Origin of the sequence: Arthrobacter pascens (assembly GCF_030815585.1) — a bacterium.
In the GTDB taxonomy this organism is placed as follows: Bacteria; Actinomycetota; Actinomycetes; order Actinomycetales; family Micrococcaceae; genus Arthrobacter; species Arthrobacter pascens_A.
This window is the reverse complement of sequence record NZ_JAUSWY010000001.1, coordinates 4452241-4679351: the sequence shown is the minus strand read 5'-3', so window position 1 is coordinate 4679351 and position 227111 is coordinate 4452241. Positions and strand designations below refer to the sequence as shown.

The 227111-nt window shown below is 64.8% G+C and carries 211 protein-coding genes and 2 pseudogenes (2 of these 213 only partly in view); 84 read left to right on the top strand and 129 right to left on the bottom strand.

Going from position 1 to position 227111, the window contains the following annotated elements; genetic code table 11:
• The 3 genes from QFZ30_RS21690 to QFZ30_RS21680 all read left to right on the top strand — a co-directional run.
• Positions 1 to 655: the end of an aspartate ammonia-lyase gene (locus QFZ30_RS21690; RefSeq protein WP_307079878.1), read on the top strand. 773 nt of this gene lie to the left of the window's left edge; only the last 655 of its 1428 coding nucleotides appear in the window; its start codon lies off the left edge, out of view; it ends in the stop codon at positions 653 to 655.
• 91 nt (positions 656 to 746) lie between these two features.
• Positions 747 to 2264, top strand: coding sequence for an amino acid permease (locus QFZ30_RS21685; protein ID WP_307080423.1), 1518 nt, complete (start codon positions 747 to 749; stop codon positions 2262 to 2264).
• Positions 2265 to 2387: 123 nt separating this feature from the next.
• Positions 2388 to 3059: a FadR/GntR family transcriptional regulator gene (locus QFZ30_RS21680; RefSeq protein ID WP_307079876.1), complete on the top strand. Its 672-nt coding sequence runs from the start codon at positions 2388 to 2390 to the stop codon at positions 3057 to 3059.
• An 82-nt stretch (positions 3060 to 3141) separates the two neighbouring features.
• Here the strand turns inward: QFZ30_RS21680 and QFZ30_RS21675 are convergent, their stop codons facing one another.
• The 7 genes from QFZ30_RS21675 to QFZ30_RS21645 form a co-directional block, all read right to left on the bottom strand.
• Positions 3142 to 4137: an ABC transporter substrate-binding protein gene (locus QFZ30_RS21675; RefSeq protein WP_307079874.1), complete on the bottom strand. Its 996-nt coding sequence runs from the start codon at positions 4135 to 4137 to the stop codon at positions 3142 to 3144.
• 87 nt (positions 4138 to 4224) lie between these two features.
• Positions 4225 to 5262, bottom strand: coding sequence for an ABC transporter permease (locus QFZ30_RS21670; RefSeq protein ID WP_307079873.1), 1038 nt, complete (start codon positions 5260 to 5262; stop codon positions 4225 to 4227).
• Positions 5259 to 6791: a sugar ABC transporter ATP-binding protein gene (locus QFZ30_RS21665; RefSeq protein WP_307079871.1), complete on the bottom strand. Its 1533-nt coding sequence runs from the start codon at positions 6789 to 6791 to the stop codon at positions 5259 to 5261. Before QFZ30_RS21665 ends, QFZ30_RS21670 begins: the two co-directional genes overlap by 4 nt.
• Entirely contained in the window at positions 6788 to 7732 is a 945-nt protein-coding gene (locus QFZ30_RS21660) for an amidohydrolase family protein (RefSeq protein ID WP_307079869.1), read from the bottom strand. Before QFZ30_RS21660 ends, QFZ30_RS21665 begins: the two co-directional genes overlap by 4 nt.
• Positions 7729 to 8742 carry an aldo/keto reductase gene (locus QFZ30_RS21655; protein WP_307079867.1) on the bottom strand — a complete coding sequence of 338 codons (1014 nt, stop codon included), beginning with the start codon at positions 8740 to 8742 and terminating at the stop codon, positions 7729 to 7731. Before QFZ30_RS21655 ends, QFZ30_RS21660 begins: the two co-directional genes overlap by 4 nt.
• Positions 8739 to 9053 (bottom strand): L-rhamnose mutarotase, encoded by a 315-nt coding sequence (locus QFZ30_RS21650; RefSeq protein ID WP_307079866.1) that lies wholly within the window; start codon positions 9051 to 9053, stop codon positions 8739 to 8741. Before QFZ30_RS21650 ends, QFZ30_RS21655 begins: the two co-directional genes overlap by 4 nt.
• Complete coding sequence (locus QFZ30_RS21645) at positions 9046 to 10410, bottom strand: L-fuconate dehydratase (RefSeq protein ID WP_307079864.1); 1365 nt, start codon at positions 10408 to 10410, stop codon at positions 9046 to 9048. Before QFZ30_RS21645 ends, QFZ30_RS21650 begins: the two co-directional genes overlap by 8 nt.
• Before the next feature lie 202 nt (positions 10411 to 10612).
• Here QFZ30_RS21645 and QFZ30_RS21640 point away from each other — a divergent pair, with 202 nt between their 5' ends.
• The 7 genes from QFZ30_RS21640 to QFZ30_RS21610 all read left to right on the top strand — a co-directional run bounded on the left by QFZ30_RS21640 (position 10613) and on the right by QFZ30_RS21610 (position 18136).
• Positions 10613 to 11491, top strand: coding sequence for a fumarylacetoacetate hydrolase family protein (locus QFZ30_RS21640; RefSeq protein WP_307079862.1), 879 nt, complete (start codon positions 10613 to 10615; stop codon positions 11489 to 11491).
• A complete protein-coding gene (locus tag QFZ30_RS21635) occupies positions 11488 to 12240 on the top strand; it encodes an SDR family NAD(P)-dependent oxidoreductase (RefSeq protein ID WP_307079860.1) in 753 nt (250 codons plus the stop codon). The genes QFZ30_RS21640 and QFZ30_RS21635 overlap by 4 nt, the downstream gene beginning before the upstream one ends.
• 112 nt (positions 12241 to 12352) lie before the next feature.
• Entirely contained in the window at positions 12353 to 13669 is a 1317-nt protein-coding gene (locus QFZ30_RS21630) for an ATP-binding protein (protein WP_307079858.1), read from the top strand.
• A gap of 102 nt (positions 13670 to 13771) precedes the next feature.
• The gene (locus QFZ30_RS21625) at positions 13772 to 14116 is read left to right on the top strand and encodes a hypothetical protein (RefSeq protein WP_307079856.1); all 345 of its coding nucleotides are present in this window, start codon (positions 13772 to 13774) and stop codon (positions 14114 to 14116) included.
• Between the two features lie 82 nt (positions 14117 to 14198).
• On the top strand, positions 14199 to 15506 hold the full coding sequence (locus QFZ30_RS21620) for an IS256 family transposase (protein ID WP_307079690.1): 1308 nt from the start codon (positions 14199 to 14201) through the stop codon (positions 15504 to 15506).
• Positions 15507 to 15555: 49 nt separating this feature from the next.
• Positions 15556 to 16683: an HNH endonuclease signature motif containing protein gene (locus QFZ30_RS21615; protein WP_307079854.1), complete on the top strand. Its 1128-nt coding sequence runs from the start codon at positions 15556 to 15558 to the stop codon at positions 16681 to 16683.
• 193 nt (positions 16684 to 16876) lie between these two features.
• On the top strand, positions 16877 to 18136 hold the full coding sequence (locus QFZ30_RS21610) for a low temperature requirement protein A (RefSeq protein ID WP_307079853.1): 1260 nt from the start codon (positions 16877 to 16879) through the stop codon (positions 18134 to 18136).
• On the opposite strand, the gene QFZ30_RS21605 is transcribed toward QFZ30_RS21610, so the two are convergent.
• Positions 18133 to 18780, bottom strand: a complete 648-nt coding sequence (locus QFZ30_RS21605; protein ID WP_307079851.1) for a phosphohydrolase — start codon at positions 18778 to 18780, stop codon at positions 18133 to 18135. The two genes, QFZ30_RS21610 and QFZ30_RS21605, sit on opposite strands and share 4 nt — an antisense overlap.
• A gap of 26 nt (positions 18781 to 18806) precedes the next feature.
• Positions 18807 to 19697: a tRNA glutamyl-Q(34) synthetase GluQRS gene (gluQRS, locus tag QFZ30_RS21600; RefSeq protein ID WP_307079849.1), complete on the bottom strand. Its 891-nt coding sequence runs from the start codon at positions 19695 to 19697 to the stop codon at positions 18807 to 18809.
• 352 nt (positions 19698 to 20049) lie between these two features.
• On the opposite strand from gluQRS, the gene QFZ30_RS21595 reads away from it, so the two are divergent.
• From QFZ30_RS21595 to QFZ30_RS21585, 3 genes are all read left to right on the top strand, one after another.
• Positions 20050 to 20517 carry an Lrp/AsnC family transcriptional regulator gene (locus QFZ30_RS21595; protein ID WP_307079847.1) on the top strand — a complete coding sequence of 156 codons (468 nt, stop codon included), beginning with the start codon at positions 20050 to 20052 and terminating at the stop codon, positions 20515 to 20517.
• A 110-nt stretch (positions 20518 to 20627) separates the two neighbouring features.
• Positions 20628 to 22127, top strand: coding sequence for a WXG100 family type VII secretion target (locus QFZ30_RS21590; RefSeq protein WP_307079845.1), 1500 nt, complete (start codon positions 20628 to 20630; stop codon positions 22125 to 22127).
• A 92-nt stretch (positions 22128 to 22219) separates the two neighbouring features.
• A complete protein-coding gene (locus QFZ30_RS21585) occupies positions 22220 to 22777 on the top strand; it encodes a hypothetical protein (protein WP_307079843.1) in 558 nt (185 codons plus the stop codon).
• Positions 22778 to 22813: 36 nt separating this feature from the next.
• Here the strand turns inward: QFZ30_RS21585 and QFZ30_RS21580 are convergent, their stop codons facing one another.
• Positions 22814 to 23269, bottom strand: coding sequence for an Lrp/AsnC family transcriptional regulator (locus QFZ30_RS21580; protein WP_307079841.1), 456 nt, complete (start codon positions 23267 to 23269; stop codon positions 22814 to 22816).
• A 103-nt stretch (positions 23270 to 23372) separates the two neighbouring features.
• On the opposite strand from QFZ30_RS21580, the gene QFZ30_RS21575 reads away from it, so the two are divergent.
• Positions 23373 to 24014, top strand: a complete 642-nt coding sequence (locus QFZ30_RS21575) for a LysE family translocator (RefSeq protein WP_307079839.1) — start codon at positions 23373 to 23375, stop codon at positions 24012 to 24014.
• Positions 24015 to 24039: 25 nt separating this feature from the next.
• Here the strand turns inward: QFZ30_RS21575 and QFZ30_RS21570 are convergent, their stop codons facing one another.
• The 5 genes from QFZ30_RS21570 to QFZ30_RS21550 form a co-directional block, all read right to left on the bottom strand.
• Positions 24040 to 25002 carry a hypothetical protein gene (locus QFZ30_RS21570; protein ID WP_307079837.1) on the bottom strand — a complete coding sequence of 321 codons (963 nt, stop codon included), beginning with the start codon at positions 25000 to 25002 and terminating at the stop codon, positions 24040 to 24042.
• Positions 25003 to 25011: 9 nt separating this feature from the next.
• Entirely contained in the window at positions 25012 to 25512 is a 501-nt protein-coding gene (locus tag QFZ30_RS21565) for a DUF456 domain-containing protein (protein ID WP_307079833.1), read from the bottom strand.
• A gap of 121 nt (positions 25513 to 25633) precedes the next feature.
• A complete protein-coding gene (locus QFZ30_RS21560) occupies positions 25634 to 26833 on the bottom strand; it encodes an NAD(P)-dependent malic enzyme (protein WP_307079831.1) in 1200 nt (399 codons plus the stop codon).
• A gap of 294 nt (positions 26834 to 27127) precedes the next feature.
• The gene (locus QFZ30_RS21555; protein WP_307079828.1) at positions 27128 to 27736 is read right to left on the bottom strand and encodes a TetR/AcrR family transcriptional regulator; all 609 of its coding nucleotides are present in this window, start codon (positions 27734 to 27736) and stop codon (positions 27128 to 27130) included.
• 100 nt (positions 27737 to 27836) lie between these two features.
• Positions 27837 to 29135, bottom strand: coding sequence for an MFS transporter (locus QFZ30_RS21550; RefSeq protein ID WP_307079826.1), 1299 nt, complete (start codon positions 29133 to 29135; stop codon positions 27837 to 27839).
• A gap of 132 nt (positions 29136 to 29267) precedes the next feature.
• Here QFZ30_RS21550 and rraA point away from each other — a divergent pair, with 132 nt between their 5' ends.
• From rraA to QFZ30_RS21535, 3 genes are all read left to right on the top strand, one after another.
• Complete coding sequence (rraA, locus tag QFZ30_RS21545) at positions 29268 to 29765, top strand: ribonuclease E activity regulator RraA (RefSeq protein ID WP_307079824.1); 498 nt, start codon at positions 29268 to 29270, stop codon at positions 29763 to 29765.
• A 175-nt stretch (positions 29766 to 29940) separates the two neighbouring features.
• A complete protein-coding gene (locus QFZ30_RS21540; protein ID WP_307079822.1) occupies positions 29941 to 31602 on the top strand; it encodes an MDR family MFS transporter in 1662 nt (553 codons plus the stop codon).
• A gap of 213 nt (positions 31603 to 31815) precedes the next feature.
• Positions 31816 to 33255, top strand: a complete 1440-nt coding sequence (locus QFZ30_RS21535; RefSeq protein ID WP_307079820.1) for a sugar porter family MFS transporter — start codon at positions 31816 to 31818, stop codon at positions 33253 to 33255.
• Here QFZ30_RS21535 and QFZ30_RS21530 read toward each other — a convergent pair.
• Positions 33252 to 33776 carry a GNAT family N-acetyltransferase gene (locus QFZ30_RS21530; RefSeq protein WP_373462874.1) on the bottom strand — a complete coding sequence of 175 codons (525 nt, stop codon included), beginning with the start codon at positions 33774 to 33776 and terminating at the stop codon, positions 33252 to 33254. The genes QFZ30_RS21535 and QFZ30_RS21530 overlap by 4 nt on opposite strands.
• Before the next feature lie 275 nt (positions 33777 to 34051).
• Between QFZ30_RS21530 and QFZ30_RS21525 the strand changes: the two genes are divergently transcribed.
• On the top strand, positions 34052 to 34351 hold the full coding sequence (locus tag QFZ30_RS21525; protein ID WP_307079816.1) for a hypothetical protein: 300 nt from the start codon (positions 34052 to 34054) through the stop codon (positions 34349 to 34351).
• Positions 34352 to 34483: 132 nt separating this feature from the next.
• Here the strand turns inward: QFZ30_RS21525 and QFZ30_RS21520 are convergent, their stop codons facing one another.
• The 3 genes from QFZ30_RS21520 to QFZ30_RS21510 all read right to left on the bottom strand — a co-directional run bounded on the left by QFZ30_RS21520 (position 34484) and on the right by QFZ30_RS21510 (position 38522).
• Positions 34484 to 35647: a mannitol-1-phosphate 5-dehydrogenase gene (locus QFZ30_RS21520; RefSeq protein ID WP_307079814.1), complete on the bottom strand. Its 1164-nt coding sequence runs from the start codon at positions 35645 to 35647 to the stop codon at positions 34484 to 34486.
• Entirely contained in the window at positions 35647 to 37668 is a 2022-nt protein-coding gene (locus tag QFZ30_RS21515; protein WP_307079812.1) for a PTS mannitol transporter subunit IICBA, read from the bottom strand. The genes QFZ30_RS21520 and QFZ30_RS21515 overlap by 1 nt, the downstream gene beginning before the upstream one ends.
• A gap of 125 nt (positions 37669 to 37793) precedes the next feature.
• Complete coding sequence (locus tag QFZ30_RS21510) at positions 37794 to 38522, bottom strand: TetR/AcrR family transcriptional regulator (protein WP_307079810.1); 729 nt, start codon at positions 38520 to 38522, stop codon at positions 37794 to 37796.
• A gap of 162 nt (positions 38523 to 38684) precedes the next feature.
• Between QFZ30_RS21510 and ptsP the strand changes: the two genes are divergently transcribed.
• Entirely contained in the window at positions 38685 to 40370 is a 1686-nt protein-coding gene (gene ptsP, locus QFZ30_RS21505) for a phosphoenolpyruvate--protein phosphotransferase (RefSeq protein WP_307079808.1), read from the top strand.
• Between the two features lie 37 nt (positions 40371 to 40407).
• Entirely contained in the window at positions 40408 to 40686 is a 279-nt protein-coding gene (locus tag QFZ30_RS21500; RefSeq protein ID WP_307079806.1) for an HPr family phosphocarrier protein, read from the top strand.
• A gap of 24 nt (positions 40687 to 40710) precedes the next feature.
• On the opposite strand, the gene QFZ30_RS21495 is transcribed toward QFZ30_RS21500, so the two are convergent.
• Entirely contained in the window at positions 40711 to 41493 is a 783-nt protein-coding gene (locus tag QFZ30_RS21495) for an alpha/beta fold hydrolase (RefSeq protein WP_307079804.1), read from the bottom strand.
• 47 nt (positions 41494 to 41540) lie between these two features.
• On the opposite strand from QFZ30_RS21495, the gene QFZ30_RS21490 reads away from it, so the two are divergent.
• Both QFZ30_RS21490 and QFZ30_RS21485 read left to right on the top strand, forming a co-directional pair.
• Positions 41541 to 41960 carry a helix-turn-helix domain-containing protein gene (locus QFZ30_RS21490; RefSeq protein WP_307079802.1) on the top strand — a complete coding sequence of 140 codons (420 nt, stop codon included), beginning with the start codon at positions 41541 to 41543 and terminating at the stop codon, positions 41958 to 41960.
• Between the two features lie 75 nt (positions 41961 to 42035).
• A complete protein-coding gene (locus QFZ30_RS21485; protein ID WP_307079800.1) occupies positions 42036 to 42425 on the top strand; it encodes a hypothetical protein in 390 nt (129 codons plus the stop codon).
• A 22-nt stretch (positions 42426 to 42447) separates the two neighbouring features.
• Here QFZ30_RS21485 and QFZ30_RS21480 read toward each other — a convergent pair whose 3' ends face one another.
• Positions 42448 to 43668 carry a PucR family transcriptional regulator gene (locus tag QFZ30_RS21480; protein WP_307079798.1) on the bottom strand — a complete coding sequence of 407 codons (1221 nt, stop codon included), beginning with the start codon at positions 43666 to 43668 and terminating at the stop codon, positions 42448 to 42450.
• Positions 43669 to 43902: 234 nt separating this feature from the next.
• Between QFZ30_RS21480 and ald the strand changes: the two genes are divergently transcribed.
• The gene (ald, locus tag QFZ30_RS21475) at positions 43903 to 45021 is read left to right on the top strand and encodes an alanine dehydrogenase (RefSeq protein WP_307079796.1); all 1119 of its coding nucleotides are present in this window, start codon (positions 43903 to 43905) and stop codon (positions 45019 to 45021) included.
• A 93-nt stretch (positions 45022 to 45114) separates the two neighbouring features.
• Here ald and QFZ30_RS21470 read toward each other — a convergent pair whose 3' ends face one another.
• The 6 genes from QFZ30_RS21470 to QFZ30_RS21445 all read right to left on the bottom strand — a co-directional run bounded on the left by QFZ30_RS21470 (position 45115) and on the right by QFZ30_RS21445 (position 53423).
• Positions 45115 to 46191, bottom strand: coding sequence for a Gfo/Idh/MocA family protein (locus QFZ30_RS21470; protein ID WP_307079793.1), 1077 nt, complete (start codon positions 46189 to 46191; stop codon positions 45115 to 45117).
• A 309-nt stretch (positions 46192 to 46500) separates the two neighbouring features.
• Positions 46501 to 48219, bottom strand: coding sequence for an ABC transporter family substrate-binding protein (locus QFZ30_RS21465; protein ID WP_307079791.1), 1719 nt, complete (start codon positions 48217 to 48219; stop codon positions 46501 to 46503).
• Positions 48220 to 48270: 51 nt separating this feature from the next.
• Complete coding sequence (locus QFZ30_RS21460) at positions 48271 to 50508, bottom strand: dipeptide ABC transporter ATP-binding protein (protein ID WP_307079789.1); 2238 nt, start codon at positions 50506 to 50508, stop codon at positions 48271 to 48273.
• Positions 50505 to 51464: an ABC transporter permease gene (locus tag QFZ30_RS21455; protein WP_307079788.1), complete on the bottom strand. Its 960-nt coding sequence runs from the start codon at positions 51462 to 51464 to the stop codon at positions 50505 to 50507. Before QFZ30_RS21455 ends, QFZ30_RS21460 begins: the two co-directional genes overlap by 4 nt.
• A gap of 2 nt (positions 51465 to 51466) precedes the next feature.
• Positions 51467 to 52450, bottom strand: a complete 984-nt coding sequence (locus QFZ30_RS21450) for an ABC transporter permease (protein ID WP_307079786.1) — start codon at positions 52448 to 52450, stop codon at positions 51467 to 51469.
• 364 nt (positions 52451 to 52814) lie between these two features.
• Entirely contained in the window at positions 52815 to 53423 is a 609-nt protein-coding gene (locus tag QFZ30_RS21445; RefSeq protein WP_307079783.1) for a TetR/AcrR family transcriptional regulator, read from the bottom strand.
• 124 nt (positions 53424 to 53547) lie between these two features.
• Between QFZ30_RS21445 and QFZ30_RS21440 the strand changes: the two genes are divergently transcribed.
• Positions 53548 to 54105: an NAD(P)H-dependent oxidoreductase gene (locus QFZ30_RS21440; protein ID WP_307079781.1), complete on the top strand. Its 558-nt coding sequence runs from the start codon at positions 53548 to 53550 to the stop codon at positions 54103 to 54105.
• Positions 54106 to 54347: 242 nt separating this feature from the next.
• Positions 54348 to 55103 carry a hypothetical protein gene (locus tag QFZ30_RS21435; protein ID WP_307079779.1) on the top strand — a complete coding sequence of 252 codons (756 nt, stop codon included), beginning with the start codon at positions 54348 to 54350 and terminating at the stop codon, positions 55101 to 55103.
• A gap of 55 nt (positions 55104 to 55158) precedes the next feature.
• On the opposite strand, the gene QFZ30_RS21430 is transcribed toward QFZ30_RS21435, so the two are convergent.
• Complete coding sequence (locus QFZ30_RS21430; RefSeq protein ID WP_307079777.1) at positions 55159 to 56004, bottom strand: isocitrate lyase/PEP mutase family protein; 846 nt, start codon at positions 56002 to 56004, stop codon at positions 55159 to 55161.
• Positions 56005 to 56115: 111 nt separating this feature from the next.
• Here QFZ30_RS21430 and QFZ30_RS21425 point away from each other — a divergent pair, with 111 nt between their 5' ends.
• The 3 genes from QFZ30_RS21425 to QFZ30_RS21415 all read left to right on the top strand — a co-directional run bounded on the left by QFZ30_RS21425 (position 56116) and on the right by QFZ30_RS21415 (position 58380).
• Positions 56116 to 57408 carry an aminotransferase-like domain-containing protein gene (locus QFZ30_RS21425; protein WP_307079775.1) on the top strand — a complete coding sequence of 431 codons (1293 nt, stop codon included), beginning with the start codon at positions 56116 to 56118 and terminating at the stop codon, positions 57406 to 57408.
• Positions 57409 to 57459: 51 nt separating this feature from the next.
• Complete coding sequence (locus QFZ30_RS21420; RefSeq protein WP_307079774.1) at positions 57460 to 57888, top strand: universal stress protein; 429 nt, start codon at positions 57460 to 57462, stop codon at positions 57886 to 57888.
• A gap of 153 nt (positions 57889 to 58041) precedes the next feature.
• The gene (locus QFZ30_RS21415; RefSeq protein WP_307079772.1) at positions 58042 to 58380 is read left to right on the top strand and encodes a hypothetical protein; all 339 of its coding nucleotides are present in this window, start codon (positions 58042 to 58044) and stop codon (positions 58378 to 58380) included.
• Between the two features lie 22 nt (positions 58381 to 58402).
• Here QFZ30_RS21415 and QFZ30_RS21410 read toward each other — a convergent pair whose 3' ends face one another.
• The 5 genes from QFZ30_RS21410 to QFZ30_RS21390 all read right to left on the bottom strand — a co-directional run bounded on the left by QFZ30_RS21410 (position 58403) and on the right by QFZ30_RS21390 (position 64121).
• Complete coding sequence (locus QFZ30_RS21410; protein WP_307079770.1) at positions 58403 to 59011, bottom strand: phosphatase PAP2 family protein; 609 nt, start codon at positions 59009 to 59011, stop codon at positions 58403 to 58405.
• Positions 59012 to 59081: 70 nt separating this feature from the next.
• Positions 59082 to 60569: a dihydrolipoamide acetyltransferase family protein gene (locus QFZ30_RS21405; RefSeq protein WP_307079768.1), complete on the bottom strand. Its 1488-nt coding sequence runs from the start codon at positions 60567 to 60569 to the stop codon at positions 59082 to 59084.
• Between the two features lie 68 nt (positions 60570 to 60637).
• On the bottom strand, positions 60638 to 61618 hold the full coding sequence (locus QFZ30_RS21400) for an alpha-ketoacid dehydrogenase subunit beta (protein ID WP_307079767.1): 981 nt from the start codon (positions 61616 to 61618) through the stop codon (positions 60638 to 60640).
• Entirely contained in the window at positions 61615 to 62853 is a 1239-nt protein-coding gene (gene pdhA, locus QFZ30_RS21395) for a pyruvate dehydrogenase (acetyl-transferring) E1 component subunit alpha (protein ID WP_307079765.1), read from the bottom strand. The genes QFZ30_RS21400 and pdhA overlap by 4 nt, the downstream gene beginning before the upstream one ends.
• Before the next feature lie 149 nt (positions 62854 to 63002).
• Positions 63003 to 64121 carry a histidinol-phosphate transaminase gene (locus QFZ30_RS21390; protein ID WP_307079763.1) on the bottom strand — a complete coding sequence of 373 codons (1119 nt, stop codon included), beginning with the start codon at positions 64119 to 64121 and terminating at the stop codon, positions 63003 to 63005.
• A gap of 112 nt (positions 64122 to 64233) precedes the next feature.
• Here QFZ30_RS21390 and QFZ30_RS21385 point away from each other — a divergent pair, with 112 nt between their 5' ends.
• On the top strand, positions 64234 to 64662 hold the full coding sequence (locus QFZ30_RS21385) for a phage holin family protein (protein ID WP_307079761.1): 429 nt from the start codon (positions 64234 to 64236) through the stop codon (positions 64660 to 64662).
• A gap of 70 nt (positions 64663 to 64732) precedes the next feature.
• Here the strand turns inward: QFZ30_RS21385 and QFZ30_RS21380 are convergent, their stop codons facing one another.
• Complete coding sequence (locus QFZ30_RS21380) at positions 64733 to 66073, bottom strand: hypothetical protein (protein ID WP_307079759.1); 1341 nt, start codon at positions 66071 to 66073, stop codon at positions 64733 to 64735.
• A gap of 11 nt (positions 66074 to 66084) precedes the next feature.
• Complete coding sequence (locus QFZ30_RS21375; protein WP_307079758.1) at positions 66085 to 66384, bottom strand: hypothetical protein; 300 nt, start codon at positions 66382 to 66384, stop codon at positions 66085 to 66087.
• 211 nt (positions 66385 to 66595) lie between these two features.
• Between QFZ30_RS21375 and purB the strand changes: the two genes are divergently transcribed.
• The 6 genes from purB to QFZ30_RS21345 all read left to right on the top strand — a co-directional run bounded on the left by purB (position 66596) and on the right by QFZ30_RS21345 (position 73765).
• Positions 66596 to 68038 carry an adenylosuccinate lyase gene (gene purB / locus QFZ30_RS21370; protein WP_307079756.1) on the top strand — a complete coding sequence of 481 codons (1443 nt, stop codon included), beginning with the start codon at positions 66596 to 66598 and terminating at the stop codon, positions 68036 to 68038.
• A gap of 108 nt (positions 68039 to 68146) precedes the next feature.
• Positions 68147 to 68818: a histidine phosphatase family protein gene (locus QFZ30_RS21365; protein ID WP_307079754.1), complete on the top strand. Its 672-nt coding sequence runs from the start codon at positions 68147 to 68149 to the stop codon at positions 68816 to 68818.
• A gap of 123 nt (positions 68819 to 68941) precedes the next feature.
• Positions 68942 to 69445, top strand: a complete 504-nt coding sequence (locus tag QFZ30_RS21360) for a GNAT family N-acetyltransferase (protein WP_307079752.1) — start codon at positions 68942 to 68944, stop codon at positions 69443 to 69445.
• Positions 69446 to 69718: 273 nt separating this feature from the next.
• Positions 69719 to 70804, top strand: a complete 1086-nt coding sequence (locus QFZ30_RS21355; RefSeq protein WP_307079750.1) for an extracellular solute-binding protein — start codon at positions 69719 to 69721, stop codon at positions 70802 to 70804.
• Between the two features lie 46 nt (positions 70805 to 70850).
• Complete coding sequence (locus QFZ30_RS21350; protein ID WP_307079748.1) at positions 70851 to 71918, top strand: ABC transporter ATP-binding protein; 1068 nt, start codon at positions 70851 to 70853, stop codon at positions 71916 to 71918.
• 38 nt (positions 71919 to 71956) lie between these two features.
• A complete protein-coding gene (locus tag QFZ30_RS21345; protein ID WP_307079746.1) occupies positions 71957 to 73765 on the top strand; it encodes an ABC transporter permease in 1809 nt (602 codons plus the stop codon).
• 7 nt (positions 73766 to 73772) lie between these two features.
• Here QFZ30_RS21345 and QFZ30_RS21340 read toward each other — a convergent pair whose 3' ends face one another.
• Positions 73773 to 74822, bottom strand: coding sequence for an FAD-dependent monooxygenase (locus tag QFZ30_RS21340; protein WP_307079744.1), 1050 nt, complete (start codon positions 74820 to 74822; stop codon positions 73773 to 73775).
• A gap of 56 nt (positions 74823 to 74878) precedes the next feature.
• Here QFZ30_RS21340 and QFZ30_RS21335 point away from each other — a divergent pair, with 56 nt between their 5' ends.
• Positions 74879 to 75418, top strand: coding sequence for a TetR/AcrR family transcriptional regulator (locus QFZ30_RS21335; RefSeq protein ID WP_307079742.1), 540 nt, complete (start codon positions 74879 to 74881; stop codon positions 75416 to 75418).
• 7 nt (positions 75419 to 75425) lie between these two features.
• On the opposite strand, the gene QFZ30_RS21330 is transcribed toward QFZ30_RS21335, so the two are convergent.
• Both QFZ30_RS21330 and QFZ30_RS21325 read right to left on the bottom strand, forming a co-directional pair.
• Positions 75426 to 76613, bottom strand: a complete 1188-nt coding sequence (locus QFZ30_RS21330; protein ID WP_307079740.1) for a 4-hydroxybenzoate 3-monooxygenase — start codon at positions 76611 to 76613, stop codon at positions 75426 to 75428.
• A gap of 133 nt (positions 76614 to 76746) precedes the next feature.
• Complete coding sequence (locus QFZ30_RS21325) at positions 76747 to 77490, bottom strand: IclR family transcriptional regulator (RefSeq protein ID WP_307080420.1); 744 nt, start codon at positions 77488 to 77490, stop codon at positions 76747 to 76749.
• Between the two features lie 122 nt (positions 77491 to 77612).
• Here QFZ30_RS21325 and QFZ30_RS21320 point away from each other — a divergent pair, with 122 nt between their 5' ends.
• On the top strand, positions 77613 to 78458 hold the full coding sequence (locus QFZ30_RS21320; protein WP_307079738.1) for an ACT domain-containing protein: 846 nt from the start codon (positions 77613 to 77615) through the stop codon (positions 78456 to 78458).
• Positions 78459 to 78518: 60 nt separating this feature from the next.
• Here QFZ30_RS21320 and QFZ30_RS21315 read toward each other — a convergent pair whose 3' ends face one another.
• From QFZ30_RS21315 to QFZ30_RS21230, 18 genes are all read right to left on the bottom strand, one after another.
• Positions 78519 to 79445 carry a diacylglycerol/lipid kinase family protein gene (locus QFZ30_RS21315; protein ID WP_307079736.1) on the bottom strand — a complete coding sequence of 309 codons (927 nt, stop codon included), beginning with the start codon at positions 79443 to 79445 and terminating at the stop codon, positions 78519 to 78521.
• Between the two features lie 136 nt (positions 79446 to 79581).
• Positions 79582 to 82071 carry a sensor domain-containing protein gene (locus QFZ30_RS21310; protein ID WP_307079734.1) on the bottom strand — a complete coding sequence of 830 codons (2490 nt, stop codon included), beginning with the start codon at positions 82069 to 82071 and terminating at the stop codon, positions 79582 to 79584.
• A 403-nt stretch (positions 82072 to 82474) separates the two neighbouring features.
• Positions 82475 to 83848, bottom strand: coding sequence for an NAD(P)(+) transhydrogenase (Re/Si-specific) subunit beta (locus QFZ30_RS21305; protein WP_307079732.1), 1374 nt, complete (start codon positions 83846 to 83848; stop codon positions 82475 to 82477).
• A complete protein-coding gene (locus tag QFZ30_RS21300) occupies positions 83845 to 84135 on the bottom strand; it encodes an NAD(P) transhydrogenase subunit alpha (RefSeq protein WP_307079730.1) in 291 nt (96 codons plus the stop codon). The genes QFZ30_RS21305 and QFZ30_RS21300 overlap by 4 nt, the downstream gene beginning before the upstream one ends.
• Complete coding sequence (locus QFZ30_RS21295) at positions 84135 to 85322, bottom strand: Re/Si-specific NAD(P)(+) transhydrogenase subunit alpha (protein WP_307079728.1); 1188 nt, start codon at positions 85320 to 85322, stop codon at positions 84135 to 84137. The genes QFZ30_RS21300 and QFZ30_RS21295 overlap by 1 nt, the downstream gene beginning before the upstream one ends.
• Before the next feature lie 238 nt (positions 85323 to 85560).
• Entirely contained in the window at positions 85561 to 86496 is a 936-nt protein-coding gene (locus QFZ30_RS21290) for an endonuclease/exonuclease/phosphatase family protein (protein ID WP_307079726.1), read from the bottom strand.
• A 137-nt stretch (positions 86497 to 86633) separates the two neighbouring features.
• Positions 86634 to 87446 carry an IclR family transcriptional regulator domain-containing protein gene (locus QFZ30_RS21285; RefSeq protein ID WP_307079724.1) on the bottom strand — a complete coding sequence of 271 codons (813 nt, stop codon included), beginning with the start codon at positions 87444 to 87446 and terminating at the stop codon, positions 86634 to 86636.
• Positions 87447 to 87474: 28 nt separating this feature from the next.
• Positions 87475 to 88155, bottom strand: coding sequence for a 3-oxoacid CoA-transferase subunit B (locus QFZ30_RS21280; RefSeq protein ID WP_307079722.1), 681 nt, complete (start codon positions 88153 to 88155; stop codon positions 87475 to 87477).
• 1 nt (position 88156) lies between these two features.
• Complete coding sequence (locus QFZ30_RS21275; RefSeq protein WP_307079720.1) at positions 88157 to 88816, bottom strand: 3-oxoacid CoA-transferase subunit A; 660 nt, start codon at positions 88814 to 88816, stop codon at positions 88157 to 88159.
• 4 nt (positions 88817 to 88820) lie between these two features.
• Positions 88821 to 90020, bottom strand: a complete 1200-nt coding sequence (locus QFZ30_RS21270; protein ID WP_307079718.1) for a thiolase family protein — start codon at positions 90018 to 90020, stop codon at positions 88821 to 88823.
• An 83-nt stretch (positions 90021 to 90103) separates the two neighbouring features.
• Complete coding sequence (gene pcaC, locus QFZ30_RS21265; protein WP_307079716.1) at positions 90104 to 90556, bottom strand: 4-carboxymuconolactone decarboxylase; 453 nt, start codon at positions 90554 to 90556, stop codon at positions 90104 to 90106.
• Positions 90553 to 91371: an alpha/beta fold hydrolase gene (locus QFZ30_RS21260; protein ID WP_307079714.1), complete on the bottom strand. Its 819-nt coding sequence runs from the start codon at positions 91369 to 91371 to the stop codon at positions 90553 to 90555. Before QFZ30_RS21260 ends, pcaC begins: the two co-directional genes overlap by 4 nt.
• On the bottom strand, positions 91364 to 92878 hold the full coding sequence (locus QFZ30_RS21255) for a lyase family protein (protein ID WP_373462873.1): 1515 nt from the start codon (positions 92876 to 92878) through the stop codon (positions 91364 to 91366). Before QFZ30_RS21255 ends, QFZ30_RS21260 begins: the two co-directional genes overlap by 8 nt.
• Positions 92875 to 93441 (bottom strand): protocatechuate 3,4-dioxygenase subunit alpha, encoded by a 567-nt coding sequence (gene pcaG, locus QFZ30_RS21250; RefSeq protein WP_307079711.1) that lies wholly within the window; start codon positions 93439 to 93441, stop codon positions 92875 to 92877. Before pcaG ends, QFZ30_RS21255 begins: the two co-directional genes overlap by 4 nt.
• Positions 93442 to 93445: 4 nt before the next feature.
• Positions 93446 to 94264, bottom strand: coding sequence for a protocatechuate 3,4-dioxygenase subunit beta (gene pcaH, locus QFZ30_RS21245; RefSeq protein ID WP_307080416.1), 819 nt, complete (start codon positions 94262 to 94264; stop codon positions 93446 to 93448).
• 60 nt (positions 94265 to 94324) lie between these two features.
• Positions 94325 to 96256 (bottom strand): bifunctional sugar phosphate isomerase/epimerase/4-hydroxyphenylpyruvate dioxygenase family protein, encoded by a 1932-nt coding sequence (locus tag QFZ30_RS21240; RefSeq protein ID WP_307079709.1) that lies wholly within the window; start codon positions 96254 to 96256, stop codon positions 94325 to 94327.
• Positions 96256 to 97137: a shikimate dehydrogenase gene (locus QFZ30_RS21235; protein WP_307079707.1), complete on the bottom strand. Its 882-nt coding sequence runs from the start codon at positions 97135 to 97137 to the stop codon at positions 96256 to 96258. Before QFZ30_RS21235 ends, QFZ30_RS21240 begins: the two co-directional genes overlap by 1 nt.
• Positions 97138 to 97315: 178 nt before the next feature.
• On the bottom strand, positions 97316 to 98152 hold the full coding sequence (locus QFZ30_RS21230) for an IclR family transcriptional regulator (protein ID WP_307079705.1): 837 nt from the start codon (positions 98150 to 98152) through the stop codon (positions 97316 to 97318).
• A 234-nt stretch (positions 98153 to 98386) separates the two neighbouring features.
• Here QFZ30_RS21230 and QFZ30_RS21225 point away from each other — a divergent pair, with 234 nt between their 5' ends.
• From QFZ30_RS21225 to QFZ30_RS21200, 6 genes are all read left to right on the top strand, one after another.
• The gene (locus QFZ30_RS21225) at positions 98387 to 99706 is read left to right on the top strand and encodes an MFS transporter (RefSeq protein WP_307079703.1); all 1320 of its coding nucleotides are present in this window, start codon (positions 98387 to 98389) and stop codon (positions 99704 to 99706) included.
• Positions 99707 to 99984: 278 nt separating this feature from the next.
• Complete coding sequence (locus QFZ30_RS21220; RefSeq protein ID WP_307079701.1) at positions 99985 to 101541, top strand: ABC transporter substrate-binding protein; 1557 nt, start codon at positions 99985 to 99987, stop codon at positions 101539 to 101541.
• Between the two features lie 24 nt (positions 101542 to 101565).
• Entirely contained in the window at positions 101566 to 102507 is a 942-nt protein-coding gene (locus QFZ30_RS21215) for an ABC transporter permease (RefSeq protein ID WP_307079699.1), read from the top strand.
• The gene (locus QFZ30_RS21210) at positions 102500 to 103330 is read left to right on the top strand and encodes an ABC transporter permease (protein ID WP_307079697.1); all 831 of its coding nucleotides are present in this window, start codon (positions 102500 to 102502) and stop codon (positions 103328 to 103330) included. Before QFZ30_RS21215 ends, QFZ30_RS21210 begins: the two co-directional genes overlap by 8 nt.
• The gene (locus QFZ30_RS21205; RefSeq protein WP_373462872.1) at positions 103327 to 104949 is read left to right on the top strand and encodes an ATP-binding cassette domain-containing protein; all 1623 of its coding nucleotides are present in this window, start codon (positions 103327 to 103329) and stop codon (positions 104947 to 104949) included. Before QFZ30_RS21210 ends, QFZ30_RS21205 begins: the two co-directional genes overlap by 4 nt.
• Before the next feature lie 233 nt (positions 104950 to 105182).
• Positions 105183 to 105716, top strand: a complete 534-nt coding sequence (locus QFZ30_RS21200; RefSeq protein WP_307079692.1) for a DUF222 domain-containing protein — start codon at positions 105183 to 105185, stop codon at positions 105714 to 105716.
• Here QFZ30_RS21200 and QFZ30_RS21195 read toward each other — a convergent pair.
• Positions 105705 to 107012: an IS256 family transposase gene (locus QFZ30_RS21195; protein WP_307079690.1), complete on the bottom strand. Its 1308-nt coding sequence runs from the start codon at positions 107010 to 107012 to the stop codon at positions 105705 to 105707. The genes QFZ30_RS21200 and QFZ30_RS21195 overlap by 12 nt on opposite strands.
• Positions 107013 to 107141: 129 nt before the next feature.
• On the opposite strand from QFZ30_RS21195, the pseudogene QFZ30_RS21190 reads away from it, so the two are divergent.
• A pseudogene (locus QFZ30_RS21190) lies at positions 107142 to 108154 on the top strand (DUF222 domain-containing protein); the annotation flags it as partial.
• Between the two features lie 28 nt (positions 108155 to 108182).
• On the opposite strand, the gene QFZ30_RS21185 reads toward QFZ30_RS21190, so the two are convergent.
• Both QFZ30_RS21185 and QFZ30_RS21180 read right to left on the bottom strand, forming a co-directional pair.
• Positions 108183 to 109259 carry an ATP-dependent DNA ligase gene (locus tag QFZ30_RS21185; RefSeq protein ID WP_307079688.1) on the bottom strand — a complete coding sequence of 359 codons (1077 nt, stop codon included), beginning with the start codon at positions 109257 to 109259 and terminating at the stop codon, positions 108183 to 108185.
• Positions 109260 to 109298: 39 nt separating this feature from the next.
• The gene (locus QFZ30_RS21180; RefSeq protein ID WP_307079685.1) at positions 109299 to 110222 is read right to left on the bottom strand and encodes an AEC family transporter; all 924 of its coding nucleotides are present in this window, start codon (positions 110220 to 110222) and stop codon (positions 109299 to 109301) included.
• 112 nt (positions 110223 to 110334) lie between these two features.
• Between QFZ30_RS21180 and QFZ30_RS21175 the strand changes: the two genes are divergently transcribed.
• Both QFZ30_RS21175 and QFZ30_RS21170 read left to right on the top strand, forming a co-directional pair.
• A complete protein-coding gene (locus QFZ30_RS21175) occupies positions 110335 to 111330 on the top strand; it encodes a TIGR03885 family FMN-dependent LLM class oxidoreductase (RefSeq protein ID WP_307079683.1) in 996 nt (331 codons plus the stop codon).
• Positions 111327 to 113021, top strand: a complete 1695-nt coding sequence (locus QFZ30_RS21170) for an alpha-amylase family protein (RefSeq protein ID WP_307079681.1) — start codon at positions 111327 to 111329, stop codon at positions 113019 to 113021. Before QFZ30_RS21175 ends, QFZ30_RS21170 begins: the two co-directional genes overlap by 4 nt.
• A 47-nt stretch (positions 113022 to 113068) precedes the next feature.
• Here the strand turns inward: QFZ30_RS21170 and QFZ30_RS21165 are convergent, their stop codons facing one another.
• Positions 113069 to 113620 carry a pyridoxamine 5'-phosphate oxidase family protein gene (locus QFZ30_RS21165; protein WP_307079678.1) on the bottom strand — a complete coding sequence of 184 codons (552 nt, stop codon included), beginning with the start codon at positions 113618 to 113620 and terminating at the stop codon, positions 113069 to 113071.
• Between the two features lie 521 nt (positions 113621 to 114141).
• Here QFZ30_RS21165 and QFZ30_RS21160 point away from each other — a divergent pair.
• Positions 114142 to 114738: an RNA polymerase sigma factor gene (locus QFZ30_RS21160; protein WP_307079676.1), complete on the top strand. Its 597-nt coding sequence runs from the start codon at positions 114142 to 114144 to the stop codon at positions 114736 to 114738.
• Positions 114704 to 115762 (top strand): CU044_5270 family protein, encoded by a 1059-nt coding sequence (locus tag QFZ30_RS21155; protein WP_307079673.1) that lies wholly within the window; start codon positions 114704 to 114706, stop codon positions 115760 to 115762. Before QFZ30_RS21160 ends, QFZ30_RS21155 begins: the two co-directional genes overlap by 35 nt.
• 1856 nt (positions 115763 to 117618) lie before the next feature.
• Here the strand turns inward: QFZ30_RS21155 and QFZ30_RS21150 are convergent.
• Complete coding sequence (locus tag QFZ30_RS21150; protein ID WP_307079671.1) at positions 117619 to 119352, bottom strand: glycoside hydrolase family 13 protein; 1734 nt, start codon at positions 119350 to 119352, stop codon at positions 117619 to 117621.
• Between the two features lie 143 nt (positions 119353 to 119495).
• Here QFZ30_RS21150 and QFZ30_RS21145 point away from each other — a divergent pair, with 143 nt between their 5' ends.
• Positions 119496 to 119819, top strand: a complete 324-nt coding sequence (locus tag QFZ30_RS21145) for a hypothetical protein (RefSeq protein ID WP_307079668.1) — start codon at positions 119496 to 119498, stop codon at positions 119817 to 119819.
• A gap of 15 nt (positions 119820 to 119834) precedes the next feature.
• Here QFZ30_RS21145 and QFZ30_RS21140 read toward each other — a convergent pair whose 3' ends face one another.
• Entirely contained in the window at positions 119835 to 120638 is an 804-nt protein-coding gene (locus tag QFZ30_RS21140; RefSeq protein ID WP_307079666.1) for an NAD(P)H-binding protein, read from the bottom strand.
• Between the two features lie 79 nt (positions 120639 to 120717).
• On the opposite strand from QFZ30_RS21140, the gene QFZ30_RS21135 reads away from it, so the two are divergent.
• Complete coding sequence (locus QFZ30_RS21135; protein ID WP_307079664.1) at positions 120718 to 121134, top strand: winged helix-turn-helix transcriptional regulator; 417 nt, start codon at positions 120718 to 120720, stop codon at positions 121132 to 121134.
• A gap of 18 nt (positions 121135 to 121152) precedes the next feature.
• Here QFZ30_RS21135 and QFZ30_RS21130 read toward each other — a convergent pair whose 3' ends face one another.
• The 4 genes from QFZ30_RS21130 to QFZ30_RS21115 form a co-directional block, all read right to left on the bottom strand.
• On the bottom strand, positions 121153 to 121494 hold the full coding sequence (locus tag QFZ30_RS21130) for a hypothetical protein (protein ID WP_307079662.1): 342 nt from the start codon (positions 121492 to 121494) through the stop codon (positions 121153 to 121155).
• A 161-nt stretch (positions 121495 to 121655) separates the two neighbouring features.
• Positions 121656 to 123530 carry a DUF2264 domain-containing protein gene (locus tag QFZ30_RS21125; RefSeq protein ID WP_307079659.1) on the bottom strand — a complete coding sequence of 625 codons (1875 nt, stop codon included), beginning with the start codon at positions 123528 to 123530 and terminating at the stop codon, positions 121656 to 121658.
• A 39-nt stretch (positions 123531 to 123569) separates the two neighbouring features.
• Complete coding sequence (locus tag QFZ30_RS21120) at positions 123570 to 124721, bottom strand: substrate-binding domain-containing protein (RefSeq protein ID WP_307079657.1); 1152 nt, start codon at positions 124719 to 124721, stop codon at positions 123570 to 123572.
• A complete protein-coding gene (locus tag QFZ30_RS21115) occupies positions 124711 to 126924 on the bottom strand; it encodes a heparinase (protein WP_307079655.1) in 2214 nt (737 codons plus the stop codon). Before QFZ30_RS21115 ends, QFZ30_RS21120 begins: the two co-directional genes overlap by 11 nt.
• 126 nt (positions 126925 to 127050) lie before the next feature.
• Here QFZ30_RS21115 and QFZ30_RS21110 point away from each other — a divergent pair, with 126 nt between their 5' ends.
• The 6 genes from QFZ30_RS21110 to QFZ30_RS21085 all read left to right on the top strand — a co-directional run bounded on the left by QFZ30_RS21110 (position 127051) and on the right by QFZ30_RS21085 (position 133302).
• Positions 127051 to 128064 (top strand): hydroxyacid dehydrogenase, encoded by a 1014-nt coding sequence (locus QFZ30_RS21110; RefSeq protein WP_307079653.1) that lies wholly within the window; start codon positions 127051 to 127053, stop codon positions 128062 to 128064.
• A 70-nt stretch (positions 128065 to 128134) separates the two neighbouring features.
• Positions 128135 to 129415 (top strand): ABC transporter substrate-binding protein, encoded by a 1281-nt coding sequence (locus tag QFZ30_RS21105; RefSeq protein ID WP_307079651.1) that lies wholly within the window; start codon positions 128135 to 128137, stop codon positions 129413 to 129415.
• Positions 129415 to 130371 carry a carbohydrate ABC transporter permease gene (locus QFZ30_RS21100; protein WP_307079649.1) on the top strand — a complete coding sequence of 319 codons (957 nt, stop codon included), beginning with the start codon at positions 129415 to 129417 and terminating at the stop codon, positions 130369 to 130371. The genes QFZ30_RS21105 and QFZ30_RS21100 overlap by 1 nt, the downstream gene beginning before the upstream one ends.
• Positions 130371 to 131288 (top strand): carbohydrate ABC transporter permease, encoded by a 918-nt coding sequence (locus tag QFZ30_RS21095; RefSeq protein ID WP_307079647.1) that lies wholly within the window; start codon positions 130371 to 130373, stop codon positions 131286 to 131288. The genes QFZ30_RS21100 and QFZ30_RS21095 overlap by 1 nt, the downstream gene beginning before the upstream one ends.
• Complete coding sequence (locus tag QFZ30_RS21090) at positions 131285 to 131998, top strand: hypothetical protein (RefSeq protein ID WP_307079645.1); 714 nt, start codon at positions 131285 to 131287, stop codon at positions 131996 to 131998. The genes QFZ30_RS21095 and QFZ30_RS21090 overlap by 4 nt, the downstream gene beginning before the upstream one ends.
• Positions 131999 to 132078: 80 nt before the next feature.
• Positions 132079 to 133302, top strand: coding sequence for a pyridoxal phosphate-dependent aminotransferase (locus tag QFZ30_RS21085; RefSeq protein WP_307079642.1), 1224 nt, complete (start codon positions 132079 to 132081; stop codon positions 133300 to 133302).
• Here QFZ30_RS21085 and QFZ30_RS21080 read toward each other — a convergent pair.
• Positions 133299 to 133808, bottom strand: coding sequence for a hypothetical protein (locus QFZ30_RS21080; RefSeq protein WP_307079640.1), 510 nt, complete (start codon positions 133806 to 133808; stop codon positions 133299 to 133301). The genes QFZ30_RS21085 and QFZ30_RS21080 overlap by 4 nt on opposite strands.
• Before the next feature lie 9 nt (positions 133809 to 133817).
• Positions 133818 to 137402, bottom strand: a complete 3585-nt coding sequence (locus tag QFZ30_RS21075; RefSeq protein ID WP_307079638.1) for a discoidin domain-containing protein — start codon at positions 137400 to 137402, stop codon at positions 133818 to 133820.
• A gap of 300 nt (positions 137403 to 137702) precedes the next feature.
• Here QFZ30_RS21075 and QFZ30_RS21070 point away from each other — a divergent pair, with 300 nt between their 5' ends.
• Positions 137703 to 137939 (top strand): hypothetical protein, encoded by a 237-nt coding sequence (locus QFZ30_RS21070; protein ID WP_307079635.1) that lies wholly within the window; start codon positions 137703 to 137705, stop codon positions 137937 to 137939.
• Between the two features lie 100 nt (positions 137940 to 138039).
• Here the strand turns inward: QFZ30_RS21070 and QFZ30_RS21065 are convergent, their stop codons facing one another.
• From QFZ30_RS21065 to QFZ30_RS21055, 3 genes are all read right to left on the bottom strand, one after another.
• Positions 138040 to 138327 carry a MoaD/ThiS family protein gene (locus QFZ30_RS21065; RefSeq protein ID WP_307079634.1) on the bottom strand — a complete coding sequence of 96 codons (288 nt, stop codon included), beginning with the start codon at positions 138325 to 138327 and terminating at the stop codon, positions 138040 to 138042.
• On the bottom strand, positions 138320 to 139468 hold the full coding sequence (locus tag QFZ30_RS21060) for a WD40/YVTN/BNR-like repeat-containing protein (protein ID WP_307079632.1): 1149 nt from the start codon (positions 139466 to 139468) through the stop codon (positions 138320 to 138322). Before QFZ30_RS21060 ends, QFZ30_RS21065 begins: the two co-directional genes overlap by 8 nt.
• 81 nt (positions 139469 to 139549) lie before the next feature.
• Entirely contained in the window at positions 139550 to 139750 is a 201-nt protein-coding gene (locus QFZ30_RS21055; RefSeq protein WP_307079630.1) for a hypothetical protein, read from the bottom strand.
• A gap of 478 nt (positions 139751 to 140228) precedes the next feature.
• On the opposite strand from QFZ30_RS21055, the gene QFZ30_RS21050 reads away from it, so the two are divergent.
• The 5 genes from QFZ30_RS21050 (at position 140229) to QFZ30_RS21030 (ending at position 144642) form a co-directional block, all read left to right on the top strand.
• Positions 140229 to 140585, top strand: a complete 357-nt coding sequence (locus tag QFZ30_RS21050) for a class F sortase (protein ID WP_373462871.1) — start codon at positions 140229 to 140231, stop codon at positions 140583 to 140585.
• 58 nt (positions 140586 to 140643) lie between these two features.
• Positions 140644 to 141165, top strand: coding sequence for a universal stress protein (locus QFZ30_RS21045; protein ID WP_307079629.1), 522 nt, complete (start codon positions 140644 to 140646; stop codon positions 141163 to 141165).
• A 318-nt stretch (positions 141166 to 141483) separates the two neighbouring features.
• Positions 141484 to 141828 (top strand): metal-sensitive transcriptional regulator, encoded by a 345-nt coding sequence (locus QFZ30_RS21040; protein WP_307079627.1) that lies wholly within the window; start codon positions 141484 to 141486, stop codon positions 141826 to 141828.
• Between the two features lie 65 nt (positions 141829 to 141893).
• Entirely contained in the window at positions 141894 to 142124 is a 231-nt protein-coding gene (locus QFZ30_RS21035) for a heavy-metal-associated domain-containing protein (RefSeq protein WP_307079625.1), read from the top strand.
• 28 nt (positions 142125 to 142152) lie between these two features.
• A complete protein-coding gene (locus tag QFZ30_RS21030) occupies positions 142153 to 144642 on the top strand; it encodes a heavy metal translocating P-type ATPase (protein ID WP_307079623.1) in 2490 nt (829 codons plus the stop codon).
• A gap of 92 nt (positions 144643 to 144734) precedes the next feature.
• Here the strand turns inward: QFZ30_RS21030 and QFZ30_RS21025 are convergent, their stop codons facing one another.
• Complete coding sequence (locus QFZ30_RS21025) at positions 144735 to 145007, bottom strand: DUF2277 domain-containing protein (protein WP_307079621.1); 273 nt, start codon at positions 145005 to 145007, stop codon at positions 144735 to 144737.
• 212 nt (positions 145008 to 145219) lie between these two features.
• Between QFZ30_RS21025 and QFZ30_RS21020 the strand changes: the two genes are divergently transcribed.
• A complete protein-coding gene (locus QFZ30_RS21020) occupies positions 145220 to 145486 on the top strand; it encodes a WXG100 family type VII secretion target (RefSeq protein ID WP_307079619.1) in 267 nt (88 codons plus the stop codon).
• An 88-nt stretch (positions 145487 to 145574) separates the two neighbouring features.
• On the opposite strand, the gene QFZ30_RS21015 is transcribed toward QFZ30_RS21020, so the two are convergent.
• Positions 145575 to 146645 (bottom strand): EamA family transporter, encoded by a 1071-nt coding sequence (locus QFZ30_RS21015; RefSeq protein ID WP_307079617.1) that lies wholly within the window; start codon positions 146643 to 146645, stop codon positions 145575 to 145577.
• A gap of 71 nt (positions 146646 to 146716) precedes the next feature.
• Here QFZ30_RS21015 and QFZ30_RS21010 point away from each other — a divergent pair, with 71 nt between their 5' ends.
• Positions 146717 to 147262, top strand: coding sequence for a CGNR zinc finger domain-containing protein (locus QFZ30_RS21010; protein ID WP_307079615.1), 546 nt, complete (start codon positions 146717 to 146719; stop codon positions 147260 to 147262).
• Between the two features lie 10 nt (positions 147263 to 147272).
• On the opposite strand, the gene QFZ30_RS21005 is transcribed toward QFZ30_RS21010, so the two are convergent.
• The 3 genes from QFZ30_RS21005 to QFZ30_RS20995 all read right to left on the bottom strand — a co-directional run bounded on the left by QFZ30_RS21005 (position 147273) and on the right by QFZ30_RS20995 (position 149727).
• Complete coding sequence (locus QFZ30_RS21005; protein ID WP_307079612.1) at positions 147273 to 147644, bottom strand: hypothetical protein; 372 nt, start codon at positions 147642 to 147644, stop codon at positions 147273 to 147275.
• Positions 147645 to 147761: 117 nt separating this feature from the next.
• Positions 147762 to 148349, bottom strand: coding sequence for a hypothetical protein (locus QFZ30_RS21000; RefSeq protein WP_307079610.1), 588 nt, complete (start codon positions 148347 to 148349; stop codon positions 147762 to 147764).
• 25 nt (positions 148350 to 148374) lie between these two features.
• Positions 148375 to 149727, bottom strand: a complete 1353-nt coding sequence (locus QFZ30_RS20995) for an MATE family efflux transporter (RefSeq protein WP_307079608.1) — start codon at positions 149725 to 149727, stop codon at positions 148375 to 148377.
• Between the two features lie 201 nt (positions 149728 to 149928).
• Here QFZ30_RS20995 and QFZ30_RS20990 point away from each other — a divergent pair, with 201 nt between their 5' ends.
• Both QFZ30_RS20990 and QFZ30_RS20985 read left to right on the top strand, forming a co-directional pair.
• Entirely contained in the window at positions 149929 to 150363 is a 435-nt protein-coding gene (locus QFZ30_RS20990) for a DoxX family protein (RefSeq protein ID WP_307079606.1), read from the top strand.
• A gap of 248 nt (positions 150364 to 150611) precedes the next feature.
• Entirely contained in the window at positions 150612 to 151598 is a 987-nt protein-coding gene (locus QFZ30_RS20985) for an acyl-CoA thioesterase (RefSeq protein WP_307079604.1), read from the top strand.
• On the opposite strand, the gene dnaB is transcribed toward QFZ30_RS20985, so the two are convergent.
• On the bottom strand, positions 151595 to 152974 hold the full coding sequence (gene dnaB / locus QFZ30_RS20980) for a replicative DNA helicase (protein ID WP_306906570.1): 1380 nt from the start codon (positions 152972 to 152974) through the stop codon (positions 151595 to 151597). The two genes, QFZ30_RS20985 and dnaB, sit on opposite strands and share 4 nt — an antisense overlap.
• Before the next feature lie 684 nt (positions 152975 to 153658).
• On the opposite strand from dnaB, the gene QFZ30_RS20975 reads away from it, so the two are divergent.
• On the top strand, positions 153659 to 154114 hold the full coding sequence (locus QFZ30_RS20975; protein ID WP_307079602.1) for a hypothetical protein: 456 nt from the start codon (positions 153659 to 153661) through the stop codon (positions 154112 to 154114).
• A 3-nt stretch (positions 154115 to 154117) separates the two neighbouring features.
• Positions 154118 to 154684 (top strand): hypothetical protein, encoded by a 567-nt coding sequence (locus QFZ30_RS20970; protein WP_307079601.1) that lies wholly within the window; start codon positions 154118 to 154120, stop codon positions 154682 to 154684.
• A gap of 21 nt (positions 154685 to 154705) precedes the next feature.
• Here the strand turns inward: QFZ30_RS20970 and QFZ30_RS20965 are convergent, their stop codons facing one another.
• The 4 genes from QFZ30_RS20965 to QFZ30_RS20950 form a co-directional block, all read right to left on the bottom strand.
• Complete coding sequence (locus tag QFZ30_RS20965) at positions 154706 to 155044, bottom strand: YciI family protein (protein ID WP_307079599.1); 339 nt, start codon at positions 155042 to 155044, stop codon at positions 154706 to 154708.
• Positions 155045 to 155201: 157 nt separating this feature from the next.
• Positions 155202 to 155567, bottom strand: a complete 366-nt coding sequence (locus QFZ30_RS20960; RefSeq protein ID WP_307079597.1) for a TFIIB-type zinc ribbon-containing protein — start codon at positions 155565 to 155567, stop codon at positions 155202 to 155204.
• Positions 155568 to 155634: 67 nt separating this feature from the next.
• Positions 155635 to 156261, bottom strand: coding sequence for an FMN reductase (locus tag QFZ30_RS20955; protein WP_307080414.1), 627 nt, complete (start codon positions 156259 to 156261; stop codon positions 155635 to 155637).
• 103 nt (positions 156262 to 156364) lie between these two features.
• A complete protein-coding gene (locus QFZ30_RS20950) occupies positions 156365 to 157225 on the bottom strand; it encodes a PhzF family phenazine biosynthesis protein (protein WP_307079595.1) in 861 nt (286 codons plus the stop codon).
• Positions 157226 to 157291: 66 nt separating this feature from the next.
• Here QFZ30_RS20950 and QFZ30_RS20945 point away from each other — a divergent pair, with 66 nt between their 5' ends.
• Positions 157292 to 157714, top strand: coding sequence for a DUF1801 domain-containing protein (locus QFZ30_RS20945; RefSeq protein WP_307079594.1), 423 nt, complete (start codon positions 157292 to 157294; stop codon positions 157712 to 157714).
• Positions 157715 to 157794: 80 nt separating this feature from the next.
• Here QFZ30_RS20945 and rplI read toward each other — a convergent pair whose 3' ends face one another.
• From rplI to rpsF, 4 genes are all read right to left on the bottom strand, one after another.
• The gene (rplI, locus tag QFZ30_RS20940; protein ID WP_307079593.1) at positions 157795 to 158247 is read right to left on the bottom strand and encodes a 50S ribosomal protein L9; all 453 of its coding nucleotides are present in this window, start codon (positions 158245 to 158247) and stop codon (positions 157795 to 157797) included.
• 17 nt (positions 158248 to 158264) lie between these two features.
• Positions 158265 to 158504 carry a 30S ribosomal protein S18 gene (gene rpsR, locus QFZ30_RS20935; RefSeq protein WP_003800144.1) on the bottom strand — a complete coding sequence of 80 codons (240 nt, stop codon included), beginning with the start codon at positions 158502 to 158504 and terminating at the stop codon, positions 158265 to 158267.
• Positions 158505 to 158632: 128 nt separating this feature from the next.
• A complete protein-coding gene (locus QFZ30_RS20930; RefSeq protein WP_307079590.1) occupies positions 158633 to 159208 on the bottom strand; it encodes a single-stranded DNA-binding protein in 576 nt (191 codons plus the stop codon).
• A gap of 76 nt (positions 159209 to 159284) precedes the next feature.
• Positions 159285 to 159590, bottom strand: a complete 306-nt coding sequence (rpsF, locus tag QFZ30_RS20925; protein WP_050683795.1) for a 30S ribosomal protein S6 — start codon at positions 159588 to 159590, stop codon at positions 159285 to 159287.
• A 250-nt stretch (positions 159591 to 159840) separates the two neighbouring features.
• Here rpsF and QFZ30_RS20920 point away from each other — a divergent pair, with 250 nt between their 5' ends.
• Together QFZ30_RS20920 and QFZ30_RS20915 are read left to right on the top strand one after the other, a co-directional pair.
• Complete coding sequence (locus QFZ30_RS20920) at positions 159841 to 159987, top strand: hypothetical protein (protein WP_307079588.1); 147 nt, start codon at positions 159841 to 159843, stop codon at positions 159985 to 159987.
• A 46-nt stretch (positions 159988 to 160033) separates the two neighbouring features.
• Positions 160034 to 160633: a DUF1345 domain-containing protein gene (locus QFZ30_RS20915; protein WP_373462904.1), complete on the top strand. Its 600-nt coding sequence runs from the start codon at positions 160034 to 160036 to the stop codon at positions 160631 to 160633.
• Positions 160634 to 160657: 24 nt separating this feature from the next.
• Here the strand turns inward: QFZ30_RS20915 and QFZ30_RS20910 are convergent, their stop codons facing one another.
• Positions 160658 to 162079, bottom strand: a complete 1422-nt coding sequence (locus tag QFZ30_RS20910) for an amino acid permease (protein ID WP_307080411.1) — start codon at positions 162077 to 162079, stop codon at positions 160658 to 160660.
• Positions 162080 to 162533: 454 nt separating this feature from the next.
• Between QFZ30_RS20910 and QFZ30_RS20905 the strand changes: the two genes are divergently transcribed.
• The 5 genes from QFZ30_RS20905 (at position 162534) to QFZ30_RS20885 (ending at position 169322) form a co-directional block, all read left to right on the top strand.
• Positions 162534 to 165227, top strand: coding sequence for a helix-turn-helix transcriptional regulator (locus QFZ30_RS20905; protein ID WP_307079584.1), 2694 nt, complete (start codon positions 162534 to 162536; stop codon positions 165225 to 165227).
• A 144-nt stretch (positions 165228 to 165371) separates the two neighbouring features.
• The gene (locus QFZ30_RS20900; protein WP_307079582.1) at positions 165372 to 166496 is read left to right on the top strand and encodes a Gfo/Idh/MocA family protein; all 1125 of its coding nucleotides are present in this window, start codon (positions 165372 to 165374) and stop codon (positions 166494 to 166496) included.
• Positions 166493 to 167488: an NAD-dependent epimerase/dehydratase family protein gene (locus QFZ30_RS20895; protein WP_307079580.1), complete on the top strand. Its 996-nt coding sequence runs from the start codon at positions 166493 to 166495 to the stop codon at positions 167486 to 167488. The genes QFZ30_RS20900 and QFZ30_RS20895 overlap by 4 nt, the downstream gene beginning before the upstream one ends.
• The gene (locus tag QFZ30_RS20890; RefSeq protein WP_307079577.1) at positions 167485 to 168666 is read left to right on the top strand and encodes a DegT/DnrJ/EryC1/StrS family aminotransferase; all 1182 of its coding nucleotides are present in this window, start codon (positions 167485 to 167487) and stop codon (positions 168664 to 168666) included. The genes QFZ30_RS20895 and QFZ30_RS20890 overlap by 4 nt, the downstream gene beginning before the upstream one ends.
• The gene (locus QFZ30_RS20885; RefSeq protein WP_307079575.1) at positions 168663 to 169322 is read left to right on the top strand and encodes an acetyltransferase; all 660 of its coding nucleotides are present in this window, start codon (positions 168663 to 168665) and stop codon (positions 169320 to 169322) included. Before QFZ30_RS20890 ends, QFZ30_RS20885 begins: the two co-directional genes overlap by 4 nt.
• Positions 169323 to 169400: 78 nt before the next feature.
• Here QFZ30_RS20885 and QFZ30_RS20880 read toward each other — a convergent pair whose 3' ends face one another.
• From QFZ30_RS20880 to QFZ30_RS20850, 7 genes are read right to left on the bottom strand one after another with little or no spacing between them, the layout of a single operon-like run.
• Positions 169401 to 171104, bottom strand: a complete 1704-nt coding sequence (locus QFZ30_RS20880; RefSeq protein WP_307079573.1) for a family 16 glycosylhydrolase — start codon at positions 171102 to 171104, stop codon at positions 169401 to 169403.
• Positions 171097 to 171276, bottom strand: a complete 180-nt coding sequence (locus tag QFZ30_RS20875) for a hypothetical protein (protein WP_307079571.1) — start codon at positions 171274 to 171276, stop codon at positions 171097 to 171099. The genes QFZ30_RS20880 and QFZ30_RS20875 overlap by 8 nt, the downstream gene beginning before the upstream one ends.
• Positions 171273 to 171488: a hypothetical protein gene (locus QFZ30_RS20870; RefSeq protein ID WP_307079560.1), complete on the bottom strand. Its 216-nt coding sequence runs from the start codon at positions 171486 to 171488 to the stop codon at positions 171273 to 171275. The genes QFZ30_RS20875 and QFZ30_RS20870 overlap by 4 nt, the downstream gene beginning before the upstream one ends.
• The gene (locus QFZ30_RS20865) at positions 171485 to 171823 is read right to left on the bottom strand and encodes a hypothetical protein (protein WP_307079558.1); all 339 of its coding nucleotides are present in this window, start codon (positions 171821 to 171823) and stop codon (positions 171485 to 171487) included. Before QFZ30_RS20865 ends, QFZ30_RS20870 begins: the two co-directional genes overlap by 4 nt.
• Entirely contained in the window at positions 171820 to 173610 is a 1791-nt protein-coding gene (locus QFZ30_RS20860; RefSeq protein ID WP_307079556.1) for a glycosyltransferase, read from the bottom strand. Before QFZ30_RS20860 ends, QFZ30_RS20865 begins: the two co-directional genes overlap by 4 nt.
• Positions 173607 to 173783: a hypothetical protein gene (locus tag QFZ30_RS20855; protein WP_307079569.1), complete on the bottom strand. Its 177-nt coding sequence runs from the start codon at positions 173781 to 173783 to the stop codon at positions 173607 to 173609. Before QFZ30_RS20855 ends, QFZ30_RS20860 begins: the two co-directional genes overlap by 4 nt.
• Before the next feature lies 1 nt (position 173784).
• Positions 173785 to 174885, bottom strand: a complete 1101-nt coding sequence (locus QFZ30_RS20850; RefSeq protein ID WP_307079567.1) for a hypothetical protein — start codon at positions 174883 to 174885, stop codon at positions 173785 to 173787.
• Between the two features lie 404 nt (positions 174886 to 175289).
• On the opposite strand from QFZ30_RS20850, the gene QFZ30_RS20845 reads away from it, so the two are divergent.
• Complete coding sequence (locus tag QFZ30_RS20845; protein ID WP_307079565.1) at positions 175290 to 176078, top strand: YqjF family protein; 789 nt, start codon at positions 175290 to 175292, stop codon at positions 176076 to 176078.
• Here the strand turns inward: QFZ30_RS20845 and QFZ30_RS20840 are convergent.
• The 13 genes and pseudogenes from QFZ30_RS20840 to QFZ30_RS20780 all read right to left on the bottom strand — a co-directional run.
• Positions 176058 to 176255: pseudogene (locus tag QFZ30_RS20840) on the bottom strand (integrase core domain-containing protein); the annotation flags it as partial. The gene QFZ30_RS20845 and the pseudogene QFZ30_RS20840 overlap by 21 nt on opposite strands.
• 127 nt (positions 176256 to 176382) lie before the next feature.
• Complete coding sequence (locus QFZ30_RS20835) at positions 176383 to 177435, bottom strand: hypothetical protein (RefSeq protein ID WP_307079563.1); 1053 nt, start codon at positions 177433 to 177435, stop codon at positions 176383 to 176385.
• On the bottom strand, positions 177432 to 177647 hold the full coding sequence (locus QFZ30_RS20830; RefSeq protein ID WP_307079560.1) for a hypothetical protein: 216 nt from the start codon (positions 177645 to 177647) through the stop codon (positions 177432 to 177434). Before QFZ30_RS20830 ends, QFZ30_RS20835 begins: the two co-directional genes overlap by 4 nt.
• Positions 177644 to 178093: a hypothetical protein gene (locus QFZ30_RS20825; protein ID WP_307079561.1), complete on the bottom strand. Its 450-nt coding sequence runs from the start codon at positions 178091 to 178093 to the stop codon at positions 177644 to 177646. Before QFZ30_RS20825 ends, QFZ30_RS20830 begins: the two co-directional genes overlap by 4 nt.
• Positions 178039 to 178254 carry a hypothetical protein gene (locus QFZ30_RS20820; RefSeq protein WP_307079560.1) on the bottom strand — a complete coding sequence of 72 codons (216 nt, stop codon included), beginning with the start codon at positions 178252 to 178254 and terminating at the stop codon, positions 178039 to 178041. The genes QFZ30_RS20825 and QFZ30_RS20820 overlap by 55 nt, the downstream gene beginning before the upstream one ends.
• Positions 178251 to 178589 carry a hypothetical protein gene (locus QFZ30_RS20815; protein ID WP_307079558.1) on the bottom strand — a complete coding sequence of 113 codons (339 nt, stop codon included), beginning with the start codon at positions 178587 to 178589 and terminating at the stop codon, positions 178251 to 178253. Before QFZ30_RS20815 ends, QFZ30_RS20820 begins: the two co-directional genes overlap by 4 nt.
• Positions 178586 to 180376: a glycosyltransferase gene (locus QFZ30_RS20810; protein ID WP_307079556.1), complete on the bottom strand. Its 1791-nt coding sequence runs from the start codon at positions 180374 to 180376 to the stop codon at positions 178586 to 178588. Before QFZ30_RS20810 ends, QFZ30_RS20815 begins: the two co-directional genes overlap by 4 nt.
• Positions 180373 to 181467 carry a polysaccharide biosynthesis protein gene (locus QFZ30_RS20805; RefSeq protein WP_307080409.1) on the bottom strand — a complete coding sequence of 365 codons (1095 nt, stop codon included), beginning with the start codon at positions 181465 to 181467 and terminating at the stop codon, positions 180373 to 180375. The genes QFZ30_RS20810 and QFZ30_RS20805 overlap by 4 nt, the downstream gene beginning before the upstream one ends.
• 178 nt (positions 181468 to 181645) lie before the next feature.
• A complete protein-coding gene (locus QFZ30_RS20800; RefSeq protein ID WP_307080407.1) occupies positions 181646 to 182464 on the bottom strand; it encodes a glycosyltransferase in 819 nt (272 codons plus the stop codon).
• A gap of 13 nt (positions 182465 to 182477) precedes the next feature.
• Entirely contained in the window at positions 182478 to 183581 is a 1104-nt protein-coding gene (locus tag QFZ30_RS20795; RefSeq protein WP_307079554.1) for a hypothetical protein, read from the bottom strand.
• Positions 183582 to 183658: 77 nt separating this feature from the next.
• On the bottom strand, positions 183659 to 186052 hold the full coding sequence (locus tag QFZ30_RS20790; RefSeq protein WP_307079552.1) for a CBM96 family carbohydrate-binding protein: 2394 nt from the start codon (positions 186050 to 186052) through the stop codon (positions 183659 to 183661).
• Complete coding sequence (locus QFZ30_RS20785) at positions 186049 to 187047, bottom strand: glycosyltransferase family 2 protein (protein WP_307079551.1); 999 nt, start codon at positions 187045 to 187047, stop codon at positions 186049 to 186051. The genes QFZ30_RS20790 and QFZ30_RS20785 overlap by 4 nt, the downstream gene beginning before the upstream one ends.
• A 1-nt stretch (position 187048) precedes the next feature.
• On the bottom strand, positions 187049 to 187906 hold the full coding sequence (locus QFZ30_RS20780) for a glycosyltransferase family 2 protein (RefSeq protein ID WP_307079547.1): 858 nt from the start codon (positions 187904 to 187906) through the stop codon (positions 187049 to 187051).
• A gap of 553 nt (positions 187907 to 188459) precedes the next feature.
• Here QFZ30_RS20780 and QFZ30_RS20775 point away from each other — a divergent pair.
• On the top strand, positions 188460 to 189779 hold the full coding sequence (locus QFZ30_RS20775; protein ID WP_307079544.1) for a CBM96 family carbohydrate-binding protein: 1320 nt from the start codon (positions 188460 to 188462) through the stop codon (positions 189777 to 189779).
• 36 nt (positions 189780 to 189815) lie between these two features.
• Here QFZ30_RS20775 and QFZ30_RS20770 read toward each other — a convergent pair whose 3' ends face one another.
• The 9 genes from QFZ30_RS20770 to QFZ30_RS20730 all read right to left on the bottom strand — a co-directional run bounded on the left by QFZ30_RS20770 (position 189816) and on the right by QFZ30_RS20730 (position 199917).
• Positions 189816 to 191165: a M18 family aminopeptidase gene (locus tag QFZ30_RS20770; protein ID WP_307079542.1), complete on the bottom strand. Its 1350-nt coding sequence runs from the start codon at positions 191163 to 191165 to the stop codon at positions 189816 to 189818.
• Positions 191166 to 191206: 41 nt separating this feature from the next.
• Complete coding sequence (locus QFZ30_RS20765; protein WP_307079540.1) at positions 191207 to 192136, bottom strand: intradiol ring-cleavage dioxygenase; 930 nt, start codon at positions 192134 to 192136, stop codon at positions 191207 to 191209.
• An 80-nt stretch (positions 192137 to 192216) separates the two neighbouring features.
• The gene (locus tag QFZ30_RS20760) at positions 192217 to 192909 is read right to left on the bottom strand and encodes a response regulator (protein WP_307079538.1); all 693 of its coding nucleotides are present in this window, start codon (positions 192907 to 192909) and stop codon (positions 192217 to 192219) included.
• The gene (locus tag QFZ30_RS20755) at positions 192902 to 194290 is read right to left on the bottom strand and encodes a sensor histidine kinase (RefSeq protein WP_307079535.1); all 1389 of its coding nucleotides are present in this window, start codon (positions 194288 to 194290) and stop codon (positions 192902 to 192904) included. Before QFZ30_RS20755 ends, QFZ30_RS20760 begins: the two co-directional genes overlap by 8 nt.
• A 25-nt stretch (positions 194291 to 194315) precedes the next feature.
• Complete coding sequence (locus QFZ30_RS20750; RefSeq protein WP_373462870.1) at positions 194316 to 195209, bottom strand: ABC transporter permease; 894 nt, start codon at positions 195207 to 195209, stop codon at positions 194316 to 194318.
• Between the two features lie 5 nt (positions 195210 to 195214).
• A complete protein-coding gene (locus QFZ30_RS20745) occupies positions 195215 to 196165 on the bottom strand; it encodes an ABC transporter ATP-binding protein (protein ID WP_307079531.1) in 951 nt (316 codons plus the stop codon).
• A 191-nt stretch (positions 196166 to 196356) separates the two neighbouring features.
• Positions 196357 to 197853 (bottom strand): bifunctional phosphatase PAP2/diacylglycerol kinase family protein, encoded by a 1497-nt coding sequence (locus tag QFZ30_RS20740; RefSeq protein WP_307079529.1) that lies wholly within the window; start codon positions 197851 to 197853, stop codon positions 196357 to 196359.
• A gap of 97 nt (positions 197854 to 197950) precedes the next feature.
• Entirely contained in the window at positions 197951 to 199147 is a 1197-nt protein-coding gene (locus QFZ30_RS20735) for an MFS transporter (protein ID WP_307079528.1), read from the bottom strand.
• Positions 199144 to 199917, bottom strand: a complete 774-nt coding sequence (locus QFZ30_RS20730) for a DeoR/GlpR family DNA-binding transcription regulator (protein ID WP_307079526.1) — start codon at positions 199915 to 199917, stop codon at positions 199144 to 199146. Before QFZ30_RS20730 ends, QFZ30_RS20735 begins: the two co-directional genes overlap by 4 nt.
• 69 nt (positions 199918 to 199986) lie before the next feature.
• Between QFZ30_RS20730 and QFZ30_RS20725 the strand changes: the two genes are divergently transcribed.
• A complete protein-coding gene (locus QFZ30_RS20725; RefSeq protein WP_307079524.1) occupies positions 199987 to 200331 on the top strand; it encodes a toxin-antitoxin system YwqK family antitoxin in 345 nt (114 codons plus the stop codon).
• 132 nt (positions 200332 to 200463) lie between these two features.
• Here the strand turns inward: QFZ30_RS20725 and QFZ30_RS20720 are convergent, their stop codons facing one another.
• The 7 genes from QFZ30_RS20720 to QFZ30_RS20690 form a co-directional block, all read right to left on the bottom strand.
• Positions 200464 to 202146 carry an ABC-F family ATP-binding cassette domain-containing protein gene (locus QFZ30_RS20720; protein ID WP_307079521.1) on the bottom strand — a complete coding sequence of 561 codons (1683 nt, stop codon included), beginning with the start codon at positions 202144 to 202146 and terminating at the stop codon, positions 200464 to 200466.
• 100 nt (positions 202147 to 202246) lie between these two features.
• A complete protein-coding gene (locus tag QFZ30_RS20715) occupies positions 202247 to 204235 on the bottom strand; it encodes a penicillin-binding transpeptidase domain-containing protein (RefSeq protein ID WP_307079519.1) in 1989 nt (662 codons plus the stop codon).
• 102 nt (positions 204236 to 204337) lie between these two features.
• Positions 204338 to 205777 (bottom strand): phytoene desaturase family protein, encoded by a 1440-nt coding sequence (locus QFZ30_RS20710; RefSeq protein WP_307079517.1) that lies wholly within the window; start codon positions 205775 to 205777, stop codon positions 204338 to 204340.
• On the bottom strand, positions 205770 to 207236 hold the full coding sequence (locus QFZ30_RS20705; RefSeq protein ID WP_307079515.1) for a glycosyltransferase family 87 protein: 1467 nt from the start codon (positions 207234 to 207236) through the stop codon (positions 205770 to 205772). Before QFZ30_RS20705 ends, QFZ30_RS20710 begins: the two co-directional genes overlap by 8 nt.
• A gap of 123 nt (positions 207237 to 207359) precedes the next feature.
• Positions 207360 to 207503, bottom strand: a complete 144-nt coding sequence (locus QFZ30_RS20700; protein ID WP_307079513.1) for a hypothetical protein — start codon at positions 207501 to 207503, stop codon at positions 207360 to 207362.
• 651 nt (positions 207504 to 208154) lie between these two features.
• Positions 208155 to 208739: a histidine phosphatase family protein gene (locus tag QFZ30_RS20695; protein WP_307079512.1), complete on the bottom strand. Its 585-nt coding sequence runs from the start codon at positions 208737 to 208739 to the stop codon at positions 208155 to 208157.
• Positions 208736 to 210244: a CCA tRNA nucleotidyltransferase gene (locus QFZ30_RS20690; RefSeq protein WP_307079510.1), complete on the bottom strand. Its 1509-nt coding sequence runs from the start codon at positions 210242 to 210244 to the stop codon at positions 208736 to 208738. The genes QFZ30_RS20695 and QFZ30_RS20690 overlap by 4 nt, the downstream gene beginning before the upstream one ends.
• A 205-nt stretch (positions 210245 to 210449) precedes the next feature.
• On the opposite strand from QFZ30_RS20690, the gene QFZ30_RS20685 reads away from it, so the two are divergent.
• From QFZ30_RS20685 to trxA, 5 genes are all read left to right on the top strand, one after another.
• Positions 210450 to 210950 (top strand): NUDIX hydrolase, encoded by a 501-nt coding sequence (locus tag QFZ30_RS20685; protein ID WP_307080404.1) that lies wholly within the window; start codon positions 210450 to 210452, stop codon positions 210948 to 210950.
• A 99-nt stretch (positions 210951 to 211049) separates the two neighbouring features.
• Complete coding sequence (gene murJ / locus QFZ30_RS20680; RefSeq protein ID WP_307079508.1) at positions 211050 to 213152, top strand: murein biosynthesis integral membrane protein MurJ; 2103 nt, start codon at positions 211050 to 211052, stop codon at positions 213150 to 213152.
• Between the two features lie 172 nt (positions 213153 to 213324).
• Complete coding sequence (locus QFZ30_RS20675) at positions 213325 to 214947, top strand: ABC transporter substrate-binding protein (protein WP_307079506.1); 1623 nt, start codon at positions 213325 to 213327, stop codon at positions 214945 to 214947.
• A gap of 221 nt (positions 214948 to 215168) precedes the next feature.
• Positions 215169 to 216125 carry a thioredoxin-disulfide reductase gene (trxB, locus tag QFZ30_RS20670; RefSeq protein ID WP_307079503.1) on the top strand — a complete coding sequence of 319 codons (957 nt, stop codon included), beginning with the start codon at positions 215169 to 215171 and terminating at the stop codon, positions 216123 to 216125.
• 36 nt (positions 216126 to 216161) lie between these two features.
• A complete protein-coding gene (trxA, locus tag QFZ30_RS20665) occupies positions 216162 to 216488 on the top strand; it encodes a thioredoxin (RefSeq protein ID WP_307079501.1) in 327 nt (108 codons plus the stop codon).
• A 5289-nt stretch (positions 216489 to 221777) separates the two neighbouring features.
• On the opposite strand, the gene QFZ30_RS20660 is transcribed toward trxA, so the two are convergent.
• The 7 genes from QFZ30_RS20660 to rnpA form a co-directional block, all read right to left on the bottom strand.
• Positions 221778 to 223058: a ParB/RepB/Spo0J family partition protein gene (locus tag QFZ30_RS20660; protein ID WP_307079499.1), complete on the bottom strand. Its 1281-nt coding sequence runs from the start codon at positions 223056 to 223058 to the stop codon at positions 221778 to 221780.
• Positions 223059 to 223124: 66 nt separating this feature from the next.
• On the bottom strand, positions 223125 to 224192 hold the full coding sequence (locus QFZ30_RS20655; protein ID WP_307079497.1) for a ParA family protein: 1068 nt from the start codon (positions 224190 to 224192) through the stop codon (positions 223125 to 223127).
• Between the two features lie 88 nt (positions 224193 to 224280).
• On the bottom strand, positions 224281 to 224931 hold the full coding sequence (gene rsmG, locus QFZ30_RS20650) for a 16S rRNA (guanine(527)-N(7))-methyltransferase RsmG (RefSeq protein WP_307079495.1): 651 nt from the start codon (positions 224929 to 224931) through the stop codon (positions 224281 to 224283).
• 21 nt (positions 224932 to 224952) lie between these two features.
• Positions 224953 to 225519: a Jag family protein gene (locus tag QFZ30_RS20645; RefSeq protein ID WP_307079493.1), complete on the bottom strand. Its 567-nt coding sequence runs from the start codon at positions 225517 to 225519 to the stop codon at positions 224953 to 224955.
• Positions 225519 to 226493, bottom strand: a complete 975-nt coding sequence (gene yidC, locus QFZ30_RS20640; protein ID WP_307079491.1) for a membrane protein insertase YidC — start codon at positions 226491 to 226493, stop codon at positions 225519 to 225521. Before yidC ends, QFZ30_RS20645 begins: the two co-directional genes overlap by 1 nt.
• A gap of 16 nt (positions 226494 to 226509) precedes the next feature.
• A complete protein-coding gene (yidD, locus tag QFZ30_RS20635) occupies positions 226510 to 226905 on the bottom strand; it encodes a membrane protein insertion efficiency factor YidD (RefSeq protein ID WP_307079489.1) in 396 nt (131 codons plus the stop codon).
• Positions 226898 to 227111, bottom strand: partial view of a ribonuclease P protein component gene (gene rnpA, locus QFZ30_RS20630; RefSeq protein WP_307079486.1) — the 3' portion only. Its footprint extends 197 nt past the window's final position; only the last 214 of its 411 coding nucleotides appear in the window; its start codon lies beyond the right edge, outside the window; the stop codon is at positions 226898 to 226900. The genes yidD and rnpA overlap by 8 nt, the downstream gene beginning before the upstream one ends.

Below are 227111 nucleotides of genomic sequence, written 5' to 3'. Positions count from 1 at the left end.
CCGGCACCTGGCCGAGGTCACCGGCCTGCCCCTGATCACCGCCATCGACCTCATCGAAGCCACCCAGGACGTCGGCGCCTTCGTCCACCTCTCCGGAGTACTCAAACGCGTCGCCGTGAAACTCTCCAAAATCTGCAACGACCTCCGCCTCCTCTCCTCCGGCCCCCGCGCCGGATTCGGCGAAATCAACCTGCCCGCCGTCCAGTCCGGCTCCTCCATCATGCCCGGCAAGATCAACCCGGTCATCCCCGAAGTCGTCTCCCAAGTCGCCTACGAAGTCATCGGCAACGACGTCACCATCACCATGGCCGCCGAAGCCGGACAACTCCAACTCAACGCCTTCGAACCCATCATCGTCCACAGCCTCCACAAGAGCATCTCCCACCTGGAAGCGGCCTGCCGCACCCTTACGGCACGCTGCATCCGGGGCATCACCGCCAACACCGAGCACCTCCGGCTCACCGTGGAACAATCAATCGGCCTGGTCACCGCCCTGAATCCCCACCTCGGCTACACCACCGCCACCGCCATCGCCCAGGAAGCCCTCGCCACCGGCAAAGGCGTCGCCGAACTCGTCCTCGAACACGGACTACTCACCGCCGCCCAACTCCAGGACCTCCTCAGCCCCGAACGCCTCGCCAACCTCACCAAATAACCCCAACCGCACCACCAGATAGTCCCCATCCCAAGAGACAAAGGACTCCCCCGTGACACAGCCCCCAGTGGACGCCCAGCAAAAGGCGCCCATCTCCGACCACACCATTCCAGCGCACGCCCACGCCTCCGAAGCAACCCTGCACCAGGAGGACGAGGGCTACCACAAGGGCCTCAAGCCCCGCCAGGTTCAGATGATCGCCATCGGCGGCGCCATCGGCACCGGCCTGTTCATGGGCGCCGGCGGCCGGCTCGCTACCGCCGGCCCCGCCCTGATCCTTAGCTATGCAGTCTGCGGCTTCTTCGCCTTCATGATCCTCCGCGCCCTCGGGGAACTGGTCATGCACCGCCCGTCGTCCGGCTCGTTTGTCTCCTACGCCCGCGAATTCTTCGGTGAGAAGGCTGCGTTCGTCACCGGCTGGCTTTACTGGCTCAACTGGGCGATGACGGCGATCGTGGACATCACCGCCGTCGCGCTTTACATGAACTTCTTCAAGAAGTACTGGGCGCCCATCGCCGGCGTTGACCAGTGGATCTGGGCGCTGGCCGCGCTCATCCTGGTGCTCGGCCTGAACCTGGTCTCCGTCAAGGTGTTCGGCGAACTGGAGTTCTGGTTCGCACTGATCAAGGTGGTGGCGCTGGTGACCTTCCTGGTCGTTGGCATCTACTTCGTCATCTTCGGCACCCCGGTTGCGGGCCAGGAGGTCGGCTTCTCGCTTATTGCAGACAACGGCGGCTTCTTCCCCAACGGCCTGCTGCCCGCCATCGTGGTGATGCAGGGTGTGGTGTTCGCCTACGCCTCGATCGAGCTCATTGGTACCGCGGCCGGCGAAACGGAAAACCCCGAGAAGATCATGCCGAAGGCCATCAACACGGTCATCGTCCGCATCGCGGTGTTCTACGTCGGTTCGCTGATCCTGCTCTCCCTGCTGCTCCCGTACACCTCATACAAGGCCGGCGAGAGCCCGTTCGTCACGTTCTTCGGCTCCATCGGGGTTGAAGGTGTGGATGCCATCATGAACCTGGTGGTCCTCACGGCGGCCCTGTCCTCGCTGAATGCCGGGCTCTACTCCACTGGCCGCATCATGCGCTCCATGTCGGTTACCGGCTCGGCGCCGAAGTTCGCCGGCCGCATGAACAAGGCCGGAGTCCCCTACGGCGGCATCGCGCTGACGGCAGTTGTGGCTGGACTGGGCGTGGTGCTGAACGCACTCGTTCCGGCCGAAGCGTTCGAGATTGTCCTGAACATTGCCTCGCTGGGCATCATCAGCACGTGGGCCATGATCGTCCTGTGCCAGATGCAGCTGGTGAAGCTCTCCAAGCGCGGTGAACTGTTGCGCCCCGCCTTCCGGATGCCCGGCTCTCCCGTCACCGGCTGGATCACCCTTGCGTTCCTGGCAGCAGTGTTGGTGCTGATGGCGTTCGACTCTCCCGTGGGTACCTGGACCATCGCTTCACTGGTGGTGGTGATTCCCGCCCTGATGCTCGGCTGGCGCCTCTGCCGGGACCGGATCCTGGAACTCGCCACGATCCGTGACGGCTTCACCGGCCCGTACCCGCTCGTCGCCAACCGGCCCGCTCCCGGCGCGGGCAAGGACGGCCGCCCGTAACTCCCGGCCGCTCCAACGGAAGTAACGCCCGACGGCGGCACTCAGGTTCTGTTCGCGCGGAACCTGGGTGCCGCCGTCGTTGTCGTTCGGAAACATCGGATGTATCCCGGCTAAGATGGAGGAATGGCTGTTACAGACGAAGCGATCGGCAAGATCAAGGACATGCTGATCCGTGGCGAACTCAAGGCCGGCGACCGCCTTCCGCCGGAGAAGGAACTCAGCGAGCGACTCGGCCTGTCCCGCAGCTCCCTGCGGGAGGCAGTGAAGGCCCTCGAACTGATCCGCGTGCTGGACGTCCGGCGGGGCGACGGAACCTATGTCACCAGCTTGGACGCAAAGCTGCTCAACGAGGCCGTGGGCTTTGTGGTGGAACTCCATCAGGACAGGTCCATTCTCGAGCTCTTCGAAGTCCGGCGCATCCTGGAGCCCGCCACCGCGTTCATGGCGGCCGGGAAGATTACTGGGGACGAGCTCACCAGCCTGCGGGCCACGATGGACGGCATCGACGAGTACACCGACGTTGAGGAACTCGTGGCCCACGACCTCGAATTCCACGGCATCATCACCCGGTCCGCAGGTAACGCCTACCTGGGCAGCCTTCTCGAAGCGCTGTCCAGCCGTACGGTCCGTGCCCGCATCTGGCGCGGACTTACCCAGGAGAAGGCCGTGGCACACACCTTGGCCGAGCACAAGGCCATAGCTGACGCCTTGGAGCGTGGTGACGCCGAGCTGGTGAGGGCTCTGGTCACTGTCCACATCAGCGGTGTGGAAACGTGGCTGAGGCAGGCGCTGTAACTGGGCCGCGCGCACGAATCCACCAACCGCTGGGGCCGCCCCTCCGAAAGATGGGCGGCCGCAGCAGCAGGTTTAGCCAGGGCTACTGGTAGAGGTTGGGCTTGATCTCGTCCGAATCGATATTCTTGGCGTCGTACCAGTAGAAACCGGTGTCCACCACCTTCTCCACCTTGTCGCCCTTGATGGCGGCCACGGCAGCCTTGACTGTTTCGTAGCCAATTCCCACCGGGTTTTGGGTGACGGCTCCGGCCATCAGGCCGGACCTGATGGCATCGATCTGTGCCTTGCCGGAGTCGAAGCCGACGATGGTCAGCTTTCCCTTGAGACCCAGTTCTTCAACAGCCTTGACGACGCCGATAGCCGACCCCTCGTTGGTGCCGTACATGCCCTTGAGGTTGGGGTTGGCCGTCACGATGGCCTTGGCCGCATCAGCTGAGAGGAGCTGATCGCCGCCGGCGTACTGGATGGCCACGATTTTGACGTTCGGGTGGTTCTTTTCGATGTATTCCTTGAAACCGTCGCGGCGGTCCGTACCGGATTTGGAGGTCTGGTCGTGGCCGATGATCGCGATGTCACCTGAACCGCCAATGAGCTCGGCGAGATGTTTGGCGGCCTCCGCCGCGGCAGCCTTGTTGTCCGTGGAGGCAGTGGTCACAGGGATATCCGAGTCAACACCGGAGTCGAAGGCGATGACCGGGATGTTCTTGCTCTTGGCCTGCTCAAGCAAAGGGGTGGCCGCCTGTGAGTCCAGGGCGGCGAAACCAATCGCGGCCGGCGACTTGCCCAGCGCGGTAGTGAGCATCTGGATCTGCTGATCCACGTCCTTTTCGGTGTTGGGGCCTTCGAAGCTGACTTCGACGTCGAACTCCTTCGCTGCCTTGTCGGCGCCCTGCTTCACGGCCTGCCAGAACTGGTGCTGGAAGCCTTTGGAGACGATGGCGATGTATTGTTTCGCTCCCCCTGGGGCGGATGCTCCGGGGGTTCCCGCGGGCGCTTCACAGCCGGCAATGGCTACGACGCCCAGGGCCAGACCGGACAGGGTGAGGAAACTGCGCCGGTCGAAAGTGGACTTGTTCATGTGTGAAAACTCCGTTGTTTTTCTCAGTGGAAGAGGATGGGGAAGAGGATGGTTCATTTGGGACGTCTCGCGGACCCGGTGGAGGAACTACGTGGCGGCCTCCTTCCGGCGAAGCATGTCCAGGTAGACAGCTACCAGGATGACGACGCCGATGGCCACGTTCTGCCATTCCTGCGGCACCGAGATGACGCGCAGGCCGTTGGTGAGGACGGACATGATGAGGGCACCGATCACCGTTCCCACGATGGAACCCTTGCCTCCGGCCAGGGACGTTCCACCAATCACGACGGCGGCAATCGCCTGGAGTTCATATCCCATGCCCTGCCCCGGCTGGGCGGAGTTGAGCCGGGCGGCGATGATGACGCCGGCCAGCCCGGTGAACGCCCCGGCCGCGGTGTAGATCCAGAGCTTCCAGCTGCGGACATTGATGCCGGAGAGGGCCGTCGCTTCCTCGTTGGAGCCGATGGAGAAGGTATAGCGGCCCAGAAGCGTCTTGCTCATCACCACGCCGGCAATGGTGGCCACGGCGAAGAAGATGAAGACCGCGTTGGGAACCACCAGCCCCGCAATGGGTTTGCCCAGGGCGAGGTTGGAGAACCCCTCGGTGCCGGTGAAGTAGATGGGCTTGGTTCCGGAGACCACCAGCGCCATGCCCTGGCAGACGAGCATGGTGGCCAGCGTGGCGATGAAGGGCGGGATTTTCAGGAAGGAAATGAGGAACCCGTTCACCGCCCCGATCAGCGCTCCCATCAGGATGCCGCCCACCACCCCGGCCCACATCGGCAGGCCCAGGTAGGTCAGTACAACACCCACCATCACCGAACACAGACTCATGCCGGTGCCCACTGACAGGTCGATGCCGCCGGTGATGATGACAAACGTCGCTCCGAGCGCCAGGAGGCCGATGACCACCGTGGAGAGCAGGATGTCCGAGAGGTTGCCCGGCAGCAGGAACCGCGAGTTCATGACGCCGAAGAAGACCACCAGGATAATCAGGGAGCCGAAGGCCAGGAGCTGCTGCAGGGAAGAGCGAAGCCGCAGGGAGAGACCCTGCACCCGCGGAGGTGAGGACGGGGCCGTCAGCGCCTTGGACTCTTTCGGCTTGGGGGTTTCTACGATGCTCATAAGGTTGGTGCTCCTGTGGTGATGGAGACGCGCCGGGTGGCAAGTTCCATGATGTTTTCCTGGGTGGCTTCGGCGTTGCTGAGGAAACCGGTGATTCGCCCTTCGCACATAACGGCGATCCGGTGGGACAGGCGAAGGACTTCGGGCAGTTCGGATGAAATCATGATGATCGCCTTGCCAGCAGCTGCGAGTTCGTTGAGGAGCTTGTAGATCTCGTCCTTGGCTCCGACGTCGATGCCCCTGGTGGGCTCATCAAAGATCAGGATGTCGCAGTCCTTGACCAGCCATTTCGCAATGACGACCTTCTGTTGATTGCCGCCGGAGAGATTCCGGGCCAGCTGCCTGATGGACGGCGTTTTGATCCGGAGTTTCCGCGCGTATTCGTCGGCCGTCCGGCGGAGCGAGGCATCACGGATGAACCCCGCCGCCGAGTTTTCGGCGAGTGAGGACAGCATGATGTTCTCCTTCACGTCGCGTTCCAGCATGAGACCAAGATGCTTGCGGTCCTCCGAGAGGTAGCCGATGCCAAGCTTGGCGGCGGCCGCAGGGTTCGGGATCCGCACGTCATCCCCCTTCACCTGCAGCCGTTCAAAACTGGCCTTGTCCGCGCCCACGAGTGCCCGGGCCACTTCGGTACGCCCGGCTCCCATGAGCCCAGCAAAGCCCAGGATCTCGCCACGGCGCAGCGCGAAGCTGACACCCTTGAGCAGTGAAGGGGTGGTGAGTCCCGCAACGGAGAGCACGACGTCGTCTGTATTGTCCGCTTCGTCCGCCGCCGGCCGCTGTTCGCCGGAAATCGAACGGCCCACCATAAGCGAGATGACCTCCCGCATGGTGGTTTCCCCGGTGTCCACGGTGTCCACGTATTCGCCGTCGCGGATGACTGTGATGCGCTGGGATATCTGCTTGAGCTCGTCCATGCGGTGCGAGATATAGATCACGCCTGTCTCCGGCGACACAAACCCGCGGATCAGTTCATGGAGGGTGGCCACTTCGGCGTCGTTCAGGGCGGCGGTGGGCTCGTCCATGATGATCACTTTGGAATCGTGGCTCAGGGCTTTGGCGATCTCCACCATCTGCTGTTTGGCCACGGTCAGTTCACCGCAGCGCTCCCGCGGGTCCAGCTTCAGGCTCATCCGGTCAAACAGGTCCTGGGTTTTCCGGTTGAGGGCTCGCTCGCTCAGCATGCCATAGCGGCGCGGTTCGCGGCCGATGTAGATATTCTGCGCCACGGTCAGGTCCGGCATCAGGTTGAACTCCTGATGGATGATGCTGATGCCCAGTTCCTGGGCGTGCTTCGGTCCGGCCGGCGTAAAGGCCACCCCGTTGAGCTCGAACGTTCCCTCGTCGGGGACGTAGATGCCCGAGAGCAGCTTCATCAGCGTTGATTTGCCCGCACCGTTTTCGCCCACCAGGGCGAGCACCTCACCGTGCCGAAGGTCCAGCTGCATGTTATGCAGTGCTCTGACCCCAGGGAAGGTCTTCCCCACGCCGCGCACGGACAACAGCGTTGTTTGATCCGCGGTCATGCTTTCACCTCGTCTTGCTGGTTGAGTGTTGGTCCGGATGCCGGCGGCGTCCGCAGTCCGTAAGTGCGGATTGCAGTGCCCTCAAGTAACGCGTGTCTGTCCGCCGGGTCCAGGTCTGCGGCCAGTTCCAGCAGCACTTCCAGGGTGCGGCGGTAGGGTGCACCCAGCGTGCTGACCGGCCAATCCATGCCGATCATGAGCCGTTCAGGCCCAAAAGCCGTCAGCGCCTCTTCCCACAGAGGACGCAGTGCCTCCGCCGTGTATTCGAGTCCGGGCAGATGCAGTCCCGATACCTTCGCAACGGTGTTGGGCAACTCCGCCAGCGCGCGGAATTCCCGGCGCCAGCGCTCCAACTCGGGGTCCGCCCCTTTGCCGCCGGCCGGGATACTGTCCGTGAGCGGCGGTTTGCCCAGGTGATCGAGGATCACGGTGAGTTCGGGAAGGTCACGGGCAAGGGCGACGGCGCGCTGCAGGTGGCGGGGGTAGGCATCCGGAATGTCCAGGGGCAGGCCTTTGGACGCCAGCCGCTTCAGCGATTCGCGAACCTCCGGAAGCTCGAGGAAGTTGTCCCGTGGATCGTCGTGGACCAGGTGCCGGACGCCGCGGAACTTCGGGTTCTGGCCCAGCCGCTCCAGCTCCGCCTCTGCCAGCTCGGGCTGTTCCAACGGTATCCAGCCGACGACGGCAAGCACCCAGTCGTTGCGGTCAGCGGCGGCGAGCATGGATTCCGTATCCGCGAGGGTGTCGTCGGCCTGAACGAGCACCGCTCCGGTGACTCCAGCATCCACGAGCGTTTCGTGCGCCTCCGCTTCGCGGTAGCTGCGGAAGAGGGCTCCATGCTGGGGACCAAGCCAGGAGTAGGGACGCCGGGGCGCGCCCGCACCGCCAGGCTGCCCGGAGGCAGGCGCCAGTTCCCACAAGTGAAGATGTGCATCGATCATGACGGAATCAACCCCAGCCGTGAAAGTTCTGCCCAAAGTGCCTCGGGAACCTCTTCAGCCATCCGGGCTGCGTTGTCGCTGATCTGCTCGGGAGCCGTTGCCCCAACTGTCACGTTGACCACGGCGGCGTGACGCAGGCCGAACTGAAGCGCCGCCGTCGGAAGTTCCACTGCGAAGCTGCCGCAGATGGCTGCGAGCTGCCGGGCGCGTTCCAGCTGTGCGTGCGGCGCCTGCCCGTAGTTGTAGTGCGCGTCGTCGGGTACATTGTGCCTGGCCAGCAGCCCGGAATTGTAGGCACCGACGTTGACCACTCCCGTGCCCTTCTCCACGCAGCGCTGCAGAAGCGGGACCTCGGGCTGCTCCAGCAGCGTGTACCGGCCCGCCAGCATCACCAGGTCCAGGTCCGCGGCCTCGACGCAGTCAAGGGCCGCTTCCGCTGAGTTGAGCCCGACGCCGATGGCGCGCACCAGCCCCTCGGCACGCAGCTTTTCGAGGGCTGGAAGTCCGTCACGGATGCCTCCGGCGAGGTCGTGGACGTCTGCGTCGTGCAGGTAGGCGATGTCCACGTAATCCAGGCCGAGGCGTTCGAGTGATTCTTCGATGCTTTGCCGGATCCCACGCTCGGAGAAGTCCCAGACGCGGCGGCTGGCGGCGGGCACGTCGAAGCCTTCGGAGTCGCGTGGTGCTCCCGGAGCTTGCTCAGCCTTCTGGTCAGTGCCGCCCATCAGCACGCCCTGCTTGGGTTCCAGGAGGCGTCCGACCTTTGTGGAAAGGGCAAACTCCTGCCTCGGCTTGTCCTTTAACACCGAACCCAGACGGCGCTCGGAAAGGCCCAGACCATAGTGCGGAGCGGTGTCAAAGTACCTGATGCCGGCGTCCCAGGCGGCCTCGACAACCGCCGATGCCTGGCTGTCCGGCACGGCCCGGTAGAGGTTGCCGATCCCTGCCCCGCCGAAACCCAGCCTGCCGAGCTGCAGCGCGCGTGCGCCTGAAGAAATGTCCGCGTTCATGGCAGCTCCCAGACCAGCGGAACGCCGGAATCATTGCCGCTGTAATCGTCCTCGATCTCCAGCAGCTCAGCCATGCGGGCCTGCCAGGCGACGTTGGCGGGATGTTGGGCGAGTTCCCGGCGCATTGCCTTATAGTCGTCCACTTCCACGACATGAATCAGCTCGCGGCCGCTGCGCCAGATCCGCCAGCTGGCAACGCCGGCGTCCTTCAAGGCGGTCACCAGCTCCGCCGGGATGGCGGCGTGGGCGTCGGCATAGGCCTGTGCGGCCCCGGGCTTCAGCTTGGTGTGCAGGACTATGGTCTCAGGCATCGGCCGGGGCCTCTTTGAGAGCCTGCTCCCGGACCAAGTCCGTGGCGGAGCCGGGCGAGTCCGCGCTCCAGGTGACGCCGTCGGGGAAGCGGTAGCTGGCCAATGTGCGTCGGTGCATTTCGGCGCCGGCGCCAGGGGCTGACGGCGGCCAGTAGCATCCTCCGTGTACATCCACGGGGGTGACGAAATGCTCGTGGAGATGATCCACAAATTCAATCATACGGTCGTCCTTCTCTCCCGAGACGGCGATGAAATCGAACATTGATAGATGTTGGACTGCTTCGCAGAGGCCGACGCCGCCGGCGTGCGGGCACACACGGACCCCGAACTTGGCCGCGAGCAGCAGGATGGCGATGTTCTCGTTCACACCCGCCACGCGCGCGGCATCCAGCTGGAGCACTTCGATGGATTGTGCCTGCAGCAGTTGCTTGAACATGACCCGGTTCTGCACGTGCTCCCCGCTGGCCACCGGAATGGGTGCCACGCCCCGGGCAATGGCGGCGTGGCCCAGAATGTCGTCCGGGCTGGTGGGTTCCTCGATCCAGGCGATGTCGTAGGGTGCCAGATGCGCCATCCATTCAATGGCTTCCTGCACATCCCACCGCTGGTTGGCGTCAACGGCGATCTTGATGTCCGGGCCCACAGCCTGGCGGGCGGCACGGACACGCCGGATGTCATCCTGCAGCGAGGCTCCCACCTTGAGCTTGATCTGGGTAAATCCATCGGCCACGGCTTCCTTGGCCAGGCGGGCGAGCTTCTGGTCGCTGTACCCGAGCCAGCCGGGCGTGGTGGTGTAGCCGGCGTAGCCCTCAACGAGGAGCCGCGCGTGTCGTTCAGCCCGCCCCGGCTCGGCGCGTTGGAGGATTTCCAGCGCCTCCTCAGGAGTCAGGGCATCGCTGAGGTAGCGGAAGTCCACCAGGGCAACGATCTCCGCAGGGCTCAACCCGGCCAGCAGCTCCCACAGCGGAAGGCCGGCGCGCTTGGCTTTCAGGTCCCACAGGGCATTCACCACAGCGCCGATCGCCATGTGCATCACGCCCTTTTCCGGACCAAGCCACCGCAACTGGGAGTCGTGGACCAGCAGTTTCCAGCTTGCGCCCATGTCATCCAGCAGTTCTTCGACACTCCGGCCCAGGATGTGGGGGCGCAGGGCATCGATCGCGGCAGCTTCCACCTCATTCCCGCGCCCGATGGTGAAGACAAAGCCGTGGCCTTCCAAGCCGTCTCCGGCATCTGTGCTGATGATGAGGTAGGCGGCCGAGTAATCGGGGTCCGGGTTCATCGCGTCCGAGCCGTCCAGTTCCCGGGAGGTAGGGAAGCGGATGTCAAAGGTCTGTACCGCGGTGATGACGCTCATAATGCTCCTGAATGTGCAGCCGCCCTGGGTGGCGCTTCGTGGCCGGCCGGGCGCATTGTCAAGCAGCCGGCGGATGATCTGGATTAACCTAAACATCCGATGTTTCGCTTGTCAATGGGTCACTTTTGCGTAGTATTAGGGAAACCGTGCAGCAAAAGCTCGGATGTTATCGGCACTTTTGCCTCACAGATCAAGGGAGACCATGAGTATCAAGCTGGCCCGGTTGGGCGAACGCGGACAGGAAGAACCGGCGGTGGTTACCGTTGACGCAAACGGGGGCGAAAAATACTTCAGCCTTGCGCCACTGACCCGCGACATCGACGGCTCCTTCTTCGCCAATGACGGCATCGGACGCACCCGGCAGGCGCTCCGCGCCGGGGAACTGCCCGAGCTTTCAGCCGCGGGCCTCCGCGTCGGGGCCCCCATTGCGCGCCCCGGCTCCGTTGTCTGCATCGGCATGAACTACGCCGCGCACGCCGCCGAATCGGGCTCCGCCCCGCCGGAAATCCCCGTGGTTTTCCTCAAACCCTCCAACACGGTCAGTGGCCCGTTCGACGCCGCTCCCATCCCGCCGTCGTCGGAAAAGTACGACTGGGAAGTTGAGCTGGGTGTGGTGATCGGGAAGGAAGCCACATATCTGTCCGACGCTTCCATAGCCATGGACTACGTCGCCGGGTACGTGGTCGCCAACGATCTTTCCGAGCGCGAATACCAACTGCCGGGCGCCGCCGGCCAATGGACCAAGGGCAAATCCCTGCCCGCCTCCACGCCGCTGGGCCCATGGCTTGTTCCCGCCGATGAGGTTGACGCCGGCCGGCTGCGGCTGAGGTCCCTGGTCAACGGCGAAGGCCGGCAGGATTCCTCGACGGCGGATCTCATCTTTGACGTTGCCACACTGGTCCACCACGTCAGCCAATACATGCTCCTCGAACCGGGCGACGTGATCCTGACGGGCACCCCCGAGGGTGTGGCCCTGTCCGGCCGCTTCCCGTATCTCCAGCCCGGCGACGTGGTGGAGCTCGATATTGAAGGCCTGGGCCGCCAGCGCCAGGAGTTTTACCGGCAAGGAGCAGCAGAGTGAACAGTTCAGAATTTGACGGCCTGGTGGCGATCGTCACCGGCGGGGCCTCAGGCATTGGCGCAGCAGTTGCAGACCGGCTCCGGGCTGGCGGCGCCCGGGTCGCGGTCCTGGACCTGAACGCGTCAGGGACTTCGCATTTTGGTGTCGAATGCAATGTGGCGGACGATGCTTCCGTGCGGTCCGCCGTCGAAAGCGTCACGGCCCGCTTCAGCCGGCTGGACATCGTGGTGAACAACGCCGGTATCGGAGCGATAGGCGACGTCGCCGCGAATGACGACGACGAATGGGCCCGCGTGCTGGACATCAACGTCGTCGGGGTGGCCAGGGTGACGCGCGCAGCCCTGCCGCATCTGCGTCAGTCGCCGTCCGCGGCCATCGTCAACACATGCTCCATCGCGGCGACGGCGGGGCTCCAGCAGCGGGCGCTGTACTCGGCGTCGAAGGGCGCCATCCTATCCCTGACGCTGGCCATGGCCGCAGACCACATCCGTGAGGGCATCCGCATAAATTGCGTCAATCCAGGAACTGTGGATACCCCCTGGGTGGCCCGGCTGCTTAGCTCATCAGCGGACCCCGAAGCCGAGCGTGCCGCGCTCAACGCCCGCCAGCCTCACGGCAGGCTCGTTGCAGCCGAGGAAGTGGCGGAGGCCGTGGCCTACCTGGCGAGCCCTCGCTCAGGGTCCACGTCCGGCACCGCCCTGGCGGTGGACGGCGGGATGCAAGGCCTGCGGCTGCGGCCACCAGGGTAGCTTCCCAGCGTAACCAAACTGGCCGCTACCTCCCCGCGACCCCTGTTGGCCTATGCTCAGCAGAGCGATTCAACTGCGCAGTTCAACGACGAACCTCACCGGGAGACACGGCATGACCAACTGGCGGATCAGAGACTTCCACTCAGCGGACCTGGACGGGATCCTGCACCTGTGGGAGACGCTCAAGGCCACCAACGTCGAACCCGTCTATGCCCTCTCCGAGGTGCTGGCGTCGTGCGAAAAGGACCATGCCGTGGTGGCGGTGCAGGGCGACCAGGTGGTGGGTGCCGCCGTCGGACGTGCCGCGCATGACCAGGGCTGGATCGTCTTCCTGGCCACCCTCCCGGACTACCGGGGCCGCGGCATCGGCACGTCGCTGCTGGCCGCCGTCGAAAACCGCATGGCCCCGCACGGGCTCAACAAGCTCTCCGCCCTGATGCCCGAGGCGGAAACCCGGGTGGAGGCATTCCTCAGCCGCGGGTTCGCACTCAAGAAGAACCTGCGTTATTTCGAGCGGACCATCCCCGTCCAGCGCCAAGAGCTCGGCGCGCTGGGCCAGCTGGGCGGACGGATCCTGGCCCGTGACCTGTGGGAAAACGTGGCCGGCATGCGGAAGGAAAAGGAACTCCTGGAGCGCCGCCTGGTCCTTCCCCTCGCGGAGGCCGACCTCGCCGATGAGTACGGCGTGGTTCCGCCGCGCGCCGTTGTGCTTTTTGGCCCTCCCGGCACCGGCAAAACCACCTTCGCGAAGGCGATCGCCTCCCGGCTGGAGTGGCCCTTTGTGGAGGTGTTCCCGTCGCGGCTCGCGTCCGATCCGAAGGGGCTGGCCGGCGCGCTGCGCGAGACGTTCCTGGAAATCGCTGAGCTCGAGCACTGTGTGGTGTTCATCGACGAGGTGGAAGAAATCGCCTCGCAGCGCTCCGGTGAGCCACCGTCGCCGCTGCAGGGCGTCACCAACGAGCTCCTGAAGATCATCCCGGCCTTCCGCGAACAGCCTGGCCGCCTGCTGGTCTGCGCCACCAACTTCATCAAATCCCTGGATACCGCCTTCCTTCGCCATGGCCGGTTCGACTACGTCATCCCCATCGGCCTGCCCGACCGCCAGGCCCGCGAAGCAATGTGGCAGCGCTTTATCCCCGCCGCCGTTGTGGACGACGTGGATGTGGAACTCCTGGTAGACCGGACCGAGGGATTCTCCCCTGCTGACATCGAGTACGCGGCCCGCAGCGCGTCCCAGCGTGCGCTGGAAAAGGCAGTGTACGACGACGGTGGGGCGGCCTCCGGGGGCAGTGTTTCAGTCCGCGAGGCGGTGCGGAAAGGGCCCTCCACTCAGGACTACCTTGACGCGATCGGTGACACGCGGACCACCGTCAGTGAAGATGTCCACCAGGACTTCCTGGAGGACATCGACCGCCTGGGCCGCGTCTAAGGCTTTCCTGTCCGCGTCGGTCCTGGCGCGGTTGGTCGCGGGATATCCACATAGGCCATCTGCTGCGCTGTTATTGTCGGAGGCTGCTGGGATGCTGTGGGTATGGAGAACACGGCAGCAGTAGAGGTGCTGGAGGCCATCGAGGCTTCCGTTGCTGCTGTGGGTGTGATTGTGCGCCGGAAGGGGCCCGGGGGCGGGTCTGGTGTTGATCTGCTGCGGCAACAGGCTGATGACTGGCTGGAGATCCTGGCGGAGGGTGCCCGGCTGCAGGCAAAGTCGGCAGCCCTGATAGTGCGCGCCGCTGCCGGGTTCGCCGACACCACAAGGGCTATGGCGGCGCCGGAGGCGTTGCCGCAGGAGCGGACCGCGCAGGAGATGGCCATCGTCGCCGAGGCGCCGCGGGGGGTGTCAGATTGTTTGTGTAGGAGGGCTGTAGTCGCTGGATGATTGGAGAATCATTGTGGCTATGACGAAACCGCGTGAAGAGCTGGTAGAGCAGTTGGCCCGCAAGGCCGCGGCGGCTGGCAGCATGGATGCGTTGAAGGCTTCGGGTGCGTTCGATGAGCTGATGAACCAGATCGATTCCGGGCAGTTGGAACTCGACGGCAAAGACGGTTTCATTCAGCAGCTGATCAAGGCCTCGCTGGAACGCGGGCTGCAGGCCGGGCTCTCCGGGCATCTGGGCTATGACAAGGGCGATCCGATCGGGCGTTTCCTGCCCAACTCCCGCAACGGGTCGTATCCGAAGACACTTGGAACCTCTGCCGGGGACGTGGATCTGGCCGTGCCTCGGGACCGCGAAGGGTCCTTCACCCCGCATCTGGTGCCGAAGGGTGCCCGCCGGACGGGTGGTCTGGATGACATGATTATCAGCCTCTACGCCGGCGGGATGACAGTCCGGGACATCGCCCACCATCTGGAATCCACGCTCGGCACGGAGCTGTCCCACGAGACGATTTCCAAGATCACCGACGAGGTCCTGGACGAGGTCCTCGAATGGCAGAAGCGACCCTTGGAGCCGCTTTATCCGATCCTGTATCTGGACGCGATCATTATCAAGGTCCGCGACGGACACCAGGTGCAGAACCGTGCCGCGCACATTGCCGTGGGCGTGGACATGGACGGCATCAAGCACGTTCTGGGGATCTGGGTCGAAGCCACCGAGGGCGCGAAGTTCTGGGCAGGGGTCTGCGCGGAACTCGCCAACCGCGGTGTGAAGGACGTCCTGATCGTCTGCTGCGACGGGCTTACTGGCTTCCCTGAGGCGATCGGCGCGACGTGGCCGGCCGCGACCGTCCAGACCTGTGTCGTTCACCTGATCCGTGCCTCGATGCGTTTCATCGGCTACCAGGACCGGAAGAAGGTCGCCTCCGCCCTGCGGCCGGTTTACACCGCCCCGACGGCCGATGCAGCGCAGGAGGCACTCGACGCGTTCGAGGCCTCCGATCTGGGACGGAAGTATCCCGCGACTGTACGAACCTGGCGGAACGGTTGGGAGAAATTCACCCCCTTCCTGGCGTTCCCGCCGCCGGTGCGTCGGATCATCTACACCACCAACGCGATTGAGTCGCTGAACTACCAGCTGCGCAAGATCATCAAGAACCGCGGGCATTTCCCCAACGACCAGGCCGCCGTGAAACTGCTCTGGCTGGCGATCTGCAACATCGAGGACAAACGCGCCAGCGACCGGGCCAAACTTGAGGGCCGAGCCCGGGAGAACCGTGCCAAGACGGTCAACAAACTCATAGAGGGAACCTTCACGCAAGGATGGAGCGAAGCCCTTGGCGTCCTCGTTCTGAACTATCCCGACAGACTCGGACCCTACCTAAACCGATGAGGCTCCACCTCTCTTACACAAATAACTTGACAGGCTCGCCGCGTGCGTTATGACCGTCAGTGAACGCACCGCCGGGGCCCTGCTGGCCGAAGCCTGTGAACTGACAGCCTCGCTGCCCTTGACTCTCGGCGCGTTGCAGGCAGGGTCGATTTCGTGGCAGCATGCCCGGGCAATGGTGGATGAAACGAGCAGCCTGGACCCAGCCGGGGCCCAGGCGCTGGAGGCGCATTTCCTGGACCCGGATGCGGGGAATCCGGCACGGAGCTGCCCGGCCGGGGAGCTCGTGCCGTCCCGGTTCCGGCACAAGGCCAGGACCTGGCGGGAACGCCACCACCCGGACAGCATCGAAAAACGGCACGCCAGGAGCGCCGAGGACCGGAGGCTCGAGTACGCCCCGGACCGCGACGGCATGGCCTGGCTCAGCGCCTACTTGCCCGCCGACGCCGCCGCCGGGATCTGGAACCGGGCCACAGCCGCCGCACGGGCGTTGCAGGGACCCACCGAGCCGAGGACCCTCACCCAGCTCCGCGCCGACACTGCCGCGACCTGGCTGCTCGGCGCCGGCGGCGAATCCGCTTCCGGCCTAAGCACGGCTCACCCAACGGCGGAGAACAGCACCATTGGCGGGGTCGGTACTGGCGGGGTGCCGTCACCGGCCGCGCAGGTCCTGATAACGGTTCCGGTGTTCTCGCTGCTGGGTCTCACCGACGAACCGGCAGTGCTGGACGGCTACGGACCCATCCCGGCAACCATGGCAGCCCGGCTCGTCGCCGACGGGGCTGATTCCTTCCACCGGGTCCTGACCGACCCCCCGCACCGGAGCACCGTTGGAGATCGGACGGACCACTGCAGCAACCACTCCCTCGACAACGAAGCAGACCACCTCCTCGCCTGGAACGACGGCGGCACCACCGGCATCAACAACCTCGGCCAACCCTGCCCCAAACACCACAGACTCAAACACACCACCCGCTGGCAACCCACCCCAGCCAGCAAAAACGAACCACCCGGCTGGACCTCACCCACCGGACGCCACTACCAAAGCGAACAACAGGACTGGGAACCCACACCCTGGCCAGACGATATCCCAAAAGGGCTCCAGGACCAGCGCGACAACCCAGAAGCGGACCTGCCCCTAGACCCCTTCCCCGACCGGGCATCCTTCCAAGCCGTCTAGAACCACTGCTGCCCCTTAACGCCGGGCGCCGGAGCAATGGAGCCGGTCAGCAACGGTGCCGCTCAGCAACGCGGCGCCCCGTCCACGAATCACTTCACTTCCGACTGCCCTGCCCTGCCAGGGGACCTCAAGAATCCGCTCGCGCCGAAGGAAGCTGTGGAATGGGGCGGGGTGCCCGCAGTAATCTTTGACCATGTCCTCGAACCCACTCCGCCATGCCATGGCCCGCATGGGCGGCCGTGATCCGCACGAAGCGCATCGCGCCGCCACCCCGTTGGAGCTCTTCTTCGACCTGACCTTCGTGATCGCCTTTGGAGTGGCCGGCAGCCAGTTCGCCCACGAGATTGCCGAGGCCCACTTTGCCGCAGGACTCCTGGGGTTCGGCTTCGCCATGTTCGCGGTGATCTGGGCGTGGATCAACTTCACCTGGTTTGCGAGCGCCTACGACACTGACGACTGGATCTTTCGTGTGGTCACCATGGTCCAGTTGCTGGGTGTCCTGATCCTGGCGATGGGCATCGAGCCGTTGTTCCGGTCGCTCGTTGAAGGCAAGAACGTGGACAACGCCGTCATAGTGGGCGGCTACGTGATCATGCGGCTGGCCCTCGTCTTCCAATGGATCCGCGCGTCACGGCAGGACCCCGCCCGCCGTCAGACGTGCCTGCGTTACGCCAAATACCTTGGGCTGGTCCAGCTCGGGTGGATCGCGGTGCTGGTCATCCAGGCCGACGTGCTCACCACCATGTTGATGACCGTGCCCCTGTTCATACTGGAGATGGCTGCGCCGTACTTCGCTGAACGCAACGCAACCACACCTTGGCACGCGCACCACATCGCCGAGCGTTACGGCCTGCTGGCCATCATCGCCCTGGGCGAGTGCCTCATCGGCGCCATCGAAACGCTCCGGGCTATCGTGGCACTCCACGGTTGGAGCCTCGATGCGGGGCTGGTGGGCTTCGGCGGCACGGCGTTGGCGTTTGGCATGTGGTGGATGTACTTCATCCTGCCGGCCGGCCGCGCTTTGCACCTGCGCCGCCACCGTTCCTATTTCTTCGGCTATGGACACATGCCTGTCTTCGCCGCGATTGCGGCCACCGGGGCAGGGCTCCACGTTGTGGCCTACTACATCGACCATGTGGGCAACATCAGCGCCGCCGTAGCCGTGGCCAGCGTTGCGGTGCCGGTAGCCATCTTTAAGGTATCGCTGACCTGGCTGTTGAGCGTCATGATCTGCGTGGACCGCATAGTGGTGGCCGTAGCAGCAGGCGTGATTGCCGCGATGGCCGGATCCATTGGGATGGCCGCGGCGGGGGTCCCGGTTCCCGCTTGCCTGCTGGTGATCGTGTTTGCGCTCGGAGTTTCGATTGTCATCGATGAACGCCGCGCTGCCGAAAGAATGCACACTGCCCTTGAACAACTTGAGAAGAAGGCCCAGGCTCCCCATCCGGCCTAGGACTCGCGGGAGTCAGGAGTCCCGCTGCCGGACTCCTCGTAAGAGAGGTTCTCGTAGTCCGTGTCGTCCTCCTCGTCCAGCCGGTCGTCCAGTTCCTTGAGCAACCAGGGGTTCACCCGCGCGAGGATCTTCCGGACCTCCTCCACCCCGACGGCGGCGTAAAGTACGGGCCGGGCGTCGTCGTAGCGAGTGACGGGGGGCTTGTCCGGCCACTTTTCAGCCAAGGCCTTCACTCGCTCCGGGAGTGAGTTGTGCGCGTTGTCCGCGATCTTCACCAGTGCAGCATCGTGGTCCTCGGCGATGAAGCGGATCCCGGCCTGGTAATCGTCCGGATCGTCGTGCAGCCGCTTGGTGACGCGCTCGATGATGCCCACGGCCCGGTCGGAAACGCCCATATCCAGGAGGGCCTGGCGGGTCATCGGGGTGTCCTCGGCGATGTCGTGCAGGTAGCCAGCGATCCGGATGTCGTCATCAAAATCAGCAAGGGCGTCCCCGACGGCGATCACGTGGTCCCGATAAGGGCGCTTGAGCTTGTCCTTCTGCCGGTTGTGGGCCACCTCGGCCAGGACCTTGGCGGTCTCGACGGTGAAACGCGGGGTCCGTGTAACCGGGGAGCCGGCTTCCGTGAATTCCAATTCAGACATGGCTACAGCCTACGCGCCGGTTCAGACTAGGCGCCTGCCACGCCTTTCCAGACCCAGGGGTTCCGCGGCAGCGTATCAGGGTCGAAGACGGCGAGCGCCTGCTTCAGCGTTCCGGCGGGCAGCCCCAGCGATTCCAGCAGCAGGTCACGGACCCCTGCCGCGGTAACGCCTGCGCGGGCGAGGTCGCCCAGCGTCACCGCGCCGTCGCGCTTGGCCAGCCGGACGCCGTCGGAATTCACCACCAGCGGCACATGGGCATATTCCGGCTCGGGCATATTCAGAAGTGACGCAAGGTATGCCTGGCGGGGAGTGGAGGCCAGAAGATCGTCCCCACGGACAACCTGGTCGATGCCCTGCGCGGTGTCATCCACAACCACAGCCAGGTTGTATGCGGTCACGCCGTCGTTTCGGCGCAACACAAAGTCGTCCACCACCCCGGTAAACTCCCCGTGCATCACGTCCCGGACCTTGTATTCGGGGACCGTGGACCTCAGCCGGATTGCGGCTGGCCTGCTGGACCGCTTGAATTCCAGCTCGGCGGGGTCCAGGTACCGGCAGGTACCGGGGTAAGCGCCCTGCGGTGCGTGGGGGGCGGACGGCGCCTCCTGGATCTCCCGCCGCGTGCAGAAACACTCATAGGTCAGTCCCGATGCAGCCAACCGGCTGATTGCATCCGCATACAGCGCACCGCGTGCAGTCTGATGGACGACGGCGCCGTCCCAGGTCACGCCGACAGCCGCCAGATCGCGGAGCTGCTCCACCTCCGCTCCGGCCCGCGCGCGGTCCAGGTCCTCCACGCGCAACAAAAAGTCCCGCCCTGTAGAGCGGGCAAAGAGCCAGGCCAGCAAGGCCGTGCGGAGGTTGCCGACATGGAGGTCACCGGAAGGGCTGGGGGCGAAGCGGCCGGCGGAGGTCATGGATCAACCCTATGCGGAACAACACAAGAGCCCCTCAGCTACCGAACGTCTCCGGGGAGACGGGCTCGGTGGCTCAGGGGCTCTTGCCGTGCCGGGCCGGGAGCGTCATTCCCGGCCCTGCGCACTGCTTTGCGGACAGACGATGCGTGAACAAGTGTCAATCAGCGGCGGCCTCCTTGCGGGAAGCGGAACCAGGGACCGGGTGGTGTGCCGGGGAGCCTGTAGCCTTTGGGAATCGGCGGTAGCCTCTGCCCTGTTGCCATTATCTGAGCAGACGCCATACAGTTGGCGCAACCGATGGGGAATTGATTGGTCAGTCTGACCAATGTCCACCCCTTGCACCGACAGGAAAATGATCAGATTGCAGGAATTGGACGCAACGGACAAAAGGATCCTCAATGCCTTGGACGATGATCCCCGCGTCCCCATCATGGTGCTGGCCCAGCGGCTGGGCCTGGCGCGCGGCACTGTGCAGTCGCGCCTGGAGCGGATGACAGCGTCGGGCGCCCTGCGTCCCAACAGCAGCCGCGTGCTTCCCGCAGCCCTCGGACGCGGGGTGGCCGCCGCTGTGAGCGCCGAACTGGACCAGAGCCACCTTAACGAAGCCATCGCCGCGCTGCGCGATATCCCTGAGGTCCTGGAGTGTCATGCCCCTGCCGGCGACACGGACCTGTTGATCCGTGTGGTGGCCACCAGCCCCGATGACCTCTACCGCGTCTCCGAGGAGATCCGGCTCTGCCCGGGGATCGTCCGCACCTCCACGAGCATGTTCCTGCGCGAGGTCATCCCGTACCGGACCACGGGGCTCCTGGAGGGCTGACCCCTTGGCGGTACAGGCGGTCGCCCTGCAGCCCCGAAGGGGAGGTCTCCCCATCGCACCCGCAGCCCCATCGCCGCTAGGCTGGCACGGGAATTCATTCAGGGGGGGTCATGGCGGGGAACTTTTACGGCGGAGACGTGGCACAGCTGCGACGGCTCGCCAAGGATCTTGCGGGCGGAGCCAACAGGCTGGACCTGCTCGGTCAGCAGCTCAGCAGCATGGTCAGCACCAGCCCCTGGAAAGGGCACGACGGCGACCGGTTCCGCAGCGACTGGACCTCGACACATCTGAAGGTGCTGAAGTCGGCATCCGACGGCCTGGAGTCGGCGTCGAAAGCGCTACTCACCAACGCTGACCAGCAGGACAAGGCCAGCAACAGCGGCGTAGTTGAAACCGTCCGCCCGGGCGCTCCAGGCGGCTCGGGGAGCGCCAACGGCAGCCCTGCCGTACAGGAACTCACCGACAAACTCAGCGGGATGACCACGGAGGAACGGGACGCGTACCTGCAGTCGGAAGAGTTCCGGCTGTGGGTCCGACAAAGCCAGGACAACGCCGACGCTGCGAAGGGGCTCCTTGACGGGCTCGTGGACTCAGGAGAGATGACTCCGACCGGTCCAGACGGCAGGATGAATGGATACGGGGAGTTCCTTAAGCAGTACTGGGCTGAGTCCGCCATGCGGGAGGCGGGCCTCGACCCCCTCCAGTGGGACCCCTCCCTCGGCGTGGACCACAACCGCGAGGACATCTACAAGGTTTATGCCTACTACGCGGAGCTGTACAAAAACGACCCGCGAATGGAATGGATTGGCATGGCCAACCAGGTAGGACCCACCTTCATCGCCGGTTTTGAGGACATCGCTTTCCTCCACGACATGGCCGCGGAGGGCAAGGACGTCGTTCCGATACTGGCCGGAGGAGACCCAGCCAAGCGGGCTGCGCTGACCGCACTGGCCAACTTCAGCACCGAGGAACTCAAGTACTACGAGGAGACGTTCCTGTCCATGCAGAAGGAGATTTTCTCCGACATCGCCTCCCAGCACTATGCCTTCCAGCACGGCGGGTTCGCCGAGATCGAACGGATGAACGCGGCAAACGCTGTTCCCCCGCGAATGCTCGAGGCCTGGACCAATATCGAATCCGTGCCGCCGTATTCCACCCCCGACGGTTACCACAGCCTCACCTCGGACCAGAAGCTCGCCCTTCAGCAGGCCTCGTACAACATGGCGGACCAGGAGCAGAACTACGTTATCGCCAACGACTACGACAATATCCGCAACCGTCCCACCGGCCAGGCCTTTACCGCGGCTATGACTCTGGTGGGCAATCCCAGCATCGAAGGCGCCAAGTCTTACTACGAGCAGTTCCCCATGATGGAACCGTACTTTGACCTGGGCCGGTTCCCTCCGGGCGGCGTGGAGGTCCACCTTGGCAATATTTCAGACCGCGAGGACCGCTGGGCATTGCTGGAGCAAGACACGCTCTTTGCCTATGAGGATTGGCTGCACGGGGAAGCGGACCCGTACGGCGTCATGACGGAGCCAATGCCGAACCGAGTGGAGGAGTATCGAATGGTTCCAAAGGAAGTACGCGATGCGATGGGGGCACGTTGAAGGCTCTAACGCTTCTCGCAGTCCTGTGCGCAGCAGTTTTGTGCGGTTGCGGGATCGTCCCCGGCACGCATTCAATCGATAAGGAACCGATCGTGGTCAACGGCAACTCCCAGTTCACTGAAGAAGGAATCGAAGCCATCAAGACCAGCCGCACGGCTGTCTTCGACTTCACCACTCTCCCTATGCCTATGACCGCGCTTGGTTTGCCGGAAGAGTCACGTGGAACGTTCGTGGCCACTGATTCGGACAAGCTCATCACCGTCACCCTGAATACTCCCCGTGGCGTGGTGGAGATGAAGACCGACACGATCCGCATTCGGCCCGGCGCGGACCACATCGTGGATCACATCGACATCTTCATCAACTACCCGGATGCCCAGGACGCCAATCCGGAAATCGATCGTGCAGCCAACGAACTGGGCTTCCCCCTCCTGGCAAATGCCAAGCCAATAGGTCCCGACTTCAAGGACGGCTCCGGCGAGGAACAATGGTATCCGGGCTTTGGAAATAAGACCGGGGCCGTATTCTCCGCGGAAATCCTTTCAAATCACACCACTGGCCGGATGACGTTCATCTACTCAGTTCACCTCGCGGACAAGTATTACACCGAGGACGCAGCCGCAAACATCGCCTCGACGGGCAAGCCATAGGCATTGCTCCAGCAAGTGCAGGCAGGGAAGGAAGCGCTAAACGGGCGGCCCGGCGTTGGACTTCAGGTTCTTCATCACCAGCGTTGACGTGAGCCGCTCAACGCCGGGCAAGGACGTCAGTTCGGCGTCGTAGAAACGCTGATAGGCCGGCAGGTCCTCGGCGATGACCTTCAGCAGGTAGTCCGGCGAGCCGAAGAGCCGCTGCGCCTCCACGATGTTGGGATTCTCCGCCACCCGGGTCTCGAAGATCTCCATGGTGGGACGGTCCACCTGGCGCAGCGTCACAAACACAATGGCCTCGAACCCCAGCCCCACCGCGGCGGGATCAATGTCCGCCTTGTAGCCGCGGATCACTCCTGAGGTTTCGAGGTCCCGCAGCCTCCGATGGCACGGCGCCACCGTCAGTCCCACCTTGGCCGCCAGCGCGGTGGCAGTCATCCTGCCGTCCTCCTTGAGGTGGCGCAAAATATTTCTGTCAACGTGGTCTATCACGCAATAACCTTACCCAAACCGGACCGTTTCCGGCGAAAAAGGCGAGCACTTATGCGGCTGAAATTAATAGGGTTGTCCTGTAGCCATCTGACGGGAGCCCACCATGAACGCCCAGCTTTTTTTCGCCTTTGTGCTGGTTGCGGGCGCCCTCGCGTGCACACCCGGCGTGGACTGGGCGTACTCCATTACCGCAGGCCTGCGTCAGCGCAGCTTTGTGCCCGCGGTGGCGGGCCTCTGCGGAGGTTACGTCCTGCACACGCTGCTGATGGTGGCGGGCCTGGCGGCGCTGCTGGCCGGCATGCCGGGCGTCCTCGGCTGGCTCACCGTGGCCGGTGCAGGCTACCTGCTGTGGCTCGGCGTCAGCACTCTTCGCTCCTGGCGCGGAGCCTCCTTCACCCCGGCGGCCGCCCTCGGGAAGCCTGCCGGCAACCAGCTCCGGACGTTCCTCCAGGGCATGGGCACCAGCGGCATCAACCCCAAGGGCCTGCTGTTCTACGTAGCCTTGGTTCCCCAGTTCGTCAGTCCGGAAGCGCCCCTGCCGGTACCGGTGCAGTCGGGGCTCCTGGGCCTGACGTTTGTGCTGCTCGCCGCGATCGTCTACACCTGCGTGGCGCTCCTGGCCCGCAAGCTCCTGCAGTCCCGCCCCGGAGCCGCGCGGAAGGTCACACTTGCCAGCGGCATCATCATGGTTGCTCTTGGGCTGGTGCTCCTGGCCGAACAGCTAATTCCCCTCTTCGCTTCCTGAGCTGTTCGTGCCCTGACGGACGGGGTCAGTCCCCGCCGTTCTGCTTCCACTCCTGTTCCCAGAGCCTGCGCTCTTCAATGTCCTTGCGGATGACCTCGAAGGTTTCGAGCTCCGCAGGCCTGCCGCGAAGCCAGTCCCGCGGGTTGAGGGACTTGCGTCCGTTGTCCAGCAGCAGCAGGGTACGGTCGGTCAGGGCATCATTGCGCAGCACCACGTCCGTCTTGCGCCGGCGGAGGACCTCCTTCAGGGTCTCCTGCGCACGCGTCCGCGCACCGAGCCGCCGCAGCGACCGCGCCCGGAGCAGCAGCAACGCAGCGGAGAGGTCGTCGGAGTTGAGCAGGCCCTCAGTCCAGACCACCACTTCCTTGTCCCGCTCCAGGGAGAAGGCCAGGAAACAGCGTGCCAACGCGGACGGCAACGACGGCGGCAGCCTGTACACCGTCTGCAGCGCGGCTTCCAGCTGCCCGGTCTCCCGCAGCGAGTGCGAGAGTGCCAGGAACACTGATTCCTCACTGAACAACACGGGGACTTCGATGCGTTCGGCAACTTCGACCCGGGTGACCACCCGCATGAGGTAGGTGGCGGCGTACCGGTTGGCATCGTCGTCATTCCTAATGGACAGGCCGCGCTGGAGGAGCTCCGAGGCGCGCAAATAGCCGCCGTGCTTGTACTCCAGCAGTCCCGCCATCAGCGAGCAAAGTCCGGCCCAACCAGGGTAGGCGCGGCCAACGGTGATGAGGCGCTCCGGTTCCCTGCTGGTGAAGATGGCGGCGTGGACGGCTTTCGCCGCCTTGCTGGGGCGCTTGAGCCTGGGGACATCACCGTCCACCGAGATCAGCGCCGCATCCCGGCCGCCCAGGACACCGTGGATCAGCCCGCCCACCCCGTCGGCAAGCTCGCGGACAGGGGTCTTCAGGTGGGTGTGCCCAAAGGGCGTCAGGTCCCGGGTGTCCCGGTAGATCGGTTGTGCAGCATCCCCCGCGCTCATTTCTCCATGCTACGTGGCCAGCGAGACCCAGAGGCCGATGACCCAGGTGCTCGCAGCCAGGCAGGCAAGACCGAACTCCACCAGCACGCCCAGTCCGGTGGCCTTCAGCGCTGCCCAGCTGGAGGCTGTTGCCGTGCCGAAGTCCCGGGTGCGGAGGAATTCGCTGAGCAGGAGGCCGGCGGCGAACCCCACAAACAGCCCCACCACCGGAATGATGAACATCCCCGCCACCCCGGCAACCAGGCCGATCACCACGCTCCGGTTGGGGATGCTGTGCTGCTTCAATTTCCGTCCCGTCAGCACGGCGCTCGCCGCGATGCCGGCCAGCACGAATGCCAGGCCCACCCCGAACACCACCCAGCCCGCCGTCCCGGCCCCGCCCCAGATGGCCCACGCCAGCAGGCTTAGCCCGATCAGGACGCTGCCGGGAAGGACCGGGATGATGGTTCCTGCCACGCCGACAAGGATCGCCAGGCCACACAGGACGGTCGCCACGGTTTCGGAGTTCATGACCCCCAGTTTAGGGCGGCCGGCCATGTCGCCCGGACGGCTTAACCTCCAACGGCGGCGCCTCCCCAGCACGGGAGGCACCGCCGTCGAAATCTATCCGGCCGGTCTTGGACCGCGGAGGTTACTCCGTTTCCACCGCGGCGGCGACGGCGGCAGTCACGGCCGGTGCCACGCGCGGGTCCAGCGGGCTGGGGACAATGTAGTCCGCCGACAGGTCGGCTTCCGCCAGTTCGGCGATGGCGCGTGCCGCGGCAAGCTTCATGGCCGGGGTGATCCGGCGGGCTCCAGCATCCAGTGCGCCGCGGAAGATCCCGGGGAAAGCCAGCACGTTGTTGATCTGGTTGGGGAAGTCACTGCGGCCGGTGGCCACCACGGCGGCGTACTTTGCAGCTACCTCGGGCAGGACCTCGGGGTCCGGGTTGGAGAGTGCGAACACGATGGAGTTCTGGTTCATCAGCTTCAGGTGCTCCTCGTCCAGGTTGGAGGAGGAAACACCCACAAAAACGTCCGCGCCAAGCAGAGCCTCGCCCGGGCCGCCGCTGATGCCGCGCGGGTTGCTGAGCTGGGCCATCTGGGCTTTTTTGCTCTGCGGATCGGCAGCGATGTCTGCACGCTCGCGGTTGATAACGCCCTTGGAGTCGAGCAGGATGACGTCCTTGATGCCTGCGGTGAGCAGGATTTCGGCGACGGCGATGCCCGCGGCGCCGGCACCGGAGACCACCACGCGGAGGCCTTCGAGTTCGCGGCCGGTCACCTTGGCCGCGTTGGTGAGGGCAGCAAGGGCCACCACAGCGGTGCCGTGCTGGTCATCATGCATCACCGGGCAGTCCAGAGCCTCGATGAGCTTTTCCTCCAGCTCGAAGCAACGCGGGGCGGAGATGTCCTCCAGGTTCACGGCGCCGAAGCTGGGGCGCAGCCGGACCAGGGTCTCAACAATCTCATCGACGTCGGTGGTGTCCAGGACCAGCGGGATGGAATCCAGGTCACCGAATGTCTTGAACAGGGCGGACTTGCCCTCCATCACGGGCAGCGAAGCGCTCGCTCCGATGTTGCCAAGGCCCAGCACCGCGGTACCGTCGCTTACCACCACCACCAGTCGCTGGGCCCAGGTGAGGGTCCGGGCCAGTTCCGGCTTTTGGTGGATGGCGCGGCTGACCTCAGCCACTCCGGGGGTGTAGGCGATGGAAAGGTCGCGTTTGTTGGACAACGGGACGGTACTGGAAATTGAGAGCTTGCCGCCCTGGTGGGCGTCGAAGATTTCCGCTTCGGTCAGCGCCGTGGCTGCGGAATTGTCGATGGGTGCGATTGCGTCTATGGACACTTCTTTGTCTCCTGGGGCTAGCCGTGGGCGCACGGCGCATGAAGGCTCAAGCACATGGAGGCTCAAGGTGGTGGCGGTCGGGCGCTTACCAGGACCCAGGGGTGGCGGGCCCGGTGTGAAGTCGTTGCAGGTGCGGGTTTGCCACCCACTCCGGTTCTGCAATGGTAATCAGAGCTTGCGGGTCCCAAATGACGGTGTCGGCCGCGCAAGGGATGCCAAAACGTTTAAGCCGGTCACTTTGTGATCCGGATCACGGCATTATGGCTGGCTTAAGGCGTTGGTGGTCTAGACCGGTTACGCCGTTTGGTCCAAAGATCGGGTGTCCGATCCAGCCGGTACCAGCAGGTTGCAGGCCTTCTTGAGGTCTTCTTCCGCTTCGAAGAGGGATAACCGTCGGTTGCGGACGGACTGGACCAGACCAGTGACGGTGAGCAGCAGGACCCCGGCCGCGGCGGGGTCGTTACAAGCCGAGGCGACAGCCTTCTCACTCAGGGTGTCGATCTCCCGCAACAGTGTGGTGGTGTCCCGTTCCTTGAGGTAGACACTGCGGCTGAGGCACTGCTCAACGGCAGGCTGCATCACCCTCATATGGAAGATCTCCATGACCACCCCGGCAAGGGCCCGGCCGCGGAAGCGGGCGGCTGTGTTCTTTGTCCCGGTCTTCAGCTCCTCCAGCTGATGGCGGTACACGGCGAGCATCAGGTGTGTGGCGGAGGGGAAGTAACGGTAAAGCGTTCCCAGCGGCACATCGGCCTTGGCAGCAACCTCGGCCAGGTCCACCGAGTCAAGCCCCTTTCGGGCGAACCCTCCGGCGGCCTCCAGGATCCGGGCATAGCGCAACTGCTGGCGCGGAGCGGACGGCCTGGCGGCCATGGGCGGATGGTCTGAAAGGGTCTCGGGCATCGCATTCCGGGGTTGTCTTCATGGTGCGGCGGCCAGGCGAACGCCCATCCCGTTCCGCCTGCAGTCCGATCCAACTATACGGCACACCTTCGTTGCGTAATTAGTCCACTCCCTTGATTTTCACGACAAACACCGCGCCCAGCAAGCCGATGACGGCGGCGGTCACGAACAGCGTGAGGTACCCGCCAAAGTACGTCACTGCGAGGAATGCGAGCACGGGGGCGAAGACCTGCGGCAGGGAGTTTGCCACGTTGATGATGCCCATATCCTTGCCCCGGTCTGCGGCCAGGGGAAGGACCTGGGTCAGCAGTGCGAAGTCCACGGCAAGGTAGGCGCCGAACCCGACGCCCAGTACGGCCGCGCCCACGAGCGCGCCGGTCCATACCGGGAAAAAGGCCATTGTCAGTCCCGCCACGGCGATGATAACGGAGGACCCGATCACAAACGGCTTCCGCCGGCCCAGCCGGTCGCTCCACGGCCCCGCCACCACCGCGGTGATCATCACCATCACCGCATAGATGCCGGTCAGGGTGAGGACCCCCAGGGCCGGGTCTTCGTGCTTCAGGACATCCCGGAGGAAAAAGAGCAGGTACACAATGGTCATCTGGTTGCATACATTGACCAGGAAGCGGGTGAGCCAGGCCCAGGCGAAGTCCGGGTGGCGGGCCGGACTGATCCAGAAGCTCCGGACAAAGCTGACCCAGGCGAACGGAAGGCGGGCGTCGTGCGGCAGCCGCGGATCATTGCGGTGGAAGAGATACGGCAGCACGGAGAATATGAGCGCCGCGGCGCACAGGGCGTACCCCACCATGTAGTTGCCGCTGACCACGGCGCCAAACACCGCGCCGATCAGGATTCCCACCGTCTGGCCCAAGGCGGCCAAGCCACCCACACCGCCGCGTTGGAGCACCGGAACCCGGTCCGGGACAGCTGCCGTGATGGCAGCGTAGGCGGCGTTGGCCCCCAGCTGCACCATGCACCAGAAAAGCACCATCAGGGCAACTGTCGTGGCGCCCGACATGGCCAGGAGCGCGGCAGTTGCCAGGATCGCCCCGGCCAGGACCCACGGGGACCGGCGGCCGAAGCGCGAGGTAGTGCGGTCAGAGAGGGCGCCAAACAGAGGATTTGCCACCAGGGAGACGGCGGCGCCGCAGCCGGTCACCAGGGACAGAATGGCTTCCTTGTTGTCCTCGTCAATGCCGATGGCCTGCTGGCCGATAAAGACGTTGATTGGCCCAAAGAAGGCGGCGTTAATCCCAACGTTGACCAGCACCAGGCCGGTGACCCAGCGGGCGGTGACCTTTGTTGTCGGCTCGGCGAGCGCCGCCGTCGCGCCTTCCGCTGCCGGCCCGCCGAAGGCAGCGGGATCAGGCGGTGCGGGTGTATCGGACAGACTCACGGTGGCTCCCCCTGTAACGGTTGGTGGTTCTGAAAATCAGACTATCGTGGGCATCACCGCACCGCTTGTCATACGGCACAATGCCCGGAGGGCGTAGCCTCAAAGGCAGTGCCTGACCACCGAAGGAGAACCATGAACGCCGCCGCCGAAAGCCCCTCCAGCCCTTCCATCAACACCGCCGATCTCTACGATGAGCGCGGCGAGGACCTGGCCTCGGTGTCGATCCAGTTCCAGTCCTTGGGCGGCCGTTCACACTTCAGCGGCCCGGTCCGGACCATCCGCTGCTTTCAGGACAACGCGCTGGTGAAGTCCACCCTGGCCACTCCGGGGAACGGGGCCGTCCTGGTGGTGGACGGCGGGGGCTCGCTGGCCACGGCCCTGATGGGGGACATGATTGCCGAGAGCGCAGTGGCAAACGGCTGGGCCGGCGTCGTCATCAACGGAGCGATCCGAGACCGCCAGGCGATCGCCGGGCTCGACCTGGGGGTCAAGGCGCTGGGCAGCAACCCCCGCAAGAGCGCCAAGGCAGGAGCCGGCGAGGTTGACGTGGACCTGGAGATCGACGGTGTGGCCATCCGCCCCGGCGCCACGATCTGGTGCGACCCTGACGGCGTCCTGGTGGAGCGCTGACCCGATCGCGCTGAGGGGATAGATCTCGGCACTCAGGCCACCGCAGACCGCCGAAAACCCACCCTTCGAGGCAAGGCGGGAAAGAATCTTCGCCTGCGGGAACAAATCGGAAACTAACATAGTTACTGAAAGCAACTATCGCGCTTGATTCCTCTTTCTTCCCCTTGGAGCAACAATGTCCAAAAGCACTGCCGTGCGGGCCGCCGGCGACACCCTGACGCACCGTCAGACGATCACAGTGATGGTGGGACTCATGCTCGGCATGTTCCTGTCGTCCTTGGACCAGACCATCGTCTCCACGTCCATCTACACCATCGCCAACGACCTGGACGGACTCTCCCTCCAGGCATGGGCCACCACCGCGTACCTCATCACCTCCACCGTGAGCACTCCGCTCTACGGCAAACTGAGCGATATCTTCGGCCGCCGTCCGCTGTACCTGGCCGCGATCGTGATCTTCCTGGCCGGTTCGCTGTATGCGGGTTCCGTCCACACCATGACCGAACTGGCCATTGCCCGCGGCATCCAGGGCATGGGCGCCGGCGGCCTGCTGGCACTCGCGCTGACCATCATCGGCGACATCGTTTCCTTGAAGGACCGGGCCAAGTACCAGGGCTACTTCATGTCGGTGTTCGGCATCTCCTCCGTGCTGGGACCCGTGGTGGGCGGCGCATTCGCCGGATCCGCCAACATCCTGGGCTTCGACGGCTGGCGCTGGGTGTTCTTCATCAACCTGCCCATCGGCCTGGCCGCGCTGGCCGTGGTGTTCCTCTATCTGCACCTGCCGGCCAAGCACGTGAGACAGAAGATTGACTACTGGGGCGCCGCCGCCATCACACTGGCGATCGTCCCGCTGCTGCTTGTGGCGGAGCAGGGCCGGAGCTGGGGCTGGACCTCCCTGAACTCGTTCCTCTGCTACGGCCTGGGCGTGGTGGGCATCATCTGGTTCCTGCTGGCTGAAAAGCGTGCCGGCGACTACGCCCTCATCCCGCTGCGGCTGTTCAGGAACACCACGTTTGGCCTGTCCTCGCTGCTGAACTTCATCATCGGCATAGGCATGTTCGGGGCGATCGCCATGCTCCCCATGTACCTGCAGCTGGTCAAGGGCCTCACCCCCACCGAGGCCGGCCTGATGATGATCACCTTCACGGTGGGCATCCTGGCCGGTTCCGTCACCGCCGGGCGCACCATTTCGGCGTCCGGTATTTTCCGGATCTTCCCGATCATGGGTACGGCCATCCTGACGGCGGCCGCCCTGGTGATGGGCCTGTCGCTGGGCGTGGACACAGGGCTTTGGGTTCCCGGCGTGATTGCGGTGTTCTTTGGCTTGGGTCTTGGCTTCTGCATGCAGCCGCTCACGCTGGCCATGCAGGTCTCCGTTCCGCCGAAGGACATGGGCGTAGGCACCTCCTCCGCCGCGTTCTTCCGCTCCATGGGTGGCGCCGTGGGCACGGCCGTGTTCATCTCCATGCTGTTCAGCCTGGCCGCGAACAGGATTGCCGACGCCATGACCTCGGCCATGCAGAACCCCGACTACCAGGCCGTCCTTAAGGATCCCGCCGTGGCCGCCGACCCCGCCAACGCCAAGCTGTACGAGTTCTTCCAGAACGGCGCGTCCAACGATTCGCTCAATGACACCAGCTGGCTGCACTCCGCCAACAGCGTGCTCACCCGGCCCATCACCGAGGGCTTCGCCTACGCCATCGACACCGTCATGATCACCGCGGCCGTGCTCATGGGCGTCGCGTTCCTCATCAGCTTCGCGCTGCCGAACAAGAGGCTGACGGACCCGAAGGCCGCGGAGGAGCCAGAAACGGTGGCTGTACTGGCGCACTAGCTGAACTTACCCGGGCCGGGACTGGACTGGAGTGGTACGACGGCGGCGCCTCCCGCCGTCGTCGTCCTCCGCTTCGGTGGGGAAAGACCCGAAGTGGAACGGCGGGCCGCGGCGTGCCACACTGTGTAGCGCGTGTGCGCCGGCTGTCTGGGCCGGTACCGCAGCCGATGACGTCCGCACCGCATCCACCCAACCCCGACCCCAGGGAGCACCATGTCCACCGCCAAGGAGCAGTTAACCGCCAAGATCCCGCAGCGGGTGATCTGGCTGGCGCTCGCAGGCGCAGTGGGGGGCTTCCTCTTCGGCTTCGACTCGTCCGTGGTGAACGGGGCAGTGGACGCCATCCAGGACGAGTTTGCATTGTCCGAGGCGGTCACCGGCTTTGCCGTGGCCGTCGCCCTGCTGGGCTGCGCCGCCGGCGCCTATCTCGCCGGAAAAGTTGCCGACCGCTACGGACGCATCCCCGCCATGAAGCTGGGCGCGCTGCTGTTCCTGGTCAGCGCCATCGGCACGGGCTTCGCCTTCGGCGTCTGGGACCTGATTTTCTGGCGCCTCGTGGGAGGGCTGGGAATCGGGCTGGCCTCGGTGATCGCCCCCGCTTATATCTCCGAGATCTCCCCGCGCCATGTGCGCGGACGGCTGGCCTCGCTGCAGCAGCTGGCCATCACCACGGGTATCTTCGCCGCGCTCCTGTCCGACGCCCTCTTTGCCACGAGTGCGGGCGGCGCCGACCAGGGGTTCTGGCTGGGCATTGAGGCCTGGCGCTGGATGTTCCTGGCCGCGGCCGTGCCTGCCGTGGTGTACGGCTGGATCGCGTATACCCTGCCGGAGTCGCCGCGCTTCCTGGTGTTCCAGGGCAAGGATGAGGAAGCCCGCAAGGTCTTTGACTCCATCGCCCCGGCAGAGGACACGGACCGGCACATCCGCGAGATCCAGGACGCCATCGAAGAGGACAAACTGGCCGGCCAGAAGGGATCCCTCCGCGGCAAGACCTTCGGCCTGCAGGCAGTCGTATGGGTGGGAATCACTCTGTCCGTGCTCCAGCAGTTTGTGGGCATCAACGTGATCTTCTACTACTCCACCACGCTGTGGAAGGCCGTGGGCTTCCAGGAAAAGGACTCGCTCACCATCTCCGTGGCTACATCCATCACCAACATCCTGGTGACGCTGGTGGCCATTGCGCTGGTGGACCGGATCGGCCGACGCCCCATCCTGCTGGCGGGTTCCATCGGCATGGCAGCTTCGCTGGGCACCATGGCCCTGGCCTTCTCCTCTGCGGTGGGGTCCGGCTCGGAGATCTCCCTCCCCGGCGCGTGGGGTCCCGTGGCGCTGGTGGCCGCCAACGTCTTTGTGGTCAGCTTTGGCGCATCCTGGGGCCCGCTGGTGTGGGTGCTCCTCGGCGAGATCTTCCCGTCCCGCATCCGCGCCCGGGCCCTGGGCCTGGCCGCCGCCGCGCAGTGGGTGGCCAACTTTGCCATCACGCTCAGCTTCCCCGTTATGGCGTCCGCCTCGCTGCCGCTCACGTACGCGATGTACGCACTGTTCGCGGCGGCGTCGTTCTTCTTTGTGATGTTCAAGGTGCCGGAAACCAACGGCATGTCGCTGGAGCAGGCCGAGACGCTGTTCGTGCCGAAGGGGTCCGCGAAGGCCTAGAGGGTCAGCTTCATGCCCTCGTGGCTCGCGTCAAAGCCCAGGCGCTCGTAGAACTTGTGGGCGGCGGTCCGCGTCTTGTGGGTTGTCAGCTGCATCACCGTGCAGCCGCGGCGCCTGGACTCGTCGATTGCCCACCGGACCATCAGGTTGCCAATTCCCTGGCCGCGCAGGCTCCCGGCCACCCGGACGCCCTCGATCTGGGAACGCCACGACCCCCGGCGCGAGATGCCCGGGAGGAAACTCAGCTGGAACGTGGCAACTACCGGACCCGAGGCCTCGCCGGCGGGCAGCAGGTCCCCAACAACCAGCAAGTGGGAGGGATCGGCGTCGATCGCTTCAAACGCCTCCTCATACGGAGCAAAATCCTCCCCCTTTTCGCGGGCGGCACCCAGCGAGTCGTCCGCGAGCAATCCCACGATGGCAGGGAGATCAGACCGTTGGGCGTGCCGGAGACGCAACCTCCCACCGTCGACGTCGGCAGTCAGGAAAGGGGGCCGGGCATGTGGGTTCTGGGTCACCAATCCAGCATTCCACACCCGGCCCGGACGTAGCCCTTCTTGTGAGAAGCCGGAGGCCGCGCTCCTTCCCCTAAACGCTCTCTCACTTTCGGCGTCCTAATCCCCAACGCTCTCTCACTTTCGGCCGCCTGGGGCGGAACCCTCTCTCAGTTCGGGTGAGGGCGGCTTTGCCCCTTCTTGTGAAAGCCCCAGAACGCGTTACTTTGTGCTGCGCTCCGACTATTGTTTGGCTCAGAGGCCAGCGATGGCATGAGTCACTGTATTGGGGAGGGTCCGGGATGGATCAGAACGTCGTCTCAAGCTTGCCAAGAACAACTCTGCGGACAGGAATCATCGTGGGCGCCATCGGCGCCGTCGCCATAATTCTTGCTCCCCAAGTGCTGCAGATCCTACAGCTTGGACCGGCCTATTCCGCTGCCCTTGCCGCGGTTCTGAGTGTCGCGTTCCAGCTGGTTACATTGTTCTTCCTGCCGTTTTCCGCCGCCCTGGTGGCCGCCTCGCTGGTGATGCGGCACCTGGATTCGTCGCTGGCGCGGGCGGGCCGGCTGCAGGACAATGCCGCGCGGGAGCCGCAGTAAAGTACGACGACGCCGGCACCACGTTGGGTGCCGGCGTCGTACGGTGCGTGAGGGTTCCGGAAAAAGGCGCAGGATCTGCGAGAGGGTTCCGGAAAAAGCAGCGAAAAGTGAGAGAGCGTTGGAGGGAAGGGGTCAGGCCGGGGCCTTGGCCTCTTCCGCCTGGCGTTCCTCCACCAGCGTGGACACGGCGTCGAACAAGGGGTGCTCCGGAGCCAGGCCGGTAATCGAAGCCGTGGCGTCGCCCGCCGTGGACGATGCGAGGATCTGCGCGAGTTCGGTGGCCTCGGCGTCGGCGGGGTCGTTGAAACGCAGGGCTGCGGCGATGGCGCCCAGGAGCGCCTCCGGCACAATCCCGCGTTCAGCCAGTTCAGCGGCCGGGCCGATGAACCGCTCATGCCGGCTCAGCTTCCGCAGCGGAGCCCGGCCCACCCGGTTGACGGTGTCCGGCAGGTGCGGGTTGGAGAACCGGGCCAGGATCTTCTGGACGTAGGCTTCCTGCTCGTCGTTGTTGAAGCCATGCTTGGCAACCAGGAGCTGCTTGGTTTCCTCCAGGACGGCCCGCACGTCTTCGGCCACATCCTGATCGGCCATCGCCTCGGAGAGCTTCTCCAAGCCGGCCTCGAAGCCGAAGTACGCCGCGGCGGCATGCCCCGTGTTCACCGTGAAAAGTTTCCGCTCGATATAGGGCGAGAGCTCGTCGACGAATGTTGCACCCGGGATCACCGGCGCCGCCCCGGCAAAGGGCGTCCGGTCGATGACCCACTCGTAGAACGTCTCCACGGTGACGTCCAGGCCCTGCCCTGGTTCCTGGTTGGGCACAATCCGGTCCACGGCAGTGTTCGCAAACACCGCCGCGGAGTCCAGGGAGCCCGCGGCCTCATCCCAGAGCGCGGCTACTTCCGCGCGGAGGATGTCCGTGGCGTTGATGGCGTTCTCGCAGGCCATGACCTGCAGCGGCGCCAGGGCGGCGTCGCGTGCGGCGATGCCCTTGGTGATGGCCGGTGCCACGAACTTCAGGATGTGCGGTCCCACGGCGGTGGTGAGGATGTCCGCCGTCGCGATTTCCGCCACCAGTTCGGCTTCCTGGGTGCCGGAATTCAGCGCCCGGAAGTTATCCACCGTCCGGACAGTGGGGTTCTCCCCCACCTCGTGGACGGCGTAGCTCTCCGCCGCCGCCAGCTGGGTGATGAGTCCATCCGCGACATCGGCGAACACCACCTCATACCCGGCCTGGTGCAGCTGCAGTCCCACGAATCCCCGGCCGATGTTGCCGGCTCCGAAATGTACAGCCTTCATTATGAGTTGACCTTTCCGAATAGCTCCAGCACTTCATCCACCGTGGTGGCCGCTTCAAGCTGCGCCACCTGGGCCTTGTCGGTAAAGACCTTCGCGATGGAGGACAGGATGTGCAGGTGCTCGTTGTTGATGCCTGCCACGCCCACCACGAACTTGACCTGTTTGCCGTTCCAGTCGATGCCGTCCGGGTAACGGATCACGGACACCGCGGACCTTTTGATGTGGTCCTTGGCTGCGTTGGTGCCGTGCGGGATGGCCAGGAAGCTGCCCATGTAAGTGGACACGGATTCCTCGCGCTCGTGCATGGCCGCGATGTAGCCCTCGTCGACGGCGTCGCGGTCCAGCAGCAGCTGGCCGGCTTCATCGATCGCGGCGTCCCGGTTGGTGGCGCTGCCGTTGAGGATGACGCTGTCAGCCACCAGGATGTCGGAAGGCCCGACGGCGGCGGCTTCGGTAGCGACTCCGGCGGCCGGTGCCGCAGTTGCTGCGCTGGCGGGAGCACCGCCGTCGGCCGTTTCCGGTGAGGTTCCCTCGGTGTTGCTGCTCTTGACCAGCTCAACAATCTCGTCGTACCGCGGGCTGTTCATGAAGTTGTCCACGGAATAATGCACGGCGTTCGACGTCGCGGGCTTGGCCCGCTCAGTCAGGTCCTGGTGGGTGATCACCACATCGTAGGTGTCACTGAGGCTGGCGATGGACGCATTGGTGACCTTGACGTCCGGGAAACCGGCCGCCTTGATCTTGTTCCGCAGCACCGAGGCACCCATGGCACTGGAACCCATGCCGGCGTCGCAGGCGAACACGATGTTCTTGATGGGGCCGGCAAGGACAGCAGTGGTTGCGGCACCCGTGCCTGCGCCAGTCAGGACCGAGGAGACCGAGCTTTTCTTGCCCTTCATGGTTTCCATGCGGGAAGTGGCATCGGTCAGGTCTACTTCGTCGCTGTGCTTGGTGGTCTTCAGGATCACGGAGGCAACCAGGAACGACACCGCGGTGGCGAGCACCACCGAGAGGATCACGCCGATGTAGCTGTCACGGGAGGTTTGGGCGATCACCGCGATGATGGAACCCGGAGCCGCCGGCGCAACGAGGCCCGCGTTGGTGATGGCCAGCGTGGCGATGCCCGTCATGCCGCCTGCGATCGAGGCCAGGATCAGCAACGGACGCATCAGGACGTAGGGGAAGTATATTTCGTGGATGCCGCCGAAGAAGTGGATGATGGCAGCGCCGGGGGCTGAGGCCTTGGCAATTCCGCGGCCGAAGAACATGTAGGCGAGCAGGATACCCAGGCCAGGGCCGGGGTTGGCTTCCAGCAGGAACAGGATGGACTTGCCCTGGTCAAGCGACTGCTGGATGCCCAGCGGGGTCAGCACGCCGTGGTTTATGGCGTTGTTCAGGAACAGCACCTTGGCGGGTTCAATGAAAATGCTGGTCAGCGGCAGGAGGCCGTTGTTGACCAGGAACTGGACCACGTTGCCTGCCCCCGTACTGAAGGCAGTGACCAAAGGGGAGATTCCGTAGAAGCCCAGCATGGCCAGCAGTGCACCCCAGATACCGGCCGCGAAGTTGTTCACCAGCATCTCGAAGCCGGGGCGGATCTTCCCCTCCCAGAGGGAATCGATCTTCTTCATGGTCCAGCCGCCGAGCGGGCCCATGATCATGGCGCCAATGAACATCGGGATCCCGGCGCCCACGATCACACCCATCGTGCCGATGGCACCCACGACGCCGCCGCGGACGTCGTAGACCATCCTGCCACCGGTGTAGGCAATCAGGAGAGGCAGCAGGTAGGTGATCATGGGGCCCACCAGGCCCGTGTTCGTCACTCCCTCGGCGTTGGTGCCGAAGCCGCCGAGCTGAGGCACGGGGATCCAGCCCTTCTCAATGAAGAGAGCGGTGATGAGGCCCCAGGCGATAAACGCCCCGATGTTGGGCATGATCATGCCGGACAGGAACGTCCCGAACTTCTGGACGCCAACCCGCACGCTGGTGCGGGGTTTTGCAACTGTCTCTGTTGCCATGTGATTTCCTAACCGTGATTCCTGCTGCTCCGCAGGATGGTCCGATATTTTCGACGAGGGTACTGCCATTCACAAAGGTGAAGCTGCCATTCACAAAGGTGAAGCTGCCGGGCCTGTGGCGCTGTCTAGCTGTTGGAGCTGCCCGAGATCCGGTGAAGCCATTCGAGGAAGAGTTTGAGTTCCGAGCTGGAGAGCTGGTCTGAGTGCGATGCCTGAAGCGCGGCGTTCAGGGCGATCGCTGCCACCACCACCGAGGACTTCCCGGAGTCGTCCGGGTTTGCACCGGCAGCCTGCTCAGAGGACACCGCGAAGATCATGGCGTCCCGGGTCATGGTGGACAGTTCAAGGTTCCGCTCGGTGGCGGGTTCCGCAATCAGCATGAGGGTCACACCCACCGTGGCGGCCAGGATGCTCCTGGCTGCCTCCCGCGGCTGGACATTCAGCTGGCCCGCCATCGCTGCCTTGTTCAGCAGCTCCTCCATCAGCGCCTCGGCATCAGCGACGATGGCGGGGCGGCTTTCAGGCCGGATATTGCCGAACATCACCAAGTACAGTTCCGGCTGGTTGAGCCCGAACTGGACGTGGTTGTCCCACATCCGCCGGATGTCTTCCAGCGGGTGTCCGGATGGGGCGAAGTCCCTCTCGCCCGCAACATACTCTTCAAAACCTGCGGCGACGACGGCGTCGAACAGACCTTCCTTGTCACCGAAGTGGTGGTACAGCGTTGGCGCCGTGACGCCCGCCAGCTGAGTGATCTGGCGGGTGGAAACTGGTGCTCCCGCAGAGTTGGCCAACAATTCGGCCGCCGCACGCAGCAGTCTCATTTTGGGGGGAAGCTGGCCATCCAAACTCATAACCGCTACCCTATCACCTATAGCGTTGTTATATGAACTGCATCACATACAATTTTTTCAGGCACGTTTTCCGCCACCGCACACAGCGGTTGCGGCGGCCCCCGGCACGGCGCCGGGGCAACCTTGGCGGGCCTGGCCACCGGCAGAGAATGAGGACCTTCAGTGCAGAACTTCCCAGGAGTAGGCGTCAGCCCCGGCCGCATCATCGGCACCATCCGTCAGATGCCCAAACCCATCAGCGAACCACCGGCCGGAGAACAGCTCGCCGGAGACACCTCCGCAGAAGAGGCCACGGCTGCCCTCAAGGCGGCCGCCGGAGCCGTCCATGACGAGCTCAAGGCCCGCGCGGAAACGGCCAGCGGAGATGGCAAGGCGGTCCTGGAGGCCACGGCGCTGATGGCCAAGGACACCATGCTCATCAAGGGCGCCGCCAAATTGATAGCACGCGGAACCTCAGCACAGCGCGCCATCTGGGAGGCCGGCGCCTCGGTCTCCGAGATGCTGCACAACCTGGGCGGCTACATGGCCGAGCGCGCCACCGACGTCCTGGACGTCCGGGCCCGCATCGTTGCCGAACTGCGCGGGGTGCCCGCCCCTGGGATCCCGTCCTCCAGCACGCCCTTCATCCTGGTTGCAGAGGACCTGGCGCCGGCGGATACCGCCACGCTGGACCCGGAAAAGGTCTTGGCCCTGGTCACCGCCGGCGGCGGCCCCCAGTCGCACACTGCCATCATCGCCCGCTCCCTCGGGCTGCCGGCAGTAGTGGCAGCGGCAGGTGTGGACGAACTGCCGGACGGCACCGAGGTTTATGTTGACGGGGCGGCCGGCTCCATCACGGTGAATCCGGATGGCGTCCAGCGCGCCGCCGCAGAAGCGTGGGCCACCAACGCCTCACTGTTGGCGGTCTTTGACGGCAACGGCTCGACGTCGGACGGCCACCTGGTGCCGCTGCTCGCCAATGTGGGCGGCGGCAAGGACGCCGTGGCAGCTGCCCGCCTCGATGCCCAGGGCGTGGGGCTTTTCCGCACCGAATTCTGCTTCCTGGAGCGTGATACCGAACCCACTGTCGAAGAGCAGGCCGCCGCCTACAAGAGTGTGTTTGACGCCTTCCCGGGCAAGAAAGTGGTCCTCCGCACCCTGGATGCCGGCGCCGACAAGCCGCTCCCGTTCCTGACCGACGCCACAGAGCCCAACCCCGCCCTGGGCGTCCGCGGCTACCGCACTGACTTCACCACGCCCGGCGTCCTGGAGCGCCAGCTGCAGGCGATCGCCCTCGCCGAGAAGGACTCCGACGCGGATGTGTGGGTCATGGCCCCGATGATTTCGACCGCGGAAGAAGCTGCCCACTTCGCCTCCATGTGCGCCGCCGCCGGCATCACCAATCCCGGCGTGATGGTGGAGGTCCCGTCCGCCGCGCTCACCGCAGAATCCATTCTGCGTGAAGTGGGCTTCGCGAGCCTGGGCACCAACGACCTCACCCAGTACGCCATGGCCGCGGACCGCCAGTTGGGCCCGCTCGCCAACCTGAACACGCCCTGGCAGCCGGCCGTCCTGCGCCTGGTGGGCCTGACTGTTGAAGGCTCCCGCGCTGAGGGACACAACAAACCCGTGGGCGTCTGCGGTGAGGCAGCAGCGGACCCGGCCCTCGCGGTCGTACTCACCGGACTGGGCGTTTCCACGCTGTCCATGACAGCACGGTCGCTGGCAGCGGTGGCAGCGGTACTGAAGACCGTCACCCTGGCCGAGGCACAGCAGCTGGCCAAACTGGCACTGTCCGCTCCCAGCGCCACCGAGGCACGCGCGTGGGTGCGGGAGAAGCTGCCCGTACTGGACGAACTCGGCCTGTAACCGAGGCTCCCCGCACCACCACCCACCAGGAGGAACAATGCCCGAACGCACCGCCACGATCGCCAGCCGCTCAGGGCTGCACGCACGCCCGGCCGCGCTTTTCGCCGAAGCGGCCGGCGACGTAGGAGTGGACGTCACTATTGCCATGCAGGAGGATCCGGAGGATGACGCGTTGGACGCGTCAAGCATCCTCTCCCTGATGACACTCGGGGCCGCCAAGGGTGATGTGGTGGTGCTGCGCGCTGACGGTGAGGGCGCCGACGCGGCGCTCGATTCGCTGGTCAAGCTCCTGGAAACGGACCTCGACGCCGAATAGTCAGGCCGTCGTGCCGAGCCCGGGTCAGGGGGTCACGCCAAACCCGTCCGCGGCCCTGACCCAACTCCTGATCGCCGCCGTGGCCAGGCCCGGGGCTGTGTGCTGGCAAACGTGGCCCTGCCCCGGGATTTCCGCCAGGCTGCCCCGGGGTGCAAGCGCCGCAAGCTGCCCGCACCATGGATGGCGGGCCACCGGGTCTTTGCTTCCGCGCATCACCAGCACGGGCTGGCTGACCCCTTGGACCCTGGACTCGAGCGGATACTCCATCATCACGGGCAACTGGGTCAGGTACCACCGCAGCCCCGCGCGGACATAGTCCGAGAACACCACGACGTTCGAGGTCAGGCTTTCGCTGAACACGGCATCGCGGGTCAGATCCAGGGCCTGGGCCAGCGCCGACTTCCTGCTGCTGTCCACAACGGGACCCATCAGCACCACGCCGGCCACCAGCCCGGGCTCCTGCAAGGCAAGTTCCACGGCATACTGGGTGCCCATGGAATGGCCGATCACCACGCAGGACCTGACCCCGGCATCGGCCAGGACCTCGTTTACAAAGGCCGCGTACTCCCCCACCGGCACCTGGCGGCTGGGTCGCGGTGCGTCGCCAAAGCCCGGCAGGTCAAAGGAGTAGACGTCGGCGGCCAGGGCCAGCTCCCGGTGCAGCCGTGCGAAGTAGCGGTGGGAGACGCCGATCCCATGCAGGAGCACGTAGGTCCGGCGGGGGCCGGTGCCGCTGGGTCCCACCGAGGCATAGAGCCGGCCCGTCAGCCCACCCGATTCAACGTCTTGGCCACCACGGAGTTTCATCAGGCGAGCATACCTGTCGTCCTAAGGCACAGGGATAGGCTGTTGCCATGGTACTGATCGCTCCGAAAATGACGGCTGGCCTCCCGGCCGAGGAGGCAGAAAAACTACAGCAGGCGCTTCAGGGGAGCCATGACATCACGGTATTTGTGGATGGCACGGTCCACCGGCTGCCGTCCCAGGCGAGGGACGCCGTCGTTGATCTCCTCAGCAGGTTCAGCCGCGGGGAAGCGGTGGCCGTCAGCAGTGTGGAGGAAATGCTCACCACGTCCCAGGCCGCGGAGCTTGCCGGCATCTCCCACACGTACCTCCGCAATATGACAGACCGCGGCGAAATACCGGTGGAATACCGCGGCACTCACCGGCGCATCCGGTTGGCCAGCATCATGGCCTGGCTGGACCAGCAGAAGAGGACCGAGCACGCGAAATACCAGGCCGCCGAAAATGACGGTGGATCCGCCTCTGCGTGACGGAGTGATAAGGATCAAGCAACGATCTTTATCAAGCCCTGAATCACGCGGCTGGCCGGGGTTAAGCTTGGCATTGTGGCGAACTTCAGAGGGTTGCACGTGGTGGCGGGCGTAGCCGCCATGATGGTGGCCGCCATGCTCGGATCCGCCATGAAACTGAACAACACGGCCGTGGTGATGTCCAGCTGCGTGGTGTTTGTGGCCGTCGCCATGTGGGCCGACAGTGCGCTCTCCCGGCGCCGGCGCGAGTCGCTGACGCTGCAGCAGGCCGCCTCCCTGGAGCAGGCCACGTCCTTGGAGCCCGCTGTGTCCTTGGAACCTGCGGCATCCGCGGAGCCTCCTCGCGAAACGGAGGCCGCCCTGCACCAGGACATTACGCACCATTCTTCGCCGGAGCACCAGTCCGCATCCGACCCGGGCGCGTCAGCCGGCGAACCGTCCAATCGTGAAGGTAACGCGGCCTGACACGCACACTGCTGAGCCTTCCCTAGATCCGCGGCCTGGCCGCCCAGCGCCGCATTTTGAGGGCAGCGTGGAGTTCCAGCCTGGCCATTCCCTTGAGCGGGTCCACGCCCAGGAGCTGGCGGATGCGGCCCAGCCGGTTGTAGATGCTGCTGCGGTGCAGATGGAGCTTGGTGGCCACGTCCTGCACTGACCCGTCGTTGTCGTATAAAAGCTCCAGGACAGGGATCAGTTCGCCGTTGCGGTCGTGATCCTCCAGCATAAGGAAGTAGACGGATCCGGAATCTGCCCAGGCACCAGCGCCACCGCCCGCCGATGCCAGCAACTGGTAAACCCCCGTGGAGCGGCAGTCCACGAGCTCTCCGAGCTGGGGATCAACCGCTGCAGCCTGTGCAGCCTGCTTGGACTGCCGGTAGGCCTCGGCGAGTGCACGTGGCTTGGCGAACCCATCGCTGATTCCCAGGATGATGCGGTGCACCGGACGGCCTGAACGCTTGGCCAGCTCCAGCTGGTAATGGACCAGCACCTGGGCGTGGTTGGCCCTGCCGACGGATTCCCGGAACAGCATCACCGAATGGGTTTCCGTCCCGGCGCTGAACAGTGCGGCGTCCACTCCAACCGTCGCCTGCAGGGCAGCCGATCTGTGGATCAGCGTGGACGCAATGGGATCCGGTCCGCCGGCCCAGCCATCGGCGTCGAGCACGGTGACCATCTGCCATGGCCCCCGGTCCTGGATTTCCTTCCAGCCCGCCACCGCAGCCACCGCGTTGGCCTCACCGGAGCACGCGGCAAGGAACTCCCGCTCCCGGCCGCGCCGGAACTCGGATTCGGCTGTGTTGGATTCCAGCAGCAGGCCGGAGAGCAGCTCCAAGTCATGGCTGACGTCGGGCAACTGGGTGAGGATCGCCGTCGGGCTTTCCTCTGCCGAGTCCTGTTGGACCCAGAGGTAGCCCACCCGGAAGCCGCGCACCATCAGCGGAACGCAGACCCGGCCCAGCATCCCCAAGTCCGGATTGGCAGGTACCACGACGGGCCGGACCGCCGTTGCGATTCCGTGCGAAAGCTGCCAGGCGCTGACGTCCGCGGGGACCCGTTTGCTCAGCAGAAAGTTGACCCGGACCCGGTCCGCGTGGGACTGGTTCGAGCTGTAAGCGAGCAACAATCCGTCCAGGTCCTCCAGCGAAAGTCCCCGACCGAGCTTTTGTGCCACATGCTCCACAAGCTGTTCCACATCCTGCTGCTGCATGGGCCAACACTACTGCCCGTGGAGGGATTCCAGCGAACGAACACGAGGCGACACCTGACGCTCGGGCGCTCGACAAATGTCTAGCAGGCAGAAGCAAAACCTGCGGAATCACGCGGATTGCGGTCTGGGGCCCAGCGCCGGCCGTGTCGCCTGCCTCACAACCGGATTTATTCTGGAATCACTACCAGTCCCCGCAATTTCAGGCCTACCCCGCCCGAGAAAATGGAGCCCAAAATGATCATCGGTGTCCCCAAAGAGATCAAGAACAACGAATTCCGCGTGGCGATCACCTCCGCCGGAGTTCACGAGTTCCGCGCCAACGGCCACGCCGTCCTGGTGGAGCGCGGGGCCGGCCTGGGCTCAGGCATCACGGACGAGGAATACGCCATCGCCGGCGCGGAGATCGTCGCCGAGGCCGATGACGTCTGGGACCGCGCCGATATGGTGATGAAGGTCAAGGAACCCATCAAGGCCGAATACCACCGCTTCCGCAAGGGCCTGGTGCTGTTCACGTACCTGCACCTCGCCGCGGAGCCGGAACTGACCCGCGAACTCATCAACTCGGGCGTGACAGCCATCGCCTACGAGACTGTCCAGGAGGGCCGCACCCTTCCCCTGCTCGCACCGATGTCCGAGGTTGCCGGCCGGCTCTCGGTCCAGGTGGGTGCCACGTCACTCATGGCTCCGGCCGGCGGCAAGGGAGTGCTGCTGGGCGGCGTCCCGGGTGTCCGCCCGGCCAAGGTTGTGGTGCTCGGGGCAGGCGTGGCAGGAACCAACGCCGCTGCCATGGCCCTGGGGCTCGGCGCCGACGTGACCATCCTGGACATCAACATCAACCGCCTCCGCGAACTGGACGCCCAGTACCAGGGCCGGCTGAAGACCGTGGCCTCGAACAAGTACGAGGTCGAGAAATCAGTGGTGGATGCGGACCTGGTGATCGGCTCCGTGCTGATCCCCGGCGCCAAGGCCCCCAAGCTGGTCAGCAACGAACTCGTGGCCCGCATGAAGCCCGGCTCGGTGCTCGTCGACATCGCCGTGGACCAGGGCGGCTGCTTCGAGGACACCCACCCCACCACGCACCAGCAGCCCACGTACAAGGTGCACAACACCATCTTCTACTGCGTGGCCAACATGCCCGGGGCCGTGCCCAACACGTCCACGTACGCACTGACGAACGTCACGCTGCGGTACGCCGTGTCCCTGGCCAACCTGGGCGTCAGGGCCGCTTTCGACCGCGACCCGTCCCTGGCCGCCGGACTCAACATCGCCGCCGGCCACGTGGCGCACCACTCCGTGTCCGAGGCGCACAGCCTGCCCCTCGTGGCCGACTGGCACGAACTGGTCTCCGCGTAGTCCTGCTGGTTGCCGTCGGAACGGCAGTCATCCAACGCGTGCTGCTCCTTCGTCGCTCTGACGCACGCTTTCTGGATGGCTGCCGTTCCGACGTTAAGGCCCTTTCTGCGCCGTGGCCAGTTCGCGTGCCTTTTCTATTAGTTTGAGGACCTCCACGGGGCCTGCCGGATCTACCGGGAGCGGAAGCATAGAGCCTGTGCCGCCGTCGAGAATCTTGTCCCCCAGGATCCGGTAGAACTCCGGGTAGGCTCCCCGCTCCGTGGGCAGCGTATCCAGGTGCCCGTCACGCCCCAGGACCCCGGCCCACTCCGGCGCCTCAACGCCATAGTCGGCGTCCAGCGGGCCGCCGCCGGCCACGATGTACGGCTCCTGCGGATCCACGCCGTGCTTGGTGAAAGCTGCTGCGGAGCCAAGGACGCGGAAGCGCGGGCCCTGCTGGGCGCAGAGCATGTTCATGGTCAGGTGGCTGATCACGTTCGACCCGTGCCGCAGGACCAGGAAGCAATCGTCATCCACCTTTTCGTCCGGCCGCCGGGCCTGGAGTTCCGCGTGGACCACGGTGGCGGGACCGAAGAGCTGAAGGGCCTGGTCGATGAGGTGCGTGCCAAGGTCAAACAGCACGCCTCCGCCGTCGGCCGCCGTGGCATGGGCCTTCCAGGCCTTGGAAATCTCCGGGGACCACCGTTCAAAGCTTGATTCGAAGCGGGTCACGTTCCCCAGCGCCTCGCCCGCGAGCAGCTTTCGGAGGGTCAGGAAATCCCCGTCCCAGCGCCGGTTTTGGAATACAGTCAGCACCCGGCCCATCCTTTCCGCCAGACCGATCAGCTCCTGCCCCTCCCCGCTGCGCACCGCGAAGGGCTTGTCCACCACAACATCGAGCCCGGCCTCAAGCGCGGCCTTTGCCAGCGGATAATGGGTGGCCGGAGGAGTCCCAAGCACCACCAGGTCAAGGTCACCGGCAAGCGCAAGCACCGCATCGGCGTCGGGCACTGTGCTGGCACCCGGGTACCGCCCGGAAGCGGCAGCCTGCCTGCCGGCGTCGGACGTTGCGACGACGTCAAGCGAGTAGTGCGGGTCCGCGGCGATCAGCGGCGCATGGAAGACGCTCCCGGAGAGTCCATAGCCGACGACGGCGGTGCGGATAGTGCGCTCATTTTCAGTCCGGGTCATACGGGCAACGCTACCCCGCCCTCAACCATCCCTCAGATCCCGCCCCCTTTTCGCCAACGCTCTCGCAAATTCGGTCAGGGTCAGAAAAAGAACTGAGCCGGAGCTGCGAAAGCGTCCCAAGAAAACCAGCAGGAGCTGCGAGAGCGTCCCAAGAAAACCAGCAGGAGCTGCGAGAGCGTCCCAAGAAAACCAGCAGGATGTGAGAGAGGGTCCCAGGAGGGAGGTCCGGGTCAACGACGAAGGCCGGCACCTCCCGGACGTCCAGAGATGCCGGCCGTGGCCGTGATGATTTGTGCCAGGCGGGAGGTGCTACTTCTTGACCCAGCCGAGGGTGGTCCAGTCCGGAACCTGGGACAGGCTCTGGAACAGGGACGGTCCGTAGTTGGCCAAGCCGGTGCGGACGAAGGAGATCTGCGGGCCGTTCATGACCACGCCCATGGAGAAGTACTTCGCCATGTGCTCCTTCTCCACGTCCATTGCTGCCTTGTTGCGCTCGGCGTTGTCCTCGATGGAGGTCAGGTCTGCGATCTTCTTGTCCAGTTCGGCGTCGCCCAGTCCGTTTTCGTTGGTCTTGGAGTCGTAGTACTGCTTGACGGCGGACGTAGCGTCGGCGCCAACGGTGTAGCCGGAGACGCTCATGTCGAAGTCGCGGCCGCCGATGACCTTGCCGAAGTCGGCGGAAGCACGCTGGTCGATGCCCACGTCCAGGCCGCCGGCCTGCAGCTGCTTCTGCAGGGTCTGGGTGAAGGCCAGGGTGGTGGGGTCATCACCGAAGTTGCTGATCTTGAAGGCGGCAGGCTTGCCGTCCTTCTCCATGATGCCGTTGGCATTCGCGGTGTATCCGGCGTCGGTGAGGATCTTCTTGGCAGCATCGGCGCCGGATTCCTTGACGGGGTAGTTGTCCTGGTAGTACTCGGAGAACGGCAGGAGCATCATGGAGCCGGAGCTGGGCTCCTCCCAGTTCAGCCCGTTGAAGCGGACCTTGCGGAGGGCTTCGCGGTCCACGGCCGCGAAGATCGCCTTGCGGACTGCAACGTCGGTGATCTTCTGGGCATTGATGTTCATGCCGCCGGCGAAGAGCCGCTGGCCGCGGCGGACCTCGGAGTCCTTGGTGCCCTCGAGCTGCTTGTAGAGGGCGATGGTGTTGGCGGACATGGCGTCGATTTCGCCGTTCTTGAAGGCGGCGATCTGGGCGCTGGTCTCAAGCTGGCGGAACACCACGTTCTCCAGGACTGGCTTGTTGCCCCACCACTTCTCGTTCGGCACCAGGCTCACGGTCTTGCCGGCCGCGTCATACTGGTCCACCTTGAACGGTCCCGCCATCCATTCCGGGTGCATTTCGCCAACGAATCCCTCGTTGAAGATCTGGGGGGTGTTCACGGCGGGGTGGATGAGGCCAAAGTAGAGGTCTTCCAGCGGGTAGACGGGCTGGCTCAGCGTGGTGATGACTTCCTTATCGCTGCTGCCTGCCTCCACTGACTCGACGAAGGCGTAGGACCCGGAGGAGACGATGTCGTAGCCGGCATCCGGGCTCTTCAGGATGTTCCAGGTGTTCTGGAAGGCCTTGATGTCGATGGGAGTGCCGTCATTGAAGGTGGCTTTGTCGTTGACCTTTATGGTGACGATCTGTTTGCCGTCCTTCACCTCGCTCTCCACGGATTCGCAGAAATCCTTGTTGGGCGTGGCCTTGCCTTCGAAGTCCACCTTCCAGCAGCCGCCGATTCCGCCACCGGTGACCGCCACGGGGTTGATCGGGGCCATCATTGCGGAGTTGTCAGAGCTGTTGCCGTCATTGGAGAACCCGTTGAAGTTCGGTCCGATGCTGCCGAGCGGGAGGGTGACCTTGCCGCCCTGCTCAAGATCGGCGGCAGGCTTCTCGTTGATGCTGATGAGCTTGGACAAGTCGCTGCCGGCTCCCTGTCCCTGGCCTGTCTCCGGTCCGGTGGGTGTGCCGCCGCCCCCGCAGGCCGTCAGCGCCAGAGTCGCAGCTACAGCCGCCGCTCCCCCAATCCTGGTCAGATTCTTCATGGTTTTCCCTTCATTGGTGCGAGTGGTGGTGCTTGTGATGGGTCGAAAAATCTAGGGTGCATCGTGTTCCGCCGTTTCGTGGACCACCAGCATGTCCTCGGCAAGCTCGCCGTCCGGGAAGAAGCAGGCAAACTGCTGGTCCGGGGGCGGTACCGGGCCTGCCTCGAGGACCTGGGCCGCGGCGGACGGGCGAACAGATTCCAGCGGCGGTTCCAGCGTGAGGCACTGTTCCTTCTTGGCCAGCGGCAGCGCGGCAAAGACGGGACAGCGGGTGGCGAAGTTGCAGCCCTTGGGGGCGTCCAGGGGAGAAGGCAGGTCTCCTTGCAGAATGATCCGCTCCCGTGTGCGCTCCAATTGCGGATCCGGAACGGGGATGGCGGACAGCAGTGCGCGGGTGTACGGGTGGCGCGGGTTGTCAAAGACCCGGTCCACTTCGCCGACCTCTACGATCTTCCCCAGGTACATGACCGCCACGCGGTTGGAGATGTGGCGGACCACAGAAAGATCGTGCGCCACCATCAGGTAGCTGAGGCCCAGCTCCGCGCGGAGCTTGTCCAGGAGGTTGATGACGCCGGCCTGCACGGAGACGTCCAGCGCGGAGACCGGCTCGTCCAGAACCACCAATTTCGGGTTCACGGCCAGGGCCCGGGCTATGCCCACTCGCTGGCGCTGGCCGCCGGAGAACTGGTTGGGGAAGCGGTTGACGTGGTCAGGCTGCAGACCCACCAGCTTCATCAGCTCCATGATCCGCTTTTTGATGGCAGGCCTGCCGAGGCCGGCGTTCTGGAGAGGCTCGGCCAGGACCTCGTACACCGTGAACCGCGGATCCAGGGCGCCGGTGGGGTCCTGGAAGACCATCTGCAGTTCCCGGCGCATGGCGCTTTTGGTCTTGGCATCGGCAGCTTCTTTGTTGCTGATGCCGCCGATGGTCACCTCGCCGTCCTGGTCCTTATGGAACTCCATGATTTCCAGGAGCGTGGTGGTTTTCCCGGACCCGGACTCACCGACGATCGAGAAGCACTCGCCCTCGCGGATGTCGAAGCTGACGCCATCGACGGCCTTCACCGTGCCGATGCGCCGTTTCAGCAGCGCGCCCTTGGTGAGCGCGAAATGCTTGCGCACGTCCTTAAGCTGGAGGACTGTGCTGCGCTCCAGCCGCGGGATGAGGTCAAAACGGGACACCGGTACCGGCGGTGCGGAAAAGATCTCGTGGACGTCCACGTCCGCGCCCAAGGAACCGGACTTGATGCAGGCCGCGTTGTGACCCTCATGGCCCTCAACCGGCAACAGCTCAGGCTCACCGGCCAGGCAGGCATCTGTGGCCAGGGGGCACCGCGGCGCGAAGGAGCAGCCGGTGGGCCTGTAGACCAGGTTCGGCGGGATGCCCTCGATGGGAACCAGGGATGTCTTCTCCGCCACGTCCACCCGGGGCACTGCCCCGAGCAGACCCATGGTGTACGGCATCCGCGGGTTGTAGTAGATGTCGTCGACATTGCCTGTTTCCACCGGCTTGCCGGCATACATGACCATAATGTCGTCAGCCATACCGGCCACCACACCCAGATCGTGCGTGATCATCACGACGGCGGCACCCGTTTCCTCCTGCGCGGTATGCAGCACCTCCAGTACCTGGGCCTGGATGGTGACGTCCAGGGCCGTCGTCGGCTCATCAGCAATCAGCACCCGCGGGTTGTTGGCGATGGCGATCGCAATCATCACCCGCTGGCGCATGCCGCCCGAGAACTCATGCGGGAAAGCCTTAAGCCTGTCCTTCGGGCTGGGGATGCCCACCATCGCCAGAAGTTCGACGGCGCGGGCTTCTTTCGCCTGTTTGCTCATGGCGGGGTTGTGGATGGTCAGGGCCTCGGTGATCTGGGCGCCCACCGTGTAGACCGGCGTCAGGGAGGACAGAGGATCCTGGAACACCATGGCGATGTCGTTACCGCGGTAGGCGCACATGGCCTTATCAGTGAGGCCCAGCAGTTCCTTGCCTTTGAGCCGTACGGAGCCAGTGATTTCAGCGGTCGTGGGAAGGAGGCCCATGATGGCGAGCGACGTGACGGATTTTCCCGACCCCGATTCGCCCACGATGCCCAGGGTCTTGCCCGGCAGCAGATCGAAGTCCACGCCCCTGACGGCGTGCACCACTCCGTTCTCGGAGTTGAACCGGACGTGCAGGTCCCGCACGGAAAGGATGGCGTCCGACGGCGAGTACAGCCCGGCAATCTCAAGGCGCTCGGCGGCGGAGTGGGTGGCGTCGGCCGGTTCGATGTATGTTCCGCTGCTCATTTGCTCTTCTTCTTGGCGCTGCCGATGGAACTGGAACTGGGATCAAAGGCGTCACGCAGCCCGTCGTTCATCATGGCGAGGGACCCGGTCAGGAGGAACATCACGGTCAGTGGGACCCAGAACATCCATGGGAAGGTGTTGACCTGCGAGGTGGCACCGCCGATCAGCACGCCCAGGCTCACGTCCGGCACCTTGATGCCGATCCCGATGAAGGAGAAGGCAACTTCCGCAAGGATGGCTGCGGTGACGCCGCGGGTGATGTCCAGCACCAGGAGCGAACCGACGTTGGGGACCAGGTGCCGCCACACGATCCTGCGCGGCGGAACGCCCATGTACTGGGCGGCCTTGACGTAATCCCGTTGCATGAGTGACATGGAGAGGGAGCGGATCAGCCTGGCGGTGCCCATCCAGCTGAAGACCAGCAGCACGATGATCAGCAGCAGCCAGCTGGGGAGGTCCCTTCTCAGGCCATCGCCGCCGCCGCTGGTGGCCACGGCAACCACCAGCAGGGCAGGCATCATGATGAGCGCTTCGAGGACGAACAGCATGACCTTGTCCACTTTGCCGCCGAAGTAGGCCATGGTGCAGCCGTAAACCGCTGCGATCAGCACCGAAACCAGCCCGACGATCAGGCCGATCAGAATGGAGATCCTGGTACCCTCCACCGTCATGGCATAGAGATCGATGCCCGCCTGCGAAGTGCCCAGGAAATGATCGCCGGACGGCGGCACAGCGATGTTGAACGGGTCGATGGTCTCCTTGTCCCAGGGCGTGAAGAATCCGCCCACAAAGGAAAAGACGGTCAGAGCCAGGAAAATGAGCAGGCCCGCCACCGCTGTTTTGTTGCGCATGAAGCGGCGGAAGATGATGGTGGACTTGGCAATCACGACGTCGGCGCTCGCCAGGTGCGCTTCCTCCGCGACGGCTGCCGGATCGACTGCATTGAGGTTGGTCATCGCTACTGCACCCTCACTCTCGGGTCAACAAGCGTGGTGGCAAAGTCAGCCAGGATGGCACCGAGGGCAAAGATGACGGAGCCGTAGGCCAGGGTGGCCGTTGCCGCGTTGACGTCCTGAAGGGAGATGGCATCTATGCTCCAAGAGCCGACGCCGGGCCACGCGAAGATCTTTTCGGCGAAGAAGCCGCCGGCAAAAATGGCAGGAATGGTGAAGGCGATGCTCTGGGCCACCGGGATGAACGAAACCCTGAGGGCGTGCCGGGTGATGGCCTGGTTGCGGGTCAGTCCCTTCGCGCGGGCCGTGCGGACAAAGTCTGCATTGACGTTGTCCAGCAGGTACTGCCGCTGGGCAATCTGGTAGGACCCCCAGCCCACCAGGGTGATAGCGATGGTGGGCACCGCATAGTGGGCCAGCATGTCCACGAACTGTTCCCAGCCCGGTGCCATGCCGGGTGTGGAGATACCTGTGACGAAGAAAATGCGCTCACCGACGGTCTCGTTGATATTGATGGCACCCAGCTGCACCAGGAAGTAGGCAATGGGGGCAGGGACAATATATGCGAGGTAGCTGTAGGAGGTGATGACGCGGTCCTGGAATTTGTACTGGCGTGCCGCCGAGTACACCCCGAGGGCAACACCGATGACGAGCGTCAGGACAATGGAGGCCAGGAAAAGCCGGGTGGAGATCCACACGCGGTCGCCGAATTCTGCATTGATGTAGGCGCCGTTGGGGCTGCGGCCCCAGTCCCAACGGGTCACGATGCCAGTGAGCCACTCCACGTAGCGTTCCCAAGGGCTCAGGTCGGGGTCCAGGCCTTTTAGACGCATGGAGTTAGCAACCTGCTCGGGCGTCGGACGCGGAACGCGCTCCTGCTCCAGCAGTGCGGGCTGGAGGGAACTGACCGCCAGGAAGTACCCGGCCGAGGTGGTCAGAAAGATCATGAAGACATACGTGACGCCGCGCTTGGCGAGGTACCTGAGCATGTGGCGGCTACTTCTGTATCGTCGCCGCCAGCAATATGCCCGAAGACTGCAAGGGCGTCCGGTGCGTCGGCATCGGGGTATTGGCCTCAACAACAATCACGATCATGATCCTTCCGTCTTCCCCGGCCAGCAGGGGATACGCCGCCGCTCCGGGTTCTGAACCAGCGGGTAGCCGGCGTCACGCGACCATCGCCAGCCAGGTCTTGGTGGACTCTGTTGCGCGGGTCACATTCCAGAGGAAATTACCACACAGATCCTGTCAATATGTGCCCAAAAGGGCGGAAATCACGCACGCAGTATCGAATCGTTATGAATAGTTCAGTGAATCTATTTCGACTGGACGATTCCCGGTTCCAGGGTCAGGCTATGATCCGCGGATAACCCGCGTGACGAGCTCCCGCCAGGATTCCGCCAGCCGCTCAGGGGTGACGCCGTGAACGCGCACCGCATACAAGAGCCGTTCAGGGTCCAGGATGGCACTAAGGGACAGTGCCATCAGCCACGGATCCGCCTCCATTCCTTCCTCGCGGAGCAGGAACTCAATGTGGCGGTGCCAGAGCACGACTGCCGGCACCTCAAACCGATTCCGGATGGAGGCATCCGCTGCCCGCGCGAGGTCCCCGTACTCCAGCACGAAGGCTATCCGTTCGGCCCCGAAGGCAATCAGCCGGTCCAGGCCAGGCGCGCCGGGTCCCAGCGGGGGCGGACCGAACATGAAGCGTCCCTGGAAATCAGCCTCTGCATCGCTCAGCAGCGTCATCATCAGGCCTGCCCGGCTGCCGAACCTGCGGAAGACGGTCCCCTTGCCCACACCCGCGCGTTCGGCCAGCCGGTCCATGGTGAGTCCGTCCGCGCCGCATTCTTCGACTAGTTTTCGCGCGGCTTCCAGCAGGCGCTCCCGGTTCCGCGCGGCATCACTGCGTTCGGCAACGGGGCCGGACAACGATCCGGGTCGCAAGGGGATGAAGCTCACATCCCATATTCTAGACCCCGGGAATAATATCCGGACCATAGTCCGTTTAGACCGGTGAAGGCCCCAACTGCCTCCACCTTCCACCGGCTCGCGGCGCGCCGCAGCCCAAACCCCAGGAGTCCACATGTCCAACAGCACCGTACTCACCCTCGTCGGCAGCCTCCGCGCCGGTTCCACCAACCAGAAGCTTGCCGAAGCCATTCAGTTGAACGCTCCGGACCAGGTTGACGTGATCATCCACGAAAGCCTGGGCGACATCCCGTTCTACAACGAGGACATCGACATTGAGGGCCAGGTGCCCGCCGCTGCCGCCGCCCTGCGCGCGGCCGCCAACGAGGCCGACACCCTGCTCCTGGTCACCCCGGAGCACAACGGCACGGTGCCCGCTTCGCTGAAGAACGCCATCGACTGGCTGTCCCGTCCCTTCGGCGCCGGTGCCCTCGCCGGCAAGCCCACCGCCGTCGTCGGTACCGCCTTTGGCCAGTTCGGCGGAGTGTGGGCCCAGGACGAGGCCCGCAAGGCTGCCGGCATTGCGGGCGCCCAGGTGCTTGAGGACGTCAAGCTGGCCGTTCCGGGATCCATGGTGCGCTTTGCGGAACTGCACCCGAAGGATGACGCCGAGGTTGTTGAGCAGATCAAGGGCGTTTTTGACGCCTTGGCCGCTGCACGGTCCGCCGCATAAGGCCAACTGCGCACAAAATGCCCCGGCGCCGTTCAGAGGTGGCCGGGGCATTTTGTTATCTCACTGTGCACTCTGCGGGCGAAGACGGTGCAGCGTGACCAAGTCTTGTCCCAACCGGTACCGCTCCGGCATTCTCTGCGATGCCGGGCGGCCGTAACGTTAATGCACGGAACGTACCGGGACAGGAATGCGGTGCAGGCATGGCGAGCAGGCGGAGTGCCAGGACAAGGATGGCGGCGGCGATGCTGCTTCCTCTATGGCTGGGATCCTGCGTTGCCACTTCGGGATCTCCCGGAGACTCACACATCAGCGAACGGACAGCAACGCCGGAGGCACTGCTGGAACCCGCTCCCCAGCCGCAGTACGCCCCTCCAGCCGGATCCTCCGCGAACAGCACTCCCCCGGACAGCCCGGTATCATCCGGCACCGTCCCCGACGCATCGCCCGGCGCGTCGCCAAGCGCGTCCCCAGGCGCATCGCCAGGCTCCGGTGGCGCCGGCCGCGGCCAGGCCGCCGTCCCGGGCACAGCCCCGGTATCAGGCGCGGACCCTTCGTCGGCACCGTCCCCGGCTGCTCCTCCGTCCCGCAACACCGCAGGGACCCAGACGGTCACGGCCTACTACGTGCTCCTGGACGACGGCGGCAGCGGCGGCGTGCGCTTCGGCTGCAATGACAGCCTGGTGGGCATCCGCCATTCCATCGCCGGCGCGGCCGAGCCCTTACACACGGCGATGCGCGCCCTGCTGGATAGCGCCGCCGACCCGGCAGACGGGCTCTACAACTCGCTCTCAGCGTCCACCTTGGAGTTTCTGGCCGGCAGCTTCGACGGCACCACGGTGACGGCCTACCTCGCCGGCACCATCCGGCCGGGCGGGACGTGCGACATTCCGCGGATGGAAGCGCAGCTCACCCAGACCGCCGTCTCCTCGGTGGGCGCCATCCGGGCTGAGATCTACGTGAACGGCGTAGGGCTGACCGAAGCCCTGAGCCTCAAATAGCCCTGAGCCGTGAATGGGGCCGCAAGCACAGGTGTAGCGGCTCACCGGGAAGAGCTCAACCTCCGAACAGGGCGTCCATCGCATCATGGCTGCGCGCCCCTGCCAGCTCGGACCAGTTGCCGTCACCAAGGACTTGCACTGCCACTCTGGAAACCGTTGCATACGCCGCCTTGGCGGTGTTGCCGCCGATGCTGATGCGCTGCACGCCGGCGTCATGCAGTTCGGCCACCGACGGCGCCCCCACACCGGCGAGCGCGTTCAGCGGGGCGGCAATGCTGCGGCCAAGTTCGTGCAGCAGGTGGAGGTCCGTCACGCCCGGCACAAAGATGCCGCTGGCTCCGGCTGCCAGGTAGGCCTCAGCCCGCACAAGCGTTTCCTCAAAGGCATGCTCCCGGTGGTTGCCGGACAGAAAGGTGTCCGTGCGGGCATTGATGAAAAGCTCGACGCCGGCGGCCGCTGCCGTCTCCCGGATCAGGTTGAGGCGGCGGCACTGTTCACCGACTGAGGTGAGCGGATGGTCGCCGGAGTCCTCGAAGTTCACGCCGACTGCGCCGGCGTCGAGCACCGCGCGGATGGTCTCCCTGAGGAGGCCGTCATCGTAGTTGCCGCTGCTGCCCGCGTAGCCTGTTTCAATATCCGCCGTCACCGGAAGGCTGGTGGCCGCAACGATCCTCTTCAGCGCGTCAATGGCCAGAACGCGCGGCAGCCTGTTGCCGTCCGGAAAGCCCAGGCTCCAGGAAATCGCGGAGCTGGACGTGGCAATCGCCGAGGCCCCGGCCTCCTCGACCAGCCGCGCGGACGCTGCGTCCCATACATTGACCAGGACAAGCGGCAAGCTGCCGGCCTGGTGGAGGGCATGGAAGGCGGCCGCATTGGCTGTGGAAGACGGAGTGTTTGTCATTGCTCCATTCCAGCCCTTGAGCGAGCCAACGTAAAGTGCCGTGGACCATCGTGTGGATGGTTAATCAACAGGTGTTGCCTAACCGGCAACTGTCGGCTGTATCCTGAGAACGTGACCCACGAAACACTTAATGCCGCAGCAGGGACGCTGCCGGCTGAAGCCATTGACGCAATCGAGCGCGCGGCCACGTCCGCCCACCGCCACGAGGACCTGTTCTCGGAGCGCGCAGCCCACATCAGGCAATCCGCCGTCCGGGACGTCTTCGACATCTCCATGCGCCCAGGCCTCATTTCGCTGGCCGGAGGCAGCCCGTACCTGCAGTCCCTGCCGCTTGAGCGGCTGGGTACAACCGCGGCAAAGATCATCGCCGAGGACGGCCTAACCGCCCTTCAGTATGGTGGCGGCCAAGGCACCGAAGAACTGCGCACCCAGATCTGCGCAGTGATGGCTGCCGAAGGGATCCTGGACGCCCGCCCGCAGAATATAGTGGTCACCGCCGGTTCACAGTCGGCCCAGGACGTGGCCACCAAGGTTTTCTGCAATCCGGGCGACGTGGTGCTGGTGGAAAATCCCACCTACGTGGGCGCCCTCAACACCTTTGAGGCTTATCAGGTGCAGGTGGAAACGGTGGAAATGGACGGCGCCGGACTGGTGCCGGAACTGCTGGAGGCAAAGATCGCGGCGCTCCAGACTGCCGGAAAAAACATCAAGTTCCTGTACACCATCCCCAACTTCAATAACCCGTCCGGGATCACCCTGGCGCGCGACCGCCGCCAGCAGGTAGTGGATATATGCCGCAATGCGAATATTCTGATACTGGAGGACAACCCCTATGGCCTGCTGAGGTTTGACGGGCAGCCGCTGGAACCGCTGCGGGCAGCCAACCCTGCCGATGTCATCTACATGGGCTCGTTCTCCAAGATCTTTGCACCCGGCTTACGGATCGGCTGGGCCCTGGTTCCGGAACACCTCCAACGGCGCTATTACCTTGCCTCCGAGGCCGTTACGCTGTGCCCGCCCACCCTCAATCAGATGCTGGTATCCGCCTACCTCCGGGACTATGACTGGAAGGGGCAGATTGCGACCTACCGCGGCCTCTACGCCGAGAGGTGCCACGCGATGCTGGCTGCACTCAAGGAACACATGCCCAGCAGTGCCAGCTGGACCAGCCCGGAGGGCGGCTTCTTCGTCTGGGTGACCCTGCCGGACGGTGTGGATACCTATCCGTTGCTGCAGAAGGCGATCGACGCCGGCGTTGTGTTTATCCCCGGCGCCGCCTTCACCCCCTCCGATGAACCGTCCAACAAGCTGCGGCTGGCCTTCAGCGCTGTGGACCCGGACGCCATCACCGAAGGCGTCCGCCGTTTGGCCCCCGTGCTGCGGGAAGCCATCGCGGCGCTGTAGCGTTGGCCTCACTGAATCCGAACGTGAAGAACCAAGCAAAGGAGCACAAAGATGAGCGGAATCATTGTTGTTGGGGTTGACGGCAGCGGAACTGCCAAAAAGGCAGCTGAGTCCGCGCGGGACCTGGCCGCGGCCCTGGGAGCATCCCTTCACGTCGTGTCGGCCTTCGACACCGACCGTACCGAGGTGTTTGGCTCCGGAAGCGACGAGTGGATTGTTTCCGACGCGGACGGCGCCGAGAATGTCGCCAAGACGGTGGCCAACTCCCTGGGACAGGACATCAAGGTGACCTACTCGGCTGCCCGCGGCAAGCCCGCCGAGGCCCTCATCAAGGAGGCCGGCCGCCTGGACGCCCGCATGATCGTGGTGGGCAACCGGAGGATGCAGGGCATAGGCCGCGTGCTGGGCAGCGTGGCCAACAGCGTGGCGCACAACGCCCCGTGCGACGTCTACATTGCAAACACCTACGGCGCCGACTAACAGGCGACCCTGCACCTTGCACGGGCAGGACCTGCCCGTGCAAGGTGTCCCTTCTCACCCCCGGAGCACCGTCTTCAATGCCCGGCCGGCGATAAAATTGAACTGCCCCCGATGGCGCGGACAGTCAATATCCACGCTATCCAAGGGGTCCCATTGATCACGCTCCAGCGCCGCCAGCTTGTTGGCCATGACATCCTGCTGGCCCGCCACGGCAACCACATCTGCTCCATGCGGTTGGACCGCGGTAACGGCCGTGTGGTGGCCCTGCTGGACGACGGGTCCGTGGACAGCGCCCCTAACCTGATCTCCCCCGGCCTTCGCTTGCCGGACACGTTGCAGAGCGTCCTGCGCGAAGACTGGAAGTTGTTCGCAGGACTTTCGGCAGCCGCGGCAGGACTCGGCTGCCTGATGGTGGCGGCTGCATCGGCTTACAGCAGCTCCATGGTGGATCCTGAGATGGTCCAGCTGCTGTCTGCCTACTCGGCCTACTAACGGCTGGGCGGCCGGCGGGAGCCTAGACCAACCAGCCGCGCAGCAGCCACCACAGGCCCGCCATTACCAGTCCGCCGAAGAGCGAGCCCGCCACCACCTGCGCGACACTGTGGGCGCGGAGCACTACCCGGGACCAGCCCACCGCGGGGACCAGCAGCAGCAACGGCAGCCAGGCCGGGCCGAGCATCAGCACGACGATAACCGCCGATGACGACATGGCCGCCGCGTGGCCGCTGATCTTCCAGAACGGACTTACGGCGGCAATCACCAGGATTCCGGCCACGATGGCCAGCACCGTGGCTACCACGCTCCGCGGGGCACTGACGGCTTCCAGCACCAGCAACCCGGCCATCACCGAGGCAAGAGCCATCAGGAGCACGGGCGCCCGCTGTTTGCGGTCGCTGACATGGTGGTCCGTGACCTTGCCCAGCCTCACGAGTCCCAGCAGCAGGCATAGCGGCAGTACGCAGACAAAAAGCGCGGCCACCGCCCCGTACACAGCCGTTCCCGGGAAGCCGGCCTCGATGGCAGGGCTGATCAGCAGCTGGACGGTGACCACCGCCGGGGGTTGAAAGACCTCAGTCAGCCACCTGGCAGAACGGTTTTTTGCCCTCAGGGCCGCGCTATTCACGGTTAATGGGTTTCAATGGCCTGGGTTTTCAATGGGCCTGTCTTTTCAATGGCCTGGGTTTTCAATGGGCCTAGTCCAGGAGGAGCGCGGGCTCCTCAAGGATCGCTGCGACGTCGGCCATAAAGCGGGCGGACAGGTCACCGTCAACCACGCGGTGGTCAAAGGAGCCGCCGAGGGTGGTGATCCAGCGCGGGATGACTTCGCCGTCCAGCACCCAGGGCTTCTGCTTGATGGTTCCGAACGCAACGATGGCGACCTCGCCGGGATTGATGATGGGCGTCCCTGTGTCGATCCCCAGCGCACCGATGTTGGTGATGGTGAGGGTTCCGCCCTGCATTTCGGCTGGTTTTGTTTTCCCCGCCCGCGCCGTGGTGGCCAGGTTGTTCAGGGCCAGCGCCAACTCCTTCAGCGAAAGATCCTGCGCGTCCTTGATGTTGGGGACCATCAGCCCACGCGGGGTGGCAGCAGCGATGCCCAGGTTCATGTAGTGCTTGACGTGGATCTCTGCGGTGTCGGTGCCGTCCGCGTTGTCCACCCAGGTGGCATTGACGCTGGGATTCCGGGCGGCGGCCCAGATGACGGCCTTGGCCAGGATCAGCAGCGGGGACACCTTGATGCCCTCGAAGTCACGCGACACCTTCAGCCGCTTGACGAACTCCATGGTGCGGCTGGCGTCCACATCCACGAAGATGCTCACGTGCGGTGCGGCGAAGGCGGATTCCACCATCGCCTTCGCTGTTGCCTTGCGGACACCCTTAACGGGGATCCGTTCGATCCGCTGGTCCTGCGGCTTTCCTGCCTTGCCCCAGAAACCTTCCGCTTTGTCCAGTTCGGCGTCGCGCTGTGCCTGGTAGCTGACCAGGTCCTCGCGCGTGACTTCACCCCGGGACCCCGTTGCCACCACGTCGGCGAGGTCAATTCCCAGGTCCCTGGCAATTTTCCGCACCGGCGGCTTCGCCAGGACCCGGTTCACCAGGCCGGTGATGGTCCCGCCCAACGTGGGACGGTTGTCAACGAACTCTTCGGCATCGGAGGCCGCAGCGTGCGCCGCCGGCCCGGCTGAGGGGACCGGCCCAGGCGGGGCGGCGGGCGGGGCAACGGGCGCCGTAACCTGGACCGGTCCAGCGGCGGTGGCACTTGGGGCCGCCTTGCGCGCACGGCGCTTCACGGCGTCGGCCTTGGGGCCGGAACCCACCAGCGGGCCGCCAGCCAAGGCACTGTCCGACGTGTCGGCGTCGGACGCGGGAAGCGTGCCGTACAAAGGCTGGACCGGCATCGCCGGAGCGGGGACATCAGCCGGCGTCGGGTCACCGGACACCTCGTCGGAGACGCTGATGATGGCCGTCCCAACGTCGATGGTGAGGCCTTCGGGGACCAGCAGTTCGGTGACCGTCCCGGCAAAGGGGGACGGCAGCTCAACGAGCGATTTGGCCGTTTCGATCTCGCACAGGACATCGTTGATGGCTACGGTGTCCCCTGGCTTGACCTTCCAGGAGACGATTTCCGCCTCGGTCAGACCTTCGCCCACGTCGGGCAGGTTGAACTTATTCAGAGTCATGATGTCCTCGGTTTCGGAAGCTCAGGCTGCCAGCGTCAACAGACAGAGTGAGCAGGAAATGTGGGGCCCTAGTACGCCAGGGCGCGGTCCAGCGCCTCTAGGATCCGGTCGATATCCGGAAGGTAGTCTTCCTCAACCTTGGCCACAGGATACGGCATGTGGAAGCCGCCCACGCGGATCACCGGCGCTTCAAGGGAAAGGAAGGCCCGCTCGCTGATCCGGGCCGCGATTTCGCCGCCAAGGCCGCCGAACGTCGGGGCCTCATGGGCCACGATGAGCCGCCCTGTCTTTTCAACGGACGTCGTGACGGTGTCAAAGTCGATGGGGGAAAGGGACCTGAGGTCGATCACTTCCACGCTGCGGCCATCCTCCGCTGCGGCGTTGGCTGCGGCGAGGGCCACCGGAACCAGGGGGCCGTAGGCGACGATGGTGGCGTCGGAACCTTCGCGAAGCACGTGCGCCTTGAACGGATCCCCGGCCGCCCCCGCGGCTTGCACGTCCACGTCTCCCTTGAGCCAGTAACGGCGCTTGGGTTCGAAGATGATGATGGGGTCCTGGCATTCGACTGCCTGCTGGATCATCCAGTAGGCATCATGGGGGTTGGACGGAGTGATGATGCGCAGCCCGGCTGTGTGGGCGAACAACGCCTCAGGGGACTCGGAGTGGTGCTCCACCGAGCCGATTCCGCCGCCATAGGGGATGCGAATGACCACGGGAACGGTGAGGTTGCCGTTGCTGCGGGCATGCATTTTTGCCAGCTGGGTGGTGATCTGGTTGAAGCCCGGGAACACAAAGCCGTCGAACTGTATTTCACAGACAGGGCTGTAGCCACGCAGGGCCAGTCCGATCGCGGTGCCGATGATGCCGGACTCCGCCAGTGGCGTATCCACTACGCGCTCCGGGCCGAACTCCGCGATCAGGCCGTCCGTGACCCGGTAGACGCCGCCCAGGGGCCCGATATCCTCGCCCATCAGCAACGACTTGGGGTTGTTGTTCAGGGCTGCGCGGAGGCCTTCATTGATGGCCTTGGCAATGGTCATGGTGGTCATCGGTTGCCTGCCTCTTTGTCTGCCTCTTCGGACGATTCATCGCCGGCAAACCCTGCGCTGTATTCCTCGAACCACGCCAGCTCTTCCGCAACCAGCGGGTGGGCCTCCACATAGGTGTTGGCGAACGCCGTGCGGATGTCGGGAGTCTCCAGGTCGTGCGTTGTCCGCCGGACATAGGCCGCGAGTTCGTCCCCGTCAGCCTTGACCTTGGCAAAGAAGGAATCATCAGCCAGTCCCTCGGCACGCAGGTACTTCTCCAGCCGGGTCAGCGGATCCTTCGCCCGCCAGGAATCTTCCTCCGCGGACTGGCGGTACTTGGTGGGGTCGTCCGCCGTTGTGTGGGCGCCGACGCGGTAGGTGAACGCCTCAATCAGCACCGGTCCCTTGCCCTGGCGCGCGTGGTCCAGTGCCCACTCGGTCACAGCGTGCACAGCGATGACGTCATTGCCGTCCACCCGCACGCCCGGGAATCCGTAGCCCTTGGCCCGGTTGGACAACGGAATGCGGGTCTGGACTGTGCTCGGCACCGAGATGGCCCAATGGTTGTTCTGGCAGAAGAACACCACGGGGGCGTTGAAGGACGAGGCGAAGACCATGGATTCGTGGACGTCGCCCTCGGAGCTGGCGCCGTCCCCGTAGTAGGCGATCACCGCCGCGGCAGGTTCCGTGCGGGCTGGATCGGAGGTGGCGGCCAGCTTCTGGTCGCGCTGGATGCCCATGGCGTAGCCCACGGCGTGCAGTGTCTGGGCCGCGAGCACCAAGGTGTAGAGGTGGAAGTTGGTGTCCTTGGGGTTCCAGCCGCCGTTGGAGACCCCGCGGAACTGGCGAAGCAGCTCGGCCAGATCCACGTTGCGGGTCAGGGCCACGCCGTGCTCACGGTACGTGGGGAAGATGTAGTCCTGCGGCTGGCTGGCGCGGCCGGAGCCGATCTGCGCGGCCTCCTGGCCGGTCAACGGAACCCAGAGGGCAAGCTGGCCTTGCCGCTGGAGTGCTGTGGCTTCAACGTCAAAGCGGCGGATCGCGGCCATGTCCGCGTAGAGCCCACGCAGCTTCGCCGCATCCAGTTTCTGCGCATACTCGCTGTAAACAGGATCTGTCCCCAGTTTCCCGTCCGGGCCCAGGAGCTGGACCATCTGGGCAGGGGGCTCGCCCATGGCGGCCTCGGCATCAGCCTCGAGCTGGTCGTCTATCGCTGTTCCATCGAACTCGGTGGAGGGCAGATGTGTGGCGCCCATACCGTCTCCTTGCTTGCCGCATACGGATGCGTTGCAATGTCGCTGGGATATATGCCTTCACGGGAATGCATTCCTTAGGTGGCATATATATTGGCTTACTGTTCCTTACTTTATCTTCAGTAGGTGGCGCGGCGGCTACATGTTAAGCGCTAGGAACGGCGTGGCGGCTTTGTATAGTCCGCACACAGCTGAAGGAAACGGGTGTTGGCCTCCACCTCGCCGATACTCACCCGCACACCCTCATTCCCGAAGGCACGCACGGAGAGCGCCTGGGCCCCCGCAAGTTCGGCGAACTCCCCGCTGTTGACGCCCAGATCCAGCCAGACAAAATTCCCTTGGGCCTCCGGAACAAACCAACCCAGCTCGTGCAGCCCTGCCGTCACCCGGTCACGCTCATCCACCAGGCTTTGTACCCTTTCTACAACCTGGGGGTAGTTCTGCAGTGAGACAATCGCTGCCTGTTCGGCGATCTGGGACACGGCGAACGGCGTGGCAGCTACCCGCAGGTGCTGGGTAAGTTCCGGCTTCGAGACGCTGTAGCCCACGCGGAGTCCGGCCAGGCCGTGCGCCTTGGAGAACGTCCGAAGCACCGCAACGTTGGGATACTTGCGGTAGATCGCCAAGCCGTCCACCGCATCTTCGGCCCGGACAAACTCTTGGTACGCCTCATCGATCACCACTACGACGTCGGTGGGCACGGACTGTATGAACCGCTCGGTTTCCGCGGTAGTCAGGATGGGACCGGTGGGGTTGTTCGGCGTGCAGAGGAGGATGACTTTGGTGCGGACCGTGACGGCTGCCGCCATGGCATCGAGGTTGTGGCGGCCATCCGGAGTGAGCGGGATCCGGACGCTTTCAGCGCCCACCAGGCCCACGCTGATGGGGTACGCCTCGAAGGAACGCCACGCGTAAATAACTTCGTCTGCCTTGCCGTCGTCGTTCTGGCCGGCAAAGGTTGTCAGCAGCTGGTTGAGCGCCCCCAGGCTTCCGGCGCCGGTGACGATGTCCTCAGCGGGAACTCCCAGGAACTCGGCGAGCGCCGCACGGAGTTTGCTGCTGAGCGGATCCGGGTAACGGTTGAAGTCAGTCTGGTGCGCGATGGCTTCCAACACCGCGGGAAGCGGAGGCAGTGGGTTCTCGTTGGAGGAAAGCTTGTAGCTGGCCAGCCCGTCAACGGCGACAGGCGGCTTGCCGGCCGCGTAACGGGGAAGCCTGCCCACCACCGGGCGCGGGCGGATTCCCCCAGCCAGAGTCTCTGATGAAGTCATGCCAACTAGCCTACTTCTCCTGCGCCGGATGGAAGGAGGCCTCCAGGACAAAGGGGGGCAGGGCGAGGACGCCGTCCAGCCGCCACTCAGGGCGGTGTGACAGCATGGGAACATGCGCTCTTTCATCGTTCGGATCCTGATCAACGGACTAGCCCTCTGGATCGCCAGCTGGATCCTGCCCGGCCTCGACATTTCCACGTCAGCCGCCACTGAGGCCGTAGCCAAGACCGGGGTAACACAGGGCACGGATACCGTCGGGATCATCGCGGCCTACCTGTTCGTCGGAGTGATTTTCGGAGTGGTGAACGCGTTCGTCCGGCCGCTGGTCAGCTTCCTGTCGCTACCCATCACCATTCTCACGCTGGGGCTGTTCACCATTGTCATCAACGCCGCCATGCTCTACCTGACCTCCTGGATCAGCAGCTACACGCCGGTGCACTTCACCATTGACTCCTTCTTTTGGACGGCAGTGTTCGCCGCCATCATCATTACGGTCATCTCCCTGGTGGCGGGACGGATACCCGGCGCCCGGAGGCGCTGACCTCACCTCACCTCACGCCGCCCTGCCTCACTGACTTCGAGGCCTGCGGCCTGCGGCTTCCCTGGTGCCGTCAGCGCCCTCCCGGCCCCCTTGTGTCCCGGCGCGGGTCCACCGGCCGTTGAGGCTCAGGTGCCTTAGGCCGAGAGAGGGCGAACCGGGTGGCCGTGGCGGCTCCGCCGGCCCCTAGGGCTCCGCCAAGGACTGCGGTGGACGCCACGAGCGAGGGATCGTCGCTCACCGCTACCAGCCGGGCTCCCTCCTTGTAGTTGCTCAGCCGGTGCCCTGGACCGATGCCAGGGTCCTCCCCTGGCGGCGTCCACACCAGGTTGTCCATGGTGACCGTTACCCGGTTCCTGGTGTCCGGGCTGGGCATGCCGTCACTGCCGGGCACCCAGTCGGCCCGGTGCTCCAGGTGCAGAGTGCTGATGCCAGCAGCCGGAATGATCCCGCCTACCGGGGATCCGGCGGTCAGTACGTATTTCACGTCGTATTCGTCCAGGAAGAGCTCGTCGGCCGCAAGGTTCATGGCATGGACTCCGCCCTGGCTGTAGCCCACGGCCACCACAGCAGAACCCTTCTCCGCTCCTGCAGCCCGAAGGGCTTCCCGTACTGCTGTGGTGACCTCGGACGATCCATAGGCCAGGCCTTCGGCGATCCCGGCTTCATCGAAGGGATTAGTCCCGCCGAGTTCTCCGCCCGTCTGGGTGCCGGGAATTACCACCACGTAAGCGCGCTGGCCGCCGTCGTCCACTTCGAGGATCTCGATATAGCCGTCGCCTCTCGCTTCGATCATCCTGACCCGTTCCAGGAGCCCAGCCGGGGAAGTATCGAATTCGATGGGCGTTGACTCTTTCCGGTCGACCGTTACGGGACGTGGCTTCAGCATGGGAAGAGCCCCCTCGGCCAGGCTCCTGATCAGCGGGCGCGCTGCCATCGCCAAGGGAACACTGCCGGTCAACAGCTCCATAGCGCTCCCGTTGACCCACCCGGTCACGGAGTAGTCGGTGATCTGATCCAGCAGATCGTCGTTGCTGGGGATGCCCCGGCGCCGGGCTACATTCGCCAGCGTCTCAGCTGATTCGTAGTCCCGCTTGCTGGCGCGCACGTCCCTGCTGATGCGCTGCAGCTCCATCCGGACAGCCTGGACAGACCGCTGGGCCTCGCCCACCGAAATCAGCGCTTCCGTTCCGGTAGAGCGCGGATCGTTCTGGTAGGGGCACAGGTCTTCCCAGATGCGGCGCGCCTCGACTTCGACAGCGCTGAGTTCATCCGCCAGATCATCGAGTTTTTCGGCTCCGCCCATGAGTTCTTCGAGCTGGAAGCTGATCCCTCCGACGCCGCCCCTGATTTCCAGGCTGCCGTCCTCGACCGGCCCCGTCGGCTGGATGACCCCGCCGCCGCCCGAAGGCATCACCTCCGCCATCAGTAGCTGCCAGCCGGCGTTCCGGACGTCGAAACAGCGTGAGCGTGGCGGGTCACGGCCGCGGTGGCACCCTCCAGCCTTTCCCGTGCCCGCCCCAGCGATGCTGCCTGTAGCGCCACCGAATCCCGGTAGGCGCGTCCGGCAGGTGACTGCCAGTCGAGCAGCTGAATCTCCCAGAAACCGGCCAGAACCTTCTCTGCGCGGCCGGCGCAGCTGGCCACTCTGACGGCCAGCTGCTGGACCTCGTAGCTGCGCGACATGCATGTATTCATGTCTGCTGCCGTTGGATCGCTGCTCATCCCCTGCTCCTGCTCCCGGATGCTCCCCGAATGCCATCCTGTTTAGCCCCGACGCTACGGAAGCCTGCCCGGCGGACGGAAGTACCGCCGTTGTCTATGTGGACAGGACCCGGACGAAGGCCATACATCGGGAAACGGGGCATCTGGGGAGGACAAGTCACACGAAACCGCCAGCTTAAGGCGCGGCCGGAGTTCGTGAAAGAATCAGCACATGCCTGAAACCGCTGCCACAGCCGATATCCGTACGCCCTCCGGACGCCTTGCTCTTGCAGCGTCACCGGAACAGATCGCGCTCGGCCCGCTGGACGGCCGCTACCAGTCCGCCGTCGCACCCCTCGTTGACTACCTGTCCGAGGCCGCCCTCAACCGTGACCGCGTGGCCGTCGAGGTGGAGTGGCTCATCCACCTGACCAGCCATAACGTCCTTCCCGGAGCTGGCCCGCTGACCAACGACCAGCAGGACGAGCTCCGCAGGATCGTCACCGAATTCGACGCCGCTTCCGTGACCGAGCTGGCCGAAATCGAGGCCGTCACAGTGCACGATGTGAAGGCTGTGGAGTACTACATCGGGCGGCGCCTGCCCGGCATCGGCATTGAAAACCTGACGGCTTTGGTGCACTTCGGCTGCACGTCAGAGGACATCAATAACCTTTCCTACGCGCTGGGCGTGAAGGGCGCTGTGGAGGACGTGTGGCTGCCGGCCGCCCGTGCCTTGGTTGCCCAGATCAGCAAGATGGCCGAGGACAATAGAGCCGTTCCCATGCTGTCGCGCACCCACGGCCAGCCTGCCACCCCTACTACCCTGGGCAAGGAACTGGCTGTCATCGCGCACCGCCTGACCCGCCAGCTGGACCGGATCGCCAGGACCGAGTACCTCGGCAAGATCAACGGCGCCACCGGCACCTACGCCGCCCATGTGGCCTCCGTCCCGGGAGCCGACTGGCAGCACGTGGCCAAGTCCTTCGTCGAGGGCCTGGGCCTGACCTGGAACCCGCTGACCACGCAGATCGAAAGCCACGACTGGCAGGCGGAGCTGTACGCCGACGTCGCGCGTTTCAACCGGATCCTGCACAACGTCTGCACCGACATCTGGAGCTACATCTCCATCGGCTACTTCGCACAGGTCCCGGTTGCCGGCGCCACCGGATCCTCCACGATGCCGCACAAGGTCAACCCGATCCGCTTTGAAAACGCCGAGGCAAACCTGGAGATCTCCTCCGGCCTCCTGGACGTGCTGGGTTCCACACTGGTCACCTCACGCTGGCAGCGCGACCTCACAGACTCCTCCAGCCAGCGCAACATCGGCGTGGCATTTGGCCACTCCCTGCTGGCAATTTCCAACGTGGCCAAGGGCCTGGACCGCCTGGATGTCGCCGAGGACGTACTGGCAGGAGACCTGGACACCAACTGGGAAGTCCTGGGCGAGGCAATCCAGATGGTCATGCGCGCGGAGGCGATTGCCGGCGTCGAAGGCATGGAAAACCCATACGAGCGGCTCAAGGACCTTACCCGCGGGCAGCGCGTCGACGCCGCCCGCATGCAGGAATTCGTCCAGAGCCTGGGCCTCTCCCCGGAGGCTGAAGCCCGGCTGCTCGCGCTGACGCCCGGCAAATACACGGGCATCGCGGACCAGCTGGTGGACCACCTGAAGTAGGACGGGCAGCACGCGCCCCTGAGGCCCTGCACAGCAAACACGCACGACGGCGGCGGGCTTACGGGGGCCCGGCGCCGCACGCTTGCCCCGAGGTGGGAAACTGGGAGGATGAAGCTGCTGCTCATCCGCCACGGACAGACCCCCGGAAATGTACTTGGCCAGCTGGACACGGCCCACCCGGGGCCCGGACTCACCGAACTGGGTGAGCGGCAGGCCGAGGCTATGGCACGGTCGCTGGCAAACGAGCCGATCGGCGCACTGTACGCCTCTACCCTCCTCCGCACGCAGGTCACGGCCGCGCCCCTGGCCCGGCTGCACGGGCTGGAGGTTGAGGTGCTGGACGGCCTGCACGAAATCGAAGCAGGGGCCCTGGAGAAACTGACCGACCACGAGGCACACCGGCGCTACATGGGGACGGTGTTTGCGTGGGCTGCCGGAGACCTGGACCGCCGAATGCCCGCCGGTCCGGACGGCCACGAGTTTTTCGAGCGGTACGACGCCGCCATCACCCAAATTGCCGAACGCGCCGGTCGTGAGGGGGACACCGTCGCTGTGGCCGCCGTCAGCCACGGCGCCGCGATCCGCACCTGGGCCGGCCGCAGGGCAGCCGATACCGACCACGAGTTCGCTGCCCGGCACGTGTTGTCCAACACCGGCATTGTGGCGCTGGAAGGTGATCCCGACGCCGGCTGGAAGCTCATCCATTGGGACGGCAGCCCGGTGGGCGGGCTGGCCCTGGCCGACCCCACAGCAGAGGATCCCATGGGCGAGGCGAAGTAGTCCGGAGGGAATCGAACCGCGCATTCCCAGAGTGTTCTCTGCGCGCTTACGCGGAGGAAACACCGCGGTAATGCTCGCCTCATAGGCTTATCAGGCATAACCCTCCGGCGAATCGAGGCAGTCATGCAGACCAATCCCCGTCTCAACATCAGGCAGGTCACCTGGGCCAACCCCGTGGGCGCCGATCTCCGCAGGGCACAGCAGGCGGAACTCGACGCCCGCTTTGGCACCCCTGACCACGAACCGGGGACCCCGCCGTCGGGCGCCGACTGTGCCGTGTTCCTGGTGGCATACGACAAGGGGTCCGGGCAGCCCGTGGGCTGCGGCGGCCTCAGGGTGCTGGATTCCACCACTGCAGAGATCAAGCGGCTCTACGTGCTCCCCTATACCCGCGGTTCCGGCGTGGCGAGCTCTATCCTGGCTTCCCTCGAGGCCGAGGCCTTCAAGCAGGGAATCACGCGGATCACCGCCGAGGCCGGATCGGCGCAGCCGGACGGCCGGAACTTCTACGAAAACTCGGGCTTCGAATCCGTGCCCAACTTTGGCCCCTACGTCGGTGTGGAACATTCATACTGCTACGCCAAAACCATCGACTCGCACAGCGCCGCGCACACTGCCATGGCCTAGGCTGACCCGCTGGCCCTTTCACACCATGAGCGGCCCGTCCCCGCTTAGGCGGCCGGGGCCAGCACCGTTTTTGCGGGCCCCGGCCGTCCCTGCACCACTCGCAACGTTCACCGGCCGTTAATTCCCGGTGCCCTGATTGTTCCCATCCCTGGACCAGACTCGAATGCCTTGGTCGTTTATCGAATCGATAGCTATAAACGTCCACAACTGGCAATTGCCGCTATAGGCTTGCCGGACAATGCTCCGATTCCAGTCCAGAAATGAGTCCTGATCGTGCGTAAATTGCAGACTTTCGTTGCCGCGGCCGTCACCGTCACCCTGCTTGCCGGCTGCGGAGGGGGTGCGGCCACTCCCGCAGCGTCCGGTGATCCCTCCGCCGCTCCGGCCGGCGGATCCGGCGAGACGCTGGTCATCTACACAAATTCCAATGGCGAGGGCCGGGGTGACTGGCTGACCGCAAAGGCTGCCGAGGCCGGCTTCAAAGTTGAAGTGGTGGGGGCCGGCGGCGCGGATGCCACGAACAAGCTGATTGCCGAAAAGAACAACCCCATTGCGGACGTCGCCTTCGGGCTTAACAACATGTACTTCGCGCAGATCAAGGCAGAGGGCGCGATTGAGCCCTACGAACCGGCCTGGGCGGGCGAGGTGGATACCGCCGTCGGCGACCCCGGGGGTGATAAGGCCTATTGGCCGCTGGTGAAGCAGGCCATCCTCCTGGGCTACAACTCGGACAAGATCGCTGCGGACGCCGCGCCCAAGGACTGGACGGACCTGTGGACGAAAGACGAGTTTAAGGCCCGCTATGAGCGTGTGACCGGGCTCGGCACCGCCACCGCCCAGCTGGTCTTCGCCAGCCTGCTCACGCGCTACAAGGATGATTCCGGCGATCTGGGCATCTCCGATGAAGGTTGGAAGCAGGTGGAGCAGTACTTCCAGAACGGCAGCCCAGCCGTGGCCAAGACCGACCTTTTTGCCCGGATTGCCTCCGGCGAAGTGGACATGGGGCAGATGCCTTCCTCGATCATCGCCGAACGTGAGAAGTCCTTCAAGGTCAACGTTGAGACTGTGGCGCCGTCCGTAGGGGTTCCGCTCGCCGTCGAGCAGGTTGCGCTGGTCAAGGGAACCGACAAGAAAGAAGAGGCGCAGAAGTTCATCGATTGGTTCGGCAGCGCAGACGTGCAGGGCGCGTGGGCCAAACAGTTCAACTCGATGCCCGTGAACAAGGGCGCGGCCGCGCAGGCCAACCCGGAGGTGGTGGACTTCTTCGCCGGCGTCAAGCAGCAGGACATCGACTGGGACTTCGTGCAGGAAAACATGGGCGCCTGGGTTGAGAAGATCGAGCTCGAATACATGACGTAGCCGTCCCCCTTCCGCTCCCGGCAGCCCCACCCAGACAGGTTTTCCCATGATCCGCTTGGACAACATCGAAGTTTCCTTCGGCGATTTCATCGCCATTCCCAACCTGGACCTCCACGTCAATCCCGGGGAGTTTTTCACCCTGCTGGGTCCGTCCGGTTGCGGAAAAACGACGGCGTTACGCACCTTAGCCGGGTTCATCGAACCCGCCAAGGGGACCGTCCATGTGGACGGGAAAAACGTGACGCGGCTTCCCAGCGACAAACGGCAGGTGGGCATGGTGTTTCAGAACTATGCCCTGTTCCCCAGCATGAGCGTCTGGGAGAACATCGCCTTCGGGCTCCGGGTTCGGAAGGAAAAATCCGCAGACAGCGACAGCCTGGTGCGCGACATTGCGCGCCGGGTGGAGCTTAGCGATGAGCAGCTGCAGAAGAACGTGGCCGAGCTTTCGGGAGGCCAGCAGCAACGCGTGGCCGTGGCCCGCGCCCTGGTGCTGCGGCCCAAGATCCTGCTTCTGGACGAACCGCTGTCCAACCTGGACGCCAAGCTGCGGCACCAGTTACGGCAGCAGCTCAAGGACCTGCAGAGCGAGTTCGGCATCACCACCGTGTACGTCACCCACGACCAGGATGAGGCGCTGGCCATGAGCGACCGAGTGGCCGTTTTCAACAAGGGCGTGGTTGAGCAGGTGGGAACGCCGCAGGCAATCTATGACCAGGCAGCCACCGAGTTTGTCTGCAACTTCATCGGTGACAGCTCCCCGCTGACGGCAGAATTCGTTGCGGAACTGAACCGGCTCTCCGGAGCCGGTCTCAGCCCCGCCGCAAACTCCTACCTCCGGGTGGAAAAGGCGTCACTGACGCCGCCGGCGAATGGAGGCGCCGCCGTCGGACTCTCCGGAACTGTAGTGTCACGCACCTATCACGGACTTCACAGCCGCTACGTGGTGCGGAGCCACGGGGCGGACATCCGGCTGCTGGTCAAGGAAGACGGCGGTGTCCACCCCGAGCCCGGCACCGAAACCACTGTGTATGTCCAGCCCGGCCATGTGCTGCAATACCACCCGGATACCGGCAAGGCAGTGGCCACAAGGGACCAGGCAGTGGCCCTGCCATGAGGGGAGGTTCGGCTGGCAACGGCAGCTCCGTCAGGAGCATGCTCCGCTCCCCCTTCGTCCTGATGGTGGGTGCGGTGCTCACCTGGTTCATCGCAGCCTTCCTCGTGTGGCCGAATCTCAACGTCCTGATTTCCACATTCTTTCCGGACGGGAGCTTCTCCGGGCGGGCGGCCGAGAAGCTGTTCTCCTCGCAGCGGGCCATGAAGTCCTTGGGCAACAGCTTCCTGCTGGCACTTGCCCTGTCCATCACGGTGAATGTCGTGGGCATCTTTATTGTGCTGGTCACGCATTACTTTAAGATCCGCGGCTCCCGGATCCTGTTCCTGGGCTATGCCTCCACCTTCATCTACGGCGGCATTGTGCTGGCCGCCGGATACAAGTTCATCTACGGGGACAAGGGAATTGTCACGTCCCTGCTGCTCACGGTGTTCCCCGACATGGATCCGGCATGGTTCTCCGGCTTCTTCGCCGTGCTGGTGGTCATGACGTTCGCCACCACCACCAACCACATGCTGTTCGTGGGCAACGCGCTCAAGGGCGTTGATTACCTGACCATCGAGGCCGCCAGGAACCTGGGCGCGTCCACGTGGACCATCCTGCGCAGGATCGTCCTGCCCATGCTCAAACCCACACTGTTCGCCGTCACCATCCTGTCCTTCCTGACCGGGCTTGGGGCCCTGAGCGCGCCACAGGTCCTGGGCGGCCGGGAATTCCAGACCATCACGCCGATGATCCTGACGTTTGCCAACAGCGCCGCCTCCCGGGACCTGGCCGCGCTGCTGGCCGTCATCCTGGGCCTGTCCACCATCCTCATGCTGGCCGTGATGTCCCGGATGGAGAAGCGCGGCACCTACTACTCGCTGTCCAAGGTCTCCTCGGCCCTGCAGAAGCAGCGGATTGTGAACCCCGTTGCCAATGCCGCCGTGCACACCATCGCGTATCTGCTGTTTGCGCTGTACACGCTGCCGGTGGTGCTGATCGTGCTCTACTCGTTCGCCGACGGCGCGGCCATCCAAACCGGCCAGATCTCCGCGGGCAGCCTGACCCTGGACAACTATGTGCGGGTCCTCACCCAGCAGTCAGGCCTGCGGCCCTTTATCGTCAGCGTCGTTTACAGTGCACTCGCGACCGTAATTGCGGTGGGCGGGCTGCTGTTTGTGGCCAGGCTCCTGCAGAAATACAAGAACTGGGTCGCCTCCGTCTTCGAATACCTGCTACATATCCCTTGGATCCTTCCCTCCGCCCTGCTCGCCCTGGGGCTCATCATCAGCTACGACCACCCGAATCCGCTGGTGGGCGGGACAGTGCTGACGGGAACTACGGTCATCCTGCTGATCGCGTTCGTGACGGTCAAGATCCCGTTCACCCTCCGCATGCTCAAGGCGTCCTTCGCGTCGGTCAATTCGTCCATGGAGGAAGCGGCCGCCATCATGGGCGCCAAGACACTGTACGTCTTTCGCCGCATCCTGCTGCCGCTGGTGCTGCCTGCTGCCGCAGCCATTGCCGCCTTGAACTTCAATACCCTGCTGGACGACTATGACACCGCCATCTTCCTGGCGCATCCGCTGGTCCAGCCGCTGGGGCTGGTGATCAAGGCGAATACCGATGGCGCCGAAGGGGTTGAGGGCGTGGCCAACACGTTCGTGTACACGGTGCTGCTCATGGTCATCACGGGTCTGACCATGTACCTCGTGTACGGCCGCTCCGGCCAGCGCGGCGCCGGCGCCGGCTCCGGCACTGCCGGGAAGCGGCGCGGTACGGTTCCGCCTGCCCCCTTGCCCATCGCAGATACCCGGATCGCCGAGGTGCCGGACAGCAGGGCACCCGTCCAGGCACCCGTCCCCTAAGACAACCTTAAGGAACGCTCCCGACGGCGGCGCCCGGCTGACGCCTTCCCTTTAAGCCGAGCAGCAGGTCGCGCAGCGGCTGGGCACCTTCTGCCAGCGCCAAACGCATCAGCGCCGACGATGCCAGGCTCAGGGACTGCGTCCGGAGCCGTCGGCGCCGGTCATAGGCAGCGAGCGCCTGGTCCGGCGGGGCAGCGTTGAGGAAATCAGCCAGGGTGACTGCATCCACCAAAGCCTCGCAGGCGCCTCGGCCGAGGTTCGGCGTCATGGCGTGCGCGGCGTCGCCAATCAGGACTACACGGCCCCGGACGTAGCTCCGGACCGGAGGCGTGGTCCAGATCCGCTGAACGAGCGAGAGTTCCGGAGTGGCGTGTGCGAGCACGTCGCGGATGGCAAGCCCATGGCCGGCGTAGCGGCTCCTGGTCTGACGGAGGGCAGTGGCGACGTCGATCCCTGCCGGTCCAAGGTCGGACCGATAACTGGCGTACCAGTTTGTCCCGGAAGCGGCGGCGGCGATGCCGAAAAGATCTCCCCGCCCCCAGTATTCGCCAACGTGCCCGGGCTGCACAGGCACCGGAATGATGCCGCGCACTGCGATGTACGGAGTGCGCCGGGCGCTGGACTTTTCCCCCCAGATGTCGCGACGCACCGCACTGTGCACGCCGTCGGCGCCCACCACCAGGTCCGCGCCGGACGGGACCGCATGGACGCGGCCCGTTATGCGGCCGACGGTGTCCGGTACGGCGGCGTCCAGCAGGCGCAGCAGGTCCATCCGTGAGACACCGACCATTTCGCCGCCGTCGACCTCAATCCAGGGAACTCCTGCGGCGTCGCGGATGGCTCCGCTGCCGATGACCGGGCTGCAACCCCTCACCGCGTCCAGGATGCCCACGGCCTCAAGGGCACGTTGAGCGTGCGGCCACATGGCCAGCACCGTGCCGACGGTGGTCAGTTCGGGCCGCTTCTCATAAACGGTGACGTCGAAACGCTCCGGATCGAGCCGGGCCGCGAGTGCCAGCCCGGCGATGCCGCCACCAACGATCGAAATCGTGTTCATGCAGGAATTCTACTACATTTGTAGTGCAGGGGAAGAGCCGGGTTAGACTTTCCGCTATGCCCCTCCGACGCACCCAGCTATCTGATGCTGCCCTGGCCGTGGTGGCGCAGACGGGCCTGAAAGGCCTTACGCACCGGGCAGTAGACGCTGCCGCCGCGGTGGCTGAAGGCACGACGTCGAACTACTTCCGCAATCGGGCCGCCCTGGTGGACGCCGTGGCGGAACGGCTGGAACAGCTGGATGTTGAGCTGCTTCAGCGGTTAGGCCCAGCCGGACCGCCCGAGGACGTGGGTGAAGTGGCCGAACAGGTCACGGGACTGATCTTTGCCCTGATGGAACAGCACGCCACGCTCACCCGGGCACGCCTGGCAATGTCTCTGGACCGGCCTGAGTCCGTGACAGCTGGTCATTTCAGGCTGCTGGTCGGCCTGGAACAGACGTTGGCGGGCCTGGGAATTCCGGACGCAGCGGCCCGCGCCCGCGATGTGGTGGACTACAGCGACGGCCTCCTGCTGCATCAGCTCACCGCCCGGCGCGCTGAGGACCCGGACCCCGCCTCCACCGCAGCGGCGATCCGAAGGCTGCTCGCCGGCTGAAGGACCTTTAGAGGGACGGCCAGCCCGTGTACGCCTCGGCCAGGTAGGCCATGCCATGCCTGGAGGAGACCACTGAGTTCAGTTCCCCAAGCTGGCGGGCCCGCGAGAAATCGTCCGCGTCAACCGGTGTATGCAGCATGGTGGTCATCCAGTAGGAGAACTGCTGGGCCTTCCACACGCGATCCAGGGCACGGCTGCTGAAGGAGTCCAGCAGCTGCGTGGAACCGGAGCGGAAGTAGCTGTCCAGTCCTTCAAACAGCACCTTGACGTCGTGGATCGCCAGGTTGAGGCCCTTGGCGCCGGTGGGCGGGACGGTGTGGGCGGCGTCGCCTGCCAGGAACAGGTTGCCGTGGCGCATGGGCGTGTGGACGAAGCTGCGGAACGGCAGGACCATCTTGTCGATGACCGGGCCTTCCTTGAGTTCAAAACCGTTGCCGTTGACGCGCCTGCGGAATTCGGCCCAGATCCTGTCATCATCCCAATCCGCTACGTTTTCCTTGGGATTGCACTGGAAGTACATCCGCTGCACTGTCTGGGTCCGCTGGCTGATCAGGGCAAACCCGTTGGCCGAGTTGGCATAGATCAGTTCATCGGCGCTGTGTGGGGCCTCGGCCAGGATGCCGAACCAAGCGAAGGGGTATTCGTGGAAATACCACTTGCGGTGGGCTTCCGGGACCTGGAAACGGCAGTGGCTTCGTGAGCCGTCCGCGCCCACCACAAACTCGGCCTGGATCTCGTACTCCACGCCGTCAGCGTCCGTGAACCAGACCTTCGGCTTGCCCTCAATGTTATGGACAGCAGTCTCCGTGACGCTGTAGCGGACGTCGCCGCCGTCGGCCTTCCGCCTGGCGGCAAGGTCCAGGAAGACGTCCGTCTGCGGGTACAGCCAGACGGATTCCCCCACGAGTTCCTTGAAGTCGATGCGGTGGCTTTCGCCATTGAACCGCAGCTCGATGCCGTCGTGCCGGTCGCCGTCGCGCAGAACACGGTCGGAAACGCCGCTGTCCACGAGCATGTTCACGGTGCCGTGCTCCAGGATGCCCGCCCGGACCGTTTCGGAGATGTCCTTGTGGCTGCGGACTTCGACCACCGTGGAGTCGATGCCGGCTGTGGCCAGCAGGTGGGCGAGCATCAGGCCGGCGGGACCGGCGCCCATGATGGCGACCTGGGTGGTGATGATCTTGCGTGTTGCCATGACTGTTTCTCGCTTCGTTGCGGGGGCCGCGGCTGGTGCGGGGCCGGTTAGTGCGTCTGGCTAACAGTGTCCGCCGGAAGGACTGACCCGCGTAAGACTATTTCCATTCAACGGAAGCGACCGTTAGGAACGGTCACGAATCGGAAAGCCCACGGGCGATGCCCCGAGCGGCAGTCTGCAGCGCCGGAACCAGCGCCTGGAGGCGCATCTCACGCAAAGGAACCACGACGCCGAGAGCCGCCACTGCGTGCTGCCGCCGATCCAGCACGGGAACGGCAATGCCCCAGGTGTCCGGATCCACCACGCCCTCCAGCTGCGCAAATCCTTGATGGGCCGTCTCGCTGAGCAGGGCACGCAGGGCGCCCGCCGTCACCCTTTCCGCCGGATCCGAAAACTGCTGCAGGTACTCTGCCTGCAGCGACTTGTCCTGGTGGGCCATCAGCGCCAGTCCGGCGGACGAGATATGGACAGGCATCCTGCCGGCCACCCTGGCCCGGTTCGCCACCGACCCGCGGCGGGACAGCCGCTCGACGAAGAGCGCTTCCCACCCCTCCAGGACGGCCAGGTTCACATTCTGGTGGAGGACCTGCTGGATGTCCTCCATGAACGGCACGGCAGCCTGCCGCAATCCCACCGTGGGCGAATTACGGTTCACCAGCTCCCACAGCCGCAGACCCAGCCGAACCGTCCCGCCCGCTCCCGTCTCCAGCAGTCCGTGGGCCGCGAGCTGCCGGACCAGCCGATGGGCCGTGGTGAGCGGAAGTCCTGCGCGGGTAGCCAGTTCGGAGAGCGGCAGGTTGGTGACGCCTTCGGGGAAAGCCGAGATCACGCGGACCACGCGGTCCACTACGGAGTCTCCGGAGACTGAATTGGCCATCACTGCCGCTTCCATTGAATGGTATTTATTGGCCTAGATTACACGAGCTGGTTCAGGCACCGTTCGCACGATCGGAACGGCGGGGCAACGCCACCGAAACAGCGCCACGGGATCCTTTAGACATGAAGCCCACTGCAAGGAACCCTGCCGCGGCTGACTTGAGCTGCGAGGTCTGCGGCCTGATGCCGGAACCCACCAAGACCCGACTGACCTTGGCCAATGTGGCCGTGATGCTCCCGATCGAACTCTTGGTCCACGCCGTGGTGGTGGAAACCCACCTGCCCTATCTGGCCAAAGTGCTGGTCCTCACCCTCACCGCCACCGTCCTGGTGATCTGGGTGGCGGAGCCCTCGGCTGCCCGCGTTTTGCGGGGCTGGCTGCACGCCCCGGCCCTGCGCCACCGCAAGCGGCTGGGCCTGGCGCCGGCACTGTGGCGGGCACGAACGGTCCTGCGGGACCGGCCCGGCTCCCTGCAGAAGATCACCCAGGCGCTGGCCCGCCTGGACACCAACATCCTGAGCATCCATGTCCACCCGGTGGCGGGCGGGGTGCTGGACGAGTTTGTGCTCTCGGCCCCCGGAAACCTCAGCGAACGGCAGCTCCTGGAGGCGCTGCACGACGGCGGCGGCACGCGCTCCCACGTGTGGCCCACCACCGCCCTGGCCATGGCGGACGGGCAGACCAAGGCGCTGAGCCTCGCGGCCCGGATCGCCGACGCCCCTGACGAACTGCCGCTCGCGGTGGCCGAGCTGCTGCGGGCCCGGATCGTCCCGCCTGCTGAGAACACCACACAGGAATCGGACGACGCCGGGACGCGCCTGAAGATCCCCACCGCCTGGCACGGACCCATCACCTTCGCACGCACCGGCGAACCGTTTACGCCCGCCGAGTCAGCCAGGGCACACCGGCTGGCGGAACTCGCCGAGATCCTCTCGCACCGCGCTGTGCCAGACGGCCGAATGCCCTAGAAACCCCGACTGTGATTCGGTAGGCATCCCGCCTGCGTGTAGCCACGGTTGGTGAGCCGGTCAGTTTGCCGCCATCCGGATGGTCAGAGCGTCCGGCTCGATGGTCATGAGGACATGCTTGCCTTCGCCCTCGTGGTCGCCGTCGAGCTGGTAGTCCTCATTGTGTTCCAGGGTGATCTCCACGGATTTGCCCTGGAAGTATTCAACGGAAGTGTCCTTACTTTTTCCATTGGCAATCATGCCGGCGATGACGGAGAACCAGCCGAACTTTCCCCGTGGTGCCAGGACCACCACGTCGAGGAGGCCGTCGTTGACCGCGGCATCGGGGAAGATCTCCAGACCGCCCTGGACCTTGCCGCAGTTCCCCACCATCACGCTGCGGACCCGGCGGTGCACCACGGACTTGCCGTCGATCACGATAGTGGCTTTGACCGGCTTGCCCGGCAGGTTCCTGATCCCGGCGTCCACGTAGGCCAGCCAGCCCACCTTGTCCTTGAGGTCCTCGTCGGTGTCGGCCATGATGGTGGCGTCGTAGCCAACGCCGGCCATGACCAGGAAGAACTGCTCCCTGTCCGGGTCGTTGCGGACCGCGCGCACCACGTCGATCTTGCGCTCCCAACCAACCAGCGCGCCCTCGATGGCACCCTCCACGTCCGTGACGTCCATACCCAGGTTGCGGGCGAGCAGGTTTCCGGTGCCCAGCGGGACCAGGCCCAGCGGGATATCGGTGCCGGAGAGGACTTCAGCCACGCATCGCACGGTGCCGTCGCCGCCGGCGGCGATAACGACGTCGGCCCCTTGCTTGAGTGCCTCCTTCGCCTGGCCGACGCCGGGGTCCTCCTTGGTGGTCTCAAGCCAGATGGGCTGGCCCCAGCCGTTGTTCTCGCAGTGCTTGGCCATTAGTCCACGCACATCGATGTCCACCGGCTTGGCAGGATTGATGATGACGGCCGCACGCTTAGCAGGGGCGGAGCTGTTGGCTGTCATGATGTCCTTCGGTGAGGGGAAAGTGCGCCTTGGAAGTAAGCATACTTGCTATTTTCCGGGAATCCGGACGGCGAGCGTCCGTCGCTTTCCGGGTCGAAGTCGCCGCTAGCCCAATCGCAGAGGCCACGGGACGCCTTTAGGGAGCGGTTGTTTGTGGCTTCCCGTTCGCCGGTTCTTCCGTAGGCACAGTCCCGGACTGCAGCCAGTCCGGGACCCGGCCAGCTGGCATCGGCTTACTCCAGAGGTAGCCCTGGGCATGGCGGACGCCGAGGCGGCGAAGTTCGGCGAGTTGGTCATGGGTTTCGACTCCTTCTGCGATCACCACCAGGTCGAGGGTGCGTGCCATGCCGAGGATCAGTTCGATGATAGAGGCCCCGTTGGGGTCGCTGCCGAGCACCTCAACGAAGGTCCGGTCGATTTTCAGGGTCCGGGCGGACATCCATTTGAGGTAGCTCAGCGAGGAGTAGCCGGTGCCGAAGTCATCGATGGAGAGCCCGACACCGAGGTCGTGCAGCCGGTGCAGGATCTCCAACGGCAGCTCGGGTTGCTCCATCAGCACGGTTTCGGTGATTTCCAGATTCACCGCCGCTGGATCAATGCCCGCCGCCCGAGCCGCCGCGTGCACGATTTCCGGGAAGTCCGGGGCCACGAGCTGACGGGCCGAAATGTTCACCGCGGCCGAGAGGTTCCCGGCTCCCGGAACAGTGGAACGCCATCGCTGGACCTGGGCCAGTGCCTTGTTGAGCACCCAGGTTCCGATCGGAACGATAAGACCTGTCTCCTCGGCGATGGAGATGAACGTGTCGGGCATGATCAGACCGTGTTCACCATGTTGCCAGCGCAGCAGCGCCTCTAATCCGACCGCTCGTTCCGTGTCCAGTTCAATGATCGGTTGGTACTCCAGGAACAGTTCATCCCGTTCCAAGGCCACGCGCAGGTCAGACTGCAGGTCCAGGCGCCCGGCCGCCTGCCCGGTGGTGCGTGAGTCATAAACCATCGAACCGTCTCCGCCAGCGGCCTTGGCTTCATACATGGCCGTGTCCGCGCCGTGCATCAACGATTCCGCGGTATCTCCCGGACCCGAGACCGCGATCCCGACACTGACGTTAAGGAAGATTTTCCGTCCGTCAATTTCAAATGGCCGCCGGGTCGCGGTCCTGATACGTTCTGCCGCCGCGGCGGCGTCGCGGGTACCCACGTTCTCGCAGACTATGACGAACTCGTCGCCGCCGAAACGGCCCACGGTGTCGTTCGGGCGGACGGCGGTCCGGAGCCGCTCACCGAGCAGGATCAGGAGAGCGTCCCCGGCGGCGTGCCCGATGCCGTCGTTGATGAGCTTGAACCGATCGACGTCCACGAACATCACTACCACCCGCCGGGATGCCCGTCCCAGCAGGCCCTGTAGGACGTCGGTAAGCAGATACCTGTTTGGCAGACCAGTCAATGCGTCGTGGCGGGCCTGCCATTCAAGAACCTGTTCGGCGTCTTTGCGGTCAGTAATGTCCATGACCGTGGCCAGGAAACGCAAGGGTGCCCCGCTGATGGGGTCGTGGGTCATCATGGCCCGGGATTGCATCCACCGAAGCTTGCCGTCGGCCCTGATGATGCGGAACTCGTACTCAACTCGCTTCGTGCCGGAGTCAAGGGCCCTCCGCGCTGCCTGGATCAACTCCAGGTCCTCGGGATGGACCAAGGCCAGAGACTGTTTCCTGGAGACCAGTTCGCCCGGGGCGAGGCCGTAGATTCGGGCGTATTCATCCGAGTGTGACCACCGGTCCGAAATAATGTCGTGTTCGACGCTGCCCACGTGAACCATTTCCTGTGCGGCGACGAGGCGTTCAAGGTCGGCGGCGGCGGCGAACCGCAGACGTTTCAGCTCGGTAATGTCGCGCGCAATTGCCGATGTCCCCATCTGCAGCCCGTCGGACCCGTACATGGGAGACAGGGTCAAGGAAACCTCCACAACCGAGCCGTCCCTGTGCCTCGAGCGGGCTTCAACCCCCGTCACGTACGCCCCGCTGGCCAGCTGGGCGGCGATCACCAGTCGCGACTCCTCATCCGTCCGGTCGGTCAGAAACCGATGGCTTTGGCCCACGGCCTCACCGGCACTCCAGCCGAACATCCGTGTGGCTCCGGCGTTCCAGATGGTTATGATCCCCATCATGTCCGCGCCGATGATCGCGTCCCCACAGGATTCCACCATCGCCGACACCGCCCTCAAGGTGGCCCCACTACGCTCGCGATCAGTGATGTCCCTGGACACGGCGACCACCGCGACGGGCATGGAATGTATGCCCCGGACAGGGCTGAGGGTGGCATAAACCGTGAATTCACGTCCCGTCCGGTGCCGCATCCAGAACTCACCGGCCCAGCCCCGGCCGGCGGCGATCCCGTCCGCTATCTCCTGACGGGTCGCTTCCTGCCCCGGCACCTCCGGTACCGCTATGATTCCCAGCTCGGTTATTCTCCGACCAAGGACTTCCGCGGACGGGAAACCGTACAGCCGCTCCGAGGCACGGTTCCAATACGTCACCTGCCATGCGGTGTTGAGGCCAATCACCGACTGCCCGATTTCCTCCAGCAGCAGCGACTGCATCACCAGATCATCGTGCTTCTCTACAGGCATTGGCCCCCCCGACCCTGCTAGCATCCGGAGCCGCCGGCAGGAACCGGGAGGTCGTTAGGATCAACGAACAGCTGGCTGCCACCTATCAACGGCGACACCACACGTTGATTAATTTGCAGATACCTAAACAACCTTGGAGCGTCCGCGAACAGAACACCGACCACGGTGTAACACTCACTCTAGCCCCGCAAACGCTTCGCACAGAGGTTCCCGTCAGGTCCCTTTCCCGTCACCACCCCGGCAGCGCCCTGGGCACCCTAAGAGGGACGACGGACGACGCCATATATAAGGGATTCCGAACAAAAGACGGACCAGTTTCGGCTCTCCCGCGGCATGGGAAGTATTTCCTGAATGGCATTGGGGTGCCGCGTTAGCCGGGAGGCAGGTTCCTGGCTCCGCGAGGCTACAGCGCCTTGACCGCGCCCAGCACCTTGGCCAGGGAATCCTTGGCGTCCCCGAAGAGCAGCGAGGTCTGCGGCTCGTACAGCAGCTCGTTCTCGATCCCCGCGAACCCCGGCCGCATGGAGCGCTTCAGGAAAATCACCTGCCGCGCGTCAGCCACTTCAAGGATGGGCATGCCGTAGATCGGCGAGCCGGAGGAGGTCTTGGCGGCCGGGTTCACCACATCGTTGGCGCCCACCACCAGCGCCACATCCGCCGTCCTGAACTCGGAGTTGATCTCGCCCATCTCCTTGAGGGATTCATAGGGCACGTTGGCCTCGGCCAGGAGCACGTTCATATGCCCCGGCATCCGGCCGGCCACGGGGTGGATGGCGAAGTCCACCTCGATGCCGCGGGCCTCCAGGGCCAAGGCCAGTTCGGCCGCGGTGTGCTGGCCCTGGGCCACAGCCAGCCCGTAGCCGGGCACAATGATGACCCGTTGCGCGTAGCCCAGGAGCACGGCAACGTCCTCCGGGCTGGAGGACCTGACGGGACGCTCACTCACGGCGGTGGACCCCGCCGTCGAGCCTCCCCGGAAGGCGCCGAACAGGATGCCGGCGACGCTGCGGCCCATGGCCGCCGCCATGGCCCGGGTCAGGATGGTACCGGACGCGCCCACCAGCGTGCCCGCCACCACCAGAAGGACGTTGCCCAGCACCACGCCGGACGCCGCAACAGCCAGGCCCGTGAAGGCGTTCAGGAGAGAGATCACGATTGGCACGTCCGCGCCGCCCACCGGCAGTACCAGCAGAACCCCGGCTGCCAGGCCCAGCACCATCAGCAGCACGGCGAGCGCCAGGGAACCGGTCAGCACTACGGCAACGGCGGTGCCCACTGCGGCGAGCAGCACAGCGGCCATCACCACCGGAAGCCCGGGAAACACCACGGGCCGGGTGGTCATGAGCTCCTGCAGTTTGGCGAAAGTGACGCCGGAACCGGCAAAGGACACGGCTCCCACCAGCAGCGTAAAGACGATGGCAAGCCTCGTCCACGGGTCCGCGTTGTGGCTGAGCTCCAGGAGCGCCACCAGCGCTGCGGCCCCGCCGCCGACGCCGTTGAAGAGCGCCACGAGTTGTGGCATCTGCGTCATTTTCACGCGCCGGGCCACCGGAGCGGCAACCGCTGTGCCCACGGCAATGGCAGCGATGATCCAGGGGATGTTGTCCAGCCTTGCGGACAGGAACACGGTCACGACGGCGACCAGCGCACCGAATGCGCCCACCAGGTTGCCGCGGCGGGCGGTGCGTGGCGAACTCAGCCCGCGCAGGGCCAGGATGAAGAACACGGCGGCGGCGAGGTAGAGGAGCGAGGTCCAGACCGGATCGAGCAAGGTCACTTTCCCTCCCCTTTGCGGCCGCGGAACATATGCAGCATCCGGTCCGTTACCACGAAGCCGCCCACCAGGTTGGCCGTGGCCAGGACAACGGCGAGCAGAGCCACCGCCAGCACCCAGGGGTCGGCGGCCTGGCCAGCCACAATGATGGCGCCCACCAGGATGATGCCGTGGATGGCGTTGGCCCCGGACATGAGGGGCGTGTGCAGGGTGCTGGAGACTTTCGAGACCACCTCGAACCCCACGAAGACCGCCAGCACGGTGATCGTCAGCAGGGCCATGCCGTCCATCAGATTGCCCCTTCCTGCTGTGGCCGTGATTCTGCGGCAGGCGGGGTGAGCGCGGCGAGCGCCTCCGCCGTGGGCAGGTGCCGCACCGCGCCGTCGTGCGTCAGGCAGGAACCCGCCACCACTTCGTCGTCGAAATCCGGCGCCACGGTGCCGTCCCGGGTCATCAGCGCGAGCAGGTTGGCCACGTTCTTGGCGTACAGGCGGGACGCGTCCGAGGCCATCGCGGACGGCGCATCCTTCAGCCCCACCACGGTGACGTGGCCCTGGCCGTCGGCCGTGGGCACCAGGATGTCCTCGCCGGGAACGGAGCCCTCCACGTTGCCGCCGGACTCCGCGGCGAGGTCGACGACGACTGAACCGGGCCGCATGCCCTGCACCATCTGGCGGCTCACCAGGAGGGGCGCGCGCCGCCCGGGGACGGCCGCCGTCGTGATCAGGACGTCGGCCTGGGCAATGTGAGGGGCGAGGAGCTCACGTTGGAGGGCGCCGCGGTCCGCGCTGAGCTCGCGGGCGTAGCCGCCGGACGCTTCGGCGGTTTCGAGGTCCAGTTTGATGAACGTGCCGCCCATCGATGCCACTTCGTCCGCGGAGGCGGGGCGGATGTCGTTCGCCGAGACTCTGGCGCCGAGCCTCTTGGCGGTGCCGATGGCCTGGAGCCCGGCCACGCCGGCGCCGAGCACCAGCACGCGGGCTGGCGGCACGGTCCCGGCCGCGGTCATGTACAGCGGGAAGAACCGCGGCAGGCGGATGGCGGCCTCCAGCACACAGCGGTAACCGGCCACCAGCGCCTGGGAGCTGAGGGCGTCCATGGACTGGGCGCGTGAGATGCGCGGCACCAGTTCCAGGGCAAAAGACGTGACACCGGCGTCCGCCAGGGCCTGGACGGTGGCCAGCTCGGACGACGGCGAGGCCAGGCCGACGGTCACTGCACCCCTTTTCAGGGCCTTGGCTGATACCGGTTCGAGCGGGCGGACGTGGGTGAGGATGTCCAGTTCACCGGTGTTCAGGTACGGGACCACCTCGGCGCCCGCTTGAAGGTACTCATGGTCGCTGTACCCGGATTCAGTGCCGGCGCCTGATTCGATCAGGATCTCAAGGCCCAGCATCGATAGCTGCTTCACTGTCTCCGGGGTGGCAGCGACGCGCCGCTCACCCTCTTGTTGCTCCCGCGGTATGCCCAGTTTCACCCGCCAACTCCCCTCAATGACAAGTGCGGCAGTGCCTGTGGGTTGGCTCTCCGCCGGTTGACCGGCGGGGCTTCGCGGAGCGGCACTGCTGCACGTAGTTGGCTCGAGTCTATGGCCACCCCGCACGAACTGGCAGCTAATCCCCTCAGTTTCGGGTTTTGAGGGGATTAGCTGCCAGTTCGCGCCGCCGAGGGGAGGGACGCGGCTGCGATGGTTGGGCAATATGCAGCCGGTCTGGCTAGGGCAGGCGCACCAGGGCCTGGATAGGCGCATGGTCGCTGGGGTAGCGGCCATCCAGCGTAAACGTGTTGATGGCGGCTTGGCGTACCGTGATGCCCGGGGTGGCCAGGATCCAGTCGATGCGGGAGCCTCCAAGGACAGGGTCCTTGTAGTTGGGGAACGTCCCGTAAGCCGGGGTGAGTTGCTCTGCGGCCGATGTCCACGTGTCCCGGAAGACACCAGTGCCAACCAGGGCGTCATAGGCACTGGAGGCCTCGGCCTGGGCGTTGAAGTCTCCGGTGACCACGGTGGGCAGCTGGGGGCTGAAGGTGGCCATCAGGTCAACGATGGCCCGGGCGCTGAGGATGCGTGCGTTCTCTGAGTCATGGTCGAAGTGGGTGTTAGCCAGGATCAGGTCCTTGCCCGTGGACAGGTCAGTGAAGCGGCCCCATGTGACAATGCGGGTCACGGTGTTGCCCCACGTGGCAGAGCCGATCAGATCCGGCGAGTCGGAGAGCCAGAACTGATCCCAAGCGCTGACACTCAGGCGGCGGGCATCGTAGAAGATCGCTGAGTACTCGCCGGCGCTGCCGCCGTCGCGCCCGAATCCGATCATCCCGTAGTGCTCGGGGAAGGCACCCTCAACGGCGGACAACTGGTGGAACAGAGCCTCTTGGACACCCACTACGGTGGGCTTCTCCAGTTCGAGTACAGCCTGGAGCGCCGCGATGCGCTCCGGCCAGTAGTCCGCCTGGCCCGGCAGGGTACCGGTGCGGTCCAGCCGGATGTTGAAGCTCATGATGTGCAGGTCGGTCTTGTCCGCAGCGCCGATAAGGGCTCCGGTGGATCCGGCCGCGAGGGCCGGCCCCGCCTGGGCGTACATCGCTCCGGCGAACCCCAGCGCCCCGGCGGTGGCGAGGGCGGTGCGGCGTGAGACGGGCTGGTTCGAGGACAATGGACCACTCCAGGCTCGGGTACGTTACCCCTGATACTTCAGGACGCGGATGGCCACCTGCCGACGTCCACGTGAACCTGTACTGGCTGCGAGGTTAAGGGCGCAGGAACGCTGGCCCGGGGACGTCGGCCGCAAAGCTACCGGCGGGCGCTCAGGTCTGCAGAGATCAGCTTGGCCGTAGCCACAATCTCCTGGCTTACGGAGGCCAAGTAGCCGTTCCGGTCCGGCTTCGAAGCCACCGACTGCGCCTGCAGGGACACGTTGACCGCGGCCACCACCTTGGTCGGCCCGTCGTACACCGGCGCCGCAACGGACATCAGCCCCAGTTCCAGTTCCTCGTCCAGCAGGCACCAGCCTTGGGCCCGTACCGTGTCCAGGACCGCCAGCAGCTCCTTTGCAGTACCCAGAGCCCGCGGCGTCAAAGGTTTGATCTCCGCAGTGGCCAGGTAGGCCTTGAGGTCAGCCGGTGGGAGGGCCGCGAGCAACACCCTGCCCATGGAGGTGGCGTACGCGGGGAAGCGGGTGCCAACGGTGATGCCCACGTTCATGATCCGGCGGGTGGTCACGCGGGCAATGTAGGCGATGTCCGTGCCGTCCAGCACCGCGGCGGAGGTGGATTCGCCCAGCTTCAGGGACAGCTCCTCCAGGTGCGGCTGGGCAAGCTGGGGAAGGGACAGCCCGGACAGGTAGGCGTAACCGAGCTGCAGCACCTTGGCCGTGAGCGCGAACGTCTTCCCGTCGGTCCGGACGTAGCCCAGCTCCACGAGCGTATGCAGGAAGCGCCTTGCCGTGGCCCGGGTCAGGCCCGTGCGGGCGGCCACTTCGGTAAGTGTCATGACGGGGTGGTCCGTGTCGAATGCGCGGATCACCGCCAGCCCGCGCGCCAGCGACTGCACATACTGGTCGCTCGCCTGCGGAGCAGCCTGTGTGTCTGCTGGTGGGTCGGTCATGGTTACCAATCCTATTTCCCCGGCGCGGTTAGGGTCCGACGGCGGGGGCTGCTTTGAGCGGGACCGGCACCAGCTCCTGCAGCTCCTCGAGGGTGCAGCCGAACGTCTCGCGGACCTGGACGCCATCGGGCCCGGTGAGGAACACTGCCTTGTCCGTGTACACGCGGGTCACGCAGCCCACGCCGGTCAGCGGATAAGTGCAGGCATCCACGATCTTCGAGGCCCCGTCACGTGTCAGGAGCGTCATCATCACAAACACGTCCTTGGCTCCGGTGGCCAGGTCCATCGCCCCGCCCACGGCAGGGATGGCGTCCGGTGCACCCGTGTGCCAGTTCGCAAGGTCACCCGTGGCGGAGACCTGGAACGCGCCCAGTACACAGATGTCCAGGTGTCCGCCGCGCATGATCGCGAACGAGTCGGCGTGATGGAAGTAGGACGCCCCCGGCAGCTCGGTGACCGGGATCTTGCCGGCGTTGATGAGGTCGCCGTCGATCTGGTCCCCTTCAGCGACCGGGCCCATGCCGAGCATCCCGTTCTCCGTGTGGAGGGTGATGTTCTGTTCCGGCAGCAGGTAGTTGGAGACCAGGGTGGGCTGGCCGATCCCCAGGTTCACGAACGAACCGGGGGCAATGTCCTTCGCCACCAGCCGTGCGAGGTCGTCACGGCCCAGCGGCTTTTCTGAGGTTTGGATACTCGTCTGAACGCTCATCTCAGGCCACCTTCACAATGCTGTTGACGTAAATTCCGGGGGTCACAACGTTCTCCGGGTCCAGCCCCCCGGTGGGGACGATCTGGGACACCTGCACCACGGTGTGCCTGGCCGCGGCGGCCATAATGGGGCCGAAGTTCCGGGCGGTTTTGCGGTACACGAGGTTGCCCTTGCCGTCCGCTTTGAGCGCCTTGATCAGTGCGACGTCGGCGTGGATGGGCGTCTCGAACACCTGGCCGCGGCCGTCGATGATGCGGGTTTCCTTGCCCTCGGCCAGCATGGTGCCGTAGCCGGTGGGCGTGAAGAACCCGCCGATGCCGGCCCCGGCCGCCCGGATACGTTCGGCGAGGTTCCCCTGCGGCACCAGCTCCAGCTCGATCTTGCCGGCCTTGTATTTGGCGTCAAAGTGCCAGGAATCGGACTGCCGCGGGAAGGAGCAGATCATCTTCTTCACCCGGCCCTCTTTGATCAGCAGCGCCAGGCCCTGGTCGCCCTGGCCCGCGTTGTTGTTCACCACGGTGAGGTCCGTGGCGCCGCAGTCCATCAGCGCATCGATCAGTTCAAACGGTTGCCCGGCGTTACCGAACCCGCCGATCATCACCGTGGAGCCGTCCTTGATGCCGGCGACCGCCTCGCCAACGGAATCAACAAAATTCAGCATCCTTCTACCCCTTCACTCCGTCAGATACGTTCTCCAGCACCACGGCCAGGCCCTGGCCCACCCCGATGCAGATCGCCGCGACACCCCAGCGCTCCCCGGAGGCCTGCAGGCTGCGGGCCAGCGTGCCCAGGATCCGGGTTCCCGACGCGCCCAACGGGTGGCCCATGGCGATCGCGCCGCCGTGCCGGTTCACGATCGAGGAGTCGATTCCCCACGCGTTGATGCAGGCCAGGGACTGTGCGGCAAACGCTTCGTTAAGTTCGACGGCGCCAACCTCGTCCCAGCCGATGCCCGCCTTCGCGAGGGCCTTGTTTGCCGCTTCCACGGGGGCGTAGCCGAAGTACTGTGGATCGTTGCCGTGCGCGCCGCGGCCGGCAATGCGGGCCAGCGGCTCCATCCCGAGCAGCCCGGCGGCGCTTTCGCTGCCGATCCAGGCCGCGGAGGCGCCGTCGGACAGCGGCGAAGAGTTGCCGGCGGTGACCGTGCCGTTCTCTGTACGGAACACGGTCTTCAGGCCCGCAAGCTTCCCGGCAGAGGAACCTGCGCGGATGCCTTCGTCGCGGACCAGGTCAGTGCCCGGCACCGGGGCGACGAGGTTGTCGTAGAAACCCTCGTCCCAGGCGGCGGCGGACAGGTTGTGGGAGTTCGCTGCGAATTCGTCCTGCTGCTCGCGGCTCACGCCGTACTTCTCGCGCAGCCGCTCGGTGGCCTCGCCCAGGGAGACGGCCCAGTCCTTGTCCATTGCCTCGTTCACCAGGCGCCAGCCCAGCGTGGTGGAGGCCAGGTTCAGATCCCCGGCCGGGTAGGGCTTGTCGGTCTTGGGCAGCACCCACGGGGCGCGGCTCATGGATTCGGCACCGCCCACCAGCATCAGCTCGGCGTCGCCGGCGTTGATCTGGCGCGAGGCGATGATGGCTGCGTCCAGCGACGAACCGCACAGGCGGTTTACGGTGGTGCCGGGGATCGACGTCGGCAGCCCCGCGAGCAGGGTGGCCATCCTGGCTACGTTCCGGTTCTCCTCGCCGGCGCCGTTGGCGTTGCCGAACACCACCTCGTCGATCCGCTCGACGTCGAGCTTCGGGGCGCGCTTCACGGACTCGCGGACCACGTGGGCGGCAAGGTCATCCGGGCGGACGGCGGCAAGGCCAGAGCCGAACTTGCCGAAAGGTGTGCGGACGGCGTCGTACACAAAAGCCTGGTTCATGGGTTCCTCTGATTCTGTCTGTGCCGCCCAACTAGGTCGCAGTTAACGTCGCTATTCGCGCGAATGACGACGTTAACTGCTAGCTAGTTGGGTGGGGCGGAAGTTTGGTCGGTGTCGGCAAGGTCCATCCCGGCGAACACCTGCTGGGCGGTCTTGAAGGCTGTGTTGGCGGAGGGGACCCCGCAGTAGATGGCGGTCTGCAGCAGGATTTCCTTGATTTCATCCCTGCTGAGGCCGTTGGTGGTAGCCGCGCGGATGTGCATGGCCAGCTCTTCCCAGTGCCCGTGCGCCACCATGGCGGTGATGGTCACCGCTGAGCGCATTTGCCGGGTGAGGCCCGGGCGGGTCCAGATGCCACCCCATGCAATCCGCGTGATCATGTCCTGGAAATCTTCAGTGAACTCGTCCTTGTTGGCATTCGCCCGGTCCACGTGTGCGGCGCCCAGCACTTCGCGCCGGACCGCCATGCCGCCGTCGTAAATCTCCTGGCTGGTGGCGTCCGGCTGGACTGCACCATTTCTTTCCGCGCCGCTCACTTGGTTGCTCCGTGGGATTCGCTCCACGTGATGAGGCTCCGCAGCAGTTCGGCGACGTGGGCCGGTGCCTCGACCGGCGCCAGGTGGGCGACACCCGCCAGGGTCACGGCACTCGCGGTGCCCCCGCCGGCGGTGATGCCTTCTGCGATTTCTTCGGCGAACGACGGCGGAGCAACAGTGTCCAGCGCACCGGCCAGCGCCTGCGTGGGGACGCTGATGCTGCCGAGTTCCGCGCGGACGTCGTAGCCGGCCAGGGCCTCGCAGCAGTAGGCGTAGCTGAAGCGGTCAGTGTCGCGGAGGGCATGCAGGAGGCGGCTGCCCAGTTCCGGCTCGCGGTCCATAAAGCCCGGTGCGAACCAGCGCTGAGCGGAGCCCTGGATCATTACCGGGGTGCCCTGGCCGCGCACGGTTTCGGCGCGTTCGTGCCAGCCCTCGGGGGTGCCAAGCTTGGCGCCGCTGCACTGGACGGAGAGGCTCTTGAGGCGTTCGCCGTGCTTGATGCCCAGCTGCAGGCCGGTAGCTCCACCCAGCGAAACACCGGCGTAGTGGAACGTCTCGCCCGGCGCGATCGAGTCCACCAGGTCCACCACCGCGTCGGCCAGCCCGGCGACGTCGAAGGGTTCGGTGGCTGCCGGCGAGACGCCGTGGCCGGGGAGGTCCCAGGCCACCACGTCAAAGTCGGCTCCCAGCAGGGATGCCGCCTCGGTCCACAGGATGGAGGAGGTCCCCAGCGACGGTCCCACCACCAGCAGGGGGTGGGTGCCCAGGGGGCGCTGCGGCGAAAGCAGCACTGCTTTCAGGATCGGCTTAGCCACGGCGGGCTCCATTCGCGTCGGTGTCTGTCAGCGGTTTGCCGGCAGAGGTAAAGTCCGGGAAGGCGGTCAGGATGCGGCGGGAGATTTCGCCGGCCTGGCCCAGGTAGCCGGCAGGATCCAGGAGTTCCTCCAGCCGAAGGTCTGTGAGCCGGCCAGCCGGAACCGCTTCCCGGAGCAGTCGCCGGTAAGCGGCACCCTGTTCGGCGGACGGCACCTCGAGGGTCCGGTCCACCACCTCCTGGAGCTGCTGCCGGCCGGTGCGGCCATCCTTCTCCTCCAGCAACGGAGCCAGGGCAGCGGCCACCCCTTCGGCCAGGAGCAGCGGACCCGCGAGTTCCAGGTTGCGGCGCATGGCGTCGGGGTAAGCCTGCAGGCCTTCGGCGAGCTCCCTCAGCTGGCCCGCGGCGCCAAGGGCCAGCCCGAGGAGCTGGCGGAGCGGCGGCCATTCCGTGTGCCAGGCGCCGTCCGGGCGTTCGTCGTTGAAGTTGGCGGCGGCCAGGTGCAGCTGCGATGCCAGATGGGGCGCCTGGAGGGCTGCGCTGCGGACCAGCACCGAAAGCACCGGGTTCTGCTTCTGCGGCATGGCGGAGGACACGCCACGGCCTGCCGCGCGCGGCTCGGCCAGCTCGCCCACCTCGGGACGGCTCAGGAACAGCACGTCCGTGGCGACCTTGCCGAAGGCGTCCAGCACCGAAGCCAGCGAATGGCCCAGGGACGTCACCGCGAAACGGTTGGTGTGCCAGGGCGCTGGCGCTGTTGCCAGGCCCAGCTGTGCGGCCAGCGCGTCCGCAAGGTTGAAGGGGTTGGACGCCGTTCCGGACGTCAGCACGGTTCCGGCCGCCAGGGTGCCGGCAGCGCCGCCGAACTGCACCGGCAGCGCCAGGCTCTCCAGCTGCCGGCCTGCGGCGGCCAGGCCGTGAAACCACTGCGCGGCCCGGAGTCCGAAGGTAAACGGAAGCGAGTGCTGGGTCAGACTCCTGCCCACGCACAGTGTGTCCGCGTGCCGTTCCGCCAAGACGGCGAGCGCCCCCGTCGTGGCCTTCAGGTCCGCGAGGACCGCCTCAACGGTGTTGCGGGCCAGCAGCATCAGGGCCGTGTCCAGTACGTCCTGGCTGGTCAGTGACGTGTGGACAGCACGAAGTGCACCAACGCTGCCCCCCACTTTGGCCGTGTCCAGCGCCTGCACCTGCTTCCGGAGGTCGGCCAGGAGCGGGATGACGGGGTTGCCGCCGCCCTGGGCACGGAGCGCGATGTCCGCCACGTCGTAGCGGCCCGCCTCTGCAGCGGAGACCACGACGGCGGCGGAACCGGCAGGCGCCAGGCTGGCCTTTTCCAGCACAGCGGCCCAGCCGGACTCGACGGCAAGGATGGCCGCCAGCACTGCCCGGTCCCCGGTCAGCGCCGCCACCAGGGGCGACGCCGAGACGGGACTCAGCAGGCCGACGTCGCCATCAGCGGTGCCGGCGGCTCCAGGCGCACCCGGGCTCCCCAGGACGGCGTCGTTCACTGGAAGTCCAGGAAAACAGTTTCGCCTTCACCCTGCAGGCGGATGTCCCACGTGAGTCCGCCGTCGGGATCGCGGCGCGCAATCAGGGTCTTCCGGCGTTCCGGATCGAGGGAGCTCAGCAGCGGGTCTGCCGCCAGTGCTTCCCCGTTCTCCGGCAGGTAGACGCGGGTGAACAGGCGGTTCATCAGGCCGCGGGCAAAAACTGCCACGGAGATGAACGGCGCGGCGCCAGGTTCGGTGGGGCCCGGGTTCATGGTGGTGAAGGTGTACACGCCGGAGTGGCCCACGGAGCCGCGGCCCCAGCCGGTGAAGGTGTAGCCGTCGCGGACCAGGGAGCCGGTCCGCTGCACGATCTTGCCTTCGGAGTCCGGCTGCCAGATTTCCAGGATGGCATCCGGGATGGGCTGCCCGGCGCCGTCGTACACCGTGCCCTGGAGACGGATGGAGCCGGGCGAGCCGGGAGCCAGGAGTTCGTTGTCCTTCTCGAACGGCAGCGCGTAGCCGTAGAACGGGCCCACGGTCTGGCCGGGGGTCGCAACAAGCTTGGTGGTCTGGTTGCTCATATGCCTATTCCTCATCGCCTTCTACGCCGAGCGCCTCGTTTTCGGTCCAGGTCCGCCTGGAGCCGGTCAGGACGATGTCCCAGTTGTAGCCCAGCGCCCATTCGGGCTCGGTGAGGCTGTGGTCGTAGCTTGCCACCAGCCGTTCGCGGGCGTCCTGGTCCACGATGGACTGGTAGATGGGGTCCAACGGGAAGAGCTGGTCTCCGGGAAAGTACATCTGGGTGACGATGCGCTGGGTGAACTCCGTGCCGAACATGGAGAAGTGGATGTGCGCCGGGCGCCAGGCATTCAGGTGGTTCTTCCACGGGTACGCGCCGGGCTTGATGGTGGTGAACCGGTAGGAGCCGTCCGGGCCGGTGATGCAGCGGCCCACGCCGATGAAGTTGGGGTCCAGGGGTGCCGGGTGCTGGTCGCGCTTGTGGATGTAGCGGCCGGCGGCGTTGGCCTGCCAGATCTCCACGAGCTGGCCGGCCACCGGGCGGCCGTCGCCGTCCAGTACCTTGCCGGCCACGATGATCCGCTCACCCTGGGGTTCGCCGTTGTGCTGGATGGTCAGGTCCGCTTCCAGTGCGTGCACGTCCTGGTGCCCGAACGCCGGCGAGTACAGCTCGATGGTTTCCGGGTCCGCGTGGTGCAGGCTCTTGGTGGGATGCCGGAGGATGCTGCTGCGGTACGGCGGGTAGTCCAGCCGGGGCTGGGTCTCGGCCGGGGCGCCGTCCTTGAGCGCGCGGGCATAGGCATCACCCATGGCGTTAATCTCTGCACTGAGATCCTGCTGTGTCTCCACTGCGGCCTCCTTTTCCTGTGGCTGGGTTGAATGAATCTGCTTGAATGGTGCTGGTCAATCGTGCTGGTCAATCGTGCTGGGCTGATTCGTGTTGGGTCAGGCGTTGCGGCGCTGCTGGTGGTCGTACTGGACGGCGTGCCGCACCGGGGCGTTGGGTGCCCCGTAGCCGTCGTAGCCGCCGCGGCGTTCCACCATCTCGAAGAACACGCTGCCTACGGTGGCCGTATAGAAGTGCAGGAACTCGCCGTCGGTGTCGAAGTCATAGAGGAGGTTCAGTTCCTGCAGGGTGGCCAGGAAGTCCGGCTCCAGGCCAAAACGGGCGTCCAGGTCCTCGTAGTAGTTGGCCGGGATCTGCAGGAACTCCAGGCCACGGGCCTGGCAGGCCCGTGCCGTAGCCACCAGGTCATCCACGGCGAACGCGATGTGCTCCTGGTAGGTAGTCCGGTGGCCGCTGCGATCGGAAGTGGACGCTCCGTCCTGCTGGATGAGCGGCGCCAGGTTCAGCACCAGCCGCACGGAGCGGTCTTCGGTGAGCATCACCTGCGAGCGGACCAGGCCGGTGGGGCTCGGCACTTCCGCGAACGGCTGCGGTTGCAGGGCCAGGGCACTCGTATAGAAGAGGACGGCCTCGTCGAAATGCTGCCACGGCTGGGCCAGGTTAACGTGGTCGATCACCGCGGGTTCATCCGCGGCAGGGACCTCAAGTCCCTCCCCGAATTCATGTGTCCAGGCTGCGGTGCCGTCGGGGCTGCCCTGGCACAGGAAGATTTCGGTGGAGTCCGGGGCGGCGAAGCCCTGGAACACTTCCTCGTTGGCCTGGCTCTTTCGCGGTACCACCGGTGCCTTGAGCTGCTGGGCGCGGGCCGAAGCGATCACCGGTGAATCGACGTCGAACCCCAAAGCGGCGATGGCCGGGGCGCCCACGGAACCGGGGGCAGCCTCGTTGACGATCACCCGGGCGTGGCCCATCGTCCAGAGCTGGACGTCCTTGGTGCGGTGGCGGCCGTTGAACCCAAAGCCCAGCTGGCCCAAAACGGTCTCCAGGCCTGCGGTGTCCACGGCTTTGACCTCGGCGAAGTTGTAGCCAGCGGGTTCGGCGACCTGCGGGAGCGTGGCCAGTTCCATGGGATAACGACGGCGGCCGGGGGCCGCAGGGCCACCGGCCACAGCGCCCGCCGCGCCGGCCGCGGAAAGAACGGGTGCATTGGATTCCAGCCACTTTGCGCTCTGTTCCTCAAGCCAGATGAGCGAGCGCATGGCGTCAACAGCCGTCCGCTCCACGTCCGACTGGCGGAAGACGTCGTTGAAGACCTCCAGCGACACCGGGCCCGTGTAGCCGGCGCGGACCACGTGGCCCATGAACTTGGCGAGCTCGAACTGGCCCTCGCCCGGGAACACGCGGTAGTGCCGGCTCCAGGAGAGTACGTCCAGGGAGAGCTTGGGGGCATCCGCCACCTGGACGAAGAAGATTTTCTCCGGGCTGAAGGCCTCGATGGGAGCGGTGTCCCAGTCGCGGGAGAGGATGTGGAAGGAGTCCAGGCAGGTGCCCAGGTTGGGATGGTCCACCGCATCCACCAGCCGGTGGGCGTGCTCATAGTCGTTGACGTACTTGCCCCAGGCCAGGGCCTCGTAGGCGACCTTGACGCCGTGGTCCCCTGCGAGTTCTGCGAGCCGGCCCAGCTGTTCCGCACGGAGGTCGTCGCTGTCGATGCTGGCCGTGGCCACGTTGGAGCAGACCAGGATGGTGTCCATCCCCAGCCGGGACATCAGCCTGAACTTGGCCCCGGCACGGCGGAGGTTGGCGGCCAGCAGGTCCTCGGGCACACTGTCGAAGTCGCGGAAGGGCTGGTAGAGGTCCAGGGTGAGCCCCAGATCGGCAGCCATCTTGCGGACATCCTCGGGGGCCAGCGGCGTGGTGACAAGGTCCTGCTCAAAGATCTCAATGCCGTCAAACCCTGCGATGGCACACGCCTGCATCTTCTCCTTCAGCGTGCCGGAGAGGCAGACGGTGGCGATTCCGGTGCGCATCAGGCGGCCACCTCTTCCGCTGCCACAAGCTCCAGGAAGTGCGAGCGCATGCGGTCGGCGTCAGGCTCCAGACCGGTGAAGATCCGGAAAGCGTCCGCAGCCTGACCCACGGCCATACGGCCTCCGTCCAGGACCTCGCAGCCCTTGGCGCGGGCGCCACGGACAAGCTCGGTGTCGATGGGGCGGTAAACGATGTCCGCAACCCAGTGGCGGGATTCCAGCAGGTCCAGGTCCAGCGGGACGCCGGGGTGCGCGGCCATCCCCACCGGGGTGCAGTGCACCAGGCCGTCGGCCAGCGACATCAGCTGCGGCAGCTCCGCCGTCGTACGCGCTGTGACGGTGCTGCCAGGGAAGAAGCCAGCCAATTCCGCGGCGCGGGCCGCGCAGCGGACGGGGTCCACGTCCACAAGATCCAGTGTCCGCACACCGGCGGTGAGCAGGGCGTAGGCGACGGCGGAACCGGCGCCGCCTGCTCCAAGCTGGACCACGCGTTCAAGTGTGGCGCCCGGCAGGCCGGAGGCGAGGGCCGCGGCAAAGCCGGAGAAGTCGGTGTTGTGTCCAATGAACCGGCCGGCTTCGATCACCACGGTGTTGACGGCGCCGAGCTTGAGCGCGTCGGGGGAGACTTCGTCCAGGTGCTGGAGCACCAGCTGCTTGCACGGGTGGGTGATGTTCAGGCCGTTGAAGCCCAGGGTGCTGGCGCTCTGCAGCAGCCGGCCCACCGAATCTGCGGGAAGGCCGAGGTCAAGGAGGTCGATGGGGCGGTAGAGGTAGCGCAGGCCCTGCATGTCACCTTCGCGTTCGTGCATGTGGGGGGTGAGTGACGGCATCACGCCATCGCCGACCAGTCCCACAAGGTAGGACTCAGTTCGATTACTCATCCGTGCAGCTCCTTTGATAACGGCACCGGGCGGGCGGCGGCGCTCAGGGCGTGCGCGGCGGGCCAGGTAGGGATTACAGTACTACAATTGTTCACTTCTTGCACTCTTGTTCGAGATACGAACAGTGAGGCACGACGGCGATGTGTCCGGGCAGTCATGTGGCCCGCCAGGGATCTGCTCACCGCTGGGGCAGCCGTGCGGTGAGTTCGGCAGCCGCTTCCTGGAGCAGCGGCACCTGGGCAACCAGCGCGTCCAGGCTGAGCCGGAAGACCGGGGCCGCAGTTGCCAGGGAAGCGAACACGTGGCCCTGGGCGTTGAGGAGGGGTACAGCCACGGCGCGCATGCCGATTTCATTTTCCTCATCCATCACCGCGTACCCGTTGCGGCGGACCAGCTCGATTTCCGCCTGGAATGCCTTCCGGTCCGTGATGGAATGCTCCGTCAGCGGCTCCAGCTCCAGTTCCTCCAGCAGACGCTGACGTTCAGAATCCTCAGCGAAGGCCACCAGAGCCTTGCCAACGGCAGTTGTATGCAGGGCACCCAAATGGCCGGGGTCGCTGGTGACGCGGAACATCTGCGGACCGTCCACCTTATTGACCGTGAGGTGGTGGTGGCCGTCGCGGACACTGAGGATGGTGGCCTCCCCCGTCTGCTCCGTCACGCGCCGCAGGACAGGCATCGCCGTGCCGGCGAAGCCGTGGTGGTTGGACACCCGCTGGCCCAGCTGGAAGATGCGCAGGCCCAAGTGGTAGCGGCGGCCCTCCGGCTCGTAGTCCACAAACCCGTCCCGGGTGAGGGAACCCAGGAGCCGGTAGGTGGTGCTGAAGGGAAGCTCGGCCCGGCGCGAGATCTCAGCCGCACTGGCGCCGCGGGGCTCGTCACCCAGGAGGACCAGCAGTCCCAGGGCCTTGCCCACCATGTCCGTCCGCTCGGAAGTACGTTCCGCTTTGGACGATTCCAGTGCCTTGGCATCAGCGGTGACTTCATCGGCCACTGTGTTTTGATTCACACTCATGAGTCGATGTTGCCACATCGTGGCAACTATTTCTAGATAGTGATTATTTTCTTGACAGGTGACCACGCTCACAGTCATCATTGCTGTATCGCACAAGTAGCTCCCACCATGTGGCTACTAGTCCGGATCCTTCCGCTAATTCCAGCCGTGCCGCGCCCCAGCCATCACCCCAGGCGGCGGCCGCTGCAACACCCAGATCCATCCGCGACAATGTCGTCACATCTAAGGAACTCCATGAGCCAGACACTTCCGTCAGCCGAGCCGGGCACTGTTGCCCTGGCCGGGACGCCGAAGAAGGCAGCCCTCGCCAGCTTCCTGGGCAGCGCCGTCGAATACTACGACTTCTTCATCTTCGGCTCCGCGGCCGCCCTGATCTTCCCCAAGGTCTTCTTCCCCGATGCCGACGCCAATGCGGCCATCATGTCCTTCGCCACCTTCGGCTTCGCCTATGTCGCACGGCCCGTAGGAGCCGTCATCCTGGGCCACTTCGGTGACCGTGTAGGCCGGCGGAAGGTGCTGATGTTCACACTGCTGCTCATGGGCGCCTCGACGTTCCTGATTGGCTGCCTGCCGGACTTCAACACCGTGGGCTGGTGGGCCCCGGCCCTGCTGGTGCTGGCGCGGCTGTGCCAGGGCCTCTCCGCCGCCGGCGAACAGGCCGGCGCCAGCTCGATGACCCTGGAGCACGCGCCGGACAACCGCCGCTCCTTCTTCACCTCCTGGACGCTCACCGGCACCCAGGGCGGCCAGGTCCTCGCGGCCCTGGTCTTCATCCCCGTGCTGGCATTGCCCGACGAGATCAAGTACGGCATCGGCTGGCGCGTCCCGTTCTGGCTCAGCGCCGTGGTGGTGCTTGTTGCCTTCTTCATCCGGCGCACGCTGCACGAGCCTCCAGCCTTCGAGGAAGCCCAGAAGACCGCCCAGATCGCCAAGCTCCCCGTTGCCGATCTGCTCAAGACCCACTGGCGGGACGTGCTCCGTGTGGTCTGCTGCGCCTTCATTGCCGCCGTGTCCACCGTGTTCGGCACCTTGGCCATCAGCTACGCCAAGACCGTTGCCGGTGTTGACGGAACCACCACGCTGTGGCTGGTGGTGGGCGCCAACGTGGTGGCCCTGGGCACGCAGCCGTTGTTCGGCAAGCTTGCCGACAGGATCGGCCGCAAGCCTGTCTTCATCTACGGCGCCGTGGCCAGCGCGGTGCTGACCCCGGTGTTCCTGCTGAGCCTGGAATCCGGCAGCGTCCCGCTGATGTTCCTCGCCGCCATCGGCTTCTTCTCCTGCGGCTACGCAGCGTCCAACGCCGTCTGGCCCTCCTTCTACGCAGAGATGTTCAGCACGAAGGTCCGCTTCTCCGGCCTGGCCATCGGCACGCAGCTGGGGTTCCTGATGGCAGGCTTCGCTCCCGCCATCGTGGCAGCGATGGGCGGCATCAAGCCCGGTGGCTGGGTACAGATCAGCATCTTCACGGCTGTCATCTGCACCATCGCGGCTGTTTCTGCCCTCACGGCCAAGGAAACCTTCAAGGTCCCCACCAAGCAGCTGGGCCTGAAGTAGTTTTTCCGGGAGCGCGTGCACTCCTGCCCGGTTTCTCCCTCGCAAAGCCCGCCATTCCCCAGGAGTGGCGGGCTTTGCGGTGTCCGGGTGGCAGCAGGCTGGCCGGCAAGTGGGCAGGAAGGTACGACGGCGCGTGCCCGGCGTAGGCGCACCACTTACCTTCGAAGGCGCTGGGCAGCCCCGTCATCAATTCACGCTTTGCCGGAAGGGAAGGCTAACCTAAGTCGTCCCCTTTTTATTTCTGCCCTCCCTACGGCAGCCCTCCAAGGCGGTTTCTTGTGCGTTCCCTTCTTCGGCCCCCGGCCCTCATCGCTGCGGCACTGACGCTGACCCTTTCAGGCTGCGGTTTCAGCGGCACCCAGACCCAGGCCTCCCAGCCCTCCGCAGCAGCTGACACCAGCCAGCGGATCGTCGTCGACAACTTCCGGGCGCCGGTAGCCAACTGGGCCGTCGAGTCCGACGCCGCCTACATCCTGTCCCTGTCCGGCTGCCTGGAGACGCTGACCACCTTCAACCAGGCCGAGGGCAAGGTACTCCCCTCGTTGGCCACTGAGTGGAAGCAGACCTCACCCCTGGACTGGGACTTCAGCATCCGCCAGGGCGTCAAGTTCCAGGACGGCACCGATCTCACCGCCGAGTCAGTGGTGTCGGCGCTCAACCACGTCCTTGACGCAAAGGTCCCCGCCCGCGCTTTCAACCGCACCATGATCAGCAGCGTGACGACGGTGGATGCACAGACCGTCCGCGTCAGCACCCCCGCCGAGAACCCGCTGGTGCCCTACCGGCTGGCCAGCGTCAACACCGGAATCCTGTCACCGGCCGCATACAAGGCCGAAGGCCTGGACCCGTTCGGCCACTGCACAGGTCCCTTCACTCCCGTCTCCGAGAAGGCTAAGCAGTCCCTCACCCTGGACCGCAACGAGAACTACTGGGGCGGCGACGTGCAGCTCGCCGGCGCCGAGATCCGCTTCATCACCAACGGCGCCACCCGCGCCGCACAGGTGCAGACCGGCGAAGCAGACATCTCGCTGTCCATCCCCGTCGCCAGCCTTGCGGCACTGAAGGCGGACGACGGCGTCTCCGTGCTGGGTGCCGATTCGCCCCGCACTGCCACGCTCTATATGAACAACGGCCGCGCACCGCTGGACGACGTTGACGTTCGAAAGGCAATCCGCGATGCGCTGGACCTCGACGCCCTCGCTGCCAGCGTCTACGAAGGCGCCGCCCTGCCCGCCACCGGACCCTTCGCGCCGTCCGAGCCCTGGGCGGGTGAAAAGCAGGACAAGCAGCAGCAGAACCTTGAGCAAGCCCGAAAGCGGCTGGCCGAGGCCGGGTACACTGCCGACCGCCCCTTGGAGATCATCGCCATCGTGGAGCGCGCCGAATTCGCCGATGTTGCCGCCGTCGTGCAGGAAAACCTGAAGAACATCGGCATCCCGGTCACCATCCAGTCCAAGGAATACGCCTCGGCTGAGCCGGACGTCCTGGCCGGGAACTACGACATGCTGCTCAGCCAGCGCAACCGGCTGATCGACATCGCCGACCCCATCGGGTTCCTCACCGCAGACTACACCTGCAAAGGCACCTACAACTTGAGCCACTTCTGCGACCCGGAGTACGACAGGATCATCGCCGAAGCCGCCACCACCGTTGATACCACCGAGCGCTACAAGCTGTACGCGGAGGCAGGCCAGATCCTCCAGGACAAGGCGGTCAATGCCTGGCTCGTGAACGAACAGGCAACCGACGCGATCCGCAAGAACGTCCTCTCCTACGAACAGGACCCGCTGTCCCGCTACGTCCTGACGGCTAAGACGGGCAAGGCCGCGTCCTAGTCCGGCTCCCCGAAACCCCCGCGAATGCTGCAGTTCATCACCAAACGGACGGCCACCCTGGTGGCCGCCGTTGTGGTGTCCTCGTTCGCGGTCTTCCTGATCCCGTACTTCACCCCCGGTGATCCGGTGCGGAAAATCATCCGGTCGCGGGTAGCGGGGGACGCCGTCGACGAATCCGCGGTGCAGGGCCTCAGCGAGAGCCTGGGCCTGAACGACCCCCTGGCCGTCCAGTACTTCCGTTGGCTCGGGGACTTCTTCAGCGGCGACATGGGGCTGTCCTTCGTCAGCCGCACCCCGGTGGCCGAGCAGGTGCTTCCTGCGCTTTCCGTCACGCTCAGCCTGGTTACCATGGCGCTGGTCCTGGCGGCGGCGGTATCGCTCCCGCTGGGAATCCTTGCCGGACTGCGGCCGGGAAGCACCGCGGACAAGGCCATCACCGCCGTAACGCAGGCCCTGATCGCCATGCCGGAGTACTGGGTGGCCCCCGTGCTGGTCCTGGTCTTCGCCCTGAAGTTGTCCGTACTGCCCACGGCAGGCTGGAACGATCTCTCGTCCGCCGTCCTCCCCGCCCTGACGCTGGCCCTGCGGCCCATCAGTTTCTTCACCTCGGCGGTCCGGACGGGCATCATCGACGCCGCTTCCGCCGATCACGTGCCGGCCGCCCGGGCACGCGGCCTGAGCCAGGGCCAGGCCATCCTCCGCCACGTGGTTCCGAACGGCCTGGTGCCGCTGTCCACCCTGTTCGCCGTCTGGTTCGCGGGGCTGCTGGGCGGATCGGTCATTGTGGAGGTCATTTTCGCGGTGCCCGGCATGGGCAGGCTGCTCTTCGACGCTGTGGTCAACAGCGACATTCCCCTCGCCCAGGGCGGCGTGGTGGTAGTGGTGGCACTCGCCGTCGGCGTGACCACCCTGGCGGACTTCGTGCACCGGTTCCTCAGCCGAACGGTGGGAGCCTCCCTTGCGTAAATGGTTGAACGTCACCACCCTTGCCGCAGCCGTGCTGACCCTCATAGTGCTGGCGGTACTCCTCGCTCCGTGGATCTCGCCCTACCCGCCGGCGGAGCAGAACCTGGCGGAACGCCTGGCACCGCCCTCGGCCGGGCACTGGCTGGGAACGGACAACCTGGGCCGGGACACCCTCAGCCGGATCCTCGAAGGCGGCCGGTTCTCAATGTCCGTGGCGGCGCTGGCCACGCTGCTGACGTGCCTCCTGGGTGTGGCCATCGGCATCCTGAGCGCACGGCGGCGCGGCTGGGTAGATGAATTCCTGACCCGCACCAACGACGTTCTGCTCGCCCTGCCGGAAATGGTGGTGGCGCTGTTCATCGTGGCGGCGCTGGGCACCGGCTTCGGGCCGTTGCTGCTCGCGCTGGTGGTCACTGGTTGGACGCCCTTTGCCCGGCTTGCCCGCACCTTGGCGTACGACGTCTCGGCCCGGGGCTTCGTTGACGCTGCGCGCGTAGTGGGCTGCGCACCGTCGTTCATTGTCTTCCGGCACGTCCTGCCGCACCTTGCAGCGCCCATCCTGGGCCAGGCGACGCTGCGGTTCGGACACCTGCTCATCAGCGTCGGCGCGCTGTCCTACCTTGGCCTGGGCGTGCAGCCGCCGCAGTCGGACTGGGGTTCCATGCTGGCGGCGGCGCAACCGTTCGCGGACCGTGCCCCTCTGGGAATCCTCGCCCCCGGCCTGGTCATCTTTGCCGTTGCGCTCTGCGTGACCCTGCTCGGCCAGCGGGCCGCCCACATGGCTGCGGCGCCGCTGCTCCTGCCCTTGGCGGCTGACAAATGAGCCCGGTGAACACGCGCCTGGTCCTGGAGGACCTGGAAGTGAGCTCCAGAGATTCCGACGGCGGCACTTCCGGCAAGCACCTGCTGTCCGGGGTCTCCCTGTCCGTTGATCCCGGTGAGTTCGTGGCGCTGGTGGGCAGCTCGGGCTCCGGCAAAACGCTGACCGCGATGTCCTGCCTGCAGTTGCTGCCGCCCAGCCTGGGCATCACTGGCGGTTCCATCAGGCTCGGGGAGCTGGACCTGACCCGCGCGTCCGAACAGGAGCTTAATTCGGTGCGCGGCGGACGGCTGGGGATGCTGTTCCAGCAGCCCAAGCGTATGTTCAACCCGAACCGGACCGTTGAGCAGCACCTTAAGGAGCCGCTGCGCCTGCACGCGGGCCTGCGGGGCTCGAAGGCGCGGGCCAAGGCGCTGGAACTGCTCGACGAGGTGGGCTTCGCGGATCCCGCCAAGGGCGTCCGCGCTTACCCGCACCAGCTCTCCGGCGGCATGGCCCAACGTGCCATGACTGCCCTGGCACTGGCCGGTCAGCCGGGCATCCTGCTGGCCGATGAGCCCACCTCCGCGCTGGACAAGGTGCTGGAACGCCAGGTCCTGCAGCTGCTGGACAGGGAGCGCCGGGAACGTGGCCTGGGCGTCCTCTACATCACGCATAACATCGCATCGGTTGCCTCCTACGCGGACCGGGTACTCGTGATGAACGCCGGCAGCATCGTGGAAGCCGGTCCTGCCAGTGAAGTGCTGACCCGCCCGCGCACCGCGTACGCCCAGCAGCTCCTGGCGGCCGCACGCCTGGCCCCCGAGTCCCGCCGTCGTCCGCCCTCCACGGAACGTGAGGTCCTGGTCCTGGACGGCGTGGGCAAACGCTTCGGGCCACGGCGGCGGAAAACGGGGCACACCGCGTTGGAGGACGTCTCCCTGACCCTCAAACGCGGCGAGATCCTGGGTGTCCTGGGCCAGTCGGGATCCGGCAAGAGCACGCTGGCCCGGACCATCGTCGGGCTGGACACGGCCAGCACCGGCACCATCACCCGGCAGCTGGGCGCAGCGGGCACGGTCGAGGCCACAGCTGTCCAGCTGGTGTTCCAGGAACCGCACGGCGCCTTTGACCCGCGTATGACGCTGCGCGCCAGCCTGCACGCGCCGCTCCGGAAACGTCCCGGGCTCCCGCTCCAGCAGCGCGACGCCAGGATCGCTGCTGTGATGGACGAGGTGGAGCTGGACGGGAGCCTGCTGGACAAGCGACCCGGCCAATGCTCGGGCGGACAGCTCCAGCGGGCCACGATCGCCCGCGCCCTCCTGCTTGAACCGCAGGTGCTGATCTGCGACGAGGCCACCTCGGCTTTGGACGCGCTTACCCAGCGCACCATCCTCAGCCTGTTGCTGCGGCTCCAGCGGGAGCGCGGCCTGTCGCTGATCGTGATCTCGCACGACATGGACGTTGTCCGGTACATGTGCGACAGGGTGGCCGTACTTCTGCACGGCCAGGTGATCGAAGTGGCGGAAACCAAGGACTTCTTCGCCGCGCCGAAGCACTCCCACAGCCAGGCGCTCGTGTCAGCCTCCGTACCCTGCCGCGCGGACGGCTTGTGGCCCGTCCTGGACCTTGCGAAGCCCTAAGTGAATTGGCGCTAGACAATCCATTTAGCGCACACGGGCTGGTCTGACCTCCTCTATCGCTAGTCTGCGGAGCGGCTGTTGAACAAATGGCTCACCGAAAGGACCTTCCGGGTTACGGAAACCTATGTCGTCCAAGCCTGGGATAAACTGTCAGGAACTTGGTTGCCCCTCATGCATCCCGCGAAGTACAGCATGACCGGGAAAATGTCGTACCCTCCCGCGATGATGGAGACATGGGAAACGAAGCAGTGGTGGGGGCATTTGACGCGATCAATGCCGCCATTGCCGTGCTTACTGCCGAAGTCGATGAGACTTGCCCCGCGGCGTCGGCTGACGCTGATCCGCTGCATACCCTGGCCGATGATTGCCTGGATATCCTCGCCGGGGTGGCCCGGTCTGAGCCGCGGCTGGCCGCACTAAAGGCCCAGGCCGCCGCGAAGTACGCGCAGACCACCAGCTCGGCGGCCCCTCCCGATGCGTGGCCGCAGGCGCAGGAGATGGCGGCGGCAGCGGAGATCGCCTGCGTGTTGACGATTGGTCCAGGGGCGGCAGGTGCGTTGTTGTCCCAGGCCAACGAACTGGCAACCTTGCCGTTGACCATGTCCGCCCTTCAGGCCGGGACTATTTCGTGGCAACACGCCCGGGCAATGGTTGACGAGACTTCCTGTCTTGATCCGGCCGGAACCGCTGCACTGGAGGCGCATTTTCTGGATCCGGAGAGCCTGTCAAGTTATTTGTGTAAGAGAGGTGGAGCCTCATCGGTTTAGGTAGGGTCCGAGTCTGTCGGGATAGTTCAGAACGAGGACGCCAAGGGCTTCGCTCCATCCTTGCGTGAAGGTTCCCTCTATGAGTTTGTTGACCGTCTTGGCACGGTTCTCCCGGGCTCGGCCCTCAAGTTTGGCCCGGTCGCTGGCGCGTTTGTCCTCGATGTTGCAGATCGCCAGCCAGAGCAGTTTCACGGCGGCCTGGTCGTTGGGGAAATGCCCGCGGTTCTTGATGATCTTGCGCAGCTGGTAGTTCAGCGACTCAATCGCGTTGGTGGTGTAGATGATCCGACGCACCGGCGGCGGGAACGCCAGGAAGGGGGTGAATTTCTCCCAACCGTTCCGCCAGGTTCGTACAGTCGCGGGATACTTCCGTCCCAGATCGGAGGCCTCGAACGCGTCGAGTGCCTCCTGCGCTGCATCGGCCGTCGGGGCGGTGTAAACCGGCCGCAGGGCGGAGGCGACCTTCTTCCGGTCCTGGTAGCCGATGAAACGCATCGAGGCACGGATCAAGTGAACGACACAGGTCTGGACGGTCGCGGCCGGCCACGTCGCGCCGATCGCCTCAGGGAAGCCAGTAAGCCCGTCGCAGCAGACGATCAGGACGTCCTTCACACCGCGGTTGGCGAGTTCCGCGCAGACCCCTGCCCAGAACTTCGCGCCCTCGGTGGCTTCGACCCAGATCCCCAGAACGTGCTTGATGCCGTCCATGTCCACGCCCACGGCAATGTGCGCGGCACGGTTCTGCACCTGGTGTCCGTCGCGGACCTTGATAATGATCGCGTCCAGATACAGGATCGGATAAAGCGGCTCCAAGGGTCGCTTCTGCCATTCGAGGACCTCGTCCAGGACCTCGTCGGTGATCTTGGAAATCGTCTCGTGGGACAGCTCCGTGCCGAGCGTGGATTCCAGATGGTGGGCGATGTCCCGGACTGTCATCCCGCCGGCGTAGAGGCTGATAATCATGTCATCCAGACCACCCGTCCGGCGGGCACCCTTCGGCACCAGATGCGGGGTGAAGGACCCTTCGCGGTCCCGAGGCACGGCCAGATCCACGTCCCCGGCAGAGGTTCCAAGTGTCTTCGGATACGACCCGTTGCGGGAGTTGGGCAGGAAACGCCCGATCGGATCGCCCTTGTCATAGCCCAGATGCCCGGAGAGCCCGGCCTGCAGCCCGCGTTCCAGCGAGGCCTTGATCAGCTGCTGAATGAAACCGTCTTTGCCGTCGAGTTCCAACTGCCCGGAATCGATCTGGTTCATCAGCTCATCGAACGCACCCGAAGCCTTCAACGCATCCATGCTGCCAGCCGCCGCGGCCTTGCGGGCCAACTGCTCTACCAGCTCTTCACGCGGTTTCGTCATAGCCACAATGATTCTCCAATCATCCAGCGACTACAGCCCTCCTACACAAACAATCTGACACCCCCTCCGGAGGCGCCGAACCCGGCCCGTGGTTGCCCTGCAGGGGAAATGCCGGCGTACCGGTTCCGTCACAAGGCCCGCACCTGGCGCGAACGCCACCACGCGGAAAGCATCGAGAAACGCCACGCCAAAGGCGTCCAGGACCGGAGGGTCGAATACTCGCCGGACAATGACGGGATGGCATGGCTCTCTACCTACCTGCCGGCCGCCACCGCCAACGCGATCTGGAACCGCACCACCGCCATAGCCCGGGGCCTGCAGGGTCCCGACGAGTCCCGGACCCTCACCCAGATACGGGCCGACGCACTCGCCACGCCCTCCTCAGCAGCGGGAAGGGAGAAGGAAAGAATCCCGGGCAGGTCACCCCGCCCCGGGCCCACGTACTGGTCACAGTCCCGGTGTTTTCCCTGCTCGGCGCCACCGACGAAGCGGCCATGCTCGACGGATACGGCCCCATCCCCGCCTCGATGGCCAGGGACCTAGTGGCCAACGGGGCCGATTCCTTCTTCCGGGTGCTGGTCGATCCACGGGATGGAGCGCCTCTGGAAATCGGCCGCACCAGCTACCGGCTCACCAAAGCCATGAAGAACTGGCTCAAGCTCCGCGACGGCAAATGCCCGTTCCCTGGCTGCAGCAACCACTCCCTGGACAACGAAGCAGACCACCTCCTCGCCTGGCACCACGGTGGAGCCACCGGCATCAGCAACCTCGGCCAACCATGCCCCAAACACCACCGGCTTCGGCACACCAGCGCCTGGAGACCCACATCAGCGAGCAAGGACGAACCACCGGGCTGGATATCTCCCAGTGGCCGGCGCTACAAGAGCGAGCACCAGGATTGGGAACCACCCCACTGGCCCAACCAACTGAAACCGGACCTGAAACCCGAGAGGGCATCGAGCAGGCACCGGCCGCCCCCAGCGCGACGCGACACCCCCTGCGGCCACCCGGACTTTGTCCCCACTGGATTGTCCCTGGGGGAGGGCGGCTTGGAGCGGTTCCTGCATGCCCGCGCCTGAACAGCCGCCAAGTGGCGACCCACCCTCGCTACGGCCGGCCGGTTTCCAAAACCGACGCCAAGTCGAAGCTGACAGGCTCCTCGAGCTGCTCATAGGTGCACGATTCCGGGTCCCGGTCCGGCCGCCAGCGGGCAAACTGGGCGGTGTGGCGGAAGCGCTCACCCTCCATATGGTCATACCTGACCTCCACCACCAGCTCTGGCCGGAGCGGTACAAAGGACAGGTCCTTCCCGGCGCTCCAGCGGCTGCCCTCTGCGTTCCGCGGCGTCCGTTCGCCTTCCTCCTGCTTCGCCCAGGCCCAGGGGTGCCCGTCGAAGTCGGTGACCAGCGCCTGGAGTTCCTTGAACAATTCCTGCCGGCGTTTCATCGGGAAGGCGCCGATCACGCCCACGCTGGCCAGGCCGCCGTCGTCCTTGTACAGGCCCAGCAGCAGCGAGCCGATCGCGTCCGGTCCGCTTTTGTGCAGCCGGTAGCCGGCCACCACGCAGTCGGCGGTCCGCTCGTGCTTGACCTTGAACATCACGCGTTTGTCCGGCTGGTATCGGCCGTCCAGCGGCTTGGCCACAATTCCGTCCAGGCCGGCGCCTTCGAACTGCCGGAACCACTGCTCGGCGGTTTCCTTGTCCTGGGTGGCGGCGGTGAGATGGATCGGGGCCTGGCTGCCGGCGAGCGCCTTCTCCAGCGCGGCCCGCCGTTCGGTAAAGGGACGGCCGGTGTAGTCGTCGTCCCCCAGCGCCAGCAGGTCGAAGGCCACGAACCTGGCCGGGGTCTGCGCGGCCAGCAGCTTGACCCGGCTGGCCGCGGGGTGGATCCGCTGCTGGAGGGCGTCGAAATCCAGCCGGTCCCCCGAGGCGCCCACCAGGACAATCTCGCCGTCGAGCACACACCGCGGCGGCAGGTTCTCCTTCAGCGCCTCCACGAGCTCCGGGAAGTACCGGGTCATGGGTTTCTCGTTGCGGCTGCCGATCTCCAGGTCGTCGCCGTCGCGGAAGATGATGGACCGGAACCCGTCCCACTTGGGCTCATAACTCAGCGTCCCGTCCGGGATGCCGCTGACGGCCTTGGCGAGCATGGGCGGGACGGGAGGCATCACGGGAAGTTGCATAGTGCCCATTCTTGCGCCGGGACCGCGCCGGCGGTAGGTCTAAGCCGCCAGAAGCCAGACGGCGAGGATCAGCACCGGGGCTGTGGCCGCCGTCGAAAGCAACACGGTTTCCCGGGCCACCGTCTCCCCGCGGCTGTAGCGGTTGGCGAAAAGGAACACGTTCTGGGCGGTAGGCAGCGCCGCCATCAGCACCACGCCCAGCAGCATCTGGTGGTCAAGGTTAAAAATAAAGCGTCCGACGGCGAACGCCACCACCGGCATCACGGCCGACTTGAGTGCCGTGGCAGTAAGGATTTCGGCGGTGTGGCCGCCGCCGTGCAGGACCCGGTTTCCGTGAAGCGACATGCCGAAGGCCAGCAGGACCACGGGGACGGCGGCCCCGCCCAGCAGGGTCAGCGGTGCCATCACCGGTTCGGGCAGTTTCACGTGGAAGGCAGCCAGCACCACGCCCAGGAGGGAGGCGATGATCATGGGGTTCCGGAACGGCTGGGTCAGCATCCGGCGGAGCGAGAACCGCCCCGCCGCCGACAGGTCCAGCAGCGTGAGGACCAGCGGCGCGAACAGGAGCAGCTGCACCAGCAGCACCGGCGCCACCGGAGTGGCATCCCCCAGCGCGTAGACGGTAATCGGGATGCCGATGTTGTTGGCGTTGACATAGGAACTGGCCATCGCGCCCACGGCAGTCTCCGCGAGGGGACGGCGGAACCAGAGCCGGCTCACCAGGACATACAAAAGCGCGGTGATGGCGGCCGTAATCAGGGCCAGCGGGACATAGGCGGAGAAGACCACCGCGAGGTCCGATTTCAGGACAACGGTGAACATCAGCACAGGGTTGGTGATGAAGAAAGCCGTGCGCGTCAGCGCCGATACCGTGGGCTCGCCGCCCAGCCCGCACCGCGCGGCGACATACCCCACCGCGATGACGACGCCGATCACGGCCAGCCCGATCAGCACGCCACCCACAGAGCTACTTCCTTCCGGTCAGCCATTCCAGTAGTACAAGTTACCAACTTATCTGACAGGCGAGGAGCGGCACCCCTCGACACAGCGCAGGGCGGAACGGTAGACCTTAACGATGGTCACCGTCGGCTTCCACGCCTCGCATGAACAGATCGGTCCCGGGCAGCTGCTCAAGGACGTCCAGCACGCGGAGCAGGCCGGTTTTGACGCCGCCATGTGCTCGGACCACATCGAGCCGTGGTCCGCCAGGCAAGGGCACTCCGGCTTCGCGTGGTCCTGGCTGGGCGCGGCACTGGCCACCACCAACCTCAGGTTCGGGGTGGTGACGGCGCCGGGCCAGCGCTATCACCCGGCCATCATCGCGCATGCTTCTGCCACGCTGGCCAGCATGTTCCCCGGCCGTTTCTGGCTGGCGCCCGGCAGCGGCGAGAACATGAATGAGCACGTCACCGGCGACGCGTGGCCGCCCAAAAAGACGCGCCAGCTCCGGCTCGAGGAGTGCGTGGACATCATCCGCCGCCTGCACCGCGGCGAGGAGGTGACGCATCACGGCCTGGTGACTGTTCAGCAGGCCCGGATCTGGGATGTTCCGGCGCCCCCGCCGCCGCTCATCGCACCGGCCATCAGCGTGGACACCGCGCGCCGGGCCGCCGCCTGGGCGGACGGCATGGTGACGGTGAACCAGCCTGCCGACAAGCTGACGGACATGCTGGCCGCCTACCGGGACAACGGAGGCCAGGGCAAAGCGGTCCTCCAGGTGCACCTCTCCTGGGCGCCGCGGGAGGAGGAAGCCGTCGCCATTGCCCTGGACCAGTGGCGGAGCAACACTTTTGCGCCGCCGGTTCCCTGGGATCTGCCCACCGCCGCCCACTTCGACGGCGTCAGCACCCACGTGGGCGAAGAGCAGGTCCGGAAGTCCGTGAACGTCTCGGCCAGCCTGGATCGGCACGCTGAGTGGCTTGCGGGGTACGGAGACCTCGGCTTCGACGAGCTCTACCTGCACTTCGTGGGACAGGATCAGGCGCCGTTCATTGATGCGTTCGCCGACGGCGTCCTCCCGCAGCTTCGCCGGACAGCTGACCGGACACCTGCGAGGGAGTCCATGCCATGAGGATCGCCGAAACCTCAGACCTGTGGTGGAAGAACGCCGTCATCTACTGCCTGGACGTGGAGACGTTTTTCGACGACGACGGCGACGGCACCGGCGACTTCGCAGGACTCACCCAGCGGGTGGACTACCTCGCAGCGCTGGGCGTCACGTGCATCTGGCTGATGCCGTTCTACCCCTCGCCGGACCGGGACGACGGGTACGACGTGACTGACTTCTTCAGCGTTGATTCCAGGCTGGGGACCATGGGTGACCTGGTGGAGTTCATCCGGTCCGCCAGGGATCGGGGCATGAGGGTGATCGCCGACTTCGTGGTCAACCACACCTCCGTCCAGCATCCGTGGTTCGTGGAGGCAAGGAAGTCCACGGACAACCCGTACCGGGACTATTACGTCTGGCGGAAGGACACTCCGCCGGACACTTCGTCCGAGGTGGTGTTCCCCGGCGAGCAAACGTCTCTGTGGACCAAGGACGAGGCCACCGCGGAGTGGTACCTCCACATGTTCGCCGAGCACCAGCCGGACCTCAACGTCACCCACCCCGCGGTCCGGAACGAGATCGCCAAGGCCATGGGACTGTGGCTCGAGCTGGGGCTGGACGGTTTCCGGCTGGACGCCGTGCCGTTCTTCCTGGAAACCCGCGGCCAGCCCAAGGACGAGGCCGCCAACCTTGATCCGCACGAGTACCTGGGTGCCCTGCGCAGCTTCCTCAGCCGCCGCAACGGCAGCGCGGTGCTTTTGGGTGAGGTCAACCTGCCCTACAAGGAGCAGCTGGAATACTTCGGCGGCCCCGAGGGCGACGAGCTGAATATGCAGTTCGACTTTATGTCCATGCAGCACCTGTACCTTTCGCTGGCGCGCCAGGACGCCCGTCCGCTGGCAGAAACCCTCAAGAGCCGCCCGGCGCTGCACCCGGACAACCAGTGGGCCATGTTTGTCCGCAACCATGACGAGCTCACGCTGGACAAGCTCAGCGACGCCGAGCGCCAGGAGGTTTTCGCCGCCTTCGGTCCGGAGAAAAACATGCAGATTTACGGCCGCGGGCTTCGCCGCAGGCTGCCGCCGATGCTGGGCGGTGATGCGGGCAGGATCCGGATGGTGTATTCGCTGCTGTTCTGCCTGCCGGGCACCCCGGTGCTTTTCTACGGGGAGGAGATCGGCATGGGCGAGGACCTGCGGCAGAAAAGCCGGGCCGCCGTCCGCACGCCCATGCAGTGGAACAGCGGGAAGAACGGCGGCTTCTCCAGCGCAAAGGCCTCCGACCTGGTGGTTCCGCTGGCCCGCGGCGACTACGGCCCGGAGAAGGTGAACGCCGCGGCGGCCAAGCGGGACCCGGACTCGCTCTGGAACTTCATGGCAACCCTGATCCAGCGCTACCGAGAATCACCCGAGCTCGGCTGGGGCGAGTTCGCCATGATCGACCAGCCGGAGCCTGCCGTCTTCGCGCACACCTGCAGCTCGGCCGGAGCCACCATGGTGCTGCTGCACAATTTCAGCGAGGAGACGGTGAAAGTCACGGGCCAAGCCGGCCCGGAGGACGCCTCGCCCCGGGCATACAAGGGTGCCGTCCTGCTGGACGTGCTCGACGGCGGGAACGTGCCGTTGGAGCCCGACGGCGGGTTCACCGTTGAGTTGGGCCGTTACGGCTACCGGTGGTTCCGCGTGCACCGCCCGGGCGACCGGCTGGCGCCGTAACCATGTGAATCGGGGCCGGTCGCGAGGGACTCTTCCCCATAGGCCGGTTACGCCTCGGCAGGGAACCCGGGCAGACCGTCGATGCTCAGCGAGTTCCTCTCGGCCCGGTACTCGGCCATGCCGTCCTCGCCTTTCTTCTCGGCCTGCAACCGGAGAAGGTCACGTTCTTCGGTCATTTCCATAACGGGGACACCCCAACCACACGAGTCGCTGATGCGCGTGACGTCTACCGTGATGACCGCTCGGGTGCTTGGGTGCTTGGGGTGAAGTGCCGTTACCTCTTCGAATGTTGCCTCACCCGGAAGGAACACCGCGCCTCGACCGTGTAGGCGAACGATACGGGGACGGCTACCGAACGAATTGAACATGAGGCACACACGGCCATTTTCTCGGATGTGTGCGATGGTCTCGATGCCGCTGCCGGTGTAGTCGACCCAGCCGACTCGGTGAGCGCCCAGGACAGAGAACGAGTCGTGGCCGCGGGGGGACATGTTTACATGCCCTTCTATCCCAAGGGGCGCGGTTGCGACGAACCACATGGGCTGTTCCTCGATCCAAGCCTTGAGGTTTCTGTCGATGGTGTCGAAGATTTTGGCCACGGTCAAAGCATAGTCCGTCGCATCGGGCCGTTTCGGTTGTCCGCTGAGGGATCGCTCAGTGTGCAGCGCGGAAAGCCGCCAACACGGCCCACGTTGTGAATCGCAGGGCTACATGACCCTATTTCCGCAGCCAAGTGGCGCTCCTAGCAGGGGAGCCGCTGTCGGTCTTCAGGCGGAGCGTCGTTGGAGCTGGCGGTACACCGTAGTCCGGGACACATGAGGACATGGTTACAGTAATCCCCCCGTCACCGTGCACATCGTGCGGGTCTTACGTGCATAGTCGCGACCAGCAATCGCGCAGGCCATGTCGGCGGGCTCCCTGGCACGCTGATCGACCGGCTTACGGGCGCCGTTGTGTGAACTGTCCTCTTACCTTTTGTCAGTTTTCGAATTCGTCTTCACGGAATGTCAGAAGCCGGCTGCATCGGTCCGGGTCACCGGTACGCTTCGATTGAGACCCGGTAGACGCCAAGAAAGGGAAGCTCCGTGAACCCTTTTGCGGCCAGCGGGCAATACATAGTGTGAGCACAGACAACGACATCATCAGGCGGTCCCGGGACAGCCCCGCAGTTTTCGGGGAGTTGTACGACAGACACGCCTCAGTCATCTACAGATATGCCGCCAGAAGAGCCGGCGATTTCGCCGCCGACGACGTCACCTCCGAAACCTTTTTGGTCGTCTGGGAACAGCTGGAAACCTACGACCTGGACCGGGAGGATGCCCGGCCCTGGCTTTTTGGGATCGCCACAAATCTGCTCCGGCGGCATCACCGCGCCGAAGCCAAGATCCTGAAAACCGCAGCGAAAGCGGCTTCACGGGAAGCTGTCGCTGACGATTCCGACCGGATTGCCGCCCGTGTGGACGCCGTCGTGGCGACCGGGCGCATCGCCCGCACCCTGAAAGCTATGGCGGCCATAGACCGGGAAACGCTGCTGCTCTACGCCTGGGCGGACCTGACCTACGAGGGCATCGCCCTGGCCATGGACGTTCCCCTGGGAACCGTGCGGTCCCGCCTGAACCGTGCCCGCCGAACACTGCGAACCCAGCTCAACCTCGAAATACTTGATGAAACGGAGAACGACCATGAACGACTTGCAGCTGCTCCGCGAAATGCGTAGCGACGTCGGCTCCGCCTCGCCGACCACGTTGGCCCGCGGCCGCAACAAACTCATGTCCAAGATCAGTTCCGACTCCCGCCCCGAGGCAACGACCACGCACGCCCCAGCCACCGTGCTCCCGATCTTCCGGCGCCGTGTCCTGATGGCATCGGCAGCCGCGGCTCTGCTCGTGGGGGGAATCGTAGTGGCAGAGGTAGTCAGGCCCAGTCCGGGAGCAATCGCCGAAGCAGCCGAGGTCCTGAACGACGCCGCAGCAGCAACCATCCAGACCTCCGACCCGGTGGTAGGACCCGGCCAGTACCTGAAGATCGATACCACGTCCGTCTATGCCGCGGGCGTCCTTTTGGGGGACGACCCTAAAGCAGCTCGCCGTACGGTGGAGTGGTTGGACAAGTACTCCGACCATCTCTACATCCCCTCCGACCAAACAGCCGAATGGATCTGGAACCGCGAAGCCCGCATCCCCACGACATTCTTCAGCGAGGATGCCAAGGCAGAGGCGACCAAATACCAACAGTCCCAAGCTGGCGACCCCACCAGGATGGGAGAACTGTTGCGGGCACCGGGCGGGAACTTCTACGGAGAACAGAGGATGCTGTTCGCCGGCTTGCCACTGGCCGAGGGGGTGAAGACTCTGCCCCGCGACCCCCAGGCCCTCCTGGACACAATTCGACAGCTAGACAACCCAGATAGGTCGGAGGCCGAAACGCTGGAAAGCATCGCGGCTGCTCTTCAGACCGGAGTCGTCCCGGCGGACCTTCGCGCTGCACTGTACAAAGCGGCCGCGCTCATTCCGGGTGTGACCGTCGTAGACCGGGAAGCGAACCTTGACGGCAAGGCGGGCACCGCGATCGGGATCGAGGATCCGGACAGGGGAACGCGGATGGACATCATTATTGATCCCGCCACTGGGCTGCTGATCGGACAACGTAAGGTCACGCTGACAGCCGGCGAAACGTTCCCAGCCGGAACAGCGACCGGCTGGACGTCAGTCCAGACCTCAGTGGTGAATTCAGCCCCATAACCATCAAATCAACCGCTACGCGGCGGAGGCGCCCGACGGCTCTTTGCGTGGTCGCCGGCCAGCAGGATTGCGTCGGACACTCTTCGGGTGTCCGACGCATCTGCTTTAAGTCCATGAGCGTCCGGGTCAACGTTCGGGTCGGGCACCAAGGGTGCGGCGCCCGACCCCCAATCGAGCTTCACCAGGCTAAGGGGGCGTTAACGGATCCTTCTCGGAGTCCTTAGGAACCTGCTGCTCTTCACGGCAATCCAGGTAACCGTCAATAGTAGGGGCAGACCTGCGATAACAGTTTGGGTGGGTCGGGGATGAATTGATTTCGTAGTTGAGCCGTCGGTCATCTTGAAGGTGCATTCGAGGGCCAAGGGAATGAACTTGTACTCCGCGATGGGCAGTGAGGGCCAGCCCTCGGGGTTATGAACAGTCTCGGCGGGCAGATGTTCGTTCAGACAAATTAGCGATATGGGCCCATTGCGGTCCAGTAGCCCTCGATCGATGAAACCCACCACTAGGAACCAACCTAGCGAAAGCACCACGGCGATAAGCGCCTGCCGATTTGCGGACCACTTTCGCTTCGGGGAGAGTGCAGTTGAGCAGTTTTTGAGATTTCCGTGTCCAAGTCCTCCCAGAGCCGGCGGTTAGGCTCCTGCGCACCCAAGTGCCCAGTGTCTCGGGCACATACTCAAGAAAAAGCACCACACTCTTCGACGCGTCCTTCATCGCGGTGACTTTCCTCTTAACCTGAGGCCAATGTGTCCCCCATTGGCGTTGAGGAATATAGCCGTCAAATTCACTGAGGTCTGTATTGCACTTCAGATCAACGACTCGCCACCCGAGTAAAAGCGGGAAGAAATCCACCGCTCCTGCCTGAACCCACTCGGAGGTCGCCTGATGTGCTGCCAATTCTCGTCCGACTCCGTGGGTAGGGCTTCCTATCCCGTAGTGGCAGACAAAGGGAAGCTGGACTCGGCTAGCAGTGACGGTTGGATCTCCCTCTTCCATGCTTGTCAGTGGGAGCTGTTTCACAAAGACAGTCGTTTCACTGATACAGATTGTCTTGGTTGTTCCGCCAATACCTACGCCAACCGGCTCAGCTGCATCAATAAGCGTCCGCACGCTGGCATCATCGAGCCCTGCGAGTACATCGGAGATACTTCGGGCTTTATCTGTACGTACCGTCATCACTACACACTAAAGGCGGGCCTTTGCCGCGCTTGGCGCATCAGTGCTCCTTCCACTGTTCCGCCCAAGGTTCCTCCAATGGAACGCCCGTCGTTTACACAGCGTAGGGTCGGTGCGATGCCGACAACGCTAGATCCGGAACTCCTCGAACGCCTTGAGGTTAGGATTGGGACCCATGAAGAATCCGTGCCCACAACTTGCAGCTAATGAGCAGTGAGCGACCATTTCCCCGTGAATCGTCCAACTACAGGCCAGGCGAGCCGCTCAGGTCGTGGACGAGTGGTGAGTCAGTTGCTCCGTTCGATGCTGAATTTGCCGTCGCTGCATCGGAGGCCCTTGATTCACTTCGGCGCCTTCTCGACGGCGATCAGCTCAGTGATGCGGACTTGATTGCGTTCGGCAGGCTCAATTCCTACTGTGTGTTGCGGTGGTATGAGCCACTGGTAAGCCTGATACGAGGTCCTGAAATTCCCCCCGAAGTGATTGAGTTCTTACGGGATTCCGTCCCTGGACTCGAACGCTAGATGGGTTACCAGCCTCGTGGACGCAGGACTGGAGCAATTGCTTGGTTAGGTGACCACAAAGGTTCGGCTAATCGGCACCAAGCGTGCGGTGATCGACCGGGCTTGCGGGGCGGTTTTGTGCGGACGGGCTGCGAGAAGGTACCGCTCACCGGATCAGACAGCCCGGCGGAACACCTTCACTTCCCAGGGCCTGAGCCGCAAGCCGGCGTCGGGCGGGTAGTTTCCCAGAACCTGGACCGCATCCCCCCAGGCGGGGACCCCGACGTCGGCCGTCCGGGCTGTCCCGGAAAAGTTGCCGAGCACCAGCAGTTCGGCGTCCGGCAGCGAGCGCTGGAAGGCGTAGACGTGCTCGTCGTCGGGAAGCAGCATGGTGAAATCCCCGTGGGCCACCACCGGATCGGTGTGGCGGAGGTCGATGACGCGGCGGTAGAAGTTGTACACGGATTCCGGGTCCTCCACCTGGGCCGCGGCATTGATGGTGTTGGTGTTCGGATTGACGACGATCCAGGGGGAACCCGTCGTGAAACCGCCGTGCCGGGTGGCGTCCCACTGGACCGGCGTGCGGGCGTTGTCCCGGTTCAGCGGCGCCAGGGCGGCCAGGACCTCGGCATCCGTATGGCCCAGGTGTGTGGTCGCCTCCCGGTGATGGTTGAGGACCTCGATGTCGCGGTAGTCGCTGATGGCACCGAAGGTCATATTGGTCATGCCCAGCTCTTCACCCTGGTAAACGTAGGGGGTGCCCCGGTGCAGGTGGAGGACGGCGGCGAGCATCTTGGCGGACACTTCGCGGTACTGCCCATCGTCGCCGAAGCGCGAGACGGCCCTGGCTTGGTCGTGGTTTCCCCAGTAGAGGCTGTTCCATCCCCGCTCGCCCAAGGCGTCCTGCCAGCGGCCCAGCGACTTCTTCAGGTCGGTCAGCAGGAGCTTTTTGGGCCGCCATTTGTTGCCGCCCTCCTGGTCGAGGGCCACGTGCTCGAACTGGAACACCATGTCCACCTCCTCGCGCGCAGGATCGGTGAAAAGTACGGCGTCCTCCACCGTAACGCCGGGCATTTCCCCCACCGTGAGCAGGTCCTTGTCCCTGCCGGCGAAGACCTCCTGGTGCATCTCCTGGAGGAACTCGTGGATTCGAGGCCCGCAGATGTAGTGCGGGCCGCCGTCGCCGTAGAGCATGCCGTCAGCCTTAGGCCCGTCCGGCAGGGCCGGGTCCTTGGAGATGAAGTTGATGACGTCCATCCGGAACCCGTCCACGCCGCGGTCCAGCCACCAGTTCATCATGTCGTAGACGGCGGCCCTGACCTCGGGGTTTTCCCAATTCAGGTCGGGCTGCTTCTTCGAGAACAGGTGCAGGTAGTACTCGCCGCTGGCCTGGTCGTATTCCCATGCGGGGCCGGAGAAGGCGGAGCCCCAGTTGTTGGGTTCGGCACCGGGCGTGCCTGGCTCAATCCCCCCGCGCGGTGTGCGCCACCAGTACCAGTCGCGTTTCGGGTTGTCCTTGGAGGAGCGGGATTCCTTGAACCACGCATGCTCATCCGAGGTGCGGTTCACCACCAGGTCCATCACCAGCTTCATGCCGCGGGCGTGGAGGCCGTCTAGCAGCTCGTCCAGGGTGTCCAGGTCTCCGAAGACCGGATCGATGTCCCGGTAGTCGCTGATGTCGTACCCGTTGTCGTCCTGAGGCGAGCGGTAGACCGGCGACAGCCAGACGACGTCGACGCCCAGGTTGCTCAGGTAGTCCAGCCGCCCGATGATCCCGCGGAGGTCACCCACGCCGTCGCCGTCGGAATCGGCGAAGCTGCGCGGATAGATCTGGTAGACCACGGCACTTTTGAACCAGTCCCGCCCCTGAGTGAGGGCCGGTTCGGGGTGGGTTTCCTGGCTGGTCATCGGTTCCTCCTGGTATGCGGCGCGGCGGGTGCAGGCCCAGTGAACGCTATTCTTCCGCGGCCCGCAAGGCCTTCCGGTACGGGACATCCGTCATAGGCATAAGCTACAAGCAGGACATCCCTTCCAACGCCGGGGAGCTAACCGTGGACACTGAAACCGCTGATGTCATCGATCACGATGTCACCACCATCACCTGCGTGTGCGGTAATACCGTCAGCCAGGACGGATTGATTCAGGCCAACTCACAGGGCATCCCCATTTTTATCGGCGAGAACATCCCTGTCCCTGCAGAGCTTGCCGAATGGCCCAAGGACGGGGAACTCTACACGCTGTGCCCGTCATGCGGCCGCGTCTGCCGTGACTCGGTCATCGAAGAGACAGGGACCGCGCCCGTTGCTTTCCGGGTCGACGTCACCGCCGGACCAATTGCAGAGGCAATCCGGGTCCATTGGAACCTCAGCACCTAGTCTCCCCGTGTCTGCTCAACCTTGGACGGCGGCTGCGGCGGCGGCTAGGGGGTCCAGGGGTTCGCGTCCGAGGATGTCCGTGATGTCCGACCGCGTCGAAGCGAGGAATCCGTGGGTTGCGGCAGAGTGGATGGAGATCAGCATTGGGGGCTGGAATGGCAGCAGTGCTGCGGAGTCCAGTGCCTTCCGCAGGTCGGTGAGTGTGCCCGGCCGGTACTCTGCCCCCAGTTCGTCGGCGACGTCCTGCGCTGTGATGGCTTTGGTTCCGACGAGATTGTAGGTTCTGCTCTGATGTTCTTCCGGGGTTTGGGCGATGATTGCCGCCGCCTCCGCGAGGTCATGACGTGCGACGGCGGCAACGCCGCCGTCGCCGAACGGGGCCACGATAACCCCGTCGCGCGGTGCCAGGAGCTGGCCGATCAACTCGGCATACAGTCCATTCCTCAGAATCGTCCACTGGACCGTTCCGTTCCGGAGGCGGCGTTCTGTCCAACGGTGGGCGAGGGCGAACCCCAAGTGATCGCCGGCGTCGGCGAGACTCGTATACACGATGTGCCGAACCCCGTCGCGTTCAGCGGCTGTGATGGCGTTCTCATGACGGTTGATGACGACGTCGTCTTCCGCGGTTCCGGCCGAGACCAGCACCAGCGTCTCCACGCCAGCGAAGCTGATTGTTCCGCTGTCGTCAAAGTCCATCACCCGGAGCCACGGGGTATCGATCGGATGGCGGGTTGCTCCGAGTGCAGGCACACCCGATTCGGAGAGGTGGCTGAGGATTGCTGCCGCCAGGTGGCCGGAGGCCCCGGTAACGAGAATCATGGGCATGCTCATTTCATTGGTACTTTTCGGTAACTAGACTCATCTTCCGTAACCGAACACGAACCCACAAGGAGGCACTTTGGCGTTAGGAAGCCACACGGAAGTAACCGCCGTACTGGAACCGTGCGGCGACGCCGGACATCCGGACTGCGGGATCCGGGACGTTCTGGACCGCATCGGCGATAGATGGTCGGTGCTGGTCATCGTGGAACTGGCCTCCGGCACCAGGCGCTTCAACGAACTGCAGCGCGCGATCGACGCGATCTCCCAGCGAATGCTGACCCTGACAGTGAGGCGTCTCGAACGCGACGGCCTGGTCATTCGCACGGTCTACCCGACAGTCCCCGCCCAGGTCACCTACGAACTCACCGAAAGGGGAAGGGGCCTCACCCATCTGGTCAAACAGCTCGCAGATTGGTCGCTGGAACACAAGGCCGCCATCGGAGCATCGCGCAAGCTATACGACCTGGAGAACCCCGAAAACGTCATCCGCTAAAGTAAACGGCCAAGGACCTCAGTGATGGGCGTGCAGATCCTCTTTGAGCCACAGTGTGTCGCCCTCAACGCGGTCTAGCTCATCCGAGGCGAGATATGCGTGGCCTGTGAACAGACCGGACCTGTCGATCTTCACGTAGCCGATCCGCAGGAGCCTCTCCGCGGTATGGCGGGGCAGTCCGGAGGTCTCTGCGAAACCGTTGATCACGGTGCCGACCAGGCCTCCTGTTTCGGGGTCGGTCTGGCCGTCCGAGGTCACTGCCTCCGGATCACCCATCTTCAGGTCCTCGACCTTGCCGATCTTTTTCCCATCCGGCGCTACGACGTGCATTCCTTCGCGCACCTGCTCTATGACCGCCATGACGTTCCCCTTTCACGGATGCATCCCGCTGAATGCAAAACCAGTGTAGGCCTGACCGGCAGCCACTCATAGGGGCGGACGCTGCCGGTCGATGCGAATGCCGGTCCGCTATTTTTCGTCCGGGCCAAGGTCCGGCGCCGGCACTTCCAAGCCAGGCCGGATCACTTCCCTGCTTCAACGAACGAGGCACCGCTCGCGTCCGTTGCCACGCGCACAGCCTCAACCGCCGCCCGGACGCCGGCGCCGCCGAATCCAACAACCGCCACATAAACGCCGTCCACGGCGGGGCCGGACGTCCCCACCCAGGGCACAATCAGTCCGTTCCCCATAGGCTGCGGCTCCTCCCTGACGAAACTACCGGCGTCGTCGAGAGCCTCTCCCGCCCCGTCGAGCGGCACCACCACGCTGGTCAGCTCCGACGCCGGATCCAGCGGCCAGCCCCCGATCCGCAGGCGCGCGGGCGGGCAGTCAGCCATCCCTCGGAGTCGGACAATCCGCACCTCCACGGGTCCTCGGGTGACGGACGTGACCGTCACTTCCGGCCCCGGAGTTACGGGCCCGGCAACGCCGCCTCCGTGGTCCGGCCCGATGGTCTCAGGGATGGCGATCCAGTTCACGCGGCCACCGGAGGACCCCTCCAGCGTGTCCCCGGATGCCGTGAGGCCGTGCGATTCAAAGCCGGTCCGGTGGGTGAGGCAGCCGGCGTCATCCACCAGAACGACGGCGTTGTCCAGCGACTCGGACGAAAGGTCGGGGAAGGTGTGGGTGGAATAGCCCAGCCGGGCATAAAGGGCAGAGTCCGCCAGCCGGTCCCCCTGCCGGGCATGATCCGTGCCGTGGTTGGTGACCCGCACGATGCCGTCCGCCCGCGTGCCGTTAACCATCCAGCCCGGGGCCGCGATGAGCCTGCTCGTGTCGCCCCGCTCCACCGGCAGAGGCTCCTCCACCGCGGTCCACACACGGTGACCGGCCGGCAGCGCCAGGCCCAGCAATCCCTTGGAGGCCCAGTAGGGCGAGCCTGCGCCCGAGTAGGACTGCTTCATCCCGTTGAACTCGCCGTGCCAGCCGATGGAGAGCAGGCCATGCTCATTGATGGCGCCGTTGCGGGCAAAGTAGTCCAGCATCCCGGACGCCGCCCGCCGGCTGGTACCCGGCGAAAGCCTCGAATACCCGGAGAGCTCCCCCACCCAGAACGGCGCAGCGGCGGCGAAGCGGTAGATCAGGCTGCGTCCCTGGATAAGGGGCGAGCCGTTGGCACCCACCAGGTGTACGGCGTCATCGAGGTAGTCGGCCAGCCGGTCCCCGTCAAGCGTGCCGCGGGCCTTTACCCGGGGATCCCCGGGCGCCATCATGGCCCACAGCTGCGGATAGACGTGGAAGGCCCAGCCCACGTAGTGGTCGTAGGCGCGTTCCGGACCGTCGGCGAACCAGCCGTGGCCGCGGTAGAGGGAATCGTGGACCGCCAGCCCGGCCTCGATATCCTCCGCCGAGGACCTGCCGCCCACACTGGCCAGGAAGGTCTCGACGACTATCTGGAACCACACCCAGTTGATCGGCGGATATTCTTCCCCGATCACCGTCTCAAACCATGCGATGAGCTGGCCCTGGACCCGCTCCGGCAGCTTGTCCCACAGCTGGTCACGCGTCAGGGCCAGGCCGACGGCCAGCGACGCCGCCTCCACCTTGGCCTGGCCCAGTTCCCCGGGAGTGGGCCAGCGGTCCGGCGAGCGCGGATCCGTTCCGGCGTCCAGCCCCTGTGCGTACCACTCCGCAAGCCAGCCGGTGCCGCCAGGGTCCCCCGCCATCCGGAAAGATGCCATGAGGAAGGTGCGCGCGAAGGCTTCCAGGGAATCGCTGCGCGGACCGTAGGCGCTGTTGGCTCCGGGGAGGTGGATGTTGGCGTGGTCCGCCGTGGCGTGGCGGTGGGCGGAGCGCAGCAGGAAGTCGGCGTAGCCGCACCAGTGGTCCCGGGTGAGGCCGGTGTACGGTGAGAACTCCCGGTTTTCAGCAGGCAGATTCAGGGATGGGACTGTCATCTAGGGGTCCTGTTTCGTTGTGGTATCAGGTTGCGGGTATCAGGGTGAAGACGCCAGGCCGGCCTCGGCCGGGGTCCGCGGGCTGCCCAGCGACGATTCGCGGACGATGAGATCCGGGTTCAGCTGGATCCGGTGGACGGGACGTTTCCGGCCCTCCGCCAGCCGGGCGGTCACCAGCTGCACCGCGACCCTGCCAACATATTGCTTGGGGGGCCGGACCGCGGAGATGGCGGGCTCGGCAAGGTAAGCCACCTCGTCGTCGTACCCCACCACCGCCATCCGGCCTGGAACGTCCACCCCGCGGTCCACGCAATGCTGCACAAAGGCCACGGCCTGGGTATCGGAATGGACCAGCATGGCTGTGGTCCCAGTTTCCCGGCACAGCTCCAGGACCCGGTCAAAGTGCGCGGCGCGATCTCCGGCCACCACACCTGCAGAATCCTCGCTGATGGATTCCTCCAGCGGGATCCGCAGGGCGGCTATGGCCTGGCGCCAGCCTCGGACCACGTGCGAGCTGGTGGGGCTGCTGGAGTCGGTCATACAGCCGATCTTCCGGTGCCCCTCCTGCCAGAGGTGCCGGGTGGCCATTCCGGCGCCGAAGGCATGGTCCGTGGCCACCCACTCCAGCCGATGAGCGGGAATTTCCGCCGGCGAGCGCCGCTCCGCCAGGATCACCGGAATGGGCAGCGCATTGAGCCACCGCAGCAGGTCATGGCCGGCCTCCCCCGTCATGTCCGGGGCCACGATGAGGCCGTCGATGTTCTGCGTATCCAGCAGCGCCTGCACCTGCCGGCGGTTGTCCGCGGCGTCGTAACTGGAACCGCGGACCACAATCCTGGCCTGCTGCACCTCGGCCTCGGCACGTGCACCGCTGATCACCTGCGGCCAGTAGTAGTCCAGGGACGGGACCATCATGCCGATGGAGTACCGGTTCGCCTGGTGCTTGGCCAAGGACGCCGAGCGGTCCAGTTGGCTGGGCAGGGTGGCGCCTCCATGCACGCGCGACACAAGGCCCTCGTCCGCCAGGAGGTTCACATCCCGCCGGATGGTCAGCTCGCTCACCCCAAGCTCGGCGGCCAGGCCCCGGACGGTCACGGAACCATGGGCCCGCAGCTCCTCCATCAGCCGCTCGCGGCGCTGCAGCGAAAAGAGGGACCTTGCGGGCGGTTCCGGCGTCTGTTCAGGACTCATCAGGGGCCTCCACTGTCAGGGTGAACGCCCCGGCGGCGCTCATGGTTTGGGGCATCCGGAACCGGAGCCGGGTCAGTTTGCGGCCCCAGACATCACCCAGCAGGGGATCGTCCAGGAGCCATTCGTCCACGTGTGCGACGGTGTTAGCCGGGTTCCAGCGCAGCAGGACCCCGCGGCCGCCGGCGGCGTCTGGGATGCCGTCCGGACGGACGGTGGCCGTCCCTTTGGAGTCCAGATCCACGGTCCCGGCGAGCAGGTAGTGGATGTCGACGTCGGGCGTTCCGGCCCATGAGGCGGCGCCGGCCGCAGCCCCAAGATTCCAGCGGTCCTCAATCAGGACCCGCGCTTTTCCACCGCGCTGCCCGGCCGGCGGGGATGCAGGCTTCTCCAGCGACGCCGACCGAATCCAGCTGGAGGCCGGGCCCAGACCGTAGGCCGCCCCCAGTCCGAGGACCAGCCGCGGATCCTCCGGGGTTGGAACGTGTTCCACGGCTGCGGCGAACTCCCGTCCGGTTCCCTGTTCCAGGCCAAACGGAGCCGGAACGCTGTGCCAGGCGCTCTGCATCGCCCTGATGCCGTACCTGTCCGGGCCAAACGTCTGGGCGGTATAGGTGGGCTGGCCGGCGTCGGCGAGGAGCGGGACACCGTCCACGGCCACCACCACCGATCCGACGTCGCGGTGGTTGTGGTGTTCGCCGTTGTGCCCGCCTTTGGCGGCCAGTGCGAGGCCGTCTGTCCGGCCCGGGTTTTCCCGGACCAGCATGATCTGTACGGATTCCAGGTAGCTGAAGCCGGTGAGCGGCGGGGTCAGTGGTGCCGCAGCCTGCCCCTGAGTGCGGTGCCGCCGTGCGGCGTTCCCGTTCCCAGGCCGGTCCAAGAGCGCACGCAGCGTCCGGCCCAGCCCGTTTTCCACGCTGGGCCAAGCTGCCTGGAAGGCCACCGCATGCTGTGCGGCGTCCCGGTCCCCCAAGCGCTCACCCCATCGCCGGACCAGGTCCCAGGGGAGGCCGGTCCACGCCCTGGCCGGTCCGTCGGCTACGTTCAGGTACCACCGGTGGCCCAGATGCATGCGGTGCGGGAAGGCCAGGAGTTCGCGGACCACCGGGATGTCCGTGTGGAGCGTTCCCGCGGTGGCTTCTTCCAGCAGGGCCAAGGCCTCAAGGGCCCGCCCGGCACCGTTCCACCAGTAAGAGAAGCCCTCGTCAATGGCACCGTCTGCCGGAATTGAGGCGAAGAAGCGGTCCAGTCCTTCAATGGCGAGGGCCACTGTCTGCGCCCGGAGCCCAGGGTCATCCACCAGGACCACCGCGGCGGCAATGACGTTTGAGTGAATCCAGGGGTTCCAGTTGTGGACGTCGCCGTCCAGCCCCAGCCAGTGCCAGTCGTCGCGGTCCAGGAAAGGGCGGACCACGCGGTCCAGGACTTCCTCCCGGATCCGACGGCGGAGGCCGGGCGCGCGCTGGTCCAGCTGTTCTGCGAGGACCAGATCCAGCCAGGCCAGCTGCGCGGCCACTTCACCGGCACCCAGGTCCAGATACGGAGCCGACCGGTCGGGAACCACGTCACCCCGGCGGGTGTAAGCATCCTCATGGGCTGCCCAACACCAGGAACTCTGCTCGCACAGCAGGTATGCACCGTCGATGACCTCGTCCAGCCATTCCTGCGGGAGCGCGCTGGAGCCCGGCCCCCCGTCCGGCGTCCGCACATGCTCCTGGAACTGGGACAGGCAGGCCATCACCACGGCGCGCGTGAGCCGCTGCTGCCTGGCAGCCACCAACCCCTCGTAAGCCGTGCGGTTGCCGTCGCGGAAGTAGCGGGCATAGTGGGACAGCAGGGGCTGAGGCCAGGGCGTGCCCCGTTCCGCTTCTGCCTCGCTTTCCAGGGCTGCCACCGGGGCCGCACGGACGGCGGACCAACCGCCCTGCATCGCCGCCTGATGGATCGTCAACCGCTCACGGCCGCCGGCCAGCGTCCGCAGCAGTGCGTCCTTCCCGGTGTCACCCCGCCAGGCCGCCGCGAGGGGTCCTTGGAAGGTACCCCGGAACGAGCGGGCAGTCCCCTGCGTTCCGTCCGATCGTGCCGGGTCCGATTGCGCCGGGTCCGGTTCTGCGGAGTCTATTCGTGCGGGTTTCAGCTGGGCCGCCATCGGTGTCCGTCTTCTCAAAGCTCTCGCGTCCCGCTCGATGTTCGAATCTGAACGCATACGATCAAGTCTGTTTGATCTGATTGATTTCTTGTGAGTATGAGTATGTACTCTTTTCTGGATGTGACGCAAGACATGGAACGGCCGGGCATCCCGGCCGGACGACAAGGAAGGGACGGCCCAGGTATGCCGCGCAAGCCCACAGCGCTCCTGCTGATGAACCGCTCCACCATGAAGGACCAGTTCGATGCCACCCGGCTGGAACGGCTCGCTGGCCTCGTGGAACTCGGCGCCCCGGCCTGGACCGATTCCCTGGCTGACCCGGAGATCGCTTCGCTCCTCCCCGACGTGGAAGTCCTGCTGACCAGCTGGGGTGTGCCGCGGCTGGACAGCGAAGCATTGGACCGCATGCCCCGCCTCCGTGCCGTCTTCCACTGCGCCGGCACCGTGCGGTCCTTCGTGACGGATGAACTGTGGCAGCGCGGAATCCTGGTGACCACAGGGGCAGAAGCGAATGCCATTCCCGTGGCCGAGTTCACGTTTGCTTCCATCGTCCTGGCCGGCAAGAAGGCACAGGTCCTGGCGAACGCTTCCCGGATTTCCCGTGAGGACTGGTCCTATTCAACTGCCTACGGCGAACTCGGCAACATCGGCCGCACCATCGGCGTCGTCGGGTTCTCCCGGATCGGGAGGCGCGTGGTGGAGCTCGTCCAGCAACTCCAGGATGTCACCTGCCTGGTTGCGGACCCCTACGCGGAGCCTGCCGCCGTGGCCGCCGCCGGTGCACGGCTGGTGACGCTCGAGGAGTTGATTCCGGCCTCCGACGTCGTCACTATCCACGCCCCCGCCCTGCCTGAAACCCGGCACATGATCGGCGCGGCTCAGCTCGCAGCCATGAAGGACCACGCCACCCTTATTAACACGGCGCGGGGCTCCCTGGTTGACACCCATGCCCTGGAGTCCGCCTGCGCCACAGGCCGCATCCACGCGATTCTCGATGTCACCGAACCGGAACCGCTGCCCGCCGGCTCCGTGCTCTACGACCTGCCCAACGTGGTGATCACTCCGCACATCGCAGGATCCCTGGGCACGGAAACACGCCGCATGTCGGACGTCGCCATCAGCGAACTTGAACGGTACCTGGCAGGCAAGGACCTCACGGCCGAGGTCCTTGCAGAACATCTGGACCTCATCGCGTAACCATCCCCGCTTCCAACCAACACCGCCGCAGCAGCGGCGGATCCGAACCCCTCATATAAGGAGATCCGCAATGAAGCGCACCACTCTCGCGGCGATAGCCCTCGCCGCAACCGCCAGCCTCGGCCTGACCGCCTGCGCGGGTGCCGCCGGTCCGGCGGAAACTGCCGATGCCGGCGGAAAGACCACGCTCAGCGTTTCCGTCTGGAACTACGAAGGAACGCCGGAGTTCAAGGCACTGTTCGACGGCTACGAAGCAGCCCACCCCGACGTAAACATTGAGCCGGTGGACATCCTCGCCGATGACTACCCCCAGAAAGTGACCACCATGCTCGCCGGCGGTGACACCACGGATGTGCTCACCATGAAGAACGTCACTGACTACTCCCGCTACGCCAACAACGGCCAGCTCCAGGAGATCAACAGCGTGGTGGACTCCCTGGACAAGGACAACCTCGCCGGGCTGGATGCCTTCGACCTCGACGGAAAATACTTCGCGGCGCCGTACCGGCAGGATTTCTGGCTGCTCTATTACAACAAGGACCTCTTCAAGGCCGCCGGGCTGGATGAACCCAAGAACATCACGTGGGACCAGTACGCCGAGCTCGCCAAGAAACTCACAGGGACCGCTCCCGACGGCAAAAGGGTGTACGGCACCTACCAGCACTACTGGCGCTCAACAGTCCAGGCCATCGCCGCAGCGCAGAACGACGGCGATTTGATCGGCGGGGATTACAGCTTCGCCAAGGACCAGTACAACATGACCCTGGACCTGCAGAAGAGCGGGGCCATGCTGGACTTCGGCACCGCCATGAGCCAGAAGACCAGCTACCGGTCCATGTTCGAAACCGCGCAGACCGCCATGATGCCCATGGGCTCCTGGTACATCTCCGGCATTGTGGCCGCCAAGCAGGCCGGCAAGACCACCGTGGACTGGGGACTTGCCCAGTTGCCGCAGAAGTCCGCAGGCGGGGACACCACAACCTTCGGCTCCCCCACGGCCTTCGCGGTCAACAAGAACGCCAAGCACTCCGACGAAGCCAAGAATTTCATTGAATGGGCCTCGGGTGCGGAGGGCGCCAAGGCTATCGCCAAGATCGGTGTGGTTCCCGCCCTGCAGACGGCCGACGTGACCGCCGAGTACTTCAAGCTGCCCGGCCTGCCCACGGACGAGCTCTCCAAGGCCGCCTTCTCCCCCGACAAGACCGTCCTCGAAATGCCGGTCAGTGACAAGTCCGCGGCAACGGACAAGATCCTCACCCAGGAACACGAGCTGGTCATGGTGGGCGAGCGCTCCATCGACGATGGAATCGCCGAGATGGGTAAGCGCGTCAAGGACGAAGTCCTCAAGTAATGGCTACAGACACCATCAACCCCACTCCCCTGAGGAGCCAGGCGCCGGGCACCCGCAGGCAGGGCAACCGCAAGCAGGGCAACCGCAAGCAGGCGCGGCGGAACACGCTGATCGGCTGGACCTTCATCCTGCCGAACTTCCTGGGCTTCCTTGCTTTCACACTCATTCCCGTGCTGGCGGCCTTTGCGCTGGCCTTTATGGAGTGGACTTCGTTCAGCGCACCAAAATGGGTTGGCCTGGCCAACTTTGAGCGGATGCTGGGCAGCGACTCCTTCTGGGTGGCGCTGCGCAACACCCTGCTCTACGCCCTCGGCCACGTGCCACTGACCTTGGCTCTGGCACTCATCCTGGCCATGCTCCTGAACCGCAAGCTCAAGGGCATCGGCTTCTTCCGGGTGGCCATCTTCTTCCCCTACATCACGTCCCTGGTGGCTGTTGCCGTCGTCTGGAACATGCTGTTCAGCCCGGACAGCGGCCCCATCAACCAGTTCCTCCAGTTCGTCGGCGTTGCCAACCCTCCGGGCTGGACCTCCAGCTCGGACTGGGCCATGCCGGCGGTGATCCTCACCAGCGTTTGGCGGGACATGGGCTACTACATGATCCTGTACCTGGCCGGTCTGCAGGCCATCCCCACCGAGCTGTATGAGGCCGCCGAAGTGGACGGCGCCAGCGCCTGGCAGCGCTTCTGGAACGTCACGCTGCCGTCGCTGCGGCCTACCACCTTCTTTGTGGTGGTGATGCTGACGGTATCCAGCTTCAAGGTCTTCGACCTTATTGTCGTGATGACCAACGGCGGGCCGGGCCGGTCCACCACGGTGCTTTCACAGCTGATCTACCAGGAGGGCATCGGCGAAGGTAAGTTCGGGTACTCCTCGGCCATCTCGCTGGTCCTTTTCCTGATCGTCCTCACCGTGACTGTCCTGCAATTCAAACTCCAGCAACGGAGGGAACGCTGATGACCAACCTGACTGAAGACCTCAGGGCCGAGGTGGCCCCTGGCGGCACGGCCGGCCATGAACGTGGCCTCGCTGAACGCCGGAGCCTGCGGGCGCGCAGGGCGCGCACCGTCAACGTGGTCATCTACGCCGTGCTGGTGGTGTTGGTGGCAGCACTCCTGGTGCCGTTCCTCTGGATGCTGTCCTCCTCGCTGAAGGAGAACAACCAGGTGTTCACGGTGCCCATCCAGTGGATTCCCGAGGAATTCGTCTGGAGCAACTATTCGGACATCTGGACCCGCATCCCCATGATGGGGTACCTCCAGAACTCGCTGTACCTCTCCGTGATCATCACGTTCCTGCAGGTCCTCACCGGCTCCCTGGCTGCCTATGGCTTCTCCAAGATCCGCTTCCCCGGCCGGGACGTGCTGTTCCTGGGCTACATCGCCACCATCGCCGTGCCGTGGCAGGCGTACATGGTGCCGCAGTACATCATGATGCAGCAGCTGGGACTGACCAACAGCTTCAACGCCCTGATCCTGCTCCAGGCCTTCGGCGCCTTCGGAGTCTTCCTGATGCGGCAGTACTACATGACCATCCCCGATGAGCTGTGCGAAGCCGCGCGCATCGACGGCCTCAGCGAGTACGGCATCTGGGCCCGGGTCATCCTGCCGCTGTCCAAGCCGGCGCTGGCCAGCCTTGCCCTGCTGACCTTCGTCAACACGTGGAATGACTACATGGGGCCGTTCATCTACCTCACGAGCAACAGGCTGTGGACGGTCCAGCTGGGACTCCGGTCCTTCGTGGGCCAGTTCGACGCCGAGTTCGCCATGATCATGACCGGCTCCGTCATCTCCGTTGTGCCCATCCTGATCATCTTCCTGATCGGCCAGCGGTACTTCATCCAGGGCATCGCAACGAGCGGGATGAAGGGGTGAGCACCGCGCGCCAGCATACCATGCAGCCGCTGCGGCGAACGTGGCAGGGTCCGGGCTTTGAGACGTTCGGGAGCATCTTCGGCTTTGTTTATGCGTTTCTGGCCGTCAACTTCCTGCTCGCGGCGGCAAACGCACCCCTGCTTCTGGGCCTGGCCCTGGTGGCTGACCCGGTGGCGGCCTGGCCGTTCTTCCTGCTCCTGTCCGTGACGGTGGCCCCTTCTTTGGCAGCGGCTTTCGCCGCGTTCCAGTCCCTGAAGGAGGCGGAGGGACCGGCCGTCAGGCCGGTTGCAGCCTTCCTGCTCGGCTACCGTCATTCCTTCCGTCGGGCCGCCCCGGCAGGTCTGGCTGCCGTCGCGGCGGTCGGCTTCCTTGGCATAGACCTTGCCATCGTGCAGGTGATGCCGGCAGCCGCCGTGCTGGTGCCGCTGATCGCGGTGGCCCTGACCGCCGTCGTCTGCGTTGCAGTGACTGTCCTCGCGGGAATGGTCCTGCTGCCTCAGGCCAGGACCCGTGCCATCCTAAAAGCGTCACTGTACCTGGCGGTCCAGCGCTGGTACCTGAGCCTGGCGGCCCTCGTGCTGCTGGGAATCATCGTGGCGGCGGTGCTGGTCCAGCCGGTCATCGGGGTGGCATTGGCCCCCGCCCCGCTGCTCTTTGTGGTGTGGAGCAACGCCGCCTTCGCGTTCCAGGCGGCCTTGCAGGAGGCCTGACCGGGAACGAGTGGCCAGCGGAGACAATCCGTGCCTCGTCCGCTGCGTGTCTGCCCTGCCTGCCTGTGAAAAGATCAACCATGCGTGCAATGCAGTACTCGAGCAAACTCCAGAACGTCCGCTACGAGCTCCGCGGGCCAATCCTCCAAGCCGCCAAGAAAATGGAAGCCGAGGGTCACCGGATCCTCAAGATGAACCTGGGGGACACTGCGCCGTTCGGAATGGAAGCGCCCGAATCCGTGGTGGTGGACATGATCCACCACCTGAGGGAGGCCCAGGGTTACAGCGAGTCCAAAGGTATCTTCTCGGCCAGGACAGCCATCTCGCAGTATTACCAGACCCGGGGCCTCATGCAGATCGGTGTCGAGGACATCTTCATCGGCAATGGCGTGAGCGAGCTCATTTCCATGTGCCTGCAGGCGTTTATGGAAAACGACGACGAAATCCTCATCCCGGCGCCGGACTACCCGCTGTGGACAGCCGCCGTTACGCTGACCGGCGGCAAGCCCGTGCACTACCTCTGCGACGAAGACGAGAACTGGTGGCCGGACATGGCCGACGTCGAGGCAAAGATCACCGGCCGTACCAAGGGGATCGTGATCATCAATCCGAACAACCCCACGGGAGCGGTGTATCCGCGGCACATACTGGAGCAGTTTGCCGCCCTGGCCCGCAAACACCACCTCGTCCTGTTCTCTGATGAGATCTACGAGAAAGTACTCTACGAGGACGCCGAGCACATCCACACGGCCTCGGTGGCGGAGGACGTCTGCTGCCTCACCTTCAGCGGGCTCTCCAAGGCCTACCGCATGCCCGGGTACCGCGCCGGCTGGGTGGCCGTCACGGGTCCGCTCACGGCGACTTTGGGCTACCGCGAAGCACTGGAGCTACTCGCGTCACTGCGGCTTTGCCCCAACGTCCCCGCCCAGCATGCAATCCAAACCTGTCTGGGCGGCTACCAAAGCATCGACGCGCTGGTCAGGCCCGGCGGCAGGTTGCGCGAACAGCGCGATCTGGCGTTCACGCTCCTCACGGCAATTCCCGGCGTCACGTGTATCCCCGCAGCGGGAGCCATGTACCTCTTTCCGCGCCTTGATCCGGAGCTCTACCCCATCACGAGCGACGAACAGTTCGTCCTGGACCTGCTCCAGGACCAAAAGATCCTCGTCTCCCACGGTTCGGCATTCAACTGGCCCCAGCCGGACCACTTCCGTTTTGTTATCCTCCCGTCAGTGCTGGACATCGAGGAAGCCGTGGGCAGGATCTCCACTTTCCTGGCGGCGTACCGCAGCATTACGGACTAAGCACGTTGTTGGCGGGCAGTCCGTGCATCCGCGGCGGCGATGAGCTTCTCCGACTCCTGAAGAACTCGGGCAGCCGCCGCCGAACCGGCCACAACTGTCTGTCCCCTGGACTTGAGCCGAACCTCATGTGCGGCGCCCGCCCGTGCCCCGGGGTAGAGCCCGGGCTGCTTGTTTGCCGTGCCGTCCGCGGCTGACAGCCGTCCCAGCTCCTGGTCCTGGATCCCCAACGCCAAGGCACTCATCAGCTCCGCATCCTCGGACGTGGCCAGATCGCTGCCGATGAGCTGGACCAGGACCCGCATCCCCGCGAGGCGGCGTTCGGGATCGGCGTCGTTCAGGGCCGAGTCGATGGCCCACTGCGCGCGTTTCCACCATTGGTCCCGCCTGTCCGCGTGGGCCTTCTGCCGGTACGTCAGATAGGCCACCAGGACCACGCCGAACGTGGCCAGCGGTGCAACCGCGGCCACGCCCAGCACGGCAGTCCAGACCACCTCACCGATCTCCATGCCACTACCTTAGGCGGCACCGCCACGGTCGAAGTGGTTCACACACTCGCCCTGGTTCCCGAACACCGGGAGGGTGCTGGCGGCCCAGCCGCCGTTCTTGCACCCGTCCTTCGAAGAGAGGACCACATGGAAGTCAAAATCCACGCGGTACACCTTGACGGTTCCGTCCGGGGCGGCAACCGTGACAGCGGCCGACGGCGATCCGGCCGTGGCCTGCTGTACCGTCACCTTGGCATCCGTGTCCAGCGGGCTCGCTGCCACCACCGGGAAGGGGTCGCGGGTGGTCAGGACCCGGTAGTCCGCCGTCCCCGTGCTGAAACCGGGCACGTCCTGCTGGTTGACCATCAGTCGGCCCAGGCCGGCAACGCCGGAGTCGGCCAGCCGCGAACCGGAGATGGCCACCTCCGCAACCTTGGTGTACGACCCCGTGGTCACCAGGACGACGCGGATCCCGCGGGTGGTGACGGGATCAAACGAAACCGTCCGCGCCGCCGTCGTACTTAGGCCAGCGACGGTCCCGGCGGTGGTGTCCTTCCACGCTCCGCCGGCGTCCTGGTACTGCACCGTGAAGCTTTGCGCGGCTTTTTCGGCGAGCGACACCGTCACCGAATCCACCCGGTATTCCCGACTGAAGGCGTAGGCCAGGCTGTCGCCCGCCCGCCCGCTGCCCACCCAGTTGGACCAGCGCGTGGCGGCGTTGCCGTCGCACGTGTTGGCGGCCGTGTAGCCGCCTTCCGTGAAGCTCGCGGTAACCAGAGTCGAGGTGTCGTCCCGGCAGATGTTGCTGCTGGTTGTCCGGCCCACCACAATCACGGTCAGGACGGCGGGCAACGGATTCTGACCTGCCACGCCCGGCGTGGCCGTACCGGTCACCGTGACGGTACCGGCGGACCGCAGAGCGTCGGCCGTCAAGGTGCTCCAGTCCCAGGCCACGGGCAGCGCGTTCCTGGCCGGGCCGGTGCCGATCTGCCCCGGGACGGTGGCCGGAGCGGCGGCCTGCACTTCCGCGACGGATGCGCCGCTGCCGGCTGTTACGGACACTGGATCGGTGGCCACATAGTCACCCACGGTGACCACCAGCTCTGCGTCGTCAAACGCCCTTCCGTACAGATCCACGCCCGAACCGCGGAGGGTCACGGTTCCTGCCTTACCCCACACCGCCGGATCCACGTCCTCCCACTGGACGGCGATGGGCCGTCCGGCGCCCTTCGCGTAGAGCGGACTGACCGTTTCCGGCAGGGACGGCACGACGCCGGTGGGCGTGCTGAGCTCCGTCCGTTGAGTCCCCAGCAGCACCAGGTCCTTGAGGTCCTGGAAAGCCCACGCCTGGTGGGCGCTGCCCCGGGCGGTGCCGGTGGTCCCGGCGGACGAAGCCAGTCCCACCGCCGAGCCGGAGCCGGTTTTGCCACCGGCCGGCTGCAGGGCAATTGCTGCCGCGGCGCTTACGAGTGACCACTGGTTCCCGTTCTCGGTGGTCACAATCCACTGTGCCGAGGGCTGGCGCCTGGCTTCGTCAAGGCCCGTGGCCGACAGGGAGGTGGCACCGGCCTGGCTGCCGTTGAGTACGCCGCCGGTGCCGGTGAGCACCGAGCCGTCCGCGTTCGTGACCACCCAGCGCCGGTCATGCGAGTGTTCACCTGCAGCTTCACGCTCAGAGCCAGCGGCATGGAACGTCCAGGTCTGGGCAGCAGTGGCCGCAGCGGTTCCGGCGGGGTCCTCGATGGTCACGGCGGAGCCCGGCTGGCCCGTGAGGACCTTGCCGCTGGCTTCCCCCGTGAGGTGGTAGCTGTGCCCGTCCTTCACCGGCGCGGCATCTTCGGCCACACCGCTGACGCCGTCCACGAGGAACGTCACCACGGACGCGGCGGGGATTTCCAGCGTGGCAGTCTTGGCCGCACGGTCCACGGCCACCGGAGTCCCCTTCACCAAGGCGTTGCGTTCGATGTCCTCCAGCGGCGATTTGGTGGTGACGACCGGCGTCACCGTTGCCCCCTCGGCGATGTTGGCGAAGTTGGCCAGGTTCACGGTCACGGTCTCGGCCGCGGCGGTGTCATTGAAATGCACCAGCGTGGCGCCGTTGCCGTCTGCCCGCAGGGCACTGGCGGTCTTGGCGTTGTCGTTCTGGATAAGGAAATCGCCGGGGCGGATGTAGTGCGTGAAGTTCCGGGTGGTGTTGTACTTCTGGTTGGTCAGGATCTTGCACTTTGCGTCCTCCGCAGCGTCGCCGTCGTTGAACCGGCGGTTGGAGAACCCTTCCCGGCCTTCATAATTGCAGTCGAAGTCGACGTAGATGGAGCCCCAGCCCCCGTTTCCATGTTCCTGCTTGTAGGTGTCCTCCACCGGCTGCCAGAACACCCACCCACCCGGTTCCAGCTCGCGGAGGTCGTCCACCATGCGTCCGGCGATACCCAGGCCGTTGTTGATGTTGGAGCGGTCCCAGGCGCCGGTAGTATCGCCGAGGGCCGGGTTTCCTGCCCACGAACCGCCTACTTCACTCATCCACAGCGGTTTGTCCTCGGCCTTGGCCAGGTCACGCACACGGCGCCGGTCCCCTGTGCCGTACGTGTGGACGTTGAGCTGGCCCACGGCGTTCTTGGCTTCCCGGCTGTAACTGTTCCAGTTGGTCATGAACTTCCCCGGATCGGTCTCGTCCATGGCCGAGATGACGGCTCCGGTGCTGGTCTCCGGCTTGGCGAGCTCGGCCGCCAGGTACTTGGTGACGCGGTCCTGCGCCGCCGGATAGATCAGGGCACCCTCCTGCTTCTGCGTGTAGGAGGTGGGCGGTTTCCCGGTGGCGGTGTCGATCGCGGTTCCCCAATACCCGGAATTGGGCTCGTTGAAGGGATCGATGGTGTCCACCTTGATGCCGGAACCCTTTTCCAGGAGTTCGACGGCGTTGGCCATGTAGGCGGCGAACTTCTGTTCCGCCTGGGGCAGCAGGTTCTCACCCTTGCTGGAGTTGACCTGCCCGGAGACGTAGCCGCTCTTAGTCATGAACCACGGCGGCGAATTGCTGAAGGCCTCCCAATGGGTGATCTGCTGGTCAGCGGCCAGCCGTTCCACCCACCAGCGCTGGGTCCGGTCCGCATCCGGGTTGTAGGAGGACGGATCATCCGGGTTCCACTGGTTCAGGAAGGCCAGCTTGTTAGCCTGTGCAGGGTCCACCGAGCCGTCCGGGTTGTACAGCCTGGACTGGACCGCTCCGCTGGCCGGGTCAGTCACAGGATTCCACCAGCCCTCCACTGCGCTGCCGTCATTGAGGTAGCCGGCTACGTCGGAGGCGTTTCCGCCGCCCACGTTGTAGCGCGCGATATTCAGGTTCAGGCCGTTCTCGCCAAAGACCTTCTGGTACAGCTCTTCGCGGATTTCGTCAGAGTAGCCACCGGTGGCGTTGGCGAACCAGACCAGGCTGGTCCCCCAGCCTTCGAATGCCTCTCCCCTGCTGGCGGGGTTGGGCGTGATGGTGACCGGCGTGGCGGAGGTTTCCGCCGCGTTCGCTGTCAGGCCAGACGCCAGTGCCAGCCCTGCGGCGGCCGTCGCCGCCGCGGCGGCCATGGCGGCGCACCGCCTGAAATTGCCCTCGAATAGCACCATTGCTGAACCCTTCGTCGTCGAAAGTGTGGGAGGCGCCCCGGGCGTCGGCCGCCTAAGGGGTGGCCGGCGCCATCCCGTGCGCTCCGTGCCGACGCTATTCGACGCATTCAGGCCCCACAAGGGAATCAATCACGGACGCACAGAACCGACCATCATCGATCATTGACTGGTGGCGGAAACAGAGGCGGTTCAGAGAACTAACCGGCCCCTAACCGTCGGGAAACGAAGGCGCAACATTGCCCGGCCACACTGGAAGTGCCGGCAAGAGCAGGCACCAGCTCCAGCTCAGGAGGCCAAGCCATGTTGAAGGAAGCCAAAGCCCACGTAACCCGGGTCCGCGCCCTGGACCAGCTGCACCGCGGAGACGAAATTGAAGCCCGCCTGTCGGTGGGTCCCAGCTATGACGACGTCGTAATCCGCCGCGGCAGCGTCCAGGAGACGGCGCCGGGCATCGGCGTCGTCTGGATCATGGACCATCACACAGGCATGCGCAAAGCGATCAATACGGACGAATGCAGCGTATGGCGGGTGGCCTGAGCCAGCACACGGCTTGTTGCACAAGCACCTTCCGCCATCGCGACGGCGGGCGTAGTCAGTATGGACTGCCCGCCGCCCGGTGACGCCGTTACAGCCACTTCTAGCCGCCGGCCACTGACTGGATGACCAGCACTTCCTGACCCGCCGCCACCTCGGTCTCAAGTCCCTGGAGCCGCCGCACCTCGTCACCGTTCACGTAGATATTCACGTAGCGGCGCAGTGCCCCGGTCTCATCCCGCAGCCGTCTCGCCAGCACCGGGTAATCCCCGGTCACCGAGTCCAGCAGTCTCCGCACCGTCACCGGCCCGTCGGCGGGCGCCGTCAGCACGGACTGCCCGCCGGCCAGCGGCTGAAGGACGCTGGGCAGCACCACGCTGATGTCAGGCACTGTGCGCTGCTGCCTCTTCTGGAATCCCCTGGAGTCCCGCCCCGGCAACCACGGCGGCGCGGACGCACAAAACATCCGGCAGATGGGCTGCCACCTCGGTGAACGTCTCCCCTTCATCCGCACTGGCATAAACCGTGCCGCCGCGCGTGCCGAAGTAGACCCCCGCTGGTTCGGCGGAATCCACAGCGGCGGCATCGCGGAGCACGCTGTTGTACTCGTGGTCGGGCAGCCCCGAATCCAGCCTCTTCCAGGTGGCCCCGGCGTCGTCCGTGCGGTGTACCGCCAACTTTCCCTCCGGTGGTATCCGCTCGCCGTCGGCCTTCAGCGGAACAACCCAGGCAGTCCCCTCACGCCGCGGATGCGTCAGCATCACAAAGCCGAAATCAGCCGGGAGCCCCTCCGCAATGGAATTCCAGTTCTCGCCGTTGTCATCCGTGCGGTAAACGCCGTGGTGGTTCTGAGCGTAGAGGCGTCCTTCGACGGCGGCATCCGCCGCGATCTTGTGGACGCACTGGCCGAATTCCGGGTAGGGATCCGGGTTGAAGCGGGCCGAGATCCCCTTGTTCCTGGGCTCCCAGGACGTTCCGCCGTCGAGCGAGCGGTACACCCCTCCGGTGCTCATGGCGACGTGCACGTTGTCCCCTGCAGGATTCACCACGATCGAGTGGGCGGCGGCGCCGCCGTAGCCGGCGCCCCAGTCGCTCCGGTGGGGATGGTCCCAAAGTCCCCGGTTCAGCTCAAAGTGCTCGCCGCCGTCGTTGGACTTCCAGACGGAAATCGGCTCGGCTCCGGCCCACACAACGCCCGGCCGCGACTCGGCATCGGGATAGATCTGCCAGATGCGCTCCACCGCGGCGCCGGTGTCTTCGGGGAACGTGATGGCGCCCTGTTCGGGCTCGGACCACGTGCCGCCGAGGTCATCGGAGTGGGCCACGGTGGGACCCCAATGCTCGGACCGGACGCCCACCATGATCCGGGTCCTGCCGTCCCGGATGTCTATGCCGATACTGGGGATCTCACTCATGAGGAAATGGGGGCCGGAGAAGGACCACTGCTGCCTGTCCTGGCTGGTGGCCAGCCACAGGCCTTTTTTGGTCCCGATCGCTAAGACATAACTCTCTGCAGTTGACATGCACCCCATGCAACCACTCCCGCCGGAAGGCCGCAACGGTTTTCTGGTCGACTTACTTCAAGGCACGGGCGGAGCCCTGTCCGGAATCTGTCAGTCCACAAATTCGGATTGGGTCTCGATGAAATCCCAGTCGGCTTCGGTGAGGACCGAAACGGGAGTATCCGGATGGGGTCCGCCTGCCTCCGCGATGCCCTGGAGCACTGCAAGCGGCAGCTCCTCCGCACGCAGGTTCTCCCGCAGCCATTCCTTGCTTTCCAGATCCAGGTCCAGCCACCACATGAAGATTTCCATGCCCTCACGCACCTTTCGTATGTCTCAACGTTAGGCGTGGGCCTGTCCACGTACAAGGGCGCCCGGCGTGCTTGTCAGAGCCTGAGCTGGAACATCAAGGTGTCCCGCCGGCGGCCGGCAAACGGACCGTGGGACACCCTGGCAAGTGGCGGATGCTCATGGTCCCCTGGAGCCGGGCCACCTAGGTATGTGGCACCCGTTTCCGCGTAGAAACAGGTAACGCCGCAGGTCAGCGGCTGCAAAAGTCGAGTACCTACTACTCGCGACTGTCTCCGGCGCCAGCCCTAGCCTGAAACGACAAGCAAGCTGACCGTGCTGCTGGGGCATCGCGAGTGAACACCACTCCCTCCTTGAAGCCGAGCCCGCTCCGGCCCCGGCCGGTCCGGTACTTCCTGACGCATCGGCACCCCAGCGCATCCAGTACGCCGCGGCGGCGATCGACACCGCCATTCATCCGCTTGCACCGGACAACTCCGCGGTGGCCAGCCAGACGATCGAGCCGCCCACCACGATGGACGGATACTGGCTGACACCGTTCGGCACGCCGGGCAACGGCTCGAACAACACCACCTACATCATCGGCCACAGCTGGGAAGGCCGCGATGCCCCGTTCAACCACCTCAGCTCGGCGGCCACCATCGGGGACGAGCTCAACGTCATTACCGGGACCGGGACCATCCGCTACCGGGCGGACAGCGTCACCACCTATCTCAAATCCACCCTCAAGGACAGTCCGATCTGGGACATGGTGCCCAGCCGGTTGGTCCTCATCAGCTGCTACACGGAAGACCCCTGGGGAAAGAACGTGGTGGTATCGGCCTCCCCCGTGGCCTAGCCAACCGAAAGCCCTCTGCCACCTGTTCAAGCGCGACTGCCGGGGCAGACAATGAGCTATGACTCCAGAACGATTCAGTGGTCCGCCCCCGCTCCTTGTCGGGATAATCCCCAACCAGCATCCGGAGGTCCTTCGCACGGCGGCCGAGATGGCGGCCAAACTCTCCACACCTTTGGTCTGTGCCTACGTCGACGAGGCGAGTTACCTCGTGGAATGGGATCCGGCCCGGTCAGCGCACCGGCTGTCCCTGCATCCGGAGAAGGACGACGACGACATCCAGGCTGTGACAACGGAACTCAAGGGGGTAATCGAGGCGGCGATGAACAACGCGGCCGCTGGAGGTGCACCCGTGGAATGGACCCTGCGCACGCTGGCGGGGGATCCTGCCCGTGCCCTGGCACGGCTGGCCGCGGAAAGCAACGCTCCCATGATCATCGTGGGCACGTCGGAGCGAGGGGTGGCGCACAGGATCGCGGAGGCACTTAACGGTTCTGTGGGAGCCTGGCTGAGCCATCATCAGAGCAGGCCGGTACTGGTGGTCCCTTACCGAAAAGCGGCTCATCAGGACGGCGATTTGTGAGCGCTAAAGGTCCGAGGAAGGCTGCTGACCGGGGCAGAAATAATAAAGCGAAAGTAGTTATTCGAGGTGGTGGCGGACGGACCCGGCGGCACGTAAGCTGGTTCAAGCAGGCCGATCCAACCGAAAGGAACGGATAGGATATCTGCCCAATGACCGCTCCGGAGTGCGTATCCCCCAATAACGCACTCCGGAGCTTTTTAATGCCCCGGCAAATCTGGCACATTGCTCCTGCGTTGTTCCTGCGTCCCGGCAAGCTGGCCCCGACGATACCCCTGGGGGGTACTTGCCATATACCCCCATGGGGTATATGTTTGCCCTATGAAAGTACCGGAAGAAGTCGACGTGTCCCTTGACGCTGATCCGCCGCCGGATCACGGCTACACCGCAAACAAGGAGGCGTACCTGCGCCGGCTCAAGCGGATCGAAGGCCAGGTGCGTGGGATCGCCCGGATGGTTGATGAGGATAAGTACTGCATCGACATTCTGACCCAGGTATCCGCCGTCACCAAGGCCCTCCATGCCGTCAGCCTCGGGCTGGTCGAAGAGCACATCGGCCACTGCGTAGTCGGCGCCGCCGCAGAGCCGGATCCTGAACTTCGCGCTGAGGCAATCGACGTCAAGGTCAAAGAGGCGGCTGACGCCATCGGCCGCCTGCTTCGGTAACCTCGCCACTGCACCAACCACATCACCGCCGGCCTACCACCGGCCAGTCACAGAGGAGCCAACCAATGAGCACCACCTCCACCACCGTCAGCGTTTCGGGCATGACCTGCGGCCATTGCGCTTCATCGGTGAGCGAAGAGCTTGAATCTCTCGCCGGCGTCGAAACAGTCGACGTCGACCTGAACGCCGGAGGCATCTCCACCGTCACCATCACCTCCAGCCAGGAACTGTCACCGTCCGAAATTGGCGAAGCAGTGGCCGAGGCCGGCTACATGGTTGTTTCCAACGAAGCCTGACCAACGGCCACCGACCCGAGGAACCACGATGAGCAACGAACATCTCCTCCACCAGAGCGGGAGCCGGGTGGTTGAACTTGATATCGAGGGCATGACCTGCGCCTCCTGCGTGAACCGCGTGGAGAAGAAGCTCGGCAAGCTGGACGGCGTGGAAGCCTCGGTCAACCTGCCTCTGGAGTCGGCGCACGTCACGGTCCCGGCCGGCATCACCGACCAGCAGATCGTCGACACCGTCAACGCCACGGGTTACCAGGCAAGCCTCCGTTCACAGCACTACCCAAGCCAAAGTGCCGGCCACGGAACCGGCGTGCGGCCCCCGAGCGGCGACGCCGGGGACTTGCGGCAGCATGCGTCTAAGCGAGGCACGAGCGAGCATGCCGAGCAAGTCGCCGGTGGCGCCGCGACCGGTGACCACCACGACCAAAGCGCCGCCCCCACCCACCAGGACCACCTGCAGCATGGAGGCACGGCCGCGCAGCTCCTTCCCCGCCTGATCGTTGCGGCCATCCTGACGGTTCCCGTCTTCCTGATCTCGATGGTGCCGGCCTTCCAGTTCCCGCACTGGGGCTGGGTTGCAGGCGCACTGGCGCTGCCCGTGGTCAGCTGGGCTGCCTGGCCTTTCCACCGTGCGGCGGCCATCAACGCGCGCCACTTTGCCTCCACCATGGACACACTGGTGTCCATCGGCGTCGTCGCTGCCTACCTCTTCTCCTCCTGGCAGCTGCTGGCGGACCCCCGGATGACGGAACACCCGGGGATGGAAGGCATGGAATCAGGTGGCCTGTACTTCGAGGTGGCCGCCGTGGTCACCACATTCCTGCTCCTGGGCCGCTACCTGGAGTCCAACGCCAAGCAAAAGGCCGGTGACGCGCTCAAGGCGCTGCTGAACCTGGGAGCCAAAGACGCCACCGTCCTGCACGGCGGCGCCGAACACAAGATTCCGGCCTGGCAGCTCCAGGTGGGCGATCTGATCGTTGTCCGCCCCGGTGAGAAGATCGCGACGGACGGGGTGGTGGTCGAGGGCAGTTCCGCCGTTGATGCCTCCCTGGTCACCGGTGAGTCGGTGCCGGTCGAGGTGGGCCCGGACAGCAAGGTCATCGGGGCCACCATCAACGCCTCCGGCCGCCTGCTGGTCCGCGCGACGAGGGTGGGCTCCGAAACCACGCTGGCGCAGATGGCCCGGCTGGTATCGCAGGCGCAGACCGGTAAGGCCCCCATCGCCCGCCTCGCCGACCGCATCAGCGCAGTCTTTGTCCCGGTGGTGCTGGTCATTGCCGTGCTCACCTTCGTGGCGTGGCTGCTCCTTGCCGGGCCGGCCATCAATGAGGCCGAGCTGCGCGCCGCCTTCACTGCCGCCGTCGCCGTCCTGGTCATCGCCTGCCCTTGTGCGCTGGGACTCGCCACCCCTGTGGGCCTGCTCACCGGAACGGGCCGGGGCGCCCAGCTCGGAATCCTGATCAAGGGCCCGCAGGTCCTGGAGGATACCCGCACCGTGGACACCATCCTGTTGGACAAGACCGGCACCGTGACCAGCGGCAAGCTCGCCGTCGCCGCCACACAGGCGTTCACCACGTTGGATGGCATCGGCGAGTCCGAGGTGCTGCGACTGGCCGGTGCCGTCGAGGCGGCGTCCGAACACCCGATCGCTCACGCCATCGCCGCGGCAGCCCTTGCCGAGCAGGCGGAGCGCCCGGCACATTCGGTTCCGTCAGCCCAGTCAGTGCCTTCGCACTCAGGCCACAAAGACGACGGCAGGCGCCTTCCCGCCGTCGAACACTTCCGTTCGGCTCCCGGCGGCGGGGTGGCAGGAACCGTGGAGGGCCGCGAGGTGGTGGCCGGTCGCACCGGTTGGCTGGAGGAGAACGGTGTCCCCATCTCGGCGGGCCAGCACCGGGCCCTCGCCGCCGCGGAAGCAACAGGCGCAACGGCCATCTGGGTTGCGCTGGACGGCACCGCTGCAGGCATCATTTCGCTCCGGGACACGGTCAAGGAAGGTTCCGCAGCCGCCATTTCACGGCTTAAGGCGCTGGGGCTCAAGCCCATCCTGTTGACCGGGGACAACGCTGCCGTAGCGGCACAGGTGGCCTCGGCCGTCGGCATTTCCCCTGACGACGTTTATGCCGGGGTCCTGCCGGCCGGAAAGGTTGAGGCTGTCAGGAAACTGCAGGCGGCCGGCGCCACAGTGGCCATGGCCGGCGATGGCGTGAACGACGCCGCCGCGCTGGCACAGTCAGACCTGGGCATCGCCATGGGGTCGGGCACCGATGTGGCCATCGAGGCCGCTGATCTCACGGTGATGGGCAACGATCTTGGCCAGGTGGCCGAGGCCATCGAGCTCTCCCGCAGGACCCTGGCGACCATCAAGACCAACCTCTTCTGGGCCTTTTTCTACAACGCCATCGGTATCCCGGTGGCAGCGCTGGGGCTGCTGAATCCCATGATCGCGGGAGCAGCGATGGCGGCAAGCTCAGTCCTGGTGGTGGCGAACTCGCTCCGGCTGCGCAGCTTCGGCAAGTAGTCCCCGCCATTCCAACCAAGTCGCAGCAGATGTCGTTATAAGCGTCCAGAACGACACCTGCTGCGACCTACTTGGTTTCGTAGGGGACCGAACTAGGCGGCGCCGAAGCGCACGGCCGCCCGCGCCTTTGCTTTGGCCGCCTCTTCTGCCCGGTCCTTGGCGGGCGCATGGGTGACCAGCGACTCCAGAAGGTGCTGCGTAATGTGGGCGATCTCGTGCACTGCCCATTCGAACGCTTCCTCGTTGGCCTTGGAGGGTTTGGTGCTGCCGCTGATTTTTCGCACATACTGCAGTGCAGCGGCGTGCACCTCTTCCGAGGTGGCGTGCGGTTCGTAGTTATGGAGGGTTCGGATATTCCGGCACATAATCCCATGCTAGGCTCCTGAACGCCTGGGATCGACCCCCTTGCCTCCGTGGCGGAGGGCCCAAGCCCATGGGGAGTGCTGCATGGGCAGTGGTGCCCATCGACAGTGTTTTGGGGCCGGGATAGGTTTTAGGCAATGGATCTTCCGGATGAGCCGGGGGGCCGCTGGGGATGCCGATCTGGATCGGATCCAAAATACGAAGGAGAACACAGATGGCTATTTGGGGCGCAGATGTACAGCAGCTGAGGGACCTGGGCAAGCAGCTTCAGTCAGGGGCGACTGATATCGAGAGCCAGAAGTCCAGGCTCAACCAGATGCTGAACACCACCGATTGGAAGGGACCGGACGCGGAGAAGTTCCGCGGCGAATGGGACAGCAATCACATGGCGCAGCTGACCAAGGTTGCCGACGCGCTGAAGGATGCCGGCCAGCGGGCAACCAAGAACGCTGACGCGCAGGATCAGACTTCGCAGCAGTAACCACGTTTCACGGAGGGCCCGGGCACGCACAGTGTCCGGGCCCTCCTGCTTTTCCCGAGGTCTTCCCTTGCCCGCTGGGTTTGGGCTGTCAGGGAACGCGTTCGACGTCGTTCGCCTGCTCCAGCGGTGAGGTCACCTTTATCGCGGCTGCCGTTTCACCTGCGGGGATTGTCCCTGCGGCTGTTGTTCCAGCAGGTCCTGCTGGCGCACGCAGTTCATCCAGCCGGACCAGGATGACGCCGCCAACAATGAGGACTCCGCCCAGGAGCTGGATCGCCCCGGGAAGTTCACCCAGGAGCAACCACGCCCAAATCACGGCGAACAGGACCTCGGTCAGCGCCACAAAAGACGCCACTTTGGAGCCGAGGGCACGGGCAGCCATGATGCCGGATACGTAGGCCAAGACTGTTGCCAGGACCACCAGCCCGCCCAAGGAGACCCACCAGGGCGTGACCCACGGGCCGAGCCTGGTATCCGCCGTGCTGAATGCCATGGGCAGCAGGCCCGTGGCTCCAGCCAGCCACATCACCGCTGCACCCACCATCAGGCCCGCGGAGGCCAGGACGATCGGCGGAAGGGAATCGTTCTCCTTGGCGGTGATGAAGAAGTACATGGCGAGGCAGACCGCTGCGGCCATGCCCCAGAAGACGCCGATGCCGTCGATCTTCACCGCTCCCGTGAGATCCAGCACCAAGACCAGGCCGGCGAGGGACAGCACGGTTCCGCCGAAAGTCAGCGCGCGCGGCCGTTTCCGGCTGGCCGCCCATAGCCAGAGCACAATGATCACCGGAGCGAGGTACTCCAGGAGAAGCGCCACTCCGACCGAGAGCCTGGCCACCGCGTTGAAGTAAAAAAGCTGGCATGCGGCAACACCGATGAGGCCAAACAGCATGATAGTGACCCAGTTGTCCCGCAGCTGGTGCCAGCGTCCGCGCAGCGCCAAGACAGCCGGAACGGCGAGGATGAGGGCGGCGCCGGTGAGGCGGGCCGTCACGGCGGCTCCTGGAGTCCAGCCGGTTTCCAGCAACGCCTTGGCGAAAGAACCGGAGATTCCGAAGACAGCTGAGGAAAACAGGGCGATGCCGAGCCCCGAGGCAAGGAATCCCCGGCTGGCTGCGAACGGCCGGCGGGTCGCGGCAGGGTTGCTTGCGGCAGGCATCGGTGCCTCCTGTCAGGAGTAAAGTGGGGTAATGGTCCTGACACTACGCCCAGACCCTGTAAGGAGTCAAGATGCTTTTTGCCCCTGACACTGAGGTTGCGCTGCGCACTGTGGTCAACCTCATCAATACCGCCGCGAACGGAAGGGAGGCCCTGGCCAGCGTTGCAGACCTGGACAACTTCCTCCGCGCGGAGGGCTTTAGCGGATCACGGACCCGCGATGATGCCGAACTCGCCAGCGTCCACGAGTTCCGCAGTCAACTGGCGGTGCTCTGGACTGCGGACGAGGACACCGCGGTGGAAACCGTCAACCGGCTGCTGCGCGACGCCAACGCCCTTCCCCAACTCATGAAACACGATGAATGGGACTGGCACCTGCACGCCACCACCAGGGAGGCCCCCCTGGTGGACAGAATGAGCACCGAGGCCGCCATGGCGTTGGTGGACGTCATCCGCACCAAGGAGATGGACCGCATGCTGGTATGCGACGCGGAGGACTGCAATGCAGTGGTGCTGGACCTGAGCCGCAACCGCTCGAAGCGGTACTGCGATACAGGAAACTGCGCCAACCGTGCTCATGTGGCTGCCTACCGCGCACGCCAGGCATCAGGAGGCTAGGCGAGCGGCGTCAGCGGCCGGATTCCGGGCCGTTGAAATCGGGGCGGTCTGCTTCCGGGGCATCCGGCTGGGCCGGGCGTTGGCCACCAAATCCGTGCGAGGACTTCCTTGCCGAACTCAGGTTGACACCGGACCCTTTGCCGAGGTGCTCGGCGTTGTCCTTGTAGCTCATGGCGAGCATGGCCGCGATCACCAGCGTGACAATGAAGGCGATTCCGGCACCGGTGAATGCCAGATCGAACCGTGGGGCGCGTGAACTGCCGCCGGAGGCGAAGATCAGCACCGCAAAGAAGGTGAGGACGGCCCAGAACGCGGAAAACATCAGCGGCCCCTTCACCGAGGTCCGCTGCTTGCGCGGTTTTCCTGGTTGCTGGTCTGCCAAGGTGGTTCCTCTCCGACAGGCAATGCGGTGGCCGGCCTGTTTGAATGTTGCGTTTGTCCTGCGCGTTTGCGATGCACGGCCAATCTTCTACGCCGAGTAGAACCGTGCGCTTCTAGTTTACGGCTTCCCGGCTGCCTGCTTGGCATCATGCCGGAGCGTCAGCCCGGACAGCATCCACAGCACCCCGGAAATGATGGCACCGCCACCGGCGACGCCCAGCAGCGCGTGCGCCCCAAGGCCGATGAAAAAGGGAAGTGCGGCCGCGGTGCCAATGCCGATGATCCCGGAGGCCAGCCAGTCCCGGGCCAACACATGCCGTCCGCGGTACCGGATACCGCAGTACACCTCCACGGCACCTGCCAGGCCAAGGCCCATCGCGGCGATGACGCCAAAAGGTAGGTCTCCATGGAGCAGGATCAGCGCTACACCGCTGCCCGTCAGGGCCGACCCGGCGGCGGAAATGATCCTGCCTGGCGTCGCGTCATTGCGGTAGCCCGCCTTCGGGACGCTCCAGATCAGCAGCAGTCCGGTGCCCAGCAGGTAGACCCCCCCGGACCAGCCCATGACAGCAACGGACGGTGAGGCCCAGAATACGGTCAGCGCACCGAACATCAGCGCGGCCACGGCGCGGAGCAGTACCGGCTTCCACAGGTCAGCCTGGGGGGCAGTACCTGGGGCAGTTTCGGCGGGCGTCAACGGGATCACCGGACCAGTTTAGTGGGCGCCGGAGCTACGGCGAACCGAGCACCATCCAGCGGTCGGACCTGGCACGCACACCAAGCGTCACGGCACGGGCCGCCATGTAGCCCAGTGCAAAGGCGGCCCACAGCCACATGAGCCCGGCCGTCCCGGACATTCCGGAGCCGCTGACGGCCAGGAGCAGGGGGACATAGACGGCAAGGTTCACCAGGCCGGCCAGCGCCAGGTACTTGGCATCGCCCGCTCCGATCAGCACGCCGTCGAGCACAAAAACGTATCCGGCGACCGGCTGGCCGGCGGCAAGGACCCAGAGGGCGGAGGTAAGGGCGGAGTGAACTCCGGGGTCGGAGGTGAACAATGCTCCCGCCCAAGGAGCAGCCGCAGCCAGCACCAGTCCGGTAATCACGCCGAAGCCTGCACCCCAGCGGATCATCGTCCGGGTCAGCAGGCGCGCCCTTGCCGGGTTGGACGCCCCCAGCTCCTTTCCGATCAGCGCCTGGGCGGCGATTGCCAGGGCGTCGAGGGCAAAGGCCAGGAAGGAAAAGATGGTCATGGCCAGCTGGTGCGCCGCAAGGTTCACGGCCCCCTGGGCGGTGACCACCAGGACTGTGGCAAGAATGGCGATCCGGAGGCTGAGAGTTCGAAGCATCAGCCATGAACCGATGCGCGTCATGGTTCGGATGCCGTGCCAGTCCGGCAGCAGACTAACCCCGTTCCGGACCGCGTAGCGCTGCACCATCACTAGATAGACGGCAGCCATGGCCCATTGCGCGATGCTGGTGCCCACTGCCGACCCCGTCACGGACCAGCCGAGGCCATAAACCAGCCAGAGGTTGAGGGCGATGTTCAGCGCAAACCCGGCGGTGGCCACCACCAGCGGGGTGCGCGTGTCCTGCAGGCCCCGGAGCACTCCGGTGCCTGCGAAAATGAGCAGCATGGCCACCAGCCCGGGCATGGACCAGCGGAGGTAGTCCACCGCAAACGTCCGAACTTCACCCTCGGCGCCCATGAGTGTCACCAGCGGTTCAGCCGCTGCAAAGCCTGCCGCCGCAAGAACGGCCCCCAACAGGAGCGCGAGCCAGACGCCGTCGCGTCCGGCGGCCAGCGCCTTGGCGAGCTGACCGTCGCCGATGGCCCGCGCCACTGCGGGCGTGGTGGAGTAGGCCAGGAATACCATCAGTCCGACGGCGGTATGCAGGACCGCGGAAGCGAGGCCAACCCCCGCCAGCTGCGCGACGCCCAGATGCCCCACGATGGCGGAGTCTGCCAGCAGGAACAGCGGTTCAGCAATGAGGGCGCCAAAGGCGGGGACGGCGAGCCGAAGGATTTCCCGGGCATGTCGGGTGGGCGCTTCTGCAGCGGCCTGGGCGGGTTGGTGAGGCACGGTGCCAGCCTAGCGGGCACCCGGGACATCCCGGCCTGGCCTCAAGGACAACCGCCTTCATGAGAAAGGACACATTCGGACATCAATGGTTGACACTTCAACCTTGCATCCGGAAGACTCGGTACCTCAAGCTTCAACGCTGCGATCCGGCCCGCTTGTATCCAAACAGCCCTGACCGACATCCGAAACGGTGAAACTCCCATGAACCAGTCCTCCCTGACCACCACCGCCATTACCATCCTGCGCGTCATCCTCGGCTTCCTCTTCACAGCCCATGGTTGGCAGAAGTTCAACGAATTCACTATTGCCGGCACGCAGGCGTCCTTCGCCAAGATGGGCGTACCCGCCGCCGAAGTCGCCGCACCCGTTGTGGCCACTCTCGAGCTGGCCGGCGGAATTGCCCTGATCCTGGGCGTGCTTACCCGCGTGGTTGCTGCACTTCTTGCCCTAGACATGCTGGGCGCACTCTTCCTGGTGCACGCTCCTGCGGGCATTTTCGCCGCCGCCGGCGGCTACGAACTGGTCCTCCTCCTGGCTGCCGCCGCCCTGGCCCTGGCCCTCACCGGCGCCGGCCGCATTTCCGTGGACCGCGCCCTTTTCGGCCGGAAGAACTCCCCGCTGGCCGTCCTCGCGTAGCCAGGCTTCCGGGGATAAATCACGACGGCGGGTGGGCACCCTGGGTGCCTATCCGCCGTCGCTTTTTCCTGCTTCAGCCGGTTCTGCAGGATGTCAGCCTGTGACCCCTGTCAGTTCGAAGTGATCCGTCCGTACCGAGGACCAGCACTTCTCCGGTCGGCCCCCACGGCGGGCGGGGCGGTTCTGGTTTACCTCATTTGTCGCAATCCCAACCGCCCAGTAACCGCCGGCGTCAGTAAGATCGCACCATGACTGAGACCGCCGCCAATTCCATAACCCTCCGCTTCCTGGCCGCCCCCATGGATGTGGGCCACAGCGGTTCGGTGGACGCCGGAACCGTCCTGGAATGGGTGGACAAGGCCGCCTACGCCGCCGCCGTGGGCTGGGCCAAGTCCTACTGCGTCACGGCCTACGTGGGTAACATCCACTTCGCGGACCCCGTGAACAGCGGCGACATGGTGGAGGTGGAGGCCACCATCGTGTACACGGGCCGCTCCTCCATGCACATCCGCACTGTGGTCTCCTCAGGGGATCCCAAGGGCGGCCCGGCCACCATGCGCAGCCAGTGCATGGTGATCTTCGTTGCGGTGGGCGAGGACGGAAGGCCCGTCCCGGTCACGCAGTTTGTACCGGTCACGGCCGAGGAGATCGAACAGCGCGACCACGCCCTGGCCCGGGTCAAGATCCGCGAGCGGATCGTCGAGGCCATGAACGCCCAGGAATATACCGACGCCGGCACGGCCGAGCGCGTGACCCTGCGGTTTATGGCGGCCCCCACGGATGTGAACTGGGGAGGCAAAGTACACGGCGGCATCGTGATGAAGTGGATCGACGAGGCCGCCTACCTCTGTGCGTCCCGGTATTGCGGAAAGGACACTGTGGCGGTGTTCTCCGGCGGGGTTCGCTTCTACCGGCCGCTGCTGATCGGCCACGTGGTTGAGGTGGAAGCCAGGCTGGTCTACACGGGGACAAAGGGAATGCACGTTGCGGTCCACGTGCGCTCGGGCGATCCCAAGGGCGGCGGGCTGAACCTCACCACCTACTGCCTCACCGTGATGGTCGCGCGTGACGCCGAAGGGACGTCAGTGCCTATTCCGCAATGGGTTCCGGTGTCGGAGGAGGACCGCCGGCTGCACGCCCACGCCCGCGAACTGCTGGAGATCCGCGGCACCGCCCCCGGGAACCGCCTGCCCAACCATTTGCTGGCGCCGACCAGCCAGCTGGAGCAGGGCTAGAAGCCCCCGCCGGCATCGGCGGCCATGTTGGCGAAGCGCGAGTAGTGGCCCTGAAAGGCCACCACAATGTCCTTGGTGGGGCCGTTGCGGTGCTTGGCGATCAGGATGTCCGCCTCACCTGCGCGCGGTGACTCCTTGTCGTAAACGTCCTCACGGTGCAGCAGGATGACCATGTCGGCGTCCTGCTCAATGGAGCCGGATTCACGGAGGTCCGATACCATGGGGCGCTTGTCCTGGCGCTGTTCGGAGCCACGGTTCAGCTGCGACAGGGCGATCACCGGGACCTGGAGCTCCTTGGCCAGCAGTTTGAGCGCACGGGAGAACTCAGAGACTTCCTGCTGGCGCGATTCCACCTTCTTGCCGGAGCTCATCAGCTGCAGGTAGTCCAGGATCACAAGCTTCAGGTCGTGCTGCTGCTTGAGTCGGCGGCATTTGGCCCTGATTTCCATCAACGACATGTTGGGGCTGTCATCGATGAAGAGCGGGGCATCATTCATCCGGCCCATCGTGGTAGCGATCTTGGACCACTGCTCGTCCTTGATGGTGCCCTTGCGGAGGTCCTGGAGGCCGATGGTTGCCTCAGCGGAGAGGAGACGCATCGCGATCTCGTTCCGGCCCATTTCGAGCGAGAACATGACAGTGGCCAAGTTATTTTTGATGGCCGCGGACCGGGCGAAGTCCAGGGCGAACGTGGACTTGCCCACCGCCGGACGGGCTGCGATGACGATCATCTGGCCGGGATGCAGGCCGTGGGTGAGCTCATCCAGCTCATAGAAGCCCGTGGGCACACCAGTCATCCCTTCGCCGCGGTGGCCGGACGCTTCAATCTCGTCCACCGTGGACTCCATGACATCCTTCAGCACCACATAGTCCTCGGCGGTGCGCCGCTCAGCCACGGCGTAGACCTCGGCCTGCGCCTGGTTGACCAGGTCTTCCACTTCACCGTCGGAACCGTAACCCAGCTGGACAATCTTGGTTCCGGCATTGACCAGCCGGCGCAGGACGGCGCGCTCGGCCACGATCTCGGCGTAGTACCCGGCGTTGGCTGCCGTGGGGACAGTCTGGATGAGCTCATGAAGATAGGCGGGGCCGCCGATCCTGTTGATCTCGGCACGTTTGGTCAACTCGTCCGATACCGTGACGGCGTCAGCGGGCTCACCGCGGCCATAGAGGTCGATGATGGCTTCATAGATGGTCTCGTGCGCAGGGCGGTAGAAATCCTGACCTCGGAGGATCTCCACAACATCGGCGATGGCGTCTTTGGACAGCATCATGCCGCCCAGCACGGATTGTTCGGCGGGAATGTCCTGTGGGGGTTTCCGGCTGCCTTCGGATCCGCGGGTGCCCTCGATCGAGTCCAGGTGCGTTACTGACAAAGCTGCCGTCCTCCGTTGTGTGCTGCGGCGATATCCGTCTGCCGCGGCGGTAATTCATCTTGCCTGCGGGATGCGGACGCTGCGGAACATCCATAGCGCCGTACGATTCAGGTTTACGCGCGGGCACCGACAATTAGCTTCGGCCACCCCCGCCGGGTCCTTTTGACGGGCTGCGGAGAGTTATCCCCACAATCCACAGGTTATCCACAGAGGGCACCACCACGGCTGGATCCGAAGATCTGCCGCGTTGGCGCCACCTACCGGGAACAGCGTTTCTGCACCCCCAAAACAGGTATCCCGCTACGCTAGCCCCCCTGGCCTCAGCCGCAAAGCCCGCTACCGTGCGGCGTTGTGGATAACCTGTGCAGTAAGTGGCATAGCTTGTGCACAGCCTGTGGGTGGACCTGTGGAAACAAAAAAACTTTGGCCTGCAATATGGTTCTGACCTGCGAAAACGTTGAGCACAGCGTGTGGACTAAATATTCTTTTCCCCAACCTTCATCCACAGCTTTCAGTCCACGGCTGTTGATACTGGCCCGGAGCTCGATAGTGAAACAGGAGATATATGCGCTTTTGTGATCGATCCCATACCGGGGAGCGGGGTAGGCGCCGGCAACGGAGGCAGCCTGTATGCAAACTTCGGAATATGCTGTGGATAACCCGCATCTGGCATAAGCTCTATTTATGGGCGAAATACTGATGGTGTTACTGCCTGCCATAATTCTCGTGGCAGTGCTTTGGGCGCTTTCAACAGCCCTGCGCCCCCGCGATTCCGGGATGTCCGACGCGGAACGGTACCAGCAGGACCTCGCCATGCGGTCTGCCGAACACTATGCGGCCCAGGTCCGGGCGGCCACCGCAGCACGCGCCCGCGTAGACGCCAATACCCGGCCAAGCCAGAACGAGCAGCAGCAGTCGCAGCAGGAAGACCACGCCCGGGCGGCCTTGCGCGCACAGGCCGGGGCGGGGGCAGGACAGTATGGGTACACAGCACTTCCGGGCGGGCAGCTGAACCCGCAGTTCGCCCTGCAGCTGCAGTCGATGGCGCGCAACGGACAGAAGCTCCAGGCCATCAAGCTCCTTCGCCAGGCAACACACTCGGACCTGGCTACCGCTAAAAAGTATGTAGATCGGCTTTAGAACATGGAATCACTAGTGATCCCCGCCCTCATCCTGGTGGTCGTTGCTGCCGGGGTCGCCTTGGCGGCCCGTGCCGTCAGCAGGCGCATGGCTGGCCGGTCGGGCCAGGCTCCGGCCTTGGACCCCGTCGAGCTCGCCCGCGCCGCCTCTGCCAGGCTCACGGAGGATCAGCACCGCAGGCTTTATGCGCTCATTGCACAGGGACAGGCGATGGCTGCCATCAAGCTCTACTACGAGTCAACAGGAGACGGCCTGCGGGCCTCCCGGGATGCCGTGGGGGCACTGGCGGCCCACCCCCAGCCTTACCGCAGCCCCACGGCCGAACCCGTGGCGGCGGATCCCGATGACGATGATGTGCCGCAGCGTTTCCCATACCGGTACCGTGCCATTGCCAGCAAGGGCGACGTCACACGCGAGGTCAGCAGCAATATGCTCAATGATGAGATCTACGGACGGATCCGTACGCTGGCACGCAGCGGGGACGCCGAAGGCGCCGCCAACGCCCTCACCAGGCATTCGGACATCTCACTGAAGCAGGCACGTGAGTTCATCGCCCTGCTGGATGACTGACACCACCTGTCCGGACGGCAGCTAGCTAGCCGGGTCGTAGCCGAACTCGCGGAGCTCCTGCGAGCAACGGCAGGCCACCGCGATCTTCCTTGCCCACTCGACCGCGTCCTCGCGGGTCGGCAGCTCCAGCACCGTGAACCCACCCTTGAGTTCGGAGCCCGGATAGACCTCGGTGCTCACCGACCCGTCGGCGGAGACCAGCACGGGATCGACTTCCTCCTCGATCCCACCGCCGAATACGTAGACGCCGGCTGCCTTCGCCTCCTCGATCACAGCGTGGGATTCGGCGAAGACGATCGGGAACTCCTCGTCGGTGAGCACCATGGCTTCGCTCGGGAAGGAAATGAGGTATTTGGTCATGCCTCAATGGTGCCCCGCGGGCGGGCGGGACAGCAACGGGTGTGGATAGTTGAAGGCAACCATTCGGCCACCCTGGAAGAATGCCGGAAAGGGCAATGTGGAACGCCTCAACCGCACCCTGCAATCCGAATGTCACCAACGTCCTAGCCGAGTACAGCTAGAAGTCGAACAGGTCCCCCAGCCAGCCTTCCTTCTTCTTGTGCCCGCGGCGGTCGCGGTCACGGTCACGGTCGTAGCCCTGCTTGCCGTAGTTCCGGTCATCGTAGCGGGGCTGCTCGTAACGGGGCTGCTCGCGGCGGGGTTCGAAATTCTGGTACAGCGGTGGCGGCACTATGCCGGGGGCCGGGGCTGCCGGACGGGCAGGTGCCGGGGCCGCGCCGCCGAGGGAATCGGCTGCGCGGTCAATGATCTTGTCCAGTTCACCCCGGTCCAGCCACACGCCACGGCACTGGGGGCAGTAGTCAATCTCCACGCCACTTCGTTCGGTCATTACCAGGTCAATGGAATCCACAGGACATTTCATGTCCGGGTCAACGATCGGGGCGGCGGGAAAGTTCGGCCCTGAGTCATCGTCTCAGGAATTGGCTCGCTCAGCGCCTACCCGAAATGCCGGCCAGGAGCTGCTCAAACGGCAGAGACTCCATTGCGGCGGGCGGGCGGCCGGGTTGCTCCCCGGCCAGAAGCCCGGCAAACTCCCCTGCCGCACGGTTGATCCGCTCCGAAAGGGGTGAGCCGCCGTCGTCCGCGTTTCCCCAGTCCTGAGGGCCGGCAAAGACGCCGGTAGCGGCCATCCGGGTCCGCAGGTAGCTGAACAGCGGCCGCATGGCGTACTCCAGCACCATCTGGTGGCGGTCCGTGCCGCCTGTCGCGCCGAGGAGGACTGCCTTCCCGTCCAGCGACTTGGGGTCCAGGACATCGATGAAGGACTTGAACAGGCCGCTGTAGGACGCGCTGAACACCGGGCTGACGGCGATGATGCCGTCGGATGATTCCACGTCCGCAATGACTTCCGCCAGGCGCGGGCCCGCGTAGCCGGTGACAAAGTTGTTCGCGATGTCCACTGCGAGGTCTCGGAGCTCAATGACCTCCACTGCCACCTCATAGCCAGCCGCAGCGAGCTGGCGTTCCGCGGACGCCGCGAGCTGGCCGGCAAGCAGCCTGCTCGATGACGGCACGCCCAGGCCGGCTGAAAGAACGGTAATGCGGCGGGTTTCCACGGTGTGCTCCTGAAGGTCGGTAAAAATCTGCGGTACATGTGTTTGCATGTATCTTGCTAACCAGAGGCGTTACGCGTTTATTCCAAGGGCACAAGCGCTGGCCTCAGATCACGACGGACCCGTTGATGCAGGTAGTTGAGCTTCCGCCCACCCAGATATCGTCGCCTACCGCGTCCACACGGACCCTGCCGGCACGTCCCAGGACCGTGCCTTGGGCTGCGGTGTACGACGCCGGCGCGCGGCCGCTGCCGATCAGCCATTGCGCGGCGCCGGCGTTGAAGCTTCCCGTCACCGGGTCTTCCGCGGCAGCGTCGCCCGGGATGAACGTCCGTACTTCAAAATCCGCGCTGCCAGGGCCGCTGTGGGGGCCGATAACCCCGACGCTCAGCCCATCCATCGCCGCGTAGTCGGGCGTGATGGCCAGCACGTCCTCCGCCGATTCAAGCAGGACCCCGATCCAGTGGGGCCCGTTGACCAGCCAGGAGGCGTCCAGAAGCGCTGGGCGGGGCAGGCGCAGGCCGGCGGCGATTCCGGCCAGGTCTGCTTCGTCCACCGGTCCGGAGCGCGTGAGGGGCGGCGCAGCGAACGCCAGCCGGCCGCCGTCGCGCTTCACACGGACCAGCCCAGCACCGCATTCCTGGACCAGCACGCCATCCTGTTTGGGCACCCCTCCGGCCTCCAGCCAGGCGTGCGCGGACCCCAGGGTGGGGTGCCCGGCGAAGGGGTACTCCTCCCGCGCCGTGAAGATCCGCACTGCGTAGTCGGCGTCAGGATGGGTGGGCGGCAACAGGAAGGTGGTCTCCGAAAGGTTCGTCCAGTTGGCGAACTGCTGCATCTGCCCCGTGGTCAGTCCTTCGGCATCAACGACCACCGCGAGCGGGTTTCCGCGGTACGGTTCGGCGGTGAACACGTCCACCTGGGCGAAGGAACGACGGCGGCTGGTGGGGGCTGGATTCTGGCTCACCGCTGCAGGCTATCACCGCTTGCCCGCGTGGCTGACAAGTCAGGTGCGCTCTGCCAGACTTCCAGCATGGCTGAAAACAAGACCCAGGCAACCGGTGCGTCGGTGGCCGAGTTCCTGGCAGGCGTGGAACATCCGGTCAGGCGACGTGATGGCCTGCGGCTCCTGGAACTGATGTCGGGGATTACCGGCGAAAAACCGGAAATGTGGGGACCAACCATCGTGGGCTTCGGACGGTACCACTACAAGTACGAGACCGGCCGGGAGGGAGATGCTGCGGCGGTGGGCTTCTCACCCCGGAAGGCGAGCCTTTCGCTGTACGGGCTGACCTACGGGCCCGGGGCCGCGGAGCTGCTGGCCAGGCTGGGGAAGCATAGGACCGGAGCCGGCTGCCTTTACGTGAACACGCTTGAGGACGTGGACGAAGCGGTACTCACCGACCTGATCCGCGCTGGCTACCGGCACATCACCACGGAGCTCCACAGCCCCTGACTTGCGCACACAAGAAAACCCCCGCCGCCGGTTACGGCAACGGGGGTTTTCGTGCAGTCAGGACTGCGTAGCCGTAAAGACTACTTGCCTGCGACTACGTCGAGTTCGATCACAGCAGCAACATCGTCGTGCAGACGGACGTTGGCCTGGTAGGAACCGACCGACTTGATGTGTGCCGGCAGTTCAACCTTGCGCTTGTCGATGCGGCCAAGGCCAGCGGCCTCAACAGCGTCGGCTACGTCGCCCTGCTTGACGGTGCCGAACAGGCGTCCGGTCTCGCCAGCCTTGACAACGAGCTTGACCGGCTTGGCGGAGAGTGCAGCAGCCTGCTTCTGAGCGTCTTCCAGGGAAGCGTGCTCGCGGGCGGCGCGGGCAGCCTTGATGGACTCAACCTGCTTCTCGCCACCCTTCGACCAGGACAGGGCGAAGTTGCGGGGCAGCAGGTAGTTACGTGCGTAACCGTCCTTGACCTCGACAACGTCGCCAGCAGCACCGAGACCGGTTACTTCGTGGGTCAGAATGAGCTTTGCCATGTTAGTTAATCCCTTCCTTAGCCGCGGCCAGCGCCGGAGTAAGGCAGCAGAGCAACTTCGCGGGCGTTCTTGATTGCCTGTGCGATTTTGCGCTGTTCCTGCACCGTGACGCCTGTGACGCGACGGGCGCGGATCTTTCCGCGGTCGGAGATGAACTTGCGCAGCAATGCTACGTCCTTGTAGTCGATGACAGTGATGTCAGCGGCCTTCAAGGGGTTGGACTTTGGTTTGGGCTTACGGAGTTCAGCCTTAGCCATCGTGGAGCTCCTATTCTATGGAGCCCGTGGATATTGATCCACGGGATGGTGGTGGTCCGACGGCGGCAGTCGCCTGCGGTGCCTTGCGGCACGTGAGGCGGTCCCGGCGTCGGGCCTTAATTTAGTGGTTAGAAGGGAGGTTCGGAATCCGGGCCATTGCCCCAGCCGCCTGCATTGCTGACCCCGGGCGTTGCCCAAGGGTCTTCCTGCGCTGCGGGCTGGTTGGCGCCCCAGTTTCCACCGGAGTTGCCGCCCTGGTTTGCACCAGCACCGCCGCCTCCGAAGCCGCCGCCGCTGTTGCCGCCGCCGAAGCCACCCTGGCCACCCTGGGCGCCGGAGCGCTGGGTGCGGTTGACCTTGGCGTTGGCGTAGCGCAGGCTCGGGCCGATCTCATCGACTTCGAGCTCGATAACGGTGCGCTTTTCGCCTTCTTTTGTTTCGTAGGAACGGCTCTTCAAACGGCCGGAGACAATCACGCGCATGCCTTTGGTGAGGGACTCGGCGACGTTCTCGGCCGCTTCGCGCCATACCGACGCGCGGAGGAACAGGGTTTCCCCGTCCTTCCACTCATTGGACTGGCGATCAAAGGTGCGCGGGGTGGAAGCAATGGTGAAGTTCGCTACTGCCGAACCTGACGGTGTGAACCGCAATTCCGGGTCATTGGTGAGATTACCGATGACCGTAATGGTGGTTTCGCCTGCCATCTACTGCCTCCTTGTTCGATCCTGGTTGAAGAGAGTTCGTTTCCTGCGGGGTGAAGAATGAAAATCGGGGCTGAAATTACTCAGCAACGACCTTCTGCTCTTCGGGGCGGGTGATCTTGGTGCGCATGATGGTCTCATTGAGACTCAGCTGGCGGTCAAGTTCCTTGGCGGTGTCCGGCTTGGCGGTGAAGTTCACCACGGCGTAGATACCTTCGGACTTCTTCTTGATGTCGTAGGCCAGTCGGCGACGGCCCCAGATGTCAACCTTTTCGATGGTTCCACCATCGTTGGTGATGACATTCAGGAACTTCTGAAGCGACGGCTCAACGGTACGCTCTTCGACCTCGGGGTCGATGATTACCATCAATTCGTAAGGACGCATATGTGAACCCACCTCCTTTGGGCTAAGCGGTTACGGCATTTCCGTAACAGGAGGTTCATTTGCGGTGCCGAGCAACACCCTGCTCCCGGAACGGAGGCAGGGCGCAGCACAGACTTCAATATCTTAGTGCATTTGGACCGGTTAGGCGATTCGCGCTTGACTCAAGGCTAAGCGCCATGCGGCCGCCGGGAAAGCGCAGGTGCGCCTATGTGGACAACCGCGGCGCCGCCCCGCCGTTAGAGTACACACCATGGATGCTTCCCCATTGAATGCCCTGGTCCTTGGCCTCATATCCACGGCAGGGGTGCTTTATGCCCTGTATTTCGTGATCCGCGCCGGCGTCCGTGACGGAATCAGGCAGGCCCGGGGGACAGCGGAATCGCGGAACAGTGGTTGAGTCCGTAGCGCCGCGGATCCGCCGCAGCCGGCTCCGGTTCCTGGCCATGGTCGTCGCGGGGCTCGCGGCAGCCGCAGGAACGGGCGCCACAGGACGATGGATGCAGGCCCCGGCCGCGGGCTGGGCCACCGCCGCCTTGGTCTACGTGGTATGGGTCTGGGTGGTGATCGGCCGCTTGGATCCGCACGGAACCAAGTCCCACGCCACCACGGAGGACCCTTCCCGGGCCACCACCGACCTGCTCATCCTCGTGGCGAACGTCGCCTCGCTCGCAGCGGTAGCCGTCGTGGTTGTGGATTCACATCGGGGCGGCGGCGGCACCAGGTTGGGCGGTGCCGCCCTAGTGCTGGCGAGTGTGGCGCTTTCCTGGATGCTGGTGCAGACCCTGTTCACGCTCCGGTACGCCGAGCACTACTACGGCGGGGAGGTGGACGGTGGCGTCAACTTCAACCAGGACGAGCCGCCCCAGTACACGGACTTCGCCTACCTTGCCACGAGCATCGGCATGACGTACCAGGTGTCGGACACCAACCTGGAGAATCCGCGGATCCGCCGCGAAGCCCTGAAGCACAGCCTGCTGTCCTACGTCTTCGGCACGGTCATCCTGGCAGCCACCATCAACCTCGTGCTGGGCCTCGCGGCCTGACTGACCCAGACAGCGACGCCGGACTTACGACGCCGGGCTGGCACCTACGGCAACACTCTCACCTTCGGCGGCGCCGCCGTCAGGGGCATCAGCGGCAGCATCACCCTTCCGGTAGCGCCACACGCCGATACCCACCACAACCCCGGCCAAGGCCAACGACAACAGCAGGGATTCACGGGTGGATTCAAGGATGACCATGCCGATGAGCAGGGCCACGATGCTGGCAATCGATGCCCAGGTCAGGTATGGGAAAAGCCACATTTTGAGCTCCAGGTCCTTGGCGGCTGCCCCCATGCGTCTGCGCAAGATGAGCTGGGACGTGGAAATGACCAGCCAGACGAACAGGGCGATGGCGCCGGAGGTGTTGACAAGGAAGAGGAACACAGTGTCCGGCGCGATGTAGTTCAAGCCCACCGTTACGAAGCCCACGACGGTGGACGCCAGCACTGCGCTGGCCGGAACTCCCCGGCGCGAGATCCTGGTCCAGGACTTGGGGGCATCCCCGCGCTTCGAGAGGGAAAAGAGCATGCGGCTGGCCGTGTAAAGCCCGGAGTTCAGGCAGGACAGGACGGATGTGAGGACCACGACGTCCATGATGGTGCCGGCCCCGGGGATACCGAACAGTTCGATAACGGCAACATAGGGGCTCTTGGCCACGGTGGCTGAGTTCCAGGGCAGCAGGGTCACAACAATGGCGATGGAGCCGATGTAGAACACCAGGATGCGCCACACAGTGGACTTCACGGCTTTCTTGACCGCGTCCACAGGGTTCTCCGATTCACCGGCGGCAACCGTGGCGATTTCGGCGCCGAAGAACGAGAAGACCACAACCAGGATGCCGGCCAGGACAGCACCCGGACCGTTGGGCAGGAACCCGCCGTTCTCCACCAGGTTGCTCAGGCCGGGGGCCGGGACACCGGGGACGAGCCCCAGGATGGCAGCGGCGCCGAACAGCAGGAACAGTACAATCGCAGTGACCTTGATGGACGCGAACCAGAACTCGAACTCACCGAAGGACTTTACCGAGCCCAGGTTTGTCAGGGTCAGCAGCACCATGAGGATGAGCGCCCAGACCCACTGATCGATCCCCGGCACCCAGCGGTGCATGATGGCCGCGCCCGCCGTCGCCTCGATCCCCAGGACAATGATCCAGAACCAGGCATAGAGCCAGCCGATGCTGAATCCGGCCCACCGGCCCAGCGCCTTGTCCGCGTAGGTGGAGAAGGAGCCGGTTTCGGGGTTGGCCGCAGCCATTTCACCCAGCATCCTCATCACCAGGATGACCACGATTCCAGCGGCACTGTAGGCCAGCAGGATCCCCGGCCCGGCCTGCTGGATGGCCGCGCCCGAACCGACAAAAAGGCCAGCCCCGATCACGCCGGCGATGGCGATCATGGAAAGGTGGCGGGGCTTGAGCGATTTGGATAATTGCTGGTCAGCGTGCATGGATGCGCCGTCCTTCGTGTTGTTCGGGAAAGTGTTGGCAGCCTGAGGCAGCCGGGGGGTCAGACCCGGGCGTTCGCCGCGGTGGGGGCGTTCGGTCGTGTGGTGGATCACAGAATTTCTCCTACCCTAGACGCGTCTCCACCCCCCGTGGATGTGCACTCACACAGAACGTCCGGGACCAAATCAGGCGCTCTGACAAGATGAAGCACCAAGGTGAATCAGGTGATGCCTCACCAGCAATTCTGAAACGAAGCCGAAATATCGTGGAACCTGAACATTCTCTGGTGCAGGGGCCGGATCAGGGCTATATTTGCAAGAACGGCTGGGCACCGTGCTGGACGTGACAAACGGACAGGTAGCTGGTCCCTGTTCAGCGATGTGGCTGGACGGTACCGGCGAGAATTATCGGCAATACCAAGCAAGTCGGTCTCCTTCTTCGATGGATGGGGACCACATGTCTTTAATAGGCCGAAGCAAGGAGTTGGACCGGATCCTTTCTGTGATCCGAGGGCCCCAGGACTCCGCCCTTACGGTTGTGGGCCGGCGCGGCGTGGGCAAATCCGCGCTGCTGTCCGAAATTCCGCGGCTCTCGGATTACCGGACAGTTTTTCTGCGGGCCAGCGCGTCGGAATCCGACTGGCCGCTTTCCGGCCTCACTGCCCTCCTGACCGGAATAGATGACCCGGTCCTCAACCGGTTCACCGACGAGCTGCTCCGCGATTCCACCGGGGCCATGGACGTTCCCACCGTATCCACGATGCTGCTCAACGGGCTGCACCAGCGCTCGTCCTCGCGGACGGTGATCGTCATTGACGACGCCGACCAGCTGGACCCCAGCAGCCAGGCTGTCATCGGATTCCTGGCCCGCCGCCTGTCAGGAACGGACATGGCACTGTTCATCAGCGTGCGGGAGGAAGCGGGTGAGAGCCCTTTCGCAAGCCTGCCGTCACTGCAGCTGAGGGCCATGAACTACAACGACACCGTCCGGATGCTGGAAGCGATTCCGGCACGGCAGACCGCCACTGCGGCGGTCCACGCGGTGGCGGCGGCAACGCAGGGCAACCCGCTCGCCGCCGTCGAGCTTTACACCTGCCTGCTTGAACGCCAGGCCGAGGGGAAGTACGCCCTCCCGGTTCCACTTCCCTGCAAGGGAAGCTTTGAATCGGAGTTCGCCGCGACAGTGGGAGGGCTGACGCCGTTTGCACGGCACGTCCTGGACCTGCTTTCACTGTCCTGCCGGAGCGACATCGCAACGCTGGAAAAGGTCTACAGCGATCTGTGGCCCGGAATCGATGAGCTCCTGGCTTGCGGCATGGCCACTAGGACGGGGCCGCATCTCCGGATCCAGGACCAGTTGCTCCGCGGCTACGTCTTTGCGGCCATGACACCGACGGTACGGACAGCCAATCACCGCGCAATGGCTGAAGCGGCAGCCGAAACGGACCCCTATGCCCGCCGCTGGCACCTGAGCTTTACCGCGCTCGAGCGCCAGACGCCGTTTGGCCTCCTCCGGTTTGCCGTTGACCTCGTCCGCAGCGGGGAAGTTGCCTTCGCCGTGGAATACATTGAACGTGCCCTCACCATCAACCCCTGGGAAGCGGAAACTGCCGCCCGCCTCGCCACCGTGTCCGAGCTGCTCTTCAACAGGGGCGAATTTGTCTACGCCAGGCGCTACCTTGAATGGGCGCAGCGTGTTACGCGAAACCCCGCGCTGATCCTTCGCCTGACGGGCCTTGCCTTCGAAATCCAGTTCATCCAAGGTGCCGCCGTGCGCTCCAGCATGGTGCTCCGCCTGGTCAAGGAGTTCGGACAGCACGACCCTGCCTTCGCCGCCAACCTGCTGGCCGTCGGCTCGCTCTACTATGCGGAACGCTGGGAACTGGAGGATGCGGTCGGTCTCCTGCGCTATGCCGAACAGTTCCAGGACTCCGCTTCCGCGGACTGCCTGGCGGTTGCCGGACGCGCCAAACTGCTGATCGGGGCAATCGGCGGAAACACGGAGCACGTCAACCGCAAGTACGACGCCGTTGGCGCCGCCAGGGTGGCCACCCTCCTGGTTCAGGGCCGCGCCCTGAGCTACGCCGAACACCACGGGCTCGCCAAGGAGGCCTTCGCCATGGTGCGGAACTCTGTTGAGGCGAGCAACACCAACTGGCGGGAAACCGCAGACTTCCTTGCGGTGGACAACGAGATCCGCGCCGGCAATGTCCGGACAGCGGTCAAACTGATCGAAGACCTCGAACTCTCTGAACCCGAGACGAAATACCACCGCGGAATGCGCCATATCTTCCGTGTCTGGCGGGCCCACGCGCTCGGCGACGAAGCACTGGCGCGGGTTTACGTGGCGCAGGCGCAGCATTTTTCAAGTGCGGAGAGCCACCCGGCCACCACTGCCCAGCTGGCCGCCTGCCAGGGACATTTTGCCCTCATGCGCGGCAACCTTGCGGAATCATTCGCCCAATTGTCCCGGGCTGTGGAGATCGGCATGTCCTTCGGCAACCCCACGCTGTTGCGCTGCGAGGCCGACCTGGTGGAGGTCCTGGTCCGGCTGGGGCGGCACCGGGAAGCAACCCAGGCGCTTTTCCGGCTGGAGAGCCGCGCGATAGGACTGAGGTCCCCGTGGCTCATGACGGCCGTCGCCCGGAGCCGCGCCATGCTGGCCGACGGTGAACAGTCCCTCCATCTGTTCAGCCAGGCACTGGAGGGCAGGAACGCCCACGAATCCGTCCTCGAACGGGCCAGGACGCTGCTCTGCTATGCGGAGCGGCTGAAAGCCTTCGGCCGCCTGCGGGATGCCCGGGACGGCCTGCTGCGTGCGAAAGTGATGTTTGATGAAGCTGGCGCAGATGCCTGGACCCAGCACGTCGATTCGCTGTTGCTTGACGAGCGGGTGGAACCAGCCCGCGCGGCCGGCAACCCTGCAATGCTGATGCTCGCCGACCACGAAAAGGCGCTGGCGCAGATGGTGGCCCGGGGCATGCGCAACAAGGAAATCGCGGCCACTCTGTACGTCTCAGTGCGCACGGTAGAGGTACGCCTTACCGCGATCTACCGGAAGCTCGGAGTGGAATCACGCGCCCAGCTCACGGCCCTCGCAGCAGGCAAGGAAACCGCGGCCCGGGAGCCGTACGTCCTTCCTGTCCTCTAGGGCGAAACCCGCAGGATTGCAGGTACCCACAGTTTCCACACTGTTCCCTTCCCGCACCCACAAAGCCCCTCTCGTTTCGCGGCCAAAGGCGCCCGCGCCGGAGTAATTTGGCATCACGGGCAACACTCGGGGAAAGAAAGTGACATGAGGACCTTCGCCAATCCGTTCCACGTCCCCACCCACCGGCAACCGATCCGGAAACTCAGAATCGCCGTCGTCGGGGCCGGATACTGGGGGACCAACCTTGCCCGCAACCTGCACGCCAGCCCTGACTGGGAGGTCGCAGCCATCTGCGACCTGGAGATGAACCGCGCCAGCAAACTGGCTGCCACGCTGGGGGACATTCCCGTGGTCGAATCCCTCGACAAACTACTGGATACGGTGGACGCAGACGCGGTGGCGATCGCAACGCCGGCACGGACCCACTACCGGTCCGCTTTGGTGGCGCTGCGCGCCGGCAAGCACGTCCTGGTGGAACAGCCGCTGGCGGACAGTCGGGCGCACGGGCTGGTAATGATGGCCGAGGCCGAAGCGAACGGGCTGGTGCTGATGGCAGACCACACGCATTGCTATACACCGGCCGCGCTCAAGATGCAGGAGCTGGTCCGGGGAGGTTCACTGGGGGAGATCCTGTTTGTGGATTCCGTTCGGCTCAACCTGGGGCTGGTGAAGCCAGACGTCGACGTGTTCTGGGACCTGGCGCCGCACGACCTGGCAATCCTTGACTTTGTGCTCCCCGGTGGACTGAACCCAGCCGAAGTCTCGGCTTTCGGAGCAGATCCGCTGGGCACCGGCCGGGATTGCGTGGGCCACCTGAACTTCAGGCTTCCCAACAATGCCGCCGCCCACCTGCACGTGAACTGGCTGAGCCCCACCAAGATCCGGCAGACGGTGATCGGCGGATCCCGCCGCACCCTGGTGTGGGACGACCTCAACCCGCAGCAACGGCTCAGTGTGTATGACCGGGGAGTCAGCCTGAACCGGCAGCCGAATTCGCCCGGCGAACGGAAGACCTCCGCCATCTCATACCGCCTGGGCGACACCTGGTCCCCTGCCCTGCCGGAACGGGAGGCCCTGAGCCAGGTGGTGGAGGAGCTGGCCTACTGCATCCGCAACAGGCGTGAGGCGCGCACCGGCGGCGCCTCCGGACTGCGGGTTCTCTCAGTACTCGAAGCGATAACCCGAAGCCTCAGCCGTGGTGGCCAGGCATCCGCAGTTGCAGGAGCCGAGGTGGCAGATTCCGAGCTCAGGCTGGAGCGTGCCCTGTGAGCGAGCTCGAGGGGGCAAATGTCCTGGTGACGGGTGGCGCCGGAACAGTAGGCTCAACCCTGGTGGATGCGCTGCTCAAGGCCGGCGTGAACCGGATTGACGTGCTGGACAACATGGTCCGGGGCCGGATAGTGAATCTGGCCGGTGCGCTGGCCACCGGGCAGGTGGAACTGGTCCAGGGCAACATCCGCAACCGCGACCTGGTTCACGATCTCACCAAGGGCAAGGACCTGGTGTTCCACCAGGCAGCCATTCGCCTCACCCAATGTGCGGAAGAACCCCGCTTTGCCCTGGAAGTCCTGGTGAACGGGACCTTCAACGTATTTGAAGCTGCGGCCGAGCACGGCGCGGACAAGCTGATCGCCGCCTCAAGTGCTTCGGTCTACGGCATGGCGGAACAGTTTCCCACGACGGAGCGCCACCACCATGCCAACAACGACACGTTCTACGGCGCCGCCAAGTCCTTCAATGAGGGGATGGCCCGCAGCTTCCACGCCATGACCGGGCTGGATTATGTGATGCTCCGCTACTTCAATGTCTATGGTCCGCGGATGGACGTCCACGGCCCGTATACCGAGACGCTGGTCCGCTGGATGGAACGGATCACGGATGGCGAACGGCCACTGATCTTCGGCGACGGACTCCAGACCATGGACTTTGTCTATACGGCCGACGTCGCCCGGGCCAATGTCCTGGCAGCCGCAAGCGACGTCAGCCACGGGACCTACAACATCGCCAGCGGAACCGAGACGACCCTGTTGGAGATGGCCCGGACGCTGCTTCGCGTCATGGACTCCGACCTCGCTGTGGAGCACGGCCCGGAGCGGCTGGTCAAGAATGTGGTCCGCCGCCTCGCCGACACCACAGCCGCCCGCCAGGATCTGGGATTCGAAGCAGAAGTGCAGCTTGAGGAAGGGCTCCGCGAACTGGTCAGCTGGTGGAAACCGGTGCAGGACGGGATCACCGCAACAAGGAAAGTTGATTCCCGGTGACAGCAGAACCAGTCCTTGGCCGGATCAACGTCATGAAGCCATGGCTCGGCGAGGAAGAAGCCCGTGCCCTGGCTGAGGTGGTTGCCTCCGGCTGGCTGGCCCAAGGGCCCAAGGTCAAGGAGTTCGAAGCGGGCTTCAGCGCAGCGATGGAGGTGCGTCACGCCGTCGCGGCCTCCAGCTGCACTACCGCCCTGCACCTGGCGCTGGTGGTTGCCGGCATCGGTACCGGAGACGATGTGGTGGTGCCATCGCTGTCCTTCATAGCTGCCCCAAACGCTGTGACCTACGTGGGGGCGCGGCCGGTGTTCTGCGACGTTGAACCGGCCACCGGCAATGCAACGGCCGAGACCATCCGGGCGGCCCTGACCATGGATACCCGCGCGGTGATAGTGGTGGACCAGGGCGGGGTGCCCGTCGATCTGGACCCCATCAGGGAGCTCTGCGACCGCCACGGGATCACCGTGATCGAAGACGCCGCGTGTGCCGTGGGATCGCAGTACAAGGGACGGCCGGTGGGCACGGGGGCGGATGTGACGGTCTGGTCTTTCCACCCCGGCAAGATCCTCACCACGGGTGAAGGAGGCATGCTGACCACGCACCGCGCGGACTGGGCGGCACGCGCCCGGACCCTCCGCGAGCACTCCAGGAGCGTATCGGCCGCTGACCACCATAGGTCGTCGTTGCTGGCGTCCTTGCAGTCACCGCCGGAGGTCTACGTCGAGATCGGCTTCGACTACCGGATGACGGACCTGCAGGCCGCCGTCGGAATCGTCCAGCTGGGCCGGCTCGCCCAGGTGGTGAACCGGCGGCGGGAGATTGCGGCACGGTACGTCGCAGGCCTTGCCGGCCTTCGGGGTCTGCGGTTCATTTCCGATCCGCCGTACGGCACCACCAACTTCCAGTCGTTCTGGCTCGAGGTCCTGCCTGCGTTCGCCACCGATCGCGAGGGGCTGATGGCCTGTCTGGCTGCAGCCGGCATCTCTGCCCAGCGCGGAATCATGGCGGCGCACCGCCAGCCCGCCTACCGGTGGCGCGATACTGGCAATGCCGGGCTGCTGAACACTGAACGGCTTTCCGACAGGACCCTGATACTCCCCGTCTTCCACGAACTGGATGACGAGGAAATGAACCGCGTCATCGTCAGCATCCGCGCTGCCGCCGGCGAGGTTGGCGCGTGAGCGAGCTCATTCTGCTCGCGGCCAGCGGACTGGCCCGGGAAGTGTTGGCCATGGTGCGCAACAGTGGCCAGTACGACGTACTGGGGTTGTTGGACGACGATGAGGAATTGTCCGGCACATCGGTGGACGGCGCGCCGGTGCTCGGCACCATTGAAGATGCAGTGGAATACACCCATGCCCTGTTGCTGGTGTGCCTCGAATCGGGCCGCGCCCGTGAGTCCGTGGTGGAACGGCTGACTGGGCTGGGCCTCACGGAGAGCCGCTACGCCAGGGCCATCGACCCCACTGTCCGGCCCCCGGAGGGCTGCCGGATAGGCAGGGGCAGCATCCTGCTGCCGAACGTCACCCTGACGGCGTCTGTCACGCTCGGGGAGCATGTTGTTGTTATGCCGGGGGTCACGTTCACGCACGACGACGACGTGGCGGACTTCTCGACGTTCGCAGCCGGGGTCTCCCTGGGCGGGGGCGTGCGGGTAGGGCGGGCCGCGTACCTGGGCATGAACTCAAGCGTGCGGGAACGGACGTCGGTGGGAGCCTACGCCACGATCGGGATGGGTGCCGCCGTACTAAGCAACGTCCCGGACGGGGAAACCTGGATCGGCGTTCCGGCCCATGCCGTTGACTTCGGTCCTGGCGCTGCCGGCCCCCTCATGTAATATTTCGGTCAATCCGGGAGTTAACCGGCACGCAGGGCGACTTACCGCCAGGGCATGGCATCAAGCCGGCCCTAGGAATTAGCCGGGGCCTCGAGACCCGCTGTCAGTCTGCATTCCGCCAGAAACGGGACGGAATTCCCACGTATACGAGCCGTCAGCCTTGAGGCTCATCCGTAAGTGACCCCATGTGTCGCTAAACTTCCGCTCCACATAAGAGGGGTTGCTGGTGAACTCCCGGAGGCCGATTCCACCAGTGGACACCTGGAATTGTTGCATCCCGTCCCCAACGCACTTGTCCGCGTTGTTAATCGGGCAGGTCCGCTCATAATTGTGCTGTGAGCCGGACAGCAACACACGAACGCGGTTCGCCCAGAACACGTCAATCCACGGCTTCGCCTTGGAGAAGCGGGTATGGCTCTTCGTGTCGCTGGTGAAATACGGATCATGGTACATAACCGCCAGATGCTTTCCGGCGGCCTTCGCCGCCTTCAGGTCGGCATCCATCTCCGAGGTCATCGCCTGCGCCCGCGTAGCGTCATAACGCCATGTGGCCGTAGGCGCTACAAGAATGTGCCAGTTGCCTTTGTCGAACGAATACCATTCAAGAGCGTCTTGGAACCGTCCAGGATCGGCGTTCGTCGCGCTCTTCTCCGTGGACACGCACTGCCCATCCATGTACCGGTCAACGTCGTCATTCTTGCCGGGTTCAACATCATGATTCGGTCCAGCGGTCCAGTACGTCTTAGCCATAGCCGGACCCCACAACTGGTGGTAAGCCCCGAGCTCGGAACAGGTGCCCTTGTCATACTGGAAATCGCCCAGCGCAAGGAAGTTGTCCAGCGAACCGTCGTCGAGACCGGCGATGATGCTAGCTGCATTTTTACCACTGTGCGACGTGGCCGACGTGTTACCCGCAGGGTTCATATCCCCGGTGGCGGCGAACTCAAACGACTCACCGGATGCCGCCTGCGGGGGAGGGGGAGCGGCCGCCGCATACACGCGAACCCAATCCACTCGCATCTCGCCAGCGCCGTCGGCCGTGCTGTCGGGGAACCAATCCAGTTGTAGCGTCTGGTGCATCCCGCCTGGGGGCTGGTGCGCCGGGTCGGTGGTCTCGAACCACTTCACGCCGTCAATGTAGCCGACAATCCCGGCCGGAGACCAGTCCACTGCGTAGTTGTGGAACTGTGAAACGTCCAGGGTTTTGGACGCGGACACCTGACGGTTTTCACATGAGTAGTGGTGGAAGAACGTGATGGCGTTCCAGTCACCAGTCGTCTCCGCGTAGTCAACTTCGCCGTCACACGGCCAATTCCTACTATCCGGCCACAGGAGCGACACCATATGGTACTCATTGTCACCCGAACCCGCCGCGCGGACCTCCCACCGGCCGTACTTCTGGTTTGCAAACTTCGCGCTCATTCCAGCGGTCGTGCCGTCCGGTGTTCCAGTTATGACCATTTTGGAACCGTCTACCGTGACCTGCTGGGGACTCCGAATTCCATTCCCCGCGTGCCCGGCACTGTTGTAGACGGACCACTTCGCGGCGTCCGGTGCGCCGGTATAGTCGAACTCGTCGCCAGCGGTCGGCGTGCCCCAGTTCAGATCTGTCGCGGCCGAGCCTGTCGTTGACGTAGCAGGGGTCGGCGTAGCAGGGGCCGGCGTGGCTGATGCTGATGTGGCGGCCGGCGCCGGCGTCGTTTCTGCCGGTTGAGGTGAAGGGGCCGAGCAGCCGGCCAGGAAGATTGCCGCTACCCCAAGGGCGACCACGTGTTTACGCATACGTCAGATGATATGGGCCCGTGGCGAGGATGCCTATGTAACCGCTCCGGGAGGCTGTGAGCACTTCGTGGCGCAGGAACTCGGGCAGCACTCTGCCGGGGCGGCGGGGGTCGTCGTCGGAGACGCCCAGGTGGAGGTTGCTGTGGAGCCGCCACCGCGTGGGGCGGTTCACGTGAGCAGTCCCAGCACGCGTGGGAGGAAGAGGAGCAGGTACGTCGTCCACATGACGGCGACGACCCTGGGGCTCACTGTTCGGCCGAGGAGCCTCGGGCGTGTGGACTGTCCGGTGTCTGGTCCGGCGCGTCGGACCTCGAGCGCGATGAGGGTGATGAGCAGCGCGGCAGCCGCGAGCAGTCCGGCCAGGTCGATCATGAGGTTGATCATGACGTGGCCTCCTGCCGTGCGCGTGCCGTGCACGCGAGGACGGTGATGACGGCCATCGTGACCACGCAGCCCTGCCAGGACCACACGGCGAGGTAGAACATTGCCGTGGACACCGCCGTGAGCGCGGCGAGGCCGAGCGCCAGGACGAGCAGCGCGCCGAGCGCGAGGTCGCTCACCTGCGTGAGTCGGGCCAGTGCCTGCCCCGGGAGCAGGACCAGGACCGCTGTCGCGGCGACGGCCTGCAGCGGTGTCGGCAGCCCGATGAGCGTCACCAGCGACAGCGCGACGGCCGCGAGACCGAGCGCCACGGTGAGCCGGCTGACTCCGCCGCTCATGGCGTCACCCGGTACACGCGTGCGTCGTCGTTGCTGAACGCGAGCTCCACGCCGTCCTGCGTGCTCAGCCACTCCTCCAGCTCGGCGAAGCCTGGCGCGCTGCTGGTGCCCTGGAGCACCAGACTCGCCTCCGACGAGCGCGTGAGCAGCACGACGGCACCGGCAGGGTTGTCCCGGGCGTAGTCGTAGACGAGTGGGCCACACGTCGCCGTCGACAAGTCGGACCGGCACATGTAGTCGATCGTCCGGTACCGGTGTTCGAGGTAGGCCTCGCTGCGCCACGGCGTCGGGTAGGCAGCCGAGATCATCACCGAGCCGGGGGGCGCGAGATCCTGCGCGGCGGCGACGGCCGCGATCTCAGCGTCGGTGAAGACGTCATACTGGGCGTTCCCGAACCGGCCCGTCACGGTCAGCACGGCCAGCAGGAAGCAGGTGAGCGCAAGGCTCCCCGCGGCGCGCCAGGAGGGGCGTGTGCTGCCGTCCGTGGGAAGCAGGACCGAGCACGCCTGCAAGGCGATGAAGGGCAGCGCGAACAGCGAGATGCGGATGAGCATCTCCCCGCCGTACAACTGCGCGGGGAAGAGCAGCAGTGGAGCGACGGCGAGGAGGACCACCCGGATGTCGAGGCGTCCTCTGCGCCAGTCGCGCACCGCCCCGACCGCGGCGAGTGCCCACAGCACGAGGGTCAGAACGATCCGGCCCTGCACCACGAGCACGTGCCCGGCGGTCCCGGTCAGGCGGTCGATGACGTTCGCCTCGGTCGCGGCCTGCAGTCCTGCTTCGGCCAGGGGTGGATTCCCGATGAGGTATGCACTCGCGGGGTAGACGAGCCACAGCGTCAGCACCACTGCGGTGATCAGAGGCAGCCGGCTGGGCCAGACACGTCCGCTCAGCGTCAGAGCGGTGATGGCGATGAGTACCATGAACGGCGTCAGCTGATGGCTCGCGCAGATGACCGTGACGAGCAAGAGCGTCACCACGAGGGCGCTCACCCGGTGCCCCGGCCGGGGCTCGGCGGGCGACCGCCCTCGCCACCACGCCGTCAGGTCGACGTCTCGGAAGCCGCGGAACCCGGGGGCCCGCGCGGCCAACGGGCCCACGAGCAGCGCGATCACGACAAGGTACAGGAAGAAGCCGAAGGCCTGGGGAGACAGGTAGTCCTGGTCCTGCCAGTTGCCAAGACAGAAGACCCAGAGCACAAGCCAGAGCCGTCGCGGATCGCTCGTCAAATAGCGCGTCAGCACGCCCAGGGCAGCGAGCCACAGACCCATGTTGAGCACCGGCGCCCACAAGGCAACAGCCACCGGGTCCAGACCGGTCGCCCGGAACACCGTCGCCAGGAGCGCGAAGAAACCCGGCCAGTTGAAGTACGCATCGATGTCCGGGTCGATCCCCTGACTGCCCGAGAGGGCGTCGGCAATACCGAGATGACGGAACGCGACCTCACCCCGCGGTACGCCCGTCACGAAGGCAGCGGTCCCGAAGAGCACGAGCACGAGCACCACAACGAGCCACACCATGACCGGGCGGCGCGCCGGGCCCGCGGCATCCCCCCGCAGCGCCACAACGAAGGCGACGTTCAGAAGCAGGAGCCCCACCCAAAACGGGTAGGGCAGCACAGCGACGAGCCCCAGGTCGCTGTCCACGGGCACCGCCACCGTGGAAGCGGCCCCCACCGCAAGCCCCAGCGACACGACGCCCGCCAGAGCACACCACACATCACGGGCCTTCCAGCGTCCCTCGGTCCGGCTGGTCGCCTCGAGCGTGCCGGTCATCTCCCGTTTCATCGCGCGTCCTGGAGGGCGTCGTGGCCGCCCTCGACCAGCTCCGTGAGCAGGTCGGCAACCCCCGTGGGCCCGAACACGACGTCGGAGTCGACGAGCGGGAGCATGTGCTCCGCGTTGCGGGCCGGAACGACCGCGGTAACCTCGGCAGGGCTGTGACCTACTGTGTCCGGCACCTCAGGCCTCCTCGTCCAGGACCGACGGCAGCAGCTCCTCGAGATACCGGACGATATCGTCCGAGGCCTCGTCCGCCGAATACGCGGAAGGCACCTGCAACAGGTGGCAGGGACGTCCGTCGAGCGCCTTGCTCAGCACGACCCCCTTCGCCCCGAAGTGCTCCCGCCACGGGACCACGGACGTGGCCGCCAAGCCAGTCACGACCCGCTGCGAGAAACCCGCCATCTCGATGTGGAAGTTCCCGATCATCCGGTCAACCATCCAATCGCTCGACCGCTCCACGATCCGGGACCGGGCGCCCTCGAAACGCTCGATATAGACGGCAGCCGCGAGCGGGGCCGACGTCGTCACTTCCCGCCCCGGGAACGCCGTCCCCGCCTCGACCATGCGGTGCTCCGGCGACCATCGCCGGGAGAAGTCCGCGAGCCGCGGATAACGGATGACGAACGGATGCACCACCGTGGTCAGGCGGCCGACACTCCCCGAAAGCCCCGACGGGACAAGGGGCTTCCGGACACCCTCGAACAGGTGCGGGTAGATGGCCCGGTGATGCGGCTTAATGAACATCGGCTTCGCGTAACCAAGCAGCGTGGCGTCCTCGGCCAGGAAAGCCCAGTCATCACCCATGAACGACCACCCCTCGCGCCGCATCAGCTTCGCGGCGGTACTCGTCTTACCGGTCCCCCCGGCGGCCGGAAGCGCAATCGCGTGACCCCGGTACGCCATCGTAGCCGCGTGGAACATGGCGGCTCCCCGACCGACCATAGCGGCATCAAGAACAGGGACCACGGAAGTCAACAACTCCCCCGGCCCGTGAATACGCCACTGCTCCGCGTCCCTCACCACCTGGACCCGATCAGCCTGGAAACGCACGCTGGTCCCCGTATACGCAAGCTCATGCTCAAGCAAACCCGCATCCGGCATCGACTCCGGCCCGTCATCAACAACGATGTCCGCCGGCCCTTCGGTATCGGTGGCGAAACACGCCAACATGCTCTGAAGCTGCTTCGCCGCCGGCGCCTTCGCGTCAACACGGATCCTCACGCGGCCGTGGATATCGAAATGCAATGCACTGCTCTTGGTCTTGGTCTTGGTCTGCATGGTCTCCCTTGTCTGGGTAGTGTCGGTCGGATGGTGTCTCGGCCCCGGCGACTAATCCAGCCAGTGCCCCTAGAGGGATTCGAATCCCCCGGCCGAGTGACCCTGCCCGTAAAGTTGAGCGTAAGGTAGGCCGGCTAGGTAAACACCAGTAGTGAGTACTCGCTTTTACATCGCGTCCGTCCTACGTAGGGAATTTCGTGCTCCCGCCAGAGCTAGGGGTGGAGGGCAACGCCGAGTGATCTGTTAGGTACTCTGGGGACTTATCCCGTAAGTGCGCCAGGTAGACGGGGGTACCCTCCCGTGGTGAGAACACAGGGTGCTCCGACTCAAGCAGTCGGCGCAGCAAGGCTGGTGAGGGGTTCCAAACAGAGGTTAGAATTTGGCCGTGTGAAGGGAACTTGGCTATGGATCAACGCTCGAACGCCGAGTCCCTCTGGCCCGATCCGCCTGAGCTGCCACCGCCCGCCATCCTGGACCAGCGCTGGACCGACGCCATATTCCTGCATTGGCGCATCCCGGAAAACGTTGCTGCTCGTTTCATGCCGCCCGGAGTGCAACCGGACAACTTCGACGGGACGTCATGGGTGGGCCTGGTCGGTTTCCGCATGAAGAAGGCAGGGATCGGACGCGGTCCCGGGATTCCGTACCTGGGAAACTTCAACGAGGTCAACGTCCGCCTTTATTCAAGGGAACCGGACGGAACGCGGGGCGTGGTCTTCCTGAGCTTGGACGCGAACCGGCTGCCCGTCGTCCTGGCAGCTCGAGCGGCGGAAATTCCCTACGTGTGGTCGCGAATCCGCTATTCCCAACCCCGGCCGGACTCGCCAGACGTTGAAGCCATCAACTACTCGGTCAGGCGATTCAGGCAAGGGGCACAGACCAGCTTCGCCGTCGTACCCCAATCAGATGCCACCGTCGATGACCCGATATCGGTTTTTCTCACGGCGAGGTTTGGAATGCACGGCACGTTCCGGGGACGGAGCATCTACATTCCAAACACCCATAAACCGTGGCCGCTGTGCTTTGCCAAGCTGCACCATCTGAAGGATGAACTGATTGCGTCTGCCGGTATCAGCACGAGCGGACCGCCTGAATCGGTCCTGTACTCCCCAGGAGTGCGGACCAAGTTCGGCCGGCCAAGGCTGGTGAGCAGCCTCGGCCAACCGCCGGACCTAGGTGTAGTTCCTATATAGGTTATGAACGCAGCTGATGGGAGTTTTACCTCCGATGCCGGTATGGGTTCTGTGATTGTACTGATGTAGCCAGTCCGGGTAAGTGGCTGCCCGTTCGGCTTCTGATGTGTGGGGGCGGGCGTAGGCCCATTCGGTGGTGAGCGTCCGGTTGAAGCGTTCTACCTTGCCGTTGCCCGGCTCGCACGGAGCGCTCGTGCGCCAGGCTCTGGCGCACGTCGGGTTCCCCGCGTGAACGGCGGCCCGCCGCCCATTCCTTGCACGCACGTGCAGCCCGCCCCGGCCGGTGCGGTGACACCGGTACGGTTCAGCCACCGTCCGGACGCCAGTACCTCAGCCCGCCGCTGGTGTTGCCGTCACGGGCGACGTCGACCACGGCGTATGGGAACGCCCGACGGTCCGACTGGTCAGGTCCGCGACCGCGGACGTCCGAACACCACGTGCCGGTGTTAACGTACCGGGTGGGGCACGCCTCGAGCGCCGATTCGAGGGCCCGGTGGGTGTGGCCCGAGACGTACCAGGCCACCCCGGAACCGTGCGCTTCGAGGGTACGTGCGACCCGGCCCGCAGCAGCAGGAGCTTCCTCGCTGGCGATGCTGCGCCCGGCGGCCGCGAGCACCATGCGGGTGGCGGTGCGCGGGAGCGCCGACACCGTCCGGAACCGGGACAGGCGCGCCAGATCCCGAACGGCCGCCGGGTCGAGCTCCAGCCGCAACGACTCGGCCTGCAACAGCTCGCCGTACGCGAGCTCCCGGACGCGGCGTTCCGCCCGTTCAGACGCCAGGCAGGCCCGGGCAACGGCCCCGGCACGGCTCAGGCGCGAGCTCGACGGCTGGGCGTGCCAGGCGGCGAGCGGTGGCAGGTCCAGCTCGTCGGTACCGCTGACCGCGGTGCGCAGCAGCTCGGGGATCCGGTGCGGCGCGTGGTGCTGGTGCCCGTGCTCGGCCACGAGTACGTGGGGCACGTGCAGGAACCACGGATGCACCCGGATCTGCCCGGGCTCGACGGGTGACAGCAGCGATGACAGGCGGGCGGCGACGGAGGGCCGGGCCAGCTCCACGTCATGGTTGCCGCACACGAAGTGCAACTGCACGCCGCGCGCCGCACACGCCCTCAGCGTTTGGAACGTCTCGCGGTGGCGGGCGAGGATGGACTCGAGGCGGGTCAGGCTCTCGTCCTCGGCGAACCCGGCCAACTCGAACGTGTCACCGACGAAGACAACGTGCTGCTGCGGACCAGACGCTTCGAGCACCTGGTGGTGCAGGAACTCGGGCAGCATTTTGCCGGGGCGGCGGGGGTCGTCGTCGGACACGCCCAGGTGGAGGTCACTGAGGAGCCGCCACCGCGCGGGGCGGTTCACGTGAGCAGTCCCAACACGCGTGGAAGGAAGAGGAGCAGATACGTCGTCCACATGACGGCGACGACCCTGGGGCTCACTGTTCGGCCGAGGAGCCTCGGGCGTGTGGACTGTCCGGTGTCTGGTCCGGCGCGTCGGACCTCGAGCGCGATGAGGGTGATGAGCAGCGCGGCAGCCGCGAGCAGTCCGGCCAGGTCGATCATGAGGTTGATCATGACGTGGCCTCCTGCCGTGCGCGTGCCGTGCACGCGAGGACGGTGATGACGGCCATCGTGACCACGCAGCCCTGCCAGGACCACACGGCGAGGTAGAACATTGCCGTGGACACCGCCGTGAGCGCGGCGAGGCCGAGCGCCAGGACGAGCAGCGCGCCGAGCGCGAGGTCGCTCACCTGCGTGAGTCGGGCCAGTGCCTGCCCCGGGAGCAGGACCAGGACCGCTGTCGCGGCGACGGCCTGCAGCGGTGTCGGCAGCCCGACGAGCGTCACCAGCGACAGCGCGACGGCCGCGAGACCGAGCGCCACGGTGAGCCGGCTGACGCCGCCTCCGCTCATGGCGTCACCCGGTACACGCGGGTTGCTGTGGAGCCGCCACCGCGTGGGGCGGTTCACGTGAGCAGTCCCAGCACGCGTGGGAGGAAGAGGAGCAGGTACGTCGTCCACATGACGGCGACGACCCTGGGGCTCACTGTTCGGCCGAGGAGCCTCGGGCGTGTGGACTGTCCGGTGTCTGGTCCGGCGCGTCGGACCTCGAGCGCGATGAGGGTGATGAGCAGCGCGGCAGCCGCGAGCAGTCCGGCCAGGTCGATCATGAGGTTGATCATGACGTGGCCTCCTGCCGTGCGCGTGCCGTGCACGCGAGGACGGTGATGACGGCCATCGTGACCACGCAGCCCTGCCAGGACCACACGGCGAGGTAGAACATTGCCGTGGACACCGCCGTGAGCGCGGCGAGGCCGAGCGCCAGGACGAGCAGCGCGCCGAGCGCGAGGTCGCTCACCTGCGTGAGTCGGGCCAGTGCCTGCCCCGGGAGCAGGACCAGGACCGCTGTCGCGGCGACGGCCTGCAGCGGTGTCGGCAGCCCGATGAGCGTCACCAGCGACAGCGCGACGGCCGCGAGACCGAGCGCCACGGTGAGCCGGCTGACTCCGCCGCTCATGGCGTCACCCGGTACACGCGTGCGTCGTCGTTGCTGAACGCGAGCTCCACGCCGTCCTGCGTGCTCAGCCACTCCTCCAGCTCGGCGAAGCCTGGCGCGCTGCTGGTGCCCTGGAGCACCAGACTCGCCTCCGACGAGCGCGTGAGCAGCACGACGGCACCGGCAGGGTTGTCCCGGGCGTAGTCGTAGACGAGTGGGCCACACGTCGCCGTCGACAAGTCGGACCGGCACATGTAGTCGATCGTCCGGTACCGGTGTTCGAGGTAGGCCTCGCTGCGCCACGGCGTCGGGTAGGCAGCCGAGATCATCACCGAGCCGGGGGGCGCGAGATCCTGCGCGGCGGCGACGGCCGCGATCTCAGCGTCGGTGAAGACGTCATACTGGGCGTTCCCGAACCGGCCCGTCACGGTCAGCACGGCCAGCAGGAAGCAGGTGAGCGCAAGGCTCCCCGCGGCGCGCCAGGAGGGGCGTGTGCTGCCGTCCGTGGGAAGCAGGACCGAGCACGCCTGCAAGGCGATGAAGGGCAGCGCGAACAGCGAGATGCGGATGAGCATCTCCCCGCCGTACAACTGCGCGGGGAAGAGCAGCAGTGGAGCGACGGCGAGGAGGACCACCCGGATGTCGAGGCGTCCTCTGCGCCAGTCGCGCACCGCCCCGACCGCGGCGAGTGCCCACAGCACGAGGGTCAGAACGATCCGGCCCTGCACCACGAGCACGTGCCCGGCGGTCCCGGTCAGGCGGTCGATGACGTTCGCCTCGGTCGCGGCCTGCAGTCCTGCTTCGGCCAGGGGTGGATTCCCGATGAGGTATGCACTCGCGGGGTAGACGAGCCACAGCGTCAGCACCACTGCGGTGATCAGAGGCAGCCGGCTGGGCCAGACACGTCCGCTCAGCGTCAGAGCGGTGATGGCGATGAGTACCATGAACGGCGTCAGCTGATGGCTCGCGCAGATGACCGTGACGAGCAAGAGCGTCACCACGAGGGCGCTCACCCGGTGCCCCGGCCGGGGCTCGGCGGGCGACCGCCCTCGCCACCACGCCGTCAGGTCGACGTCTCGGAAGCCGCGGAACCCGGGGGCCCGCGCGGCCAACGGGCCCACGAGCAGCGCGATCACGACAAGGTACAGGAAGAAGCCGAAGGCCTGGGGAGACAGGTAGTCCTGGTCCTGCCAGTTGCCAAGACAGAAGACCCAGAGCACAAGCCAGAGCCGTCGCGGATCGCTCGTCAAATAGCGCGTCAGCACGCCCAGGGCAGCGAGCCACAGACCCATGTTGAGCACCGGCGCCCACAAGGCAACAGCCACCGGGTCCAGACCGGTCGCCCGGAACACCGTCGCCAGGAGCGCGAAGAAACCCGGCCAGTTGAAGTACGCATCGATGTCCGGGTCGATCCCCTGACTGCCCGAGAGGGCGTCGGCAATACCGAGATGACGGAACGCGACCTCACCCCGCGGTACGCCCGTCACGAAGGCAGCGGTCCCGAAGAGCACGAGCACGAGCACCACAACGAGCCACACCATGACCGGGCGGCGCGCCGGGCCCGCGGCATCCCCCCGCAGCGCCACAACGAAGGCGACGTTCAGAAGCAGGAGCCCCACCCAAAACGGGTAGGGCAGCACAGCGACGAGCCCCAGGTCGCTGTCCACGGGCACCGCCACCGTGGAAGCGGCCCCCACCGCAAGCCCCAGCGACACGACGCCCGCCAGAGCACACCACACATCACGGGCCTTCCAGCGTCCCTCGGTCCGGCTGGTCGCCTCGAGCGTGCCGGTCATCTCCCGTTTCATCGCGCGTCCTGCTTGACGCGCCGGAGGACGACGACCAGCCGGAGTCCGACCGCCGCGGCCCCGATGGAGAGCACCACCAGCCACGCAAGGGCCATGTCGCTGGGGCCCCTGTCGGCGGCCCACAGCGCTGAGGCGCAGAGGGCGACTCCCAGCGTCGCGCCGACCACGATCGCCTCCACGTAGGCACCGCGGGCGCGGCACACGGCGTTGTAGGCCTGCAGCACCGCGTACGGCACCAGTCCGGCCGCCAACCACCGCAGAGCACCGGCGGACGTGTCGGCGTACCGCTCCCCCAGCAGACTGAGCAGCGGATGAGCGAGGAGGACGAGGACGGCGGCAGCCAGACCTCCTACGGCGAGCGACCAACGAAGACTCGCCCACGTGGTCGACACCAGGCGGCCCGGGTCGCGGACACCCTCGGAGAATTGGACGATGCCCATCAGCATCGGAGCGGAGTAGGCGGCCCAGGCCATCATCCAGGCGGGATACCAGTAGGCAGCTGCCTCCGGCGCCACCATGTGCGCGAGCAGGAGCGGCAGCACCAGCCCCGGGGCGCGCTCGGTGAGGGTGAGGAGCTGGTACGGGATGCCCACCGCCAGCACTGGACGGCCGCGCGACGAGCGCAAGGACGGCCGCGGCCGGTAGCCGACCAGTCTGCGCAGCTGGACCGCACCGACAACGCACGCCACAGTCGTCCCGAGGGTCCAGCAGGCCATCAGCACGTCGGCGGAGGCGCCGTGCGCCTGCCAGGCCACGAGCGCGGCAGCCCCGAGTGCGACGCCGCCGCCCAACGCGTACCTCAAGCTCGCGCTGGAACCGCGTCCCAACGCCACGAGCGCCTGGTCCAGCACGATGACCAGAGTGCCGGTGACGGCAGCAACGAGGAACGTGAGCCAGAAGAGAACCGATGCCGAGGCCGTGTCCGGCGCCACGGCCGAGTGCAGTACGAGGTAGCCCAGGGCCAGCACGGTGCCGGCGACCCCCACGATGGCGAACGCCGCGTCCAGCACCCGCGCGGGCGGCTCCCCCCGCCCCACCGAGAGGATCACGGCCGACCCGGCGCCCAGCACCGCGAGCTGCGTGCAGATCATCACCGCCGCGACCGCGGCCATGGTAAGCCCGACCTCACGGTCGGACGTCGCGCGCGCGGCCACGACCCAGAAAGCGAAACCCGCGCCCGTCTGGGCGGCCTTGCCCACGACGAGGCCGAGCGAACTGCGCAACGCGGAATGCCGCACGGTCGGAGCGTCCCTGACAGTGATCCCCTGGTCAGCGCTCACGACGCAACCCCTTCGCCAGGCCGGCATAGTTATACCAGCAGAACGCGATGTAGTAGCGCAGCCACCGAGGCTGGCCCGCAGCCAGGCTCAACGCGCTGCCCCGGACTGCCGCGGCAGCGGGCAGCAGTGCCAACCTCGCACCACGCCAGCCGTGCTTGCGGACCATCCGCCCCAATCCCGTTCCGTCCATCAGGAACTGGTCCAGCGCGAAGTCGAAGTCATCTGCGGCGAAACGATGTTCGACAACGACCCGGCGCGACACCGCCGTTCGCAGCCCTGACTCCCGCATCCGCCAACGCAGCTCGATGTCCTCCCCCGACTTGAACGAGTCATCGAAGCCCACGCCCAGCATCAAGTCTCGGTCGATGACCGTCGCTACGAGCCCGAACCAGTTGCGGCTGCGGCCGGTGCGATGGTGATGTGCCAGCGCCTGCCCCCAGTAGCCCGGTCCAGCGACACTCTCCAGACCGGCCTGGAGGGCGTCGTGGCCGCCCTCGACCAGCTCCGTGAGCAGGTCGGCAACCCCCGTGGGCCCGAACACGACGTCGGAGTCGACGAGCACGACCCAACGGGTGCTGCTGCTCCGCACACCGAGCGTGCGAGCCCATGGCAGGCCGCGGCCCTCGTCACTCAGGACCCGGGCACCGGCCGCGAGGGCGAGGTCGACAGTGCGGTCGGTGGAGCATCCGTCCACCACGATGATCTCGGCGACACCGGACTGACGCAGCGCCTCCAGACAGCGTGGGAGCATGTGCTCCGCGTTGCGGGCCGGAACGACCGCGGTAACCTCGGCAGGGCTGTGACCCACTGTGTCCGGCACCTCAGGCCTCCTCGTCCAGGACCGACGGCAGCAGCTCCTCGAGATACCGGACGATATCGTCCGAGGCCTCGTCCGCCGAATACGCGGAAGGCACCTGCAACAGGTGGCAGGGACGTCCGTCGAGCGCCTTGCTCAGCACGACCCCCTTCGCCCCGAAGTGCTCCCGCCACGGGACCACGGACGTGGCCGCCAAGCCAGTCACGACCCGCTGCGAGAAACCCGCCATCTCGATGTGGAAGTTCCCGATCATCCGGTCAACCATCCAATCGCTCGACCGCTCCACGATCCGGGACCGGGCGCCCTCGAAACGCTCGATATAGACGGCAGCCGCGAGCGGGGCCGACGTCGTCACTTCCCGCCCCGGGAACGCCGTCCCCGCCTCGACCATGCGGTGCTCCGGCGACCATCGCCGGGAGAAGTCCGCGAGCCGCGGATAACGGATGACGAACGGATGCACCACCGTGGTCAGACGGCCGACACTCCCCGAAAGCCCCGACGGGACAAGGGGCTTCCGGACACCCTCGAACAGGTGCGGGTAGATGGCCCGGTGATGCGGCTTAATGAACATCGGCTTCGCGTAACCAAGCAGCGTGGCGTCCTCGGCCAGGAAAGCCCAGTCATCACCCATGAACGACCACCCCTCGCGCCGCATCAGCTTCGCGGCGGTACTCGTCTTACCGGTCCCCCCGGCGGCCGGAAGCGCAATCGCGTGACCCCGGTACGCCATCGTAGCCGCGTGGAACATGGCGGCTCCCCGACCGACCATAGCGGCATCAAGAACAGGGACCACGGAAGTCAACAACTCCCCCGGCCCGTGAATACGCCACTGCTCCGCGTCCCTCACCACCTGGACCCGATCAGCCTGGAAACGCACGCTGGTCCCCGTATACGCAAGCTCATGCTCAAGCAAACCCGCATCCGGCATCGACTCCGGCCCGTCATCAACAACGATGTCCGCCGGCCCTTCGGTATCGGTGGCGAAACACGCCAACATGCTCTGAAGCTGCTTCGCCGCCGGCGCCTTCGCGTCAACACGGATCCTCACGCGGCCGTGGATATCGAAATGCAATGCCTCGGCCTTAGTCTTGGTCTGCCTGGTGTGCATGGTCTCCCCTGTCTGGGTAGTGTCGGTCGGATGGTGTTGCTGGTGTGGACGGTGTCGGCCGTGTCGACGGTGTCCGCCTACTTCGTCATCGTGAGGATGAGCTTGGGTGCGAGCGTGCTGCCGGCCTCCTTGGAGTTGAGGTCCAGGCCGTCGCTGCTGTTGGCGTCCATGCCCAGTGAGAGCTGTTGGCCGAGCTCACCGGTCAGGCCGCTGACCGTCAGCGGAACGTTGTAGTTGGTGTTGGTCGTTGTTGGGCCGAGCGTGCCGATGCTGGTGCCGAGCGCCGGACGGTTGCTGTACGTGATCCCGCCCTCGGTCCAGCTGTCACCCGCGACCTTGATGTTCTGCGTACCCGTTGACCCACTCCCGGCGCTGCGCAGCTGCAACGTCGCACTCTGCAGCGTCCTGCCCGCATACGCCGACAGGTCGAACTTCAAGTACGTGACCTCCGCCGGGCTGTTGTCCACACCCACCATGACACTCGTGCCAAAGTTCGTCCCCGTCGCCCCGCTGGAAACATAGGTGTCAGCGGTGGCCGTGAGAGTGACGGTCTCCGACGTGCCCGCAGCAGCCGTGGTGAAGTTCCACGTCTTGGGCGCCGCCAACGCGTTACCGGCAACATCCTTCACCCCAACCGTGATCGTCGCCGTGTACGTCGTTCCCGCCGCCAGATTCGCACTCGGGTTCAAGGTCGCAACCCTGGTTGTGGTGTTGTACGACACAGCGGCCGGCACCGTCGTCGCCCCCGCCTTCAACGTGAACGTGCTGGGCGTGACCGTCGAGGTATTCATCGCTTCCGAAAACGTCCCCGTCACATTCGCCGTCACCGCAACACCAGTCGCAGCCGGAGACGTAGCAGCCGGCGACGTACCCGTCACCGTCGGAGCCGTCCTATCAACAGCGCCGTTGGCCTCGTAAAAGTGCCAGTACCGGCTTGTGGCGTTCACATCGGCGAGCACCAGCAGACCGCTGTTGGCCGTGCCCCGCGTCGCACTGTTGAGGTTCTGCTTCGTCGACGTCACGTTGTGGACATACTGGTCGGCGTCCACGATACGAGCCGTCTTGGTGGTGGTGAAGCTGATGGCGCCCAGCGGCGTGGACTTCTCGTAGATGGCACCCCCCGAGCTGGTGCAGGTACCAGCGTTCGTCGTGCCACTCGGCTTCGGATAGGAAGCGAAGGTACGCAGCCTTTGCGTGCTCTCATCAATCATGACGATCACGCGGTTCGGGCACTCCGCCACAGTCGCGATCGTGTGCGCCGACCATGTCGATGTCGCAACATTCAATGCCAACAGCTGGATCAGCGGCTGAGACGCCGACGTGAACGACGTCTTAATGGCGGCGAAAACCTTGTCACTCGAGGAGTCCAGCCACTTCAAGTTCATATGGTCATCACCGCTGCGCTGCCCCTTCACCGCCGCCACAGGAGTGGTCCAGGCGGTGTTCGACGCTCCATCGACGTGGTAGCTCCAGTACATGCCGTCAGTGGCGTCACCGACCTGCCGGCTCCACATCACACCCATCTTCCCGTTGAACGCGATCAGAGCCGACGTGTCGTCCACAGACACGTTGCTCAACGACGAAGGATGCAGGAACGGCGTCCCCCACGTCACGTCATCAGGGCCAGTAGTCGAGACATTAGTGGCGTTCAAGTAGATCTTGTTCCCCTGCTGCCACGTGGCCCACAGCCGACCAGTCGAGTCCTTATCGAAGGTCAGGGTCTCAACGCGGTGGTTGTTGATATTGGCAGAACCCAGCAGCTTGTACGTCTTTGTACCCGAGTCGTAGCTGTAACGCCGCATCGTCGTCGGGTAGTTCGGCTCAGCCGGCACACCATCGTTGACGAACCGATAGCTCGCCACATACAACGTAGTCCCGTCCCACAGCACGTCATGATGCGTGTTCGACCGCGTGTCCGTCGCCACACGCGTATCGACCCACGAGCTCGTCGCAGCATTGAAGCGGAAGATATGGAAATCTGAGCTGGCAGTGTCCCACAGGTTCCCCCACCAGGCCCCGTCGTTGAACCACAACCCACTCGTCGCCCGCTTCGTACCCGTCGGCGTCCCCGTCCCCGAATGCGACGGACCCTCAACCCCAACATCGCCCGGAGCAGCGGAAGCCGCAGGCACCACCACAACACCCACCGCAAGCAGCAGCGCTGTCAGCAGTGCCGCCAGCAGTGCGTGGGGCCGCAGATTCAGCGACCCGCATAGACGAAGGCCAGCCGAGCGATCACCTTCCCGCCTTAGGCCTAGCCAGGAAGTCCTGCGCACCCTGCGTTCGAGCATCCCGCCGGGGGTCGCTAGATCGACGAAACCGCGCACAGCTGTCCCCTCGCGCACCAGCAACCGGGCCCGTTCATTGTAAGTTGGCATGACGTTTCCGTTCTTTGTTGATCCGGTGTGATTTTGCAGCTCAAGGGCCGCGCCGTCGGCGGACGGGAGCAGCTCATTCACGCGTTCACTCACTGGACTTCCCTCCAGGGTGCACCCTGGGAAACTGTCCTGCTCAGCTGCGTGGTGGAGACGTGAGCGAGCCGACGCCCGCGCACGTAGCCGGCGGACGTGAAGGCCAATACAGCGAGAACGGACCCTGCACGGCCCAGTCCTCGGCGGTTTCTTCCAGTGCTCCAGTCGCGTATTCCGGCCAGGACAGCCCGTGGCAGCACACTTTTTACATACCGGCGTTCCGGTCCCAGCGCCCGTTTGCGGCCCACCACCTGACTGACCTGCGCCTTGGAAATTCCTTCGGACCAGGACCGCGCCAGCATGTAGCGGAGTGTTCCCCGGTGGGCGGGCACGTGGTGGCGAACCAGGGCCGCCGGCTCATAGACGATCCGTGACCCGGGGGCGCCTATCCTGGAACGAATGCAGATTTCGGTCTCTTCGCAGCCCAAGGGTTTTGAGCCTTGGCGGCCAAGCGCGAGGTTGAAGCCGCCCACTTGGCGGAGGACTGCAAGACGAAAGGACATGTTTGCGCCAATGACGTTCCGGACTTCGGACGCCACCCTGGGCAGGCCGCGGTGGCTGCACCCCACGATCCAGTCGAGCTCTTCGCCGAAGTAGCCTGGGCGGCCGTTTTCCCACACCGGTTCAACGCGCCCGCCCACGGCCAGCACGTCGGGGTCGTCATAAAATGCCACCAGCCGTTCGAGCCATTCCGGTGCAGCTTCGGCGTCGTCGTCCAGGAACGCTAAGACATCGGAACTGGCAGTGTCCACCCCGGTGTTTCGCGCTCCGGAAAGTCCCACTGGCCCCCTGCTCTTTACCAGTGTCACGTCATCCACGATGGAGAGGAGACGCTCATACAGGTCCTCATTATGGTCAATCACAACAATGACCTCTTGGGGGACCAGCGTTTGGGCTCGAACTGAGTCAATAACGTCCAACAACCGGTCCCAGCGCTCCATGGTGTAGCAGCAAATGACCACCGAAACAGTTGGGGGCTCACTGGCAATGAACATGCTAATGCCCTTCCACCAACGCCAGGAGGCTCTGCGGATCCGTAGGTGTCCGCGGAAACCTGACGTTTGCATAGGCATACTTCACTCGCCGGAGAGCCTCGGGACGGGCTCCGGCAGTGGGCGCCTCCCAGAGGGTGCATTCCCGTGCAAGCGTTCGCAGTACCCGCCACCCGTCACGGAACGTCTGCAGATTCGAGGCTCCGGATATGCGGTCAAGCTCAATGCTCGGTACCTCGGCGATGCGGAGGCCCGCCCTGGCTGCCCGAACAATCAGCTCCGTCTCGATTTCAAAGCCATTCGATTCGAGTTCCAGAACCTCCAGGCATTCCCTGCGGAACGCTATGTATCCGTAGCAAAGGTCGGAGTAGTCACTGCGCAACACGGTGTTGGCCAACCCTGTCAGCGCCCGGTTGCCGGCGTTCCGCAACCAGGTCAGATCCTCGGATCCGCCCCCGGTGACGTAACGTGAGCCCTTGACGAAGTCGTAGTCATGCTGGAGCGGGGAGACAAACCAGCCGATTTCCTGGGGGTCCATGCTTCCGTCCGCGTCCAGCATGACGATGATGTCACCCGAGGCTGCGGCGAATCCCGCACGTACGGCGACACCTTTTCCCTTGCGTCGCTCGTCCACTACAACGACGTCGACGCGGAGTGCCCGGGCAACGTCGACGGTGTGATCATGGGAGCGCCCATCTACGATGACAACCTCGTCCACGTACGAGGGCATGCGGCGAAGGACCCAAGGGAGATTCATTGCCTCATTTAAGGTCGGAATAACCACACTTACTGACGCCCTCGGTGACGAGATGGTCGGCTCGGAGAAGGAAATTGGAAGCTGGGTGGAAATAGACAAATGCATCACCACTTCATGACAATTACGGAATATCAGACGACGTCGCGCTTATGAAGGCGCGACACTAGCGCTTATTCGGTCATGGTCTGGTCTGTGGCCCCAGCTCTTAGCCATTGACTCTGCCCGTGTCGTAGAGCCTATGACCCGCCCCAAGGGGTGTCACGAGTAGCCGGTACTCGCTTTTCCCGGCAAGATCCACTCGCTATACGTAAGTACCGGGGTTATGGTGCAGTCCAATACTTAGGCTTAGGGGTTATCGCTCAATCCATTACTTGGGCATAGGGGGTTTCGCGCATTCCAGGGAAATAGGTATAGGGGTCCTGTTGCACACTCTTTGTCTCTGGCCTACTCTTTGGCATATCTGGCATTCAGCCGTCGTTGTTTCTGGGTCGACGCTTGCTTAACCCCAGCCCGATACTCTAAATCCCCAGTAGAAACAGCGATGAATATGAAAGCTACGTCCGCTGGCTTCGTAAGGCCCTCGTCCTCGCCACAATCGACGCTACAAGTCTGCTCAGTAATTCCAGCGGTGCTTGGGCCGCCGGCATGGAGACATGGGGTGGACCGGCACGACCCCCCGATTGTTCCCAATGGCGGCGATGTAGCAACCGCATGGACAACGGGTCCAACAAGATTTTTAACCTTCGATAGGGGCGGGCTGATGTTCTGGCGTAAATGCGTAGCGGTTGCATCATCGATTGTGGTTGCGTTCGCCATCATTACTCCGACAACGGCAAGCGCCGCAACGACGATCTCGCCGACCATGGACGCCTACGTACAGGCGGACAAGGCGACTACCAACTTTGGGGCTAGCGTCCGTTTGTCTACAGAGGGCCGGGCGAACATCTGGCGGAACGCACTACTACGGTTCAATGTTCAAGTTCCCGCTGGCGAACATGTTGTTTCGGCTAAACTGCGGGCATATTCGGAGGCATCCACAACTTCCACTGAGTTCGTGGATGTTTTCACTACGTCTGGCGGCTGGACCGAGCGGGGAGTTACCTGGAACAACGCACCAGCACGCGGGACGTGGCTGGGGAAGACTGGCGGGTTCGCTACCGGCTCTTGGGTTGAATGGGATGTTACTAAGGGCGTTAGCGCAAAGGGTGGCGAGCAGAACTTCAAGCTCGAAAGCAACGCGCAGAAGTGGATTGGGTTCAAGTCAAAGGAATCTTCGTCCCTGCGTCCACGGCTGGTCGTGACGACCGCGCCTGACACGGTAACCCCTACCGAGGCGGCGGTAGTCCATGGTTGGGGCGCGCGTGTAACTGGCGACGAGTTCAATTACACAGGTGCGCCGGATGCCACGAAGTGGATTGTTTACAATAGCGCCGGGCACGCGGGCAAGGGTATCCGGAGTCCACAGCAGGTTACCGTGGACGGTTCCAAAATGGTCATGACTGGAACACCGGATGGCACGACCGCTGGAATGGGCGCGAAGTTTGCAAACCAGAAGTACGGCCGGTGGGAAGTCCGTGCGGCCGGGTCTGGTGATAATGAGTACCATATGGTGTCCATCCTGTGGCCGGATAGTGAGAATTGGCCGTGTGACGGCGAAGTTGACTACGCGGAGACGACTGGTGACTGGAACGCCATCACGTTCTTCCACCACTACTCATGTGAAAACCGTCAGGTGTCCGAGTCAAGGACCCTGGACGTTTCACAGTTCCACAACTACGCAGTGGACTGGTCTCCAGCCGGGATCGTCGGCTACATTGACGGCGTGAAGTGGTTCGAGACCACAGAGCCGGCGCACCAGCCTCCCGGTCCGATGCACCAGACGCTACAACTGGATTGGTTCCCAGACAGCACTGCTAACGGCGCCGGCGAGATGCGAGTGGATTGGGTTCGCGTGTATGCGGCAGCTGGAACGGCCTAGACCTACACCCTGACCCGACTGCCGGACGAAAGCCGGCTACGCAGACGCCCTGGCCGCGGTCCGGAAGAACAACTCCGTGACCGTGGCCAGCCGGTGCGGATCTTCCACGCCGCAGAGTTCGCGGGCGGAGTGCATGGACAGCAGCGGCACGCCTACGTCCACGGTCCGGATTCCAAGCCTCGTCGCGGTGAGCGGGCCGATAGTGGAGCCACAAGGCATCACGTTGTTGGAAACGAATTCCTGGTACGGCACCCCAGCCTCGGCACAGAGCCGGGCCCAGAAGGCCGCGCCGTTGGCGTCCGTGGCGTAGCGCTGATTGGCATTGATCTTCAGCAGCGGGCCGCCATTGAGCATCGGGTGGTTGGTGGGGTCGTGCCGTTCCGCGTAATTGGGGTGGACGGCGTGGCCGGCATCAGCGGACACACAGAACGACGCCGCCATCGCCTGCCGCCGCTGGCTCACTGTGGCACCCAGGCCGTCGGAGATGCGCACCAGCACGTCCTCGAGGATGGGCCCGCACGCACCCGACCGGGAGTTGGAGCCGATTTCCTCGTGGTCAAACGCAGCCAGGACAGCGATCGGGGCATTGCCTTCTGACGCACGGCCGGAAGGGCCGCCAGCGCCCGCGGACGACGACGCGTGCGCGATCAGCGCTACCAGCCCGGCGTGCGTGGCGGAAAGGTTATCCAGGCGTCCGGAGGCGAAGAACTCACCGTTGGCCCCGAAAACCGCAGGAGCCTGCGTATCTGCCATCACGACGTCGTACCCGCCGATCTCCGCAGCCTTCACCGCGGCGCCGCCGGACACGTGCCTGGCCAGCATCCCCAGCAGATCAACGTCAGCCGGGTTCCCGAGCCCCCACACCGGGTTCATGTGGCGCTGCTTGTCCAGGGTGAGGCCGTCGTTCGCGGCACGGTCCAGGTGGATGGCCAGCTGCGGGAACCGGAGCAGGGGCCCGGTAGCCGTGAGGTGCTGGGTGCCGTCCAGCATGACCAGCCTTCCGGCGAGCTCAAGCTCCCGGTCCAGCCAGGAGTTCAGCAACGGACCGCCATAAACCTCGACGCCGGCCTGCAGCCAGCCATGGGCGCCGATGGTGGGCTTGGGCTTTAGCTTGAACGACGGCGAATCGGTGTGCGAGCCCAGGATGTTGAACCCGGTGGTCGGGCCTGCCCCGTCCGGTACCACCCATGCGATGAGCGCACCGTCCCGGACCAGGTAGAAATTGCCGGTACCGCCGTCCCAGGGTTCAAGCTCGTCCAGGCCGGTGAAACCGGCCTGTTTGAGCCGCCGTGCGGCTTCGTGGACAGCGTGAAAGCTCGACGGCGATGCGCTGACATACGCGCCAAGGTCCTGGATGTGGTCAGCGGCGGTGGAAGGTGAAGGCATGGTCTTGAGTCTAACGCCGGGCGGATGCCCCTCACCGGCCCTTAGATGGTGACGTTCAGCCCCGCCGTGTACCCGGCAGAGGCCGATCCGGTCATCGTGGCGAGCTGGTAGATGCCGCCGTCATCCCCGAACACGTTGTCCGACTGCAGCGTGGTGCGGGGAAAGTTCCGGGCGCTGGACTCATAGCCAGCCATGGCATAGACCTCCTTGCACGCCGCGTCGGTCAGGGCTATCTGGGAGACCGCCAACACCTGCCCCGCGGAGGTGGCATAGCTCATGGACTCGAACACTTCAAAATGGATGTGCGGCCAACGGCCCAGGTAGGCGCCCGGGAAGATTGAGGTAAAGGTGACCTGGCCGTTCGCGTCGGCTTCCTGGACGCCGCGGAGGAAGTTTTCGTTTTCGAGGCCGGAATCGTACATGGAGTATTTCCCGTCCTTGTCGCAATGCCAGGCGTACACGGCAGCACCGGCCAGGGGAACGCAGCCGTTGGCGTTGTCCAGGAGCGTGAGCGTGAAGGTCAGCGGGACACCCTCCGCTTTGGTGGTTGAGGTCCCGAAGCTGGACGTGATGTCCTGCCGCACCACCCCGGAGGCCTCCAGGACGTTGGGACCGTTCGAGCCGTCGCCGGGGTACGGCCCTGCCGTTTCCTCCGGGATTTCCACACCACACTCCGCGATCGCCCGGGTCAGCGTGGGGGTCGCGGTCGCGGACGAGGTGGCCGACGTCGTGGCGCTTGCGGTACCTGTGGCGGTCGACGCCGGGGTGCTGGGTGTGGAGGTGGACCCGCCGGGAGTGCAGGCGGCCAGTGCCACGGCGGCGCCCCCGGCGCCAAAGAACATCCCCAACGACCGGCGGCTCATCAGCGTGGACAGATCGAACTCAAGTCCTCGGTCGTGGTTGGGATGGGGCTTGTGGCCGTCCTGATCAATGGACGTGCGGGGATCTTTGGGAGTGTGTGAAGTGGTCATAGATCCATAGAACCCGTCAGCCCTATGCCGTGCATAGGGCATTCCTGTGACTCAGCTGTGCGTAAGCACTCCGCCAGCAGTCAGTAGTCGGGGTTGCTCGGGACCACCAGGCCTGTCTCATAGGCGTACACCACAGCCTGGACGCGGTCGCGCAGGTGGAGTTTGGTCAGGATCCTGCGGACGTGGGTCTTCACCGTGGCTTCGGAGAGGAAATACCGGTGTGCGATCTCGCCGTTGGACAGTCCTTCGGCCATGGCTTCCAGCATCTCTGTTTCGCGCGGCGTCAGGTCCTCAAGCAGCGGATCCCTCTGTGCGGCTGCCTGGGCGGGCTGCTTTGCTCCGCGAACGTAGGTTTCCAGCAGCCGTTGCGTGACCCGCGGGGCCACTACCGCGTCCCCGCTGGCCACCACGCGGACGGCGCTGATCAGCTCTGACGGTGCCACGTCCTTCAACAGAAACGCGGAGGCGCCGGCCTGCAGCCCGGCAAAGGCGTACTCATCCACATCGAAGGTGGTCAGGATGATGATCCTTACGCCGGATCCGGAGCCGGTGATGGCACGGGTTGCCTCAATGCCGTCCAGCACGGGCATCCGGACGTCCATCAACACCACGTCGGGGTTGAGTTCGCGGACCAGCCGCACGGCCTCTGCGCCGTCGGAAGCCTCGCCGACGATCCGGAGGTCATCCTCACCTTCAAGGATGAGCCGGAAGCCCATTCGGAGCAGCGGCTGGTCATCCACCAGCAGGACGGTGATCTCTTGCGTCTCAGTCATGCCTTGCCCCCAGTTGTTTGATGGATTCTTTGTACTCCCGGTATTCGAGTATCCCGGGCTGGTCATCTCCAGGCCATGTAAGCACGGCCCGGACCCGCCAGCCGTGGCCATGCCGGCCGGCTTCCACCGTTCCCGAGTAGATCCGCGCCCGCTCCGCCATCCCCGCCAGCCCCTGTCCGGAACCCAAAGCCGGTCCCGGCCCCAGGACCTGTCCGGACCCCGGTCCGCCAGCCTCAAAGGTGCCTTGCCCCACAGACCCTGTGCCGTCGTCGAGCACCTCAATGGTGACGGTAGACGCGGCGCGGACAATGTTCACGTCCACCCGGCTGAGGGAACGGCCGTAGCGGAGCACATTCGTGAGCGATTCCTGCACAATCCGGTAGACCGTGAGCTGGAAGGCTGCGTCCTGGGGCAGTGCCGGGCCTGTGTGCGAATAATGCAGGGGAAGGCCCGCGGTGCGGAAGCCTTCCAACAACTTGGCAAAGCTGTCCCCGGACGCCAGCGGCTGCCGCGGTGCTGTACCTTCGGCGTCGTCCCGGAGCACCCCCAACACCCGCCGCATGTCCGCCAGCGCGGTCCGGCCCGTGCGGGAGAGCTCACCGAGCACCTCTCCGGCGCGCTCCGGGCTCTTCCTGACCACCACGGCGGCGCCGTCCGACAAACTGATCATCACTGTCAGCGAGTGGGCAACGACGTCGTGCATTTCGCGGGCGATCCGGGTCCGTTCGTTGACGGATGCGAGGCTGGCCGTCCGGGCCGCCCAGGCGGCGATTTCCTGTTCATGTCCGCGCCGCTGCCTGACCGAGATGCCGATGCCGGTGGCGATAACGTTGGACAGCGCAATCGTGGCACCGGTGGCGATGCTGGTCAGAAGGTGGAAATCCCCGGGATTCGGGCTCCCGTCATGGACAAACGAGGTCTGCATCGGCCCGACGGCAGCCAGCAGGTAGAGCAGGGCAACCGGCGCCGTGGCAACCGCAAGGGTGATGAGCGCGAACCGTCGTGTGTGCACTACTGCCACGGCGTACAGCGAGAACCACAGCCCGGCGGAAACGTTGGAACCCCAAGGGTGCAGGAGGGTCACCGCCACTTCCACCACTGCCACGAAGGCCACCAGCGCCACGGCGTGGGAGCGCCGGAAGAACATTGAACCGGCTACTGCCATGAGCAGGGCAGCCGTGAGCCAGCCACCTGACACGATGGCGTCCACCGCCGTGGGGGCGACCAGCAGCGAATAGCTCAATGCCACAACCCCGTCCATCACCCGTGGATGCTGGTACAGGTAGCGTCGGAGCAGCCCGCGGCGCTTGGCCGTGATTTCGTCAAAGGACGCGTCGGCCTGTCCGGCCGGCGCGTCCTTTACGGGTACGGCATGCGTCATGTTCTGAGCCTAGGCGCTGCGGATGCTAGACGTCGCGTTTCTTCAGCACGATCATGGCCGGAACCAGGAACAGCAGCACGTAGCCCAGGAAAATAAGGCCGCCGTGCCATGGATCGATGATGCCGTCGACGTGGCCAATGGACAGGAAGCGTCCGCCGGCTTCGCTGGGGATGTACTGCGGCACGTGCTTCCAGAAGTCGCCGGGAATGAGGGTCATGAAGCTGGCGGCAATGGACAGGACAAAGAACAGCCCCACCAGCACCGTGATGCCGCCCGCGGAGTTCCGCAGCAGCGCTCCGAGTGACAGGCCGATCAGGGCCACACCGGCCACGTACAGGCCGCCCGTGAAGACGCTGTACAGGACGCCGTCTGTGGACCAGTCAAGGTCAAAGCCCAGGCCCTGGAACACGGGCATGGCAATGAGGAATGTGGCCACGGCGGCAACGGTGGTGATGACGTAGGAGATAACGGCAAGCAGGATGGCCTTGGCCAGAAAGGCCGGGGTGCGCTTAGGGACGGCGTTCATGGTGGAGCGGATCATCCCCGTGGCGTATTCGGAGGAGATGAACAGGACGGCCAGGGAACCCAGTACCAGGATGCCGATCTGCAGGCCCGCATTGGGCAGGTTATAGAGGTCAAAGCCTGATCCCGGCGGGAAGGTCTGCTCCATCATTTCCGGCGTCATGGTCTGGCCCTGGTCCCGCGCGGTACGCGCCACGCTGTCCAGGTAGGAGAATCTGATGAGGACCGCGAGGGCACCCACTCCGATGATGGCCGCGAGGGTCAGCACCAGCAGGATTCGGGTGGACATCAGGGACCAGAGCTTGATCCATTCGGACCGCAAGACGCCGGTGAAGCTCACGCCGCGGGACCCTGCGGTGGAACGGGCGGTGGTTCGGGTTTCAGTCATGGTGGTCATCGTCCTTACTTTCCTGCCGTTGCCGTGGCGTATGCGTCGGCGGGTCCGCCAGCCAGATGCGAGTGGTACTCCACCTCATCCTTCGTGAGATCGAAATAGGCGTCCTCAAGCGACGAGAGTTGTGGTGTGAGCTCGTAGACCAGGACGCCGTTGTCCAGCGCAACCTGGGCGATCTGCCGTGAATCCATCCCCGTCACTTCCAGGGTCTCCGTTTCGCTCTGGTCCACCTTCACGCCGTTCCCTGCAAGCAAGGCAGAGAGCTGCGAGGCTGCGGAACTGCGGACCAGGGTCTTTGCCTGGCGCGTGCCGGCGATGATCTGCTGGACCGGTGCGTCGGCAATGATCCGGCCACGGCCGATAACGATCAGGTGGTCGGCCGTCTGGGCCATCTCGCTCATCAGGTGCGAGGACAGGAAAATGGTCTTGCCCTGGTTGGCCAGGTAGCGGACCAGGTTGCGGACCCACAGCACGCCTTCCGGATCCAGGCCATTGACCGGCTCGTCCAGGATGAGTGTCTGCGGATCACCGAGCAGCGCCGCGGCGATGCCCAGCCGCTGCCCCATACCGAGCGAAAACCCGCCGGCCTTCTTCTTTGCCACGGCGTCCAGGCCGGTCATCTCGATGACCTCGTGCACCCGGGTTTTCGGGATGCTGTGCGTGGCCGCCATGGCCAGCAGGTGGTTGTACGCGCTGCGGCCAGTGTGAACGGCTTTAGCGTCCAGCAGTGCGCCAACCTCGTGCAGGGGCGCCTTGTGCTCCGCGTAGTGGAGCCCGTTCACGGTGACCGTGCCCGACGTCGGCCGGTCCAATCCCATGATCATGCGCATGGTGGTTGATTTGCCGGCGCCGTTGGGGCCCAAGAAGCCCGTAACCTGCCCTGCCTGGACGGTGAAGCCGACGCCGTCAACAGCGGTCTTGCCGCCGTAAACCTTGGTCAGGCCTTTTGCCTCGATCATGGGAATGTTCCTTAGAACAGCAGCGTGGTGCTGCGGGATGCGGGGAAGTTTGATGTGCATCCTCAACGCTACCGACGCACCGTGCCGATTTCGCCGGTCTCAGGGATGATTCAGGGTTGAACCAGGGTAGTCCGCATGGATGACCGGCCCCAGCCTGGGCTGCGGCACGGGTCCCTTGGGCTGCCGGTCGCTCACGGCCGCGGCGAGTAGTACATGAGAGCGTGCCGATCCACGCGGAACTCGACACTGCGCACGCCGGCAAGGGCCTCGCCGTCCACTGCCAAAACCATGGGCGAGCCGTCTGATTCGACGCGGATGCCGGTAACCTCCCTCAGGTGGGTGATCCGGGACGTGGCCACAGTGCCCGTCAGGACGGACCACAGCAGGCGCAGCCGGGCGAAGGATTCGTCGGCAGTGATCATCCGCACGTCCAGCACTCCGTCGTCAAGGACCGGGCGAACCAGGGGGGCGTGGTCTCTGGGGAAGTACCGGCCCCGGCCTACGTAGGCGATCCAAAGCTTATGCCTCACGCCGTCCACAATCAGTGTGGTGGGCGTTCCCGCCGTGAAGGTCCGGAACATGGCCACCACCCCGGCCAGCGGTTTGCCCAGCGCAGGCCGAAGCTTCTCACGGCGCCGCACCAGGTTGGGGTACAGCCCAATGCTCGCAGTGTTCAGCATGAGGAGTTCGACCGTCTCGGGATTTCCCGCCAGACCGCGTTCCACGGACACCACCCCCACATCGGCAAGGGCGGCCTCGCCCCGATTGGCAGCAGCTACCGCCTCCTTGAGGCTCCCCGTTCCAGCATCACGCGCAAAGTGGTTGAGAGTGCCTCCCGGAAGGACCAGCAAGGGAAGAGAACGTTCGACGGCGGCAGCGGCTGCGGTGCCCACCGTCCCGTCGCCGCCCCAGACGCCCAATGCGCGCGTACCAGGAAGGCCTGCAGTGGTCCGAATTTTATCAACCAGGTCCTCACCGGCCTCAACAGTGTTTATATGCGCCCTAGGGAATACTTCCTGCAGGGCAGCTGCGGTCTCTTTGGTGAAGGATCCACCCAGGGTGTTCACCACAACGCTAAGGCCCTCGCCGTCCGGGAGTTCCGGCGCCGAGGTCCAGCTGCGGGCGGTGGCGGGAAACGGCGGGCGCACCGGCCACCACTTGCGGGTGATCAGCGCGGCCCCGGCGCCGATGGCGGAGCCAAACAGGACGTCCGACGGCCAGTGGGCGCCCGTATGCACCCGAGAATAGGCAACGCCCAACGCCACCGGGGCCAGGGCGAGGCCAACGGATGGTTTGACCATGCCGGCACCTACCGCGAATGCAATGGCCGATGCCGAGTGTCCTGACGGCATGGACGAACTGGTGGGCTGCGGGTGGACGAAGCGGAAGACCGGCAGATGCTCGGGCAGGGGCCGGGTGCGGGGCAGCAGCGTCTTGAACCCGACGTTGGTCACAGCGGATGCCACGGCCTGTGCGATCAGGCCGTGCACTGCGGCCCGTCGGGGCTTGCCTGGAAAAGCGGCCATCACAGCTGCCGCGCCCATCCACAGCTTGCCGTGGTTGGCCGACGCGGAGAGCCGGCGGAAGAACGTGTCATGGTTTCCTCCGGGAAATCCCGAAACGCGGCGAAGCAGATACCGGTCAAAGCGTGCGATCCATCCCGGGCCCTTGCGCCACATCCTGTGCATCTCCCCACCCTACCGCCGGAGTTTGGTTCATTTCCGCCTCCTGTGGCAGTCGGATTGTGGCTGCCTTCCGGCGGGAAAGCTTGACCCAGGCGGCCCTCTATTTGGAGCGGAGAGGCTTGGCCGCCCCCGCCAGCACAAGGGCGAGCACAATCGGAGCGAGGATGGCCAGCAGTGCGAGATGAATTCCGGTGATGTCCCCTAGGTAACCCAGCAGAGGCGGGCCAGCAAGGAAGGAGATGTACCCCAAAGTGGATACAACCGAAACCCGCGCAGCAGCGTGTTGCGGATCGTCGGCCGCCGCAGACATTCCCATGGGGAAGGCCAACGCGGCACCCACACCCCAGAGGGCGGCCCCCACTGCTGCCAGCCACACGTTTCCAGCGAGCACAAAGAGGCACAAACCGGCGGCCGCCGCGGCCATGCTGGCGCGGAGAACCACTACGCGGCCGTAGGCGTCGATCACGCGGCCACCGAAGAAGCGCATGGCCGTCATGGCGAGGACAAAGAGGGCAAACATGAGCGCGCCGGTGGATTCGGAAGTGTGCAGCCCATCCACTGAGGCCTTCGCGATCCAGTCATTTCCTGCGCCCTCGGTCAGTGTGGCACCCAGGACCACCACCCCGATCAGCAGGGTGCGGCTGTCACGCCAGGCGGAAGGCCCCTTTGATTCCTTCGGCCCGCCGTCAGAGGGGGCTGCCGCGGCGACGTGCGGAAGGAAGAAGCGGGGGGTCAGCAGCGTCACCAAAGCCACCACACCCGCGATGACCAGCAAGTGCACAGGCAGTCCGACTCCGATGTTCGAAAGTCCCGCGCCGATCAGGGCACCGACGAACGCACCACCGCTGAAGGCAGCGTGAAACTGTGGCATGACGGTGCGCCTCAGCCGGTGTTCGACGTCGGCACCTTCAATATTCTGGGCCACATCCCAAAGCCCTATCCCGATTCCAAAGAAGAACAGGCAGACTGCCGTTCCTGCAATGGATTCCCCCGAAAGTGACAGTGCCAGACCCGCGCCGGCCAACGCGACCAGCAGCCCACTGGCCCGTACGGTGTTTGCGGTCCCGATCCGGCCCACCACCAGTCCCGCCGTCGGAAGGGCCAGCAGCGATCCGACAGCTGTGCACAGCAGGAGAGTGCCCATCTGGCCCGATGTCACGTGCAGGGTTTCGGTGACGGCCGGGATCCGGGCCGCCCAGCTGGCGAAGACGAGGCCATTGATTCCGAAGACCACGAAGGTGGCGGCTGCTGCTGCCCTGATGGCCGGACTGGTCTTGGTGCTCGTGTTGATGCTCATACGTTCACTACTTCCACCGAGAGCTTGTTGAGTTGTGCGAGTTCGTCCGCGCTGAGGTTCTTTTCCGTCACGATGACGTCCACTGAATCCAGGGCAGCCACCAGTGCCATAGCGTTGGCATTCCACTTGGGCCCGGCGCACGCAACGATGACACGCCCGGCTGACTCGAGGCCGGCCCGCTTTACCGCGGCATCTTCGAGGTCGTGGGCCAGCAGACCGTCTTTGAGGTTCAAGGCGCAGGGCGTGACCACCGCGGTATCGAAGCGGAGGGACCGGATGTTGGTTTCCGCCAGCGGCCCGCGGAAGCACAGCTCGCCCGGTACCACGCTACCGCCGGGAAGGAGCAGAGCGGGACGCTGACCGACATTCTGGTCGTCCGCAGTCACCGCATTGAGGGAGCGCAGGGACATGGGCATCAGTGTCAGTTCGCGGCCCCGCAGTGTCCGTGCGATCTCGGTGGCGGTGGTTCCGCTGTCCAGCCACACGCGCTCCCGGTCCCGCAGCAGTCCCGCCACGGCGGCTGCTATTCGCACCTTGATGCCCTGGTCCTCGAGTTCCCGTTGGCCGTAGCCGGGATTCTCGCCACGCACAATGAGGCTCTTGGCACCGCCATGGACGCGGCGGAGCACGCCGTTCGCTGCGAGGACTTCGAGGTCACGGCGGATCGTTGCTCCCGAGGCGTCGCAGACCTCTGTCAGCTCGTCCACGGTCACGTCCCCCTGTGCACGCAGCAGCTCACCGATCAACCGGTGGCGCTCGTCAGTCTTCATGCTCACATGATAGCAATTGATGATCACTTAATCACGAATGTGATCATTCTCCCGCGGTAAGGTGGGCCCATGGCTGAGGAATCCTTCAAGGACGGCAGACTATCCGGGACCGGCGATTATCTGGACGGTGAACGGCATGGGCACTGGACCTTCTACTTCCGGAACGGGCAGGTCAAATCCGAGGCCGGGTACATGAACGGCCAGCTGGACGGACTTTGCATCTGGTACCGCGAAGGCGGGGGACTGCTGCAGAAAGGTGCCTTCCGCGACGGCCAACAGCATGGTATTTGGCAGCGCTGGCACAGCACCGGCGAACTGATGGACGAAGGAACCTACGATGCCGGGCGCAAACTAGGCGAATGGGTCACCTACGCGCCAGACGGCTCGGAATCCAAGCGCAAGACCTTCAAGTAGCCCAAACCCTCTCTCACTTCCTGCGACAAAACCACAGACCCTCTCTCACCTCCTGCGACAAAACCACAAACCCTCTCTCACCAGTGAGAGAGGGTTTGTGCAAAAGATGCAGGAAGTGAGAGAGCGTCCGGGTCAGCGGGCGCGCTCTACGCGCTTTTCGTCCCACACGGGCTCCGGGGATTCATAGACGCGCCCGTCGGACCCGAACACCAGGAACCGGTCGAAGGTGCGGGCGAACCAGCGGTCATGAGTGACGGCCAGGACCGTTCCCTCAAAGTGGTCGATCGCCCGCTCCAGCGCCTCGGCGGAGTGCAGGTCCAGGTTGTCCGTGGGTTCATCCAGCAGGAGCAGAGTGGCACCGGACAGCTGCAACAGCAGGATCTGGAACCGCGCCTGCTGGCCGCCCGACAGGGACTCGTACTTCTGCTCAGACTGCCCGGCCAGGCCATAACCGTCCAGTGCCCCGGCTGCGGCCTCGCGGCCCAGTCCCGAGCGGTGCTCGTCTCCCCGGTGCAGGATCTCCAGCAGCGTCTTGCCGAGGAGGTCCGGCCGGATGTGGGTCTGGGCAAAAAAGCCGGGCCGGATACGGGCGCCAAGTTTCACTGTGCCCTCGTGCGGCACCTCGGCTATGTCAACATCGGAGACCGGCAGGTGCTCCCGCTCCGGATCAGTGCCGCCGGTGGCGAGGAGCCGCAGGAAGTGGCTCTTGCCCGAACCGTTGGAGCCCAGTACGCCCACACGGTCGCCGAACCAGACCTCGGTTGAGAACGGCTTCATGAGCCCGGTCAGCTCGAGCTTCTCAGCCACAATTGCCCGCTTGGCCGTGCGGCCGCCCTTGAGCCGCATCCGCACGTTCTGCTCGATGGGGAGGGCTTCCGGGGGCCCGGCTTCCAGGAATTTCGCCAGCCGGGTCTGGGCAGCGTGGTAACGGTTTGCCATGTCCGAGCGGAACGCGGCCTTGTTTTTGTACATGTTGACGAGTTCCTTGAGCTTGACGTGCTCCTCGTCCCAGCGCTTCCGGAGTTCCTCGAAGCGGGCGTTCCGGTCCGCGCGGGCGTCCACGTAGGAGCCGAAGCCGCCGCCGTGGACCCATGCCCCGGCGCCGTTGATACCCGGCTCCAGCGTGACGATCCGTCCCGCGGCATTGTTCAGCAGTTCTCGGTCGTGGCTGATGAAGAATACCGTCTTCTTTGATTCATTGAGCTTGTCCTCAAGCCACCGCTTGCCCGGCACGTCCAGGTAGTTGTCCGGCTCATCGAGGAGCAGCAGTTCGTCGGGGCCGGCAAAGAGCGCCTCAAGGACCAGCCGTTTCTGCTCGCCGCCGGAAAGGCTCGACGCCGGGCGGTGTTGTGCGCGGTCAAAGGGCAGTCCCAGGGCCGCCATACAGACCTCGTCCCAGACGGTCTCCACGTCGTAGCCTCCGGCGTCTCCCCAGTCCACGATGGCCTGGGCGTACCGCATCTGGCTGGGTTCGTCGTCGTGCTCCATCATGGCAAGCTCGGTTTCATCCACGGCGCGGGCGGCCGCCTCCAGTGCCGGCGGGGCGGCGGACACCAGGAGGTCGCGGACCGTGGAATCATCCCGGACCTGCCCCACGAACTGGCGCATGATGCCCATGTTCCCGGAGCGCCCAATCACACCTTCGTCCGGCGTGAGATCGCCGGAAATAATCCGGAACAAGGTGGTTTTGCCCGTTCCGTTGGGCCCGATGAGTGCCGTTTTGGTGCCGTCAGGGACCTTGAAGGTCACACTGTTGAGCAGCTGGGTGCCGTCGGAGAGAAAGTAGTCGATGCCGGAAACGTCAATATGGGCCACATCAACAATCTTCCCACGCCCGCACCGCCACAAGATTTGGTCCACTTATGGCGTCTTCGGGTCCCGTTACCGGGCATTAGCTGGACATAAACTCTCCGGCTCAGCCTGCGGCGGTGAGGAACTCCTTGAGCAACGGACCAGACGTGGTGGCTCCGAGGCCGCCCTCCTCCACGAAGACAGCCACAGCGAGGTCCCCGTGGACGGCAACGATCCAGGCGTGCGTCTTCGGCGGGTTTTCGTTACCGAATTCCGCCGTTCCGGTCTTGGCACCCACCGGCGCGCCCGGAACGCTGGACAGGAAGCCGGCATGGCCGGACGTGACCACGGCCCGCATCATGTCTGACAGTGCCGCCGCTTCCTCCTTGGTGATCGGTCTGTCGGACGCCTTGGAAGGCGCCTCCGGCGTAACGGTCGACGACGGCTGGCCGGCTTCTGCGCTGGGCTCGAGGGTCGTCCCTGCCGCGGGAGCGCCGGCGCCGGGATTGAGGACCAGCTGCGGTGAGACGGGGGCACCCTTGGCCACTGATCCGGCCATGATGGCCGCGGCGAGCGGCGAAACGAGCACCTTGCCCTGTCCGATCATCGACGCGGCGTGTTCCGTGCCCTCCGCTTCACCGGGAACCGAGCCCAGGAATGCCGCGGCCCCGAGGTTGGGGGCTTCCACTGCCACCCCCATGGACATGGCGGCGGCCTCAAGCTGGGCCTGGGTGACCTTGTCCCGTGCTGCGATGAAGGCGGTGTTGCATGAGTGGGCGAAGGCATCGCGGAGCGTCACCGAACCCAGGGAGTCGGCGGGATAGCCCTCGGAATTCTTGAAGGTCCGGCCGTTCACATTCAGGGTGGGCGTGCATTCAACTTTCGAATCCGGGGTCATGCCGTTGCGGAGCATGGCCAGCGAGTCAATCATCTTGAAGGTGGATCCCGGCGCGTATTCTCCCAGCATGGCGGTGTTGTAACCGTTGCTGCCGGGGCCTGACGCCGCTGCCAGCACCGCTCCGGTGGAGGGGCGGAGGGCCACTATGGCCGACGCCGGACCCACCTTTTCCAGCGTGGTCTCCGCGAGTGCCTGCAGGCTCGGGTCGAGAGTGGTTCTCAGCGGTGTTCCGGGGGTGGGTGCCACCTCAAAGACCACCCGGCGGGGATCGGTACCGGCGGTTCGGATCTCTTCCTGGGCGAGGTCCGCACGCTGGGCCCGGATCACCACGGCGTCTGTACCTCTGAGCTGGGCGTCGTACTGTTGCTGAAGGCCTCCCGTGCCGGTCACGTCCCCGGCGGTCAGGGAGCCGTCGGACGCTTCGATCTGTTCCGCACTGGCCTCACCGACAGACCCGAGCACTGCCCGCGCGAAGGTCCGGCTGGGCGCGAGCGGCAGGGTAGCCGGGATTCCCGTTGCCCCGGGTATGGCGGCGATCTGCTGGTCCGTGATGGTGCGGCCCTCTTCGCGGAGGGTAATAGCGGAAACGAATGCTTCAGGGCCGGAGGCCTGCACCTGCTGGGCATAGCCTGCGGGATCCACACCGACCAACTCTGCCAGCTGGGTGGCCGACGCCGCTGCGTCTGCGGACCCAAGCCGGGGCTTGTCGATGCCGACGTTCACCACCGGACGGTAGGTGACCAACTTGGCGTCGCCGGCGCCCAGGATGTCCGCCCGCTGCGGGGACTGGGAGCCTTTGCTGAGGATTTCACCGTCCGCGAGCCCTTGCACCAGTGTGGCTGGGTCCCAGACCGTCAGCCACTTGTCCGCTGACTTCTTGAGTTTGGCGGAGACGGTGTACTTCCACTCGCCTGCGCCGATTTTCCAGGTGTAGTTCAGCGGGACGGTGGCTGTATCGCCGTCGAGGGTGACCTCGCCGGCTTCGACCGTGGGCTTGTCCGGATCGAGGGCTCTGAACACGTCCCGGAGCTGTTCGTTGGCAACGGCGGAGTCCTTCCCATCAAAGGCGATGGAGCCGACATCCAGAGCTGCAACAGCCGACGCAAGCTGCTTGGCGGCACTTTCCGCGCCGCCTCTGCCGTCGTCGCAGGCGACCAGGGAGGCGCCGAGAATGAGTCCAATGATGGCAAGTGTCAGTTTTTTTGAGTTCCCCACCGCGCTATTATGCCCCGTTTTTGGGTGTGGTTCATGCCACAGGGCTCGCAGAGAGCCTTATTGCCTGATCGCGCGCCGGAGAGCTGCCGGCGGGCAGGAAACTCAGAGGCCGAGGGCGGGGACAGGCAAGCCAAATATGTCTTTGAGGGCATGCTTTGCCGCATGGTACCCCGGCATTCCCGTCACCCCAGGTCCAGGCGGGGTGGAAGACGAGCAAAGATAAACGCCACGCAAAGGTGTCCGCCAGGGTACGGGGGAGACCACGGGCCGCTGCAGCAGTCCGCGTACATCCATCACGCCGGCACTGAAGTCGCCGCCAATGTAGTTTCGGTTGTACTCCGCCAGCTCTGCCGCTGTGGTCACGTGGGCCTGCACCACCACATCCCGGAATCCGGGGGCGAAGCGTTCCAGTTGCACAGTAACGGCCTCACCCATGTTCCTGGTGGATCCGGCCGGCACATGGCAGTAGGTCCACAGGATCTGGCGTCCGGCCGGCGCCCGGCCCTTGTCAAAGGGCGACGGCTGTGCCACCAGCACGTAGGGCCGGTCCGGGTGTCTCCCGGCCGATACCTCGTTTTCGGCGTGAGCCAGCTCGGCGCGGGTCCCGCCGACGTGCACCGTCCCGGCATCGGCCAATACACCGGCTGCCCAGGGGACCGGTGCAGACAGGATGAAGTCCACCTTGCACGACCCGTTCCCGTAGCGGAAGGACTCCAGGGACCGGCGGTATCTGTCGGGAAGCGCGGCACCGGCAATCTTAAGCAGGCCCCGCGGTGCGACATCCAGCAGAGTGGCCCGCGCCGGGACCAGTTCCTCCAGGCTTTCCACTGGTGTCCCGGTATGGATCACCCCGCCGTGGGCCTTGATGTCCTCGGCCAGTGCTGCGGCAATGGAGGCGGATCCGCCAACGGGAACGGGCCAGCCGTCGGCATGTCCCAGGGCACTCAGCATCAGGCCAGCGCCTGCAGCCGCAAGGGACGGGAGGCGCGACACAGCGTGGGCAGCCACTCCGCTGATCAGTGCAGGGGCGAACTCCTCACGAAACCGCACGTTCCATAACGGCGAACCCTGTTCAAGGGTCCGCAGCCCGAAAAGCACCGCCGCCACCGGATCGCCGGGGAAGCGCAGCAGCTGGTGCTGGGTCAGGTCCATAACGCCTTGAATGCGGTGAACCAGCGGGCCCATCAGCCTCCGGTAGGCATCGCCGTCGCGCCCCAACGCCTCAGCCGTCCGGTCCAGCGAGCGGTACGCAAGCGCCGCCCTGCCGCCGTCCAAGGGGGACCCGAAGGAAAGTTCCGGCACCACCAGGTCCACCCGCCGGGCCAACTCGAATGCGCGGAAGAAAGGCGAAGCCAGCGCCATCGGGTGGACTGCGGAGCAGACGTCGTGGAAGTGCATGGGCTGCATCAGTTCTGCCGTGCGGGTCCCGCCGCCAATGGTCGCGGCGGCCTCAAAGACCTCAACGGACAGACCTGCCCGGGCCATGACGGCGGCCGCCGCAAGCCCGTTGGGACCCGATCCGACCACAGCGACATCAGGCATTTGCCTTGGCCCCCCAAGGGAAGAGAGACTCCAGCGGACGCCGGAGGTTGATCCTCAGTGTGTCTGGCGCCCCGTCAAAAGGACCGCCCTGTGGGTCATCGGGGTCTTGGCGACGGACGGGGTCGTACACGGGGTCGTAGATGTCCCAGACCACCCGGACCATCAGATATGCCGTTGCCAGCATATGTGCCGCCACAGCGAGAACGTAATAGGGCATGTCTATATTGTGTTGCGACGACCCTCCGCTGGTCACCTGTCCCAGGTACATCCAGACGGCAGCCCAGTGGAGGCCCTCGATGCCCTGCCAGATGAGGAAATCCCGCCATCGGGGTCTGGCCAATGCCAGGAGAGGGATCAGCCAGATCACGAACTGGGGCGAATACACCTTGTTGGTCAGGATGAACGCCGCCACGATCAGGAACACGAGCTGCGCAAGGCGGGGGCGCCTCGATGCTGTCAGTGCCACCACAGCGATCGCCACGCAGGCCAGCACAAAGAGGTTCAACGCCAATGAATTGATGGTCTCGGCGTCCAGACCCTTCCACCGAAGCCTCGCGGCAACCAGATTGTAGGCGAACCACAATGAGCTGTACCCGGCCGGCCTGTCCTCCGTGAACTGGTAGAAGTACTTCCAACCGGAGGGGTTCATGGCCGCAAAAGGCACATTAACGGCCAGCCAGGAAACCGCGGCTGCGGCGGCCGTGACCAGGAAGGTCCGGATCCGCCCCGTGCGCAGGGCAAGCAGCAAAATGGCCCCGAAAATCAACACCGGGTATAGCTTTGTGGCGGTGCCCAGCCCTATCAGGACACCCGCCAGCACCAGCCGCTCACGGGAGAAGAAATACATTCCGAGGGCCAGGAAGCCCACAGCCCACATGTCCCAGTTGATAGTCCCTGCCAGGACGATCCCAGGGGCCAATGCCACCATGGCCGCATCCCAAGGGCGGCGGCGCGTCATGCGCGCCGTAGCGAGCACGGTCACGATCCAGACGGCGGCAATGAGCGTGGCGTTGACGTCAAAGTATCCCAGGATGCGGGCGTCGCTGACACCTTCGCCGGGGACCATCAACGCAGTGATTCCGGCGATCAGCCCCATCAGAACGGGATACTCAAACATGCTGCCCTGGCTGATGAACGGGAATGTTCCCTCACCCAGGCCGCGGTTGCGGAACAGCTCCGGGAAGTCGGAGTAGCACGTGGAGTAGAACTGGCTGGGTGACTCCCAGCCGTTGACACGGCAGTAGCCCTTGACAACGATGCCAGCCAGCGCGGCCAGGACGGTCATGATGATCAGCACGCGTTCCACGGTGAACGCGCCAGGGGAGACAATTCCGGGAGCCGAGCGGGAACCCAGGGGTCCGCCGATCAGCTCCGTGAAGTTCCTGAGCAGAAGGTCACTGCGGCTCGGAACAACCAGGCGGGGTCGTCGTCGGTGCGCCGGCGGTTTAGTCTCCTGCATGTTCTCGAGCTTACCGGTGTGGTTAAACGGGGGAGCCCACGCGTCGCCGCGTGGGCTCCTTGCGGATTGCCACAGATGTGCGCGCCATCAGCTCCTCCTGGCGATCGAAGAGGGACCGCGGAGTCAGCTCATTCCGCGCATCTGCTGGTGCATCAGGATGAAAACGTATTCGCGATGTTGGTCCAGCAGTTCCCCGTTGAAGTCACGGGGATCCTCGCGGATTGACTTGCGGCCGGAAAACAGTAATTCCTGGATTTTCTTGATCATGGTGGTCACCTCCTTTGGCGAGATTCGGGCAGCCCGGCTGGCAGGCTGGGAGCGGGATGGCGCTGCTGTTCTGACGGTCATCGTTTCCTCGGATCTTTACTGTTATGGAATTGGTCATGACAAATAGAGCCGTTTATAGTCGCGACAATAAACGCCTGAATATTGGCAAAGGAATGCCCGGTGCTAATTAATAGGATTCGCAGAATGCGAAAATAGGGCCCCTGAGGCTGGCGCTGCAGACCCAACAAGAAGCTGGTTCTGAACTATGGGGTGCTGCGCAACCGCGGGGTTCCGCCTGGACCAGGTACTGACAACCGGCCGCCCTGCTAGGGGAGGCTAATAAGTAGCTATCGCTCCACTGATGCCGGGCATCAGGAGCAAAAGACCTTAGGAGTCAGTTCGTCGGTCAAGATGGCGCGCATGTGCGACAGGGGCCGGGAACGCGGTGATGGTCATCTTCCATCCGCTAGTCAAAGTAATCATTTCTCCCAACCTCCTTTTCCGCTAAGCCGTTGCACCAGCTGACTGGCCAGGCAACGCGCGCCGCGACCCCGGCAAGCCGCTCTGGGGTCAGAAATAAAATTACACTACGAATGCGGCAGTTCGCCACTTAATTCGCAAAGATTTCAAAGAAGTTTGTAAATATGCCTTTTACAGTCCCCAGCGGACAATGGCCGGAGTCTTTTTATCCCAGCCAAGGGTGCAGACCTTTGCAGTTCCCAGGATGAAATGCCGGCCTTCAGCGGGCGGAAGTTCCAGCCAGCGTGCAGTCAGAATCCTGGAGAAGTGTCCATGCGCCACAATCAGTACGTTGTCCAGCCCGGATTCAAGCACCCTGGCCACAATCTTGTCTGCGCGGGCAGCGACCTCGTCCAGTGTCTCGCCGTTGGGCACCCCATGTGTCCAGATCAGATAGTCCGGGTTGTCCTTGCGGATCAGGTCCGAGCTGATGCCCTCGTAGTCGCCGTAGTTCCACTCCACAGCCAAGGGCTCGTGCTGAGCGTCAGGAAACCCGGCCAGTTCCGCCGTGCGCCGGGCGCGGCGCAGGGGAGACGTCAGCACCAGGTCGAAATCCACTGTGTCCAGGACCTTCCGTGCTTCCACAGCCTGCTGCTCGCCTTCCACTGTCAGTGGCAGGTCCGTGAGCCCGGTGTATTGCCCGCTCTTGGACCACTCAGTCTCACCGTGGCGCAGGATCCAGAGCTGGGGACGGGGGGTGACGGCTCGGAAGTTCACTTGGACTCCTCATTAGGGGAAATTTCGACGTCGGCAGGAGCGTTTTCAGCCTCCGGCACCGGGGGTGCTGATTCTGGCTGCTCCGCCCACCAGTTCAGCAACCTGGACTCCGCGTCATCCGGTTGCAGCGGTCCGTTTTCCATCCGTTCCTCCAAAAGGAACTTGTAGGCGCGGCCCACCACGGGACCTGGTCTGAGTCCCAGGATGGCCATGATCTGGGCTCCATCCAGGTCAGGACGGACGGCGTCCAGGGACTCCTGCTCCCTCAAGGCGGCAATCCGGGCTTCAAGGTCATCGTAGGCAAAGGCGAGCCGTTCCGCCTTCCGCTGGTTCCGTGTGGTGACGTCCGAGCGCGTGAGCCGGTGCAGCCGTTCCAGGAGCGGGCCGGCGTCCGTCACGTAGCGCCGGACGGCAGAGTCACTCCACCCGGCGTCTCCGTATCCGTAAAAACGCATGTGCAGCTCCACGAGGCGGGCCACTGCCTTGATCGTGTCGTTGTCGAAGCGGAGGGTCTTCATCCTCTTGGCAGTGAGCTTGGACCCCACCATGTCGTGATGGCGGAAGCTGACGGCGCCGCCCGGTTCAAATCGCCGCGTAGCCGGCTTGCCGACGTCGTGCATCAGCGCCGCGAACCGCAACACAAAATCCGGAGCCGGCACCGCGCCGTCGGCATCCGTCTCAAGGTCTGCCGCTTGCTCCAGTACCTGCAGGGAATGCTGGTAGACGTCTTTGTGCCGGTGATGCTCGTCCGCCTCGAGCCGCAGTGCGGACACCTCGGGCAGCACAAAATCCGCCAGGCCGGTGTCCACCAGCAAGTCAACCCCCAGGCGCGGGTGTGGCCCGCAGATGAGCTTGACCAGCTCATCACGGACGCGTTCGGCGGAGATGATGGTGATCCGTTCGGCCATCTGGGTCATAGCCAGACGGACGTCGTCGTGCACGGAAATCCCCAGTTGGGATGCAAACCGGGCGGCGCGCATCATCCGGAGCGGATCGTCGGAAAACGAAGCCTCGGGGGCGCCGGGCGTGGTGAGGACGGAGGCGTGAAGGTCCCGGATACCGCCAAACGGGTCGATGAGCTCCAAGGCCGGCAACCGCAGTGCCATGGCATTGATGGTGAAGTCGCGGCGCAGCAGGTCATCCGTCAGTGACGAACCGAACGCCACCACGGGCTTGCGGGACTCGGGATCATAAGCCTCGGCGCGGTAAGTGGTGATTTCGATCTGGAAGCCGGCTTTGCGCATGCCGATGGTTCCGAACGCCCGGCCGATTTCCCAGTAGTTGTCCGCCCATTTCTTGATCAGGGCCACAGTCTGGTCAGGCGTGGCGTCCGTTGTGAAGTCCAGGTCCGGCGACGTCCGCCCGAGGAAAAGGTCCCGCACCGGCCCGCCTACCAGCGACAGCTCGTGACCGGCGTCGACAAAGCGCTGCCCGAGTTCCAGGACCACCGGGTCCACCTGGAAATCAACGGTGTGGGTATCAGTCTTGTGATGTACGTGCGCCATAGTTACTTAAGCTTGTCAGAAGATAGCAAATAGGTAGCAAATCGGCTGAGAAGCCGGTCATCATTCTTGGCGCGGGGCCGGAATGAGTCACCTGCAGTCCATCTTGATGTCATGTTCCGGTCATCACGGAGGGGCAAGAGTCGTTAGAGTGGACTTCATGGCCCATCCCGTACCGAGCGCTCCCGGCAGGAGGACAAACGCACCGTTGCCGTCGGCAATCGGTGCGCACATCGCGCCTGCCCCGCATTCGGCTCCGGCCTCACTCCCTACTGTTGAGGAAATATCCGCCGGCGGCGTTGTGGTGGACACGTCCGACGGCGAATTGAGGGTTGCGATTATTGCCCGCCTTAATAGGGGCGGACGGCTGGAGTGGTGCCTGCCCAAGGGCCATCCGGAGGGCAAGGAAAACAACGAACAGGCCGCCGTCCGCGAGATTGCCGAGGAAACCGGCATTGACGGCCGCATCCTGGCTCCGCTGGGCAGCATCGACTACTGGTTCACGGTCAGCGGGCACCGGGTCCACAAAACCGTCCATCACTACCTCCTGCGCGCCACCGGCGGGGAGCTCACCATCGAAAACGATCCTGACCAGGAAGCCGTTGACGTGGCATGGGTGCCCATTGAGGAACTGGCGCGGAAACTCTCCTTCCCCAATGAGCGCCGCATCGCGGACCTGGCCCGGGAAGTCCTGCCCGAACACCTCTGATGGTCCCGCCACCTTGTCTATAACCCGACTCGTCTGTAACCGAATCAACCGCGGCACACGTTGCGGCATTAACCGTGTCCGGGTGAGACGATGAAGTCGATGCCAGCTACCAACTTCCCTTCCGATAACGCAGGCAACGCCGGCGAGGCCGAACCTGCCGCCGTGCAGCCCAGCGAAACCCGCTCGAGTGCCATCATGGCTGCGGGCACGCTGGTATCGCGGTTCCTGGGCTTCGGCAAGACGTGGATGCTGGGCACTGCCTTGGGCCTCGGCTCCACCGTTAACGACACATTCATCAATGCCAACAACCTGCCCAACCTGATCTTCCTGCTGGTTGCAGGTGGCGTGTTTAATGCCGTCCTCGTGCCACAGATCATCAAGGCCAGCAAGGCGCCGGACAGGGGAGCGGACTACATCAGCCGGCTGCTGACGTTGGCTGTGCTGCTACTGCTCGGACTGACTGCCCTGGTCACGCTGGCGGCGCCGTGGGTCATTGAGCTCACCACCCAGGGCTACTCGCCGCAGCAGAAATCTTTGGCGGTCGCGTTCGCGTTCTGGTGCCTGCCGCAGATCTTTTTCTACGGCCTGTACGCACTCCTCACCCAGGTCCTCAACGCCAACGGTGCGTTCGGTCCTGCCATGTGGGCACCCATCCTGAACAACCTGGTGGCGATCGCCGGTCTGGGCATGTTCATCTGGATCTTCGGCGCGAACGAATTCAACCCTCATACCCTCGATAACTGGGGCTCAACGCAGACCTTGCTGGTGGCAGGATTCTCCACGATCGGAGTGCTGGCCCAGACCGCCATCCTGATGATTCCGGTGTTCCGACTCAGGCTGGGCCTCCGGCCGCGGTTTGGCTGGCGGGGGGTGGGACTGGGCCAGGCAGCAAAGCTGAGCGTGTGGACGCTCCTGACCGCCGCCGTCGGGCAGTTGGCCTTCCTGTATGTCATGCGCATCGCCACTATTCCCGGCGCCGAGCGTCTCAGGCTGGAGAAGGCGGGGGATCCGGCAGCGGAGATGCTCCCTGGCAACGCCGTGCTGGAAGTGGCCAGCCAGCTGTACCTGCTGCCCCACTCGATCATTGCGCTCTCCCTGGCCACCGTCCTCTTCAACCGGATGACCCGAGCCTCCCAGGACGGCAACCGCGCAGAGCTCCGCGACGCCCTGTCGCACGGCCTGCGCACCATGGCCGTGGCTACGGTCTTTGGCGCGCTGGCCCTCTTTGCCCTGGCCGGGCCGCTGGGCATGTTCTTCTCCGGCGGGGAACGCCAGGACGGCGTGATGCTGGCCCAGACGCTCACCCTCCTGGCCCTGAGCACTCCCTTCATGAGCGCGAACTTCATGATGTCCCGGGTCTTCTACGCCAATGAAGACGCCCGCACCCCCTTCTACATCCAGCTCCTCCTGGCCCTCGTCTACGTTGTTGGGGCCTTTGCCATCCAGTTCCTGCCCGTTGGCCAAGTCATCTACGCCATCGCCATCCTGTACATGGTTGGTAACATCCTCTCCGTGGTCATCAGCGCATACTTCCTGCGCCGGCTGCTGGGGCACTTGGACGGCCCCCGTATCGCCAACTCGTATATCCGGATGGGGTATGCGGCCCTCGGTTCCGCAATAGCCGGTGCCGGGGCTTTGTGGCTCATGGGCAGCTACAGCCCGGACGGCTTTGCCTGGAGTGACCGGATTGCAGCCCTTGTGACCGTCATCGTCGTGGGGCCGGTCATGCTGGTGGCCTATGTCTTCCTGCTCAAGATCTTCCATGTGCAGGAACTGCGCGATCTGATGCGCCCCCTGCTGGGCCGGCTGGGCCGCGGTACGGCGCAAGGGCAGGCGGACGCCGGCGGCGGAAGTCCCTCGTCGTCCAGCACGGCTGCCCGCGACTCGGGAGCGGAACGTACGACGCCGGAACGCGCCACTCTCTCCGTGGACACCGGCCTGATTCCGCGGATCTCCGGCGAATTCGACGCCGTCTCATTCCGCGCCGGACCGGTGCCGGAACGCCACGCAGCGCCGGCGGCTCCTGCGGACCCCGGAACCGGGCCTGGCCCCGACGGCGGCTACCTGCCCGCCGAGGACGTGCCCGGTACTGCGCAAGGAAGCCTGCTGCGCGAGGAGATACCGTTGCCAGGCCGGCATACCTTCCAGGGCAAGGCTGGCCACAACCCGCACTTCAAGTCCCGGCGGCCCCGGAAAAAGTGATTCCCACGGGGTTTTCCGCTGCCTGTCTCCAACGGTCGCAGCGGCCAATCGGCTAGGATCGAAAGTGAACAGGGGTAGTTGCAGTCAAGTGTCAGCCGGCTCGTCGGCCGTCATTTCACCGGCGGCGGCATCATCTATGCCCGGCAATTCCCGGACAGTCTAGGAGGAACACGTGTCCCACCCGATCGATGTTGGATCAGTACTCGGCGGCCGTTACAAGGTCACAGCCACGGTATTGACCTCGCACGACCACGATCTGGTGCTGGACGGGGTGGACCAGGTTCTCAACCGTCCGGTCAGCATTCTGGTTGCCGGCCCGGACAACACGGAGCAGGTGGCACAGAGCGCCCGCGAGGTGGCCACCGGTGAACGGCCCGGCCATGTCCAGGTGCTGGATCTCGGCGTCTCCGAGGCCGCCACGTACCTGATCACCAACCACACCTCCGCCGCCGATCTGCTGGACCTGGTGGTCGCAGCTCACCCTCCCTACGTTGAGCCGTTCTTCACGGACACCCTGGGCAGTGAAATCTTCGGCCAGCAGCGTTCCCATGAGCCCGAACCGTACGACGACGAAGAGAACGTCGACGCCGGCTACATCAACTACGCGGGCAATCACCAGAGCCAGGTTGACCCGTATCGGTCAGCCCAGCCAGTGGTCCCGCCCAGGCCGCCGGCCCGTCCGACGTCGGCCCCTGCTTCAGGTGCCGCAGGCACCGGGGCTGCGGGAACGGCGGCTGGCGCCGGTGCGGCCGCTGGTGCTGGCAGGGCAGCCGTTGGCGAGGCAGAATCCCGCGACGACGACGCAGCAGAACCGTCCGCAGCCGAATCACCGGCCGGACTGCAGGCCCCCACGGCGCCGCAGCCGAAGCAGTCCGCCGGCGGGCAAACTGACGTCCCTGCCTCTGGAACGGCCGGGCCTGAGGATGGTAGGGGTTCCGGATCGCCAAAAGTATCGCTCTGGTCCGAGGATGACTACCTCTCTAGCCCTGGAGACCAAGACGCCACCTATGGCGACTCGGCCAACGCCGGCCAACCCCGCGAACAGGAGCGTTCAGCAAGGAACTTCCCTGCTTTTGCCCGGTCCACGGCCGCTGGGGCTGCCGTTCCTCCCGCCGCTGGGACAGGCGACTTCGACGACGATGAGCCTGAGCGCGAACCCCGTTCCATGCGCTGGCTCGTGGGAGGCCTTTTGGCAGTGGTATTGGTTGCCGGGCTGGTCTTCGCGGTGACCAACTTGGGCAGCCTCTTCAAAGCCGATCCCCAGGCCAACACCACCCCCGGTGCCTCCAACTCGGCCCCGGCAGACCCCGGTACGGCCGGCCCGACGAACTCGGCACGGCCCGCAGCACCGCCTGCCATCGAAAGCATCACCCGCCAGGGAAATTTTGACTTCGCTGCCACTTATGACGTGGATCTGGTGAAGGCATATGACGGCAACCCTGCCAGTTACTGGTCGGATATGGAGTTCGCCACCGAAAATTGGGGCGGGCTTGCCACCGGCGGCGTTCCGCTCATCATCAAGCTCAAGGACCCCGCCACGGTTTCCTCCGTCACCCTGACCCAGTTGGGTGCTTCCGGAGGAAATGTCAGTGTATTCACTAATGACCGTCCGTCATTGGACGGAGCCAGGCAGGTGGGGACCAACAGCTTTACCTCCACGGACCTGACCATGCCCCTTGCTGAGCCCGTAGAGGCCGAATACGTCATCGTGTCCATCAAGAGCCTCCCCAAGCTGGCCGCCCCCAAGACCCGCTACGGCTATGGAATCCGCCTGGCGGAAATCAAAATCCAGTAGGTTGCCTTAGCCGCCGCAACTGAGCCGCGTCTACGTCGCCGGGAGTCACCCTGGCGGTAACAGGCGCGGCTCTGCTGTACCAGACGGTAATCTAGTGGGGCGTCTTGTTGAGGTGATTCTCCGTTTCCAGGGCGCCCGGAATATTCACCATGGAGATTCAGTTGTGCCATGTGGCCGGCCCCAAAAGCCGACCATCAACTAAGGAAGAGGTTCACCGTTCAGTGAGCAACGCAGAAAACACCGCGTCTGAAGTACGTGATGTCATCATCGTCGGCTCTGGCCCGGCTGGTTACACGGCAGCTGTCTACACGGCCCGTGCCAACCTGAAGCCCTTGCTTCTGGCAGGTTCTGTCACCGCCGGCGGCGAACTGATGAACACCACCGACGTCGAAAACTACCCTGGGTTCCCGGAAGGCATCATGGGTCCGGACCTCATGGAGAACTTCGAAAAGCAGGCGGCCCGGTTCGGCACTGAGATCCAGTTCGAGGATGTCACGGCGCTGCAGCTCGACGGAGACATCAAGACGGTCACCATCGCCACTGGTGAGTCGTTCCAGACCCGAGCGATCATCCTCTCGACGGGATCCGCGTACCGCGAGCTCGGCCTGCCGAACGAGAAGCGACTCTCCGGCCACGGAGTCAGCTGGTGCGCAACCTGCGACGGTTTCTTTTTCAAGGATCAGGACATCGCCGTCATTGGCGGGGGAGACTCAGCCATGGAAGAGGCACTGTTCCTGACCAAGTTCGCCAAGTCGGTCACTGTTGTTCACCGCCGTGATTCGCTTAAGGCCTCCAAGATCATGGCCGACCGTGCGCTGGCTCATGAGAAGATCAGTTTTGTCTGGAACAGCACCGTGGATGACGTCATCGGAGAAGACAAGGTAACCGGGCTCAAGATCAAGAACCTCCTGGACGGTGCCGTTTCCGACCTTCCAGTTACCGGCGTCTTTGTAGCGATCGGAAACGATCCGCGCACCGAATTGGTCAGGGACAGCCTGGAGATGACCGCGGTCGGCACCATCGCCGTGGAGGGCCGCAGCTCCAAGACCAGCGTTCCGGGCGTTTTTGCCGCCGGCGATGTTGTTGACCCCACGTACCGCCAGGCCATCACAGCCTCTGGCTCCGGATGTGTCGCCGCCATCGATGTAGAACACTACCTCGCAGACCTACACGCGTAATCCGCGTTACCGCCGTTCGAAGAGAGAGACAAGGTTATGAGCAACGCCAAAGACGTAACAGATGCAAGTTTCGGCACGGACGTACTGTCAGCCGACAAGCCGGTAATTGTGGACTTCTGGGCAGAGTGGTGCGGTCCCTGCCGCAAACTGGGCCCCATCCTCGACGAGATCTCTGTTCAGTATGGTGAGAAGGTAAATGTCGTCAAGGTGAATGTGGACGATAACCCGGCCATTGCCGCTGAATACGGCATCACGTCAATTCCGGCCGTATATCTCTTCAAGGACGGTCAGGTGAAGAACACCGTGATCGGCGCCAAGCCCAAGCAGTTCTTCGAAAAGGAATTTGCAGACGTACTGTCCTAGGGCGTATCGCCCCCGCCGCAGTTGAGCCTGACTCACCGGCCGAAGAAGTGGCCACCGCTCCAGGGAGCGGTGGCCACTTCTTTTTGTTTCGCGGTTGGCTCCTCCTCTGCGGCCACGTCCGAGGGAGTGCCGGCTGTCTTATTTGTGGTGCCGGACCAGTGGCCCCACGCGCGCTCCGTGGTGGAAGCGCATCCGGGGCTTTGCCGGCAGAAAGCATAGGATCATGGTTTCATAACACGTCTGTGTTGTACGCATAGGCCTCTCCTCGACGGTGAGAACTGGGATGCACACCTGGGGCGAAGAATCGCTTGTTGTTCAGTGAACCCCTCGACCACACACGGGGAGGGTGCCGTTTCACGTGAAACAACGCGCATGGGAGTGAAGGTGGCTGACGACCGCGGGCCCTCCAGCTTGTATTCTTCCGCCCCACCCTCCGTTACTACGGGGCCAATCGGGCGGCGGGTGTTTCACGTGAAACATCTGCGCATGGGGCCGAGCGCAGATGACGGCGGCGGGCTTCCGTATTTTTCCAGAGTCGAGCGGACCGGCGCCTAAACCAATGCCATTCGGAACTGAGAGCCTCTTCGACACCTATTGCCGTCACCGGATATGAATGTCAGGCTCCACTTCGACAACAAGCGACCTCTGTTGGCAACCACGCGGAGCCCTCGACCTGCCAAGAATGGCTCGGCATGACCAATCCGGCCCGATCGGCGTGGATTGGATCGGTGGTTACCTCGCGGTTTAGTGTGGACATCACATTCCTCAAGGTGCAACTGCTTTAGGGGTCGCTCGTAGATAGCAGCAACATTTTCGAACCGTTTCGGTGAGTTCGGCGCGTTTGCTGTCCACCCTGAACAATGGAATGCTGCGTTTCGACTACGAACAATACGAACGATGAACCGGATAGTCGGGAACCAGGAGCAGTTTTTACAGTGCAAAGCCAATGCCACTCGATGAAGGGCGAGAGGATGTGTAGATATCCGAAGAATGTTCCTCCCTGGGCACCCACGCATCGTGTTCGCCGCAGCAGCCATTTCCTGTATCGCCATTGAAATCCACGATCTTCGTCGTACCACTAGGGGAAATGCGATAGGACGAGACTCGTATCCAGGGCACAGTCACGGGGGATGGGTCCGGCGCCGATTCTCCGCGCGACAAGAACGTACCTCTATCCTCGAGTGGTGACCAACTCGTAGGTATCGTGCATCTTCTGTTCAGTGGAATTCTACTGAGTGCCCAGTCGGAAGGCGAAGCTCTGGCCAGCTGGGGTTGTTTCACGTGAAACATATGCGTACGGCTCCGCCACGACCCCCGGGCTACTGCGTGCTCAGTAGATACCAAGCTCCGTAACAACGACTATTTGCTCACGCGGATCGATCCGTGTTTCATTTTCCGGCGCAAGGGCCGAGATCGTTGCACCCAGCTCGAACTTCACTTCTCCGGTACGCGGTTCTGCAGCCGGCTGGTTTTGCAGAGGGACAGGGCCGCCGGCATGCGTCTCATCGATCCTTAGGTACCTAGCGGAATCCAGCTTTCGCGTCGTTGAGCGACAGAGGTGGAGGACACCACATATTCCGTGATTCGTTGGATCGCTCCTGCAGGATGGGCAAGTCGGGTATACAGCGTTCTGACATGATCCGGGCGATCTCACCATCCAGAACGGTCTGAGGACGGCACCACGTCTCCGATTGCGCTAGAACCGGCTCCGTGCCTTCAGCCGACGGCGGTGCCCCATCCTGAAGACCGCAGCGAAGATCCAGCAGCCTTGGAACGCGTATACAAGCCATGACCCAACTGAGTCCGGCCATTGGGCGCCCAGACCGCCGATGGCGAATGCGATCACGTCCAGAGCTGCTGTCAGAACTCCAGCGGACGATCGCGGATGTGTGCGGCACGACATCCCTTCTCGAAGATCCTGTCAGTCCTTCTTCCAGTAATAGGCGGTGCTCGACCAGCCGCGATACTCATCTGCCCTCCGTGAAAGCATGCACGCTGCCGGTGCACCCCTGCTTGTTTCGCAGTCCCGATTTCGGTTCCCGATCCCGTTGCGAAGAAAGTGAGTGGGTAATGAGAAGGCACCTACCCACATGCACGGCGAAAGGAACTGCCCGAGAGCAAGCTCCACGCCGTCGTATCCTGCCTGCTGGGAATCGTCAGCGGACACCGAGCTCCGAGACAACGATCCTCATCTGGAGACCCTCCGTCCTTGGCCGGTGTGCGACAAGAGCTGACGCGTTTCACGTGAAACATGATGAGGCCGGAAACTGGACGTTCAAGGGGACAGGGGCACAGACACAGAAGCACATTCCCGAGTCTCAAAACCCAAACCCCAAGCGGCCAACCACCTCACATAGCGGACGGACGATCTGGGGGATACTCCTGGCCACCCACGCAAATCCCCAATGAGGTCCTCAGTCTGGCCCGATGAACGTGTCCCAGACTTGACTCACCCCCCGCCGCAGCCCTGCCCCGAACACGGCCATTTCATCGCTGCTCCCAACAAACGCGCGACTCGGCCCGTCAGTGGCACATCGTACTCCTGGCCGGTGTCGCGCTCCTGCAGTGGCTGTCACTGAACTTGTGCTGACTACAGTCGGCATGGGTCCCCAGTGTCGTCTAGACCGTACAGTGTCCTCGCTCGAATAGCGGGCGGTCCGTGTCACTTGGCCGAGGAAGCAGCAGCATGGATGCCAAACTGAGTCTGTCTCGCGGCTGGCATGTGCGTGAAGATTATGTGAGCAAGTGCCCACAGAACGTCCCATCTTGGTCCGGCCAAGTCGGCCTGCATGGCTCAGCGCAATGGCTGCCTCGCCTCCGGTTCGCGAGTTCGATGAGTTATCCCCAGAAGTTATACACAGTGTTTTCCACAGGGTTACCCACAGCCATTCGGACCCGACCCAGTTCGCAGGACGGTAGATGGACCGTTCCTTGCTGACCGGAATCGGCAACGACGATCCATCAAAGAATCACATTCTCCGCGTCCCGGTTAGCCTTTCATACGTGTTTATGGTCGGCGCGGCCAGTAAATCTCCCTGTAGAAGGGGATTTGCGATCTGCCTTTGTCGTCGGTGACGAAGCAGACAGCTGTTTCACGTGAAACAAGCCGGCCCCCATCGGAGCTGTCACGAGACTGCTGCCCGCGGCCGGCGCGGTCGCCCCCGGAAGTAAATCGTAGCGGGGCTGTCCGTTGAGGAGTTCTCCACAAAGTTATCCACAACGATATCCACCGGCGAATGCACAGGCCTCCGAGGTGTCCACCCTGCAGACAGCGCTCATCGTGGGACGTCCCGCGCGGCTCGCGACGTTGTCCTGAGGACGGACGCACGAAGAATGGACGAACATGTTTGCGGCTATCAGCCGACCGTCTGGCGCAAAAGGAACTGAAGACGTCACCCCTGGGACGGAAGGAATCAGCAGGAGTAGTTCCGAAAGTTTGGGTGGACCAGCATGCCTGGGAGAGCCTGCCGATATAGATGCACTGAATGAATTCCGCGCAGTCTGCGGACGCCCTGCCGCGGCATGGCCAAGTCGCGCGCTACAGCGTCCACTGCGAGGCTTCGGGCTGCCGGTTGCTCGCTTCAACGCCGCCGGTTGCTCGCTTCATGATGCTCTGCATGCTGGGACAGTCAGCTGGCTGGGCGACTCCCGGCCAGCCCTGCATCGGTTTGCCGGGGGCTGTGGACTAAGCATCAGTAGCTCGAGTTCCACAAACCAGTTCAATGGGTCGAACCCGGGGAACGTGCCGAAGCAGGCCAGCCCCCGTCCAGCGGTCGGCCCTCCCGTCCACCAGCTTTACACTCGAGCCCACCAGAGATGCATCGGGTGTATGGACCGCTGAATGCCCGGACGATGAGTGTCGATTCGGCGTTCATCCCAAGGAGGAGAATCTCCAACTGACGTTCCGTTCAGTTCACCCCCTGCGTCGCACCCGAGGGCAGGAGATAGTCGGCGAATATTCGCCCAACCCCGCGTCACCATCCTCTCGCAACCCAGAGCCTGGACAACTCATGGACGTACTCGCTCCTAGGTCGGCATATGGGCTCCGCCATTCCCTGCCGTGCCAGTGTTCTGAAGCTCATCATCAAGCACCCCCGCCCAGGAATCAGTCGACGCCCGGCTAAGGTTCGATGCGCTTGCCCGGTCAACAAGTGCCGGACCCGGTACCACGGCCAGATGATCTATCAACGGGCGTGGGCCCTTATGTCACTGCCTGGGGGAGTGCTTGCGTGCAGGGCGAGCCAAATGACATCCAGGCCCGCAGTGGGGTCCAGACCGAGCTGCGGGCGAGAGGTAGCAGGTGTCTAGTGACCACAACAAACTAGTGGCATGGCGTGGTGACCCTCCGTGGCCGTGCAGAACGCAGACCGTCTCTGCCCTGTGTGGCGACCACCCATCTCGTGCCATCTGTCGAGTCTCCCGCCCTCCTGATCCAAAGCAGCCTTCGCTCAGCAGTGCAAAGGACTTGGTGATAGTCACCCAATCGCTTCTTCAAACGGTGTTTCACGTGAAACACCAAGCGGCATCAGTGTAAAGGGCTGCGAAGTCCGGTCTCAGGATAGTCGTCTCCCGTGAATACCGCTCCGCCTACGCCTACGCCTATAGCGAGCGTTCCGACCGACACTGCCCATGAACTGGCGATGATGCCAAAGGGAAGGAGGACTGGCGGAATGATCTAGATGAGCAGGATGACCAGGGTGGGAGGGGTCTAGCACCTGTCCTCTACAGAATGTTTCACGTGAAACAGGAGCATCCAGATTCGGCATTAGACGCATACAACCCACATGAAACGGTGCGCGCGCGCAGATTTGTGAGCATCTGCCGCTTCCATCAAATGCAGCGCCCCCAACAAGTGTGGCCACCCAATTTCGACGCCCATGCCGTGCACCAAGCACTCCGGAACAGCTTCGATTCACGATAGACGGTCAGCTTGGACGAAAGCGTGTTCCCCTGTGCTTCGATCAGAATTTTCCAGACACCAAACCGTCATCTCAGAACTACACGCATTTGGCCATTAGGCGTCCCAAATCGAAGCGGTGCGCAGCCTGAACGATGCGCACCGCTCTTCCCGAAGGGCAAGATACGAAACGGAGAACCTGGAGAGCTCCTGGCAACGCAGGGGTTTATCTACGTATTGTCCTCACGCTGCCAACGGGCTGCTGTGTGGAGACGCACAATCCACGCTTTGCGCACACTCATATGCCCCCTCACAGGTGGCCGTGCCACGCTGACAACCAAAAAGGAGGGCCTGTTTCACGTGAAACAGGCCCTCCCTTTTCGACTACGACGCTAGCTCTCCGAGCCGGGAGCCAAAACCTCCATAATGCGGTTCAGATCCTCCACACTGGCGAATTCTATGCTCACCCGTCCCTTGCGGACTCCAAGGGAAATCTTGACGTTTGTGTCCAACCGATCCGAAAGAGAAGAGGCCAGGTAGTCCAGGCGCTCGTGGCGCGCGCCGGGGCGTGGAATGTTGTTCTTCGCCGGTTTTGAAGGATCCTGGTAGAGCGTTACTGCTTCCTCCGTGGCACGTACTGACATGCCCTCGGCAACTATCTTCTGTGCAAGACGCTCCATGGCGGCTGCATCCGGAAGGGCGAGCAGGGCACGGGCATGGCCGGCGGACAGGACACTCGCAGCCACGCGGCGCTGGACCAGCGGCGGGAGCTTAAGAAGTCGAAGCGTATTGGATACCTGGGGACGTGACCGCCCAATACGGTCGGCGAGCTGCTCGTGGGTAGTTCCGAAGTCTTCGAGAAGCTGCTGATAGGCTGCCGCTTCTTCCAAAGGGTTCAGCTGGCTGCGGTGCAGATTCTCCAGCAGTGCATCCCGGAGAAGGTCGTCATCCGTGGTGTCGCGCACGATTGCAGGGATCGTGGCCATACCGGCAGCCTGTACTGCCCTCCATCGGCGTTCACCCATGACCAGTTCATAGGGTTCTCCACCTTCTTCGGTTGAAGTACGCACCACAATTGGCTGGAGGACACCGATTTCCCGGACGGAGTGAATAAGCTCCGCCATGTCGTCCTCATCGAATACAGAACGAGGCTGCTTCCGGTTGGGGTGAATGTCCGCAACAGGGATCTCAGCGAAACGCACTCCAGGGACGTCCACCAAGTCAACACCATTGTCCATCACGGCATTCTCGTGGTCCAACGGCTCCGGCACCTCAGCTGCTCCCCGAGTCTCGGCCAGTCCGGCGTCGCTCTCCGAAGCAGTCCCAGCGTCAGCGCGATTCCTGGCGGAAGCCTTCTCAGCTGCCGGCTTCTCCACGACCTCGCCGGTTTGGTCTGAGGTGGTCCTGGCCGTTGAGTGACCGGCAGTCTTCGTCTCGGCAGCAGGCCCTGCTGCACCGTCCACATCCGTGGAGGGAGCCGGCGCAGAAGTCGGAGCGTGTGCACCACCATTGTCGACGGACTCATCCTCCGGAGCTACCTTCTTACGGCCCTCCGGGAAGAAGAGATCCACGGGACGTGACGCAGCAGCCCCGTTGCCCGACGCGCTGCCAGCGGCGGAACTTGGAATGAGTGCGCCAAGACCGCGGCCTAAGCCCCGTCGCTTTTCGCTCATAAATAGATCCCTCCGATGGAAGAGCCCGGCATTGCCTGACTCCAGTTGTTGCAGTTCTTGAAGATTCTAGCGCTCAGCGATTTCTGCTGCGGCTTCCAGATAGGACAGGGCTCCACTGGAGGAAGGATCGTAGGTCATAACTGTCTGCTGGTAACTCGGTGCCTCGGAGATCCGCACGGAGCGAGGGACCACCGCTCCCAGTACCTGATCCGGGAAATGCTGGCGCACCTCGGCGGCCACTTGCGCCGCCAGGTTGGTGCGGCCGTCATACATGGTCAGAAGGATGGTGGACACCTCCAGGTCAGCATTGAGGTGCTTCTGGATCATCTCAATGTTCTTGAGCAGTTGGCTCAGGCCTTCCAGGGCGTAGTACTCGCACTGGATGGGAATGAGGACTTCACCCGCTGCGCAGAAGGCATTAACCGTCAGCAGTCCAAGGCTGGGAGGGCAGTCGATGAAGATGTAATCCAGGCGCTCTTCGCCGTTCTTTTCCCGCGCCTTGGCGTATACGTCGATAGCACGGCGGAGCCGTTGCTCGCGCGCCACGAGCGAGACGAGCTCAATCTCGGCGCCTGCCAGGTGTATGGTGGCGGGCGCGCAGATCAGGTTGCTGATGTCCGGGCACGGAGCCACCACGTCTGCGAGGGGAAAGTCGTTGATGAGGACATCGTAGATGCTGTCAACGTCCGCATGGTGCTCGACGCCCAGGGCAGTGGAGGCGTTGCCTTGGGGATCAATATCAATGACCAGGACATTCAATCCGGCGGCAGCCAAGGCTGCGGCGATGTTCACCGTGGTGGTGGTCTTACCAACGCCACCTTTTTGGTTCGACACGGTGAAGACCCGGGTCTTCTCGGGTTTAGGGAGCTCACGGCCGAGGAGACGTTCCCGACGCTTGGTTTCATGCGCAAGCTCACGGGCGATCGGGCTGGAATCATCCATCGTATCGATGACGTTCGTTCTACCCGATGAGGTTGTTTCACGTGAAACAGAGGAAAGAGTCGCCAGTTCCGCAACAGGGTTCGGGTGATTTCCACCCCGCCCCGGAGCGGAACCCGGACCAGCAACCGAACGTGCTGACCCCAAAGACACAAACGGGGGGATCCGTTGTGTGGATCCTTCGCTACTGGTCACTGGGACACACTCACTCTCGTTCAGCTTTTTGCTGCCGTTGTCTAGCCTAACCGCTTCGCCCTGCAGACCAAGGCTACCCGGGCCTCAGCTAGGCTTTCTTTTGGGACTTATTTACAACGATCCGTACCACCGTGGTGGGTTCTTCCAGGAGATGCTCACCGACTGTCAGCACGGACGTCTCAACCCCTCCGAGTTTGCGGATGATCTTTGCGGCTTTCTCGATCTCCTCGCCTGCGCTGCGTCCCTTGATGGCCACAACATTGCCCTTCCCCGCGAGAAGGGGGATGGTGAGTCCGGCAAGGTTGCTGAGCGCCGATACGGCACGGGCAGTCACTACATCGGCGTCAACGAGTCCAACTGCCAGTTCGGCGCGGGTCCGCATTACAGTGACGTTGATCAGACCCAGGTCATCCACGACCTCCTGGAGCCAGATGACACGGCGCTCCAGAGGTTCGATCAGGGTCAGCTCCAGGTCCGGACGCGCGATGGCCAGACACAACCCCGGAAGGCCAGCGCCACTGCCGACGTCGGCAACATGGCTGCCGTGCGCAATTTCGCTTTCGATAACGGCACAGTTGAGGACATGCCGGCTCCACAGCCGCGGGATTTCCCGTGGGCCGATGAGTCCCCGCTCCGTTCCGGATGTTGCCAGGTGCTCCACATAGCGCTTGGCAAGGTCCAGGCGGTCACCGAAGATCTTCTCAGCCGCCAGCAGTTCAGCTGCCGTGATGTCAACCATGATTAGCGGATCAGCAATTCTCTAGTCAGCGGATACAACAATGTGGCGGCCTGCGCCTTCGCCTTCGGACTCGCTGACCAGACCGAGATCGGCAACGGCGTCGTGGACAATCTTGCGTTCGTAGGCGCTCATGGGTTCCAGGGCTACGGCCTTGCCGGTCTCCTTGACGGAGGCGGCGGCATCCTCAGCAATTTTCTGCAGGTGGCCGGCACGCTCATGACGGTAGCCGTTGATGTCCAGCACCAGGCGTGAGCGGTTCTCGGTGGCGGAGAGGACAGCGAGCCGGGTCAGCTCCTGCAGGGCCTCGAGGACCTCGCCATCTTCGCCCACCAGGCCGTCCAGGCTGTTCGATTTTTCCTCGGCAACAATGGAAATGTACGTACGCCCGTTCCGGACCTCGATATCAATGTCACCGTCGATGTCCGCGATGTCCAGGAGTTCCTCCAGGTAGTCGGCGGCAACATCGCCTTCTTCTTCAAGACGGCTGGCAGCAGAGCCTTTGGTGGAAGCAGCGGCGTCATTCACGGATTCGTCCTGATCGTCAATGACCTCGTCGGAAAGGGCGTGCTCGGTGCTCTCTGCTGACATTACTTCTTCTTCCTGTTCTTACGTTGTGGCTGGATGCGCTGTCCTTTGGCCTCGATGACCGCGGCTGCCGCAGCAGCCTCAGCTTCGGCGTCGGCCTTTTTTCCGCCCAGGATGGCCAGGGGCGGCAGGCCCTTGGCGGCACGGCGCTCGGCAAGGGCCTTGGCGGCGGGAGAACCGGGCGTCGGCATGCGGCGGATCACAAAGAACTGCTGAGCCATGGTCCAGAGGTTGGTGGTTGTCCAGTAGATCAGGACACCGATGGGGAAGTTGATGCCGCCGACGCCGAAGACAACCGGCAGGATGTATAGCATCATCTTCTGCTGCCGCATGAACGGGCTGGCCATGGCCTCTTCGGACATGTTCTTGGCCATGATCTGCTTCTGCGTGATGAACTGCGAGGCCGTCATCGCCAGGATCATCACAATCGAAAGGATCCAAACGGCCGTTGCATTGCCCTCAGGGTTATGCAGCAGGGTTGCCGACAGCGGCGCCCCGAAGATGGTGGAGTCGTCAAACTGCATCACCTGTTCGTGGCTCATCGCGCCGATGCTCTTGCCCTGGTCACGGGCGGTGCTGATGCCGGAGAGCACCTGGAAGAGCGCAAAGAAGAACGGCATCTGGATCAGCATGGGGAGGCAGGCGGAGAACGGGTTGGTCCCGTGCTTCTTGTACATCGCCATCTGTTCCTGCGCCATGGCCTGCCGGGACAGCTGATCGGTCTTGCCCTTGTACTTATCCTGGAGCTTCTTCAGGTCCGGCTGGAGCAGCTGCATGCCACGCTGCGCCTTGATCTGCTTGACGAACACAGGGATCAGCGCCGCACGGATCACCAGCACAAGCCCGATGATGGACAGCGTCCAGGTCCAGCCGGAAGCCTCAGGCAGGCCAATGGTGCTCAGCCCCTCATGGAAGCCCACCATGATGACGGACACAAGCCACTTGAACGGAAACATGATTGTTTCAAAGAAGTCCATACAATATCCCTATTCGTCAGGCCGCAACGCGGCCTTCTCCATCAGTCTGAGCAGCCAGGTACTTGTCCGGATTGTTCAGCACAACAATTGTGGGGGTCCGGTTTTCAGGCCATTCCCGGTGCCCGGCGGGGACGTGGTCCACACCACCGGCATTCCATGGATGGCAGCGTGCAAGCCGGCGTGCAGCAAGCCAGCTTCCCTTGACCGCGCCATGGACAGTGATCGCCTCAAGGGCGTAGGCGGAACATGAAGGAAAGAATCGGCACACCTGCCCATACAAGGGGGAAATCACCTTGCGGTAGGCCAGCAGCAGCAGAATGAGGATGTTTCGAGGCAGGTTCCAGACAGCCTTGCCCAGGGTAACGGCCACAGGGGAAAGATAACGGACGACGGCGGCAGTCACGTTATGCACGCTGTGTCCCTTCCTGTGTTGTGCCGGTTGAACCATTTACAGCAGCCCGCGGAAGGCGGCTGCCCAACCGGTTCACGTTCAATGCCAATGCAGCGTTGTAGTCCGCCAGCAGTTGGTCCCAGCTGGCGGCCGCAGACGCGGGCAGCGCCCGGACCACTATGGCGAACCCGGTACCGTACTCGCGCAGCGAGGCAGCACCGGCTTCT

What these genes read in the sequence shown, in the direction of transcription:
- QFZ30_RS21680 (WP_307079876.1), top strand. Translation starts at nt 2,388, where the DNA reads ATGGCTGTTACAGACGAAGCGATCGGCAAGATCAAGGACATGCTGATC.
- QFZ30_RS21675 (WP_307079874.1), bottom strand. Translation starts at nt 4,137, where the DNA reads ATGAACAAGTCCACTTTCGACCGGCGCAGTTTCCTCACCCTGTCCGGT.
- QFZ30_RS21670 (WP_307079873.1), bottom strand. Translation starts at nt 5,262, where the DNA reads ATGAGCATCGTAGAAACCCCCAAGCCGAAAGAGTCCAAGGCGCTGACG.
- QFZ30_RS21665 (WP_307079871.1), bottom strand. Translation starts at nt 6,791, where the DNA reads ATGACCGCGGATCAAACAACGCTGTTGTCCGTGCGCGGCGTGGGGAAG.
- QFZ30_RS21660 (WP_307079869.1), bottom strand. Translation starts at nt 7,732, where the DNA reads ATGATCGATGCACATCTTCACTTGTGGGAACTGGCGCCTGCCTCCGGG.
- QFZ30_RS21655 (WP_307079867.1), bottom strand. Translation starts at nt 8,742, where the DNA reads ATGAACGCGGACATTTCTTCAGGCGCACGCGCGCTGCAGCTCGGCAGG.
- QFZ30_RS21650 (WP_307079866.1), bottom strand. Translation starts at nt 9,053, where the DNA reads ATGCCTGAGACCATAGTCCTGCACACCAAGCTGAAGCCCGGGGCCGCA.
- QFZ30_RS21645 (WP_307079864.1), bottom strand. Translation starts at nt 10,410, where the DNA reads ATGAGCGTCATCACCGCGGTACAGACCTTTGACATCCGCTTCCCTACC.
- QFZ30_RS21640 (WP_307079862.1), top strand. Translation starts at nt 10,613, where the DNA reads ATGAGTATCAAGCTGGCCCGGTTGGGCGAACGCGGACAGGAAGAACCG.
- QFZ30_RS21630 (WP_307079858.1), top strand. Translation starts at nt 12,353, where the DNA reads ATGACCAACTGGCGGATCAGAGACTTCCACTCAGCGGACCTGGACGGG.
- QFZ30_RS21625 (WP_307079856.1), top strand. Translation starts at nt 13,772, where the DNA reads ATGGAGAACACGGCAGCAGTAGAGGTGCTGGAGGCCATCGAGGCTTCC.
- QFZ30_RS21620 (WP_307079690.1), top strand. Translation starts at nt 14,199, where the DNA reads ATGGATGCGTTGAAGGCTTCGGGTGCGTTCGATGAGCTGATGAACCAG.
- QFZ30_RS21615 (WP_307079854.1), top strand. Translation starts at nt 15,556, where the DNA reads ATGACCGTCAGTGAACGCACCGCCGGGGCCCTGCTGGCCGAAGCCTGT.
- QFZ30_RS21610 (WP_307079853.1), top strand. Translation starts at nt 16,877, where the DNA reads ATGTCCTCGAACCCACTCCGCCATGCCATGGCCCGCATGGGCGGCCGT.
- QFZ30_RS21605 (WP_307079851.1), bottom strand. Translation starts at nt 18,780, where the DNA reads ATGTCTGAATTGGAATTCACGGAAGCCGGCTCCCCGGTTACACGGACC.
- gluQRS (WP_307079849.1), bottom strand. Translation starts at nt 19,697, where the DNA reads ATGACCTCCGCCGGCCGCTTCGCCCCCAGCCCTTCCGGTGACCTCCAT.
- QFZ30_RS21595 (WP_307079847.1), top strand. Translation starts at nt 20,050, where the DNA reads ATGATCAGATTGCAGGAATTGGACGCAACGGACAAAAGGATCCTCAAT.
- QFZ30_RS21590 (WP_307079845.1), top strand. Translation starts at nt 20,628, where the DNA reads ATGGCGGGGAACTTTTACGGCGGAGACGTGGCACAGCTGCGACGGCTC.
- QFZ30_RS21575 (WP_307079839.1), top strand. Translation starts at nt 23,373, where the DNA reads ATGAACGCCCAGCTTTTTTTCGCCTTTGTGCTGGTTGCGGGCGCCCTC.
- QFZ30_RS21570 (WP_307079837.1), bottom strand. Translation starts at nt 25,002, where the DNA reads ATGAGCGCGGGGGATGCTGCACAACCGATCTACCGGGACACCCGGGAC.
- QFZ30_RS21565 (WP_307079833.1), bottom strand. Translation starts at nt 25,512, where the DNA reads ATGAACTCCGAAACCGTGGCGACCGTCCTGTGTGGCCTGGCGATCCTT.
- QFZ30_RS21555 (WP_307079828.1), bottom strand. Translation starts at nt 27,736, where the DNA reads ATGCCCGAGACCCTTTCAGACCATCCGCCCATGGCCGCCAGGCCGTCC.
- rraA (WP_307079824.1), top strand. Translation starts at nt 29,268, where the DNA reads ATGAACGCCGCCGCCGAAAGCCCCTCCAGCCCTTCCATCAACACCGCC.
- QFZ30_RS21540 (WP_307079822.1), top strand. Translation starts at nt 29,941, where the DNA reads ATGTCCAAAAGCACTGCCGTGCGGGCCGCCGGCGACACCCTGACGCAC.
- QFZ30_RS21535 (WP_307079820.1), top strand. Translation starts at nt 31,816, where the DNA reads ATGTCCACCGCCAAGGAGCAGTTAACCGCCAAGATCCCGCAGCGGGTG.
- QFZ30_RS21525 (WP_307079816.1), top strand. Translation starts at nt 34,052, where the DNA reads ATGGATCAGAACGTCGTCTCAAGCTTGCCAAGAACAACTCTGCGGACA.
- QFZ30_RS21520 (WP_307079814.1), bottom strand. Translation starts at nt 35,647, where the DNA reads ATGAAGGCTGTACATTTCGGAGCCGGCAACATCGGCCGGGGATTCGTG.
- QFZ30_RS21515 (WP_307079812.1), bottom strand. Translation starts at nt 37,668, where the DNA reads ATGGCAACAGAGACAGTTGCAAAACCCCGCACCAGCGTGCGGGTTGGC.
- QFZ30_RS21510 (WP_307079810.1), bottom strand. Translation starts at nt 38,522, where the DNA reads ATGAGTTTGGATGGCCAGCTTCCCCCCAAAATGAGACTGCTGCGTGCG.
- QFZ30_RS21500 (WP_307079806.1), top strand. Translation starts at nt 40,408, where the DNA reads ATGCCCGAACGCACCGCCACGATCGCCAGCCGCTCAGGGCTGCACGCA.
- QFZ30_RS21495 (WP_307079804.1), bottom strand. Translation starts at nt 41,493, where the DNA reads ATGAAACTCCGTGGTGGCCAAGACGTTGAATCGGGTGGGCTGACGGGC.
- QFZ30_RS21490 (WP_307079802.1), top strand. Translation starts at nt 41,541, where the DNA reads ATGGTACTGATCGCTCCGAAAATGACGGCTGGCCTCCCGGCCGAGGAG.
- QFZ30_RS21480 (WP_307079798.1), bottom strand. Translation starts at nt 43,668, where the DNA reads ATGCAGCAGCAGGATGTGGAACAGCTTGTGGAGCATGTGGCACAAAAG.
- ald (WP_307079796.1), top strand. Translation starts at nt 43,903, where the DNA reads ATGATCATCGGTGTCCCCAAAGAGATCAAGAACAACGAATTCCGCGTG.
- QFZ30_RS21470 (WP_307079793.1), bottom strand. Translation starts at nt 46,191, where the DNA reads ATGACCCGGACTGAAAATGAGCGCACTATCCGCACCGCCGTCGTCGGC.
- QFZ30_RS21465 (WP_307079791.1), bottom strand. Translation starts at nt 48,219, where the DNA reads ATGAAGAATCTGACCAGGATTGGGGGAGCGGCGGCTGTAGCTGCGACT.
- QFZ30_RS21460 (WP_307079789.1), bottom strand. Translation starts at nt 50,508, where the DNA reads ATGAGCAGCGGAACATACATCGAACCGGCCGACGCCACCCACTCCGCC.
- QFZ30_RS21455 (WP_307079788.1), bottom strand. Translation starts at nt 51,464, where the DNA reads ATGACCAACCTCAATGCAGTCGATCCGGCAGCCGTCGCGGAGGAAGCG.
- QFZ30_RS21450 (WP_307079786.1), bottom strand. Translation starts at nt 52,450, where the DNA reads ATGCTCAGGTACCTCGCCAAGCGCGGCGTCACGTATGTCTTCATGATC.
- QFZ30_RS21440 (WP_307079781.1), top strand. Translation starts at nt 53,548, where the DNA reads ATGTCCAACAGCACCGTACTCACCCTCGTCGGCAGCCTCCGCGCCGGT.
- QFZ30_RS21435 (WP_307079779.1), top strand. Translation starts at nt 54,348, where the DNA reads ATGCTGCTTCCTCTATGGCTGGGATCCTGCGTTGCCACTTCGGGATCT.
- QFZ30_RS21430 (WP_307079777.1), bottom strand. Translation starts at nt 56,004, where the DNA reads ATGACAAACACTCCGTCTTCCACAGCCAATGCGGCCGCCTTCCATGCC.
- QFZ30_RS21420 (WP_307079774.1), top strand. Translation starts at nt 57,460, where the DNA reads ATGAGCGGAATCATTGTTGTTGGGGTTGACGGCAGCGGAACTGCCAAA.
- QFZ30_RS21405 (WP_307079768.1), bottom strand. Translation starts at nt 60,569, where the DNA reads ATGACTCTGAATAAGTTCAACCTGCCCGACGTGGGCGAAGGTCTGACC.
- QFZ30_RS21400 (WP_307079767.1), bottom strand. Translation starts at nt 61,618, where the DNA reads ATGACCACCATGACCATTGCCAAGGCCATCAATGAAGGCCTCCGCGCA.
- pdhA (WP_307079765.1), bottom strand. Translation starts at nt 62,853, where the DNA reads ATGGGCGCCACACATCTGCCCTCCACCGAGTTCGATGGAACAGCGATA.
- QFZ30_RS21390 (WP_307079763.1), bottom strand. Translation starts at nt 64,121, where the DNA reads ATGACTTCATCAGAGACTCTGGCTGGGGGAATCCGCCCGCGCCCGGTG.
- QFZ30_RS21385 (WP_307079761.1), top strand. Translation starts at nt 64,234, where the DNA reads ATGCGCTCTTTCATCGTTCGGATCCTGATCAACGGACTAGCCCTCTGG.
- QFZ30_RS21380 (WP_307079759.1), bottom strand. Translation starts at nt 66,073, where the DNA reads ATGCCTTCGGGCGGCGGCGGGGTCATCCAGCCGACGGGGCCGGTCGAG.
- QFZ30_RS21375 (WP_307079758.1), bottom strand. Translation starts at nt 66,384, where the DNA reads ATGAGCAGCGATCCAACGGCAGCAGACATGAATACATGCATGTCGCGC.
- purB (WP_307079756.1), top strand. Translation starts at nt 66,596, where the DNA reads ATGCCTGAAACCGCTGCCACAGCCGATATCCGTACGCCCTCCGGACGC.
- QFZ30_RS21365 (WP_307079754.1), top strand. Translation starts at nt 68,147, where the DNA reads ATGAAGCTGCTGCTCATCCGCCACGGACAGACCCCCGGAAATGTACTT.
- QFZ30_RS21360 (WP_307079752.1), top strand. Translation starts at nt 68,942, where the DNA reads ATGCAGACCAATCCCCGTCTCAACATCAGGCAGGTCACCTGGGCCAAC.
- QFZ30_RS21350 (WP_307079748.1), top strand. Translation starts at nt 70,851, where the DNA reads ATGATCCGCTTGGACAACATCGAAGTTTCCTTCGGCGATTTCATCGCC.
- QFZ30_RS21345 (WP_307079746.1), top strand. Translation starts at nt 71,957, where the DNA reads ATGCTCCGCTCCCCCTTCGTCCTGATGGTGGGTGCGGTGCTCACCTGG.
- QFZ30_RS21340 (WP_307079744.1), bottom strand. Translation starts at nt 74,822, where the DNA reads ATGAACACGATTTCGATCGTTGGTGGCGGCATCGCCGGGCTGGCACTC.
- QFZ30_RS21335 (WP_307079742.1), top strand. Translation starts at nt 74,879, where the DNA reads ATGCCCCTCCGACGCACCCAGCTATCTGATGCTGCCCTGGCCGTGGTG.
- QFZ30_RS21330 (WP_307079740.1), bottom strand. Translation starts at nt 76,613, where the DNA reads ATGGCAACACGCAAGATCATCACCACCCAGGTCGCCATCATGGGCGCC.
- QFZ30_RS21325 (WP_307080420.1), bottom strand. Translation starts at nt 77,490, where the DNA reads ATGGCCAATTCAGTCTCCGGAGACTCCGTAGTGGACCGCGTGGTCCGC.
- QFZ30_RS21320 (WP_307079738.1), top strand. Translation starts at nt 77,613, where the DNA reads ATGAAGCCCACTGCAAGGAACCCTGCCGCGGCTGACTTGAGCTGCGAG.
- QFZ30_RS21315 (WP_307079736.1), bottom strand. Translation starts at nt 79,445, where the DNA reads ATGACAGCCAACAGCTCCGCCCCTGCTAAGCGTGCGGCCGTCATCATC.
- QFZ30_RS21310 (WP_307079734.1), bottom strand. Translation starts at nt 82,071, where the DNA reads ATGCCTGTAGAGAAGCACGATGATCTGGTGATGCAGTCGCTGCTGCTG.
- QFZ30_RS21300 (WP_307079730.1), bottom strand. Translation starts at nt 84,135, where the DNA reads ATGGACGGCATGGCCCTGCTGACGATCACCGTGCTGGCGGTCTTCGTG.
- QFZ30_RS21285 (WP_307079724.1), bottom strand. Translation starts at nt 87,446, where the DNA reads ATGACCGACCCACCAGCAGACACACAGGCTGCTCCGCAGGCGAGCGAC.
- QFZ30_RS21280 (WP_307079722.1), bottom strand. Translation starts at nt 88,155, where the DNA reads ATGAGCGTTCAGACGAGTATCCAAACCTCAGAAAAGCCGCTGGGCCGT.
- QFZ30_RS21275 (WP_307079720.1), bottom strand. Translation starts at nt 88,816, where the DNA reads ATGCTGAATTTTGTTGATTCCGTTGGCGAGGCGGTCGCCGGCATCAAG.
- QFZ30_RS21270 (WP_307079718.1), bottom strand. Translation starts at nt 90,020, where the DNA reads ATGAACCAGGCTTTTGTGTACGACGCCGTCCGCACACCTTTCGGCAAG.
- pcaG (WP_307079711.1), bottom strand. Translation starts at nt 93,441, where the DNA reads ATGAGCAACCAGACCACCAAGCTTGTTGCGACCCCCGGCCAGACCGTG.
- QFZ30_RS21240 (WP_307079709.1), bottom strand. Translation starts at nt 96,256, where the DNA reads ATGCGCACCGGAATCGCCACCGTCTGCCTCTCCGGCACGCTGAAGGAG.
- QFZ30_RS21235 (WP_307079707.1), bottom strand. Translation starts at nt 97,137, where the DNA reads ATGAGTAATCGAACTGAGTCCTACCTTGTGGGACTGGTCGGCGATGGC.
- QFZ30_RS21230 (WP_307079705.1), bottom strand. Translation starts at nt 98,152, where the DNA reads ATGAGTGTGAATCAAAACACAGTGGCCGATGAAGTCACCGCTGATGCC.
- QFZ30_RS21225 (WP_307079703.1), top strand. Translation starts at nt 98,387, where the DNA reads ATGAGCCAGACACTTCCGTCAGCCGAGCCGGGCACTGTTGCCCTGGCC.
- QFZ30_RS21215 (WP_307079699.1), top strand. Translation starts at nt 101,566, where the DNA reads ATGCTGCAGTTCATCACCAAACGGACGGCCACCCTGGTGGCCGCCGTT.
- QFZ30_RS21205 (WP_373462872.1), top strand. Translation starts at nt 103,327, where the DNA reads ATGAGCCCGGTGAACACGCGCCTGGTCCTGGAGGACCTGGAAGTGAGC.
- QFZ30_RS21200 (WP_307079692.1), top strand. Translation starts at nt 105,183, where the DNA reads ATGGGAAACGAAGCAGTGGTGGGGGCATTTGACGCGATCAATGCCGCC.
- QFZ30_RS21195 (WP_307079690.1), bottom strand. Translation starts at nt 107,012, where the DNA reads ATGGATGCGTTGAAGGCTTCGGGTGCGTTCGATGAGCTGATGAACCAG.
- QFZ30_RS21185 (WP_307079688.1), bottom strand. Translation starts at nt 109,259, where the DNA reads ATGCAACTTCCCGTGATGCCTCCCGTCCCGCCCATGCTCGCCAAGGCC.
- QFZ30_RS21175 (WP_307079683.1), top strand. Translation starts at nt 110,335, where the DNA reads ATGGTCACCGTCGGCTTCCACGCCTCGCATGAACAGATCGGTCCCGGG.
- QFZ30_RS21170 (WP_307079681.1), top strand. Translation starts at nt 111,327, where the DNA reads ATGAGGATCGCCGAAACCTCAGACCTGTGGTGGAAGAACGCCGTCATC.
- QFZ30_RS21155 (WP_307079673.1), top strand. Translation starts at nt 114,704, where the DNA reads ATGAACGACTTGCAGCTGCTCCGCGAAATGCGTAGCGACGTCGGCTCC.
- QFZ30_RS21150 (WP_307079671.1), bottom strand. Translation starts at nt 119,352, where the DNA reads ATGACCAGCCAGGAAACCCACCCCGAACCGGCCCTCACTCAGGGGCGG.
- QFZ30_RS21140 (WP_307079666.1), bottom strand. Translation starts at nt 120,638, where the DNA reads ATGATTCTCGTTACCGGGGCCTCCGGCCACCTGGCGGCAGCAATCCTC.
- QFZ30_RS21130 (WP_307079662.1), bottom strand. Translation starts at nt 121,494, where the DNA reads ATGGCGGTCATAGAGCAGGTGCGCGAAGGAATGCACGTCGTAGCGCCG.
- QFZ30_RS21125 (WP_307079659.1), bottom strand. Translation starts at nt 123,530, where the DNA reads ATGACAGTCCCATCCCTGAATCTGCCTGCTGAAAACCGGGAGTTCTCA.
- QFZ30_RS21120 (WP_307079657.1), bottom strand. Translation starts at nt 124,721, where the DNA reads ATGAGTCCTGAACAGACGCCGGAACCGCCCGCAAGGTCCCTCTTTTCG.
- QFZ30_RS21115 (WP_307079655.1), bottom strand. Translation starts at nt 126,924, where the DNA reads ATGCGTTCAGATTCGAACATCGAGCGGGACGCGAGAGCTTTGAGAAGA.
- QFZ30_RS21110 (WP_307079653.1), top strand. Translation starts at nt 127,051, where the DNA reads ATGCCGCGCAAGCCCACAGCGCTCCTGCTGATGAACCGCTCCACCATG.
- QFZ30_RS21105 (WP_307079651.1), top strand. Translation starts at nt 128,135, where the DNA reads ATGAAGCGCACCACTCTCGCGGCGATAGCCCTCGCCGCAACCGCCAGC.
- QFZ30_RS21100 (WP_307079649.1), top strand. Translation starts at nt 129,415, where the DNA reads ATGGCTACAGACACCATCAACCCCACTCCCCTGAGGAGCCAGGCGCCG.
- QFZ30_RS21095 (WP_307079647.1), top strand. Translation starts at nt 130,371, where the DNA reads ATGACCAACCTGACTGAAGACCTCAGGGCCGAGGTGGCCCCTGGCGGC.
- QFZ30_RS21085 (WP_307079642.1), top strand. Translation starts at nt 132,079, where the DNA reads ATGCGTGCAATGCAGTACTCGAGCAAACTCCAGAACGTCCGCTACGAG.
- QFZ30_RS21080 (WP_307079640.1), bottom strand. Translation starts at nt 133,808, where the DNA reads ATGGAGATCGGTGAGGTGGTCTGGACTGCCGTGCTGGGCGTGGCCGCG.
- QFZ30_RS21075 (WP_307079638.1), bottom strand. Translation starts at nt 137,402, where the DNA reads ATGGTGCTATTCGAGGGCAATTTCAGGCGGTGCGCCGCCATGGCCGCC.
- QFZ30_RS21070 (WP_307079635.1), top strand. Translation starts at nt 137,703, where the DNA reads ATGTTGAAGGAAGCCAAAGCCCACGTAACCCGGGTCCGCGCCCTGGAC.
- QFZ30_RS21060 (WP_307079632.1), bottom strand. Translation starts at nt 139,468, where the DNA reads ATGGGGTGCATGTCAACTGCAGAGAGTTATGTCTTAGCGATCGGGACC.
- QFZ30_RS21055 (WP_307079630.1), bottom strand. Translation starts at nt 139,750, where the DNA reads ATGGAAATCTTCATGTGGTGGCTGGACCTGGATCTGGAAAGCAAGGAA.
- QFZ30_RS21045 (WP_307079629.1), top strand. Translation starts at nt 140,644, where the DNA reads ATGACTCCAGAACGATTCAGTGGTCCGCCCCCGCTCCTTGTCGGGATA.
- QFZ30_RS21040 (WP_307079627.1), top strand. Translation starts at nt 141,484, where the DNA reads ATGAAAGTACCGGAAGAAGTCGACGTGTCCCTTGACGCTGATCCGCCG.
- QFZ30_RS21035 (WP_307079625.1), top strand. Translation starts at nt 141,894, where the DNA reads ATGAGCACCACCTCCACCACCGTCAGCGTTTCGGGCATGACCTGCGGC.
- QFZ30_RS21030 (WP_307079623.1), top strand. Translation starts at nt 142,153, where the DNA reads ATGAGCAACGAACATCTCCTCCACCAGAGCGGGAGCCGGGTGGTTGAA.
- QFZ30_RS21025 (WP_307079621.1), bottom strand. Translation starts at nt 145,007, where the DNA reads ATGTGCCGGAATATCCGAACCCTCCATAACTACGAACCGCACGCCACC.
- QFZ30_RS21020 (WP_307079619.1), top strand. Translation starts at nt 145,220, where the DNA reads ATGGCTATTTGGGGCGCAGATGTACAGCAGCTGAGGGACCTGGGCAAG.
- QFZ30_RS21015 (WP_307079617.1), bottom strand. Translation starts at nt 146,645, where the DNA reads ATGCCTGCCGCAAGCAACCCTGCCGCGACCCGCCGGCCGTTCGCAGCC.
- QFZ30_RS21010 (WP_307079615.1), top strand. Translation starts at nt 146,717, where the DNA reads ATGCTTTTTGCCCCTGACACTGAGGTTGCGCTGCGCACTGTGGTCAAC.
- QFZ30_RS20990 (WP_307079606.1), top strand. Translation starts at nt 149,929, where the DNA reads ATGAACCAGTCCTCCCTGACCACCACCGCCATTACCATCCTGCGCGTC.
- QFZ30_RS20985 (WP_307079604.1), top strand. Translation starts at nt 150,612, where the DNA reads ATGACTGAGACCGCCGCCAATTCCATAACCCTCCGCTTCCTGGCCGCC.
- QFZ30_RS20975 (WP_307079602.1), top strand. Translation starts at nt 153,659, where the DNA reads ATGGGCGAAATACTGATGGTGTTACTGCCTGCCATAATTCTCGTGGCA.
- QFZ30_RS20970 (WP_307079601.1), top strand. Translation starts at nt 154,118, where the DNA reads ATGGAATCACTAGTGATCCCCGCCCTCATCCTGGTGGTCGTTGCTGCC.
- QFZ30_RS20965 (WP_307079599.1), bottom strand. Translation starts at nt 155,044, where the DNA reads ATGACCAAATACCTCATTTCCTTCCCGAGCGAAGCCATGGTGCTCACC.
- QFZ30_RS20960 (WP_307079597.1), bottom strand. Translation starts at nt 155,567, where the DNA reads ATGAAATGTCCTGTGGATTCCATTGACCTGGTAATGACCGAACGAAGT.
- QFZ30_RS20945 (WP_307079594.1), top strand. Translation starts at nt 157,292, where the DNA reads ATGGCTGAAAACAAGACCCAGGCAACCGGTGCGTCGGTGGCCGAGTTC.
- rplI (WP_307079593.1), bottom strand. Translation starts at nt 158,247, where the DNA reads ATGGCAAAGCTCATTCTGACCCACGAAGTAACCGGTCTCGGTGCTGCT.
- rpsR (WP_003800144.1), bottom strand. Translation starts at nt 158,504, where the DNA reads ATGGCTAAGGCTGAACTCCGTAAGCCCAAACCAAAGTCCAACCCCTTG.
- QFZ30_RS20930 (WP_307079590.1), bottom strand. Translation starts at nt 159,208, where the DNA reads ATGGCAGGCGAAACCACCATTACGGTCATCGGTAATCTCACCAATGAC.
- rpsF (WP_050683795.1), bottom strand. Translation starts at nt 159,590, where the DNA reads ATGCGTCCTTACGAATTGATGGTAATCATCGACCCCGAGGTCGAAGAG.
- QFZ30_RS20920 (WP_307079588.1), top strand. Translation starts at nt 159,841, where the DNA reads ATGGATGCTTCCCCATTGAATGCCCTGGTCCTTGGCCTCATATCCACG.
- QFZ30_RS20915 (WP_373462904.1), top strand. Translation starts at nt 160,034, where the DNA reads ATGGTCGTCGCGGGGCTCGCGGCAGCCGCAGGAACGGGCGCCACAGGA.
- QFZ30_RS20910 (WP_307080411.1), bottom strand. Translation starts at nt 162,079, where the DNA reads ATGCACGCTGACCAGCAATTATCCAAATCGCTCAAGCCCCGCCACCTT.
- QFZ30_RS20905 (WP_307079584.1), top strand. Translation starts at nt 162,534, where the DNA reads ATGTCTTTAATAGGCCGAAGCAAGGAGTTGGACCGGATCCTTTCTGTG.
- QFZ30_RS20900 (WP_307079582.1), top strand. Translation starts at nt 165,372, where the DNA reads ATGAGGACCTTCGCCAATCCGTTCCACGTCCCCACCCACCGGCAACCG.
- QFZ30_RS20880 (WP_307079573.1), bottom strand. Translation starts at nt 171,104, where the DNA reads ATGCGTAAACACGTGGTCGCCCTTGGGGTAGCGGCAATCTTCCTGGCC.
- QFZ30_RS20870 (WP_307079560.1), bottom strand. Translation starts at nt 171,488, where the DNA reads ATGATCAACCTCATGATCGACCTGGCCGGACTGCTCGCGGCTGCCGCG.
- QFZ30_RS20865 (WP_307079558.1), bottom strand. Translation starts at nt 171,823, where the DNA reads ATGAGCGGCGGAGTCAGCCGGCTCACCGTGGCGCTCGGTCTCGCGGCC.
- QFZ30_RS20860 (WP_307079556.1), bottom strand. Translation starts at nt 173,610, where the DNA reads ATGAAACGGGAGATGACCGGCACGCTCGAGGCGACCAGCCGGACCGAG.
- QFZ30_RS20850 (WP_307079567.1), bottom strand. Translation starts at nt 174,885, where the DNA reads ATGCAGACCAAGACCAAGACCAAGAGCAGTGCATTGCATTTCGATATC.
- QFZ30_RS20845 (WP_307079565.1), top strand. Translation starts at nt 175,290, where the DNA reads ATGGATCAACGCTCGAACGCCGAGTCCCTCTGGCCCGATCCGCCTGAG.
- QFZ30_RS20830 (WP_307079560.1), bottom strand. Translation starts at nt 177,647, where the DNA reads ATGATCAACCTCATGATCGACCTGGCCGGACTGCTCGCGGCTGCCGCG.
- QFZ30_RS20820 (WP_307079560.1), bottom strand. Translation starts at nt 178,254, where the DNA reads ATGATCAACCTCATGATCGACCTGGCCGGACTGCTCGCGGCTGCCGCG.
- QFZ30_RS20815 (WP_307079558.1), bottom strand. Translation starts at nt 178,589, where the DNA reads ATGAGCGGCGGAGTCAGCCGGCTCACCGTGGCGCTCGGTCTCGCGGCC.
- QFZ30_RS20810 (WP_307079556.1), bottom strand. Translation starts at nt 180,376, where the DNA reads ATGAAACGGGAGATGACCGGCACGCTCGAGGCGACCAGCCGGACCGAG.
- QFZ30_RS20805 (WP_307080409.1), bottom strand. Translation starts at nt 181,467, where the DNA reads ATGATCTGCACGCAGCTCGCGGTGCTGGGCGCCGGGTCGGCCGTGATC.
- QFZ30_RS20795 (WP_307079554.1), bottom strand. Translation starts at nt 183,581, where the DNA reads ATGCACACCAGGCAGACCAAGACTAAGGCCGAGGCATTGCATTTCGAT.
- QFZ30_RS20785 (WP_307079551.1), bottom strand. Translation starts at nt 187,047, where the DNA reads ATGTTCATTGCCAGTGAGCCCCCAACTGTTTCGGTGGTCATTTGCTGC.
- QFZ30_RS20780 (WP_307079547.1), bottom strand. Translation starts at nt 187,906, where the DNA reads ATGCATTTGTCTATTTCCACCCAGCTTCCAATTTCCTTCTCCGAGCCG.
- QFZ30_RS20770 (WP_307079542.1), bottom strand. Translation starts at nt 191,165, where the DNA reads ATGCCTTCACCTTCCACCGCCGCTGACCACATCCAGGACCTTGGCGCG.
- QFZ30_RS20765 (WP_307079540.1), bottom strand. Translation starts at nt 192,136, where the DNA reads ATGACCACTTCACACACTCCCAAAGATCCCCGCACGTCCATTGATCAG.
- QFZ30_RS20760 (WP_307079538.1), bottom strand. Translation starts at nt 192,909, where the DNA reads ATGACTGAGACGCAAGAGATCACCGTCCTGCTGGTGGATGACCAGCCG.
- QFZ30_RS20755 (WP_307079535.1), bottom strand. Translation starts at nt 194,290, where the DNA reads ATGACGCATGCCGTACCCGTAAAGGACGCGCCGGCCGGACAGGCCGAC.
- QFZ30_RS20750 (WP_373462870.1), bottom strand. Translation starts at nt 195,209, where the DNA reads ATGACCACCATGACTGAAACCCGAACCACCGCCCGTTCCACCGCAGGG.
- QFZ30_RS20745 (WP_307079531.1), bottom strand. Translation starts at nt 196,165, where the DNA reads ATGATCGAGGCAAAAGGCCTGACCAAGGTTTACGGCGGCAAGACCGCT.
- QFZ30_RS20740 (WP_307079529.1), bottom strand. Translation starts at nt 197,853, where the DNA reads ATGCACAGGATGTGGCGCAAGGGCCCGGGATGGATCGCACGCTTTGAC.
- QFZ30_RS20735 (WP_307079528.1), bottom strand. Translation starts at nt 199,147, where the DNA reads ATGAGCATCAACACGAGCACCAAGACCAGTCCGGCCATCAGGGCAGCA.
- QFZ30_RS20730 (WP_307079526.1), bottom strand. Translation starts at nt 199,917, where the DNA reads ATGAAGACTGACGAGCGCCACCGGTTGATCGGTGAGCTGCTGCGTGCA.
- QFZ30_RS20725 (WP_307079524.1), top strand. Translation starts at nt 199,987, where the DNA reads ATGGCTGAGGAATCCTTCAAGGACGGCAGACTATCCGGGACCGGCGAT.
- QFZ30_RS20710 (WP_307079517.1), bottom strand. Translation starts at nt 205,777, where the DNA reads ATGCCTGATGTCGCTGTGGTCGGATCGGGTCCCAACGGGCTTGCGGCG.
- QFZ30_RS20705 (WP_307079515.1), bottom strand. Translation starts at nt 207,236, where the DNA reads ATGCAGGAGACTAAACCGCCGGCGCACCGACGACGACCCCGCCTGGTT.
- QFZ30_RS20700 (WP_307079513.1), bottom strand. Translation starts at nt 207,503, where the DNA reads ATGATCAAGAAAATCCAGGAATTACTGTTTTCCGGCCGCAAGTCAATC.
- QFZ30_RS20690 (WP_307079510.1), bottom strand. Translation starts at nt 210,244, where the DNA reads ATGGCGCACGTACATCACAAGACTGATACCCACACCGTTGATTTCCAG.
- murJ (WP_307079508.1), top strand. Translation starts at nt 211,050, where the DNA reads ATGCCAGCTACCAACTTCCCTTCCGATAACGCAGGCAACGCCGGCGAG.
- trxA (WP_307079501.1), top strand. Translation starts at nt 216,162, where the DNA reads ATGAGCAACGCCAAAGACGTAACAGATGCAAGTTTCGGCACGGACGTA.
- QFZ30_RS20660 (WP_307079499.1), bottom strand. Translation starts at nt 223,058, where the DNA reads ATGAGCGAAAAGCGACGGGGCTTAGGCCGCGGTCTTGGCGCACTCATT.
- rsmG (WP_307079495.1), bottom strand. Translation starts at nt 224,931, where the DNA reads ATGGTTGACATCACGGCAGCTGAACTGCTGGCGGCTGAGAAGATCTTC.
- QFZ30_RS20645 (WP_307079493.1), bottom strand. Translation starts at nt 225,519, where the DNA reads ATGTCAGCAGAGAGCACCGAGCACGCCCTTTCCGACGAGGTCATTGAC.
- yidC (WP_307079491.1), bottom strand. Translation starts at nt 226,493, where the DNA reads ATGGACTTCTTTGAAACAATCATGTTTCCGTTCAAGTGGCTTGTGTCC.